The organism is Chryseobacterium daecheongense (assembly GCF_003729955.1).
GTDB classification, from domain to species: domain Bacteria; phylum Bacteroidota; class Bacteroidia; order Flavobacteriales; family Weeksellaceae; genus Chryseobacterium; species Chryseobacterium daecheongense.
In genome coordinates, this window is sequence record NZ_RJTX01000001.1 from 1,384,117 (window position 1) to 1,614,802 (window position 230,686).

Here is a 230,686-nt window from a genome sequence, read left to right on the forward strand (position 1 = left end):
AGAATACATCTTAAATTTACATTCAATTCAAATCTTTCATCTTTCTAAAATCCATTAATATCCTGAAAGAGTTATCATAGGAAAAAATTTTGATGCTTCTAAAACAAAAAATAGAAGTATTAAAATCTGTAACTTTTTAAATTAATTACTATTTAAAGTAAAAACTATTTTTATAGTTTTAAAAACAATAAGAAGATCAAAAAGAAGAGAGTAATTTTTAATGTAGAACAAATCATATTCTAATTTCTCAAGATTATCTTTTGGAGTAGCTTTTGGCAAATTTACTTGTGCCCAACCGGTAACTCCAGGTTTCACCAGGTGTCTAAGATCAAACATTGCATTTTCTTCATTCGAGACTTTAACAAAATGGGGTCTTTCTGGACGAGGTCCAATAAGACTCATATCACCTCTAAGAATATTCCAAATCTGTGGAAGTTCATCAATTTTAGTCATCCGAAGGAATTTACCTACGTGATTCACACGCGAATCATTTTTAGTGGTAAAATCCCCATCATGCTTAGAAACCATTGTTCTAATCTTATAAATTGTAAAAGATTCTGAATTTTTACCAATCCTTTCCTGTGAGAAAAGCACATTTCCCCGCGAACTCAGTTTTATCAAAATAAAGCCAAATAATATCAAAGGAATCGCAAATGGAACTAGTAAAAGGCTAACGATAATATCTATAAATCTTTTAATATTAAATTTTTCCTGCCTTTGACCAATAGTAAAAATATCATCTACAAGGTACTCATCAGCTTTCAGTCTGACTAAAGGTATTCTTTTATTTATATGTTCATAAAATTCATGAGCATCATATACTGTAACCCCTTTTTTTCTGGCTGCTACAATTTCATTAGCCAAATCTTTGTGTAAATGATTAATATTGGAAGTTTCAAGAACTATATAGGAAATATTAAATTTCTTAAGATATTCTGTTACTGTTATTCGTGATTGGAGGGAATCATATTGAATGACTTTATATTTCTTCCTAAATTTTTTATCATTAAGAAGTTTTAGCGAAATCTCACTCACATTAATAAACAAACATACTTTAGTGAGCACACTCACTTTAAAGACTTGTTTATTCTCTTTCATCATTACAAATGCTTTGGTCAGACTATTTTCCACTTTTTTCTCTCAATTGTGTTTATATAATAGTGAATGGGAACTCACTTTCACTTTATGGCTATAAATATATTAAAAAACTACGAATCCAAGAAAGTATTTCAACCCCTTCTTAAATTTCTTAAAATTCTACAATTAAATTATTTTTATGTAAAAATTTCGCTTTTAAAAACATTAATTGAATTTATTTATATGATTCATGGAAATATTTCAAAAAAAACACATTAAAGAAAAATAATTTCCAATTATAATTTATATACAAATAGATATCTATCTATCATTTTCTCTATAGTTAAATTTTCATGAAAAATTTCAGAAGATTTTCTAGAAAACTCTCTATAAATTTCATCTTTTCCTAAGATATAGTTTATCTTTTCAGCAAAAACAACATCTTCATTATCAACAACATATCCATTCTGATCATTAAGCACTATTTCTGAAATACCTCCCACATCAGATGATACGACAGGCTTTCCATAACTCAATGCATCTAAAATGACAATAGGAATACCCTCGTAATTGGTAGGAAGAACAAAAATATCCGCCAATTGAATATATTTTTTGGCGTTTGGTATTCCTTTTAAACAAAAAACATTATGAGGAAGATCAGTATATTCTTTATCTGCTCCAATCCAAACAAAAGCATACTGCGGAAGCAGTTTTGCTATCTGAATATAACTTTCAAAACGCTTCTGGGGTGAAATCCGGGCAATACACATGACAATTTTGTCATATTGATCTATGCCTTCAAGAAAAAGATCTGTTTCTCTTTTAGGAGTAGGCACACCATTATATATGATATGTAAATTATCTTTGATACCTTCCTTGATAATGTTCTGTTTATCATAGTTACTTGCCAGAACAATTGCTTTGCATTTATTTTTAAGTAGTCTCTCAAGTGGAAGAAATTTTCTATACGCAAGCCGAATTGAATCAAATCCGTGTACAGAATACACTGTTTTTTCCTTTGGAAATGCCAATCTTCCCAATACTCCTATTTTTGATGAATGAAGATGAATAACATCAGGTTGTATTGAAGTATAAAGTTTTTTCAGTTTATATAAGGCTTTGAGGTCTTTTATAATAGAAACAGATCTGACAATTTCTTTTATTTTTATCTTTCTAACTTTGGAATCTAACGCTTGCCACATCGGGCCATCTTCTCCTGCAACAACAGTAATTTCATGTTCCATACACATAGAATTAGCAAGATTAATCACTACAGACTGCGCACCTCCTAAATCAGAACGGGTGATTACATGTAAAATTTTCATGGGGATTGAAGCAATTTTATATTCTTTGCTTTTTTGATGTCATTTTCAAAATCCTTTCGCTTTTCAATATCATCAATCATTATTTTTGAAAAAGTAATTTTAATACGATGATCCTGTGAAGATCTCCAATAAGATATTCCTCTAGTTGATTTCCAGTTAACATTTTTAACGAGAATAGTTCCCGTTGTATCAAATTGATTATCTATTGTATTTAAAGATGTTAAAAAGCCATGCCTTGAACCTATATCTGTATGCCCATCTATAGCTATGCTTGATATTTTTGCATCTTTTGGGTTATCTACAGCCAATCCGTTCAGGTTTATCATAATTCCTGCGGAACTGTTATTAAAAGTACAAATATTCTTTAGGTTGATATCCTCAAGCCTGTCTTTATTCCAACTCGCCTCTATGTCAACTCCCGCTTCAGGATCATGCCCGTAAGTATTGGAAATTAAAATATTCTGAACCAACACATTTCTACCCGAAGTGATAGAAACACCATTCCTTCTGGAATCATTAATCCAACCACCTGAAACCAGTACTTTTTCAGAGTATCCTCCATCTTCAGAACCAATAAAAATCCCGTCTCCGTAAGCTTCAGAAATCCTTGGATTTATTATTTTTACATTAACAGAGTTTAAAACAGATATACCAGCACTCCATTGTCCGCTTTGCTCAATATGATTATTTCTGCTTCCTATTACTACTGGGTTAATTATTTCTACATTATGAGCATCATATATTTTAACAATATCTGAGTATTTTCCATTGGCCGGACCTAAATATTTAATTTTTGTATTCTTTTGGAATATTATCTTTTTATTTGATCCAATTTTTAAGCCTTTGGAGTTAATAAATATAGTCGTATTAGGTAATAAAATATTGCTGTTATCATTAACAATTTTCTGTATAATATCCGTATGATCATTTCCTTTTAAAAGATTTGCAGATACAGAAAAAAATGTGTTTGTTCTATAATAATTAGTTGAATAGCTCGGAGAGTAGTACTTAGAAATAAGTTTCTGGGAGACATTTTTAGGTGAAAAACTTTGCGCGCAGCTTTCAGTACTGAAGAATAATATAAATACTAAAGATATGCACAAGCATTTCTGAAAAATATAGTTATACTTCATATTGTATATTTTTTGTTTTATATAAAAAATTTATAATCTTTTTTATTAATCTTCACCTCATTTCTATTCTGAATAAGAATACTTTCACGCCCTAACAGATCAAAGATAAAATATACTATACAAGATAGTAAGTATTTTGATGAAAACTTGGAATATTCAAAAGAAAAACTATGTTTTTTAACCATATACCAAATACCAGGCAAACCTTTTAAGTATTTTTTATAATATTTATTACCTATTTCTCTATAAAACAGTAATGGCTCACCAATAGTTTTAAAAGTATATTGATTTTTAGTTCTTAACCAAAGTTCAGAGTCTTCAATTCGAATTGCTTCCACATCATAAGGGTTATCTCTAAACCATTGAGTCTTAGCAATTATGGTAGGATGTGTAAAGGTACTAACCAAAATTAAGGAATCGTCTGATATATTAATTCTTTTCCCAACTACATTATTATTTTCATCAATGGAATAAGCATTACTTCCTAAAACATCAATATCTGGATTTTCCTTTAAAATTTTCAATTGTTTTTCAATCCTTTCAGGATGCATAATATCATCAGCATCCATTCTTGCCAAATATTCAGTTTTCGCTATATGAGGAATTTCATTCAGCCGATATCCTAAGTTTAAATTTTTTCCATCAGAAATAATTACAACTCTTTTATCCTCTAGGTATTTCTGAGCTATTTTTAAGGAAGAATCTGTAGAGCCATCATCTATCAACAACAGAGTGAAATCTGTAAATGTTTGAGATAATACTGAAAGAATTGCCTGCTCAAAATATTCCTCCGCATTATAAAAAGGAATTGCTATGGTTATTTCTGGCATCAGCTGTTATATATATTAAAAAAGACAAAGACAAATATAAGGAAGAGAACGGTAAAAATCCCCAATCGTGAAGTATTGTTAATACTGAACAATGGTGCTATTAAAAATGGGATCATCACCCATGACATTATACCCCAACGGTCTGAGAAAGGAATTTGAAACATCATGAAAAATACTCCACTGATTGATAAATAATATTTTAAAAGTAATTTATAATTTTCATTTTCATTCTTCAACAATTTATGATTAATAAGAGAAAAAATTATCAAGAATATAGTATTGAATGCCACAAACTGTGCTTTAAACCCTATGACATATTCTCCAGCTCCTTCACCTTTCACATAAAAATCCGAACGCTTGCTATCTATTACAAGTAAATAATTTAAAAAAGAACCAAAGGATAAGATACTGCCTCCTAATGCTGATATTCCCAGTAAAAGAAAGTACCAGATGTAGTAATAATTCAAGCTTACCTTTCTTATTAACACAATGATAATAAATAGTATCAGAATCACAGCTGTAGCCGAATGAAATCCGATTGCAATAATAAAAGGTATCAGCCAGCTCTTGATATTTTTATTATCCTTAAAATAATATGAAACGGCTAATAATACAAGAGCAAGTGAAACACCCTGCCTAATAATATTGATTCCTAATGCAAGAAAGAAAAACAAACTGACGAATGAAAAGGCAATTAATAGAAAATTACTTTCAAAGCTTTTTAAAAATACATTAATACTCCAAAAAATAAATAGCACATAGAATAAACTAATGGCAACTAAAAAGTATTGGGCTTCATCTGTAAAGACATGGACGAAAACAATTAAATATTTAAATATGAACTGAATACCAAAATCCAGGTTTGCATGATACATAAACTGCCATTTATACATTTCTGTATCTGAACCTATTTCCTCGCCTCTAAAACCAAAAAGAAGGGCTATAAGAATAAAAAAAACAGCTGCAATAAAGCGGGAAATATTATTGTATTGTTTTTTCTTAAAGTCTACATACATAGCAAAAATAAATGCCGTAATAGCAAATACAGAGTATATGATATAGTACTTTAAATTAAAAATATCCATCTACCTTTTATTAAAACCTGCCTTTAGTCCGCTTTATTTATATTTATCTGCTAAACAAAGATTTTATCTTTTCCCAAAAGGTATCTTCCTTAATACCATGATAGCCATAACCATGTTTGTTTCCATATCCGAAGTTTCCTATTTTAACATCATTAAGAACAAAGTTTATATTTTTAATTTTCTCTTTTGCCACATTTTCAGCAAATTCTATAAAACTTTTTTCGGTCTTTTCAGAGCGTACTACATATAAAACTACGTCTGCAAATTTTGTGATGATAAATGTATCCGTAACCGGCATCAACGGAGCTGAATCTATGATTATATAATCATATTCTCCGGCTAATTCTTCCAACATAACCTTATAATTCCCATTTTCAAAAAGCTCTACAGGGTTCGGAGGGATAGTTCCCGAAAAAATCAGATCACAATTCGGATTGAATCCACTTGGATGAATAATTTCTTGTACATTATCCACACTACCATATAAAAACTCTGTAAGCCCGGAAGCATTTTTCATATCGGGTCTATATCTCTGCAATTGTGGATTTCTGATGTCTGAGCCTATAACAAGGACTTTTTTACCAGGCTTAGCAATACTTAAAGCCAGGTTAATGGATATGAATGTTTTTCCTTCTCCTTTAACACTGGAGGTAACAAGAATTGTTTTGTCTTTCGTTTTGGAAACAGGTAAAAGTAAATTTAAATTCGTAGCTAAAATCCTGAAAGACTCTGCAAGAGGAGAGGTGTCATTAATATGAATTAAATTATTTATTTTTGACCCCATATGTGGTATCTCCGCTATTACCGGAATATTACTAAATCTAGAAACACTCCTATTATCAGATATTTTTGTATTAAAAAACTGTTTCAGGAAAATAATTAAAAACGGAATACCTAAACCTAATAAAATGGCAGCTCCCATGATAATCAATTTTTGAGGAGCCACTGGTTTTCTATTGGCATATGCCAAATCTAATACTCTTGCCTTATCAGAAGACATTGCTAAAGTAATTGCTGTCTCCTCTCTTTTTTTCAAGAGTATTAAATACAGTTCTTCTTTTATTTGTTGCTGTCTTTCAATATTTCTGAAAAGGCGTTCAAGTGATGGTATCTTTTTTAGTTCTGTATTGCTTTTTTGTTCTAATGACGAAATATTATCAATTGCCAGTTGAATATTGGATCTGTTTTTTCCCAATCCTTCTTTTATACTAGCTCTCAGTACTTTTATCTGATCGTTCATTTCTTTAGCAATTGGGTGTTCGGGTGTAGCATTTTCCAATAATTTATTTCTTTCCATAATAAGTTTATTATAGGCGGAAATATTATTTACTGCAGCTCCATTATCCAAACCAACATTAGCCGGTAATATATCATCATAAGATTTGTTGTTCAAATAACTGATATACATATTATTGAGCTCTAGTTGGGTATAAAGCTCTAATCTTCTTTTTTCAGCTTCTGTACTGGTTTGTATATTAACACCTGCTTGGGCAGGGATATCAACTATATTATTGCTTGTTTTAAAGTTTTCTTTTTTTATTTCAACATCCCCAAGCTCCTTTGAGATCAAATTTATTCTTTCATCTATAAAATCTTTTGTTTTTTCAGATTCTGTATTTTTTTCATTAATAGCTTCATTGTTGTATTTTTTGACTAAGGTGTTTAGTATCTCTTTAGCCTTATCCGCATTCTCATATTTTAAAACTAAGTTAATAACCGTAGCATCTTTATTGCTTAAACTTACCTTTAAAGATTCTTGCAAGTCTTCAACCACTGTTTCCTTATCTTTATAAATAAAATACAAAGAATTATAGTCTGTTTCTTTCTTCAGCTGCTTAGGATTAAATGCAGGATTTTTAATAATCATCAGATTAACGTAAGGCAAACTGATAGTTTTATTAAAATAAGTTTCTATAGGTTTTTCAAGCTCTTTAGAGCTTAATTTCAGTGTATTACCCTTGATTTCTAAATTTATCTTTTTCTTTGGTAACTTAACAAAAGGTTTCTCATTAATTACCTGAATAATTACAGGTGACTGAGTTCGGTAGAGTTCTGTATCATGAAATGTCCCCTCACTGAATATAGAGCATTGTAAAGGTAAATCATCTGAAACTTGATTAAGAATTTTCTTGGAAGATAAAACTTCCATTTCATTTTCCACAGTATTGGAGCTGAGGCCAGAAAAGGCAGACAACCCTTGCATTGCCGCAATATCCCCAGCTCCTCCGGTAGATTTTTTGGAATCCTTAATTAATATTTTTGTTAATACTTCATATACCGGTGCTGTTGTCTTTATCAATAGGACTCCTAGTCCTGCCATAATAAAAACTCCTAATATAAACCAAAACCACTTTTTAATATACGGTTGTATTATTTCTTTTAAGGAATCTTCTTTAAGATATTGTTCTTTCTTCATTTCTTATTTTCCCTATTTTTTACAGTTGACGAATATAGATAATTTAATTCAAAAAAAACCTATTAACATAGGTGATTTACACCTGTTTCATTAACTTTTCATAATATTCACTATATTTCTTTGCCACTTTCATACTATCATGATGATCAAGAATATACTGATAGGATTTTTTTCCTTGTTCAAAAACTTCATGAGGTTTATTAATAAAATATTCTATTTTATTTTCTATATCTATAACATCAGAAGTAATATTCATAATTGGGAAATTACTAGTTTCTCCAACCAATTCATAATGTTTCTGCTCAGCACCACCAAAAAGGATTTTCCCTGCTGCCATGGCCATAAGTCCGTTCATTCCCTGTCCATAAGAATATGTCTGATCAAAAAACAGATTTGAACGGGTAAACATATTTATATACTCATGATAAGGAACATTTTCCACTATACTAATATCAACTGAATTTTTATATTTTTCTTTTATGGCGGTCAGACTTTTCATTATAATGTCCGTACCTTTCCATTCAATTCTCGATGTTTGAACTCCTAGAAAAATATTAAGCTTACCGTTATAAATATTGTCATTATATTTTATTTTTTCGGTATCTATCGGTAGAGGAATATTAACCAGTTTATCATCAAATTTTTCTTTATAGCTGATATAGTAATCATACATACAGGAAACAATTCCATCTGAGTTTTCAGCAATATATTCATTTAGATTTCTGGCCACCTTTGAATAATGTACCTGGAAGATTTCTTTTATATAGCTTGTGTTTTTATCCACTTCACTTATTGGGCTATATGCCAGTTTTTTATCAAGACATGCTTTTACATAAAAATAATCGTCCCCAAAAGCACACAAAACTATCTTTTTATTATGCTTCTTTAAAAAGTCAAAAGCGAATTTATTTAATGATCCCAGTTTATTTTTGAATAAAAAACGATAATTGATAATCTGGACTATATCATTATTACGGAATCTTTTATCAATTAATAGTTTAAACAGGAATAATAAAAATTTAAATTTACTATCATATGAAATATTGATATCCCGTTTGTAGTTTTTCCAATGGTCACCATCAGACACTACCAGTACTTGGTTATCGGATTTTCTTAGTGCTTCCGCCAATGTCCAGTGCACATTACTATACTCCCCGAATAATAATATCTTCATTTATTTTTTAAATAACATATTTTTAAATAATACAACCATAGTCCAAAAATAAATAAAATAATTCACAAAATAAGCCTGAACAGCACCTGTAAGCCCATAATAGTCTACGAATAAATAGGTTAGTACAATCTGCAAAACAGCAAATGATATCTCCGTAATAACATAAACCCTACTCATTGATCTTGCAACCATTACAAAAGCTAAAATCCAGCTCATAATTTTAAAGAAATCTCCGCACACTTGCCAAAAAAATAATTTTTTAATAGGAGCAAAGTTTGGGGTAAATAAGACATAAACTACCAAATCTTTTAAAAGAAATATAGACACTAAACTTATCAACAAAATTGGGGTAAAAATCTTATAGGTCTTAAAAATTTCATTCTTCAAAACTATTTGGTCCTTTACTTCGGAGAGTTTTGGAAGATAATACACACTAAATGTTGAAGTAAACAGCATCAGATAGAGTCCCGAAATTTTATTCATAGACTCCCAATACCCAGCATCTGTTATTGAATATTCTTGAATAAGAAATCTTCTGATCACAAACTGAGTAACGGGAACAGTAATTGCAGAAACAATAGTCATAAAAGAATAGGAGACATATTGTTTAATAACTTTCTTGCTCCAGGCTGACCATAAAAAGACCTTTGAAAACCAATGAAGCTTTCTAATATACATTACTGTAAAGAAAACTATCACTGCCTGATAGGTTACCATGGAAATTAATGCCCCTCTTATATTAAACAAAACTACAAGCCCGACTGTAAATGCTAACCCAATGGCGCTTGTAATAATATTAACAATCACATATTTCTTGAATTCCTGATACCCGTTGAGTACGGAAATAAAAAAATTATTTATTGAAACAAAGAAAAGACTAACTCCAAATAATATAAATACATATGAATACTGCCTATCTAAAAGTATAAGCTCACTTAAGAATTTCGATAAAATAATAATTATTAAACCAACAGTTAGAGATAAAAAAGCTGTTATTCTAAAACCATTTCCCAGAATTTCTCGCAATTTGCTATGGTTTTCTTTGTATTCCGCAACGTATTTTACTACACCATTATTTATTCCTCCTGCTCCTAAAGTAATTAAAATTGTAGTAAAATTTTGTAACTGCCCAATCAGTGCAATACCCGCTGGCCCTACCAGGCTAGCTAAAAATTTTACTGTTATATAACTTGTAACAACTTTTATTACTGTTGAAATACCTGTTAATGAAAAAATCTTTAACAGGTTACTGGATTTCAATCTTTTAATAAAGGAGATCACTTAAATAAATTCAATTTATTTATAATTTCTGTCACTTCAGTATCATCTAATACCGGGCTTATGGGTAAACTCAATACTTCTTTATGAATTTTTTCAGTAATAGGAAAACTCAGATGATTCCAGTCTTTGTAAGCTTTCTGCTTATGAATTGGAATTGGGTAATGAATCAGGGTTTGAATTCCATTTTCTAGAAGATAGTTTTGAAACTCATCCCTTAATTCCGTCCTGATAACAAACAAATGCCAAACATGTTCATTTTCCTTTTTAGGCATTTCTGGAAGAATTATATTCGGATTGCTTATTTCTGTAATATACCGCTGGGCAATACTATTTCTCTTTTTATTTTCTTCATCAATATATTTTAGTTTTACATCAAGAACCGCAGCCTGAATTTCATCCAATCTTGAGTTTAATCCCTGATATATATTTACATATTTTTGGTTTGAGCCATAATTAGCCAAAGCTCTGATACATTTAGCCAAGTCCTCATTATTTGTAGTTATTCCCCCAGCGTCGCCTAAGGCTCCTAAATTTTTCCCAGGATAAAAACTAAACCCTGCTGCATCTCCTAAATTACCTGATTTTATCAGATCCCATTCTGCACCTATAGCCTGGGCATTATCTTCAATAATTTTAAGATTATATTTCTCTGCGATATTTTTTAGTGTTTCTGAAAAAACCACTCTTCCATATAAATGTACAATGAGAATGCCTTTGGTTTTTTTAGTAATTTTCTCTTCTATTTTAGAAATATCAATATTATAATTATTAATATCCGGTTCTACCAAAACGGGAACAAGATGATTATCCGAAATAGCTAACACAGAAGCTATATAAGTATTAGCCGGTACGATAATCTCATCGCCTTTTTGAAAAACACCTAATTCAATATAAGCCCGAAGAATCAGCCTTAATGCATCTAAGCCGTTAGCTACACCTATGGCATGCTGGGATCCGGTATATTCCGCCAAATTAGCTTCGAAATTCTTCACCTCGTTTCCTAAAAGGTACCACCCTGAACGAAAAGTATTTAATATTCTTTCTTCAATTTCGTGTTGGTGGACAAGGTTTATTTTTTGTAAATCTAGGAATTTAATCATTGACTGTTATAAATAAGTAATTTTTCCTTTTTATGCCTCTCTTTTCACTACAGTTTTTTTTAAAAAAATTTCTGTATATTTTTTAGATCTAGAAATCAAATCGCTTGTAAAAAGTGATACTGTCCCAAATCTGTATTCCGGTTTTGCCAAATCAAAGTATTTTCTCTAATCCTTTCACTTTTAACATCAGATAATGGCTGTATCTTAGCCATTCTTTCTAATACTTAAATAATCTTCATAATTTCTGATATAATCTTCTTCATTGTAAGTGTGAGAAGCCAGTACAAGGCAAATAGCCCCAGAAGAAAAATTAATTTCTGATGCCCATATTCCAGGAGGAATATGTAAACCTATGTCAGGCCTGTTAAGAAATACTTGTCTTTTATATTTTCCATCATCCAGGCTTACCTCAAAACTGCCTCCTGTAGCAATAAGAAACTGATGGCATTCTTTATGTGCATGCGCTCCTCTACTCTCCCCTCCTGCTATATCATACAAATAGAATACTCTTTTCACATCGAACGGAAAATCTGAGTTATTTTCAACAACTGTAAGATTACCTTCATCAAAACTAATCTTTCCAAGGTCAATCACTGAGCAATCAAAAACAGAAAGTTTATTCATTTTTCAGTTTTTTAAATTGCTCAAAATCTCTTATATAATCAGTATCGTTATACATATGATCTGAAATGATAAGTGCAAGGGAATTTGTAGAAAAATTTTCTAATCTTCTCCAGAACATTTTAGGGATATATAAACCATAATATGAACGATTGAGGGAAAATTTCTGCTCATCCTTACCATCATGGAGAATAACATCAAAACTACCTGATAATGCAACAATAAATTCCTGTTGTTCCTTAAATGCATGGCTCCCTCTTATTTCACCACCCGGAACATCGTAAATCCAATACGTTCTGGCAATTTCAAATGGAATCTGTCCAGGATATTCATAAAAAGATAGATTTCCTCTTTTGTCTAAAATTTTAGGGAGGTATATTAATTGGGGATTATAATAACTCATTACTCATCAATAAGTTTACAAATATATTTATATTTTGCATAATCCATACGCTATTTCCCATTTAAGTTTAGGATGAAAACCACTTTTGGTTATCATTTTTAAACTCAAAACCAATAAATATTATTTTTTGAGGATTGAAAAAGTTTTCATTAAGATAAGGAAATCTTTTTTAAATGAAAGATGATAATAGTATTCCAGATTCATTTTTACTTTATCTGGAAAAAGTACCTCATCATTAAATTGCAAGGGATTTTCAAGCTTATTTAACAGTTCTTCTTCATTGCTGTATTTAATTCCCGCTTCACTAATGAGACCGGGTTTTAGTTGAAGAACAAGTCTGTTTTCGCCTTCCAGTTTGTCATAATATCCCGGAATATCCGGCCGGGGACCAATTAATGACATATCCCCTTTTAAAATATTAAAAAGCTGAGGCAGTTCGTCCAGTTTAGTTTTTCTCATCCAGTTTCCTATTCCTGATATTTTGGCAGTTTGAGGATGTATTGTTCTGAATTTGTAAATATCAAATAGAATGGCATTTCTCCCTACTCTTTTTTGTATAAAAATGCCAGGAAAACCTGTATCGTAACAAGTCAAAATTGTCAATAAAATTAAGACTGGAAGAAGCAAAATAACAGCAATAATCGTTATGCCATAATCCATAAGCTCTTTCCACAAAGGATATTTTTTTTTCACAACATTTGAATTGAGAGCAAATATATAAAATATATGAGAAAACATTATTGATAAGATACGCCATTAGTATACTAAAAAGGTATCCGACAATTCATCAGATACCTTTTAATATTTAAAAAATGATTCCGTAACAGTATGATCAATTTCCGAGTTTCAGATTATAATTTATTTGGAGAAAAAATCGGTGATCACTTTTGCGATTCTGTTTCTGTCGTCATCTGTCAAATTAGAACCCGAAGGTAAACATAAGCCGTTTTCAAATAGGTTTTCCGCTACTTTCTCACCATAATATGGAACTCCTGAAAATACAGGCTGCAAATGCATTGGTTTCCATAATGGCCTGGATTCTATATTTTCTTCCAGAAATGTTAAACGCAAATCTTCTCGTGTTTTACCTGTTTGAACTGGATCAATTGTAATAGCAGACAACCAATGATTGGAATAGTATTCATCGCTCGGTTCTGAGAATACCTCTACTCCTTCAATATCTTTAAATAAATCAACATAAAAATTATGCATATTTCTACGAGCTTCTACTCTGTCATTTAAAACCTCCATCTGCCCACGCCCGATTCCTGCAGTAATATTACTCATCCTATAGTTGTAACCAATATAAGAGTGTTGATAGTGAGGAGCATTATCTCTTGCTTGTGTAGACAGGAATACCGCTTTATTTTTATCCTCCTGAGTACGGCAAACCAAAGCACCTCCTCCGGAGGTAGTTATAATTTTATTTCCATTGAATGATAATATCCCGAAACTCCCGAATGTACCACATGCTTTTCCCTTATATTCTGAACCTAATGCCTCGGCAGCATCTTCAATCAACGGGATTTCATATTTGGCAGCAATAGAAGAAATTTCATCCATCTTGGCAGGCATCCCATAAAGATGAACAACAATAATGGCTTTTGGCTTTTTACCTTTTGAAATTCTGTCTTCAATAGCTTTTTGAAGTGCTACAGGACACATATTCCATGTATCTTCTTCGGAATCTATAAAAACAGGGACTGCTCCCTGGTAAGCAATAGGATTGGCAGACGCCGAAAATGTCATAGACTGGCAGATCACTTCATCACCATGCTCCACTCCACATTCAATGAGCGCCAAATGTAAAGCCGCCGTTCCTGCTGAAAGTGCAGCTACTTTTATATCTCCATTTAAAAACTTCTCCAGATCCTTTTCAAAACCATCTACATTTGGTCCTAAAGGCGCCACCCAGTTAGCATCAAAAGCTTCATGGATATATTTTAATTCATTACCTCCCATATGTGGAGAAGAAAGCCATATTTTATTTTTCATTGTATCGATTTTATTCATGAAATTTTATAGGTTTAGCAGGAATTCCAACTGCAGTACAATTAGCAGGAAGATCTTTTGATACGACAGCTCCTGCACCTATTATAGTTTTTTGTCCTACTTCTAATAGATTGATAATTTTAGCACCAGTCCCTACATATACTTCTTCATTAATTATTACTTCTCCGGATATATTTACAGAAGGCATAAATGAAGAATACTTTTTAATTTGGGTATCATGCCCCACCGTACAGGAAAGATTCAGGATGATAAAATCTTCTATTTTAATATTTACGGTAATGATTACCCCGGCACAAATAATATTCCCCTTCCCCAGTTTAACATCATCACGTCCTATTATAACTGAAGGATGAATCAGATTAGGATATTCAATATTTTCATTGGTAATTCCTTCTACTATTTTTTTCTTAATGTTCGGAGCTGCTATTGCAACTGCTAAACATAATGGATAATCAACCTCATTAATATTTTTTATTTCTCCTAAATAGGGAAGTCCGTTTATTTCGGTTTTGTATTCTTTATCATCATAAAAACCTATAATTTCAAACTGAGCATTTTTTTCGTTGATATCTTCGATCAACATTTTGACCTCGCGTCCAAAGCCTCCGGCTCCTACAATTGCAATTTTTTTCATAATTTTTAAATATTTCCTTTAAATGGTTCCATTGTGGCCTGTCCGTCCTGTGAAATCCCCTCTCTGATAATAACTTTTTTAGCAGTAAGAAAAAGAATTTTTAAATCGAATAACAATGATACATTGTTCACATACCATACATCCAATTCAAATTTCTTTTCCCATGAAATAGCATTTCTTCCGCTCACTTGGGCCCAACCCGTAATTCCTGGCCTCACTTCATGACGCCGTTTTTGGTTCTCATTATATAATGGAAGGTATTCCGGAAGCAGAGGACGTGGCCCTATTAATGCCATATCTCCTTTCAAGACGTTGAGCAACTGTGGAAGTTCGTCCAAAGAGGTTTTACGGACAAAAGTACCTATAGCCGTTAAACGTTCTGCATCAGACAAAAGATTTCCCTGAGCATCTGTTTTATCATTCATCGTTTTAAACTTGATGATCTTGAATATTTTTTCTTTTCTACCAGGACGTGCCTGAAAAAAGAACGGTTTACCATCATTTGCAAAAAATAGGCCTATTGTAACTATAATAAAAATAGGACTCAGAATGACCAAGCCGATAAAAGCAATAAAAAAATCAATGACTCTTTTTAAAAAGTTTTTATACATTATGCCCTTTTTACAATTAGATTATAAGATCTCTCCACCAGATATTCTTTAAGAAGTAATTTCTCTGCATTGTCTGCCAATTCCTGCAAGTTGTCTTTATGCAGTATAAGTTGCAGTTTAGCCTGCATTTCTTTTTGATCTCCTGCTATGACTTTGTAACCACATTTTGCCTCTTCAATAATATCTCCAATATCCGTATTAGGATCTGTAGCAGCAATAACAGGCATCTTCATTTCCAGGTAGGATAAAAGCCTTGATGGAAAATTAGGAATTAAAAAATTTTTATCCAGAAATATCAATCCTATATCACAAGCTGTCAGCAAACGATCATAATCATCTTTTGGTAATCTTTTTATCAGTTTTGCATTCACCGGCTTAAGATCGTTAAACCATTTTTGTATTCTGTCAAATTCTGTACCTTCTCCCACAATGAGAAAGAAAGCTTCAGGGTCTTTGGTTGCTGCAATAGTATCCAATAAAAAATCTAATCCCTGAGGTTTTCCAAGATTTCCTCCATAAACCAAGACTTTTTTATCTGTTGGAATCCCATATTTCCTGCGGATATTGTTTTTTTCTTCCGGAGTATAATTAAAGCTGACAGGTTCAATAGTATTAGGATTTACCTCAACTTTTTCGGGTACAATTTCCGGATTATGTTTCAGTAAAAACTTTGCATTCGCCGGTGACATGCATCCTATGGTATCAGAAATCCGGTAAAGTTTTTTTTCTTTATTCACAAATTTACGGTGCAGAACACCTCCTTCTTTCAGCAATTTCATATCTACAGCATTCTGAGGAAAAATATCTTTCAGTAAAAGATAGGTTTTCGCATTATTTTTCTTTTTCAGGTATTCAATCACTTTAACCAATGTAATGGGCGGAGTGGAATACAGAATAAGATCAAACTTCTTGTGAGACAGGTATTTTTTGATTGCCGAAAGGTATTGAAACTCTAAAGCCAGCGTTCCAATACCTTTTTCAATAATATTTGTTTTTTGAATATTGAATGTTTTTACTTTCAATATAGATCCTTCAGCACTTTCTTTGAAATGAGTGGAAATATTTCTTCTTCTTTCTACTGGTGAAACCACTACAACATTATGTCCTTCATTACGAAACTTCCGTAACAAATCCTGATAGATTCCTCTTTCGTCCAGAGAGTTGATGTCCACCAATGTCAAAAAAATAATATTCATCCTTTAGATTTCTTCAGACCAAACTGTTCTTTTAATATAATCCGTATAAGAAATAATGATGCGTACCACTTTTTCAGATACGTTAGGCATTGAATAGTCTGCCACTTGACGGAAATTACGTTCAGTTCCCGTCTTCTGTTGTAATACCTGTACCAATCCTTGCATAATACGCTCCGGCGAAAGCCCTACCATCATTACACTGCCCTCTTCCATAGCTTCCGGTCTTTCATGCGCCTGACGAATATTAAGAGCTCTGAAATTAAGTATTGAAGATTCTTCCGAGATGGTTCCTGAATCTGATAATACGGCATATGCCCTTTTTTGCAGGGCATTATAATCATGAAAACCCAGCGGTTTAAGAAACTGGATCTCCGGACGCATTTCAATTTTCATTTTCTCTATCATATTTCTCGTACGCGGGTGGGTGGAAACAATGATAGGATATTGATATTTTTCTGCAATGGCATTCAATGAATCCATCAGTCCTCTGAAGTTCTTTTCTGAATTTATATTTTCTTCACGATGTGAGGACACTACAAAGAATTTCCCTTCTTCAAGGTTAAGCTTTTGCAATACATTCGATGCTTCTATCTGAGGTAAGTAATGGTTTAAAACCTCAAACATTGGTGAGCCCGTTTTGATGATCCTGTCTGCAGGAAGTCCTTCACGTAATAAATATTCTCTCGCAATATCGGAATACGTAAGATTGATATCTGCTGTATGATCTACTATTTTACGGTTGGTTTCTTCCGGCACTCGCTGATCAAAACATCTGTTTCCCGCCTCCATATGGAAAATAGGAATATGTCTTTTCTTAGCAGGGATCGCACATAAGCAGGAGTTTGTATCTCCTAACACCAAAAAGGCATCAGGTTTCAGCTCTTCCAACAAAGGATCTATTTTGATCAAGATATTCCCTACGGTTTCTGTTGCCGTCTTTCCGGCCGCTTCCAGGAAATAATCCGGTTTGCGAAGTCCCAAATCTTCAAAAAAGATCTGATTGAGCTCATAGTCATAATTCTGTCCTGTATGTACGATAATATGTTCTACCGCTTCAGATGTATCTAAAGCGGATAATACTCTGGAAAGTCTGATAATTTCAGGTCGTGTGCCTACGACCGTCATTACTTTTAATTTTTTCATTAATCAATTTTGAATATTAAACTTCTACAAAATAAGTATCTGCATCTTCAGCATTATAAGCCTCATTGATCCAGAAAATAGTATACAGGTCCTCATCTCCTATATTTTTGATATTATGGGTATACCAAATTGGCATATCTACATAAGCAGGCTCTGTACCGTCAAGATAAAAATCCAGTACTTCATTAGTATCAATCTTTCTCAACTGGATTAATGCTCTTCCTCTGATAACAGCAAAACGTTCTATTTTACGGGTATGGAAATGGTTTCCACGGGTTATTCCCGGAACCGTTGTAGAAAATGAACATTGCCCCCCGATTCCTAATCTGATCACTTCTACAAATGCTCCACGAGGATCTGTATGCTGTGTGAATTTTACTGGATAATGGGTTTTATAATCTATATATGAACGGTACGTATTGAATAAATTATGTTCAAAGGAATTGTTCAGTGCGGGAATTTCTCCGTTTTCAAAATATTTGGACTTGTATTCTTCAAGTAATGCCAAAACTTCGGATACTTTTTTGGTAGCTGTGGGTTCAATAAATAGTTCAGCATTGCTCTTTTCCGAACGAATTTCACTGATAATAAGGTGTACCAATTCCTGAACATAGATAAGCTTTACCTCTCCGTCATTAGCAAGTGAAGGAGTTTCATTGTGAGTTAATTGGTAACAAAATGTAGCAATAAAGGAATTGTAAAAAGGTTTTCCAAAAGCTCCAAAAACATTAGGAATAATCAAGCCTGTTACTTTACCTCCATTTTCATTGGCCCACTGAACAATAACTTCACGGCCTTCTTTTTTTGATTTCCCATATAAATTATCCCGTTCTTCCTGGGTAGAGGAAGACATCAGTACATGGGCTTTTGAATTTGTTCTTTTTAAAGAGTCTACTAGTTTTTGAGCCAGCGCGATATTAGTATCATAAATGAACTGCTCACTTTCATGACGATTCATCGCAGCCAAATGTACAATAACATCACATTCTGCAACGAATTTATCTAATTGCTCGTTGTTTTCAAAGAAGTCTTTATTAAAATCAATACGCTCAAATTCTTCAGGAAATAATCCTAATGTATTATACAAATGGCGGCCTATAAAACCATTCTGCCCTGTAATTCCTATTTTTCTCATTGAGTAGTTTATTCTTATTAATCTTTTCGCTGCAACACAGCATCAGCATTTATTGGCGAAGTAGTCCAAATCAAATCTGTATTCATCATGTATTTCTCCTAATTCATAATCTGCTAGCACCAGTAGCTTACTTCCTTCTTCAGTGCTTTGAATAGCTGTTATACACCCTGCTTTGACATGCAGATAAGTTAGCTCTTTATCTGTCAAATAATATGTATTGATTGTTAAATCTCTGGAAGGCTGTTGAAAATCATCTACTTCTATAACACAGATTTTGAAACTGCCTTTCATACAGGCAAACCAACGCTGTTCAATTTTATGTCCTTGCCAGCCTCTTACCTGTGCAGTCGATTGGTTTTCTATAGTATAGATCCTTTTCACGGAAGATGCATCAAACTCATTATTAAAAGTAATAATGCCTCTTACGTCTTCGTATCTATTTCCTTTCAATATCATTTTAACAATCAGTGGTTCTTTTTAATAAGGGTACTGCATCACATCCTCCCCGAAAACTTCTTTACGGATTAACGGCAGGGTTGATATCAGCTTTTTCAATCCTTCAACTCCTTGCTGTTCGGTGTTATGTGAGTGATAATCTTCAATTTTTGATACATCTTCCTCGCCTTCTGAGAAGTATTTAGCATAGTTCAGGTCACGGTTATCCGCTGGTACACGATAAAAATTACCCATGTCTTCTGCTTTAATCATTTCTTCCCTCGTACATAGTGTTTCATATAACTTTTCACCATGACGGGTCCCAATCACTTTTACAGGAACTTCTTTTCCAGTCAATTCAATTAAGGCTTTTGCCAAATCACCAATGCTTCCTGCAGGAGCCTTATTTACGAATAAATCTCCAGGATTAGCATGTTCAAATGCGAATAATACCAAATCTACCGCATCTTCTAATGACATGAAGAATCTGGACATATTCGGGTCAGTAATCGTAATAGGTTCTCCTTTCTGGATCTGATTTAAAAATAACGGAATCACAGAACCTCTTGATGCCATAACATTTCCGTAACGGGTAAGGCATACAACGGTATCTGTTAAGTTACGGGCTTCTGCAACCGCTACTTTTTCCATCATTGCTTTGGAAATCCCCATTGCATTGATCGGGTATGCTGCTTTATCTGTGGATAAACAGATAACTTTTTGAACTTTGTTGGCAGCTGCAGCACGAATGACATTCTGGGTTCCTTCTACATTGGTTTTTACAGCCTGCATCGGGAAAAACTCGCAAGACGGCACCTGCTTTAATGCAGCTGCATGAAAAATGTAATCCACTCCTCTTGTTGCCGGTTCTACACTAGAAAAATCCCTTACATCACCTATATAATATTTTATTTTGTCATTTTTATACAGGTTGCGCATATCATCCTGCTTTTTCTCATCTCTCGAGAAAATACGGATTTCTTTGAAATGATCTGTCTGTAAAAAACGATTAAGAACAGCCGTTCCGAAAGAACCTGTACCACCGGTGATTAAAAGTGTTTTATTTTGTATTTTCATTTCTTATTGTAATAATTTTATTAAAATTTCTATTTGGTTATGAACTTTTGCAATGGTAGGTTTTATATCTGGCTTCAATGACTTTTCAAACGCTTCTGCAATTTCATCTACCGAAAATGGATTAAACGTTATTGAAGGTTGACAAACTGCATATGTATATGGCAAATCAGCTCCTATAACCTTACAACCACTGTCAATAGCTTCAACAAGACCGAGACCAAAACTTTCTGATAGCGATGGAAACACTAAAAATTCTGATGATGCATAAATTTCAGACAATTCATTTCGTCCAATAAAACCAAAATTAATAATTGGATATCCTCTTTGTTGTAATGATTTAATTAGCTCAACTTCAAATGTTGCGTTTTCACTAATTGTTAAACCTAATTCCCCAATTTTAAATTTATCATAGAATTTGCAAAATCCTTCAATTAATCTTTGATGATTTTTATGGGTCCCAACATTACTGATATAGACAAATTTATATTTATTTTTAATAATATGATCTACAGGAGGCAGAGGAGGAAAAAATGGAATTACTTGTACAGTTTCTTTCTTCAGGTTATATTTTTCAGATAATCCATTTCTAACATTTTCAGACTGCACAATCCATCTATCTGTATTCTTCTTAATACAATGTAAGACCATCATTTTTATCCCGATGGTAATTTTGTTAATTAAACTTATATCATCTGGAATTTTTATAAAAAGCTGTTGATGAAAATAAGTTGAAACCTCTGCATTGAGCTTTAGTGAAGGAGGGAGATTTCCAAAACATAATACTTTAGAGAATTTATTTCTATTTTCTTTATAAAATGCATGTCTGGATCTTAACCCAGATTTTAAATAGGTAACATCATTGCCAGAATTAATTATAGGGTGATTTTGAAATACTCTACTATCTAATAAATAATGTACGCGCATTCCACTTGATTCTAAATTTTCTATTAAATAATCTAACAGAACTTTTCCTCCACTATTATTAATATAAATTGCATCTAATAATACCATTATTTAATCATTTCTAATTAATACTATCTCCCGAGTCAGGACAGTTTATTAAATAAAACAAGATGATCATCAACCATTTGTTCAATTGTATATTTTTTAGCTTTATTTATAGAGTTCATTTTCATCAAATTTAATTTTTCTCCAAATAATAAATTAATTTTTTCAATTAATTGTTCTGGATTATCAACATCAACAATATACCCATTCTCACCTTCTTCTATTAAACTGTAAGCTGCCCCCACATTTTTAGTAGATATTAATGGTAAACCATTAGCTATTGCTTCATTTAAAACTAATCCCCAAATATCTTCTCTACTTGGGCAAACAAAAGCATCACTAACTTTCAAATACTTTAGAATTTCATTTTTAGTTAATTTTCCTAAAAAATGTATTTTATTATGATCAAGATCAGAATCCAAAACCATTTTTTTCAATTCATCTTCTTGTTCTCCTGAACCAATAATTAAGGTTTCAAAATTCTTTTTGGTATCATGTTTTAGTGCCTCAATTAATACATCAACTCCTTTTCTATGAACTAACTGCCCTACAAATGTCAAATAAAAAACATCAGGATTTAATCCTAAACTTTCTCTTTCTTTATAAAGTGTTTCTTTATCCGGAATATTATTTACCAATTCGTTGTTAAAAATTGAGGTAAAATGATATTCATAAATATCTTTTTCCTTAGCTCCATAATATTTCAAAGTTTCAGTTGTATTTTTACCGCTAGAAAGCCAATAATTAGCTGAGCCGATTAAAAATTTTTTAAAGCTTGTCTTAAAAAATCCTTTGGTAACAAATCCTCCATCTGAGCTAAGAATAAATTCTTTTCTAAAAAATATACAATAAAAAATTGTAAAAATTTCAGGTAATAAATAATATCCTCCTACCACTAAAATATCATTTCTATGAGATCTTAACAATTTAAATAATTTAAAAATACCTTTTAATTTTGACTGCTCAAATAAAAAAGTGTGATTAAATTCTCTTTTTTTCTCCTCTTTTTTCCAAGGAGAGTTATCCATACTCTTATTATAAAAAATTACATTCAAATCAATTTTTTTGGATAATTCATTAAAAAAATCAACTCTGTAAGGAGATGGAATATAGTTTAGAAAAACAACTTTTTTACCCTTCATTTTTTATACTTCTAATTTTTTAAATTCTTTTGCCGGAGACCCTAATGCGATAACATTTGAAGCAATATCTTTATTAACTAAAGAAGTGGCACCAATTATACTGCTCCTGCCAACGGTTGTATTTCCAACAATAGTAACCCGCGCTCCAATCCAACAGCCACTTTCAACTGATAATGAAAAAGAAATTCCAGCTCCAGCTCTTCTTTCTGCAGTACCAATTTCGTGTGATCCTGTTACAAATGCAACATCAGGTCCGAAATCACATTTATCCCCAATGATAACAATTCCATTTCCATACACTTTAAAACCACTCCCAATCCAACAGTCTTCGCCAATAACAACCTGAGCAACAGTCCCTATATGTATTGGACCGACAACTTTAGTATCTTTACCGATCTGAATGCCTGAGATATTCAATAAAAATCTTTTTAAAGAAAAAAAGCGCGTGGTACACAAAAATGTGTTAATGATAAAAATCGCTAAAATTCTGAATACTTTTTTAATCAGATTTCCCATTACGTTCAATTTTCTCAAAACTATTTTTCCAATTACTAATACCAAACAGATCAAAAACTTTTGAAGATTGATTAGCATATTTTCCAATCAATTCATCCTCATCAATATTTTTTAATTCCTTAAAAAAAGTTCTAAAATCATCTAAAGTTGGTGGAACATACATATATTCAATTCCATTGAGTTCACTGTATTCCATTGTTGACACCAGAATTTTATTATGCATCAAATGCTCGATACTTTTAGAAGGGAAATTATATAGATTTTCTTCATACTGAGGATCTCTACTATTAATTGAAAACGTTGCTTTCTCTAATTCTTTAACATAATTATCATAATTTAAAAAACCTAAATATCTTATATTAGAAAATGTATTGCAATAGGTATCAACTAAACTTTGATCATCAATTTTTCCGGTAATAATTAATTCATATTCCGGAAATTCAGAAAAAGCTTTCAAAATCAATTCCGGGCATCTATTTTTAGATAAAATGCCAGATAACATAAATGATTTATTAACACTGGTAATTTTACTATTGTCCTTAATTTCAGTAACAATACCTGGTAAGACTATCGTATTTTTTGAATACAAAAATTTATTAGAAGTCAAACTAATAACACCATCGGATTTATTAATCAGATTAAAAATAAAGTTTTGTAATGATATTTTATTTTTGGAAGGGGTAAAGTCTAATAGAATTACAAACTGCTTAACTCTAGGCTTAAAAATTTTTAATAATAAGTAGAGGAAAACTGTTTGATGCGTTAAGTTATAATACCATAAGTTCACATTTCCTTTTATCCCCAAAAAAACTTTTAGATTATCAATAAAAATATTTAATAACCTGAAAACATTCTTATTGCTTAAAAAGCGAGTTTGGATGTAATGTATTCCATCATTTTCAACGATTTTTTCATCAATGTTTATAGGAATCATGGACCAGACTTCGTCAAAACAATTATTATCAATTAAATTATATGAAAAATAATTTCCGGCAGCGGAAACATCTAAACTTTCTATTTTGTTTTTCGGAACAACATGTGTCAAAAATATTCTTTTATTCATTATTGTAACTTTAACTTTTGAAGTAATTTAACATCTGCTTTTTCAAAATTTATGAGTAGTCCCATTATAATGAACAAGGACATTGAAGCCAGTGGATGTGATGAATTTGGTGAAATAAACCCGGTGAAAATATAAGATATTAAAAAACAAAAAACCAACCACTTAAATAAAGAGGACTTCATTTTTAACCAAAGTTTTACCGAATAAGCCCAGGGCCAAAAAAACACAAACCACAAAAATATACTGCCCTCTGAAAAGATTGCCCAAATCGAACTTTCCATATGATAACCGACTTCTTCATTTGGCAACGCTTGTTGGCCCATTGTATAGCTCAATCCATGACCTGTAAAAAGACTTAAATTATTAAGTGAAAACTGATCCACTCCTTCGGTCCAAGCTTCAATTCTTGTGGCATTACCTCCATCTGTATCGCTGGTAAATCTCTCAGAATATTTAGTAATATTGGTATCGTCAACATTAGGATTTATAAACTTGAATGTTAAAATTAACACCGGAAGAATCAAAAACAGAAATATTAATAATTTTGATATGTCTTTATAAATCTTATAAATAAAGAATATTATTTCAGTAAAAAGTAAAATAAAAAATATTTGACGTGCCCCGGAAAACCAGGCGCCAGCTAAGAAAATAAATGAAGTCAGAATATAAAATATCTGCCAAAATTTAGATTTAGACAAATGTGAAGTATACAAATTACTTATCAGGAATAAAAGTAAGCTCATCCCAAAAACAGTTGGAGACTCTGATAAAAATGAAGCTCTGTTTAACTTAAAATCTTCAATGCTAACTTCTGACGCATATGCCTTTAGAAAAAAGAATATATGATTATTTATTCCATCAATAATTAATCCGATTGAAATAAATATTCCCAGCCATGAAAGAATTTTGAAGAAGGGAATTTCTTTTTTTAAATTCACTACAATAAAAGGTAATGTTAAAAAACTGTACCCAAATAAATATAAAATTACAGCGTAAAAAACCCTTACAACATTATATTCCTTTACTACAAGTGCAAATAGCAGATAAATTAAAAGTATGATTAATGACCATCTAAAATGGGTAAATACCTTTTGCTTCTTTATAAACTTAAAATTTGAAAATAGAAAAATTATAAAAAAAGTAAAACCTACTAGCCAAATTAATTGTCTCCAAATAGAAAAACCAACAAACAGATAATTAAATAATAGCCCGTTTGAAAGCATTATTATGAAAAGTATATAAATATAATACTTGAAATTTTGTTTTTTTATATTATAGTGCATTCCAATTAATTTTAAAACTTTTTGAATAATACATCTATTGTGCTATTTCTATTGTTGAAATAAACGCATGAAGAATTCAAAAAGCTAATTAGCTTCTCTGATATAAAATAAAAGATTTCCAACCTTTTTAACATATACCCTCTAAAATATATTAATAAAACAATAAATTAAAAATTTTCAACTTTTAGCGACACGAAAACTCACATCTCTGAAAATCAAAGAATTAACAAAAATACCAATAATTAATAAAATAACTTTTAATAAAACTAAATCTTCGTAGGAACCTATTTTGAAACAAAAAAAGTAACCTAAATAAATAAGAATCATTATGCTATAAGAAATCAATTGATACTTAAACCTTCCCAATCCATTATGTAAAAACATTAAAATGGAATTAATACACGTTAAGAAAGTAAACACTGAAAATAATAAAAAAGTAGCAGCAGAAGTTTTTATTACACCTTTCCCGATCCATAAATTTAATATGGTATCTCTAAATAAAGTTATTAACAGGCAGAAAAGAAAAACACCAAAACTGATTAAGACTAATTTTTTTAATTCCTTATGAATCCAGTTATGATTTTTAATTTCAAAAGCATATGTTACATTATTCCAAAATTTTATTAATAATGTAGTGAATAGAGCAATTATTACAAAGAATATTTTTGATACTACTGAATAATCAGCAGTTTCCTGAGCACCTAAGAATTTAGATATTAAAATATTATCAAGACTGGAAAATACTATATATAATAGCTCTATGACAAAAAAATTAATTGACAACTTATTAATTTCGGTCAAATCAAGACTTCCTTTAAATTTAATATCTATGTTGAATTTTCGAGATAAATAAAAATAATATATAATATATACTATAGATTGTGATAGCCCGAAAATAAGAGCAATATGAATTAAGTTTAATTGAAATAGATTATTTAAGATTAAAACTATGGTAAAACATGTAGCTAGATTAAAAAAATTTGATCCTGTTGAAAGGTAACTTTTTTGCAAGCCATAGGATAAAGAATTGACTAAGGATAAAACAATATTGATAATAAAGAAAAAAGAATAAATTATTAATGAATATTTTATTTCTTTTTGATCTAACTTAATGTCTTTAAAAAAAAAATCAAAATTAAGATTATAAATGATAACAGGCATTACCAATAAGCTGGTGACTATTATTGGAATTAGCTTCAACACTGTTTTTCCGAGTGCTAAACCAATTACTTCTGTTTGATTATTTGCTGTTAATTTAGTAATATAATTACGTAGCCCGTTCCCCACTCCAAAATTAACGAGAGCAACATAACTGACGAACGTTAGCATTGTTTGCCATATACCAAATCTTTCTTTATCTAGAGAATTAATTAAAATCTTTATAAAAAAAATATTAATTAAGATTCCTCCAAACTGAAAAACATAATTTAGAATATTCTCTTTATTTTGTTTAATAAATTTTTTCACCATATAAACTTACCCCAAAAGCTTTTAAGCGGTCATTTTTAAAATAACTTCAAATCACTTTCTACCATTTCCCTTACCAAAGCCTTAAGGTCATATTTAGGTTCCCAGCCTAATTGAGTTTTAGATTTTGTAGGATCACCAATAAGAAGATCAACTTCCGTAGGTCTGTAATAATCCGGGTCTACTGAAACTACAGTTTTACCAATTTCCAATTGATATAATGGGTTATTACATGCTTTAACTTTTGCTATTTCATTTTCATTCTCACCTTCAAAGGATAATTCTATTCCAATCTCATTAAATGCCATACGTACAAAATCTCTCACTGAAGTTGTAACTCCGGTTGCTATAACAAAATCTTCTGGTTTATCTTGTTGTAGAATACGCCACATAGCTTCTACATAATCTTTAGCATGGCCCCAGTCACGAAGAGCATTTAAATTTCCTAAATAAAGGCAATTTTGTTTTCCTTTAGCAATTGCCGCTGTAGCCATTGTAATCTTTCTTGTTACAAAAGTCTCTCCTCTTCTAGGAGATTCATGGTTAAATAAGATACCATTACATGCAAACATTCCGTAAGCTTCACGGTAGTTTTTGGTAATCCAAAAACCATAAATTTTCGCAGCGCCATAAGGTGAACGTGGATAGAATGGAGAGTTTTCATCATAAAAACCGGCAGCATTTTTATTTTCAGGCAAACCACCATACAATTCAGATGTGGAAGCCTGATAAATTCTTGTTTTCTTTTCCAAACCAAGAATACGAACAGCCTCAAGAATTCTCAGGGTACCAATTCCATCAACGTTTGCAACATATTCGGGAGAATCAAAAGATACTTTTACATGAGACATTGCTCCCAAGTTATAAATTTCATCCGGCTGAACTTCCTGAATAATTCTTATAATATTGGTAGAATCCGTTAAATCACCATAATGCAGTGTAAAATTTACATTCTGCTCATGCTGATCCTGATATAAATGATCAATTCTTTGAGTATTAAATGAAGAAGCTCTTCGTTTAATACCATGAACTCTATATCCTTTTTCTAATAAAAGCTCTGCTAAATATGATCCGTCTTGTCCGGTAACTCCCGTAATTAATGCTGTTTTCATCTAGTGATATATTTTTTATACGATGTATAGTGAATTTCAAAATTCAGCTATGACATTTTAACTTCCTTAAAATTATTTATATTTTCCAAGAACCATTGATAGGTTTTTGCGATTCCATCTTCAAGTTCCACCTTATGCTTCCAGCCTAACTCATGCATTTTTGATACATCCATCAGTTTTCTTGGAGTTCCATCCGGCTTTTCAGCATCCCAAAGAATTTCTCCGGTATGACCAATTACTTTCTGAATCAGTTCTGCTAATTCTCTAATCGTTAAATCAGTTCCTGTTCCCACATTATATAAATGCTCAGGAAGCTTATTTTCTAAAGCAAAAATAACAGAGGCTGCCATATCATCAACAAAAAGAAACTCTCTCATAGGCTTACCAGATCCCCATAAAGTTACCGGTGCATTATTATTTTCTTTTGCTTCATGAAACTTTCTGATCATTGCCGGTAAAACATGAGAAGTATTTAAATCAAAATTATCATGTGTTCCGTAAAGATTGGTAGGCATTAAAGAAACATAATCTTTACCAAACTGCTTTCTGATTGCTTCACAAGTTTTAATTCCTGTAATTTTAGCAACAGCATACCATTCGTTGGTAGGTTCTAAGGAATCTGTCAACAGGTATTCTTCTTTTAATGGTTGTGGAGCCAATTTTGGATAAATACATGATGATCCCAGAAAAATAAATTTTTCAACATCATTTTTCAATGCAGCATCAATCAGATTATTCTGAATCTGCATATTTTCCATTAGAAACTGATAGGGAAACGTATTGTTAGCTAAAATACCTCCCACTCTCGCCGCTGCATCTATTACAACATCAGGTTTTTTAGTTTCAAAAAACTCTGCCACAGCTTTCTGATCTTTAAGATCTAGCTCAGCACTGGATAAACCAACCAAATTAGTATATCCTTGTTCTGATAACTGTCTCCAGATTGCAGAGCCTACCATACCTCGATGTCCGGCTATATATATGAGTGACTTTTTTGAAATCATTTCTTATTGATTAAATTATCTTAAACTAGATTTATATTTTTCAAGCTGGTTATATACTTTTTTTACATCTTGTGATTTTTCTTTATGAAGAATCAACAATGCATCAGGAGTGTACACCAAAATAGAATCCTTCAATCCTACAAAAGCTGTAAAGATTTCTGTTCCAATAACCATATTTCCATTTTCATCTACAGGATGCCCTGTTGAACGTAAATAATCATACAAAGATTCAAAAGATCCTAAATCATTCCATCTGAAATGAGCTGGAACAACTTTTATTTTTTTTGATCTTTCCATCACCGCATAATCAATACTTATGGAAGGAATCTGGAGCGAAGCATCAATATCTAAACACTGATTTTCGGATGCTTGCCAAGCCTCACTGCATTTATCCAGTACTTCAGGCTGATAATTCTTTAACTCATCTAAAAGTACTCCTGCTTTAAAACAAAACATTCCTGAATTCCAAAGGAAAGTTCCTCTTTCTAAAAATTCCTGAGCAGTTTCTGTATTTGGCTTTTCTCTAAATGAAAGCACATCTTTGCCTTCATATTCAATATAGCCATATCCTGTTTCAGGTTTTGAAGGCACTACCCCGAAAGTGACAAGAAAATCTTTTTTCGCTAATTCAACTGCTTCTTTAATTGCTTTTTCATAAGCATCCTGATTCTGAATCAGGTGATCAGATGGCGTAATAATCAATATATCATCAGGATCAACTGCTAAAGCAGCAAAAGCAATAGCTGCAGCTGTATTTCGAGCAGCTGTTTCTGTAATAAAAGTTTTTGGGAGTGTAACATCACTTAGAAGCTGTTTACTCCATTCAATATGATCTGTATTCCCTACAACCATAATTTGATCCACCACTTTCTGGTTACGTTCTGCCGTTAATTCAAATAATGCTTTCCCAGAAAATAATTTAAGAAACTGTTTAGGATGCTGTTTACGGGAAAGAGGCCAAAGCCTGCTTCCTACACCACCCGATAAAATTACGTTGTATATTTTCATGCTCTATTGTAATCATCTTCAACTCTTACAATATCGTCCTCACCAAAGTAAGTTCCATATTGCACTTCTATAAAAACAACAGGTTCAGCAGTCCTGTTCTCAATGCGATGATGTGCTCCTAAAGGAATCTGTGCTACATTTCCTGCAGTATAGTCTTTGATTTCGTCATTAATTGTAATGGTACCAACACCCGAAACTATAGTCCATACTTCAGCTCTGTGATGATGATACTGCAGAGAAAGCCTTCCTCCCGGATTAACCAAGATTCTTTTAACTTTATGAGTTTCAGCATCTTCCAAAACCCAGTATTCTCCCCAAGGTCTTACATCATGTTCTACCATCTTTATTTAATTATGCTTAACCTGCAAATATACCACGATTTCTACAGGAATTATATTAATAAAATTTAATTATAGTCTTTTATCCACGTCTTCTTTTGAAAAGACTCCTTTCACATCATAAATCACACCCTTATCATGAAGGAAATCATTTAAATCAAGGTTAAGAAATTCATCATGAGCAACGGTTAAAATAATTCCATCAAACTTATGAGAGATTTCTGATACATTAGAATAGCAAGTCATTCCATACTCATCACTTACTTCTTTTGTATTGGCCCATGGATCAAATATCGTCACTTCAGCACCATAATCCTGAAGATTTGTAATAACATCAATTGCCTTTGAATTCCTTATATCCGGACAGTTTTCTTTAAATGTAATTCCTAAATTCAAAATTTTAGCACCTTTTACTTTGATATCATTTTTGATCAGTAATTTAACCACCTGAGATGCTACAAATGAACCCATTGAGTCGTTAAGCCTTCTTGCTGCTAAAATCAGTTCAGAATAATATCCAATTTCCTGTGCTTTCTGAGCCAAATAAAATGGGTCCACTCCAATACAGTGTCCTCCTACCAAACCCGGCTTGAATTTTAAAAAATTCCATTTTGTACCTGCAGCTTCCAAAACATCGTGAGTATCAATATCCATTAAGGAAAAAATCTTTGCCAATTCATTAATAAAAGCAATATTAATATCTCTCTGTGAGTTTTCGATCACTTTTGAAGCTTCTGCAACCTTTATGGATGGAGCCAAGTGGGTTCCTGCCGTAATAACAGACTTATACAAACCGTCTACAATTTTTCCGATCTCCGGTGTAGAGCCTGAAGTAACTTTTAATATTTTATCTACAGTATGTTCTTTGTCTCCTGGATTAATACGTTCAGGAGAATACCCTACATAGAAGTCTTCATTAAACTTTAATCCTGAAATTTTTTCCAAAACAGGAACGCATTCTTCTTCTGTAACTCCTGGATAAACTGTGGATTCATAAATAACGATATCATTTTTTTTAAGAACTTTTCCGACAGTTTCGCTTGATTTGTATAAGGGCGTTAAATCAGGATGGTTATGTTTATCTACCGGTGTAGGAACTGTTATAACATAGATGTTCGCCTCTTTAATATCATCAAGACTATAAGAGCAGAACAATCCGTTATTTGTATTTGAATACGGATTTTCTTTCATCAAAACAGATTGCAGAATGTCGTCTTCTACTTCCAAAGTATCATCGTGACCGTCGTTCAGTTCATCAATTCTTTTCTGATTAATATCGAAGCCTACCACAGGATATTTTGTGGCAAATAATCTTGCCAAAGGCAGGCCAACATATCCTAAGCCAACAACTGCAATTTTATGATTTGTGTTCATTTTTTTTTATTTATGCGAAGCAGTAAATTTATAAAGAAGTAATATTTTTTACTTTTTTATAAATTTACTATTTCACCTATCCGATAAATTCCACTCTGTAAGTTTTGGCAAAATATCGGGCATATGATTTATTTTTAGAATCTAAATATTTTCTTCCACCAGCTTTGTTTCTCTTTAGCTGAGTATCCGTATCCATATCCATAATTATATCCGTATCCTCCTTCTGTATTACTTACATCATTCAAAACAAAGCCTACATTTTTAATTTTTCCTTCATAGATCTGCTTATTGGCAAAGTCTATAAGATCTTTAGGCGTATATTCTGATCGTACTACATATACAACGACATCCGCTGTATCTACTATTAAGAAAGAATCTGTTACCAGCATCAGTGGAGCGGTATCCAGAACAATATAATCGTAACGGTCTTTAAGTGATTCTACCAACTCCTGGTATCTTCCATTACTAAGAAGATCCGTTGGATTTGGTGCTATGGATCCTGAGTAAATAACATCACAATGTGGATTGAATGTTGATCTATGGATAATTTCATCAGCCTTTATTTCCTGATCATACATATATTCTGTAATCCCTTTCAATCCCTTTCTACTTTCATTGTATCTCTGAAGCTGCGGATTTCGGATATCAGAACCAATAATGATTACTTTTTTCCTTGGTGTAGCCAATGTTAAAGCCAAATTCACTGAAGTAAATGTTTTTCCTTCCCCTTTCACACTTGAAGTAACAAAAACTACATGCCCCTTCTTATTTTTAGGAAGCATAAAATTCATATTGGTAATCAAAATACGAAATGCTTCAGCCATTGGGCTAAGATCATTTACTTGTACAATATCCGGTTGATCATTTCCGATTCTTGGAAGTTCCCCGATCACCGTTCCTCCTTGAAGCAGCTTTTCTAGATCTTTTTTGGACTTTATTCTATTATTGAATAATTCTATCAAATAAATAATTCCTAATGGTATCAACAATCCGACAAGAAGTGCCGCCAAATAAATGATTTGTCTTTTCGGAGAAACAGGTATACCTGAAGTTAATGGATCATCCACAACCCTTGCTTTCGGAGCAGCAATTGCAAGAGAAATCGCAGCTTCTTCCCTTTTCTGTAAAAGGAGAAGATACAATTGTTCTTTAATATTTTGCTGTCTTTCGATGCTTCTGAAAAGTTTCTCCTGCAATGGTATTTTAGAAATGCGGCCTGCTACTTTATTTTGTTCGTTAAGAAGGTTATTCCTTTTGATTTGCAGCCCTGAAAGGGTTTTTTGTAGACTCGAAACAATAGAGCTTCTCATACTGTTTATCTGCTTCGTTACATCCTGAACTACGGGGTTTGCAGGAGTTGAGTTCTCCAATAATCGGTTTCTCTCTATCACGAGTTGATTAAACAATGCAATATTACTTGAAGTATCAGGATTTGTAAGTCCTACGTTTAAAGGTAGCACCTGATATGAATTTTGATTATTCATATATCCTAATAAACTATTCACCAATTCCAATTGACTTTCATTCTCAAGTTGTTCCTGTTTGCCATGGGAAATACTTTGTAAACTTATTTCGGCTTCGGATGCTATATCTGCAATCTTATTTTCAACTTTAAAATTTTCCTTCTGATTTTCAACCTCACCCAATTCACGGGCGATAATTCGGATCCTGTCTTCAATGAAATCTGCTGTTTTCTGTGCTTCTGAATTTTTATCGAGACTTGCATCTCTGTTATAATCTATTGCCAGACGTTTTAAAACATCCTCTGCTTTTTCAGGAACAGAATGGTTCATACCTAACAATATCACTGTCGCATCATCATCCACCAACTTGACGCTCAACTGAGAAAGCAGTCCCAATGTGCGGCTCATACCACTCATAAACTGCATTTTATAATTTCCGTCACTTTCCTTCTTGAAATTATATTGGGGATTCTTTTGAATAAGATAGGTCCCAAAAGGCAACGAAATGGTTTTCCCGAAACTTGTGATTATTTTTTTAGGCAAAAATTCTGAACTTAAGGTAATTTCATTGCCATGAAGTTGTACCTGAACAGGCTCTTGAGGAAATGCCGCCTTCTTATTTTCATTGATTACGCGAACAATAAAAGGTGAAGTTTCTTTATATAATTCCGAATCCTTGATATTCCCTTCCCTGAAAATAGAAGTTTCAATTCCCAACTCTCTCACCACAGAAAGCATAAGTTTTCTGGATTTGAATATCTCAATCTCATTATCCACCGAATTGGTAGACATACTTCCCAATCCGCTGATTTCTGAAATAACAGACATATCCGGTTGTGAGGAAGTAGACTTCTTAACTTCTTTTATGAGTATGGTAGACTGTGTATTATAAACAGGAATGGAATAACGAAGAAAAAACCATGCAATAATTACTGCCACTACAGCTCCCAAAATCAACCAATACCATCTCAGAATATATGGTTTAAGTAAATCCCTTAGAGCAATTTTTTCTTCATCTTGTAATTGACTTGATGTATCGTTTTCCATATTATGTGTTAATTATTTCTGAAAATAAGGGTTATTAGGGCAATGGCTACTGATGCTACAGAAATATAGATTCCTGCGTTAGGATTTAAACGGGATGCTCTTTCTCTTGTCTTATTTGAAGGAACAATGATCTGATCATTTTGCTTTAAATAATAATAAGGTGAGTTGATAAAATCTGCAGAGGTAAGATCTAAAGTCTGATGTTCTATTTTTCCGTCTGTATTACGAACCACAATCACCTTATCTTTATGCCCATAAATAGTAGCATCTCCTGCAAAACCTAAAGCCGTCATAATGGTAGCATTACCACCATCCGGAACCAGATATGTTCCCGGCTTATTGACTTCCCCTAAAACCGTTACTTTGAAATTAATAAGTTTAACACTAACCACAGGGTTTTTAATATAAGTCGTTAAAAGGCCTGTAAGCTTTTCTCTTAAGTCTTCTGAATTTAAATCGGTAGTACTGATATTTCCCAACACAGGAAAAGAAATATTCCCATTAGAATCTATTGTATAAGTAGGTCCTGTTACGGGAATAGCCTGAGGCTGATTATTAGAGCTAGGAAGTGTATATTGGGTAATAGTTGTAGCAGATGAGTAATTTTGATTGAAAGGAGCAACCACATCCATATCTTTTGCTGATACGGTAATGATTAGCTGATCACCAGGTTGTAATGTATTTCTGCTGTTTTTAGCAGAATTTTCGAGTGCAATACTTTCAATATTCTTCATATAATTAATCTCTTGTTTTGGAGTTGCACAAGAAAAGAATATCAAGCTTAAAGCAGCATAAACAAAATATTTAAAATTCATTCTAGATAATTTTTACAAAAATAGGATATTATTATTTTTTTGGACAATACACTTACCAAATATGTTATTTGTATTTTTTTTCATCAATATTTTCTTCGGGATATTTATCTAAAATCTCAAATTCCGAGTTATTACTAATGAATTCAGGAACAATTGTTTTTAGTATTTTCACTACCTGCAATTTATCCTTTTTTACAGCAGAAGTGATAATTTGTTTACACAGAAAATCTACTTCTTCAAACTCCATTGAAGGATCTTTGGAAATCATAATCTTTTCATTATGAGTAGGAAGTGTTTTGGCATTATCACTCAATAATTCCTCATATAATTTCTCGCCTGGCCTTAAACCTGTATATATGATTTTAATATCTATATTAGGTTCGAATCCTGATAATTTTATCATTCTTTTAGCCAGATTTAATATTTTAACGGGTTCTCCCATATCAAAAACAAAAATCTCACCGCCCTGCCCCATTGTTCCGGCCTGTAATACCAATTCACAAGCTTCGGGAATGGTCATAAAATACCTTACAATTTCAGGATGGGTGATGGTTACAGGTCCTCCTGCTTCAATTTGTCTCTTAAAATGGGGGATTACAGAACCATTTGATCCTAAAACGTTTCCGAATCTCGTAGTAATGAATTTGGTAGTGTTTCCTTCAACATTTTGTAATGACTGAACAAATAATTCTGCTGCACGCTTGGAGGCTCCCATTACATTCGTTGGATTCACCGCTTTATCTGTAGAAATCATTACAAATCTGTTAACTTTATATTTGCTGGATAATGTAGCAATATTTTTTGATCCCAAAACATTTACCAAAATAGCTTCTTGAGGATTTTCTTCTATTAAAGGAACATGTTTGTATGCAGCGGCATGATAAACCATTGAAAAGTTGTAGGTCTGAAACAGTGGTTCTATCCTATGTCTGTTTGAAACATCAGCCAAAACAAATTTGAATTTGATATGCGGAAATTTATCCTTCATTTCAAGTTCAATATCATACAATGGCGTTTCAGCCTGATCTAAAACAACTATTAATGATGGATCAAATTGAGCCACCTGTCGTACAATTTCACTACCTATTGATCCAGCACCACCGGTAACCAGTACTGCTTTATTGAAATGTCTTTTTTTAACATCTTCATTTTCGATCTTAATCGGCCTTCTATTTAACAAATCTTCAATCTGTAAGTTTCGGATAGATCCTCCCAGATCATTGCCTCTTACTTTTTGTACGGATGGCGCTTTGAATATATGGAGATCTTTTTCTAAAAATAAATTCACCCACGAGTTCATTTCATCTCTAGACATCATTTCTTTGATAATAATTATCCCGTCTATCATGAGATCTTCCTTCGTAGCTTCCTCAATCTTCCTCTTTTCATAAATAGGTTTACCTAGTAACGAAGCTCTTTTGGAGTCTGTTCTTTGGGTAAGAAAACCTACTACCTGATAAGGAAGGCTTGGATTATCCAAAACAGCTCTGGCGATGGCTATAGATTGCTCATCAATTCCTAATACCAGGATTCTCTTTTTTAAGGCACTTCTTCTATATTCTCTTACTATATGAAAGAATTCCTTTACATATAATCTGAAAATGAAAAGCCCCATAAAGGAGATGATAAAATAAAGGATTAAATAAGGCGTAAGTATGAATTTACCCCCTGTAATCCAGAAGTAAGTAATGTTTATAGTTCCTACAACAATCATTGTACAGAAACAACAAACCAGCAGTTTAAATAAATCTATAAATGTTGAATGCCTTATAATCCCTGCATACGTTTTGAAAATATACATAAACACTGTATTTATCAGAATGATAAAGGCAAAAACAACACTTTTATCTTCGTGATAAATAAATTCCTGTTTAGTAATTTTCTCTATAATATAAGTAGAAAGAAATAAAGATATTACGAGAATAATAATATCTATTACCAAGATTATCCATCTCGGAAGGTATCTTACTTCAGAGAGATTGACAATATTATCCCCTCCAAATATTCTTTTCCTAAGAGAATTGTACATTGTCTATATTTATGTTTATATCTATCAAACCCATTTTTTTAAATCACCATGCAAAATTAAAATAAAAATTCATCAAACTTTAAATTAAATAACAAATTAGTTCACCGAGTTTAGAATTTTTAAAATTCTTTCTTTGCATTCATCTGTAAGATTCGTACCTGAAGGCAAGCACAAACCATTGTCAAAAATTATACCAGAAATATTGGTTTCAAAGAAATCATCAATATTTATATACTATTACGATGCATAGATATTCATAAATACTCGGTTTCTATATTATTTCTCGAAATTTTTCTATTTAATAATTCTCAGGGGTACTCAACTTTTTAATCTTATATAATGAGAACATTTTTTTTCATCAGTTAAGAAGAGTACGGGCGGGTGTTATAGAAGAGGGACAATAAGAATTTTCCCTAAACAATCTTAAGATACTTTTATTATTTCAGGCTCATTTTTATGATACTCAATTGTATTAAATGTATTATGCATATACTTTAACTCATTATCTCTATATAATAGAGGTGAAAGCCTTATTTTTTGTTTTTCCAATCCCTTCCTTTATTATTTACATCACTTATGTTATCCAAAAGTATCATTTATTTTCTCATATTCAAAACCTTTGTTCATCAAATATTATATAGTCCCGGATTTCTTCTGATATTCCTTCAATTCTTTCTTTTAAAGCAATAGAATTCAAGATTTTCCAAGATCAAAAATCATTATAAAAACAAAAAATTCCGAAGTACCTCTCTTTATAATAAAAACTCCTAAAGCAAGCCTTAGGAGTTAAAAATCTATATACTATATTGTTATGCTATGCTATTTTCTTTCTTTTTGCATAAACTATAATTCCTACTGCCATTATTACAAGAGCAGGAATATACTGATCTATTGGTGCGGGCTCCGGATCTCCGGGATTTCCTGGATAAACATCCTCTTCAGTATTCTTTGTGGAAGACTCCTGATAAACAAACTGATTATCATCTGAAGATTCCTGTGCAAAAATACTGCTTGAAAGGATGATTAAACTTGCGATAACTATTTTTTTCATGTATGTTTTTTTATTTAATTAACTTTTTAGTGTATTCTTTTCCTGCTGAGACTGCTTTTAAAATATATAATCCTTTTGTAATCAGTTTAAAACGAATCTCTTTTGTATGACCAACGGCCTCACTGATCTTTCTTCCTGAAGCATCAAATAATTCAATGCTGTCAATATTCTTATTATTTCTTACTACGAAATCCTCTCCGTCTTTATACACTTCAAAAGCTTCATTTTTAATTTCATTAGCAGCAAGTACATTCATGTCTTTATATACAATTTCAAATCTTGTTGTAAGTTCCCCTGCATTAGCTGAAAAAGTATAGTTTCCGTTTTGTAGATTGGTATAAGTTCCTAATACTTTATCATGAATGTAAATAGGCTGTCCATTATCAAATATTCCTTCTTTTTTTACTAAGGAAATAACAAAATTACCGGTTTCAAAATGTTTAGTTCCTACAGGTACGATATCATTAATATCAAAACCACCTTTTCCCTGAATAACCAGTTTTTGAGCATCTGCCAATGTATAGAAAGCATCCGAACCTGTAGCCATTGCTTGAGAGTCATACTTATCATATGCATCAGAAGCCTGAGCAAGATAAGCTACCGCAAGAGTATTGCTTGTATTATATGATGAATTTAATCTCAACCAAAATTTACCTTCGTCTGTAGTGGTTGTTTTATTAAAGAATACTCCACTTATACCTACTCGCATATTATTGGTAAAGCTTAAAGAGGTATCCGCTGCATTCGTAGCTTTTACGATGAAACCTTGTCCGATAGCAGCAACATTATCCGTAGGTATATTGGTAATATTAGGTGCCGAAACCCAAACCTGTGTCGCAGGATTGTAAGTTGCATACCCGATGTTAACAGTGGTTGCACCTCCTTGTGTGGTTACTGAATTACTTGTATTATCCCAAAAATAGAATGTATTGGATATTCTTGTGGAGTTTGCATTATAGAAAGCATTTAGATCTAGGTTCGAAGGGTACGGATTTCCAATAAGATTGAACCCATTACCTGCTGTAGAAAGTGTTTTCGTATATGTTCCATTGTTTGGAACTCCTGTAAAGGTAAGTGAAGCATTGGCAACCGGTGTTTTAATAGAGTATCCGGTACCTACACTTGATATTGTAGAAGTTGCATTAACAAAATAATCTGTAGCGGTATTATACTGTGTAATAAATGCCGGAGTATTTCCAACACCATAAATTGCAGTCAAATCTTGGTTTGCAACAGCTGATGACCAGAAAGCATATTTATTGATATCACTTAATCCGTTTTTCAAAGTTTTAAAAGTTCCTGTATAGTTTACGGTAGAACCATCTCTTTGAATGAAGTTCCCTCCATGCTCTACAGTAATATCTACACCATTAACAGTATTACCGGAAGTAACCTCTAAAACTCCTCCATTTTTAATAACAATATTTTTAGCTGTGAAAGAAGGATTGGTAGTGGTTGAATAATTTCCTGTAATAATTGCATCCGTATTAGCATTCGGAGTACTTGTCCATGTGGAACCATTCCAAACCGCCGAACATAAGGTTTGCACATTATCTATTCTCCAAGGTGAAGTAGTACCAGATTCTTTTCTGAATCTTATATACACAGTAGGGTTTGAAGAATATGCAGATAAATCAACTGTACAAGCTGTACTTCCTCCAGATGTTGTATTAGAATGGTCATACGTCTTTACTATAACAAACCCTGTACTCTGGCTTGTTGTTGAAACTTCTATATAAAGTGTTTTTGCTGTAGTGTTGGTTGTTCTTGCCAGATCAAAAGTCAGCTGTGCAGGATAAGCCAGCGAAGATGTGGTTATGGAACCATTATTTACGGACATATCGGCGTATCCGGAAGTGTAAGTAATCCCTGTTCCTGAATTTACCCAACCGGATGGTTGTGTATTTGATGAAAAGTTTTCACTCATGCAAGGCGCTGCCAAAGTTGTTGCACTTCCCGATACAGATGTAGCACTATAATAAGGTGCTCCCAGACACTGATTGTTATAAGAGAATACATATACATAATAGTTTGTATTCTGATTCAAAGTATTGGCTGTAAATGTTGTTCCTGAAGAATATTTCACAACAGTCCCTCCTCCGAAACTATCACCTACATTATAAGTTATTCCATTAACAGGTGAAGCCGATAAAGTAGCGTTTTGGCTCACCACTACCATATATCCTGAAGCAGAAGCGTCTGTAAAATTCCCGCTGATACTGTTACTTGTAGGAGTAAGAGCCAGGTTGCTGGCAACATTTGGCGAAGTACAAGGTTGTGGAGCCTGAACTGTAATATCAAAAGCTGATGCATCATTATTGAAATCAATCACTCTGATATAATAATCTGTATTTGCTGTTAAACTTGCAGTAAGAACTTCAGAAGTCACACCTGATGTATGTGCTGTAAACTGTGCAGTTCCTGAAGTTGGACAAGTTGATGTGAAAATATCAAGATCCAAATCAGGACCACTTGCAAAGTTAGCCGTTATAATATGATCTCCCGTGTTGGCAGGAGTGAACTTATACCAAACATCTCTTTTAGTTGCCGCATAACTTAAACCTGAAGTAGCAGTGGCGTTAACCATAGTACCATTGGTAGTTTGTCCTGCATTTAAAACAGTAGAAGCCGAACATAAATCGTTGGCAGGCGGTGCTGCTGTTATGTTACCACTTGCCGCAACACTTGCATTAGACGAGGCTCCTCCTCCGGAAATGGTTAAATTCCCTGAGTAACTGTTTACAGCTAGTCCACTCTTTAAACGAAGGTATACATTCTGACCTGTAAATGCACCTCCTGAGTATGGAATTATCTTTGTATCAGCAAAATCATTCCCATTGGTAAGGGATACTTCATAGTTAGTTGGTGCAGCTACGGTTACATCTGTACCATCTAAATTGCTCCCGGAAGCCTGAATTGACTGACTTGCGGATGGTCCATTTCCTTCAACATATGAGAACGGAGAAAATGTACCTGTAGCAGATAAACTAGGAGCAGATGCCACTTCATAAGTAATAACAATGGAAGTAATATATGCCGCATTGGTACCTTTTTTTAAAGCAAAAAAGGTATAGTTATTTGCTGACAAATCTGCTGAAGTCCAGGTTGTCCCTGTTACAGAACCTGCCGATGTACCGCCCGTTACCGTGTAATTAGCAGTAGCAGAATTTACCAATCTGGTAGTTCCTCCATATAATGTAAAGGCCGTTGAAGCATTTTGATTCACCTGAATGGTCTTAATTTTCCCAGGTAATGCTATTGTATTGTATATAACTCCATTACTTGCCTGAGCTTGTATTGCTCCTGCATTTGGAGCAGTTGCCGCAGTTATGGCTTTCCCACCAAAAGAAACATTGTCTTGTGTCCACGTTCTTTCTGCACCAGAGTTATAGTTATTACTGCCAAGATTTGTTGATCCTCCTGCGGATGTCAAGTTAATTGTAATAGTTTGTCCCCAACTCCATATAGAAAACAGAGTCATGAAAAACATCAGAGACGTTTTCCCAAAAACCGATAATTTTTGTTTCATAAATGTTTTAATTTTTTTGGCAAAATTATTCTTTTTTCAATAAAAAAGCTACTACCAAAATTACATTTATGTTAATTCAGATATTAATTTTGAATAATTTCCATGATGAAATCATACTCAAACCCTTTGCTTATTAAATATTTTATGGTCTTGGATTTCTTTTGATATTCCTTTAATCCTTTTTGTTTAGAGTAATAATCTTCAAAGATTTTTTTCAGGGTTTTCTCGTAGTCGGCTTCATCAATTTCATCAAAACATTTCTCGATCAGTTTTTCAGAAATTTGTTTCTGCTTTAGGTTAATACGGATTTTGTTCCGGCCCCAGTGTTTGATATAAAATTTACCTCTTATATAACTTCTGGTAAATCTTTCCTCATTCAGGTAGTTTTCCTGTATGAGGTATAAAAAAATCTCTTCTTTAGCTTCCGGAATCAGCAGAAATTCTTTCATCTTTTGCTCTATTTCTGCGTGGCAACGGTCCTGGTAAACGCAATAGTTGACCAGTTTTTGTTTAATTTCTTCGAAGGTGAAAGATTTTTTCTCCATAACTATAAAAAAAGAATGAGCAGATGCCCATTCTTATTATATTAATTTCGGTAAAGTATTAATAATTGAATAATGCTTTACCTTCCATTAGTTCATTTACTCTTTTTCTTACAGAAGCAATTACTTCTTCGCTCTTTAGGTTATCTACTACTTCAGAGATCAATTCAGCAATAGTTTCCATATCCTGCTCTTTCAATCCTCTTGTAGTGATAGCAGCAGTTCCCAGTCTGATTCCTGAAGTGGTAAATGGAGATTTATCATCGAAAGGAACCATATTTTTATTACATGTAATATCAGCAAGAACCAAAGCTTTTTCAGTTTCTTTTCCGTTCACTCCTTTATTTCTAAGGTCTACTAACATTAAGTGATTGTCTGTTCCTCCGCTTACGATATCAAATCCTCTGCTGATCATCGCTTTTGACAATGCCTGTGCATTTGAACGAACCTGTTTAGCATACGTTTCGAACTGAGTATCTAAAGCTTCTCCGAAAGCAACTGCTTTAGCCGCGATAACATGTTCAAGTGGTCCTCCCTGAATTCCCGGGAACACAGCTCCGTCCAACACCTGGCTCATCATTTTGATCTCTCCTTTTGGTGTCTTATGACCGTATGTGTTTTCAAAATCTTTACCCATCAGGATCATTCCTCCTCTTGGACCTCTTAATGTCTTGTGAGTAGTAGTAGTTACTACGTGACAGTGATCAAATGGTGAATTCAATAATCCTTTGGCAACCAAACCTGCAGGGTGAGCAATATCTGCCCAAAGCGTTGCTCCTACTTCATCCGCAACTTCTCTGAATTTGGCATATTCTAAATCTCTTGAATACGCAGAGAATCCTGCAATGATCATTTTCGGTCTTTCTCTTAAAGCAACTTCTCTCATCTGATCATAATCGATCAAACCGGTTTCCTGCTGTACTCCGTAAGAAACTACGTTATACTGGATCCCTGAGAAGTTAACTGCAGAACCGTGAGTAAGGTGCCCTCCCATAGAAAGGTCCATTCCCATGATTTTATCCCCCGGCTTTAAAACCGCAAGATAAATTGCAGCATTCGCCTGAGAACCTGAATGCGGCTGTACATTGGCATACTCTACACCGAAAAGTTCTTTTGCTCTGTTGATGGCTAAAGTTTCAACCTCATCTACTACTTCACACCCTCCGTAATATCTTTTTCCAGGGTATCCTTCTGCATATTTATTTGTCAATACGCTTCCCATTGCTTTCATAACGTTGTCAGAAACAAAGTTTTCTGATGCAATCAGCTCTAAACCATGGGATTGTCTTTGTCTTTCTTTTTCAATAAGGTCGAAAATAATGTCCATCTAATATAATTTTAAAGATTTTCCACCCCAAATGTACGGAATTTCCCTCTAGATTTTAGTATAACGAATAATGATTTCCGTTCATCTATTTTACATTTTTTTGCAATCGATTCTTACGACTCCTTTTTCTGATATTTCTGTTTAAGATATAAACTCGCCCTTACTAATAAAATTAATACGGGTACCTCTACTAATGGACCGATCACTCCCACAAAAGCTTGGGATGAATGTATCCCGAATACTGCAATAGAAACTGCAATGGCCAGTTCAAAATTATTCCCGGCAGCTGTGAAAGCGATGGAAACATTTTTATCATAAGGAATCTTCATCCATTTGCTCAAAAAGAAGCTGATGAAAAACATCAATGTGAAATAAATAATCAAGGGTACAGCAACTTTCAAAACATTCATAGGCAATTCCAGAATGGTGTCTCCTTTCAGGCTGAATATTAAAATGATCGTGAATAATAATGCATATAAAGTCATGGGTGAAATCACTGGAATAAATTTTCTTCCATACCATTCTTTTCCTTTTATCTTCAAAAGCAGATAGCGAATTGAAAAACCTAAAAGAAAAGGGATCCCAAGATAGATCATTACACTTTGAACCACTTCGCCCACAGGTACAGATATGTTAAAATCTCCTAAACCCAGTTTTTCAGGAAAAACATTGATAAAAAGCCATGCAAAGAAGCCATAAGTCACCACCTGAAAAATGCTGTTTAAGGCAACAAGTAAAGCCGCATATTCTCTGTTTCCTTTTGCAAGGTCATTCCATACTATAACCATTGCGATACATCTTGCCAGGCCTATCAGAATCAAGCCTATCATATACTCCGGATCATCTCTCAAAAAAATCACAGCCAAAACAAACATTAATACAGGTCCTACGATCCAATTCAGCAAAAGAGAAACAGATAATACCTTTATATCATTAAATGCATTCAATAATAAGCTGTAATCCACTTTTGCCAAGGGAGGATACATCATTACAATCAGTCCAACAGCAATGGGAATATTGGTGGTTCCAACTGAAAGACCATTAATAATTTTCGGAATTTCGGGAAATAAATATCCGAGTCCTATTCCGGCAATCATCGCAAGAAAAATCCACAGGGTAAGGAAACGGTCAAGAAAATTCAATCTGGTTTGCATTTAAAATTTATTTATTCTACTCCAACTTTTTTACTTCTTCTTTCCATGAGAATATTATCTCTCCACACTCCTTCCAGTTTCCCTATCTTTTCACGGAAACCTATTACTCTGAAGCCCATCTTTTTATGTAAAGATATAGTTCCTTCATTTTCAGGAAACATTCCTGATTGCAGAGTCCATATTCCCTGGGTTTCACTTTCTTCTATTAAATTTTTCATTAAAAATTCTCCAACTCCTTTCCCTCTATGATCTTGTGAAACATATACACTTACTTCTGCAACTCCTTCATACACACAGCGGCTGCTTACTTTAGAGAGAGCAGCCCATCCTAAAATCGTATTATTATCAACAGCCATAAGCCTGCAGTAAGGGAGTTTCTGTTCGTTCCAGGCCTCCCATGCGGGTACAGTTGTTTCAAATGTTGCGTTCCCCGTATCAATCCCTTGTTGATAGATAGTTATGATTTCCGGAAAATGTTCTTTACTAATTGATCTTATCTCCATGCCTGTTTTTTTATTTGTGAGAAAACATAAAACATTTCTACTGCTATCTGCAAACTTCTTTCTTTATAAACCTGAGTTTGTTGGGAAGTATTATCTGAAACTTTAGGGTCTTCAAAAGTTACCGGTATACGTTTCTCAGCTCCTGCAATAAAAGGGCATCCATCATCTGCCTGTGAACAAGTCATAATAGCAGCGAAGTCTGTTTCCGGATTAAAGGGATGATCATATTTTTTAGAAAAGCCAATAATCGGAAAAGAATCTTCATTATATTTAATAGCATAGACCGGATTATCCGTATCTGAAATTTTTAAGACAAGAAATCCCTGTGCTTCTAAAGTCGCAGCCACTTTAGGAAACAATGACGTAACCTCTGTCCCGCCGGAATAGCACTGGACATCAGGTATTTTATAATAAGCCGATGCCGTTTGCGCCCAGACCTGAGATAAATGGCTTCTACGGGAATTGTGAGTACAGATAAAGTTCAGATTTACCGGCTTTCTTGCCTGAACTTTTTGCTGAATAAAATCTATTAAGGGCTGTAAAACATCCTTTCTTTCTTCACTGATTTTTTGCTTGAGGATTTCCTCAATGCAATGCAAAAGTTGTTGCTTCATTCCAGAGATTATTAATGTTAGTAGAAAGATATTAACAACATCCAGAACCAGGTGAACATGATTCCTGTTTACCGGAAAGCTCAGCCAGGCTTATCTTTTGTTTTTGTGGCGGTACACCGCAAGCCTCATTTGCCAAACAAGCTGTCATCCGGTTTTGCAATACAAAGTTTTTACCGTTAAAATCCAGATCATATTTTCCGATGGTCTCATTCTGATATTCAACTTCTATTTCAAAATCTCCTATTCCCAGTTTTTCTTCGGAAAGATTAATGATATGCAATAATTTTCCCGGCTTTAGACGATGTTCAAAATCATTAGCATCCCAAAGCTGGAAGTTTACTTTTTCTTCCTTTCTGATGTTTCCTCCACAATCGATAAAGTTTTTGGTGACAATCCCTATTTCAGTGACATGAAAATGCTCGGGAACAAATGTTCCGTTTTCTAATTGAAACTCCACGTTTTCCAGTGCAGGTAGAATTTTTTTGATTTCAGATAGTTTCATATGTTTTTATTTTAAATTGTTATAATGCAATATTGCGATATAGTTTAATAAATTTTTTTTAACAGCACTTTTGCTGCTTTACCTTAGAGATAACGTCAGAAAAGAAGATATTTACAATTTCAAAAGCCTTCTCATCAATGCAATAACAAATAGAATTCCCTTCAATATTTCCTTTGATTAAACCGGCATTCTTCAATTCTTTCAGGTGTTGTGAAACAGTAGGCTGCGCGAGCGGCAATTCATTTACAATATCTCCGCAAATACATTCATTCACTTTAAGCAAATATTCAATGATGGCAATCCTTGCAGGATGTCCCAAAGCTTTTGCTATTGTTGCCAACTTATTTTGTTCTTCTGTAAAGAAGTCAGTTTTTGTTGCCCCCATTGTATACAATAATTTATATCGCAATATTACGATAAATAATTTAAATTACCAATTTAAAATAAAAAATTCCTTGCAGAATACTACAAGGAAATAGTTATTATTTAATTGAATTCTTCATCTACAAGTTCCTTATTGACTATTGCTCCTGCCAGATTCCCTTGTGCAACCGCATTTGCAACTGACCGCATCATGGTAGTGCTGTCCCCGCAGGCAAAAACTCCGGGAACCGTTGTCTTTTGATGGACATCTATTTTTAAGAGTCCGTGTTCTGTTAATTCACAACCCAGATCTTCGGAAATATTCAGGTTCTGTTCCACTGGTATTTTAGCGTATAAAGCTTTCAAAGAAATTTCTTTCCCGTTTTTAAAAATAATATTTTGAATTTGTCCGTTTTCATGTTGTAACTCTTTAATCTCATCTTCATTAATAGATATATGGTTCTTCTCTAACTTTCCCGTCTGCTCATCAGTAAGGGGTGATTTTCCATTGGTAAACAACGTTAAATCCTTCGTCCAGTTCAAAATTATTTTTGAAAATTCGTAGGCAATATCACCATTGGCCAGAATTCCTGTAGTTTCATTTTTTACTTCATAGCCATGGCAATACGGACAGTGTAACACAGAAATCCCCCAACATTCACCAAACCCGGGAATATCCGGTTGCATGTCCTTCACTCCTGTTGCAACAATAAGTTTCTTAGCATTAAACTTTTTTCCTGATGCAGTCTCCACTTTAAAACCTTGCGAAGCTTTAGCCGTTTTCACTACAGTATCATCATGAAATTTTACCGTATTATATTTCTCAACTTGTGCTCTGGCTATGGTACTGATCTCACTGGGCGTTTTCCCGTCATGCGTCAGAAAATTGTGAGAATGCGGAGTCTGCCTATTGCATGGTTTTCCGCTATCAATGATCAGAACATTCCTTAAAGATCTTCCCAATGCCATTCCGGCTGAAAGTCCTGCATAGCTTCCTCCCAATATAATTACTTCAAAGTTGTTTTCCATGACTAGATTGTTAATTCGTTATTTCAACAAAGGTAAAAATATTTTTCATTAATGCGACTTTATCGCATTAATATTTTTTATATTTGCAATATGATCAAGAGAAATACAAAAGCCAAACAGCTGATCCTGGATTCTTTAAAGAATACAAAATCAGCTGTCAGTCAGGAAATTCTGCAGAAAGAATTGGGAGAATCAGTGGACAGAGCTACAATTTACCGTGTTTTAAACAGTTTCTGTGATGATGGTATCGTTCATAAAATTTTGAGCGATGACGGAAAATTCTATTTCGCTTTTTGTGTGAACTGTTCTGAAAAAATTCATAAACATAATCATTTCCACTTCAGATGCCTTCAATGCGGCAAGATTGAATGCTTACCCAATGAGGTTGAAGTAAAGCTGCCGAAGGGATACAAATCCGTCAATTTCAATGGATTTATTTCCGGATATTGTTCCACCTGCTCCTAGTTATTCCTGAATAGCTTTATGGTATAATCAAGCAGTTCTGTTCCGCCTATTGCTCCATGCCCGGGAATAACGGTTTTCACATCAGGATATTGAGCTTTTACTCTTTCAACAGTTGCAGACCAAGCCTGAACATTGGCATCACCAAGATACCCTTTTGTTGCATCCACTTCTTTGATCAAACAACCTCCGAAAATGGCTTTTTCTTTAGGAAAATATCCTACAACATTATCTTTTGTATGGCCTTCACCAAAAAAAGTAACATATATTTTTTGGCTGCCCACATCCAAGGCCAATTTATTATCGAAGCCATGATTCGGAATATTGGCTCCGGTTGCTTTGGCCAATTCAATAGTTTTATTGTTAGCGTAAGAAGGAATATTATTCTTGTTAAATTCTTTTAATCCTGCTAAGCAATCGCCATGAAAGTGAGTAGGAACTACGGCGTTTATTTTAGCATGCAGATTATTTTTAATCCAGGCGATTAAATCCGCAGAACTTTTATCATCAGAAGGGGTATCAAAAACCACGGTTTCATTTCCATCTTTCGCTATCATTCCATTGCACTCCACTCTTCCGAATGAATCTGTATTCAGAAATGAAATATGCTGGTACAGATTCTCCGATAGCTTAATGATAACTAAGTCATCCGATTTATATACTACTTTGTTTTTTTCAGCAGTTGATTTTTGAGAGTTACAGCTTACAATAAGCGTTGTTAAAAAAAGAAACAGGATTCCTAATAGAGTCTTCATAAATAATTCTTTACATTGAGACGAAAGTAGAAATTTTCTTATAATAGATCACCCTACAAGAGAGTTAATATTTGTTAATTCTATTTTATCTCTTTGTTAGAAATAAAAAATCCCAAGAAAAACTCCTTGGGATTTAAACTTGAATGTATAGTGTTAGTTTATTACTTTTTCTTTTCTTTCAATTCTTCTTTATCCTTATCGGATGGATTCCAAACTTTCACATCAGAGTTTTTATCCAATCCTGAAAGAATCTGTACATTGATACCATCGCTCGCTCCAAGCTTTACATATACTTTTTTGAATTTTCCATCTTTCTGCTTTACTTCAACAAAAGGAACATCCTTACCGTTTTTCTTTTCATACTGAACTAAAGATTCATCCAATAATAAAGCATTTTTCTTAGAGCTTAAAACAATTTCCCCGTTAGCAGAGAACCCGGCTCTGATGTATTCATTATTGGGGTTGAAAACAGTACCTTCTACAGGAAATTTGATTGTTCCGTTGTTGTCTTTTCCTTTAGGAGCAATCATAGTCAATTTCCCAGGGAACGATTTGTTCTGTAAAGCTCCGATCACGATATTCATATCCATTCCTTGCTTTAATTTTCCTGCCTGAGCTTCATCAATTTCTCCCTGGAAAATCAAAGAGTTCAGATCAGCAATGGAGCAAATAGTAGTTCCGGCATTGAAAGAGTTGGCTTCAATCACCTGGCTCCCTACTTTCACTGGTACTTCAAGAACTGTTCCAGAAGCTTTAGAACGGATCTGAGTGGTTGCCAATCCCTGTAATTCAGGAGTCGCACCTGTTTTTACAATCTGTAATCTTTTTTGTGCTGTCATCAACTGCTGGTTGGCATTTTTCAAAGATTGCTGCTGAGAGAAAAGCTGTTGCTGAGAGTTCAGATATTCCTGTTTGGAAATTACACCTTGAGTATACAGTTTTTGCTGCATCTCGAATTGCTTCTGCATATTTCCTACATTCATTCTGGCATTACTGATCTGAAGCTGTGCATTCTGAACTTCCTGCTGTGCATTATTTACATCAGCAATATTAGGGATGATCCTCACTGTTGCGATCAGCTGTCCTGCCGTCACTTTATCTCCTTCATCTACTAAAATCTTATCTATGATCCCTGCAATATTGGGTTTTATTTCGATTTCTTCTTTCGGGATAATTTTTCCTGTAGCCATCACTTTATCATCCATATTCTGAATGGTTGGTTTACGGGTAAGGAAAGCTTCACTCTCTTTAGAGTTGGATTTAATGAGGTAACCAATTCCAGAGAATAATGCCACTGCAAATAAAAGCCCTAAAAGGATATAAATGGCTTTTTTCCAAGTGAATTTCTTTTTCATATATCTAGTTTATTTTTTATTTAAGTTAAGTTGTATTTTCTAGTTATTCGGTCCTTAATGCTTCAATTGGTCGTATTTTCACTGCTCTTTGCGCAGGAATCATCCCGATAATCAATCCTAATACTACCATTACCGCCATTGCCGCAAAAACATTCCCATAATTTACTGTCGGATTATAGAATGGGAATGAATCCTGATTTTGGGTAAGAGCACTTAAGACCATGAGGACAAAGATCCCGGAGATAAAACCGAGCAATCCGGAGGAGAGTGTGATCACTACACTTTCCAGCAAAATCTGGTTTCTCACTTCCGCAGGCTTCGCACCTAATGCCCTTCTGATCCCGATTTCCTTCGTTCTTTCTTTTACCGTAATCAAAAGGATATTGGAAATGGCAATAACTCCTGCAAGAATCGTTAAGGTTCCTACAATGATGGTCAGAAGTTGCATTCCTGTTAAAAAGCCAGTTAATTTTTTAAATTCTTTACCCAGGTTAAAACTTCCAAAAGCATTGGTGTCTTCCGGTGAAACCTTATTTTTAGATTTCAAAGACAGTTTTACGTTTTCTTCTACATTATCTACATTGGCATTCGGCTTACTTACAATCGCAAACATGTCGATCTGATCTCCCGCATTATACATTTTAGTATAGGTGGAAAGCGGAATGAATACAGTTTGATCATTCTCAAATCCGCCTCCTTTTTTTACTCTGAAAACCCCGATAACGTTGAAGAAGATTCCTTTGATATTGACCGATTTTCCTAATGGGTTTTCCTTTTTTTTAGCATCAAAGAAATTCTTATATATTTCTTCCCCAATAACGGCTACATTTTTATTTCCTGAAACATCCGCATCATTGATATATCGTCCGAAAATCAGTTTCTTTTCCGAAATTTTGTTTCCTACAGGATAATCTCCACTCAGGGAATATGTTCCGTTTTTACCATTTCTGGACATGGCTTCTCCAGGGGTACCCGTAAAGCTTCCTCTGGCGTTCTGTGGAGAGATATAATCTATTTCAGGTATTTTTCTTTTCAGCATTTCCATATCGGATAGATGCAGATGCATTTGCCTTCCTTTAGGAAATCCTTCATAAGGAATGGATGTATTCTGTGCCCAAAGGAAAATAGAGTTCGTGGCAAAACCGGAAAACAATTTATCAAAACCATTTTCCATTCCTTTAGCGGCACCCAGCAAACTTACATATAAGAACATTCCCCATCCCACCCCAATCATTGTCAGGAATGTACGAAGCTTATTATTTCTCAACGAATAATAAATCTCCTGCCATGTATCTTTTTTGAATATGATATTCACTTCTTTATTTTATAATTTATAAATGATGATCAATTTATTCTACTCTCAAGGCTTCTATAGGTTTAATTTTTGAAGCTCTGTATGCCGGGACAAATCCCGCAATCAATCCGGATAGAACCAAAGCAATAAAAGCAGCAAAGATGGTTCCCCAACCTACATTAGGGTCTTTGATGAAAAATTCTTCAAGGCTGTCTCCAATTAAATTCAGCGCTAAAACGCCAAGTCCTACTCCCACAAATCCCGAAATTACCGTGATAAGGACACTTTCCTGGACGATTAAAGCCACAATGCTTTTCGGTTTTGCTCCAATCGCTTTTCTTACCCCAATTTCCTGGGTTCTTTCTTTAACGATATACACCATAATGTTGCTGATCCCGATAATTCCTGCTAATAGTGTCCCAAGACCAATAAAAGTTACAATAGCAGTGATTACAGCCAAAAACATAAAGGTGTCATTCATATTTTGTGCATTATTCCAGACCCTCACTCCATTTTCGTCATCCGGGGAGACATTTTTTCTGGATTTCAGCCTGTTTTTAAGTTCATCACCATACTTTATGGCCTCTTGTGGTGTCAGATTTTCGTTATAAGCGATGTAGTTTATACTTACCGTATCCGAGCCTTTCTTCATCTGCTGTAATGTTGTAATGGGAACAGTAATATGTCTTTCATCCCAGTCACCTCCATCATCTGAAAAAACTCCGACAACTTTGAACATCGTGCCATTGATGTTTAATTCTTTTCCAACCGGGCTTCCGTTTTTAATTAAATCCCGTTGAACCATCCTTCCGATCACGGCAACATTTTGCTTTCTCTCCAAATCCGTCGGTGTAAGATACCTGCCTTCCAATATTTTTCGGTTTTCGATGATCTGCTCTTCCGGCTGAGCTCCATTAATTTGGTAATTTCCGCTTTCTTTACCGTATTTCACTAATAAATTTGCGGTATATCTTGGGGTTGAGCTTCCTACTTTTTCTTTATCCACATTGACTAAGAAATCGTAATCATCATTATTCATTGTCACCTGACGATCAGATTGAAGTCCGTTATAGGCAATAGTTGTTTTTCCTGTCACAATTGAGATCAGGTTTTGAGCGTCTCTGGCGAAGCCTTCGGTAAATGCATTCTGAAGCCCTTTCCCAATACCAAAAAGAACAATAAAAATAAACAATCCTAAAGCCACCGTAAACCCAGAAAGCACTGTCCGCAAAACATTGCTGCGGATAGAACTGAATATTTCCTGCCAACGATCAAGGTCAAACATAATTTTAATTTTATTTAAAGTGAATGGTCAATAGTGAATTAACTTCGTTGTCAATTTCTTCACTTATTAACTCTTCAACATTCCACTCAATAGTACAAATGAAGTTTTTATTAAACTTCCCGCTTTTTCTAAATTTTCTTTTTTTACATAATCACATTCTACAACTATATCCATACAAGAATCCAATTCTATAACTGAACCTCTTGCTATTTCAAAATACCTTTTTCTTTCGGTTTCAGATTTTCTGGAACAACCTTCTGTAATATTCAAAACTACCGAAGTAGAAGCTCTACGTATCTGATTTGTTAAATTAAATCTTTCACTATCGGGAAGCTCAGATAAAATTTTATAACACTCTAATCTTAATTCTTTTGCTGATTTATATACATCAAGTTTATAGTGATTGAGATTTAAAAACATTCTTTTTCAAATTCATTTTTGTGTGTTTGTATATATTTTCATTTCACTTGTGAAGCAAAATTCACCATTGCCCATTCACATTATAAAACAATCTGCTTGATAAACTCATCACTTTCAATGATCCCGTCTTTTAATATAACATTTCTTTTGGTTTGTGCTGCAACATCCGGTTCATGGGTAACGACAATGATTGTTTTTCCTTCATTATTAATCTGCTGAAGAAGCTTCATTATATCATGAGTCGTTTTAGAGTCTAATGCTCCTGTAGGTTCATCCGCCAAAACCACTTTAGGATTGGTGATCAATGCTCTTGCAATGGCAACTCTTTGTTTCTGCCCTCCCGAAAGCTCATTCGGAAGGTGATTGGCCCATTGGGCAAGTCCTACTTTTTCAAGATATTCCATCGCTTTTTGATTACGTTCTTTTCTGGGTACGTTTTGATAGTATAACGGAAGTGCCACATTTTCCAACGCTGTCTTATACCCAATCAGGTTAAAAGACTGGAAAATGAAACCCAAAAACTGGCTTCGGTATTCGGCAGCTTTCACTTCAGATAAATGTTCAATAGGAACACCGTCCAGTTCATACGTTCCCGAATCTTTTTCATCCAGGATCCCAATAATATTAAGAAGTGTAGATTTTCCAGAACCGGAACTCCCCATGATAGAAACAAACTCGCCTTCGGAAATATTAAGATTAATTCCCTTAAGAACGTGCAGCTTACTTTTCCCCGTATCGTATGATTTATGTAAATCTTTAATTACTAACATTAAGTGATGTATGTTTTTATATCCAATAAGTAGAAAATATTTTTGATTTGTTACGAAGATTAAAAATTTCTTTATTCAAATCAGTGTTTAATATTTTTACCCTTTATTTATAGTAGTTTAAATAATAATGTTTAACTCTAACTCATCATTTTTATTTATTTTTGTGCTATAATGGTGTGTAAGTCCATGTCAGAGCAAGTTTCATGTAAATGTGGAAAACTTTTACGGTTAAAACTCAACCATTTAGTGTTTAGCTCTTTCAAAATCAGTCCGGGTTTTCTAACTTTGTGCTTGCACGCTACAAAAAATAAAAACACTTTTCTTGTGAAAAACTTTCAAACATAAGTTCCAACAAATCAAGATGTTAATTGTTTTTTGAGTTTTATCCACATTGATCTAATTATTTTAATTTAAAGACACTTTTAGTATGGGAATTTTTGATAAAAGAGTAAGTTACAAGCCATTTGAATATCCTGAGGTTCTTCAATTTGTAGAGGCGATTAACAAATCGTTCTGGGTACATTCGGAAGTGGATTTTACTGCAGATGTTCAGGATTTTCATTCACAGCTTGAACCTCATGAAAAACATGCTGTAAAAAATGCATTGTTAGCCATTGCACAGATTGAGGTGTCCGTAAAGACATTCTGGGGGAATTTATACAACCATCTTCCAAAGCCTGAATTCAATGGTTTAGGAGCTACTTTCGCAGAATGTGAGTTCCGTCACTCTGAAGCGTATTCCCGTTTATTAGAAGTGTTAGGATACAACGAAGAATTCCTGAATGTGATAGAAATCCCTGCTGTAAAAAAGAGAATTGACTTCCTGTCAAACGTTCTTAAACATGCGAATTCCGCAACTCCGAAAGAATATGTTTCTTCTCTTTTATTATTCAGCATCCTGATTGAAAACGTATCCCTGTTTTCACAATTTGCCATCATCCTTTCTTTCACAAGATTTAAAGGATATATGAAAAATGTGTCTAACATCATTGCATGGACCTCTGTAGACGAACAGATCCACGCCAATGCAGGAATTTACCTGATCAACAAGATCCGTGAAGAGCAGCCTGACCTTTTAACTGATTCTGATATCGAAGATATCTATACTCTAGTAGATCAGTCAGTAGAATTGGAAGGAGAAATCCTTGACTGGATCTTCGAATTAGGAGAATTAAGCGTTTTCTCAAAAGAAGATTTATTAAACTTCATGAAATACCGTGTTGATGACAGTTTAAAGAAAATCAATATGAAAACACGTTACAATGTTTCTCCGGAGCAATACCGCCCAATGGTTTGGTTTGAAGAGGAAGTTTTCGCCAATTCTTTGGATGATTTCTTTGCGAAAAGACCGGTAGATTACACAAAACACGATAAGAGTATTACTGCGAACGATTTGTTTTAATGAAAGGCGCGAGCGAAGCGAGCGTCAAAGCAGATAGTATTAGCGAGATCAAACTCATCAATAAAAGATTTTCGTTCCTCGGAATGATAATTCAATGAAGATAAAAAGATAATAATGATTAATGTAGTGGTAACCTATACCGTAAATCCTGGATTCGTTTCAGAAAACAAAGCCAATATTCAGAAGTTCCTGGACGATTTCGAGAAACTGGATCAGTCTGCTTTTGAATATAAAGTGTATCTAAAGGAAGATGGGGTTACTTTTTTACATTATTCCAACTACGTCAATGAAGAGGTTCAACATGAGGTTCTGAATGTTCCGTCTTTTAAAGAATTTCAGAGATTAAGAGACGAAAGCGGGCTGAACGGTTCCCATAAAGTAGAAATTTTACAATCAATATAAAAACAAAATTCCTGGATAGTAATGCATTCGGGAATTCGAAAATATAAACAACTATGGAAGAGCAAAACACAAATATATGGTGGCTCAATGAAGAGTCTGAGCAAATGCTGAACAGAGGATATCTGTTAAAAGGAGAAACTGTAGAAGGAGCCATCGACAGAATTACAACCGCAGCTGCCAAAAGATTATATAAGCCTGAATTACAACCGGCTTTCAAAGAAATGATCACCAAAGGATGGATCAGCTTCTCGTCTCCGGTTTGGGCGAACATGGGAACACAAAGAGGGTTGCCGATTTCTTGTTTCAATGTTCATATTCCGGACAGCATTGAAGGAATTACCCACAAAATGGGTGAGGTGATCATGCAGACGAAAATCGGAGGCGGAACTTCAGGATATTTTGGAGAACTTCGTAACAGAGGGACTGCTGTAACGGATAACGGAAAATCTTCAGGTGCTGTTTCTTTCATGAAATTGTTTGATACGGCAATGGATGTGGTATCGCAAGGAGGAGTTAGAAGAGGTGCTTTTGCTGCTTATCTAGACATTGATCACGGTGATATTGAAGAATTCTTATCGATAAAAGATATCGGAAGTCCGATCCAGAACCTGTTTACAGGAATTTGCGTTCCGGATTACTGGATGCAGGATATGATTGACGGGGATATGGAAAAACGTAAAGTTTGGGCGAGAGTATTGGAAAGCCGTCAGCAAAAGGGTCTTCCTTATATTTTCTTTACCGATAACGTCAACAGAAATAAGCCGCAGGTTTATAAAGACTTAGGATTACCAGTGAATGCGAGTAATCTTTGTTCTGAGATCATGCTTCCTTCTTCAATGGAAGAATCATTTATCTGCTGTCTGTCCTCTATGAATTTAGAATTGTACGATGAGTGGAAAGACACCAACGCTGTAAAATTAGCTATTTACTTCCTGGATGCTGTTCTATCTGAATTTATTGATAAAACGGAAGGAAATTACTACCTACAAGGAGCCAGAAACTTTGCTATGCGTCACAGAGCGCTTGGTTTAGGTGTTTTAGGATACCATTCTTATTTACAGAAAAATATGATCCCATTTGAAAGTTTTGAAGCAACCCAGTTCAATGCAAGAGCTTTCAGACATATCAAAGAACAGGCAGAGCAGGCTTCAAGAGAGCTAGCAAATATCTATGGAGAACCAGAATTATTAAAAGGATATGGTTTGAGAAATACCACAACCATGGCTATTGCTCCTACCACTTCAAGTTCTGCTATTTTAGGACAGACTTCTCCGGGAATTGAGCCTTTCGCATCCAATTATTATAAAGCGGGATTAGCTAAAGGAAATTTTATGCGTAAGAATAAATATCTGGCTAAATTATTGGAGGAAAAAGGCCTTGACAATGAAGAAACATGGAGAACGATCATGTTGAATCATGGTTCTGTTCAACATTTAAGTGAGCTTACTGACGAAGAAAAGGCAGTATTCAAAACATTCAAGGAAATCTCGCCGATGGAAATTATTTCCCAGGCTGCGCAAAGACAGCAATATATTGATCAGGCACAGTCCCTGAACTTACAGATTCCATCTACAATGCCTGTAAAGGATGTCAATTATCTTTACATTGAAGCTTGGAAAAAAGGAGTGAAAACATTGTATTATCAAAGAAGTTCTTCTGTATCTAAAGAACTGATGGTAAACTTTGTTTCATGCTCAAGCTGCGAAGCATAAAATAATAAACTACTTATATAAAGAAACCTGCAAAAATATTTTTGCAGGTTTCTTGCTTTAACAATAAAATCAACTCAAATTTATTATTTCATTAACATTTTTTTCAAGAAAAAGATGATACTTTAGAATGCATCAAAAAATCTTAATTATGAAAAAAAGCGTTCTTATTATTTTCGTTACCGGGTTGATATTAATATCCTGTAAGAAAAATACAGAAACCGTAAAACCGGCAGAAAACTCAAAAGACAGCATCACAGAAGCCACAGAATCCAAAACCGGTTTTGATATCAATTCAGTTCCTGTTTCAGATAAAGAATTAGGCGATTTTCCATTTTTTTCTTTTCCACAAGGCATGGAGGCGCTAAATACACCACTTCAAAGAAGTTATGACCAAATTTATTTCCCTATTGATGGTGTTTTTACTCCTATTGAAGGAAAATCATGGAAATCTTATGTCGCAAAATCTGAAGGAAGTAACGAAAGCTGGTCTTTGCCTTACTTCGAAAAAAGTTATGACGAAGCCATAAAAGCTGCAGGTGGTGTAAAAATTTACGATGGAAAAGTATCTGATAATGAACTGGAAAAGCTTAAGCAGCAGGCAAAATATCTGGGTGAAGAAGGTTCTATTGATTATTGGAACGAACCTGTAAAGGTGTATTTGATTCGAAGACCAGCAGGAGATGACATTTATATCCAATTGTATGGGAATACTTCATCCGGTGCTTTACAGATACTTCAGAAAGCTCCTTTTAAACAAACAATCACCATGATCAAGTCTGATCAGATTCAAAAGGATCTGGATGAAAAAGGCAAATCTGTTCTGCATATCAACTTTGATACAGATAAAGCCACCTTACAACCCGACGGAATAGAAGCTATTGCCGAAATAACAAAGGTATTGAACAATAATAAGACTCTTAAACTGGATATCAACGGTTATACTGACAACTCTGGAAATAATGCTCATAATTTGCAGCTTTCTAAAGATAGGGCGAACACCGTTTTGAACACTTTAGTTACCTCCGGAATTGATAAAAGCAGGTTAAAAGCTAATGGCTTCGGAGCAGAAAACCCAATAGCTCCTAATACCTCTGAGGATGGAAAAGCCCAAAACCGAAGAGTGGAGCTGGTAAAAAAGTAAAATACAAACATATTTATAAAAAAGCCATGAAAAATTTCATGGCTTTTTCGTTTTTTAATAAAATTTTAACTCATCATTTATAATAGTTTATTTTTCATCAATTAACTATAAACACTAAAAAAAATTACATTCTAATCACTTCCAAGTGACAAACACTCAATATTTTATCAATCGTATATAATATTTTTAACATAATTTTTTCATACTTTTGCCTCGCACAACACAACAAAAATTATTTCGAATCACGTTATGAAAAAAATTATTAACGGTGATAAGGTCATTGCATTGATTTTATTCACATCCTTTTTTTCAACAAATGCCCAGGTAAAGGTCTCCAATTCATCAGGAACCGTTAACCCACAAAGTATTTTACAGCTGGAAAGTTCTGGTAATGACAAAGGTTTTCTGCTTACCAGAATTGCTCTGCAAGCGGCAAATCTTTCTAGCCCTTTATCTGCTCATGTCGCAGGAATGGTGGTTTATAACACGGCCACAGCAGGAACAGCCCCCAACACAGTCACTCCCGGTCTTTATTACAACAATGGAACATCGTGGGTGAAATTAACGACCAAAACACCACGTATCGGAGACATTAAAAATGGGTTCCAAAGTGGCGACCACAACGGATGGTATCTTTTAAACGGCAGAGCAATCTCAGCTTTGGCAACCAACCCAAGAGCCAGAGCTGCAGCTTTAGGATTCGCTACCAATCTACCAGATGCATCTGACAGGTTTCTGAAAACAACCAATGGAAGTGATAATTTAGGAACTTCTTCGGGCGCAGATACTTTTACTATTGCACAAGCTAACTTACCTAATGTAACGTTTTCCGGAACTACAAATACAACCGGGAATCATACACACAACTACACGGATAACCCTACTACTACGATTGCCGTAGCCAGTGGAGGTAATAATCCTGTTTCCAATGCAGGTAATGTGAATGATACTACAGGCAATGCGGGAGCTCACACCCACACGCTCAGTTTTTCTTTAGGAGGAAGCAGTACTCCTGTCAGCTTCGAACCTAGTCATATTATCACCAACGTATTCATTTATTTAGGAAGTTAAGGTATGAAATCAAAAATTTTATCGATATGTGCCGGACTATTATGTTTTACGGCACTGAAATCCCAAGTAGGAATAGGAACATCCAGCCCATCTCCTTCAGCAGTTCTTGAATTAAATAGCGTAAACAAAGGTTTACTAATGAACAAAGTAGCGCTTGCCTCAATAACATCGCCTGCCCCATTCACCAGCCATGTAGAAGGAATGTGGATCTACAATACTGCTACAGCGGGAACATCTCCCAATAATGTAATTCCGGGATTATATTATAATGATGGTACAAAATGGATTTTAATGTCAATTAATAATGATCTTCCGAGAACAGGAGATATCAAATCAAGTGTATTGAATGCGGATCACGACGGATGGTATATACTGAACGGAAGAAATATTTCAACATTACCCGCAATTGCACAGGCAAATGCTACTAATATTGGTTTGGGAACCACTCTTCCTAATTCCAATGACAGAATCATCAAAGGAAAAAATACCTCAGAATCTTTTGCGGCAACCGGTGGTGCAAACTCTTATTCTATTTCTCAAGCTAATTTACCGGATTTAACTTTTACCGGAAATACTGCTTCTAATGGAGCACATAACCACTCTTACACCAATAGAGGTGTAAATTACTGGAACTATAATGCAGGAGGCCTAACCAGTACAAGAACCATTGATACAGAAACAAGAACTACACAAGCTGCGGGTGACCATAACCATACTTTTTCTGTATCCAGCGGTGGAAGCAATACTTCTATTTCACAATATCCTAAACATATGGTTGTTCAATACTTCATTTATTTAGGAAAATAAAAAACATCAAAAATGAAAAAAGCACACTATATTTTCTTCTTATTTGTCCTATGTATAATAGGCAAAGCGCAGGTAATGATCATTGATGGGGTACATCCGTCTCCTACTCCAAATACACAAGCTATTTTAGAGTTGTATTCCCAAAATCAAAATAAAGGGCTTTTAATGCCTAAAGTAGCCCTTACAGCTACGAATAACGCAAGTCCATTACCTAGCCATATAGCAGGTATGACAGTCTATAATACAGCTACTTCCACAGCTGCTCCTCTAACGGGCGTTACACCGGGATTCTATTATAATGACGGAACTTCCTGGAACAGGCTGGAAGTACAGCTTCCTAATATAGGAGATATTAAATACAGCAGCATTGCTTCTGATCATGATGGATGGTACCTTTTGAATGGAAGAGTTTTATCCGGTTTACCTGCAGCTGCACAAACTGCAGCAACTTCTTTAGGATTTACAACAACGTTACCTAATAGTGCTGATCGATATTTAAAAGCTAAAACAGGCTCAGAAACTTTAGGAAGTAATGGAGGTAATACTTCAGTAACTCTTACACAGGCTAATCTTCCGAATATTACTTATAATGCAACTACCTCAACTTCCGGCACCCACAATCATACTTATAATGATCGAGCAAGTGGCGTAACCAATAGTGCGGAAGGAGGAAACAATAAAATTGTAGTAGATAATGATTCCAATATATCTACTACTTCCACTGACGGAGCACACACACACACATTCTCAGTTTCCACAGGAGGATCAAATACTCCAATAAATCTTGAACCGAAATATTTATCTACTTATATTTTCGTGTATTTAGGTCAATAATTTATCATATGACAACAAAAAGGCCACAATATTGTGGCCTTTTTTAATTTATAGTACTCAAGAATTCATAAAATTTTATAGATTTTTTTCTATTTTTCGAAATTTCGATTTCATAACTGAAAACATTTATTCTTCATCTATTTACTATTAACACTTAAAAAAAGTGTGTCTTATTCTCTTTTCAGTGATAAACCATCACTAGCATCTAAAAACCAGCTTGATAATTTAGGTATAATTTTCCATACCTTTGCATTGCACATAAACACAAAGGAATATTTTTTCAAAATTTTGGCAAGAGTTTTGCTAAAATATCCCGCACACACAACAAAAAAAATTATTTCGGATGAACAAAATTATTGTATTGATTTTGGCAATGACTTCATGTGTCATTACTGCCCAGGTAGGTATTAATACGTCTACTCCCGATACAAGCGCAGCACTAGACGTTTCGAGTACAACAAAAGGGGTATTACTCCCTAGAATAAGCAATTTAGCTTCTGTAAGCAACCCGGCAACAGGATTAGTGATCTTCGATACCAATAAAAAATGTATCAGTCAGAATATAGGGACTCCGGCAGCTCCAAACTGGTCTTGCCTTTCTCCTTATGTTGCTAAATTCTTCTACATGCCGAGTGTGGTTTTTGATACTTCCACTTTAGGTACAGGACAGACAAAAGATTTGTATACACTTTATAAAAATCAATTTGCTAATGTTCCGGCCAATGCTAGAAGTACATCAGCACCGGCTGCGATACCATTCTTTCCTAACGCATCAGATCTGTACTATTATGTAACAGGTTATGATTCAACGGTGTTTAGAATTAACAGCATTAGTGATACAGGGGTATTGAATTATGATGTCCTTTCTAACGCAACACCGGCTTCATTTATCAACATCGTCTTTGTCGTAAAATAGAAGGAATATGAAAAGGAATTATAAAGGGCTGTCACTGATAAGCCTTCTCTTGGTGCTGCTTTCTAATATGGTCAGTGCCCAGACTGACAGCACAGAAGTAGCTAGTATTTATGGGTTCTATTCTTATTCAAGTTCATTGATGAATGCCTCTTCGGCACCGGAACTTACTCTTCAGGGGAATGCTTCTCATACTTCTACGGGAGTACAGCTTACTCCGGCAAGTTCTTCTCAATTCGGAGGATTGTTTATCAACGGTAGATCTTTTACTTCTGTCAATGGTTTACACGTAGAGTTTGAATACGAAATGAAAGGAGGAACGCCTTTAAGTGGCACTTATGGAGACGGATTATCATTCTTCTTATATGACGGGGCTGTTGCAAGTCCAGTTATCGGTTCCCCAGGAGCCGGATTAGGATATGCTTACAACAGGGCCAAAGATCAATATGCCAGTTTTAGAAAAGCCGGCTTAACCGGCGCCTATCTAGGAATTGCCCTGGATGAATTCGGTAATTTTAAATCCAAACGTTTTCAGGGAGAATCAAGAGTAAACGGGATTGCGGGCTCATGGAGCACTGCAACAAGCCATATTACATTGAGGGGTGCAAGAGGAGCGGATATTAACAGCTCAATAGGATTAGGACTGGGTTACACAGGGTATCCTGTCTTGGTTTCCCGTTCTACACTAAGCAATACAGGAACAGTAGGAAGGGTTTTACAATCTGACAGAACGTATGCGAATACCACCAATACCCTATCATCAACCTTTGATCTTAGAAACGGAAACGGTGAATTCAGAAAAGTTTTTTTAGATCTGATTCCTCATTTTGTTACTCCAACTACAACAGATGGTTTTGATATTAAAGTGGATATGCAGACTACAGCTAACGGAGCACCTATCAACATCATCAATTATTATCATTATAAAACTTCTGTTCCGTATACTGAAAATGCCAATCCGCAAGTGACGGATTACAATAATTCAGATACAGAAGGGGCAGCTACAGCACAAACATTAAATGCAACAGTGCCATCTATGCTCAAGCTTGGTTTTGCAGCTGCAACAGGTGGAGCTTTTCAACAGCATATCATCAGAAATGTGAAATTAACGCTGCCTTATTCGGCGGTTTCTAATGATGATGTGGCATCAACCTGTAAAAATCAGCCGGTTTATATTCCAGTGCTTGATAATGATATCGCTTATAAAGGGCCAATCAGCATTACAACCCCTCCAACGGGAAACAAAAATAATATTGATTACAAGACATTCAGTTTTGCGAAAAACAGTGAAACAGATCTGACTTTATACCGCAAAAAAGTAACTCCGCAAGGAACATGGACTTTCAATACGAATACAGGGATTGTGACTTTCACTCCATCCAGCGGATTTACAGGAACAGCAACTATGACCTATTCCGTAAAAGGAAGAACGGTGACTGATGCCAACGGAAAAATTGTTGAACCATACGGCGATACCGCATACAGATCTGTTCCGGCCACCATTACCGTAAACCTTAAAACTACCGGATGTGTCTATGCTGTGGTTTCCAATAAAATGATCACTCCGACAGTAAAATAATGTTAATTAGTTCCATTTTTATTCATGTTTAAACTACAAAAACCATAGAAATTTCTATGGTTTTTGTTTTATATTTGTTAGACAGTTTAATTCTTAACACTTGACATATGAAATTCGGACAAGTAGAAGATCCTTCTCAAATAGATTTTACGTTACCCAAAGACCATCCCGAAACAAAAAAGATTCTCGGCCAGAATAAAAAGGGACTGGAAAATATTTCCATCGGATGCGCCAAATGGAATAAGACCGATTTAAAAGGATTTTATCCTAAAGGAACTAAAGACGAATTAACGTATTATGCCACACAGTTCAATTCAATTGAATTAAACGCTACATTCTACGGAATGCCAACTCCTGAACAGGTGGTAACCTGGACAGAAAAGACTCCTGAAAATTTTAAATTTTTCCCTAAAATCACCAATACCGTTTCTCACTTCAGAAGATTGATTGATGTTACAGAACCTGTGACTCAATTTTCAACTTCCATTATGAATTTCGGAGATAAACTGGGAATGGTTTTTCTTCAGCTTCATGATAATTTTAAACCGAAAGATTATGACAGGCTGGAAAAGTTCGTGAAAGACTGGCCTAAAGAAGTTCCTTTAGCCATCGAGCTCAGAAATACAGAATGGTTTACCAATGAGGATATTTTCAATACCACCTGCGAGCTTTTCGAAGCTAACAATATTACCAATATTATTGTAGATACCGCAGGAAGAAGAGATATGCTTCATATGCGTCTTACTACCCCAAATGCTTTCATCCGTTATGTAGGTGCCAATGCAGAAAGTGATTATGAAAGACTGGATGATTGGCTGAAACGCTTAACAAAGTGGAAAAAAGAAGGACTTCAAAACCTGTATTTCTTTGTTCATCAGAATATTGAAAAAGCTTCCCCATTATTATCTGCCCATTTTATTAAAAAGATGAATGAAGAATGGAAAACCGATTTGAAAGTGCCTGAAATGGCTCCGGGAGGAACTGGAACATTGTTTTAAAAGAAATAACTTATAATAAAAAGGCTGTCCTTATGGATAGCCTTATTTTTTTCTTTTCAATAATAACATGAGATTCAGAAACAACAGTAAAAAGTCCAGGGTGACCCAAATTCCCAATTTAATATTTTCGTAATTATAGGCTTCAACCTGCTTTTTTGCTTTATCCGAAAGCTTCACGCTTTGATTGATATAATTTTGAACCTCAACAATCTGATCGATGTTTTTATTAGGCACAGAATGTTGGGAAAAATATACCAGGTTTTTCTTTCCTAAATAACCGGCAATCCAGTATTCATCGGAGCGGTCCATTTTAAGATATTCGATCCTGTAATGTTCGGGGCGGATTTTTCCGATATGTTTAACATCCAAAATTCCGTTGTTATCCTGATCATTAATATTAATTACATAAAAATCCAATGTTTGGGGAAGAGTATTGATCACCTGCAATCCTACCGCATCATTGACTACCCCCACTGCACTTTTCTTGATAAACCAGTAGGTAAAAACAGAAATTGAGATAATTACAGAAGCTATACGGAACAATTTTGCCCACTCGGCGCCTCTTCCCGATTTTACTTTTGATAAAAGAAGAGAGAAAGCTAATGATAGAAACAGAGCAAAAACGATTAATCCCATATTGCAAATATACTGATTTGGCAGCTTTTCGGGGAATGGCTAGTTCACATTCCACTCTTTATAAAACTGATCAAGGAAATTCAACATGAAATTATGTCGGTCTTCTGCTATTTCTTTTCCTTTTTCAGTGTTCATTAATTCCTTTAGCAGAAGGAGTTTTTCATAAAAATGATTAATGGTGGTCCCGTTGGACTTTTTATATTCTTCTTTGGACATATTGAGCTTGGGCTCAATATCCGGATGATACATCAGGTTATTTTTAAAACCTCCAAAATTAAAGGTCCTTGCCACTCCAATCGCTCCGATTGCGTCCAGACGATCTGCATCCTGAACCACTTTCAGTTCTACAGGAAGATGTTGTGGTGCTTCTCCTCTATTTTTAAATGAAATATTCTTGATGATAAATAAAACCTGTTCAATGGTATCTTCAGAAGCATTCTGACTTTCCAAAAATTCACGGGATACTTTTAAGGCAATGGTCTCATCTCCTCCATGAAACTTGGGATCGGCAATATCGTGAAGCAAAGCAGAAAGTTCCACTACTTCCTGGTTACAGTTCTCTGTTTCGGCAATTTTTTTAGAGAGTTTCCATACTCTTTCTATATGGAACCAATCATGTCCCGCTTCTGCTCCTTCTAGTTTTTCTTTTACAAATTCTACTGTGTTTTCAATCAGGTTCTTCATTGTATCAATTCATTTAAAATAATGTTCCAAAGTTTTTTGTTATAACTCCGGAAAAAATTAACGTGTCCTATTTCTCCTTTCTCTGATTCTGAAACCCGGACCAGTCTGTAAGTCGGTTTTAAATTAGGATATGTATCATTCAGCAGGCTTTTCACTCCTTTTTCTGTTAACCAGGCATCATCTTCTGCTCTAATGACAAATACTTTCTGCGTCAGATCCTTGGAATAATCATCAATTTTCTCCAGTAAGCCGTTCGTTGATTTCTTATTCAAAATTAAGGTTCTCCAGTCATAAGCGCAATTTTTCGGAAGACTTTCTCCCAATCCGAACCACTCCGATGGAAAATAGCCTAATAATTGGGTAGTTAAAGGTTGTGCAATTCCAAAACCTAGATACGCTTCAATTTTTGTTTTCCACTTTAAGTTTCCTACAAATGCATTCTGGGTGCCTACAAAAACAAACTCTTCAAACATTTTTGAATCTTCATTCATCCCTAAGATCAAAGCTCCTACAGAATGCCCCAAGCAATATTTTTCATAGGCAGGAAACCGGGTTCTGATGTATTGGGTTAACGCTTTATAATCTTCTGAGCCCCAAATTCTCATGGATGCTTCAAAACCTTTCATCTGCTCCGGTTTTGAAAGTCCTATTCCTCTGTAATCATAAGTAATTACTGTAAATCCTTTTTCTGCAAAATATTTCGCAAAAGAAAAATATACATGCTGCTTTACTCCGGTCGCGGAATTAATCAGTAATATTTTCCCGTTATCGCTTTCCGGAGGAAAAAGATGTGCAATAATGGGAACGTGATCATTTGTCGTAAGAATAAGTTTTTCCATAGTTATAAAAAGAAAAATCCACTATAAAAGTGGAAATTTTACTTTTATTTTTATGTTAACTTTTCAAGTTTCGATATGTATCAAATAGCTTAAGAAAAGAAATCTGATTGTACTGGAAGACCTGTTTGTGATCCTTTTTTTACAGAAACTCTTGCTGATACTTCATTTCCAAATTTCACACATTCTTCCAGTGAGTTACCATGACATAACGCTATTGCAAATCCTGATGTAAAAGCATCTCCCATTCCCATTTTATAGACAGCTTTGTCTTTGTCGTTTCTATAATATTTCATTTCCGTACCATCAAAATAGATGGTAGAATTGGTGTCATCCCTTACAAATACTTTATTGAAATACTTTCTTAAGACTTCTTCTCTCTGGTCTTCTCCAAAAATAGTATATAACTCTGTACTTTTCGCCACTACAAAATCCACATTATCTAAAATATCGGCATTGAGCCTTACCGCGGGGGAAGCATATAATCCTACTTTTTTACCGTATTTTTTAGCTTTCTTTATAGTGTATTCTACAACACTTAATGAAACTTCCAGCTGAACAAGAACCAGGTCGGATGTTTGGAAATATTTATCAGCAGATTCTATATGTTCAGTCGTTAAACATTTATTCGCAGCCGGTACTACTACTATTACAGCATCACCATTGGAAGCCGTTACATAAGCAGTTCCTGTTGCTTCCTGATCTGTTTCATAGATAAATCCCACATTCACATTCTCATTCACCAGGTTTCTCATGATCTGCTGTCCCAAAGGATCCATTCCTACACAACCGATAAAATAGACACTCGCTCCAAGTCTGGCCGTTCCTACAGCCTGATTGGCGCCTTTACCTCCGAAATAGCTTTCCGAGCTTGATGCCAAAACCGTTTCATTGGATGAAGGGAGTTTATCAGTTTCCAGAACCAGGTCAATAGAAGAGCTGCCTACAACAATAATTTTGGGTTGTTCCGATGAGAAGTTCATTGTGTTTTAATGTTTATCAAATTTAAAAAACAGAACATATTTTCAAAGAAAATTAACTTTTATTAACTAATTTCTATAAATTCCGTCACTACTTTCACTGGTGCTGCATTTTTATCGTACCCGATATAGCTAGCATAAAATCCTTCCCCATATCCGGTTTCAAAAGCAAAAATGGTTCCAGGATGTTCTTTTGCAGGCTTCAAAAAGGCATACTGATCAATGGCTCCGTTCTCGTCAAAGAAATAATCATGGAAAAACTCTTCATAGATTCCCATAAAATCAACGCCTTTGCTGTGATACAACCTTTTTTCCAGTTCATTAAGGCTGTTTTGGGTATCCGTATCCATAAAACATCCCATTCCGCTTTCTACAGGATATCCGAAAATTTCTCCTTCAGCCAGATCCTTTGTGTTCTGCCCTTCCGTAGTGGCTAATTTCCAATCTGCTATTTCTGTATTACTGAAAATAATTTCAGCGTAGGCTACGCAATTACTTTCTCTTTCTTTGTGCAATAAAACAGGAAAATCTCCTTTCGGAAATGGTGTAGAAAAAGGTTGCATATCATTAGTGATCAAAGGGTCACAGGCAACCAGGTTTCCACTGGAAAGATAGATTTTTCCCACTTCAAAGCTTTCCAGTAATGGATTTTCTACAAAATTCTTTGAAAATAGCTTCTTTATGTTTTCTATGTGTGTCATTTAATTTTAATTATTCTGTACTACTCCAGAAAGTGTACACTTTTATTTTTACCAACTGCTGTTTTCTGTAAAAATTTTAAACAATCCCTCTTTATAGGGAAGCTCAATTTGTTTGAGTCTGTCTTCTAATATTTGCCAGCTTTCTTCAGAATAAGAATTTAAAACGGCGTTCAATTCCGCTTTATTATTATTCACATATTCTATAGGAACCGGAAAAAAATCATTCCAATGTGGAGTACAGCTTTCGGAACCTTCATATAAAGCAACTGTTCCTATTCTTTCATTCAGCTTACCTTTTCCTTTATAAGATAACACTTTTACAACAGGATAGCTTCCTGCAAAGCCTTTTGAAAGATCCGTAGCAACGGCTATCAGCTTAGGTTTCTCCGAAATGATGATCCCTCCGTTAGAATCTCCGTAGGCAAATTGTTCCTTTTTTCTTCTCCAGTAAAAAAAATTCATCATTAAGAAAACACCAAAAAAGATTCCTCCCCAAAGTAAAGAAACATCAAAAGCAAAAACTAAGGAAGACAACAGAGCTATCAACAAAAAAACAGGTTTGTGGATATATCTCATCAATACCAATGGCATTACTCTTACTCTACCGGGGTTAGAAGCTACCGTATCACTGTCTAACGTGAGAATACCTCTATTATCTTTCATATTTTATTTAAAGCGTTGCAAAATTTTATAAGCTTTTCAGCTTCTCTTCCAGAATGGCAATTTTATCCTGAGCATCTTTTTGCTTTTTACGCTCTACTTCTACAATTTCGGGTTTTGCGTTGGCTACAAATTTTTCATTGGAAAGTTTCTTTTCAACAGAGATCAGGAAGCCTTTCAAATATTTTAATTCTTCCTCTGTTTTTTGTTTTTCCTCTCCTAAGTCTAAGTTTTCACTTAACGGAATGGAAACTTCAGTTGCTCCTACAAGGAAAGTGAAACTCGGCTTATCTGTTTTTTCTCCGAAATGAATCTCAGAAACGTTAGCCAGCTTTCTGATTACAGCTTCATTGGCAAATGCTGAAGCATTGGTATAGATATCAGCAGATTCCCTAGGTGAGATACCTTTTGTCTGACGATAGTTTCTAACACCTGAGATCAGCTCAGATGCTGTTTCAAAGTTTTTAATGATTGTTTCGTCAAATGCTCCGGCTTTTTTCTGTTGGGCAATAACTAATGCTTCATCTATGTTTCTTTCAGAAATAATTTGCCATAATTCTTCTGTTAAGAATGGCATAAACGGATGAAGTAACTTCATTAATTCTTCAAAGAATACAATAGTTCTGTCATATACTTCTTTAGAAATTCCTTCCCCATAATTAGGCTTGATTGCTTCCAGATATAAACCACAGAAATCATCCCAGATTAATTTATAGATCAAATGTAAAGCATCTGAAATCCTGAATTTCTCAAATTGTTGATCAATTTCAGCAATTGTTTTATTGAGTTTATTTTCAAACCACTCTATCGTCTGTGTTTCTGCTGAATTAGCCGGTTTGTCTTCATGATTCCACATATTGATCAAACGGAAAGCGTTCCAGATCTTCGTCATGAAATTTCTTCCCTGAAGCATAAGTTCTTCATCAAAAAGAAGATCGTTTCCTGCCGCAGAACTCAATAAGATTCCTACACGAACTCCATCTGCTCCGTATTTCTCCATCAATTCCAATGGGTCCGGTGAATTCCCTAATGACTTGGACATCTTTCTTCTCTGTTTATCTCTTACAATTCCTGTAAAATAAACATTTTTAAAAGGAACCTCTTTTCTGTATTCCAATCCGGCCATGATCATTCTCGCTACCCAGAAGAAGATAATATCCGGAGCAGTTACCAGATCAGAAGTCGGGTAATAATAATTAATATCTTTATTTTCAGGATCAAGCAGTCCGTCGAAAACAGACATTGGCCACAACCATGATGAGAACCATGTATCAAGGGCATCTTGGTCTTGTTTCAGGTTGTCGATTGTCAGTTGTTGGTTCCCCGTTTTTTCTTTAACTAAATCTAAAGCTTCTTCTTTAGTTTCAGCGACAACAAAGTCTTCATCTCCGCTTCCATAATAATATGCAGGAATTTGCTGCCCCCACCAAAGCTGGCGGGAAATATTCCAGTCACGGATGTTTTCCATCCAGTGTTTATAGATGTTTTTAAACTTCTCCGGATAGAATTTAACTTCATCATCCATCACCACATCCAATGCAGGCTTAGCAATTTCAGACATTTTCAGGAACCACTGAACGGAAATTTTAGGCTCAATAACTGCTCCTGTTCTTTCCGATGTTCCTACCTTATTTACATAATCTTCAGCTTTTAGTAAAAGGTCTTTTTCCTCCAGCTCTTTTGCAATCAGTTTTCTAACCTCAAATCTGTTTTTTCCTGCATAATGCAATCCGTGTTCATTAAGGTTGGCATCATCATCCAGAGCATCAATCATTTTTAATTGATGTTTCTGCCCGATCTCATAGTCATTGGTATCGTGTGCAGGAGTAATCTTCAATGCACCTGTTCCAAATTCAATATCCACATATTCGTCTTCAATAATCGGAACCACTCTGTTCACAATAGGTACAATTACATTTTTGCCTTTCAGGTGGGCATATCTCTCATCATTGGGGTTGATACAAACAGCGGTATCCCCAAAGATCGTTTCAGGACGTGTGGTAGCTACTGAAAGGAATTCTTCCGAGTCTTCAATTTTATATTTAAGAAAATATAATTTTCCGTTCTGTTCTTTAAATATTACTTCTTCATCAGAAATATTGGTTTTAGCTTCAGGATCCCAGTTAACCATTCTGTATCCTCTATAAATAAGACCTTTGTTATATAGATCAACAAAGCTTTTGATGACCTGCTGGGAAAGCTTGTCTTCCATAGTGAAACGGGTTCTGTCCCAATCGCATGAACATCCTAATTTTTTCAACTGCTCGAGGATGGTTCCACCATATTTATCCGTCCATTCCCATGCGTGTTTTAAAAACTCTTCACGGGTAATATCCGATTTATTGATTCCTTCCGATTTCAGTTTGGCAACCACTTTAGCTTCAGTCGCAATGGAAGCATGGTCTGTTCCCGGAACCCAACAGGCGTTAAAGCCCTGCATTCTTGCACGGCGGACCAGAACATCCTGAATGGTATTGTTCAGCATATGCCCCATGTGTAAGATCCCCGTAACGTTTGGCGGAGGAATTACAACGGTATACGGAGGTTTGTCATTGGGTTCTGAATGGAAGTATTTATTCTCCAACCAGTAGTTATACCATTTTTGTTCAGTTTCCTGTGGATTGTACTTTTCTGAAATCTGCATAAATTCTAATTCTTTGGCTTACAATTTGCAAAAATACTTAAAGAAAAAAAAATTCAAGTATGAATTAAAATAATTTTTAACTTTGTTTCTCAAAATTTATCTAACAAACATATTAACATTCAAGAATATGAAAAAATTAATTGCAGGGATTGCACTATTTGGAACATTTGCTCTTGCATCTGCACAAACCATCACTTTTGATAAAACCACTTATGATTACGGTACTATCAAACCCAACGCTGATGGAACAAGATTCTTTACAGTAACTAATACTGGTGATAAGCCTCTTATTATTTCTAACGTAAAACCATCTTGCGGATGTACAACTCCTGAATTCAGCCAAGACCCTATCATGCCAGGAAAATCAGCTAAGATTAAAGTTGGTTACAATACGGCTATCAATGGAGGATTCAACAAAATGATTGAAGTTTTCTCTAACGACCCGGCAAATAACAGAAGCGTAATCTACATCAAAGGTACTGTAGATGCTAATGCTCCTGAACCTAAGCCATTAACTCCGGCAGAACAAAAAGCTGCTGCTAAGGCTGAAAAGAAAGCTGCAAGACAAGCTAAAAAAGTAGCTGCCGCAAAATAAGCTTTACTTTTTTTAAAAAAATATGAAACCGTCTCTCTGAAGACGGTTTTTTTATTACATTTAATTAAACAAAAAATAATATGGACACCAACTTTTCTGATGACTTCCTGGTAAAGGGAAAATTTTCAATAGCAAAAACATCTACAGAATATAAAGGAAAACTAACTAAAGAAGAAGGAGAAGAATTATTGATCCAGGAAAAAGAAAAGCTTCGTGAACTTCAGGAAAAACTGTATGCAGACGGAAGCCAATCTCTTCTGGTTATTTTACAAGCTATGGATGCCGCCGGAAAAGACAGCCTCATCGAACATGTTTTTGGAGGAGTAAACCCGCAGGGATGCAATGTTACAAGCTTCAAAGCTCCAAGTACAAAAGAATATTCTCACGACTTTCTATGGAGGCATTACCTTGCCCTACCCCAGAAAGGGATGATCGGTATCTTCAACCGGTCTCATTATGAAAGCGTTTTAGTATGTAAGGTTCACCCTGAATATAATCTGAGTGAGAAAACCTGGAATTCCGTAAAAGATTTTGACACTCAATTTTGGGAAAACAGATATGAAAGCATCAGGAATTTCGAAAAACACCTTTCCCAGAACGGAACAACTATTGTAAAAATATTTTTAAATGTTTCCAAAAAAGAACAAAAACAAAGGTTTTTAGACAGGATCAATGAACAGGAGAAAAACTGGAAATTTTCTCTGGGAGATCTCCCGGAACGAGCTTTATTTGATGAATATATGAAAGCTTATGAAACTGCAATTAACGAAACTTCAAAGGAATATGCTCCATGGTACGTTTTACCTGCGGATGATAAATGGTTTGCCAGAGTGGCTGCCATACAGATCATCATTGATACCCTGGAAAAAATGAATCTGAAATATCCCCAGCTTTCAAAACAGGATAGACAGGATTTGCAAAAGGCTAAAGAACAGCTGGAAAATGAGTAAAAATCACGAGAAAATCTGTAAGCCGGATTCTGTACTTCCGTGAAGGAAGCGCTTGTTATTTATCTGCGTTTTACATTGCTGCAAAACTTGAGCTGATTACCCCTCGGCTTTCAGAGCGAGCAACTCCTATTTTCATTGCTGAAAAGAACCGATATACTTATCATTGCACCACAAAGAGTTTACCTGGTTTCACTACAGCCGAACTGTACTTGCTTTCTGTTGCACTTGTCCTACCCTCACGGGTGACGGATGTTATCCGCTTTGCTGCTCTACGGTGTCCGGACTTTCCTACCCCTGCCGAAACAGGAATCAACAAGCCGACTTTCTCGCGGATGCAAAGATACGAATTAGTTATAAGTTATGAGTACTAGTTTTCAGATAGTGAAAATGTAAAACCCAAAAACTGTGAAATTTCGAAGAAGATAAAGCTCAAAAAATGAAAGGCCAATTTGTGATTTAATGATTTCGTGATTTCACAAATTTACGATTTGCTAAAGTTACAATTGACTTATTATTATTATCTTCGTGCAATTATTACATCTACATTGATTTCTAGAGAAAAAGAATTTGCGCAGCTTATCAAAGATAATCAGGGACTGATTATTAAAGTTTCGCGTCTTTACACCAATTCCCTGGAAGATGAGGAAGATCTTTTCCAGGAAATTGTTTTGCAGCTTTGGCGAAGCTATGATTCTTTTAAAGGAAATTCAAAAATCTCTACGTGGATGTATCGTGTTGCCCTTAATACAGCCATTACTCTTTTCAGAAAAAAAAGCAAAAGCCTTCCTACCAACGAACTGGACATCAACCACAGAGATTTTGTGGAAGATGATGATGAAAAACAGCAACAGATCTCTCTTCTGTACACTGTGATCAAAACGCTTCCTAATGTAGAAAGAGCTATCGTAATGATGTATCTGGATGATTTGCCTTACAAGGATATTGCAGAAAACCTCGGGATCACCGAAGTAAATGCACGTGTGAAAATGAACAGATTAAAGAAAACCCTTAAAGAACAGATGGAAAAATATGCCTGATTTTGATTTAGACAGCTTTAAGAAAACATGGCAGGAACAACCTGTTCAGCAAAAGTATGATGACAACGAGATCTTACAGATGCTCAACAGGAAATCGCGTAATTATGTGAAATATATTTTCTGGATCAGTGTTGCAGAATTCCTATTCTTTACCGTTGCAGGATTATTCTATCTTATACAGGATAAAGATTCCAACAGTTTCTTAAATATTTTAAAAAAATTAGGAGCACAGAACACTCCTGAACTGGAACAGACTTTCGATGATATCTATCTGGTCTTGAAAATTTTAAGTTTATCGGTAACTGCTTATTTTGTTTATAAATTTTATCAGAATTACCGCTCTATAAAGATTGAAGAAAATCTCAAAAGATTCATTATCAACATTATACGATTCAAAAAAACGGTCAATGCTTTTATCCTGACCAATATTGTTTTATTAATTGCATTTACCTCTATTCTGGTATGCTTTGTATTTTATGTTCTTAATGCGCAGCATATTGAGCTTACCAATTCCACTCTTACCCGTTTCATGATTCTGGTTGTGGTAAGTACAGGATTAAGTGTTCTTCTCGTATGGATTTATTACAGATTGGTGTATGGAATTATCCTTAGAAAACTTGATAAAAATCTGAAGCAATTAAAGGAAATAGATACTCTTAAAAATTAAAATAAATAAAAAAGCATTTCTGGTCGAAATGCTTTTTTTTATGAATTAAAGTTCTTTTCTTAATCGAGCCACGGGAATGTTAAGCTGTTCCCTGTATTTGGCAATTGTTCTTCGCGCAATATTATACCCCTGTTCTTTCAGGATCACCACTAACGCATCATCGGTAAGAGGTTTTCTCTTATTTTCTTTATTGATAACTTCCTGAAGATGAGTTTTAATTTCTTTTGTAGAAACTTCTTCTCCATCATCATTAGTCAAGCTATCCGAAAATAAATCCTTCAGATAAACAATTCCGTTAGGGGTATCTGCATATTTGCTTTTCACCACCCTTGAAATGGTAGAAATATCAAACCCTGTAATATCCGCAACGTCTTTTAAGATCATCGGTTTTAAGGATTTTTCATCTCCTGTGATAAAGTAATCTTTCTGAAACTTCACAATAGCATTAATCGTTTGCAGCAAAGTATTCTGACGCTGATTGATCGCATCAATATACCATTTTGCCGCATCCAGCTTTTGTTTGATAAATAATGCAGCCTGCTTATGTTCCGCAGAATTTTTATCATGAGAATAGGTAGATAAGATATCTTTATATTCTTCTGAAACCCTTAAAGTAGGTGCATTTTTGCTATTCAATAAAGGAACTACCTGTCCGTCTTTCACCTGAATAACAAAATCCGGGATAATTTCCTGGTTGATTGTAATTGTTTGTGTATCAAAATTACCCCCTACTTTCGGAGACAGCTTTGAAATTTCATCCAGCGCATCTTTAAGATCATCTTCTTCTATATCATATTTTTGGATGATTTTATTATAATGCTTATTCGTTAAAGCATCAAACTGATGTCTGAGGATATTAGCAGCCAAAGAAATAGCCTTATCTGAGCTTACTTTTTTCTCTATCTGCAGCAGCAGACATTCCTGTAAGCCTCTTGCTCCTACTCCGGCAGGATCAAGCTTCTGAACATAATTTTCTAAAATATCCTCCACTTTTTCTTTAGTGGTATAAATCCCCTGTGAAAAGGCAAGATCATCAACAATAGATTTGATTTCTCTTCTTAGATATCCGTCCGTATCCAGATTTCCAATCAGGTATTCGGCAATTTTTAAATCTTCTTCGCTAATATTAATAAGGTGGATCTGCTCCAGCAGATAGTCGTACAGAGACTGACCTTCCGTGAGAAGGCTTTCATTATCAAATTCTTCATCATCAGGAGAATAGTTGCTGGATGCCGTTTTGTAGCTCGGTTCATCATCATACAAATATTCGTTTACATCAAAATCAGTTTCAATGCTTTCTGTTCCTTCATCCTGATAGGCATCTTCAAGAGAAGAGTACTCATCTTCTTTGGAGTCTTCTTTTACAATTTCCAAAGCAGGGTTTTCTTCTAACTCCCTCTCCAATTCCTCTTCAAACTCCAATGTATGAAGCTGAATCAGCTTCATCAACTGGATTTGCTGAGGCGCCAGCTTCTGTCCTAATTTGAGTTGTAAGTGTTGTTTAAGCATATACCTATTTGCGTTTTTAACATAACATATTTTACGAATTTAATGAATTTATTCGAGAAAAATAACTTTTAGCATGATTTTTGCATTCTAATATTCACTAAATAAACTATTGAAAAATAAACAAAAAAGCCTTAAACAATGTTTTAAGGCTTTTTTAATGATCTAGAATTCAGCATTTTTCGGGGTCCTCGGGAAAGGAATCACGTCCCTGATATTCGTCATTCCCGTTACAAAAAGAACAAGTCTTTCTAATCCTAATCCGAAGCCTGCATGAGGTACAGAACCGAATTTTCTGGTATCGAGATACCACCATAATTCATGCTCATCTACATGCATTTCCGCCATTTTCTGCTTCAATACGTCTAATCTCGCTTCTCTTTCGGAGCCTCCAATAATTTCCCCGATTCCAGGGAAAAGAACATCCATAGCCGCAACTGTTTTGTTGTCCTCATTCAGCTTCATGTAGAATGCTTTGATCTCTTTTGGATAATCAAATAAAACTACCGGGCTTTCAAAGTGTTTCTCTACTAAGAATCTTTCGTGCTCAGACTGAAGATCTGCTCCCCACTTCTCAATCGGGTATTGGAATTTCCCTTTTTTATTTTCTTTAGAGTTCAGTAAGATCTCAATAGCTTCTGTATAACTTACACGCATGAAACGCTTTGCCACTACATTCTGAAGCTTTTCAATAAGACCCTCTTTTGCTCTTTCTTTCTCTGGTTTTGATTTCTGCTCTTCTGCAAAACGCTTATCTAAGAAATCCAGGTCATCTTTGCAGTGATCCAAAACATACTGGATGACATATTTCAAGAAATCTTCTGCTAAATCAATATTATCTTCAAGGTTGTTGAAGGCAACTTCCGGTTCGATCATCCAGAATTCCGCAAGGTGGCGGGTTGTGTTGGAATTTTCTGCACGGAAAGTAGGACCGAATGTATAAATTCTACCTAATCCCATTGCAGCCGTTTCTCCTTCAAGCTGTCCGGAAACCGTTAAGTTGGTTTTCTTTCCGAAAAAGTCCTGTGTAAAATCAATTTCTCCGTCTTCCGTTCTTGGAATGTTATCCAGATCAAAGTTGGTTACTCCAAACATTTCTCCCGCTCCTTCTGCATCTGCTCCTGTAATCACAGGTGTATTAATGTAGAAGAACTGTCTTTGGTTGAAGAATGAGTGGATGGCAAAGCTTACGGCATGACGTACTCTGAAAACAGCCCCGAACAAGTTCGTTCTGAATCTTAAGTGTGCCTGCTCACGAAGCTTTTCCAGACTGTGCTTTTTAGGCTGAAGAATGGTACTTTGCAACTCTTCCGTAAAGTTATCTCCTAAAATAGTTATCTTTTTAGCCACAATCTCTACGGTTTGCCCGGCTCCCTGACTTTCTACTACTTCCCCCACAACTTTAAGAGAAGAAGCCGTACTTATTTTATTGATAATCTCTTCGTCAAAATTTTCGAAATCAACAACGATCTGCAAATTATTAATCGTAGAACCATCATTAAGTGCTATAAAACGATTGGAACGGAATGCTCTTACCCAACCGTTAACCGTAATGTCATGATGTAATACTTTCTTGTAATCCTGTAGGATTTCTTTAATGGTTCGCTTTTTCATGTGCTGATGATAAATTTTTGTGTAAAAATTAATGTCCGCAAAGTTACAAAAAAACAGCGCAATGATGAAATTACGCTGTCTTAATTAAAAAATCATTTACCAATTATTCATTTAAAAAACTATGCATTAAATATGAATTAATTAAAGAAAATCGTTTTTTTTCGCTCTTTGCCTTTCCGAATTTTCCAGGCATGATAGGAACTGGGGACATCGTATTGCCATTTCGGCAGCAATAAGACAATTAAAATAACATCAAGATGTGAGATGAATCCCAGTCCTACGGCCAGATTAAATGCCCAACCTGCTTGCTGAAATCCTATCAAATAAGTCAATGCAATCAGCAAGCTTACTCCCCACATTTTTGATAAGAAAGCATGCGTACAGGTTTCTTTACCAAATTTCCACCAACTGATGATGTAGCATAACGATTCCATCACTAATATCAAAAGAATTCCTGCCCATTCTTTTTTGATGAGTTCCGGATTGATAAAATACGAAGCAAATCCTAATGAAAGCCAGAATATTAAATCGGTCTGACTATCCAGTCTTCTCAGTTTTTCTGAAGAAACACCGGTTTTACGGGCAATAATCCCATCAAAAATGTCAGTCAGCAAGCCGAAATACATAAGAATCAATAGTAAAGTTCTTGACTCTTCTCCTTTAAAATAGCTCAATAATAAAATAATAGGAGCCATTAAAAATCTAATTCCTATAAGTAGGTATGGAAGTGTTTTCATTATTTTTTAGCTTTAAAATTCCAATTAACCAAAGGCAGTTTTCTCTTTCCGTTTTTGTTCCAAAATCCGATCTGTAACCCTCTAAGTTTGTCTGATTTGTTTACAATTCCAATCTGTAATCCCTTCCCCGTTGTTGCTTTATTATGAAAACCAATTTGCATCCCTTTTAAGGTATTGGCATCATTAAATATAGAAATACTCAATCCTTTCAATTCTTTTGCGGAAATCCCTAATCCGGAAATTAAAACTCCGTTTCCTTTTTCTATATCCGTTGTAATGGCAGAAACCAACATACCGTTCATTGTATTTCCATAATTGTACATGGAAAGGCTGACTCCGTTATGATTAACCCCTCTTACATATCCTGCAGCGGAAATATTAATTCCATTAACTTGTAAATAGGCTTCTTTAAAGGCAATTCTTGAAGGATCATAAAACATCCAGATTAAAAACCCCAAGGGATTTATATCCAGATTAAGTCCATTCACCTTTTGAAAATTGGATTGGGTATTAGGAGCATATCTTGAATCAAAACCTAACCCTACCGTCAGCCCATTTACTTTTTCAATTTCATTTTTTAAAGGGGTAAAAGCAATGAACTGCGTTTTTAGCCTGAACATCCGCAAACTGTCTTGTCCAAACACTAAGTAGCTGGATAAAAGACCTATGATGAATAAAAATTTTGTTTTCATAGCTTACTATTTTAAAATTCTTTTTCAAAAGTATCTGTAGAAAACACAAATCCGAATGCGGAAAAAAATTAAAATATTTGAGTACATTTGTGAAAATCACAAAAGCATGTATCAGGAACTTCTGCTTAAAGAGATCCGTAGAAGAATCGGGGAAAAATCTTTGAATGACGAAATTGCTAATATCCTTAATATAAGCTATGATGCAGCTCATAGGAGAACGTCTCTGAAGGCAAAGTTCAGTTTTGAGGAAGCGTTGGAACTGGCAAAATATTACCAGATCTCGCTCAACCAGTTTATCACATCAGACCATCAGATTTTAGTTCAAAAAACCAGCGCTGTGACCCATGTGGAAGATTTACAGTCTTTTTTTAAAAACAATCTCAGTGTGTTCGAAAATCTTCCCCTTTCTGATGGAATGACCATTTATTATTCCGCGAAAGATATTCCGTTTTTTTATACGCTTTCAGATACGTTACTTTCCCGTTTCAAGATTTACGTCTGGATGAATCTGCTTAATGCAAAACAGGTTTTTATCCCTTTTTTGCAATTCTCACCTCCCGATTTTGAACTCAACACCAAAAAATTAAGGGAAAAATATGAAGCACAACATGTTGTGGAATTGTGGAATGATATGACGGTTTCCAGTATTTTGCAGCAGATTTTATTTTATTATGAAACCAGGCTTTTATTGAAAAATGAGGCTAACATTATTCTGGAAGAAGTAAAAGAATTGATAGAATATATTGAAGAGAAAACCGAAAATAATCCAAAGTTTCATTTGTATGAAAACGAGCTGATGCACCTTTCCAATGATATCTTTTTTCACCACCCGAGACAATCACTTTTTGCTTTACCTGCCAATATGTTTGGATATATTCTGATCAGCGATGCCAAAACCTGTAGGGAAACACTCAGCTATTTTGAACATCAAATAAAAAATTGCAAATCTCTAAACACCGCCGGAAACAGAGACAGGAAAAAATTCTTCAACAGAATGTATATACAGATTAAAAATCTAAAACAAAAAATACAATGAAAAATCTTCGTAATGGTGAATTTTTCGGACAAACCAATGAAACTATCTGTTTGGACGGCCTTACCATTACGGATACTGAATATACGCATCCTTATGTCGACTGGCATTACCATGAGAATGCTTACTTTACATTTCTGCTCCAGGGAAATATGACCGAAGGAAATAAAAAAGAAGTTTATGACTGTTCAGCAGGAAGTCTTCTCTACCACCATTGGCAAGATGCGCATTACAATATAAAACCTGATATTTTTACACGAGGATTTCACATTGAAATTTCAGAGCAATGGTTTGAGAAATTTGAACTTATAAAGTATAAAGAAGGTAGCTTTACTATCAAAAATCCAGATATAAAGTTATTGTTTTACCAGCTTTTCCGAGAAGCAAAAATGAGGGGAGATTCTTTAGAAATATCTCTTAATCAACTTTTATTAAATGTTTTCAGTCAATTTTCAGATCAAAAAGGTCACTGGGAAAAGAAACCAGCGTGGGTAAAGCAGATTGAAGAAATCCTGTATGAAAATGCTACGGAAAAACTGAATTTACCAGATCTTTCCCAAACTCTGGATATTCATCCGATGCATTTGAGCAGAGATTTTCAAAAGTATTTCAATTGTAATTTGGGAACTTATATTCGGAAACTGAAAATTGAAAAGTCTTTGACACTTCTCAACACAGACAAATCCCTGACTCATATTGCCATTGAGTGCGGTTTTGCTGATCAAAGTCATTTTATCCGCTGTTTTAAAGAAAATACGGGTTTAACACCATTGAAATACCGACAAATTCTAAGAGGCAGGTAAAAATGTTAATTTCATTCTATTTTTTCTGAAAATAGCTTTCTATTTTTGTTTAGATCAAATTTGAAATGAAATCTATTTTACTTATTGCTTTGATATTAATTTCTGTTTTTTCTTCAGGTCAAAACATTCTCACTCCTGAGGAAATAGAAAATCCTGTTCAGAAAAACCATTTGCGTAAGATTGTTTTTTTAAATAAGGCTATTCCGCTGGAAAACTTAAAAGAGTCTGATCTTTTAGAAACTATGACCTTCAGAGAAGATAGTGATTTTGATATCCGTATTTTTCTGGACAACTCTTTGGTCAACTATTTACATCAGCTGGATACTACTTTAACTATCGATGAACTTCTTAAAAAAGGAAATTATCAGTTCAATTTTTACGTTGATGGAAAGCTAATGTATACAGAAAATGTAAACTCAGGTGCAGGAAATGCGGAGAGTAAAAAGTTTAAGACCAGTTTTAGAATTCCTTTTATCAGCATTGCTAATGAAGATTCATGGGGAAAATATTTATGGATGCGTTTTTATCTTGCCAATGGCGGAATTGATGCTTTGGAAACAGGAAGCCATATATTGAAAATCGAAATCAGACCTTATTTAAAAACAGCGGTTTTAAAGCTCGGAAACGTCATTGCAGAAGGAGAAATCCGATTAATCATCCCACAAAAAAATATTTCCAAGCAGCAAATTGCCATTCAAAAGATAAAGCCGAACAGTGGATGGAAGGTTTCCAAAGATAAGTTTGACCAAGAAAAAATAAGACTTTTAAATAAAAAAATTGCAGAAAACAGATTCCGTGATATTACAGGAATTGTTGTAATAAAAAACAGCAAACTAATTCTGGAAGAATATTTTAATCATTCCGGAAGAGACACTTTGCAGGATACACGATCTGTAGGCAAATCTTTGTCTTCTGCTCTCATGGGAATTGCCATAAAAGAAGGTTATCTCAACAATGAAAATCAAATCCTGAAGGAATTTTATAATTTAGAACAATTCAGAAATTATTCTTTCAAAAAAGATAGTGTCACTATTAAAAGCCTGTTGACGATGAGTTCTGGCTTTGATGGTAACGATAATGACAATGATTCTCCCGGAAATGAAGAAAATATGTACCCTACCGATAATTGGGTAAAATTCGCATTAGATCTGCCCATGACACAAGATAAAATCGGAAAAAACTGGAACTATTTTACAGCCGGAGTAGTTGTCACCGGAGGTATTCTTGACCAATCCGTCCCTGAAGGCTTAGAAAAATACGCCGATAAAAAACTGTTTCATCCGCTGGGTATTACTCATTATAAATGGCAATATACACCCCAGCAAAAACCTTCATTAGCAGGCGGCTTGCGTATGCGTGCTTTGGATTTTGCAAAATTCGGACAGCTGTATAAAAATAATGGTATTTGGAATGATGTCAACATTCTCGATAAAGGTTGGATCAAAAAAACATTTACCAATTATTTTGCGGATAAAAAAGACTTCGACGGATATGGATATCTGTTTTGGAGAAAAGTGTATACCGTAGAAAACAAGACTTTTGAAACGTATCAGTCAAGCGGAAACGGAGGAAATAAAATTATTGTATTTACCCAAATACCTCTTGTGATAGTCATCACAGCAAAAGCATATAATAAGCCTTATGCACATTCACAGGTGGATACAATTGTACAGGAATATTTGTTACCGGCAATTGGTGAGTAGTAAAAAAGAAATTTATTCGTCTTTTTTGGAAGGAACTAAAAACACATCCATCAAGCCTTCAGGAAGTTGCATTTTGATGAATTTTTCTTCTCTGTTCACTTCAAGGATCCAGTCTTTGATGATAGGTACTACAATTTCTTTCCCGTTTAATCTTGACAGGAAGTAATGTTGAGCCGTCTGATCGTTAATGGATTCAATTTCACCACAGCTATTATTTTCTTCATCAAGAATCGTGAAACCGATCACTTCATGATAATAAAACTGTTTTCCGGAAAGTTTAGGCAGTGTAGCAAGCGGCAGATAAACGCTTTTCCCTAATACCTGGTCTACCATTGCCTCAGAGGAGTTTTTAAAGAAAATGTTCAGAGCATCAGATTTGCTCCAGGAAGATTTTTCAATAAAAAAAGGAACCAATAATCCGTTGATTTCAACGAATATTGATTCCAGTTTATTGTAAAGCTCGGGTTGATCTGTATCCAGTTTCAGGATAACATTCCCCGAAAGACCATGTCTGCGTGTGATTTTACCTAAAAAGTAGCAATCCTCTTTACGCATACAGGTTGATTCTTAAGCTTCAGTGTTTTCTTCAGTTTCAGCAGCAGGAGCTTCTCCTTCTGTAGCTTCAGTTTCAGCAACTTCTTCAGCAGGTGCGTTTGCAGCTTCTTCAGCAGCTTTAGCATCAGCTTCAGCTTGTGCAGCAGCAGCTAATCTTGCTTCATTTACTTTAGCTTCAGCTTCAAGAGCCGCTTTCTTAGCATCAGCCTGAGCTTTAGCTAAACCGTCAACTTTACCTTGAACTTTTGCTTCTTTAGCTTCTAACCAAGCATTGAATCTTTTTTCAGCCTCAGCTTCATCAAAAGCACCTTTAGCAACACCACCTTGTAAGTGTTTTTTGTAAAGTGCACCTTTGTAAGAAAGGATAGCTCTAGCAGTATCAGTTGGCTGAGCACCGTTGTTTAACCACTGTACAGCAGAATCAACGTTCAACTCGATAGTTGCAGGGTTAGTAATTGGGTTGTAAATTCCTAGTTTCTCGATGAATCTACCATCTCTTCTAGCTCTAGAATCTGCAACCACGATGTGGAAGAAAGGTTTACCTTTTTTACCGTGTCTTTGTAATCTGATTTTTACTGACATAATGTTTGAATTTTAGGGGAACTCGTCCCGGTTAAATATTTAAGAGTGCAAAGATATATAAAATTTCCAATGTATCAATGCAAAATGTAATAATTATTATGGGGTGATCATTTATACACGCTATTATGCTTATATTTAAAAAAATATCTATTGAAATGAAACGTATTTACTTGACGGGAATGTCCGGAACCGGGAAGTCATCTATCATCCGGAATCTTCAAAACAAAGGATTTACAGCAATTGATACGGATTATGGCAACTGGAAGGAAATTTCATTATCGGAAGAGGCTTCTGAATGGATATTAAAGGAAGACCCAATAAAAAACTTACTTACCCAACCTCTTACGTCTTCTATTTTCGTATCAGGCTGCTGTTCCAATCAGACTAATCTGTACCCGTATTTTGATTATATTATTTTACTTTCCGCCTCTCTTGAAACAATACTTAACAGAATTGCCGGAAGAACTTCTAATCCGTATGGAAAAACATCCGAAGAACGCAGTGAAATTATCTGGAATTTTGAAAATATTCAGCCCCTGTTGCTGCAGAGTGCACATTTCGAATTCAATACCGAAGTGATGACCATTGAGGAAATAACAACATCTCTTATCGAGCTTTCAAACAACAATTAATTATCACTTCAGTAATAAAAATAAACTTGTTTATCATAACTAATGGATCTCTCCCATATAGAAAAGCCCCAAACATTTCTGGTTTTCTTCTATCTGCAAAGAATCTTTCAGATGATCCACCAATTTTGGAGAACTCCAGTAACATCCTATTCCATTGGCAGTACAGGTCAAATACATATTCTGGACCGCCATTGATACGGCAGCAATTTCTTCCCATTCAGGAACCATTCCGCTAAAATTAACAACAATGGAAACGACTACATCCGCTTTATTGATTTTAAAGCCGATATCCTGATATTTTTTCTCTAAAAAAAGCTGTTCGGGTTGAGTGGCCTTGTAGATGGCCTGCATTTCTGAGGCTAATGCTACCTTTTCTTCACCTTTGAAGATCTTGAAACGCCATGGTTTGGTACGTTTGTGATTGGGTGCCAGTGATGCGGAATGTAAAATTTCGTCAATGACTTCCTGCGGTATTTCGTTTTCAGAATAATCTTTTGGAAAAATGCTTCTTCTCTGCTCTATGATTTGTTTTAAAACTTCTGCTTTATTCATAGAGACAAAATTACGAAAAAGTTGAGTTGATAGTTGCAAAATTAGCGCTTACTGATCTATCAAAAAATCTCTAATCCCTTTTCCCAATTCTATAACACTTCCACAATCTTTTGATGAATGTTATTCAATGTAAAAGAGTCTCCGGATTCCATCCCCATCATTTTTTTAGCCATTGGACTTTCGGGAGAGATCGCATAAAACCGGTCACCTTCGAAAAAGAATTCGCCTAATGATACGGATATATAAAAACGGGCTTTATTGGTAATAACCAAAGAACCCAGCTGTACTCTTCCGGTGGTTTTATTTAAAACTTTTGACATATTTCTCTGAAGGTCATTCAAAGCACCCAATTGCCTTTGCATCTGATAAATCTCCTCCTGCATCTCTTCTCTCATACTGTCATATTTTGGGGTCTTTTTGATATCGCGGCTGGCTTCCAAAGTAAACTCTATGAAGTTTTTCAGCTTCTCAATCTTCTCTGCGATCACCTTCTTCACATAGTTCCTGATGTCATTTTTTTCAAATACTGTCTTCTCCATAAATCTATTCTTTATATAAAGATAATAATTTTATTTTTTAATTATTGAATCCCTAAAATAGTTTTATGTACAATTATAAAGATGTTAATATCTTTCTATTAAAAAAGCCTTGTACAATGACAAGGCTTATATTTTACTGTTCAGATAATTTCTTCAGATCTTCCAATCCTTGACCGAACATTTTGCCCATCTGATTATCCATCATAGGCTTCATCAGTTTCATCATTGGTGTAAGCTCGTTATCCATAGCCCAGGTTACTTTTGTTCCGTTTCCTTCCGGTGTTAAGATAAAGCTTCCTTTGGCCTCTCCTTCCCAAGGTTTGATAAAATGAAGTTGGCTTGTCAGTTTTTCATTAGGAACAGATTCAACAACTGTTTGTTCCCCTTCTCCTACCTGATCATTTCCTTTCCAGTGATAGGATTCCCCTACCTGTCCACTGGTTCCGGAGTAGGTAATGACTACATTTTTATCCGCTTTTGCAAACGGATTCCAGGTATTAAATCCTTTTAAAGAGCCTGCATGCTGCCATACTTTCTCTTTCGGAGCATTAATGACTATCGATTTTTCAAAGTGATAATCTTTACTGAAAGCTAACATTGCAATGATTGCATAAGCAACGATTAAAAGGATAATGATCCCGATAATTTTTAAAAGTGTTTTCATAGTTTAATATATTAAGGTTTAATTGTAATCTTTTCGTTGGGTCAAAATTAATTATTCCTTCTGCATCTCCTCTTTGCATAGGACAAGATTATTGCATAATAAACTTTTTGTCACAACTTCCATTCAGGCATTATTTTTGAGTCGTTTCAGCCGTGAACTCCGTAGAATTGTTAAATTTACATGAAATAAAATTAAAAAAATGAGCATTTTAACCGAAAAATTTAATACTCCATATCACTCAGCACCTTTTACTCAAATTAAAAATGAAGATTATCTTCCGGCCTTTAAACAACTGATTCAACAATCCGAACAGGAAATAGAGAATATCGTTAATAATCCGGAAGAGCCTACATTCGAGAATGTTATAGAAGCATTAGCTTATGCTGGTGAACAGCTAGATGTGGTTTCTAATATATTTTTCAATCTGAATTCTGCCGAAACCAGTGATGAACTTCAGCAGATTGCTCAGGAAGTATCTCCTATTTTAACGGAATATTCTTCCAAGATCTCTCAGAACGAAGCTTTATTCAATAAGATCAAAAAAGTATATGACGAAAAGGAAAAATATAGTCTTAATGAAGAACAACAGATGCTATTGAAGGAAACCTATAAAGGTTTTGTAAGAAGTGGCGCTTTGCTGAATGAAGAAGACAAGGAAAAATTAAAGAAGATCAATATGGATCTTTCCTTAAAATCTTTACAGTTCGGACAAAATGTATTGGCTTCTACGAATGCTTATTTCAAACATATTACTCATAAGGAAGACCTGAATGGAATTCCTGAACCTATCATCGAGCAATATGCGGAAGAGGCTAAAGAAAGAAATCTGGAGGGCTGGGTTGTCACTTTACAATACCCAAGCTACATTCCTTTTATGACCTATGCAGAAAACCGCGAGCTGAGAAAGGAAATTGCTTTAGCCAATGGTAAAAAATCTTTTGATGGGGGTGAGTTTGATAATCAAAATTTAATTAAAGAACTGCTTGCTTTAAAACAACAAAAAGCTGAATTATTAGGTTATAAAAACTATGCAGATTATGTTCTGGAAGAGAGAATGGCTAAATCTCCGATTAAAGTACTTGATTTTTTAAATGAGCTTTTAACGAAAGCCAAACCCTATGCAGATAAAGAAATTGATGAGCTGAAAGCATTGGCAAAAGCAGACGGAATTGATGAAATGCAAAGCTATGATCATGCTTTTTATGCAGAAAAACTTCGTAAACAGAAATATGATTTCAATGATGAAGAGCTAAAGCCGTATTTCCCATTGAACCAGGTCCAGGATGCCGTTTTTGGATTGGCCAACAAGCTTTTTGGACTTACTTTTGAAGAAAGAAATGACATTCCTAAATATCATGAAGATGTAAAAACCTATGAAGTAAAGGAAAACGGTGAATACAAATCTTTGCTATATGTGGATTATTTTCCAAGAAAAGGAAAAAGAGCCGGAGCCTGGATGACAAGCTATAAGAACCAATATAAAAAAGACGGTGACAACTCACGTCCTCATATTTCCATCGTTTGTAATTTCAGCAAACCGACAAAAGATACTCCAAGTTTATTGACTTTCCAGGAAGTGACTACTTTATTCCACGAGTTTGGTCATGCGCTTCACGGAATGTTGGCCAACACACAATATCCAACTCTTTCGGGAACTTCCGTAAAATGGGATTTTGTGGAATTACCGTCTCAATTCCTTGAAAATTTCTGTTACGAACCTGAATTTCTGAAGACATTTGCTAAACATTACAAAACAGGTGAAGTTCTTCCGGATGAAAAAATTGAAAAGATCGAGCAGTCTAAAAATTTCATGGAAGGTTACCAGACTTTGAGACAAATAGGTTTCGGACTACTGGATATGAACTATCACACTAGAGTTGGAGAGTTGGAGAAAGAAAGCGTGAAAGACTTTGAAGACAAATATACCAAAGCTACCCAGCTTTATCCGGTGAATCCTGCAACAGCAATGAGCCCAAGCTTCTCACATATTTTTCAGGGAGGATATTCTGCAGGTTATTATTCTTACAAATGGGCAGAAGTTCTGGATGCAGACGCCTTCCAGTATTTCAAAGAAAATGGAATTTTCAATCCTGAAATTGCCGCTAAATATAAAGTGCTTCTTTCTTCGGGAGGAACCAAAGATCCGATGGAGCTCTACAAAAATTTCAGAGGAAGCGAACCTAAAGTGGAAAGCCTTCTGAAAAGAGCATTTGGATAATATAATCAAGCTTTCGAATAATCGGAAGCTTTTTTTGTTTTAAAATTATTGTCAGAATTAAAATAATGTATATATTTGAATAACTAGTTATATAATTAATTTTATAGTTATGAATGTTTTTGAGAAAACCGGAAAAATGGCATTGGGCAGCAGAATGAGAATACTAACTGCTAAAATGACCGACGATGCTGCCAAGATTTATGAAATGTATAAAATAGACGGTTTTATTCCAAAATGGTTTCCCGTATACTTTTTACTTTCTGAAGAAGGCGAAAAGACGATAACGGAAATTGCGGAGGAAATTGGCCATTCTCAACCTTCGGTTACCAAAATTGTAAAAGAAATGACCAAAGCTGGTCTCATCAATGATACGATTGAATCCAAAGATAAGCGTAGAAATGTTGTAGGACTGTCAGAAAAAGGAAAAGCTCTTTCCGAAACCATAAAGATCCAATGTGCAGACATTGATGCAGCTGTTGAACTGATGCTGAATGAAGCCTCACACAATCTCTGGGAAGCGATCAGGGAATGGGAACATCTGCTGGAACAAAAATCTTTGTTTAAGAGAGTTCAGGAACAGAAAAAAGAACGCGAGAGCAAGGATGTCAAAATTGTAGAATTCGAACCGCAATATCAGGAAGCTTTCAAAGCGTTGAATGAAGAATGGATTTCCACTTATTTTGAAATGGAAGAAGCAGACCATAAAGCACTGGATCATCCTAATGAGTATATTTTAGATAAAGGTGGAAAAATCCTTGTCGCACTTTACAATAACGAACCTGTAGGAGTTTGTGCTCTGATTAAAATGAATGATCCCGATTATGGCTATGAAATGGCAAAAATGGCGGTCTCTCCAAAAGCACAGGGAAAAAATATTGGCTGGCTATTAGGAAAAGCAATTGCAGAAAAAGCGAAAGAATTGGGAGCTTCAAAAATATTCCTGGAAAGTAACACCAAATTAAAACCAGCCATCAATTTATATTATAAATTGGGATTTCAACAGGTTTTCGGAAGAGAGACACCTTATAAACGTTGCAACATTCAAATGGAATTAAACTTGAAAGATTAATACAAAGGCTGGTTTCTCAGAAACCAGCCTTTTAAAATTTCTTTACTTAAGGATATCTCTTCTTGGAATCTTCAAATTACAATGTCCTCTTAATTTTCCGCTACTGCTTTATTTCTTGCTTTGGTCAGCATTGGAATAGAAATAAGTCCCATTGTCAGCATAATAGCAATCTGTAGTGGAAGGGAAATAAAAGAATAAGTAAGTCCCATTTCGCCTCCGAATTCTGCACTTTTCCCCATTGAGATAAATAAAGCCATAAATCCGTATTTCATAGCCAGGTTGAAAGCTCCAATACCGCCACTAGCAGGAATAATCATTCCCAATGTTCCAACAACAATAATAAAGAACCCGTCTGCAATGGTAAAATCAGATGTTTCAGGAAGAGAGAAGCAGACAAGGTATGCTGCAAGATAGTAGCAGATCCAAATAGCAATGGTGTATACAATAAATTTAAACTTTTGCTTCAATTTAAATATAGTTGCCAAGCCCTGGAAAATTCCATCAATAAAGCCAATAACTTTTCCAAGCAGAGGGACATTTGCCAGCTTTTTTTTAAAGGCAAAAAACAAAACAGTACCTATGATTACAATTGCAATGGCAATTAATATTTTATTAGGATTGATCTGGACTCCGGAATGTTCATAGAATGATAAAATAGCATCATATTTGAAAACCAGCGTTAATCCTAAAAATCCAAGCATACAAACCAGATCCACTACTCTTTCCAGAATAATGGTACCAAAAGATTTGTCAACGGGGACCTTCTCCACTCCATACAAAGCCGTAGCCCGCGCCACTTCTCCACTTCTGGGAATGGTAAGATTCATTAAATACCCAAAGGAAATGGACCAGAGTGCATTGGAATCTGAGATTTTATACCCCATCGGCTCCAACAAAATATTCCATCGGATCGCTCGGAACCAATAGGCCAAAAGCCCAAAAACAGCGGCAAAAGCTACCCAGAGGTAATTGGCTTTAGCAAGAGATTTCCGGATGACTTCAAAATCCAGCCCTTTCAGAGCCAGCCACAAAAAAAAGCCTGCAAAAGCAAGCGAAACTATAATGGTAATTACAGATTTTAATGGATTGGGTGTTTTTTTCTCCATGAATTAGGTAAGAAGATTTGTTTTTTCGTCAGGAAAAACAATTTTAGGCTGGAAGTTTTTAGCTTCTTCAGGGGTCATCTGCGCGTAGGCAATGATAATAATGATATCATCTTTCTGTACTTTTCTTGCCGCAGGACCGTTCAGGCAAACTTCACCGGACTTTCTTTTTCCTTTGATAACGTAAGTATCAAACCGCTCTCCGTTATTTACATTCACGATATAAACCCTTTCTCCTACTACTAAACCCGCTGCTTCTATAAGATCTTCATCGATCGTTATGCTCCCAATATAATTAAGGTCAGAGGCTGTTACTCTCACCCTGTGAATTTTAGACTTGAAAACTTCTATTAACATGCTGCAAATTTATTAATAAAAATTTATAAAATGAGCTTTTAGACTGATTTTAAAACTATCAGAAACACAGACATTTAATTTTATTAAAAATAATTTTTTTGAACTTTACTTGTAGAATTAACAACCATATCAACAAAAGCATTGACAGATTTTACTTAAATTTAGAATTTAATAAACGTAAAAAATAATTTACATTTTTTGCTAAAGTCAATACACATAAGCATTTGGCACGATTTTAGTGACGGGTAACGTAGATTTTTCGTGAAAAGTTAAATTATCATATTTCAACCGTTTTCATTAAAAATCAAAAGGATTACACAAATTTTAATAAAAAAATTGCACAATTAGAAAATTGTATTATATTTGCTCTAATTACAACTAACTTTAATATTAAAAATTATGAACAAGTCTGAATTAATCGACGCAATCGCAAAAGATGCAGGAATTACTAAAGTTGCAGCTAAAGCTGCTTTAGAATCTTTTATTTCTAACGTAACTTCTACTTTAAAGAAAAAAGACGGAAAAGTTTCTTTAGTAGGTTTCGGAACTTTCTCAGTTGCTGAGAGAGCTGCTAGACAAGGTATCAACCCTGCAACTAAAAAACCAATCAAGATTGCTGCTAAAAAAGTTGCTAAATTCAAGGCTGGAGCTGATCTTTCAAACGCAGTTTCAGGGGCTAAGAAAAAATAATCATTCAGATTAGAAAAAATCAAACCTCATCTTCACGGATGAGGTTTTTTATTTAAGGATTTTTCTCAATATCTAAGGGGCTAAGCGGGAAATTTTCCAATCAAATCCTTCCAACTGATAAACAATTCTGTCATGCAATCTGTTAGGTCTTCCCTGCCAGAATTCAATTTCATAAGGCTTTGCAAGATAACCACCCCAATTTGCTGGTCTTGGAACTTCATTACCTTCATATTCTTTCTCCAATTGTTTTAGTTTTTCTTCCAAAAACGCTCTGTCCGGAACTACCTGGCTTTGCGGTGAAGCTGCTGCGCCAAGCTGGCTTCCTTTTGGTCTTGAATGAAAATATCCATCACTAAGATTTCCTGCCACTTTTTCCAATTCCGCTTTTATAATGATCTGTCTTTCCAGACTGGGCCAGAAAAAATGCAGGCAGGCTTTATGGCTTCGTTCTATGGCCTTTCCTTTTTTGCTGTCATAATTCGTATAGAAAATAAATCCTTCGTGAGTATAGGCTTTCAGTAGAACCATTCTGGTGCGTGGACAACCATCTTCTTCTACAGTGGAAATCGCCATAGCATTGGCTTCAGATACAGATGGATCTTCACTCGCATCCAAAAACCAGTCCCTAAACTGTTCCAGTGGATTTTGTTTTATCTCACTTTCAATAAGTTGAGATTTAGCATAGATTTTTCTTTTATCGTGAAGGTTTTCCATAAATATTTTTTATTAAATTTGAGTATGAATTACTCATACAAAGGTAAAATATTAATTTCCACCCCTGATATTTCCGGAGACATTTTTTCCAGATCTGTTGTTTTGGTTATTGACCATAACGAAAGTGGCGCATTTGGATTAATATTGAATAAGAAAAACAGCCAGATGAGTAGCCGGTTTAAAAACTTTTTTGAATTTAAGATTGATGTATATGATGGCGGCCCTGTGGAAAATGATAAAGTTTTCTTTATTGTGAAAGGGAAAAAAGTAACCGAAGCCTATACTGAAATTACAGAAGAATTCTATTTAACAGAGGACATCGAAAATATCATCAACTCTATTCTAAATCATGAGCTTGAGATTGGCGATGTAAAAATCTTCTCAGGATATTCTGGATGGTCTGCCATGCAGCTTGATAATGAAATTCAGAGAAAAATGTGGACGGTAGTGGATATTTATAATTTAGATTATACACTACCGAATGATCAGACTTTATGGAAATCCATCATGCAAAACCTGGGTGGAGAATATCTTCTTTGGGCCAATTCACCTGAAGATATTTCACTGAATTAAAGGCTGTTATTATTTTGATCAAGGCAATTTATATAATTAACAAATTTTAAGATTGCTTTAACCAATTTTAAAAAAAGAATTTCCGTTATTTGATAAACCAAAAATCACCGAAAATGAAAGCACTCAAATTACTTGCTTTATCTCTTTTTTCAACAGCATTTTTATCCTTTACACCTGTTAAAAAGAAGTATATTGTAATTGATGCCGGACATGGTGGTAGCGATCTTGGCGCAACCCATACTAATTTTTCCGAGAAACAAATCGTGCTTGATATTGCAGAGCAGATTCATGAAATCAATGAATCACAGGAAAAGTATGAGGTCTTTTTAACAAGAGATTCTGATGAGTACAAAACTCTTTCTGACAGAACAAAAAAAATCAACGAATTGAGCCCTGTAATGGTTATTTCCTTACATATGAACTCAACACCTGAAACAGAAACTTCCAAACAAGGACACGAAATTTTTGTACAATCTTCCGAAGAATCTAAAAAAATAGCAACACATATTACCAATAAATTAGGAAAATGCAATATTACAGAGCGTAATCTGCATATCCTGAGAGAAACACAGGCTCCTGCCGTTGTGGTTGAACTTGGCTATCTTAACAATACTAAAGACAGGGATTACTTGACGAGCAAAAAAGGACAAAAAGAAATTGCACAGAAATTCGTAGATTTTTTCAACGAATACTAAAATATACCTAAAAAACAATTTCTGATTTACTCAGAATAAAACCCGGTAAAGGACTTTTGGAACTTTGTTGTTTACCGGGTTTGTCAATTTTTTTTTAAAAACTTTTCTTCCAATCTTCCACCAGTTCAGAAAACCGTGAATTCCCGAAAGTCTTGTTTCTTATCTTACCAACAGAAAATATGCCTTTTTCATCAGAAACCAGCAATATCTCTTCTGCTTTTTGAGATTCAAAAGCAATAATCTCATGTTCCTGTATATCTGCAAGATTATTTTTATGTAAAAAAGTGACAAAATTTTCCAGTAAAGGAGAAATATACGCTCCTTCTGATTGTTTTGGAATTTTGATCACATCACCTTCTAAAAACAACAAGTTTCCAAAGGTTGAACGCGCTATTCTTTTATTAGGATTCAATAAAATAACATCATCCAGATCATTTTCCTGAGCATAAATGCTTCCATAAATATTTTCCGGGCAGTGAACCCTGATATTGCTTAGCAGGTTGTTGTTGACATTAATTTCTTTTATCAGATCTAATTCCAATAACCTTGAATGAACCGCCAGAACATCATCCATTTCATCTACTTCATAGAAATAAGACACGGATGATTTTGAAAGCGTAAGACCATCTGAATTCCTAAAAACAAGGAAATTGATAATCCCATTCTTTATTCCTTTGCTTTCTATAATTTCTGTATTAAAAAGTGACTGGAAGTATTCCAAGGTATAGGTTAATGGAATATTCAGTCTCATTTTTCTCATGGAAGCCATTAAGAAAAAATAGCATTCTTCATCCATGATAAGCTTGGAATCTCTTATAAAAAATGAAGCTTTGACTGCATCCCCAAATAAGAATGCTCTATTCTTCACCTGTAATCCGTCCGATGTAAAATATTGATTTTCCAAAGTATAATTTGATTTATTGATAAAAAAATAATGAACGATAAATCGTTCATCAGTTTAATCGTTTGGTTTCACAGCTCTTAAGCAGCTCCTAATTTTATTCTGAGGTTTTCGATAAGGTTTTCCCAATACATTGCATTTTCTTCTTCATCCCCTTCATCGCAGAAATCTGTGATGTTTAAAGATAGGTCCTCAGTAATATCATCAATAACAATAGTCATTTCAAAGAAGTTTTTGGTTCCTTCATCTTCTTCCCATCTGAAACGTACAAAACCTTCAGGTTTATATCGGATTAAAGTGGCTTTCTCGGCAGGCCCGCCTCCCCAGCTAAAATAGAAATCATCACCTTTCTCTACAACCTCATCTGCAAACCATTCTGACAATCCTTCTGCAGTGGCTAGATATTCATATAAAATTTCTGAAAGACAGTGCATTGGAAACTCGTAATGGACTTTATGTTTCGCCATATAATCTTTGTTTTAATCGTCACGCAATATATAAATTAATTTTTTTATTACACAAAAATGTATTTACTTTTTTATATAATATGCATGATATTTATCAGAGATTTTCAAATATTTATTGAGTCGTTTTTAAGGCGCAAAAATCTTACTTTTTTAACATAATATTCCCCTTTCTTTTGAAAGGGGAATATTATTAATTTTCATTTAAAACATCCAGGATAATTTGACAACCTTTTTTTATTTCATCCAAAGAAATTGTTAATGGTGGGGAGATCCTCAGATATTCATTTCTATAGAGCTGCCAGAAAACGATCAGTCCTTTTTCCATGCATTTTTTAGCGACTTCTAAAGTGTATTCCGGGTTTTCCAGATTTACCGCCAGCATTAAGCCTTTTCCGTTGATATTCTTAATTTTAGGATGTACCAGAAGCTCCCTGAACAGCTTTTCCTTTTCTTCTACCTGATTCATTAATCCGCTTTCTAACACTTCTTTTAAGGTAGCGTAGCTGGAAGCTGCAATTAAAGGATTTCCTCCAAAAGTAGTAATATGTCCTAATTTAGGCGAATGAGCCAATGTTCCCATAATTTCTGAAGAGCTCATAAATGCACCCACCGGAACCCCGCCTCCCATTCCTTTCCCCATCACTAAGATGTCAGGAACGATTCCGAAATGTTCAAAAGAAAACAGTTTTCCGGTTCTTCCGAATCCGGGTTGAATTTCATCCAGGATCAAAAGAGCCCCCACTTCTTCACATCTTTTTTTTAGTTTTTTCAGATAATCCTGTTCCGGAACCAGAAAACCTGCTGCTCCCTGAATCGTTTCCAAAATTACACATGCGGTTTTTTCAGTAATTTTATTAAAATCATTTTCGTTATTAAACTCAATAAAATTTACCAGTGGTAATAACGGACGGAATTCTCTTTTATGAGTTTCATTTCCTGATACGCTTAATGCTCCGTGGGTATTTCCATGATAAGAATTCTTAAATGAAACGATTTCTTCTCTTCCAGTATATCTTTTGGCTAATTTCAAACTTCCGTCAATTGCCTCAGCTCCGCTGTTTACCAAATAGGTGACTTCCAGAGGGTCGGGGGTAGCTTCTGCTAATAATTTACATAACGCTACAGGTTTTTCCTGGGCATATTCTCCATATACCATAACATGAAGGTATTTCTCTGCTTGCTCTTTTATTGCATTTACAACTTTAGGATGGGAATGTCCCAAAGTATTAGCAGATACTCCGGCCACAAAATCCAGATACTGCTTTCCATCCGTCCCGAAAATATAGCTTCCTTCTGCCTTTTCAACTTCAAAACCGGCGGCAAACTTTGTTGTTTGTGCCTGATATGTAAAAAAATCCTTTTGCAATCCCATGGAATAAAAATTTCAGCAAAGCTAAAAAACATTCATCAAACGCCGAAATTATCCCGATAGATTAAAAAAATCGCCCTTAAAAAATTTCAAGGACGATCCACCAAATCACAAAATATTAAAAAAATATAGTCATCAATTGTGTTTATAGAACCTTTTCTACTGTTACATAGCTTGTGTTTGTTACGGAGTATGAAGTTGTTCCTCCAATTTCGGAAATAGCTTCCAGTGTAATATATTGTCCCTGAACCGCATATACGGAAAAATCCAGATTAATTTTGCGGTTGGTTCCATCATAATTCACAGTGCTTTCCAGCAATTGAAAGCGTTTTACATCATTTACATATAAACTCGCTCCTAATCTGTTACTGAATGAACCGGCGGGGCCTGTAAAATTCAGATTTAAATTAATTCTGTATAACCCTGTCTGCCGAATATAAAGCCTGTTAAGATCGGTACCGGATGTGGGAACATTGGTTTTCAGCCTTAATGGATCTGCCAAAAAATTAGGCTTGTCAATTAATGAATTGATCGGCAATAAAACTGCCCCTGAAGTAGTAGAAACTGCATTAAGCTGAAATCTTGAAATATTGTCTGATTCCACTTCAAATGCTTTACTCCAAACCAAGCCGTCAAAAACCATGGCCTGGCCGGTACTTTTCACAAACAAAAGCATTCCTCTTAGCTCTTCGATTCTTGTAACCGGAGCATTAACTCCCGTATAGGGAAGATCTGTATCGGTTTCTACAGCCGGAAGCCCGAAACCTTTAATCCCCGCAGATTCACTTGTATTTGTAATGTACATCATTACCTGATCATTGCCATTGGCATTAGAATCTGGATTGGGAATACTGGTAAAGTTGACCTGTGCATTGTATATATTCAATACCAACAGCGACAGGCATACTATATATTTTTTCATCTTAATAAGCTTTAATTAAACGTGCTGCGATATATGAACTAATACTATTGGTATCTGTACCATAAGCTGCCAAAGCACCTCCTGAAACAGCATTGGAGCTTATTTCTGGGACAACCCTTAATTCTGCACCGGCGGGTAAGGAGATAGTCTGTGAAAAACTTGAAGTCTTATTCCCCGCAGTGTCCACAATAAACACGATAGAGTAATTGGTTTTGGATACTACAGTTTCCCAATCCGAAGCAGGAGTGTATTTTACCTGTAAAGTCAATTTAAATTCTGTAATTCCGGCCTGGAAACCAAAACTTCCTCCAGTAAAACCTAATGAAACACCAACATCATAAATACCATTTTGCTTTATCGTAACCGTACTTGCATTCTTCAATAAAAGATTGTCTACGAGAACCTGGCTTTTGTTATCTGGGACCAGGAAATCAGGTGTGTTTCCTGAGAAGCAGAATCCTATTCCAAACGACAAACATGGAATCGTAACTCCAGAGGAAACACCAAGCCTTGAAGCTTTGGATTGATTAATCCCTTGTATTTGTCTGGCCGGGTTCCATGCAAAACCATCGTATTTATAATATTGATCATCATTCTTATTATAGATCAAGCCCCCAACAAGATTTGGATAATCATCAAATACATCTGTTGCTGATGCATTGTATTTGGGAAAAGAGGTATAGATATTAGCATAAGGAAGTATAACCCCTTTTGTTCCATCTACTATTTTCAATATGTTCTTATTGCTGCTCACATTACTGCCTATTACAGACTGAGCTTGGATACCACATTGAAAAAGCAGCACCATAATAATTGAAATCTTTTTCATCTTATTACATGTTTATTTTTTCAATGATAATTTCTGATACGGCATTTCCCGTATTGCTTAAAGCAAAAAACATATTATTGCCTCCAAGCACACCAGTACAGGCGCCCGTTCCAATGTTTTGTGTTCCCCCAAGAGTTAATCTCAGTTTATCTCCTGCATTAAAGACTCCCACGTAAGTAAATGCAAGAGACTGCCCTACATCAATAGAACCCGGAGCCAATGTAGTTACTGATAGTGCTCCCGCAGTAGAAGAACTTGCTGTATTATTAATAGGCCTCCATGTAGGATCCGCAGTGGTACTGAGTTCCAGATTAAGGGTAGATTGAAGATTAATAACCACCCCAAGACATAATGGTGTGCTTATATCTACCGCACCACTTTTAAAGGATATTTTATATAATCCCCTGGAATTAATATTAATTACATTACTGGTAGCAGCAGCTAATGAAACATTTGCAGAGATTTCGTTAAAGCTGGGGCTGCTGGTTGTGAAATTGATATTTTGGGTAGTACACGTCCTCACAGTTAAGCCACAGGCTAACCCACAGGTACCACAGTTTGAAGTTACTGTTCCCGTGCGTACGAACCTGGCCATTTTATTGTTTTTCATGACGGTAACAATGGGATCTGAAATTTTCCACGTTGCACCATCGTTCTGAACAATACTTCCTGTTTCTCTGTTAAAGATAACCGAAGCCTGAGTTCCGTTTCCTGTTGTACCTGTAGCTGATGCCGGCAATAATGAAGCCAGATTGCTTCGAGGTAAACGAGCAGCAAAATTATCCTGCTTTACATGTAATTGTGTTCTTGAGTCAGGTTGGAATGACGTACTTTTTGAAATCCCTACCTGAGCATTGATTTTGAGACCATAGATCATGAAAATCAAGAAAATAATTTTTCGTTTCATTGTGTTGTGTTTTTTTTATTTCTTGATGAAATAAATATAGAAAATATTGAATACCTGATTATAAATTTTGTAATGTATTACATAATACACCTAAAATTTACTAAGTCTTTCCACTGTGAGTTAAAAAATAATTAACCAAACCACCAATCCATTCACCTTTTAACATTCACTATTTATTGAATAAAAATTCCTAGTGATAAAGTGAAATATTTATAAATTTAACAGTATATACCCCCATTTTACCCAAAAACAAATCACCATTTCCGGGTACAGAAATGGTGATTTATATTATTTATCAAAAAAATAGATGAATTTATTTAATATTCACCAAATAGTGATTCTACTTTCTTACTCTTTTAGGTTTCTTGGCTTCTTCTTTCGCTTTTTCTTTCTCTACAGCTTCTTGCGCCTTGTCATACAGTGTGTTATCAGCTTCATACTTTATTTCTTCATAATTCGGGCTATCAACCAAAATATCCTGCCATTTTCTTATTCTGTCCCTGGTATTCCAGTTGAAGTCCGGAAATTTCCTTTTGGAAGGTTCCAACATACTCATAGGATAGGTATCGGAAGTAGCACCAATACTGCATGAAATAATCTGTAATGCCTTTTCTTCAAACAATGCTCCTATAATTCCGCAAGAAGATAAGGTAATCCCTATTCTTTCTTTTTGCTTAGTCTGTTGGTTTTCATCATCTACATAAACAATGGACTGGGCGTTCCCAATTACTTTTGCTTCTTTTATATTATTCCCTTCATAATACACCGTCATTAGCTTTCCTTTTACCTGATTGAACTCATCTTTATTGTTCAAGGAGTCCACTTTGCTTATAGCAAAGGCATTTCCGATCACTTTTAGAGAATCTATGTTTTCAGTTTCCGTATTGAAATAGGCTTCCACTTTATCTCCTGTAACCTGTTTTTCCCCACTCCACAGAATAGGTTTTGTATACATATGCAAAATACCGTCTGTCTCATTGAAGGCAATAGAATCTGCTCTCCCCTGTGCATTGGATTTGTAGAATCTTCCTTTTCTGAACGCTCTCAGGAAGCTTTTTTTCTTGGTGGCATCTGCAGAATCCGGCTTTTGATAGGAAATAATTTTTTCAGAGGCAAAATAGATGGAATCCTTTTCCAGAATTTTAACGGCATAAGGGCTTTTCGTCATCATGGCAGAGTCTTTCTTTTCAAAGATCTCCCCATATCCCCCTTTGATATACCGCCTTTCTAACGGATCATCAAGCGTTACATTTCCCGTTGCTTTTCCAAAACCGGTAAGTTGGTTGTAATACATATCGTCTCCGGTAAGAATCTTATCATTATAAAAAATCTTGGAATTCTTATTAAGATAAGCTTCTTTGGTATTCATTTTATAAGTACCTCTTTCCGTATATACCCTGTTTTTAGGGTTGGCACGGTTGGTAATAGTTGTCGGACCAAAGAATTCGGCAACTTTTGTATTTTGGTTTTGCTTGATATTGACTCCTTCGACGATATAATCCGGGCTATCTATTTTTACATTTCCTACGAAATCAATCATTTTGGTATCAAGGAAATAAGTAGCGGACTTGGTGTACATCACATTCTGACCGTCTGAAATGGTTCCTCCGGTATTAAAATAAGCTTGATTGGAAAGCCTGTCATAATACATGATATCGGTTCGGATCGTTTGTTTCGGATCAGTAAGAATTACGTTTTTTCTGGCAACTCCTTTCTGAGTATTACCATCATACTCCATTTCTCCGGCCGTAATTACTGAACCATCCGTATTTTGAAGTTTGGTATTCCCTATTGCTTTAACAAAGTTTTCTTCACTATAGATCACAACTTCATCCGCAGTAAGGACAGACCCCTGATGTTCTACCTGAACATTTCCCAAAAGATATTGGTTCCCGTCGTATTTATTGGGATCTTTTTTTAGATAATCAGCATGAATAATTTTGACCTTTTCACCGGGTTTCAGCTGTTGTGGCTGGTTTTTTACAGGGTTTTGCAAATAAGGATCTCTCTGCGCAGGTTTTGGTGTGTCCTGTGCAAATGTCATTGCAGAAATAAAAACTAACAGAAAAAAAATTAGCCTCATTGATTAGTCATTCTTAGTGCCATAAAAATATAGCGAATGAGAATCAATTTTTACGCCAAATGCATCTTCAATTGCTTCTTTTATCCCTTGAATCCTTGGATCACAAAACTCAATGATCTCTTCAATTTCTTTATCAGAATCTTTTTTGTAGATCACCAAATGGTCATGCTGCTTATCAAAATAAGATTTCTCATACGATGAAGAAGTAAGGGTTTTTTCTCCAAACTGATGTTTACGGATCAGACCGGCATCAAGGAAAATTTCAATTGTGTTATAAATGGTTGCTTTAGATACGTGATATTTTTTCTGCATCATCAGAAGATATAGATCATCTACATTAAAGTGGTGATCCATATTATAAATCTCTTCCAATATGGTATATCTTTCAGGTGTATTTCTGAACCCTTTTTCCAAAAGGTAGTTCCTTAAAACATCCTTGATTAAAGCAATATTTTTTTCTTTTTGTATTGTATCCATCAAAAAAATTATCTACAAATTTATTGATTTTTATTTAAATAGATATTGATGTTCCGGGTTTAAGAATTAATTATGATAACGGATAAATTCTGCCTGTTCAATTTTAGAACCAGCCACACATTCTTCTGTCATTGGCGCTGATTCCACGACTACATTATGAGTTGTAACCCCCCAAGCTTTAAAATCATCACTTCCGATATACTTCACAAAGTTGTAAATATTCATCGTAATCTTCTGTTTAACAGTAAGAAGCATATCATTGATATAGGTATTATCAATAATCACATACTTTAAATCCGGAGGAATATTGTAGGCTCTTAACGAAGGGTGACTACTTCTGGAAGGAATAGTTCCGTCCGCCATCAGATCTTTTAAAACCATATCAAAATAATCGTTGATCCTTCTATCGATTTTAAATCCTAAAAGGAAGTTAACTTTATAAATGGTACCCGGAAGAATTTCATCCACACTATATTTAAAAGTATAAGGATCTTCCTGATTGACGATATTAAGAATAAAATAATGATCGGCTCTTTTAGGCTGCTTCTTAATGATGGAATAAATGATTTTAGATTCCACTTCATCATTTCTTTTGGCTCTACTCAGATAGGCAAGATTGGTAGCATATTTTGGAATCGTTTCGTCCAGCTTCATATCCTTAATAATGGAAACATAATTATTCAGTTTAACGAACTTGATAAATTTGGTTTTGATCAATCTACCATTATACCAAGCATACATACAAACCCCTATAAATCCTCCAAGAACAACTGTAATCCAACCGCCATCAAGGAATTTGATGATATTGGCACTAAAGAATCCTAATTCTATTGCCATATACACTGCCGCAAAAACAAGTATGAATAATTTATTTACTCTGTGTTTTAGTAGCCAGAAAACCAATAAAATAGTGGTCATCAACATGGTTACTGTAATGGAAAGCCCGTATGCCGCCTCCATCTTACCTGATTCTTTAAAGTGAAGAACAACAATGATACAGAAGATTAAAAGTCCCCAATTGATTCTCGGAATATACATCTGCCCTTTAACCCCTGAAGGATAATCAATTTTCTGATTAGGCCATAAATTCAAAGACATTGCTTCGGAGAAGATGGTAAAAGAACCTGTAATCAAAGCCTGACTGGCAATAATAGCAGCTGCTGTTGCCAACACTACTCCCGGCACAATCATCCACTCTTCCATAATCCCGAAAAAAGGATTCACAACTGAAAAGCCAGGTTTACCATGATTCGTTAAAAGCCACGCTCCTTGTCCAAGATAATTTAGAATAAGCATGATTTTTACAAAAACCCAACTTACCCTGATATTTTTCGCACCACAGTGTCCAAGATCAGAATATAGTGCTTCAGCTCCTGTTGTACAAAGAAAAACAGCGCCAAGAATAATAATGGCACTTGGTGAGTTCACTATAAGCTTATAGGCATAATAGGGATTGAATGATCTTAAAATTTCAAGATTTTCGCTCAAGTGAGAAATTCCCAATCCTCCTAAAACCAAGAACCAGATCACCATAACCGGGCCAAAGAATTTACCTATAAAGCTGGTTCCAAACTGCTGTACTACAAATATGACAATGAGAATTCCAATTGTAATGGGTACAACGGGTGTATGAGGATTGTATATTTCAAGACCTTCAATAGCAGACATTACTGTAAGTGAAGGAGTAATAACTCCATCTGCTACCAAAGCTGCTGCTCCCACAATAGCGATTAGGTACAGCCATCTTTTTTTGAGGTTTTTAACCAATGAAAAAAGTGCCAGAATACCTCCCTCTCCTTTGTTATCTGCCCTTAAAGCAATAACTACATATTTCAAAGTGGTCTGAAGCGTCAATGTCCAAATAATACAGGAAAGTGCTCCTTCTATATATTCATTGAAAGGCATATTGCTCCCTCCGTCTCTTGCATTCACAATCGCTTTCATTACGTAAAGCGGTGAAGTACCTATATCTCCGAAAACAATACCCAGAGAAACCAGAACCCCAATAAAAGAAAGCTTCTTGATGTCAAAGTGGTGACCACCTTCTGTAACTTCTGCCATATCAGCAATTTTAAATTTTAAAAGCGCAAATTTAAATTAAATTTATATCCCACAGCATTTTTCTTCATGAATATAATAAATGAAAAAACTTCCTTTCGGAAGTTTTTCTCTATAATCTATAATTATTTAACGTACATTGCTTTTTTGATTTCTTCTTTAACTTTTTCAAGTTTAGGGAACCATTCTGCGAATAAAGCTGCGGAGTATGGTGCAGGTGCATCAGGAGTAGTAATTCTCTTGATAGGAGCATCCAAATAATCGAATGCTTTTTGCTGTACCATGTATGTGATTTCAGAAGAGATGGAAGCAAATGGCCAAGCTTCTTCCAAAATTACCAGTCTATTTGTTTTCTTAACAGAAGCTAAGATAGTATCAAAATCCAACGGACGAACGGTTCTTAAATCGATTACCTCCACTGAAATTCCTTCTTTAGCCAAATCTTCAGCAGCCTGAATAGCCAATTTCATGATTTTCCCAAAAGAAACCAACGTTACATCTTTTCCTTCTTTCTTGATATCTGCCTTTCCTAATGGTAGGTAGTATTCTTCTTCAGGGATTTCCATTTTGTCTCCATACATCTGCTCAGATTCCATGAAGATTACCGGATCGTTATCCTGAATAGCAGTTTTTAATAATCCTTTAGCATCGTAAGGGTTGGAAGGAACCACTACTTTAAGTCCCGGACAGTTTGCATACCAGCTTTCAAAAGCCTGAGAGTGGGTAGCCCCCAATTGTCCCGCAGAAGCGGTAGGACCACGGAATACAATCGGGCAGTTCCATTGTCCGCCACTCATCTGACGGATTTTCGCTGCGTTATTAATAATCTGATCGATTCCTACTAAAGAGAAATTGAACGTCATAAATTCAACAATTGGCCTATTCCCATTCATTGCAGCTCCAACGGAAATTCCCGCGAAACCAAGTTCAGCAATTGGGGTATCGATTACTCTTTTAGGACCAAATTCATCCAGCATTCCTTTTGAAGCTTTGTATGCACCATTGTATTCTGCAACTTCTTCCCCCATCAGATAGATGGATTCGTCTTTACGCATTTCCTCGCTCATTGCCTGTGCAATTACTTCACGAAAAGTATATTCTGCCATATTTTTTTGAAAAATTAGAGTACAAAAATAGTTATTTTTTTATTATTCACATAGCAAAAACGACATCTCATTTGAATGAAATGCCGTTTATTAATTTTATTTAAACTGTAATTAATTTACTTTAGACCAGGTTTGTGTTCTTCCGATCAGGGATAATCCAATGTAACCTCTTACGTTTAACTGATCTCCGCTTCTTTTGATGGTACATTTATATGTTTTACCAGTTTTGGGATCTGTAATAGTTCCTCCTGTAAACTCATCCCCATCTTTTTTTAATCCTCTGATGATTTCCATCCCGAGAATTGGTTTGTTTTTTCTGTCATCTTTACAATCCACACAATTAGGATTCGCAGGCTTTATCAAAAGTTGGGTAACTTTTCCATAGTATTTCCCATCAGACTTTTTATAGATCTCTACAATAGATTTTGCCTGTTTTGTTTCATCATCTACTGTTTTCCATTTGCCTTCGATCTGAGCAAAAGACATTACTCCAAATAATGAAAGCACGAATGTTAATAATAATTTTTTCATATTTCTTATCTATTTAATTCTAATAAAATATTTTTGTTGTCTATCTATTGCTAAAAATATAAATTAATTTCAAACAAACAAAAACTTTTATTATCCTAGGCATATATAACAATACATATACCAAATTTTATAATTAAACAGATATTAAACGAGGAATATTATTGAAGACGGACCGTAAATTTTTTCAGTTGAAAACAAATCCCGACTAATGCTACCATTGCCGTAATGAAAGAAAACAGCATTGCCGTAGAAACAGAGATATCTGCATTGAAGGTAAAATATTGAGCAGCCTTCATGAACAGCCATTCTCTAACCCCGATTCCTGAAAAGGAAATCACACTTAAAACTGCACTGATCAGGAACACAATAAAGTAAATCCAAAGGTCTTCCACCTGTGTAAATGATTGGAGAATGAAATAAATAGATAGCAACTGACACACCTGTACACCTAAAGAATACAATAAGGTTTTATAAAATATTCTTTTAAATTCAGGGAAAAACCTCATAAAAAACAATCTTGCCACAGCTATCGTTACCACTACTGCAGGAATAATCAAAAGTTTATAATATCCCGAAAGCAATGGAAGTGCAAGGATTTCTATCAATACAATAATTGCAAGTAATCCTGAAAGCCTGTCACAAAAAACGGATTTCGTCAATTTCCTGGCACTCCACCCAAATTGTTTGTTCAAAACATATACTTTGTAAGCATCTCCTCCTATTCCGCCGGGAATAAAGAAGTTGTAAAACATGCCAATCAGGTAAAGCTTCAGATTATCCATTTTATGGATCAAAAACTTATTCGAATGAAAGTACAACAACAATCTTTCTGAAGAAATAATCTGAGATGCAATAAACGTGATTAAAGCAATGATTAAAAAATAGTATTTGCTCGTCTTAATAAGTTCCCAAACATCTGAAAAAGGCACTTTCCTGAAAACAAAATACAGCAAAAGCAAGCTAATGCCAATTTTCAGGGACGTAACTGCTATTTTTTTGAATTTTTTCAAAAAGTAGAAATTTTTCTGATATTGAACGGACGTTTTTTCTGGGATTCATAATAGGTCTTCATCAAAAGATCTATGATAATCCCTGTTGTGAAGAGCTGAATTCCAACAAAAACCAACAGAATACCCAAAATAAGCAAAGGTCTACCCCCAATAGAGTGTCCCAATATTTTAACAATAAGAAGGTAGGCATTGATCAACATTCCTAATGCAAATGCTACAATTCCGATATTTCCGAACAGATAGATCGGCTTTTGAAGATATTTCTGATTAAAAAGCAAGAGAATAAGGTCATTGATCACTTTGGTAGTTCTTCCAATCCCATATTTGGATACTCCGAACTGTCTTGCATGGTGCTTTACCGGAACTTCCGAGATTCTGGCTCCGCTAATATGAGCATGAAGGGTGATAAATCTATGGGATTCACCATATAAATCAAGATTTTTGGCCGTTTCATTGGTGAAAACCTTCAAGGCGCATCCATGGTCTTTTACATTCAGTTTAGTAGTCCTTCTGATAATGAAATTAGCTACTTTGGAAGGAAAAGTCCTTAAAAGATTGTCCTGGCGTTTCTGGCGCTTTCCAATCACAAGATCAGCTCCATCTTCATCCAGCTTATTCACCATCATCGGAATATCGGTAGGATCGTTCTGCATATCTCCATCCATGGTAATGATGTAATCTCCTGTTGCATAATCAATTCCGGCCATTAATGCAGAGCTTTGTCCGTAGTTTTTCTTCAATTCTATCAAGACCACATTCGGTGCGGCGATATCTTTGATGACTTTTACTGTTTTATCCGTTGAAAAATCATCAACCAAGATAAGTTCATAACGATAGTTTTTCAGCACGCTTTCAATAGCGGAAATAAGCAACGGGGCATTTTCTTCCTCATTGTAAAGCGGTACTACAACCGAATAAAACTTGTCTGCATTCATAGATGTAAAATATTTGCAAAGATAATCGAAATTTCAGATTACATAAAGATATTGAAGCTTTTAAATATCTTTGCAGAAATTATTCTAGTTATGAAAATCCAGCAACGGTCTTTGTTCTATTTGCTCCTGGCTGTAAGCGCAATCTTACTTTTTGCCCATTTAGGAAAATTATATGTGGATATTATGGAAGCCAGGAACTTTGTATCTGCACGGGAAATGGCAGATGACGGCCATTGGATCTTCACAACAATGAATCAACTTCCCCGGTATGAAAAACCGCCTTTACCTACATGGCTGAGTGCCTGGATGGGAGAAATTTTCAGCTTCCAGAATATAGCTGCATTGAGATTTCCTGCTGCTTTATCCTGCTTTTTGCTGGTGGTTTATTTCTATAAGATCGTTCATTTTCTAAGTAATAATTCACGTTTAGCTTTTATTTCTTCCTTGGTTTTAATTACGAATTTTCTTGTAGTCTATGTGGGAAGAAGGGCCAACTGGGATATTTACAGCTATAGTTTTATGGTGATCGGAATGTATTACTTCATTCTGGCATTAAAGGATATCAAAACGGTTCCCAATTACCTCGTTGCAGGGATTCTTTTCGGATTTTCCGTGTTAAGTAAAGGACCTACCGGGCCTTATGTATTGCTTATTCCTTTTTATCTGGGGTATCTTATTTTGTTCGGATGGCCGAAATGGAAAGAAATCCGTGGAATCATCCTATGTGCAATTGTTACCGTACTTATTGGATTTTCCTGGTATATTTATATTTATCTTGCAGACTCCGAAACATTCCTGGCTATTATGGAAAAAGAAGCAACAGCAAGAGGAAACAGGGATGTGAAACCTTTTACAAGATATTTAAGTTTTCCGGTACAGACCGGAGTATGGATTCTATACAGTGTGATCGGGCTTATTTTCCCTATGATCAAAAAGAGAACGGAACAGCCGAAAATCTATATGCTTTTCTTTTACTGGACCTTATTCTCATTGATCTTCCTCTCTTTGATCCCGTCTAAAAAAGAGCGTTACCTATTTCCGATGATGGTTCCTTTAGCCGCAACCACCGGTTATTATTTATATTATCTGTTTCAGAATTTCAATTTGAAAAAATGGGAACTTACTCTTAATAAAACGATATTCACGATTCTTGCAGTGGTTTCACTGGCAATTGCTGTAGGAATATATTTCTTACCGTTGAACATAAGTGCTTACACTGTTTTATTTTCTATTTGTGCACTTATCGCTGCTATTGGATTATTTTATTTTATTTATAAACAGACTCATTTTGAAAAGGCATTTTATATGGTGGTTTTCTTAATGGTAAGTACCGGGATATTTGGAATTCCTGTTTTAGATACTATGCTTAACAGCAATAAGAGTTTTAAAAGTCTTGCTACAATGAGAACCCAGGTTCAGAAAGAAAATACCCGAATGTATAGCTATGCGGAATATTCTCCGGAAGTGTGGTTCAGTTATCAGGAAGCCATTCCTGAGATCAAATTTGAAGATCCCAAAACCTTCCCTAAAGAAAAGGTATTTTATGTGGCTATGAACTCCAACAGCAGTGAGTTTGTAAAAAGCCTGGAAACTTTAGGAAAAGTAACGTATGTAGGAACTTTTGATGACAATGAAGAAGGTTCTCACTCTAAAAACTATTCGGAGAGAAAAATCCATTATGTTTATAAAATTGAAAAATAATAAAAAAGCGCTGATTGAATCAGCGCTTTTTTATGATGGATTTTCTTTAGAAAAAATTTCTTTGATATTGAGAGGGTTATACACGATCAGGAACATGATTAAAGCAAAAGCATATTCCCAGATTTCCCACTTCCTTGCATGATTGATCGGCACCAAAATTAAAATGGTAATAGCTACAAAAATATAAAGATGAATAGGTCTTGCTACAGAAATACCAAATGTATCGATCAGCTTTTTCATTTTAGCTGATCTATTCCATAAGAGTGGTAATACCAAAAAATAAATTCCGAAGCAGATAGACATCAGATTGGAAAAAATCAGCTTATTCAGTTTCACATCTCCTACCACCATATTATGAAGGTTGGTTTCCTGCTGCGCATTATTTTCTTTGAAAAACTCAGAAGACTGTACATTGAATATTCTCTGTCCCCAGGAAATCTCTTCCCCGCCTCCGAAGAACATTCCCAACGCCATCAACAGTACCCCCACTTTCCATAATGCTCCATAATATTTCTGATATTTAAAAAACTTGAAGAGTAAAGTAAAGCTCGTGAAAAACAAAAATATGGATGTCAGATTTTCATAAAAGCCGTCTTCTTCCACCAACCTGTCAAAAAACGAACTATCCGTAAAGAACACATAAATGGCATATATTACTGTTAATAATAGAATAACAGCAATTATTTTCTCTAATACGCTTAAATTTTTCATAAATGCAAATATAAGTAATCCTGAAATGTAAATTCTATTCTTTACTTTTGTTGTCATGAATTTCATTAAAAATAATCTTGCCAATGCGCTTACACTGGGAAACTTGTTTTCCGGTTGTGTAGGGGCAGTTCATCTTGTTTTGGGTGATTATCAGACAACGGCAATTTGTATCATTCTCTCTTTAGTCCTGGATTTTTTTGACGGTTTTGTAGCAAGAGCATTGAAATCCAACTCTAATTTAGGAGTTCAGCTGGATTCTTTGGCAGATATGGTAAGTTTCGGATTTGTTCCGGGATTGACTATGTTTGTAGCGCTGGCTCAAAATTCTAATATGGATTTTCCATGGTATTGTTATTTAGGCTTTTTAATTACTGTTTTTTCTTGTTTAAGGCTGGCTATTTTCAATCTGGATGAAGACCAGAAATATTATTTTAAAGGGCTGAACACACCTTCCAATACCGTATTGATCTTCGGATTGTATTATGCTTTTAAAGAAAACCAAAGTTTTGGATTTTTATTTGATAATATTAATTTTTTACTGGGATTAACGGTGGTTTCCTCATGGCTTCTGATCAGTCCCATCAAAATGATCGCGATGAAATTCAAATCCATGAAACTTAAGGATAATTACCCTAAACTTGCTTTACTGATCGGTGCCATTATTATTTTACTGGTCTTTAAAACAGTTGGAATTCCGCTGGTTATTATCTATTATATGATCGTTTCCTTATTATTTCAACAACAACTTAAATAAGTGATGAGTTAAGAGTTATAAGTGATCTATAAATAATCCGAAACTCTTCAAGTAACTCATAATTCATAAATTTACAACTAACAAAATGAATTTAAAACTCCATAAACCGCTGTGTATTTTTGATTTAGAAACTACCGGGACCAATATCGGAAAAGACAGAATTGTTGAGATCTGTGTTTTAAAAGTCAATCCGGATGCTTCCCGTGAAAGCAAAACATGGCGAGTAAATCCCGAAATGCCTATTCCTTTGGAATCAAGCCATATCCACGGAATATATGATGAAGATGTGAAGGAGTCTCCCACCTTCAAAGAGATTGCACCCAAAATTATGGAAATGATTTCCGGTACAGATCTGGGGGGCTTCAATTCCAATAGATTTGATGTTCCTCTTTTGGCAGAAGAACTCCTGAGGGCAGGAATTGACTTTGATCTAAATAAATTCAAGCTGGTAGACGCACAGACTATTTTCCACAAAAAAGAGCCAAGAAATCTAAGCGCCGCTTACCAGTTCTACTGTGGAAAGACTCTTGAAAATGCACATTCAGCAGAAGCTGATGTAATGGCTACGTTTGAAGTTTTGGATGCCCAGATCGGCAGATACGATGACATTCCGAAGGATATTCCTTCACTAAGCGAGTTTACTACCCAGAATAAAAATGCCGATTTGGCAGGTTTTATAGGCTTTAATGAAAAAATGGAAGAAGTTTTCAATTTCGGTAAATATAAAGGGCAATGTGTGAAAGCTGTCTTTCAGAAAGATCTTGGATATTTCGGATGGCTTCAGAATGCTGAATTTCCGTTATATACTAAGAAAATATTTACCAAAATACAGCTGTCAAGTAGGTTCTAATACAAAAAATCCTTTTTATCATATAAAGAAATATAGCTATGAAAATTATCTGCATCGGAAGAAATTACAGCGAACATGCTAAAGAATTAGGAAATGAGATCCCGGAAAATCCTGTCATATTCATGAAACCTGATACGGCAGTGTTAAAAGGCAATGATTTTTATATCCCTGAATTTTCCAGCGATGTTCATTATGAACTGGAAGTGGTTCTGAAAATTTCAAAAGGTGGAAAATACATTCAGAAAGAAACGGCCCATAAACATTATGAAGAAATAGGTCTTGGAATTGACTTTACAGCAAGGGATCTTCAAAGCGATCTTAAGTCCAAAGGCTTACCTTGGGAACTGGCAAAAGGTTTCGATGGATCTGCGGTTGTAGGAAATTTCTTTAAAAAGGAAAATTATCAGCTTGAACATCTTCAGTTCTCATTATTAAAAAATAAAGAAAAAGTTCAGGACGGTAATACGAAGGATATGATGTTCACTTTTGATGATATTATTGCTTTTATCTCTCAATATTTTACGTTAAGAGTGGGTGACCTTATTTTCACCGGTACACCTAAGGGTGTTGGAAAAGTGGAAGAAAATGATATATTGGAAGCTTTTCTTGAAGATCAAAAAGTTCTTGATATCAGAATATTATAGCAATAATAGAATAATATATAATGCGGCAGTCTTGTCACATTATTTTTTTTCAATATTATTCACATCTCTTTTAATTCTCATTTAAAAATTTAACATAAAATAATACTGGGGCAAATATTTTTTTTATCAGCGCTGATTTTCATATATTTAGCTCTACCTAAAATATTCAATATGAAAAAAAACCTATTATTTTGCTTGTCATTTCTGGCGGCAATTTTTGTCAATGCCCAAAATGACAATTGTTCGGGAGCCACTACCTTAAGTGTAGGAACCAGTTTTGCTTCAGGAGCAGTCACTTCCACTAATGTGGGTGCCACTACAGATGGCACTATTGCATCCTGCGATTCAGATGCCGCTGAAAATGTTTGGTTTAAAGTCGTTGTTCCGGCAAGTGGAAAGCTAACGATTGAAACACGGGAAGTTTCCACTTCTTTGTTTGATGATTCTGTACTTACTGTCTATAGCGGAGCCTGTGGAACTTTAACGGAAGTTGATTGTGATGACGATGGCGGCCAAGGCACTTTTTCCTTACTTTCATTAACCGGGCAAACTCCGGGCACTACCCTGTATATCAGTGTATGGAAATATGATTCGACCGTCGACAGTGGTCAATTTCAAATTTCCGCCTATGACCCTCTTCCGCCAGCTAATGATAATTGTTCAGGAGCCATTACATTAACAGTAGGAACAAATTTTGCCACGGGAGCCATTACATCCACAAATCTGGTTGCATCTACCGATGGTACGGTTCCTTCTTGTAGTGCAGATGCCGTTGAAAATGTTTGGTATAAAGTAATAGTCCCTCCAAGTGGAAACCTAACGATAGAAACACAGGAGATTTCCGGTTCTCAGTTTGATGATTCTGTACTTACCGTTTATAGCGGTTCTTGCGGTTCTTTAACACAGGTTGCCTGTGACGATGATAGTGGAGCAGGTCTTTTCTCGCTGCTTACTTTAACAGGACAAACTCCTGGTTCTACATTATACATAAGTGCATGGAAATATGATTCCGGTACGGGTAGTGGAGAATTTAAAATTTCAGCTTATGACAGCAGTTCGTTATCTACCAGTGAGGTTGCTGAGAATAAAAACAACATCAAAGTATCTCCAAATCCTTTCACTGATTTAATTACTATTTCTCATGTATCCGATGTAAAGTCAGTGGCTGTTTTAGATGTTTCCGGAAAGCTTATTAAAACCATTGAAAAACCTTCTTCATCCCTTTATCTGGGTGATCTAAAAGATGGAATCTATTTGCTTACTTTAAAAATGAATGACGGAACGGTAAAAACAATTAAAACGATAAAAAAATAGTCCGATCATACGGATATCAAAAACGAAAACAAAAGCAGCATCTATTTTGATGCTGTTTTTTATTTATAAAAGCTTTGAGTATGATAAATATTATAAGTTATTTAACATAAGATATAGCATTTTTTTACTATCTTTAAATAACAAAATGAAAGGTTATGATCAATATTGTATTACCCGTAGATTTTGGGGACAAAACGGAACAGCTGGTAGACGGCGCTATCAAATTTGCCAAACAGCTAAACGGTAAGATTTTTCTTATCCATGTGGCTCCTTCAGATATAGGCTTTGCCATTGGTGATATGGGTTTTCAGTATTTCCCTGAGGTTGAAGAAAATGAGATCAGGGAAGAGCTTATTCAGCTCAATAAGATCGAGCAAAGAATCCTGGCTCATGATGTAGATTGTGAGCATCTTTTGAAACAAGGTATCGCCAAAGACATTATCCTGGAATATGCAAAAGCAAAAAATGCCGATTACATTGTTATGGGCTCCCATGGAAGAAGTGGAATTTATGATGTTTTCGTAGGAAGCTTAACGAAAGGCTTAACTAAAAGCTCATCAATTCCTGTTTTGGTGCTCCCGATTCACGACTAAATTTTAATCGTTAATAAAAAAACCGATCAAACAAATTGTTTGATCGGTTTTTTACTATATAACCAATTAATTAACCTTCTTTTTTATAGATCTTAGGATCGTAGTAAGGGTGTTTCCCTTCTGTAGGAGAATAATAGTCTTTGTCTTTATCGCCACCTAGTGTAACTACCAAAACATAGCACCAATACGTGAACAATACACAGCAAACGATAAATAAAATCCAGTTTAAAACATTTCCAAAGGTATCAAAAAAACCGAAAGACCATTTGAAAACTTTACTTAAGAATAACCAGAAAGACGTCATTATTTTCCTTTTTTAAATTAACTTTGCACAAATTTATAAAAAATGTTTAAATTACTTTCAAAAGAAAGCAATATTTTTTCAATTCCTGTTTATATTGGTTTTCTTCTTTTAGTAGTTATAATATTTAACATACTGAATTTCAACACTTATGAAGCCATTGTTGCCGGAATTACCTTTCTGGGAATTGCTTTGGCTTATTTTTGTTTTCATACCATAGCCCTTAATTATCAGACCCATCTGCCTTTGTTCCTGTATACTGTTTTTGTATTCGGGCTTTATCCAGGACATCTGGACATAGGTATTGCAGTAGCGCTTCTTACGAATTCTTTTCTTTTACTGCTTTTAACGAGTACCAATGAAGATATCCGTAAGAAATCTTATGTATTGGTTGGTTCCATCGTGGCATTGAATTTCATTTTTCTTCCCACCACCTGGCCTATGGCCTTGTTTGTGATCATCCACGTTATTGCTACATCGGAGAAGATCGCTTTAAATCTTTTCAGATTCTTTTTGGGAATCATTCTTATCGCATTCAGCTATTTCTCAGTTATGTTTTTCCTTAGATTCACAACATGGAATCCGGATTATTTTCCGTTTGGAAAAATGCATTTTGTGATGGATTACCGCAATGTGCTACCTTTAATTCCCATTGCTCTGATGCTGATCTATGCAGTATATGACCATTTCAGAAATTACAATAAGAAGAGCCCGATAAGCAGGTATAAATACACTTTTTTACTTGTTTTCTCTCTGGCTCAGCTGGTTACTATTATTCTTTATATGAATAAAAGTTATGAATATTTATTGCTGTTGGCTTTCCCTTCGAGCATCATTCTGAGCAGAATGCTGAGATTTCTGCCTAAATACTGGATGCAGGAAGTAAGCTTATGGTTGATTATTATTAGTTTAATTACCTTTAAAGCAGGTACCTATTTTCAATTATTTTAAAAGATTATGATTCAGATTGATGATAAATTGATCTCTGAGGATATATTTTCCGAAGAGTTTGTATGCAACCTTACAAAATGTAAAGGTGCGTGTTGTGTGGAAGGAGATGTAGGTGCTCCATTGGATAAAGATGAGCTTGAAATTTTAGACAGCATTTTTGATAAGATAAAACCATACCTTACTCAGGAAGGCATCAAAGCTTTAGAAGAACAGGGAACATGGACCACAGATCCTTCTGACGGAATGTATGTAACTCCTATGGTGGAAGACCGTGAGTGCGCTTACGTAACTTTCGATGAAAGAGGAATCACCAAGTGCGGTATTGAAAAGGCCTACGAAGATGGTGCCATTGACTGGCAAAAACCAATTTCCTGCCACCTCTACCCGATCCGTGTAACGGAGTATTCCTCATTTACCGCTTTAAATTATCATGAATGGAGTGTGTGCAGTGATGCATGTACTTTAGGAAAGGAATTACAGGTTCCTGTCTATAAATTCCTGAAAACACCATTGATAAGAAAATACGGAGAAGATTTCTACACTGTATTAAGCGAAGCTGCCGAGGAATGGAAAAAGGAATATGGTTCTTAAATAAAAAAGCCGCAGATGGTCTGCGGCTTTTTTTGATGTAAATTTTATTAATGGGCTACCCCTGCTTTGATAACAGCTGGTTGTGCTTCTTCTTTTTTAGCATTTTCCCATCCGTCTTCCGGCATTAAAGTAGCCACAATTCTTCCTTTGGTAAGGTATTTTTTGGCTACATCCTGAAGATCTTTCACAGTAAGAGCCTTTACCTTTTCTTCATAATTCAGGATCTCATACTTATCGCTCCCATCCAACTGATTTTTAGCAATAGCATTCATCCAATACATATTATCTTTTAGGCTCGTTTTGTGGTCATTGTATTCTCCTTCTTTATACTTATCAAGATCTTTTTGTTCCGGACCGTTGGCGATCAACTTCTGAAGCTCTGCAATGGCACTTTTCGTTAACTTCTCGGCATTTTCAGGTCCGCAAGGGAAGTTGATGCTGAAATTGTATCCGCTATAAGGCACTTTAGACATTCCTCCTCTTGCTCCACCTCCATAGATTCCGCTTTCATCTTCTCTCAGTTTCTCAATCACTTTAATAGTCGCTACTTCTCCTAATGCTTCCAAAGCCAATGCTTCTTTTTCATTGTAAGGAGCTTCCCCCGTATAAGAGATTGTTACCATACTCTTAGGATCTTTTCCTTTCTTGTAAACTTTAGTATAATCTCCTGTAATCTGTCTGTAACCTGTATCCTTAAATGTAGAAGTTTTTCCGGTTGATGGAAGACTCGCGATATATTGAAGAACCTCATTCTTGAATTTAGCTTCATCAATATTTCCTACGAAATAGAAATGGAAGTTTCCTGCATTGGCAAATTTCTCCTTATAGATGTCATATGCCTTCTTATAATCTGTATTCGCCCACTCTTTTTCCAATGGCACAATCCCGATGAATCTAGGATTCTTTTGGTTCATGAACTTAGCATGCTCGCTTGAAAAATAGAACTGTGGATTTGACAATAGGTTATTTGTCATGGCAGACTGCTTTGTTTTATAAGCATTGAATGCTTCAGGACTGTAATTTAAACCTGTGAAGTATGCGTTTACAAGTTCCAATGCCGTTCCCAGGTCCTTTTGAGTTGTTCTTCCGGAGATGCCCTCTGTCAATCCACCGATAAATGGATTTACGCTCACCTGTTTTCCGGCAAGATAATTGGTAAGATCAGATTTTGAGAATCCATTTACTCCTGCATCTGCTAAAGCGGGGAAAGCAAACTGGGTTTTGTTATAATCTGCATCAGGAATGATGGAATTTCCTCCTAAGCTTCGTGCAGTAAAGACAATTTCATCGTCTTTATAATCCGTTTTCTTAAAAGTAACTTTCGCCCCGTTGCTCAACGTCCAGGTGGTAGTTCCTAATTTGGCATCCGTTTCCGTTTTTGCAATTTTTCCTTCAGATTTGAAAGGTTTTACTAAATTTTTAATGGTAGCTTTCTCTTCATATGGCTTAAGATCAGCCATTTTAACCCCTTCAAATGTATTCAGCACCATTGCTTCTGTAGGCATGGTTACATTATCCTTTTTAGGTCCTGTAATGATGACTACTCGGCTGTCATCTTTTACAAATTTTTTGATGACATCATTCGTTTGAGCTAATGTTACAGATGGCAAGAATTTCTTTGCATCCTCATATTCCCAGGCAATTCCAGGCATCGGCTCATGCTCCAAGAAATTTCTTACGTACTCATCCACCAACATATCACTTTCCGTTTTATCACGGTTATTATAAGATCTTTCGTAATTGGATAATATCTGTGATTTTGCCCTGTCTAATTCTGTCTGTGTAAATCCGAACTTCTTAGCTCTCTCTGTTTCCTCTAAAAGGACTTTCAGTGCATTCAGCTGATCTCCTTCTTTCGTCATGGCAAACCCCTGGAAAGCTTCTTTACTTCTCGCATAGGTTCCTCCATGATATACAGAACCGAAAGTGAACGGAGGATTATTAGAATTGATCAATTCTCTTAATCTGTTATTCAACATAGTGGTCGCAAGATTTTTAATAAGGCTTTCATTATATTGTTCAATAGTAACGTCCGGCTGATACGCATCGGAATCTTTCATTATGAACTGCACCATAGAGTTGGTAGCATCCGGATCAGTTTCAATTGCAACCAATGTTTCCTTATGATTAGGAAGATCAAATGATTTTCTTTCTCTTGGTTTTGCAGGGTTTTTATATTTACTGAAATTGTCTTTAATCTTCTTCTCAACTTCATCCACGTTGATATCTCCTACCACTACAATGGCCATCAGATCCGGTCTGTACCAATCCTGATGGAACTTTCTGATCACGTCAGGCTTGAAATTCTGCAGTACTTCCTTGGTTCCAATAGGCAATCTGTTTGCATATTGTGAGTTATAGAGCATCTTGGGAAGATATTTGTCCATCATTCTTTTATCCGCTCCTAACCCCAGTCTTAATTCTTCCAATACAACCCCTCTCTCTTTGTTGATCTGCTCATCAGAAAGCGTGGCATTGAAAGCCCAGTCTTCCATCACCTTCAAACCTGCATCCAGATTTCCGGGTTTATCTAGAGGAACAGGAAGCATATATACTGTTTCATCAAAACTAGTATAAGCATTGAGATGCTGCCCGAATTTCACCCCGATCGACTGTAAAAAGTCTACTAATTTATTATCCGGGAAGTTTTTGGTTCCATTGAAGTTCATGTGCTCCATGAAGTGCGCCAAACCTCTCTGATTTTCATCTTCAAGGATAGATCCGGCATTGATTGCCAGTCTAAAATCTACTTTTTTTTCAGGTAATGAGTTTTTTTTGATATAGTACTTCATTCCATTTGAAAGTGTACCCGTTCTTACAGAAGGATCCATTGGGATATTCTGCGCGAAACCATTTGCCGATACTAAAAAAATCACTGCAAATGAAGATAGAATTTTTCTCATGTAATTTGATTTTATTTCCAGAACTAAAAATATCAATTATTCACTATTCGTGGAAATGAAATCATTCACATTTTAGTTAAAATTGAGTTAAATTTATTCACAAACTAAAGAGCCGGGCAATTGCCCGGCTCTTTATATCGTTTAAAAGGTTTCTCTTATTTAAAATCTGCGTCTGTAACTCCGGTGTTCAAAACAATTTTACTTGTTTTGATCACTACTTTCTGTCCGTTTCCTTCTGCTTCAATTTCTGAAGGGAATTTGATTCCGTCTATAGTCATATAACTTTTAACAACAGCTTTTCCTTCTGGTGAGTCCGACTTATATAATAATCCTGTAGAAGCATCAAAGTAGAACTTCCCTTTATCTGAAGACAATACATTGTAATCTTTCCCATCCACTTTTTCCACAGTTACAGTTTTGAAACTTGCTGCGTCATAACCTAGAGCATCAATTACCTGGCTCTTTTTCAAATCGGCGATTTTATCAGCAGGAATATCCATTTTCTGACCCATCTGGTCAAAATATCCTTTTTCACCGTCAAAAACCTGAACCATCTTTTGTCCCATGACAGACTGTTCAGATTTGAATTTATTTCCCATCTTTTTAGTGGTCATGGCCACCTGCATCCCCTGTACTTCTACTGTATTATCAATAACAGTGGATTTTACTGCCTGTAATTTATCTTTTCCCCCTAAAGCTTTAAGATAATTATCAATCACCTCTTTAGGCGTTAATTTCGATTGTGCAGCTTCCGTCTTTACTGAAGCCGCTGTTGTTTTCTGAGCAGCTACTGAAGTAGTAAATAATACAGCGCAGAAAAATGGAAGAATGAACTTTTTCATATATTTAATTTAATCCGTAAATATATGAATATTGGTTGATATCATTCATATTTTATTCTTTGATGAATTTTGTAGAATGGGAATTTCCGTTTTTGTCAATCATTTGCAAAATATAACTTCCCTTGGACAAACCTGAAACGTTTAACTGTGATGTTTTTGAAGTATTTCTATGTGAAAAAACTTTTTGTCCTGCCATACTGAAAACATGGAACTCCACCATATCCTGCCCAGATTTTATGTATATAAATTCTTTCGCCGGATTTGGATAAACGGATAACTCTGCACCGATTTCCGCTGATCTTACTCCCAATGCATCTACCGAATTTATCTTTACAAAGGAGAAGTTCCCTTGTAATACACTTCCCGTACCCTGCCAACAAGCAGTAAAAAGTGTCCCATATCCTGAAGCACTTGTTGTTGCAGCATGAGTGGAAGTAGAATTCACATTACTTCCGGTATGGCGTATTTCTATCACAAGATTAGTCCCGTTATACAGCCAAGGTGTATCAAAAGTGATCACATATCCAAATGCATTGGGATCAGATCCGGAAGTAAGTGCACCTGTAGGAATCAGTAGGCTTCCGGTTCTCACTTTTGTCTGTGTGCCTACTACATTGGCTGCAAAATTGAGTTGTCTGTCTGCCGGATCTACTCCATTACTCAAAAAAACTTCATAACTGGGAAAAGTGGCATTTGAAGCGGGCCATGATGCAGTAGCACTACCCGGAAGCCTGAATTCAATAGAAGTAAGGTATTTTCCGGACAGGGTGGTAAGCTGGGAATCATCAATAATCATTTGATAAGTTCTTGCCGTGTTTGTATAGGGCCCTAAAAATGTTCCACTTGTATTCGTCTCCGGAACTACTTTTGAAGTCTGTGCCTTGAATGCAGTAACATTCAATGATAATAAAAGCCAAATAAACAGATAAACTTTAAGTGCAATTTTTTCCTGTGCTTTTGTAAATAATAGTTTTCTTTTCATAAGGGTAAATTTTTATGTATCAGAAAGATACAATAATATTTTATGGTAAGAAAATTCATGTTTTTCGGCATCATTATTATAAAAATAGCCCATCAAAATTTGATGGGCTACCAATTCTATCGAAAAGAATATTATTTTTTAAGCTCTTCTAAAAATTCGTCATGAGAAATTTTAGTTTCTTTTTTGCTCGCTTTTTCAAGAATTACATCCTTCAATTTAGTCATCGCAACTTCTGAAGAGATTTGTCTTACCTGCTCCTGATCTTTCAACATTTCAACAGCATATTTTTGGATCTCCTCATCACTTAAGTGGTGGATTCCGTAAATAGCCAACTGGTTTCTTACCAACTGCTCAGCTTGTCCTAAAACATCAGCATAATCTAAGTTGATTTCATTATCTGTCATCAATTTACCTTCAATGATCTGATATTTCAATTGGTTTTTCTCAGCTTCAAGGATTTCTTTCGCTTGTTCTTCAGACTGGATATTCTGGTTAGAGAAAAGTAACCACTTCACTAGGAAAGATTCCGGAAGTTTTACTTCTTCTTTTTCAGAAACCTGCTCTAATACTTTATTCACGAAGTGAACATCAGCATTTTGCTGGAAATACTCATCCAATTCTGATTTCACTTTTTCTTTAAGCTCTTCTTCAGACTTGATATTTCCTTCTCCATATACTTTATCGAAAAGCTCCTGGTTAAGTTCAGCAAGGTTTAAAGAATAGAAATCTTTTACTTTCACCTCCACTTCAGCGTGGTGTAAGTGCTCAACTTCTTCTTTGCTGAATCCTAATTCTTTAGCCAATTCTTCATCACCGGCAAGAGTTTCTTTAGATACTTTTACAGTTCCGTCCATTTTCAAAGATTTTACCAATTTGAAAGCTTCTTTGTTTTCAGCTGTAATGGTAACGTTCTTTGGATGGTGGTGGTGCTCTCCCTCAGCATCTTCTTCCACTACCTGAGAAATTTCTAAAGCGATGTAAGAATCTTTAGTGATTTTATCCTGAGGAACCTGCTCAGCGAAACGCTTCTGCATGTTTTCGATGCTTTTGCTGATCTCTTTTTCAGAAGCTTCCACTTTGTAGTGAGGTGCTTCATATTTAGCTAGGTCTATAGTGAATTCAGGCTCGTATCCTACTTCAAAAGCAACTGACAATTGATCAGCATTGTAATCAAATTCGTTTACAGGTTGAGGAACAGGCTGACCAACTAATCTTAATTTATTTTCGTTTACATAGTTGTTCAAAGCATCAGAAACCTGCTTGTTGATTTCTTCGAATGCAATTCCTGCTTCATATTGTTTTCTAACCATACTTAAAGGCACTTTCCCTTTTCTGAAACCAGGAACTTGCGCATTTTTAGCATAATTAATCAATTGCTTCTCTACTTTGTCTTTGTAGTCAGATTTTTCCAATGTCACTGTAAGCAATGCACTTACATCATCATGGTTTTGTGCGGTAACCTTCATTATTGATTAAAATTTTAGGTTGCAAAAATATGAAATTTTTATGAAAATCACTCATTTAAAGTGAACTTAAAAGCTAAATAATGTTAAATAAAAAACCACCGAAAATTTCAGTGGTTTTGATAACAAGATTAAAGATATTTAGGAATACTTTAGTTCGTAATAGTATAATTCGCCTGAGCATCCGTTTCCCCTCCGGTTTGAGTTCCAAAAATAATCCCGTTTCCGCTTACCTGAGAATCTTCAGTAACGCTTGCCGGCTCATGATATAGGGTAAGGATAAGTTGGCTGGTTGCTGATGCGTTTTTGATAGCCTGATTCACCACCCATTCTGTTTTCAACCCTACACGCTTTCCGTCTGCTCTGGTAGAGGAAGCATCATCGGTACGGGTTAACACAATATCCGAATTAGGAAAATTATAAATTAAAAAATGTTCATCTTTCGCGTCTTTAATTTCCTGGGTAGCATCTTCATTTCCATTTTTAAATTCTGCACTTACCTGGTAAGTCTTACCATTCTGCAACTGAATAGCCTGAGCTCCTCCTGCTCCCATGCTGTAATTATAAGTTGCCGTATTTCCTGTTGTCATATCTTTTACTTTCAAGATGATATTGGTAAGTTCCTCCTGCGGAATATCATCTTCTTCCGAAGATCCGTCTCTCTGACAAGAAACGACAGTAATTGCAATAAATAAAACAGCTAATAATTGGATAATATTTTTAGTATTGAATAATTTCATTGTTAAAAAATTTAAAAATTGTAATTTGTTTAATAATTTCTGAAAGTCTTTAGAATCTGTATCTAAAGTTCAAAATAAAGTTTCTTCCCGCTTCATCTGCGAAGAATCTCATACGGTTCAGATAATCCCTGTATGAAACATTGAAAAGGTTGTTCACAATAAGTCCTGCAGAAAGATTTTTACTGATATTGATTCCGGTCTGAATATTCCAAAGGGAATAACCGCTTGGCGGAGTACTGAAATCAACAGTTTTTTCTACTTCTTCCCCATTGATATAGATAGGAATAGTAGCATTATAAACCGGGAATCTCTCCTGTTTTAGGAAAGTTTGGTTTTCTAAGGTAAAATAGAAGTGATTCCAGTTTTCTTTATTGAATTGCAATGCATTGGAAAAATTCGGAGGCATCATAAGGATCAACGGAACGTTATGGGTATCGTCTTGTCCGTAAACATAACTTCCTTTTCCTACGTACGTAAGATGATCCGTAAGCTTCCAGTTGATATCCAAATCCACTCCATACATTTTGGCATCGATCTGCTGATAGGTCCATACAGGAAATACCCCTCTGATGGTATTCTGAACTCCTGTCGGAACTTCGTTGATGAAATTCTTAGTGATGAAAAAATACGGATTTACAGAAATATTTAGCCCTTTCAATACATTGAACTTGGTGTCAACGGTTAAGTTAAATTGATGCCCTTGTTCATTTTTAAGACTTAAATCACCGATTTCTATCACTGCTGCCGAATGATGCAGTCCGTCTGAAAACAATTCTGCAATATTTGGCGTTCGTCCAACTTTGGCGTAGTTAAATTTCACATCGAAATTAGTATTCGGATGGTATTCCAGCCCTGCATTGAATGAGAGATTTTCATAATTCAATTTAGGACGTGTCAACACTCTGTTTTCATTGGTTCTTACATAAAACTGGGAATATGAATCTGCATATAATTTTTCCCAATCGCTTTTATCATACCATTTCGTCACATCATAGCGGTTGAAATCATATCTCGCTCCGGCTTCCACATTGAAATCATGGGAAATTTTATATTTAAATACAGAATATATTCCCGCTGAATATTTATCATAATTCGGGATCAGACGTCTTGCTTTTGTTGCAGGGTCAGAATAGTTGTTCTGAAAACTGGCATCAATTCCCGTTTCCAAAGACCATTTTCCTCTTTCCAATAAATCATTGATATTGAACTGATGTGTCATCAATTCCAGGTCCAAGGAGGGGATCTCTGCCAAATCTCCTCTCCTGATATCATATTCCTGTCTGTGATTGTATTGATAACTGTAGGTCGCAGAAAGCTTACCTATATTTTCAAATCTTTTGAAGGCTGAAACTTTAGCGATATGATGCTCGATGACCTGTCTCGGATTATTGATATCATAGCTGAAGCTTCCTGTATATACCGGAATGTTCGAGGTGATGGCATTATAAAAATCTTCATTATTTCCGACGTGGGACCCTCTGTAAATTCCAATATTCTGGTTCGTCAGATAATAATCAAAGGAAATCCCTTTTTCATAGGAATTATTCTGAACGGTAAAATTAAAGGAGGAAAAATCCATTCCTGTATTCATCAGATTATAATCAGGAGTATGCTGATCTCCTAATTTTTTGATGCTTCCGCCGGATTTCACCGCCCATCCGTTTTTCCATATTTTGGCAACATCAACGTCTATTCCTAATCCCCTTCCGTTTGAGATTCCTGAAAGATTGACAGAACCTTTCAGCGTATCTTTTTTAGGAAAAATCTCAGGTTCCATCACGACAACTCCGCCAATGGCATCACTCCCATATTTCAAAGCTGAGGCGCCCTTGATCACATCGATATGCTGGAAATTATTGATATCCACATTCGGAGCATGTTCAACACCCCATTCCTGCTCGGCAAGCTTTACACCATTATTTAAGATGGAGATTCGGCTTCCGTATAATCCGTGAATGATGGGTTTTGAAATGTTATTTCCTGTTTTTAAAGCGGATACCCCTGAAATTTTCGATAATAAATCCCCCAGATTATCCGTGGAATTTCTCTCTATTTCAGATTTATCCAGTGTTTTAATAATCAACGAACCGTTGGTCTTGTGGCTTCCGTGTATAGTAACCGTTTCAATTTCCTCGCTATGATGCTCCAGAGTAATTGTGAGATGAAGATCCTGCTGAACTTCTATATTTTCAGTATAATCATTGCATGCAGAATGCTTTGCCACAAGGGTATAGGTTCCAGCAGGAACTTTATCGAATGAGAATTTCCCTTTTTTATCTGTTTTCGTGATAAAATCACCGATTTTCACTTCTGCATTTTCCAGCATGGTTTTATCATGGAAATCCTGGACAGTTCCCTGTACGGTAAATGTTTTCTGTGCACTTGTTAATGCCAATCCACTAAAGATCAGCAATAAGCTATATATCAATTTCATTTGTAAATAGATTGATTTTGTACTTAAAAAGTACATTTTTAAAATCATTAAAGTTTATGGATTGGATTTAGCATTCATACTAAAATGTACAAGGTGCTCATGTATATTTTTACATTATGCTTAATACTCTCAATTGCTTTTATTGCCTTTAATCCATTAGGAATTAAGCAAATAAAATCATTAAAAATCCAATAAGAAAATCTATGAATTATGAAATTGCGGGAGGCCCCCGAAGCTGAAAGGTAAATTTGGTTTGAGACCATATTTTTTCCTGAATGATAATGGTCTGCTTTACTTCATGCGTATAGGCATCAAAAGTAAAACTGAATTCTTCAGGAACCAATGTATGGCCGTTCGCTAAGAAATGGCAAGCCAAACAATCACCTGCTTTATCTTTAATGATATTTTTTGAAACTGTATTTTCAGTTTTTTTGAAGTTCCCACCTTTGAAGTAATCAAAAGAGTCATGATGGTGAAAGCTTTGAGAAAACAACGCAATGAAGTATATTCCAAACAAAAGTCTGGAGATAAAATTCTTCATCTGTCTGCTTTCTTTAAAAATCATCACTTCAAAAGTATGAAAATAATTTAAGTTTTGAATTAAAGTTATATTAAACTGTTTCAGATAATAGGTAGGAGCTATATTCAATTTGTTACAATTCCTCTACTATCTTATTTTGATATTGGATTAATCCAGCTGGGATCCCAAATATTCCCACTCCTGCAAAGCAACGTCTAAATCTTCTTTTGCTTTGTTATACTTCTCCAAGGTTTCATCAGAAGGATTTTCTTTTGCAAAAGAAGCTTCCAGCTCTTCAATCAAAGTTTCAAGCTCGGAAATTTTTTCTTCTACTTTTTTAATTTTATTCTGAATATTCTTCTGTTCTTTGCTTACAATAGTTGAGGATTGATTATTATTAGGAGCCGGCTTTTCTTCAACCTTTGCTTTCACCTCAACTTTCTCTTCTTCTCCGTGAAGTTTCGCTTTTTCCGCAGAAATTTCCCTGATGGTTTCTTTTTGTCTGTATTCCAGATATTCATCAATATTTCCAAGGAATTCTTTCATTTTTCCGTCACGGAATTCGAAGATTTTGTCACAAAGCCCTTGTAGGAATTCCCTGTCGTGCGAAATCACGATCAAAGTACCTTCAAATTTCTGTAAAGCAAGCTTGATGATTTCTTTTGACTGAATATCCAAGTGGTTCGTAGGTTCGTCCATAATCAATGTATTGAAAGGACGTAATAATAATTTACAAAGTGCCAGACGGTTTCTTTCTCCTCCGGAAAGTACTTTTGTTTTCTTGCTCACTGCTTCCCCCTGGAAAAGGAATGATCCTAATAAGTCTCTTACTCTCGGCCTGGTTTCTTCTGTGGCGGCATCTTCAGCTTCTTCTAAAACCGTTTTATTGGGTGTTAAAACTTCTTCCTGATTCTGGGCAAAATATCCGATATTCACATTATGTCCTAAATTCCATGTTCCGGAGTAGTCTTTAATATCTCCGGCAAGAATTTTAGCCAATGTTGTTTTTCCCTGTCCGTTTTGTCCTAGCAGTGCAATTCTGTCTCCTCTCTGAACGAAGAAATCCACATTGTCAAAAACCTTTTTATTTCCGTAAGATTTTCCCAGGTTTTCGGCTTCGAAGATCACTTTACCTGGTACAACAGACTGCACGAAACGAATATTGAATTTGGAAACGTCTTCATTATCCACTTCAATACGTTCAATTTTATCCAGTTTTTTAATAAGCGACTGCGCAAAAGATGCTTTGGTAGCACTTGCACGGAATTTATTAATGTTATCCTCCATTTGCTTGATCTCCGCATCCTGATTCTTTTTAGCCTGAATCAGCTTTTCACGGCGTTCTTCACGCATCACCAGATATTTGGAGTAGTTGGCTTTATAATCGTCAACTTTTTTATTATTGATATCGAAAGTCCTGTTGCAGACAGCCGTCATAAACTGCTTGTCGTGACTTACCAGTACAATGGCTCCGGGATAATCTTTCAGGAAGTTCTCCAACCAGATGATGGATTCCATATCCAGGTGGTTGGTAGGCTCATCCAGAAGCATAATATCATTTTTTTGAAGAAGTAATTTGGCCAATTCAATTCTCATTCTCCATCCTCCGGAAAATTCATCGGTGATTTTCTGGAAATCATCTGCTTTGAATCCTAACCCGAACAAAACCTTTTCCATATCCCCTTCCAGATTGTAGGCATCATGGTTCATGAGAAGATCATTCAGCTCGGTCATTCTGTTGATCAGGTCAGTATAGGAATCACTTTCGTAATCCGTTCTTGTCGCCAACTGATGGTTTACCTCTTCAAGTTCATTTTTCCATGCATTGATCTGTTCAAAAGCCTGCATGGTTTCATTCCAAACGGTTCTTCCTTTTACGAAATCCAGATCCTGCTTTAGGAAGCCGATGGTGATATTCCCTTCCGGAACAACGTTTCCTTCATAAAAGGTAATTTCACCGGAAAGCATTTTCAACAGGGTTGATTTTCCCGCTCCGTTTTTACCCACCAAACCAACTTTATCATCCTTTTTAATGGTGAAATTTACGTTTTGAAATAAATAATTTCCCGAATGATGTAGCCCTAAACCTTGAACCGAAAGCATGTAATGATATAATTAAGAATTAATACTGAATTTTCGGGTGCAAAAATACGGAAAAAGAAATGAACTGCGGAGAAATAAAATGAGCTGCCCTTTCGGGCAGCCCAAACTTAAGGATGATTGGATGTATGAATTAAAAAAAAGGATCCGTTAATAATAGCCGCTTTCAATACGTGAACGGTTTCTCTGCACTACTGAATTATAAATATCCCCCATTCCGGATAGTTTTTCTACCGCAGAAAGAACCAGGCTTTTATAGTCTGCAGATAATCCGACGTCTTCGATGGAGATAATTTCCGGAGTAACTCCTTTTGCCAATTTTGCCGGAGGAGTTCCGTCTTTTACTCTTTTTTCAAGTTCGGCTGCTTTTTTAGCATATTTATCGTCTAATACCAGATAAGCTTCAAAGGTTATTTTACCTGCTGCAAGGGAATCTACCAATGCGGCCTGTAACACTATGAATTTCTTATAAGTTTCCAGATCTGCCGCTACGCGGATTCTTGTTGCGTCCAAAGCTGCAGATAACTCCACATCTCTCGGGCTTTCCATTAGTCTGTAATAAATAGCTGTGGTGGTTACTGCTTCGCTTCCGAAAGTCTCATCATCCTGAATATTGATAGATGAAGCATAAAGGAAAGCAATAGTTCCCGGAGACAGTCTGTTCATGGAAAAGGCCATGCTTGCTGCTGACGATGAGGATGATTTTGCGGCTTCAGCAATAGAATTCACTACATCCGCATAGGCATCAATAGCTTCCGGACTTGTAGGAGCTTGCGGGTAAGCAGGATTGGTTGCTGCTTTTGCTGCTTTTAGTGCCATTGTTACGACCCCGGCAATTCTATCTAAGCTGAATTCGCTGGTATATTCTGTTTTGATATTAGATGTATAGGATATTTCTCTTGCATCGGTAAGTTTTGCGCTGGCCAGATGCTCATCAATTTGCTTATAAAATCTGGCTTTATTGGCCGATTCCTGAGATTCGATCATAGATTGAAGCTTATCAATCTGCTCTTTCGCTTTTACTGTTTTATCTGCTACTCTTTCTACAGATGCTGTTCTACATGCCATAATGTTAGTTTTTGGTTTGGTTTTTAGTTTTTATTCATTCTATCCGGTGGTAAGAGGAGGTGTTTTTTGCCCTGCTTTTACCATCACGAACATTTCATCAAGGTTGAGTCTTGCTTCGTTATAGGTTACCTGCTTAATGCCATGGTTTGAACCTATTGCGTGTTGCAGTTCATTTAAGGTAGTTGCCTGCAACATGGTGATCTTTGTACTTCCGTTTCCCGCCTGCTGTTCTTCTACACAGGTTTTGTGAAGTTTACTTGCTTTTGATATCCAAGCTGATACGGTCATGGTGATTGTTTTTTAAATCAAGGTCTATTGAACCTTATTATTAAGCCATTCAAAGTAACGGTGAAAAAAGCGCAAAAAGTAGCGTAAAAATGCTCAAATTTCACATTCCGTATTTCTACGTAATCTATTTCGAATAATAAAAGAGCTGCCCTTACAAAGGACAGCTCCGCCTAAACTTAAAACTGAAAAAAGTAACGAACTTTTGAAACTATTTTATCAGTATGGAACGGTTCCATATATCGTTATTGGGAATATTGGTTCCGTATGCGTAATCTATCACCGAACTTTCCTGTAGATAGGGAATTCCTTTTTGAAAGTGGGCAGGAATAATATCGGGTTCATGTGTCATTGAGATTCCGGGAACGTTAAGACTGTTGTTGATCAATTCCACATCGATTTCACTTTCATTTCGTTGAAGTAAAACCGCTTTATGCAGTCCGAAATTGGCTGAAATATGGGTATAATCTCCAAAATCCCCGTAGTTATATCCGGGTTTCATTTCAGGTGAAAGATCTTTTGCATATTTTTCCAGCTTTCCGAAGAATTCAATTAAAAACGGATGTTTTTTAGAATCAATCTCAAAATCAGAAGTGGTAAAATGGGTATTGAAAATCGGACTGATGGTATTGGTTTCCGCTATCATTAATTTTCCATACACCTTTGAAAGATCATGATATACCAAGTCTCTTGCTGCATAAACCTGTGAAAAAAAAGTACCTTCATCAATCTGATAGTCTGCTAAAAGCTCATTCCAGATATAATTTCCGGCCGCATCTTTTTTGGTATTTCTTACATGTTCCACATACATTTTCGCATCTGCCGTTTTTCTGTAATCTGCCGAAACATAAACCGATTGCGGACCGTCCAGATAACCGCCACCTACATCTGCATGAGCTCCCGGAATAAAGATCTCTTTCCATACAGATGTCCCGGTTTTAGTTTGGGTATCTTCCATTTGATATGAATTTTCAAAAAATCCTGTAAGCGGAAAAAAATATCGGCATTCGTTTGCCGCACAAAGGTGAAGAGCATTTTCAACACCAGGTAATATCCTTACTTTGTAATCATTGAAAGGAGTGGATTCTACTGTATCAAAAACTCCCAGGAATTTCACTTTTATATTTCCGGTGATTTTTGATTCCTTTTTCAATATTTCATAACAGAATGTTCTTGCCAGCATGGCTCCTCTACTGAACCCGTACACATATATATGGTATTCTTTAGTTTTTTCTTTTATTTTTTCATTAATAAACGTAAATGCTTTCTCTAATTTATCATCGGAAGAATACCCCTTATATCTTGCAGGATTTTTACAGGTTGCCATTGCAAAATCACTGTCTTCAGCTCCCGTCACGGTTCCTATTCCTTCAATATACACTTTCTGGTCTCCGACAAATAACCCGAAAAGACGGTAAATATTGGTTGTATTGCTATAATAACTGCCATTATTTTTTGAAGGTCGATGAGCCGAAGTTGCATTGATCCCATTATTTCCTGTTCCATCGAAAAAAATCCCAATGGATGTGATATGATTCGTTTCCATGATGAGTGCTTTTAGAATACCTCTAATGATGTTCGGCCGGCAAATCCATCGTATCAGCCGACTGAAATACTTTTCAAAATAACAAGGAAAAGGAAATTCATGCTAGAGTAAAAGGTACCAAATAAAAAATTCCGTATTTCTACGGAACTATATTTTTTCAAGGGAGTGAATGTTATTGATAATGGCATAGATCACAATACCGACTGTATTTTTAGCGCCTATTTTATCTACAATCCTTTGTCTGTGGCTTTCGACGGTTCTAGGGCTTATAAAAAGTTTTTCGGCGATCTCGTTATTGGTATATTCCTGGCAAATAAGCTTCACCACATCTTTTTCACGTTCGGAAAGCTCATCATCCATTTCAAAAAGCGTTTTTTTCTTGGTAGTGCTGTTCATATAAGAAAATAGCATCTGATGGTCTTCCGCAGTAAAGAAAACTCCGTTTTTAAAAACTGCGGTAATGGCATCAATGAATGTTTTTCTGTCTGAGTTTTTAGGTAAAAATGCAGAAACACCCAATTTCACCATATATCCGAGAATAGAGGTTTTATAGTGCGAGGAAAGGATAATGATTTTGAGGTCAGGATATTTTTCTTTAAGAATTTCCACCAGTTCAAAGCCATTCATCGGTTGCATCTGAACATCTACCAATGCTATATCGGGGAAATCTTCGGGTTGAAGCTGCTCCAGGCTTTCAATAAAGTGAGGGCCATTGTTGGAAGTGAATGATACTGATATATTTTTCTCATTGGACAATAACATTTTCACTCCCTCCAGGATCAGCTGTTCATCATCAATTAATGCTATTTTGATTTGGGGATTCATGGGTGTTTGGTATTTTTATGATTAAACGGCTTCCGTGACCGGCAATATTTTTCCATTTGTGGAGAGCATTCATGGATTTGATCCTCGATTCGATGTTTTTAATTCCCATTCCTTTTTTTACCACTTCATAATCAAAACCCTGCCCATTATCTGAAATTACTATGCCCATATTCTGTGCATTATCTTTAATATAAATCCAGATCCTCGTTGCTTCAGAATGCTTCAGAACATTGGTGGTAAATTCCTGAATAATCCTGTACAGCTGTACTTCTATAAAAATGCTTTTCTTCTGATATTTGGGACTTACACTTAAGGAGATATTGATCCTTTGGGAAAGATTGGCAATCAATTCTTCAATATATAAAACAAGTCCCACTGATTCCAGATTCACGGGATACAACGAATGGGAGATACTTCTGGCAGAATCTATCAGTGCAGACATTTGCCCGGAAATATTTTTTTTAATGAGCTCATCTCCCTGCGTATCGAGGTTATTCAGCCACAAGGAAACAATATTGAGTCTGTTCCCGATATCATCGTGAATCATCACAGCAATTCTTTTTCTTTCTTCTTCCTGCGCCTTAATGTTTTCCAACACCAAATTTTTCTGATGCTGGACTTCAGCTTCATGTTGAGCATTCTTTTCCTTAATAATCCTATTGATAAAAGTTTTGTAACCCAACAGAATAAAAAATACGATAATTGCTATGGTAACAATTAACAGGATAATAAAGTTGATATTTAAAGTTACTTCTTTAATCTTAACAATTTATAAATTAATGCTCCGTATACAACACTTGATAAAAGATTATTAATTCCCCAAATCAGACTTGCATTCTGTTGTGAAATTACCGCCAATTGATGCTGAACAATAAAAGTAAAAACTGATACTGAATAATAGAAGAAAATACATGCATCTACCAGCAAAAAACGATTCACTGCTTCACTCCCTTTAATTTCCTGGATAAGAACATATCCGGACAAACAAACGATTATAATATTAGAAATTACTTTCGCATAATCATTATCAATAGTGAATCCTGCATATTGTGCAGCTATCAGGAAAATACCTGCTATTGCAGATAAAGGAATGAGCCCGTATTTTGATAAACCCAGTTTCTTTGTATATAAAGAATTCAAAATAAAGAATTCGCCTGCAATATATACAGGATATAAAACAGGAATATTTTTCAACTCAAAAACAATAAATACCTTGTTAATCAGCTCAATAATGAAAAGAAAAATGATATAATATACATACCATTTTTCTTTTTTATCCAGATGTTTAAGCTTTATTATACCTAGTACAAAGCATAATAACAGAAGACTATTATTGAGATATAATATGATTTTAAAGCCTAACATTTATTTTACAGTTGACAGAATGGTGGGCATGGCTGTGACCAGTCATAGGTGTTTGAAATGGTTTCTATACTGCCATTATCCGTAAGATCATCGTAAAACGAAATGAATATAATAGTTGGAAGCATTCTCTGGTAAATTTCTGAATATTTCAGACCGAACGAGCATACAAAACTATTTAATCCCGGTTTTGGCGGGGTAAGATTATCGGCAGGAACATAAAACTTTTTAAAAATTCTTCCTCCTTCATATTCGCTGCATTCATAAAAGAACCAGTTTACTCCTTCATTTCTCCACAATTCTATGGCATCAACCGCTTTATCCTGCTCCATTAAGGGTTTGTTAGCTACAGGGAAAAACATATCCGAATCGTTATCTATTTTTCGTAAATCTTTGGAAAGAACCGCATTTTTTATAACAGTGTATTCTTGTGTTTCCACCAGCCTGAGGTCATTGCTTAATTCTGTAAGGACAGCATACGGATATTCATTAACATCTTTTCTATGTCCGGTTGTATCAAGAGCAGTCAGTATCATAACCAATTGATTTTCATACACCCCCATTTCCACACAAAAGTCTTTGTACAGATTTTTGCTCTTTAGCCAGTTGATGTCATCCAAAGAAAGATTAAAGATGTAATTGGTAGGAATCAGGCTTTGCAGTCTTGAAAAATTACTGCAACAGTTAGTCCATTCAGCGACAGCCAAGTCGTACTGTTCTCGGGTAAAATTATTCATGTCTTCAAGGTTAAATTTAGTTTCATAAAATTATATAAACTAAACTTCCTGTGCAAATATCTCACCCATAATTGAATATATGTTAATAATTCCTTACCGTAATATGGTAGCAGCTTTGTTGTTTTTCTTTAATGTAATAAATCCTGCCCGCATTGGCATAATATTTTAAAACCTTTTCCAGGGCAATTTCCATTTTAGGGTTGTATTTTAAAACATCATTGAAACGGACATAAGAGATATCGAAAGAATTTCCGTAATTGTGAGAACTAATCCCTAGTGAGGCGTTTGAATTTACTTTTCTCAGCCTGCACTGATCTTCCAGCGTTCTTGTGATAGAAGAAACCGTGAAGGTATGCCCTTTTGTTTCTTTGCTGAATCTGCTTCCTATTTTTTCCAGGGTAATCTTCGCTTTGGAAACCAGATAGGCCCTGCTGTAATCCAATTTCTGAACACGGTATCCCTTTGCTGTTTTCTTGACTTTATGAAATTTCCCGTTGTTGATATATTTTTGAATGGTTTTGGAGTCCCGGAGCAGTTTGATCCCAAAGCTTTTTGATGCGTCCAAGTGAGGCTTATAAAGAGGAGTGGGCTCTACTTTCAATACTTCCGTAAGGTCATAACATGGGAGTATTTTTTTGGCAGACTGAGAATAACAAAACGTAAACACAAAAGACATAAAAATCAAAAACAGCAATTTTCTCATTAAGAAACCTTTTAAATTGATAAACGAAAAATAAACATTTATGGTATATAATTCAACCCATAAAGCCTTATCAAAAAGCATTCCTATCCATAAATCTGGCTATCAGTTTATTAAATTCAAAATCATCATTCACCCTGATTTGAAATATATTATATTTTAACTTTTTATTTTGGAATTTAAATTTTAAATTTGGTTTACATTAAAAATAAACAATATGATTAAAAAACTATTTGCTGAATTTTTTGGCACGTTCTGGCTAGTATTCGGCGGTTGCGGCAGTGCCGTTTTTGCCGCTGGTGTTCCCGACATCGGAATAGGACTTCTCGGTGTTTCTTTAGCTTTCGGTCTTACCGTTCTTACTATGGCGTATGCTGTAGGACATATTTCAGGCGGACATTTCAATCCGGCTGTATCTTTCGGGCTTCTGGCTGGAGGAAGATTTTCTGCAAAAGACCTGATCCCATACGTTGTTGCTCAATGTATCGGAGCTATTGCAGCAGCAGGCGCTCTTTATATCATCCTTAACGGAGCCGGCGCTTTTTCGGCAGAAGGACCAGGTGCCTTCGCTACTAATTTCTATGATATGCCTGGCTATCATAACAGAAGCTATTCTATGGGAGCTGCTTTCCTGGCTGAATTTTTATTAACCGCATTTTTCCTTATCGTTATCATGGGAGCCACAGATAAATGGGCTAACGGGAAATTTGCTGGAATTGCTATTGGTTTAGCACTAACGTTGATCCATTTAATTTCAATCCCTATCACCAATACTTCCGTAAACCCTGCAAGATCTTTATCTCAGGCTGTTTTTGTGGGCGGTACCGCCATGTCACAGCTTTGGCTGTTCTGGGCAGCCCCTATTCTCGGTGGAATTGTAGGTGGATTGATCTATAAGTTTTTACTCCAAAGAGACTCTGTTGAGTCCGATGATTAAATAAATGAAAAAGCCTGTTGATCGACAGGCTTTTTTATTTTAATTTCTTGATATCAAAAGGATTTTTAAATATGAGTTCTTCATGTTTACCTTTGATCTCCATTTTACGCTGAATCAGGTTAAGTGCCATTTTCCGGATAAAAAGATCTTTATCTACCAGTTTCCAATAAGGATCCTGATGCACTTTTTGCGGAGGACGTATTACATAGAATTCCGTTTTCCAATTGTCCACATCGTGGTAAAATTCTATAATACCGCAATGTTCCGGGATAGCGGAATGTTCAATCATTCCCATAGGCAACAGGAAGCTGAATGCATTACAGATATAATCTCCACAGGAAATTTTATCGTGTTTTAAAAATTTTTCTCCCGTATTGGCATTGAGATAAGATTTCTTAAAATCATTCTTAAAGTCACTTTTTGAAAGCTTAATTTCGATTTCATGACTGAAGCCCTCAAAATCAATGATCAGGATATCCGCTTCCCAATCCGCCTGGAAATGATTCGTCAATACGATTTCCTTTTCAAAATCGCAATGAGCATGGATATAGGCGTGAACAAGTTCTTCGATCTTCAACATGGTTGATAGTTGATAATTGATAGTTGATAGTTGATAGTTGATAGTTGCAAAATTAACTAACCATCATAACTTATAATTCATAATTCTTAACTCACCAGTAAGCTGCAACCTCTGATATCAGAATGATCTATTCTCCCCAGAATCTGAAATTTCTCATTCTCTAAGATTTTCCCAAGATCTTGTGTCGCAATGAATGAGCAGGAATGAATATTGGCCAGATCAATAATATTCACAGCTCCGGTTCTTCCTGTTTTTTCATAACTGAAAGGATCTTCTGCATTTCTTACCATAATTCTCATCCAATTAGGACACTGATATTCATTATCTCCCAGTGAATAGGCTTGTGAAAGAAGCTCGGTCATGGAATATTCCGAATATATTTTATCGGTTTTGAAGCCATCCTGTAAAATTTTCAAAAGCTCATCTTTCGTCATTTCTTCTTTTCTTCCCTTCATTCCTCCGGTTTCAATGACTATTAAATTGTCAAGAAAAGTTAGAGATTCTTCATTTCGTTCCGAATGACAATAGTCTAAGAAATCCAGAAGTGCAAAGGAAACTCCGAAAAGAATTACTTTTTTATCCTTTAAAGTATTCAACAATTCAAATAAGTCTGAATGGTTGTAAAGAAAATACCCGTTTTCAGGTTTGGCAGATTTTTTCATCAGATAATCCACCATATAGATTAATGAAGAATTTTGTCTTTCCAGATAGCTTGGCAATAATCCCAAAAAGATAAAATCTTCAGGCTTTCCTATAAACTGTTCAAAGCTTTTGTAGATACTTTCCTGATAGATGCTTTCATCTGCAATATAATGCTTGGATAAGTTCATCTGGGTGGTTCCTGAACTTTGGAAAAACAGATCTGCTGTCACATTTTTGTCCAGGATTTGATGATTCTTAAACATTTCTATGGGCAAAAACGGAATTTTTGTCAGTTCATCCACCTGATTAGGATCAATTTTAAGATAGTCTACAAAGCTCTTGTATATGTCAACATTTTCATATTGATAACGAAATGTTTCCAATGCAACATTCAGGAAATCCTGCTCTGTATGGATGTTGAATATATGTTCCAAGGTTCTCATTATTTTTCAATTTTCCAATCTTATCAGGCATTAGCAGGATTGGAATAATTTATTTTTAATATTTTTTTAATACAAAATTGAATGTTTGGTAAAGATATTGCTGTGTAATTCCCGGAATATGGATTAAAAACAGGATGATTATTTTCATCCAACTGATTACCTCTTTACAGGGGTAATTTTTTTGTGTCTGCTTCAAAAGTCTTTAATTCAAAATCTTCCTGGAAAACACCATAGGTAAAATAAGAGATCCAGTCTCCGAGATTGATGTATTTCGCGTCAGGTCCCAGCTGCAATACCATCGGAAGATGACGGTGGCCATAGATAAAATAATCAATTTTCTCCGTCTTCAGTTTCTCTTTGGAATAAATGATCAGGAATTCTTTATCCTCCCCTAAAAATGCCTTATCCTCTTCACCGGAAATCATTTTATTTTTCTGCGACAGGTATAATGCTATTTTCATGGCAATATCAGGATGAAGCCATTTGAAAGCCCATTGTGCAATAGGATTAGTGAATAATTTTTTCATTCTTTTATATCCTTTGTCACCGGGACCCAATCCATCTCCATGAGCCAGTAAAAACTGTTTCCCGCCCATTTCAAAATATTGCTTTTTATAGAAAACTGTACATCCGATTTCTTCTTCCAGATAATCTTTCATCCACAGATCATGATTCCCTACAAAAAAATAGATATGGATTCCATGATCTTTCAACTCTGCTATTTTACCAAGGACGCGTACATACCCTTTAGGAATAACGTATTTCCATTCATGCCAAAAATCAAATAGATCACCCATCAGAAACACTACCTGTGCATCTGCTTTGATGGAATCCATCCAACGGATGAATTTTTCTTCACGCACTTTGCTTTCTTTTGGATTAGGCGCACCAAAATGCTGATCCGAAGCGAAATACACTTTTTTTCCAGGTTCAAGATTGATGATCGTCTTTAGCACTTCCTGAGTTTTTGTTACGTAAAATTATCGATTATCTTCTGCATACCATTCTCCATAAGAGTTTTCCGTCTCATGAAGCTTAAGATAAGCCAGGGAAACACCTTCCGGAAGCCTGGATTTTATTTTGGCAGCAATAGCATATAACATATTCTCGCAGGTAGGCTGGAAGGTACAGTAAATTACTTTATGACCTTTCTGCTCAAGGTCCTCTCCCAGTTCTTTGTGTGGAGAAAGTGCATTGATAAGCACTGCATGATCCCATACATCCACAATTTCCGATTTCACGATCGTTTTGATATCACCGAAATCAACCACCATCCCATTTTTAGGATTATTCAAATCATTGACAGGCTTTCCTTTTACCGTTACAAACAGCTTATAGGAATGCCCATGCATATTTTTACATTTTCCATCATAATTGTACAGCACATGCGCCGTTTCGAATGTAAAAATTTTTGTAATACGTATCATGATGCAAAGATAAGATAAACAAGACTAACTAAAAAAACCTTAATAGTCAATTAATATTCAGTCTTTTTATATCAACCAATTTTTGGGCTATAACCTATCCAGCCAATCACTTTCCAATCTTTTAATCTTTTGTGTTTTTATATCCACTAAAACCCAAAGCGTACTGGAATCCACCACTAACACATCGTTACAATAAAACTCAACTTTTCTCGGTTGCCGAATGCCTTCAGGAGCTTTCGGATACGTTTTCACGGTAATAATATCTCCTAGGTAAGCCTGTTTTTTATATTGAATATGATGATCCAGCAGCATCCATATATCATTGGGAAAATCAGTTTTATGTTTTACCAAATCCCAGTGCTCTCCTGCAATTTCTTCCACCCAATGAACATACTGAACATTATTAACATGATTATTTCCATCGATATGTTCTTCTGTTACCTGTATTTGTTTTTCAAAAATTAAATGACTCATCTTCTTCCAATATTTATTCAAAATTAAGATATAAAAAACCTTCCCAAACTGAGAAGGTCCCATAATCGTAAAAATTTATAACATGATCTAATGAAACTGTGCCGTTTCCGTAGAATCTTTCATCGCTACGGTTGCTGACGCACCGTTTGTAACAATCGTCTGAACCTCATCAAAGTACCCTGTTCCTACAAAAGACTGATGTTTCACCGCCCGGAAACCTCGCTTCTGAAGAGCAAATTCACGTTCCTGAAGCTCAGAATAGCCTGCCATACCTTTTTCCTTGTATGCCAAAGCCAGCTCAAACATAGCCGTATTCAATGCATGGAAACCAGCCAATGTGATGAATTGAAATTTGTAGCCCAGTTTTGCAAGCTCTTCACGGAAAGTCGTCATTTCCTCAACACTTAACCTCGCTGCCCAGTTAAAAGAAGGAGAACAGTTATATGCCAGCATTTTCCCCGGGAATTTAGCATGGATCCCTTCTGCAAATCTTTTAGCTTGTTCCAGATCCGGATTAGATGTTTCCATCCAGATCAGGTCTGCATAAGGGGCATAAGATAATCCGCGATCAATTCCCTGCTCTACTCCATTTTTCACTACATAAAATCCTTCTGAGGTTCTTTCTCCGGTTACAAATTTTTTATCCCTGTCATCAATATCTGAAGTTAAAAGGTCGGCTGCATCCGCATCTGTTCTAGCAATAATGATGGATGGAACTCCCGTAACATCTGCCGCCAGACGGGCTGCAATCAATTTATTGATCGCTTCCTGAGTGGGAACCAACACTTTTCCGCCCAAGTGTCCGCATTTTTTGGCAGAAGATAACTGATCTTCAAAGTGTACTGCAGCGGCTCCGGCTTCAATCATCTGCTTCATCAGCTCAAAAGCGTTTAAATTTCCTCCAAATCCTGCTTCCGCATCTGCAATGATCGGAACTAAATACTCTTTATCCCCACCTCCGTTTACAGATTGAATCTGGTCTGCTCTCAACAAAGCATTATTGATTTTCTTTACTACAGACGGAACTGAATTGGCCGGATATAATGATTGGTCAGGATACATTTCACCGGATAAATTAGCATCTGCCGCCACCTGCCATCCTGAGAGGTAAATAGCTTCCAAGCCTGCATCCACTTCCTGTACAGCCTGGTTTCCTGTTAAGGCACCTAATCCTGCCACATAATCCTGAGAATTCAGTTTATCCCAGAATTTTTTGGACATTTCAGTGGCAATGGTATAATCAATGGTATAAGAACCGCGGAGTTTCAATACATCTTCTGCGGTATAGGGTCTTTTAATTCCGTCCCAACGAGGGTTGGTCAGCCAATCGTGTTCTATAGCCTGGATTTGCTCTTGTCTTGTTTTCATAATATTTGGAGTTAGGGGTTAATCTTATGTTGCGAGTTTCGGGGTGCGAGGAAATATCAAACACTCTCTCACTCTTTCACTTTTCTACTTAAATAAAAGGATATGCTTTTAAGGTTAAAAATTCTTCAAATTTTTCTGAGAAGATCAATTCATTGAACAGCTCTTTGGCTAAATTGAATTTCCCGTTTTTGAAGCGTTCTTCTCCTACATATTTTTCAATACGTTCCAATTCTTCAAATTCCCATTGAAGGATCATTTCTCTGGTTAAGGTCCGGTCATCACTTAAAACAGCTTCGTTTTTCAGCCATTGCCAGATCTGGGTTCTTGAGATTTCTGCGGTTGCCGCATCTTCCATCAGGTTATAAATTGCTGCCGCTCCCACTCCGGACAACCAACTTTCAAGGTACAAGATTCCGACATTGATGTTTTTTCGGACTCCATTTTCTGTAATTTCTCCTTTCGGGATTTCCAGCAGATCTTTTTCTATAATCCGATAATCAAATTTCTTATCAATTTGGTTGGCTGTAGGCATATATTGATCGAATATATCTTTCGCTACAGAAACCAATGCGGGATGTGCTACCCATGTTCCATCGTGCCCGTTTTTCACTTCTCTTTCTTTATCGCTTCTTACTTTTCCGAAAGCAATGCTATTGGCTTCATAATCATTTTTTACGGGAATCTGTGCCGCCATTCCTCCAATAGCATGAACGTTTCTTTTATGACAGATTTCAATTACTCTTTTGGAATAGGCACTCATAAAAGGAGAAGTCATCGTTACCTGATCTCTGTCCGGAACTATAAATTCCGGAAGATTCCTGAACTTTTTGATGTAGGAAAAGATATAATCCCAACGTCCGCAATTCAATCCTGCACTGTGCTCTCTTAATTCATATAAAATCTCGTCGATATAAAATGAAGCGGTGATGGTTTCAATTAATACCGTCGCTTTAATGGTTCCTTGTGGAATTTCAAGATAGTTTTGTGCAAAAACAAATACTTCATTCCACCAACGGGCTTCCAGATAATGTTCCAGTTTTGGAAGATAGAAATAAGGTCCACTTCCGTTTTCCAGCAACTGTTTGGCATTTCTGAAAAAGTAAATTCCAAAGTCTATTAAAGACCCCGAAGTTTCTTCCCCATTAATTTCAATATGTTTTTCCGGAAGATGCAAACCTCTTGGACGAACCAGAAGTACAGCCGTTTTTTCATTCAGCTTATACACTTTTCCATTTTCGTTGGTAAAGTCAATATTTCTGTTGATTGCATCGGTAAGATTAATCTGCCCTTGCATACAGTTCCCCCAAGTCGGCGAGTTGCTGTCTTCAAAATCAGCCATAAAAGTGCAAGCTCCGGAGTTCAGAGCATTAATGATCATTTTTCTATCAACAGGCCCGGTAATTTCCACTCTTCTGTCCAGCAGATCTTCAGGAAGCGGATTACATACCCAGTCTTCATTTCGGATCTGTTCTGTTTCCACTAAAAATGTAGGAAGGATTCTTTCATCAAATTTCTTCTGTGTCGCTTTTCTATTTTCTAAAAGTTCTATTCTTTTATTATTAAAATTTTGGTGAAGCTCCACCAGAAAATCAATCAATTCAGGGGTAAACACCTCTTCAAACTGTTGCTGTGACTTTATTCTTAACTGAGTTTTAGTTTCCATAAGATGCTGATTTTGTGGTTTGACATTACAAACATAAATAAAAATTTTCACAATAAGCGAACGTTCGCTAAAATATTTTTAAAAATTATTATGCGAATAATCGCAATCAATTTTTATATTTGGGTCATGAATTCGGAAAGTGACTTTATCAAAACGGTTTTCGGGCTGAAACTGAAACAGCAGAGACAGAAGAAAAATTGGTCTTTGCAGGATCTTGCTGTAAAAACAGGTTTATCAAAATCCTACCTCAATGAAATTGAGAATGGCAAAAAATACCCGAAACACGATAAGATCATCCAACTTTCCGAGGCATTGAACTGTACTTTTGATGACCTGGTTTCCACTAAACTCGATAAAAGCCTGGCTCCTTTCAACGAAATTCTTCAATCAGATTTTTTTAAGGAAATTCCTTTAGGGCTTTTTGGGATTAATAAGAATAACCTGATCAGCATCATCAGTGATGCTCCTAAAAAGGTGACCGCTTTCATTAATGCCTTAATCGAAATTTCACAGAATTATAACCTGGGAAAAGAGCGTTTTTATTTTGCAGTATTGCGTTCTTTCCAGGAGTTATATGATAATTATTTCCCTGAAATAGAGGAAAAAGCAGTTTTGTTTGCCGAGGAAAATCAGATAGAGATCAACAAGAATTTGAAAGCCGAAGTCTTAGAACAGATTCTCACTGAGAGATTCAGATATACTATTCAGTCTGAAGATTTTGAAAAGTATGGAACTTTAGAACATCTTCGCTCCTTATTTATCCCGGAAAAAAAATTATTGCTTCTCAATAAAAAACTGGAAAAGGATCAGAAGACTTTTATTTTGGCCAAAGAAATAGGTTTTAATGTTTTGGAACTTAAGAACCGCCCGAATACATATTCATGGCTGGATTTCGGGAGCTTTGAAGAGATCCTGAATAATTTCTATGCTTCTTATTTTGCAGGGGCTTTGTTAATTTCTAAAGATCAGGCTTTAGAAAAAGCTTCGGAATTCTTTCAACAAAATAACTGGGAACCGGAAAGTTTTGAGAATCTCATCGAAAATTTCACGAATTCACCGGAAACATTTTATTATCGTTTAACAAATGTTCTATCCTCAGAATTGGGAATTAAAGACCTGTTTTATCTATGTCTGGTCAAGAAAAAGGATTCCGATAAAATCCAGATCTTAAAGGAGCTTCATCTGAACCATCAGCAGGCTCCGCACGCCAATGCTACTAACGAGCATTATTGCAGAAGATGGATCGCAGTAAAAAACCTGGCTCATCTGAAAGAAAATGAAACCTTGACCGATGCTCAGATTTCACATTACAAAGATCAGGGAGTGAGCTACCTCGTGATTTCAACTTCACAGAAGAATCCTTTTTCCGACGGCAGCAACAGAAGCTATTGTCTTGGGATTTTGTTGAATTCTCAAACCATTAAAAAGATCAATTTCGTTAAATCTCCAACTTTAAAAACCATTAACGTCGGTGTTACCTGTGAAACATGCAGTATTGCAGATTGTGAGGTAAGACAGGCGCCACCAATCAGGCTGGAAAAAGAGCATTTTAATCTGGATATGAAAAATTCTATTGAAAGGATCAGGAAGGATATTGAGACCGGAAGCTGGAAGCCTGCAGATGAAGGTTAACTGATACTTTCCTTCTAAAAAGCTATATTAGCATTGTAAAACACACAAATGATTTTAGATGTAACTTTCCCGAACCGCTGCATCAGCTGCAGCAGGATCATTGACGGCAAACTGCTTGTCTGTAACTTATGCTTAGCCCAGATCCGTTTTTCTCATTTTGATTATCACGGTGAAAATATACTTAAAGAGAGGTGTAAGCTTCTGTTTCCTATTGAAAATGCTTATGCTTTAATGGAATTTGAAAAAGAGAGTGTCAGCAGAAAAATCATCCATCAATTAAAATATCAAAGTCGGGAAAAAATTGGGAAAATACTTGCCGAGTGGACGCATGAACGTATAGAGTTTAATCATGAAAAACCGGACATCTTGGCTTCTGTACCTCTGCATCCTAAAAAGCAAAGGAAAAGAGGCTACAACCAGTTACATGTATACACGGAAACACTGGCAGAATTCTACAATATTCCTTACCAACACGATCTGCTCAAAAGAAATCACTACTCGAAAGCCCAAGCTTTGAAGAATAAAAAGCACAGATTGGAAAGTCAAAATACCTTTTCGATTACTCGGTCTGTTTCGAATCAGCATATTTTACTGATCGATGATGTTTTTACCACCGGAAATACACTTTCCATGATTGCCTGGGAAATTTTAAAAGCAGGAAATAACAAAGTGAGTGTTTTGGTAATGGCGATGGATGAGTGAGTGCGAGGAATAATTGATAAGCAACAGGTTATGAGCTATGAGTTATAGATTATGAGTTACGATTGTATACGTAACCTTTCCGGCTATAATCTCATTTCTGATTCTCAAATGTTTTTTATAATTTCGGACAAAACTAATATTTATGAAAAACCTGCTTTTGCTGCATGGAGCTTTAGGGCATAGTGATATTTTCGCTCCTTATACGGAAGAATTGTCCCGATATTTTAAAATTCATGCTCCTTTATTTTCCGGACATGGACATATTGATCTTTCTGATAATGGTATTACGATTGAAAAATATACTCAAGAGTTAGCTGAATATTGTGAAAAGGAAAATTTAACGGATGTTTATATTTTCGGACACAGTATGGGAGGTTACGTTGCCCTTTGTTATGCTCTAGAGAATCCTGAAAGGATCAACTCCATTATGACATTGGGAACTAAATTTGACTGGACGGAGGAGCAGGCTTTGAAGGAAAGCAAAATGCTTAATCCAGGTATTATTGTGGAAAAGGTGCCTCAATATGCAGAACAATTACAATCTCAGCATGGCTCGAAATGGGAACAACTTCTTCCTGCAATTGCCAATATGATGGTTTCATTAGGTAAAAATCCTCCTTTGAATCAAAACAATTTAAGAGAAATCCATATTCCGACTCAGATAATGATTGGTGATAAAGATAATATGGTGAGCATTGAGGAAAGTATTGGAGTGTACAAAAGCATTCCTAATGCAAAATTGGCCGTACTTCCGGACACTAAGCATGCTATGGATAAAGTACGACCAAAATTATTGGTTGATATCATGAAAGATTTCTGGAATCTGTCTTAAAATTATCTCTGAAGTTTTTCTCCGTAGCTTAGATCTCCTGCATCCCCTAACCCTGGGGTAATATATCCTTTGGATGTCAGTTGCTCATCAATAGCTCCTACCCATATTTTGGCTTCAGGATAGGCTTTTTCAATGGTTTCAACTCCTTGTTTTGAAGCTATGGCAGCTACGATATGTAATTGTGTCGGTTTTCCGTTAGTTAGAAGGTCTTTGATAGCTTCAATCAACGATGCTCCAGTTGCTAACATGGGATCTGCAACAATTAAAGGTCTTCCTTCAATGCTTGGACAAGTTAAATAATCCTGCTTAATGGAAAAATAATCGTTGGCATCATGTTTCCTGTAAGCGGCAACAAAACCACAGTCTGCTCTGTCAAAATAGTTTAAAATTCCCTGAAACAAAGGAACTCCGGCCCTTAAAATGGTTGTAATTACCGGCTGAACCGCAATTTCTTTTACCCGAATAGTATCTAAAGGAGTCTGAATTTCGATTTCTTTCTGTTCTAATCCTTTACTAATCTCAAAAGCGGCAATTTCCCCGATACGTTCCATATTTCTACGGAATCTCATCCTGTCATTCTGAATTTCAATATTTCTAAGTTCGTTAATCCAGGAATTAACTAAAGAGAACTGGTTTGAAAGTACTGTTGTGTTCATTATTTTGAAATAACTTTTTCTAATGTATGAATTTTTAACATGAACAAAATCCCTCTTAGAAGGTCTAAAAGGGATTGTAATTTATTTTTGTCTGAAATATACTTCAATCGGAACTCCGGTAAATCCGAATTCTTTTCTCAATTGATTTTCAGTAAATCTCTTATACGGTTCTTTCACATACTGTGGCAGGTTACAAAAGAATACAAACTGCGGCGATGGTGTTGGAAGCTGGACACAATATTTGATTTTAATGTATTTTCCTTTGTTGGCAGGTGGAGGTGTATTTTCAAAAATAGGAAGCATTACTTCATTTAATTTTGAAGTTTTGATTTTCTTTTTACGTGCTTCATATACTTCCATTGCCGTATCAACCGCTTTCAGGATTCTTTGCTTCGTTAATGCGGAAACAAACAGAATGGGAATATCCTGGAACTGACCGATCTTATCTTTGATCGACTTCTCGAAATCACGCATGGTATTGGTTTTCTTATCTTCAATAAGATCCCATTTGTTGACCAAAATCACAATTCCTTTTCTATTTTTCTGAGCAATCCCGAAAATATTCATATCCTGGGATTCCCAACCTTGTGTAGCATCCACCATAATGATCACTACATCCGAGTTTTCAATGGCGCGGACAGAACGCATTACGGAATAGAATTCCAGATCTTCGTTTACCTTAGACTTTTTACGCATTCCCGCTGTATCCACCAATACAAATTCATGCCCGAATTTATTATAAAGGCTCTGAATACTGTCTCTTGTAGTTCCTGCGATATCCGTTACAATATTTCTTTCGTTATCTAAAAGCGCATTGGTCATGGTAGATTTCCCTACATTCGGACGACCTGCAATAGTAATTTTAGGCAATCCTTCGAATGGATCTTTATAATCTGTAGTAGGGAATTCTTTAACGATATCATCTAATAAATCTCCTGTTCCTGAACCTGTAGCAGAAGAAAGAGTATAATATTTATCAATTCCTAGTTGATAGAATTCCGTTGCTGGAAGCTCTTCTTTAGCAGAATCCACTTTATTAACAACAATATATACGGGTTTGTTTGATCTTCTTAATAATTGATAGATCTCATAATCTGTATCCGTAAGCCCTTCTTCCACATTCATCATAAAAATGATGGAAGTTGCCTCATCAACAGCCAACTGTACCTGTTTTCTGATCTCCTCTTCAAAAATGTCATCCGTACCCACATCATAACCTCCCGTATCAATTACCGTAAACTCTACTCCGTTCCAGTCTGATTTTCCGTAGTGACGGTCCCTGGTAACACCAGCTGTAGAATCTACAATAGCTTCTCTTTTTTCCAGTAAACGATTAAAAAGGGTAGATTTTCCTACGTTGGGACGCCCAACGATTGCGACAATATTCGACATAAAAAATGTTTAATAAGTTAATTATTAATGGGTTTCTCCAACTTTTGGAGCCCAATTTTTCGGCAAAGATAAGGCTTTATTATTTAGTAATAAAAAAGAGATGTTTTGCCGTCACTATATCAAATCATTTTTATCCGTTCTTCTTCAAGATCAATGCGGAATAATTGCTGACGAATAATTTCTTCATCAATAGCCGGATCTTTATTGATTTCCGAAAGATACTCACGCTGGCTTTCAAGCATTTCTATAAAGACCGCTTTTGTTTTTTCATTCATCCAGCTGTCATCAGAGGCCTCCATTTTTTCTTCCACATGTTTCAGCATCCTCTGTAAACCAACATGATCATTCAGTTCATTATCATATTTATTCCTTAAGAATCTATAAGTATGTTTGTATAAGCCTTCCAGAAGTTTCTGTCTAGCTTCTTCCTCGGGTTCCTGTGGATATAACCCAAACAATTGAGTTCGTTGAATTAAATAAGGCAGGGTGAGGCCTTGCACTACCAGTGTAAGTAAGATGACCACAAAAGTGATAAACAAAATAAGATTACGATGAGGAAAAGCTTCCCCATTTTGCAAAGTAACAGGAATAGCCAACGCTGCCGCCAGCGAAACCACTCCTCTCATTCCTGTCCAGCCCAGAAGCATCGGCATAAAGTACCTTAATCTTGGTGAACGTGCGAGAGGGGCTACACTGGGGCGGAAAATTAAAGTTGCCACCAGAGCTGCATAGGAACTGACGATCCTCGCACCGATTAAAACACCTGTTACTAAAACCCCGTAACCGATAGCTGTGTTTAGTGAAATTCCTTCTGAACGAATTCCTTTTACAATCTCCGGAAGCTGTAATCCTATGATAAAAAATACAATTCCGTTTAAAATAAACACAAAACTTTCCCAGACACTATACCCCCGGACCCTGCTTGCACTGTTTAAAAACATCAATCTCCTTGTAGACAGGAATAAACCTCCGGCTACCACCGCCAATACCCGGAACTATGCATTTTTTCTGCAATCCAATACATAAAATAAGGCTCAACAAGGGTAAGAACTATATCAGTGGGAGCATCTGTTGGCAATCTTTTGTGAACCTGTACAAAAAACCAGCCCAGGATCAAACCTATTCCTGCACCACCAAGCACCATCCACAAAAAGCTTGAAGCCGCCTCCTGCCAGATGAACTGGCCTGTTCCTACTGCCACCAAAGCAAATCTGAATATAATCAGTGAAGATGCATCATTCAACAGGCTTTCTCCTTCTAAAATGGTAGAAGTAGACCGTGGAATCTTGACAAATTGGGTAATAGCTCCTGTACTTACCGCATCCGGGGGAGATACAATACCACCTAATAAAAATCCTAAGGCAATTGAAAATCCCGGAATATAATAATTGGTAATAAAAGCAACTGAAAGTGCTGTAAAAAACACTACCAGAAAAGCAAAGCTTCCGATAATACGCCACCATTTTTTCATTTCTTTAAATGAAATAGACCAGGCTGCTTCAAAAAGCAATGGAGGCAGGAAAATAAAAAAGATAAGATCAGGATCAATCTTTACCACCGGTAGCCCAGGGATAAAGCCAATCAATAAACCCGCTATTACCAATAATATCGGATATGCTATTCTCAATTTTGTGGCCAACATTTCCAGCAATATAATGACCACTATCATGGTTAATAAAAAAGGTAAAATAGTATGCATAAAAGTTGCAATTAAAAAAATCCACTATTAAAATAGCAGATTTTTTCATAAGTTTTATATTAAAAATTAATATCTTGAAATCAACACCCAGGCTGAACCTGTACTCTGCACTACAATTCCTCTTCCCAGCTCTGTATTATTTAAGCCATAGTTTGAAAAATTCCCACCATTCATCCTGAAAGTTCCGGCAACAGTAACGGGACCGCTTGTATCATTGATCAGATTATATGTTTTTCCCAGGTTAGATACACTTGCAGCCGGAAGAGAAATATTTCCGGTGACCAAAACGGTATAGTCATCAACAGCCACTGTTCCGGAAGCCAGAGTTCTTATTTTTTGTGGTAGTGCAGAGACATCTTTCCATGAAAGCTGTGCGTTGACTGCTCCATCAGAAACAAGAACCTCATTGGCTGTTCCATTTGTTCTTGGCAAAGTATAATTTCCCTCTTCAGTACCGGAAGTGTTATTATAGATAAAAGTCGTTCCTTTCATTTTTTCCAGCATAAGAATGGTAGATTCCGCATTTGTTTTGCTGTGTGAAAAATTTAGATAATTCGCAAAACCATCGCTTTGTCCAAAAACAGATGCGCTTACCGTCTGATTCGAATTACTAGCCACCAATCCGAATGCACCTCCATTGGGATTTGAAAAAGTAACTACACTCCCTCCACCTTGACCATTATTGGATTGCAAAGAGCTTATTCCAGGTCTTGTCATTACCAAACTCAAATTGTTAGCTACTGAAAGGTCGGTATTATCAGAAGAGTACATTCCGCTTCCTACACCTAAAAGATTGGTATCTATTCCAAAATAGTTAGAACCGCTTCCGTATTGTGCTTTCATGTCTCCTTTTACCTCAAACTGTCTGTCGGAAATAGCATCTGTTGGTAAGAACCCTACTCCCACCTTTCCGTTCTGGTAGATATTCTGATTATTAGTTGTTGCCGGATTAGCTGTATTCTGCACATTCCATGGTTCCGGAGTAGCAGAAATTCCCGTACTTAGTTTAACCCATTTATTGACGGCACTATCTCCGTTGAAATAATAATATCCCGGAGAAGTCACATCCAATGTTTGTCCACTTGGTGCGGAATCTGCTGCGGTTACATATACGAGAGCTCCGGTTTGAGAAGCAGAGTAGTTTTTGGCTTTTAATTGATCTCCGGTGATTCGTGGAGCAATAATTCCGTCATATTTTGTATTATCCGTTGGGTTTCCGGCTACTTCTAATGTGGCTTTCGGAGATACTGTATTAACCCCAACTTGGGCAAAAGCAAAAGAGCCTGTTAATAATACAACAGGAAATAATTTTTTTGTCATGTTTTTGTCTGTTTTTTACAACAAAAATATATTTTATTTTGAAAAAACAAACATTTCTCACAAATATTTGAATAAAAAGGAGTTTCCAATTAAAAAGACAGCCGAATTCGGCTGTCTTTTATTATCATGTATGTTATATAAAATTAAATCACGTCAAATCTATCCAGATTCATAACTTTGTTCCATGCCGCAATAAAATCTTTAACAAATTTTTCCTGCCCATCTGAACTTGCATACACTTCGGCTATTGCTCTCAACTCTGAATTAGAACCAAAAACAAGATCAGCACGTGTCGCAGTCCATTTTGGCTGACCTGTTGAACGGTCTGTACCCATATACAGTTCTTTGTCATCCGACATTGCTTTCCATTGGGTATTCATATCCAGAAGGTTTACAAAGAAGTCATTGGAAAGAATTCCCGGCCGTTGTGTAAATATGCCGTGCTTAGAACCATCAAAATTGGTATCCAGTACACGCATGCCGCCTAACAACACCGTTAATTCAGGAGCGGTAAGTGTTAATAGCTGAGCTTTATCGATTAATAATGCTTCTGTAGGTATGGTATACTTTCTTTTTAAATAATTACGGAACCCATCAGCAGCAGGTTCTAAGTATCCCATAGATTCTACATCTGTCTGTTCTTGTGAAGCATCCATTCTACCTGCAACAAAAGGAACGGTGAAATTATACCCTGCTCCTTGTACAGCTTTTTCAACTCCAACATTTCCAGCTAATACAATAAGATCGGCCAAAGAAACCTTTTTACCACTTGTCTGAGCACTATTAAATTGTTGCTGGATATTTCCCAGAACATGTAAAACTTTCTGCAGTTGAACCGGATTGTTTGCTTCCCAGTCTTTCTGGGGTGCCAAACGAATTCTAGCCCCATTGGCCCCTCCTCTCTTATCACTTCCTCTGAATGTTGAAGCAGAAGCCCAAGCTGTTGATATTAATTCAGAGGTGCTTAGTCCTGAGTTTCTGATATTTTCTTTAAGCGAATTGATATCATCATTATTAACCAACTCATGATCTACTTTCGGAATAGGGTCCTGCCAGATAAGCTCTTCTTGTGGAACATCAGGTCCTAAATACCGGGCACGCGGCCCCATATCTCTGTGCGTAAGCTTAAACCATGCACGGGCAAAGGCATCTGCAAATGCATCCGGATTTTCATAAAAATGTCTTGATATTTTTTCATAAACAGGATCAAGCTTTAAAGATAAATCGGTAGTCAACATAGTTGGCCTGCGTTTTATTGATGGGTCAAATGCATCAGGGATTGTATTTTCTGCGTTCTTAGCGATCCATTGATGAGCACCTGCCGGGCTTTTAATCAGTTCCCAATCATTTTCGAAAAGGTTTTCAAAAAAATTATTGCTCCATTGGGTAGGAGTTTTCGTCCATGTTACTTCCAACCCGCTTGAAATAGCATCATGCCCTTTTCCTGTTTTGTAACTGCTGCTCCAACCTAATCCCTGCTCTTCTATTCCTGCGGCTTCAGGCTCGTGCCCTACATGATCAGCCGGACCAGCTCCATGCGTTTTACCAAAAGTATGCCCTCCTGCAATTAATGCAACGGTTTCTTCATCATTCATAGCCATACGTCCGAACGTATCACGGATGTCTTTTGCAGCTGCAATCGGATCCGGATTTCCATCAGGTCCTTCCGGGTTTACATAAATAAGCCCCATTTGTACTGCTGCAAGTGGCTTTTCAAGATTACGGGAATGGATGTCTCCATCGGCATGATCATCCGTTGGAAGAACGGCTTCACGTTTTTCCACTCCTTCTGAACCATGGGCATAACGCAGATCGCCTCCTAACCATGTCGTCTCTGATCCCCAATAAACATCCATATCCGGCTCCCAGACATCTGCTCTTCCTCCCGCAAATCCAAAGGTTTTAAAGCCCATAGATTCTAATGCAATATTTCCTGTAAGAATCAAAAGATCGGCCCAGGAAATTTTATTCCCATATTTCTGTTTAATGGGCCACAAAAGTCTTCTTGCCTTGTCAAGATTCACGTTATCCGGCCAGCTGTTTAGTGGAGCAAAACGCTGTTGCCCTGCTCCTGCACCCCCTCTTCCATCGCCTACACGATAGGTTCCTGCACTGTGCCAAGCCATACGGATGAATAACGGACCATAATGTCCAAAATCTGCAGGCCACCAATCCTGAGAATCAGTCATTAAATCATGAAGATCCTTTTTTACAGCTTCAAGATCCAGGCTTTTGAAGGCTTCAGCGTAATTAAAGTCTTTATCCATCGGATCTGATAGTGACGAATGCTGACGCAGAATATCCACTCTTAATTGGTTAGGCCACCAATCCTGATTTTGAGTTCCTCCACCAGCTACACCTTGCTTTTTCATTGTCCCGTTATGAAACGGGCATTTACTGATGTCATTGAAATCTTTTTCCATTATAATTTAGATTTTTATGTTGTTTAAAATTATTATTGAAACAAACTTACAACAGTTAGATGATAAATACAATCTATTAATATTTATATCTAAAATAGTTAAAAACTATGGATTGTAGCTAATTCTATAAAGCATTAAATTACTAAAATTTCCATTTAATTACTCATTGGAATTCATATCTGTAATAATTCCAGATAAAAAGGATTAATATGATCTTATTGAAAATTTTAATTACTTTTATATGTATAAAACTCTTATATGAAAAAAGTACTCATCGTAATTCTTGTTGCCTTTATTATTATTCAGTTTTTTCCCATCGATAAAACTAATCCGCCTGTAAATCCCGGAATGGACTTTTTAAAAATAAAAAAGACACCCCCGGAAATTGCTAAAATCATTACTGCTTCATGCTATGATTGTCACTCTCATGAAACAAAGTATCCATGGTACTCCAGTATAGCACCATCCTCATGGTTTTTAAAGAATCATATCGATGAAGGAAGAAAAAACCTGAACTTCTCTATTTTTTCAACGTATGAACCTAAAAGACAGGCACACAAATTGCAGGAATGTATAGAGATGATCGAGAAAGATGAAATGCCTTTAGAATCTTATATTGTTGGACATTCGGATGCCAAATTGTCTCCTGAACAAAAGCAGGCATTGATCAATTACTTTAAAAAAGTAAAGGAAGAAACGGAAAGAGCGATGATATTTTAAAACCTTAACATCATGCGGGAAGATTGGGAAAATAAACATATAGTCTTTTTTGACGGAGAGTGCGGCGTCTGTAATTTTTGGGTGCAGTGGATTATGGAAAGAGATAAAAAAGATGAATTTTTATTCGCTTCCCTGCAATCTGATTTTGGTCAGAAATTTTTATCTGAAAGAGGATTGGAAAGAAAGCAATTTAAAACATTATATTTATGGAAACCTCATCAGTATTATCTGACAAAATCCCGTGCTGTGCTGAGAATTGCTCATATTCTTGGCGGACATTACAAGCTTCTGAGCTTTTTCGGAAAGCTGATGTTTCCTGCGGTAAGTGACAGAATTTACGATGTGGTGGCCAGAAACAGAATGAAGATTGCCAATCAAAAGTGTTTTTTACCAACCCCACACCAGAGAAAGAAAATTATAGAAGTATAAATAGAAAGGAGAGCTATGGCTCTCCTTTTATTATTGATTTAAAGACCAAACGGAATAACTGTTCGGCGGACATTGGATTTTCACCCATTTATCTCCCTGTGTTGTTGGATACCAGGATGAATGTCCTGTGAAATCTTTAATTTGCTGGCTGCTCCAGTTAGTTTCTATCCATCTTTCCTGCCAGTTGGAAGAATTATTGATATACACCACAAGCCCCGGATTTCCGTTGTAGCCATTTCTTCTTGCCACATATTCATCATTATCGGTATAAAGAATGGAAGTGGTTCCGGTTGCCTTATTATTATGAATCCAGATCAGATTGTTCAATCTTTCTTTATTCAGCCATTCTTCATAATCTCTGTAGAATATGGTTGGATACCCTTCATGAGTTAATATATAAGCATAAGCTAACATTTTATTCCAGATGATGTCCGTATCATGATTGGTTACGAAAGTAACAGCTTTGAAAGGGTTTCTTTTCCACATCATATCATCATTCAGCAGATTTAGATTGCCATTATCGAAAGCTTCATCCATTTTATAATAAGCTGCAAAATCAAATACGGAACTGTTGGCGTTATTCGCCCACCATTCCAATGTGTTGACATTGGAATCCCATAATTCCCCTACAGAAAATCCTCCTACATTGGAATTCCAGGAATTGACCACCCATGGTCCGAATCCTTTCACATAATCAAATCTCCAGCCATCGAATTTCATTACATTTTTGTAGTATTTCCCAACAGAATCATCTCTTCCCCAAAGCCAGTCCTGAACGTGCGGATTGGCATGGCACAGATCAGGAAAACCTCCAAAAGCACCTTCATCATTATTTCCGTACGAGTTTTTATAGAAATCATTATAATTTCTGGTAAATTTTCCTGAAGCCACCCCTGTAAAGTCTGTCCATGTGCTGGTTCCTGTATAAGGATTAGCTTCAGATTGTCCCCCACTGTTATGGTTGATCACAATATCAGCATATACCTGCATATTTTCCGCATGTGCCTGAGTGATTAGTGCTTCCAGCTCTGTTCTGGAACCGAAACGGGTCTCGATGCTTCCATTCTGGTTATAATTTCCAAAATCGTAATAATCTGTTGGATCATATCCCATAGAATAAGCACCGTTCTGCGCTTTTGAAGCCGGTGGTAACCAAATAGCTCCTATTCCGGCATTGGACCAATCAGTCACTTTTCCTTTCACCGTATTCCACCATGTCCCACCGGAAGGAACATCCCAATAAAATCCCTGCATCAGAACACCGCCACCCGGCCCGGAAACGAATTTTCCATTGACAGAATTATTTCCCGTACTGAAAGGCCTTCCGTCATGATGGGTAACATTAACGGTTTTATCATGAACCTCCAATAGTTGTGGGGTTTCATTAACAGCTTCATCAGCTGTCTGACAGGAATTAATAAGCCCTAAGGCGAGAAAAGAAAGTAAGAAATGTGTTTTTTTCATAAAGAATGTTTTGATTGTTAAACTCATAACTAAATTACACTTTTCTTAAATAATTCAACACAAAAGTGAAATAATTTTCATTTTCAACAATAAACTATAGAAAATAATGTCGTATATTTTCATTAAAAAATCATAAACTTTTCATATTTTAAATACAATTTTTCTTTTAATCCATATATTTGCATTCTATGGAATATAATACCCAAAAAACCCAGCTTCATATGCCGGAATACGGCAGAATAATACAACAGCTGGTTGAGCGTTGCAAAGAGCTTCCTTCCAAAGAAGAAAGGAACGAAATGGCAATGGCCATCATTGATTTTATGGGGCAAAGAAACCCTCAGCTTCGGGACGAAGAAAATTATAAGCATAAACTTTGGGATCATCTTTTCATATTAGCGGATCATGATCTTGATGTAGATTCACCATATCCTTTCCCTACCAAAGAACAGCTTTCGGAAAAACCAAAGAAAATGGAATATCCAAAGCTTCAGGGAGATTTCAAATTCTACGGCAAGAGTATCTTACAGCTTATAGAAAAAGCCATTGAACTTAATTCCGGAGATGAAAAAGAAGCTCTGATAGAAGTGATCGCCAATAACATGAAGAAGTCTTACAATGTATATAACAAAGAGCACGTTACCGATGATGTAATCTTCCGCCATTTGAAAGAATTATCTGAAAACAGGCTGGATCTGACAGGAATTGAGTCTCTGGAAAAAAGTAAGATTTACTATACCAGCAACAACCGAAGCAATAAAAATAATAACAACAATAAAAACCAGTCTAAAAAGAGACACAATTATAAAAACAAGAAGTAAATGAGTGGAACGTTTCAAATAAGGGGAGGAAAAAGACTGCAAGGTGAAATTACTCCACAGGGAGCCAAAAATGAAGCTCTCCAGATTTTATGTGCAGTTTTGCTAACGGATGAAGAGGTAAGGATTAAAAACATCCCGGATATCCATGATGTCAACAGGCTTATTGAAATTTTAGGAGACTTTGGGGTAAAAATAACTAAAAACGGGCAAGGCGATTATACTTTTAAAGCTGATAAGGTTAATTTCGATTACATCAAATCTGATGAATTCAAAAAAGACGGGGCAAAGCTTCGTGGCTCTATTATGCTTATGGGACCAATGCTAGCCAGATATGGAGAAGCTTATATGCCAACTCCGGGAGGAGACAAAATCGGAAGAAGAAGATTAGACACCCATTTCCAAGGGCTTGTAGAACTTGGTGCGGAGTTTAATTATGATGAGGATCAATATTTTTATTCTTTAAAAGCTACTGAGCTTAACGGAAAATTCATTCTATTGGAAGAAGCTTCCGTAACTGGAACAGCTAATATTGTAATGGCTGCTGTTTTAGCGAAAGGAAAGACCAGAATTTACAACGCAGCATGTGAACCCTATCTGCAACAGCTTTGTAAGATGCTGAACAGAATGGGTGCCAATATTTCAGGGATCGGTTCCAATCTTTTAACAATTGAAGGAGTGGATTATCTTCGCGGAACTGAACACACCATGCTTCCGGATATGGTAGAAATAGGTTCGTGGATTGGTCTTGCAGCTATGACGAAATCTGAAATCACCATTAAAAATGTTAACTGGAACCAATTAGGAGTTATTCCCAATACATTCAGAAAATTAGGAATCGAGCTTGAACAAAGCAATGATGATATTTATATTCCGGCACAGGAAAATTATAGGATACAGAAATTTATTGATGGATCTATCCTTACTATTTCGGATGCACCGTGGCCTGGATTCACACCTGATTTATTATCCATCATTCTTGTTGTTGCCACACAGGCAAAAGGAAGCCTTTTAGTACACCAAAAAATGTTTGAATCAAGATTGTTCTTCGTTGATAAGTTGATTGACATGGGAGCACAGATTATTCTTTGTGATCCGCATAGAGCTACTGTTATCGGTTTAAATCAGGAAACTCCACTAAGAGGAACTACGATGGTTTCCCCGGACATCAGAGCTGGAAATGCACTACTGATTGCCGCTTTATCTGCTGAAGGAAAATCTATTATCCACAATATTGAGCAGATCGACAGAGGGTATGAAAATATAGACGGAAGATTAAAAGCAATTGGTGCAGATATTGAAAGAATCTAGAATCAGTTAAATAAAATTAAAAGCGTTCAGTTACCTGAACGCTTTTTTTGTAATTAAAACTATATGAATCTCCCCTAAGAATATTTTCTGCAGATATACTCCACAGTTGTACTCAAAAGTTTATTGTTATTCAGGTAATACTCAAGTTCATCGTATTCCTCTGAATTAGCGCTTATATATAATTGTACCGACCCAAAACTACGACCCTCTACATATTCCACATTAGCTGACAACACCCTGTGACATATCCCGAACTGATTATATATAGTATTCATTAAATGTTCAAATTTCATTTTCCCATTCAATTCTATTTCTAATATCAATTCTTTTTTAGGCAGGCTGATCTTGGTTGGTAAAACCTGCAGATTAGGATTAGGTGTGATCATAGCTAAAATTATTTTTGGTTGTACATCTTTATGGCATTGATTTGTATTTCTTTGACAAAAATATAAAAAAATATTAGTCCACCAAATTAGTAGACTAATATTTTTACATTTTATCAAAAAAAAGAGAAGTACAACAACTTCTCTTTGATTATAATTCTTTAATTCTTATTAATTTATCGGAGCCGGCAAGACCATTTGGGTTACATCCCGGTTCTCCTTCCGGAACTTTCAGATTCTTCTTTTTATAAAATTCTTCCCAGAATTCATTGGTTTTACCGGTTTTAGGATCAATGAATGTCATAGGTTCCAATGTAAAAATATGATCTTCTCTAAATGCACGCTCTATAAAGTCTGAACAATAGTAAGAATTCTCATCCAAGATATAATTAAAATTGTAAGGTTTTCCCAGCATCGATTCTGCTTTATTAATAGCATACGGAATGGTCTTCTGATATTCAGGCTTCAGACGATAAACTATAACTTTCTGCCCTTCCTGAGCCTGGTCTCTCACAAAATTTTTCAAAGTCTGTTTTTGCGATCCTCCTTTCGGCGAAGCATGTAACACGAAAAAAGCATTGTTTTCTTTTTCTAAAATCCCAATATGATCGAAAGAAATGGTTTTCTCTTTTTGTGTCACATTATTAATAGCACCTGAAAGTCCTGTTTCTTTTGCCGTTACAAAAAGTAAGTCCCCATTTTCCAGCTGCGAGACACCCAAACTCTTACAACCTGAAATCAGGAGTAAAAGAAAAAAAAGAATAAAATTATTGAGAAAATTACCTCTTAAGATTCTTTTCATAGCATTCGATCCATTCATCAGCAGTCATTTTTTTACTTAGCTCTGCAATAAGCTCCAGCGGAATTTCATCTATTTTCTTAAAGCGGACGCAGGATTTCCCCATATCCAGCTTTCTCTTGGAATATTTTGGGAATTCAGAAACAAACCAATCAAGAAGCTCAGGCTTGGAATACATTCCCATGTGGTATAACGCAATAAAGTTTTTCTGTGAAGCCAGCCCCATAAAAGGCAAAGGTGTTCCCGGAGTACAGTGGTATCCGGAAGGATATATTTCCAAAGGAACATCCCATCCTACCATTCCGTAGCTTACTCCTTGCTTGAAGCCTTTAGGTAAGTTATCATCAATGGTATCAAATAATTTTTTAAAAATCTCCTGTCTTTCTTCAGGAATCTTTGAAATATAGTCCTCTACTGAAACTGCCGGAATTTGCATTGTAATTCATTTTTATAATTCTCAAAAATAACAAAATTTCTCCCGAATAACAGCTGAAATTTAAACAATAAAAAAGCAGCTATTGATTAAAATAGCTGCCGTTGATTTATTTATCAAAAATTTATTGCTTAATAGCTTTCACCGTTGATTTTGATCCGTCTTTGAAGTTAACAGTCACTAAATATAATCCTGCACTCAATTCACCTAAATGAAGTTGTTTTGTTGGGTTATCAATAGTTTTCACTACTCTTCCCGTTAAATCCATTACGGTTACGGATTTCACATCTTTCATATCCGCGATATTCAATACATCTTTGAATGGATTCGGATACACTTTAACTTTATTTTGAGCAGCTGAAACCTCACTTGTAGCTAAGTTAGGATTTTGTTTTACATTGATGTTATCAAGCAATACATCATCATAAAAATACCCGTTCCCGTTCACGTTTTTGTCCACAGTAAATCTTACCTGAATAGTAGCTCCTATGTAAGAAGCCGCCAGAGGAATTTCCACGGTTCTCCACTGGTTAGAGTTAGTAGTATCCGAAAATACAGATACCCAACCATTACCATCATTCACTTCTACTGTAAGCTTATTGTTATCATACGTTGAAGGGCTTACTGTTGTTGAAGTAGTGGTAGAATGATTTTTATACCATTCAAATGAAATGTATGGTGCCGTTAAACCTGTTAAATTGATAGATGGAGAAACCAATTGCACTGTATTAGCTCCAGCACCACTATATGGAGAACTCGCGTCTACCCATGCATATGTACCTGCAGGTTTCCCGTTATTGGCAGTATTGGTTCCGTAATCGCCACTTCCTGAAAACTTCCACAATAAATTAGCATTAATAGGTGCAGTTGCAGTCGGGTTTATATTAGTCCAGCAATTAGGAATAGCCGCATTATCAAATGTTTGAACGAAAGGAGCATTTACAGTAGCACAAGCCGTAGTAAATGTTGATCCTATTGACCATTCACTCGCATCACTGGCAGAACACTTGGATCTTACCCATACATAATAGGTTGTTGCAGCCGATAATCCACTCAATGGCGCAGACACTGTAGTAGATGTGGTAGAGTTGGTAGCATTTAAAACAGTTGTAGATGTAGGTGCCGTATTGGATGTACTGTAATATACTTCATATCCGATACCCGGAGCCGGAGTAGGTGCAGTCCAACCAATTGTTGCCGCATATGCCGTAACGTTTGATGGCGTAACAGCAGTTGGCTCTATACAAGTAGGAATTTCTTGAACTATAATATTATCAAGATAAATAGAACGGGCCGAACCTCCTAATCCATGTTTAAATGCTAACTGCAAATCAGTACCCGCCGGAATATTAACAGTATATTGTGTATGAGTAGTTGTTAAAGTGATAGGAGAACCAATTTGTGTAAAAGTAGCAGGATCTGTAGGGTTTGACAAAGTACCCACTAATAGCGTGTAACCAGTACCACCCGATTTCGCATAGAATCTCACACGTTTGGTACCACTTGAAAGATTTACAGTCGGAGGAGCTACCAACATTTGGCTACCCGTAGTAGCAGTTGAATTATATAGATAATAAGAATTAGGCGCTGAATAAGCGTTTGAAGCAATTACATATCCATATCCTGCAAATGATGCACTTTCTAAATATGCCCAGCAGCTTGGCGCATTAGTATTTGTTGAAGAGCCTGTACTTGTTGTATCAAAGTTTTCTGTATATGGTACAGTGAAAGTAGAACAAGCCGTTTTAAATGTTCCTGCAAAAGACCAAACACTTTGACTCGTTGCAGAGCTACAATTAGTTCTTACCCAATAATAATAGGTAGTATTTGAATTAAGCCCCCCTATAGTAGTGCTTGTACCCGTTACTCCAGGATAAGTAGGAGAAACTGAACTAGCAGGGGTTGCATTGGATGTGCTGTGATATACATCATAGCTTACAGCATTGGATGGAGCTGTCCAGGAAACTAAAGCAGAATTAGCTGTTATAGCTGAAGGTGCCTGCAAAACAGGAGGTGCACAGTCTGAATACACATCCGCAGAAAAAGCGAAGACATTGGGTAATCCCGGACCGCTTGCCTTAGTTACTGTAACACTTTGAATCTGTTTCGGTTGGTTAGCAGGATCTATTGCCAATTCAATTTGGTACAATCTCGGATTAGTCCCACTTCCTGATTCCAATGCATCATTTGTTCTGTTAATTCTTCCTATTCCCTGAATTGCAAAATTAGCACCATTATACCAATCTGAAACATTGATACCTGAGAATGTTTGTGAAGTAGCATCTGTAAAATTCACTACTACATTCACCGTAGTTGCTGTAGGAGAACTTCCACTAACAGCAAGCATATACAATTTAAAGGCTGCTTTTGGTGTTGTAAATGTTAAAGTTCCGGTATCATTTACCGCAGCTAATCTTAAAGAGTTGTTAGCACTCAAACTTGCCAACTGATAGCTTAATCCCGGGGTAGCAGCGACCGCAGAATTAATAATTCCATCCGCAGGAATACCATACGTAATAGCCGCACTCGTAGAGGTTAATTGAAAATCTTTAGCCACAAAAGCATAGGATACACCATCTACATCATTATTTGTAGTGACCGATGATGAACCTATCCCGTTAGCTATTACATCCGCAGTATAGCCGGATTGTACCGGCATGGTCTGGTAATTTTGCGCCATGATAGCAGACGCAGAAAGAAGAGCTATAGCATTTAAAGCTCCAAAAAATAGTTTTCGTTTCATTTTACTTGATATTATCGCCGTAAATTTAAAAAAAAATTAACATTAAAATATTTTTTCTGAAAAAAATTCAACATTTTTACAAAAAATAACAAAATTAAATCAAAATAAATCAATTACTTAAATTTTTACACTAACCAAATAAATCGAATAAAAATTAAGAACAATATATTAAAATATTAAAAAAAATAAGAATACAATAATTCAACAACGCTACTATTTTTACTACATTTCCTACATATTTTAGTATTGAAAAATTAAATCTTATTTTTGCCATACAAATTTTTTGAACAATGCCGAATATTTCAAACAGAGCACAGCACATGCCGCCTTCTCCGGTGAGAAAGCTAGTTCCTTACGCCTTAAAGGCAAAACAGAAAGGAATAAAAGTATATCATTTAAATATCGGGCAACCAGATATTGAAACCCCGGAAACGGCTTTAAATGCTTTAAAGAATATTGATTTAAAAGTATTGGAGTATGCTCTTTCGGAAGGAAATATTGAATATAGAAAAGCTCTTACCGAGTACTATCATTCTTTAGATTTTACCGACTTGACTCCTGATAATTTCATTGTAACCAATGGTGGATCAGAAGCATTGAATTTCGCCATTTCAACCTTATGCGATGAAGGAGATGAAGTGATCATTCCGGAGCCTTATTATGCGAATTACAATGGCTTCACAAGTACATTCAACGTGAATGTTGTAGCCGTTCCTTCTACCATTGACACTGGTTTCGCACTTCCTCCGATTGAAGAGTTTGAGAAAAAAATCACAGACAAAACAAGAGCCATTATCATCTGTAACCCGGGAAATCCTACAGGATATCTTTACACTCGTGAGGAACTTCAGCAACTGGCTGAAATTGCTCTAAAATACGACATTGTAATCATTTCCGACGAAGTATACAGAGAATATGTATATGATGGGAAACAGCAGGTTTCCATGCTTGCATTCCCTGAATTGAGCGAAAACTGTATTATCATTGATTCAGAATCCAAGCGTTATTCTATGTGTGGAGTAAGAATCGGATGTATGATCACCCGTTCTAAAAAAATCCATGATGCGGCCATGCTTTTTGCACAGGCAAGACTAAGCCCTGTTCTTTTGGGACAAATTGCAGCCACTGCGGCTCATCAAAATGATGGCGCCTATATCCGTGCCGTGAGAGAAGAATATACACACAGAAGAAATACCCTTGTGGATTTACTAAATGCCATCCCTGGAGTAATCTGTCCTAAGCCAAAAGGTGCATTTTATTGTGTTGCAGAACTTCCGGTAGACGATACCGAAAAATTTGCACAATGGCTGTTGGAAAAATATTCCAATAAGAATGAAACTATTATGGTAGCTCCTGCAGGAGGATTCTACAGCGATCCTGAATTAGGAAAAAAACAGGTAAGAATCGCCTATGTATTAAAAGAAGAAGACTTAAAGAGAAGTGCTGAAATTCTAAAAGATGCACTGCAAAAATATAAGTCTGAATTCAGCTTATAATTATAGTATAATGTCAGCAATATTTAAATATCCCTTGAAAATATTCTTTTCAATATTTGTATTGCTGATATTTTTTTCCTGCCAGAAAACGGAAACCAAAACACAAAATAATTCCGAACCCATTACATCGATAAGCTTGTCTTATATTGGTGGAAGTGCAGGAAATTATAAAATCATTAAAGTCACAAAGGACTCCATCCATGCCGAACGCGGAAATACCACCAATAATGTACATCAACAAAAAAGTCTGACTTTAGATCCTAAAGCCTGGAAAGAGCTTACTGCATCATTTGATGTGAAAAGCTTGGATAAGATTGAAAGTTCGGCAAGCATACAGTCATTGGATGGAATTGATGAAACTTTTCAGATCAAAACTCCAAAAAAATCTTACATTTATGTCAACTCTTATAATGACACTATTCATTACGGGCAGTTGCAAAGATTTAAAGATCAATTAGAAAAAGTTCTTCCCAAAGAATATCAATAAAACCATGCACGAAAATTTCTCTTTACAACCATACAACACTTTTGGCGTAGAAGCTAAAGCAAAATATTTCATCGAAGTTCAGACGATTGATGAGCTGAAAGAAGCTCTGAATTTCTCAAACTCTCATGCTCTTAAACTACTATTCCTTGGAGGCGGAAGCAATATTTTATTGACAAAAGATTTCGAGGGACTTGCTATTAAGATAAACTTAAAAGGGATTTCCGAACAAAGCTTAGATGAAAACCATGCCCTGGTTACTGCAAAAGCAGGAGAAAACTGGCATGAGTTCGTGATGTTCTGTCTTGAGAAAAACTATGGTGGCTTGGAAAACCTTTCTCTTATTCCAGGAAATGTAGGAACTTCACCTATGCAGAATATTGGAGCTTACGGAACAGAAATAAAAGATGTGTTTGTAAGCTGTACCGTTTTGAATTTAGAAACTCAGGAAGTAGAGATTTTTGATCTTGAACAGTGCAGGTTCGGATACAGAGATTCCATCTTCAAGCAGGAAGGCAAAGGAAAATACGTCATTTTAGAGGTTACATTTAAATTGACAAAAAAAGACCATCGTATCAAAACGGAATACGGAGCTATCCAATCCGAGTTAGAAAAATTACACATCAGTACTCCAACCATTCAGGACGTTTCTAAAGCAGTCATCAACATCAGACAAAGCAAGCTTCCGGATCCCAAAGAAATTGGTAATGCCGGAAGTTTCTTTAAAAACCCGACCATTCCTGTATCTCAGTTTGAAGCTTTAAAGCAGCAATTTGAAAATATACAGGGATACCCTAATGGAGATTGGGTAAAAGTTCCGGCAGGATGGCTGATTGAACAATGTGGATGGAAAGGGAAACAAATCGGAAATGTGGCTTCTCATCAATTGCAATCTTTAGTGATCATCAATGCTACAGGAAAAGCTACAGGAAAGGAAATATTTGATTTCTCTACAGGGATCATCAATTCTGTGAAAGAAAAATTCGGAATTGAACTGGAAAGAGAAGTCAATATTATATAAATATTAATTTTTCATTCGCGCCTTAACATTCGCTTCAATATCCACCTAACGTATTGAAAAATAGATTATTTTAGCATATCAAACCTTCAATATGGGAAAAACTTTATCTGACAAGGAGTTTAATAAACTGATTCAGAAGCATATTGATAAAAATAATTACGTCAAAATCTATCTTTCGGAAGAAAATCCGGACCAAAGTATCTACGGTTTTATCCTGAAAATGTCTGATGAACTCATTATGGTTCAGGAATTTTCCGATTTCAGGCTTACAGACATTAAAATTATCCCCCAAGAAAGGATATTGAGCATCCGATGTAATAAATATGATAAAACCATCAGAAAAATATTATCTGAAGAACAGCTGATTCAATTCAATCACAAAATCATCAGCAACACTTCTCTTACCAACACTGAAAATCTTTTTAAATCATTAAAAAAACAGAATTTCCATTGCATTGTGGAAAGTAATAAAAAGAAAAAGGGTTTTTCAATAGGAGAGATTATGGAAGTAGATGACACCTCAGTTCTCATCCGGAACTACGACCCAACCGGAAAAATAGATAAAAAACCCCATAAAATTTCTTTCAAAAAAATAGAAATGGTTACTTTTAACGATAATTATACATTAATTTTCAGAAAACACCTTAAAGAATAGATAAAAAACACATGAAAATAGCCATTTTAGGAGCAGGAAACATGGGCCTGTCTTTTTCAAAATCTTTTTTGAAATATGAGCTTATCAAACCTGAAAACCTGCAACTGATTACCAGAAACGAATCCAGATTATCAAAAATAGCAGAGGAGTTTCCTCACTCCAACATATCCGTTTTTCAAAATGTTAAGGAAATCGATGCCGATCTTATTATTATTGCCGTGAAACCTCAGGATTTCCAGTACGTTGCGGAAAACATCAGATTTACCTTAAAAGAAAACCAGATGGTTTTATCCATTATGGCGGGAATAAAGATTGAAAAGATCCAAAAATTACTGAATCATCCTCTTGTCGTGAGAGCTATGCCCAACTCTCCCACGCTTTTAGGAATGGGAATTACCGGCTATACTTCCGCAGACGGCATTTCTTTCAGCCAGTTGATCAATATCGAAAGATTACTGAACAGTACCGGAAGATCTGTATATCTGGAAGATGAAAACCTATTGGACGGTGTCACAGCTCTTTCAGGAAGCGGACCTGCTTATTTCTATTACATCATTGATGCCATGATCAAAGCCGGAATCGAGATGGGAATAGAGGAAAATCTTTCTAAGCTCTTTGTAAAGCAAACTATGCTTGGAGCCTATCATCTGATTAACAATTCTGATAAAAATTTAGAAGAGCTGATTCAGGATGTTGCTTCCAAAGGCGGAACTACAGAGGCAGCCTTAAAAACCTTCGAGGAAAATAATTTCAAAGAAATCCTGAAAAAAGGTATCTTAAATGCTGAAAAGCGGGCTCAGGAACTAAACGGCTAGTTTCCTTTCAATCTGTTGACACATCAACCATCCTAAATACACCCCAAAAGTATTGAGGATAATATCGTCTACTTCAAAAATACCCATTCTGGTAAAGTATTGGAGCGCTTCCACAATGATAATGGCTGACATAAAGGTAAAAAGCAGGTTTTTGAGATCTTTTAACTGAGGCAGCACCCAGCCCAGAAAACCAAAAGGTATGAACATTATAATATTCCCCAGGACAATAATAATGATATCTTTCCAGGAAATGGTACCTTCAATAAATTTGATAGTGGATAAAATAGGTTCTATTCTCAAGATATTATCATCATACTGAAATCTCCCCATACCTAAAAACATTAGGTACAGCAAAAATAAGGTGTAAGGAACGATAATTATTTTGTAAAATTTCTTTAACATCAATTGCAAATGTATTCATTTCAAAAACATTAAATTTGTATGTTAATTTAATTTAATGAAATACGTTTTACTTACGCTCATTTCAGCAATGCTGCTGTCTGTTTCATGGCCTACTTACGGTGTTCCGTTTTTTATATTCTTTGCACTTGTTCCTCTTTTGATGATGGAACACGGAGTTTCTAAATTTTCGGATTATAAAAGAAAAAGCTGGATTGTTTTCGGACTTTCCTACCTCTGCTTTATCATCTGGAATATTGTCACTACAGGATGGCTGTATGGTTCAAAAAACCCGGACGGAAGCCACTCTTTAATGGCCGTATTATTTCCGGTTCTTGTCAATTCCCTACTCTATTCTTTGGTTTTCCAATGCTACCACTGGTACAAAAATGCACAGGGAACGTATTGGGGATTAGCTTTTTTCATTGCAATATGGATGAGCTTTGAAAAATTCCATCTAAATTGGGAACTTACTTGGCCATGGCTGAATCTTGGGAACGTATTTTCAGAATATCCTAAGCTTGTTCAATGGTATGATACGTTGGGAGCAACAGGGGGAAGTTTTTGGATCTTGCTGATCAATGTATTTTTATTTTATACTGTAAGAACATGGGAAGCAGGAAGAAAGAGAAAAGACTTAATTAAAAACACTTCCATTGCTGCCCTTCTCATTATTCTTCCGATGATCATTTCATTGATCAAGTATAATAATTTTGATGAAAAACCAATCGGGCAAGTAAATGTTCTACTTTTACAGCCGGAACTTGATCCCTACAACGAAAAATATCTCAAAGACAGCCTTACTATAGAAAATGATCTTTTAACCCTTGCTGAAAAAAATTCAAAAGGAAAAATTGATTATTATATTGCTCCCGAAACAGCAATTCCTGGAAGAGGCTCCATTTCCGAAACAGGTTTTGAAAAAAGTTTTCTTTTGAATAATGTTAAGGATTTTTTATCCAAACATCCCGGCTCTGTTTTTGCAACGGGAATTTCTTCGCATCGCTATTATTTTAGCGGAGAAAATTTACCGCAAGGTGCTTATCAGATTAACTCCGGAGTGTGGGTAGAAAGTTATAACTCTGCGGTACAAATTGTTCCCAATCAAAAAGTGCAAGTGTATCATAAGGGAAAGCTTGTACCAGGTGTTGAAATTTTCCCGTATATGAATGTTTTAAAGCCTATTTTAGGGGATGCCATGCTTAATCTTGGCGGAACAGTAGCTTCACTGGGAACAGACAAGGAAAGAGTAGCTTTTGCCAATCCGTACAACAAAGGAAAAATAGCTCCCATCATTTGCTATGAAAGTATTTATGGTGAATTTGTAACCGATTATGTAAAAAAAGGAGCTAATTTTTTAGCAATCATGACCAATGATTCCTGGTGGGGTGTTACGGAAGGCCACAAGCAGCTGCTTTCTTACGCTAAGCTAAGAGCCATTGAAACCCGCAGGGAAATCGCCCGTTCTGCGAACAGTGGTATTTCCGCACATATTGATGCAAAAGGTGAAGTTTTAGAAGATACTTTTTATGGAGATCAAACCGCATTATTCGCTAAAATCAACCTGTATGATCAACAGACTTTCTATACAAGAACAGGAGATTTCCTTTCCAGAGTTTCGATTTTTGCATTAGGATTTTTGCTCTTTTATTTTCTGATCAAAAGGTTCCAGAGAAAGATGGCGAAATAGCGCATTAAAAATCTTAATTGTTAAAAAATAATCTAACTAATTGGAAAATAAATTTTAAAACATTTGTCTATCTAAAAAATTCTTCGTTATTTTGCACTCTCAAATATTATACAAATAAGAACATCGAGATATGTCAAGAATTTGCCAAATAACAGGAAAGCGTGCAATGGTTGGTAACAACGTTTCTCACGCTAATAACAAAACGAAGCGTCGTTTTGAAATTAACTTATTGGAGAAGAAGTTTTACCTTCCAGAGCAAGATAAGCACGTAACGTTAAAAGTTTCAGCTCATGGATTGAGAGTGATTAACAAGATTGGAATTGAAGAAGCTCTAGAAAGAGCAGCAAGAAACGGATTTATTAAATAATTAAGAAATCATGGCAAAAAAAGGAAACAGAGTTCAAGTAATCCTTGAATGTACAGAGCATAAAGAAAGTGGTATGCCAGGAATGTCTAGATACATTTCTACTAAAAATAAAAAGAACACTACAGAAAGATTAGAGCTTAAAAAGTATAATCCTGTTCTTAAGAAATATACTGTTCACAAAGAAATCAAGTAATTTATAAAATATAACTTACCATGGCAAAGAAAGTAGTAGCAACCCTACAAAGCGGTCAGTCAAAAAAAATGACTAAAGTTGTGAAAATGGTGAAGTCATCTAAATCAGGTGCTTACGTTTTCGAAGAAAAAGTAATGAATGCGGACGAAGTAGACGGTTATTTAAAAAAATAATCTACACTTTATTTACAATATAAAAACTACTCAGATTTTTGGGTAGTTTTTTTGTTATCTTTGTTATAGACAACACACTATATAAAATCAAAGTTCTCTATGAGTTGGTTTAAAAATATTTTCAAAAAAGAAGAGAAAGAAACTTTAGACAAAGGATTGGAAAAATCCAGTCAGGGTTTCTTCGAAAAAATGACGAAAGCCGTAGTCGGTAAAAGCAAAGTAGATGATGAAGTACTGGATGATCTGGAAGAAGTACTTATTGCTTCCGATGTAGGTGCATCAACTACCATTAAGATCATAGAAAGAATTGAAGAGCGTGTTGCGAGAGATAAATACGTTAATATAAGTGAGCTGGACAAAATCCTTCGTGAAGAAATCACCGGGTTATTACTGGAAAATCCTCATGCAGGAACCGGAAATATAGACACCACTAAAAAGCCTTATGTAATCATGGTTGTTGGAGTAAACGGTGTCGGAAAAACCACTACTATAGGAAAGCTGGCCCATCAGTTCAAATCCGAAGGTAAAAAAGTGGTTTTAGGAGCTGCAGATACTTTCAGAGCTGCGGCTGTGGACCAATTAACAATCTGGAGTGAAAGAGTGGGTGTTCCCATTGTAAAGCAAAATATGGGCTCTGATCCCGCTTCGGTGGCCTTTGATACCGTACAAAGTGCCGTTGCGCAAGATGCAGATGTCGTAATCATTGATACCGCAGGAAGACTTCACAATAAAGTTAATTTGATGAACGAGCTTTCTAAAATCAAAAGAGTGATGCAAAAGGTAATTCCGGATGCTCCTCACGAGATTTTATTGGTTCTTGATGGTTCTACAGGACAAAATGCTTTTGAGCAGGCCAAACAGTTTACAGCAGCTACAGAAGTAAATGCTTTAGCCGTTACAAAATTGGATGGCACGGCCAAAGGAGGTGTCGTAATAGGAATTTCTGATCAGTTCCAGATTCCTGTAAAATATATAGGTGTTGGTGAGAAGATGCAAGACCTGCAATTGTTTAATGGTACAGAATTTGTTGACTCTTTTTTCAAGAAAAGATGATATTTATCATATTTTCCATACATTAGTAAACGCATTAATCAATTAATATAATTAAAAAATTTACGACTATGGGAATTTTAACTTGGATCATATTTGGTCTTATTGCAGGCGCAATTGCGAAACTTATCATGCCGGGAACACAAGGTGGAGGCTGGCTAATGACAATTATTTTAGGAATTGTAGGAGCTTTTGTAGGAGGCTTTATAGGCAGTACACTTGGCTGGGGAACTGTTGACGACTTCGATTTCAGAAGCATGTTATTAGCAGTGGGAGGAGCACTGATTGTACTCTGGATCTACGGAATGGCCACAAGGAAAAGCTAAAGATAATTAAAAAAACAAAGCCCGGATTGAAATTCAAATCCGGGCTTTTTGTACAATATAGTTTAGTTAATTTTTATCTGGTAAGGCATTTCCATTTTGACTTCGGACTGCAGCTTTTTATCTGTAATCTGTTGTAAAATTTCATAATTGGCTTTCCCAATTTTATTTTTGATGACTCTTGCCGAAATATCTTCCTCATTAAGATCACTGAAAATTTGTTCAAACGGTGACATTTCTTTAGGATAAGAAGCTACGTGATAAGATTTAAGTCCTGCTTTTTGAGCTGCAAACTTGATTGCATCATTTAACGTACCCAGTTCATCCACCAAGCCAATTTCTTTGGCACGTGTACCACTCCAAACTCTTCCTCCACCCACACTATCAATCTGCTCAAAGCTCTGTTTTCTGTTTTGTGTTACGAAATGAACAAATCTCTTATAGGTACCTTCAACGCTTCTGGTGATTAAGCTAACACCATAAGGAGTAACTCCATTCAAAGATGAATAATACTGTGAGTTGGCATTAGTGGAAACAATATCTGAACGGATCCCATTCTTATTGGCAATATCTTTAAAATAAGGTATTATACCAAAAACACCTATAGATCCGGTAAGAGTATTAGGTTCAGAATAAATTTTATCAGCAGCCATTGCAATATAATATCCTCCTGAAGCGGCATAATCTCCAAAAGAAACGATAAGAGGTTTCTTCTTTTTCAGCTGTTGCAGCTCAAACAAAATTCCATCAGATGCATTGGCGCTTCCCCCTGGAGAATTGATCCTGAATACAACCGCTTTCACTTTATTATTCTCCTGAAGCTCTTTAATATATTTAATGTACTTTTCAGAATAAATCTCATTGTATTCATCTCCATTATTGATAGACCCTGATGCATATAATACCGCTACTCTATCTCCTGATTTATTTTCATCAGCATAAGAACTTATGTATTTGCTTAATGAAATTTTATTGAGTTTATCCTTTTCCTTCAATTTCAGTTGAGACTTTATCATATTATCATACTCAGTCTTCTGAATCAGTTGGTCAGCCAATCTGTATTTTAAGCTTTGCTCAGGGATCATTCCATACAAGCTGTCAACAACTGTTCTGAATTGGGCTGTATCAATTTTTCTGGAAGCAGCAATTCTTGTAGAGGTATTTTTCCAGATGTCATTCAATAATGTACCCAGCTGTTCCTTATTTTCCGGGGAAATATCATTTCTAAGGAATGGTTCTACCGCAGACTTGAATTTTCCATGACGGATAACTTCGATCCCGATGCCATATTTTTCGGCAAATTCTTTAAAGAAAGTAACTTCTGTGGCTAATCCTTTCAGCTCAATCATCCCTGAAGGGTTCAGGTAATATTTATCAGCAACAGATCCTAAATAATAAGAAGATTGGGAAACTGTATTTCCATAAGCATATACAAATTTTCCACTCTTTTTAAAATCCTCAATGGCATTTCTCAAATCATCAATTTGTGTAATTCCGGCATTCAGATCATCCGTTTCAATACTTATTCCTTTAATATTATCATCAGTTTTAGCCTTATTAATTGCTTCAAGTGCTTCGTAAATCAAAACACTTTTATTTTGTTTTTTTATATTGAACAAATCATTTTGCTCTTCCGTCGGGCTATCAATAATATGGGTTTTTAAATTGATGGTCAATATAGAATTCTTCTTAACTACAGCTTTCTCTCCTCCCATAGAACTGAACACAAGAGTCATTATAAAAAAGAAGAAAAATACGGCGCATAGTATGAGAATTGCAACTATATTTGCCAATACATTTTTAAAAAAACTTTTCATAAATCAATCATTTCAACAATATGTCGCAACAAGAAGTCATTTTGTTACTCGGAAGTAATCTTGGGGATCCGGAAAAAAACCTGGACCTTGCTCTGGAAAAGCTGAAAAGCGGTAATATTGAAATATTAAAAATAAGTGAATTATTAATTTCACCACCTGTAGAATTTGTTAGTTCCAATATTTTTTGTAATATTGCAACAATAATATTGACAGATCTTTCACCAATTCAACTACTTAATTTTATTAAAGGTATTGAAGTGGATATGGGAAGAGTAGATGATTCAAGAGCCTTTGGTGGGTACAGAGACCGAATCATAGACATTGACATCATCAAATACAACGAATTAAATTTTATATCAGAAAGATTGGAAATCCCTCATAAAAAACATCTTTTTGAGAGAGAATTTTCTAAAATATTATTAAAAAATTTATCTAGGAAAACATAAAACATATTGTATGAAATTAGGTTTATTATTATTGGCCGCGTTGCCTATTGCCACTTATGCTCAGGACAGTATTGCAGTAAATTCATCCAATGAATATCCGAATACTTTTTCCTCAGGTTCTGCCAATGTTCAACCTTTTAACAACTCAACCAGGAGATTCAACGACTGGTCTATTTCTATTGGTGGTGGAGCAGCATTTATGGCGCACTCAGATCTCAGATCGATCTACGACAAGAAAGTAAACTGGGGTTACAATGCTTACGTAAGTTTGGATAAGCAAATCACCCATACATTTGGGTTAAGCCTTATCTACCAGAAAGGAGAGACTAAACAACAGGCTCAACTTGATGGTGCAAAAGGACAAGCAGCAGGTGTAGCTACCGGTACGACAAAGTATAATCAGATTGCTTTACAAGGGGATATTAACTTCTCTAATTTATTAAGAAGAGTTGACAATCATTCTCCTTACAGATGGGCACTTCACGGTTATTTAGGTATGGGATTCCAAAACTATAACACATCTTTACATGATAACGATGAGTTTAGATGGAGTACTTCACCTGCAAGAGTTCCTCTTTTCATTGATCAGAAACTTGCTATCAATTCATTTTTCTTTCAAACCGGAGTTGGTTTAAAGTACAAGGTTTCAAACCTGATTGATGTAGAAGCAAGAACCATGTACATCATCAGCGGTGATGATGAATTCGATGGTGGCGGATGGGCAGGCCCTGCTGATTATGATCCGAACTCCAAAGTTTCCAAATATAACATGATCAGTGAAAGAAGATCTGATAATTTATGGACGGTTAACTTAGGTTTATCCTTCAACCTAGGAAAACATGAATCTCATTTAGCTTGGCATGATCCTTTACAAGAAGCATACTACAGAGCTAGTGTATTGGAAAATGCATCTACAGACTTTGTAGTTTGTGAAAAAGGAGACAATGACAATGACGGAGTTTGTGACGATTGGGACAGAGAACTTAATACTCCTGCAGGTGCAAGAGTTGATGGAGCAGGTGTTGCTTTAGATATGGACCTTGATGGTGTTATCGACTTATATGATAAGTGTGTAACAGTTCCCGGCCCAGCTGATAACAACGGTTGTCCAACGAACAAATAAAGAGTATTTTACTCGCATAAAGAAAAAATCATTTAATTAACTAAATAAAAAATACACTATGAAATTAAGTTTAGCAATTGTTGCATTAGCGTTAGCTGTACCCGCAGCTAGTTATGCACAAGACTCAACAGCAGTTTCAACTGGAGAATATCCTAATACATTTTCTTCAGGTTCTGCCAATGTTTCTCCGTTTACCAATAGCTCAAAAAGATTTAATGACTGGTCAATTTCGGCTGGTGTAGGTGTACCTTTCGTTCAGTCAGCTGACTTAACATCTATTAAAAATGGTAACGGTAAAAACCTTTTCGGCTATTCTGCATATGTAAGTATCGATAAAGCTATTACTCATGCTTTCGGACTAAAATTACAATATGACAGAGGAGAAACGAGACAAGGATGGTTCAATACTAAAGACGCAGCTCCTGCTAATGCTTCAGCATATCAACAAGTAGGTGCAAGAACTCAGTATGATGCAATCTCATTATTAGGAGATATCAACTTGTCTAATCTTTTAAGAAGAGTTGACAACCATTCTCCTTTCAGATGGGCATTACACGGATATGCAGGTATTGGTACTTTAGCTTATAGAGCTTTCCAGAAAGACGAAAACGGCCAAAGATTAGTAACAGAAGTTAAGCCTTTCAAATTTGGTTCTATGTTTGCACAAGCCGGAGCAGGTTTGAAATATAAAGTAAACAGAAGAATTGATATTGAAGGTAGAGTAATGTATGCTATCACTGGTGATGATGAGTTTGATGGTGGAGGTAATGCATACAGCGATATCAACAGACGTGAAGAGCAGGTATCTGATAACTTCTTCAATGCAACTTTAGGGGTTTCTCTAAAATTAGGAAAACACGAATCTCACTTGATGTGGCATGACCCATTACAAGAAATTTATTATAAACTAGATGTTTTAGCTAATAAAAACCAAGATATCGAAGTTTGTAAGAAAGGTGATGCAGATAATGACGGAGTTTGTGATGATTGGGACAGACAACTTGATACTCCGGCTGGTGCTAGAGTTGATGGTGCTGGTGTTGCTCTTGATACTGATTTAGATGGAGTAATTGACCTTTATGATAAGTGTGTAACTGTTCCTGGGCCAGTAGAAAACAACGGTTGTCCTACAACTACTACAGGACCAGTAAAAGAAGAGGAAAGAACTCTTGAAGGAATTGAATTTGATTTGAATTCTGACAGAATTTTACCTTCTAACACCCCCATCCTTAACAACGCTGTTAATTACATCAATTCTTCAACAGGTTCTTATAACGTAATCGGAGCTACAGATACAAGAGCTTCTGACGCTTATAACCAAAGATTATCTGAAAGAAGAGCCAATAACGTTAAAGATTATTTAATCAAAAACGGTGTTGAAGCTGGAAAATTAAACGCTATCGGTAGAGGTGAAAAAGACCTTAAGTATCCTGAGTGTGAGCCTGCAACTAAATGTCCTGAATGGAAAAACAGAGCAAACAGAAGAGTATACTTCGAAGCTAAATAATAAACTTATTATTGCTATATAAAAGTCATGCGTTGCATGACTTTTTTTGTTATCATACTTTCCTTATTTTTACCCTATGATTTCGTCTCAAGAATTCCAGCAGCTCAAATATAAAACCCTTAAGCATTTTTGGGGTTATGACAGTTTCAGAGATTCCCAAGAAGAAATTATCGATTCTGTTATCACTGAAAAAGACACTTTGGTATTATTACCTACAGGAGCAGGAAAATCTCTATGCTATCAACTACCTGCTTTATTAAAAGAAGGTGTTTGTATTGTTATTTCTCCTTTATTGGCCTTAATGAAAGATCAGGTGAATCAATTAAAGCATCGCGGTATTGAAGCAGAATATTTATCCTCAGAACTGGAAGAGTTTGATGCAGAAATAATATTCAACAGATGTAAAGAAGGCCTAACAAAATTACTTTATATATCTCCGGAAAGATTGAATAACATTCAATTTCTTCAAAATATCGAAGATATCCAGTTATCTTTCATTGCTGTAGATGAAGCTCATTGTATTTCGGAATGGGGACAGGACTTCAGACCAAGTTATCAGAATATAAAAGAATTCAGAAAGAATAATCCGGGAATTCCTTGCCTGGCTTTAACAGCCACTGCTACTCCTAAAGTTCTTGAAGAAATCAAACTGAAACTAGAGCTTAAAAATGCTAAAGTTTTCCAGAAAAGCTTTAAAAGAAAAAACATTAAAATTTTCACCGATGAAGTTTCTGACAAATTCCAAAGAGTACTGGATATTCTAAAATACAATACAAGTTCCGGTATTGTCTATGTAAGAACGAGAAAAGAAGCTGAATTGCTTACCGGCTTTTTACAGAAAAACAAGTTGAAAAATGTAGATTTCTTCCATGCAGGGCTCACCACAAAGGAAAAGAATATCAGGCAAAACACCTGGAATAATAGTGATCAACATGTATTGATTTCCACCAATGCTTTTGGGATGGGAATCGATAAGGATAATGTGCGTTTTGTAATCCACTTCTCTCCTTCTTCTTCATTGGAAAACTATTATCAGGAAATCGGGAGAGCCGGAAGAGATGGAAAAGACAGCTATGCTTTTCTGCTTTGGAATAAGCAGGAAATTATAAACTTTGATCAGATTTTAAAAAATCAAACTCCAAGCAAATCGGAATTTCAAAGAATCATTACCTACCTCTACTCTATTTTCCAGATTGCTGAATATGAAATGCCTGAAAAAGTTTTTCAGCTTAATATGACGGGAATTCAAAACTTCACTAAGCTATCAACCGCTAAAATAAAGAATGTCTTGAATTTTCTTCATAATCAGGAGATCATTTATTTTAACGACAATAAAAGCTTATCATCGGTTGAACTGCTGATGCAGGCTGATGAAATAGATCAGATCCCCCATAAAGATGCTTATTTTATAGAACTTTTACTTCGTACGGTTTCGGGGATTACTTCTCATAAGGTGATGTTCAGCGAGCAGCAAGTAAGCAACAAGATTGGAGTTGGAATTCCATTAATCAAAGAACGCCTTAAAGAACTACATCAGAAAAATTATCTGGAATATGTGGATGGAGCATTATCGAGTGTAAAATTCTTAAAGCCAAGAGATGAAAGAGCCATCAATGGTGCTTACTGGCATCTCTTTGAGCATATTCAGAAAAATAAAATCCAGAAATGGGAAGAAATGAAATTTTATGTAGAAAATAAGGATTACTGTAAGATGAAACTTATCTTGTCTTATTTTGGAGAGAAAAATGCAAAAAATTGTGATCAATGTTCTGTTTGTGAACAAAATAAGCAATCCATTTTTGGACAAAACATTTCTGTTCAGATTCTTGATTTGTTGGCTAAGAAACCTGCCACCATAGAAGAACTTTCTGTGCAGCTAAGTTATCATCCTAAAGAAAACATTTTGGAAAACCTTATTTTTCTTTTAGATTCCGGAAAGGTGAAGATGCTGAATTTTCGAACCTATATGTTAGCTTAATGTAAACTTGAAAAGAGGAATTTTTTATTTTTAAATTCAAGATTCTTCACAGCATTCAGAATGACATTTACTTTTTTAAAATCCTTATAACCCTTATCTTTGCACCATGAAATCATTGAAAGTAGTTTTTTTAGGGACTCCTGAATTTGCCAAAAATTCCTTGGAAGCAATCCATCAGTCTCATCATGAAGTTGTGGGTGTTGTAACAGTTGCGGATAAAGCAAGTGGCCGTGGGCAGAAGATCAATCAATCTCCTGTAAAAGTTTTTGCGGTAGAACATAATCTTCCCGTTTTCCAGCCTGAAAAATTGAGAAATCCCGAGTTTCTGGAAGAATTAAGAAAACTGGATGCTGATGTCTTTGTAGTGGTAGCTTTCAGAATGATGCCAAAAGTTCTTTTTGAAATGCCAAAACTGGGAACTTTTAATCTTCATGCTTCCTTGTTGCCGGATTACAGAGGTGCTGCTCCTATCAATTATGCTATTATTAATGGTGAAGAGAAAACAGGAGCCACTACTTTTTTCATCAATGAGAAAATAGATGAAGGAAATATTCTGCTTCAGGAAGAATTACCGGTTTTACCTGATGAAAATGCAGGAAGCCTTCATGACCGTCTTATGGAAATGGGAGCCCAATTAGTGGTAAAAACATTGGATGGCTTAGCCGAAAATTCCATAGTGGAAAAACCTCAACCACATGTTGAACATCCTAAAAATGCCTATAAAATTTTTAAAGAGGATACAAGAATTAACTGGACTCTACCTTCCAAAACGGTTCATCAGTTTATTTTGGGAATGTCCCCTTACCCTGCTGCATTTACTACGCTGAAAATTGGAGAGGAAGAAAAAGGTCTGAAGATCTTCGGAGGAAAATTTGAGCTTTCAAATCATGGAAAACCTGCCGGAACTTTAGAAATTTCAAAAAATGATTTTAAAATCTATACCCTGGACGGAATTTACTATCCTTTGGAGCTTCAGCTGGAGGGAAAGAAAAGAATGAATATCAAAGATTTTCTGAATGGTTTCAGAAATTTTGACGAAATAAAAATGGCTTGATTGATCAAGCCATTTTTTATATTCTATAGTTGAACCATTTCGGTTACTTCCACATCATATCCTCCAACCTGAGGTTTGATATTAGGATTTTGAGTAATTACCTTGAATTTATTGATTCCCAAATTTTTCAGAATCTGTGTCCCGATTCCGTAATCTCTATAATTATACGCCAAGGTAGGATGTTGTACCTGCCCGTCTTGGTAATTCAGGAACTGCTGTAATTTTCTTAATGTATTTTCAGAATTGGAAACATTGTTGATGAAAATGATAGCCCCTTTTCCTTCTTCATTGATCATGTTCGTTACCTTTTCCAATAAAGGCTTTTCACCGTTGTTCAATCTTGTTAATACATCGAAATAAGAATCTGAGGACTGTACTCGCACCAGGATAGGCTCATCCACTGTCCAGCTTCCTTTCGTAATAGCAAAATGGATCTGATCATTGGAAGTTTCTCTGAAAGCATAGAAATCGAATTCTCCATAATGAGTTTTCACTTTTCTTTCTTCAATTCTTTCTACAAGGTTTCCTTTTTTAAGCTGATAATGGATCAGATCTTCAATAGAAACGATTTTAATGTTATGTTTTTGCGCGAACGCATACAATTCCGGTAAACGGGACATAGAGCCGTCTTCATTCATGATCTCACAGATCACTCCCCCCTCTTTCAAACCCGCCAAATGCGTTAAATCAATGGCTGCTTCCGTATGGCCGGCTCTTTTTAAAACGCCTCCTTTTTTGGCACGAAGCGGGAAAATATGTCCGGGTCTCATAAAATCAGTTGGTTTTGATTTTTCATCCATCAAAGCCAAAATAGTTTTTGCTCTGTCACTTGCAGAAATCCCGGTAGAAGTACCATTTCCTAAAAGGTCTACAGATACCGTAAATGCAGTTTCTTTAGGATCACTACTTCGGCTTACCATAATATCTAAGCCAAGCTCGTCACATCTTTTTTCAGGAAGCGGCATACAAATCAGCCCTCTTCCATGAACCGCCATAAAATTGATAATTTCGGGAGTCGTTAATTCAGCTGCACAAAGAAAATCTCCTTCATTCTCTCTGTCTTCATCATCTACTACTATGATTATTTTACCATTTTTAAGGTCTTCGATAGCCTCTGGAATAGTATTTAATTTAATATCAGACATTTTTACTTTTTAAATTTTTGCAAAGATACTCATAAAAATAGGCATGTGCCAATTTATATAAATGGTTTGTTACGCTTTGAATAAAGAGTCCGCTGCCTCTCTGAATATTCTGTATGATTCCAATCTCTTCTGATGGTCATAGATATGAGAATTAATGATCAATTCATCTACATTGAATCTTTCCTGGAAGCTTTTCAATTTTTCTTTAATTTCAGACTGATCTCCAATAAAGCTGTATCTCAATTTTTGTAAAACAGCAGATTTTTCCATGGGCGACCAAATCTCATCCATATCTTCCACAGGTGGTGCAAAAGGCTTCCTGTCGTTTCTTACAATATTGATGAATGCCTGAAATAAGGTAGTGGAAAGCCAATGTGCTTCTTCAGAAGTTTCTGCAGCAATTCCATTGACACAAGCCATCATATAAGGTGTATCCAATTGTTGGGAGGGCTCAAAATGCTCTCTGTAAATATTGAAAGCCATTTCCATTTGTTCAGGAGCAAAATGTCCTGCAAAAGCATAAGGAAGCCCTAATTGTGCAGCCAACCAGGCGCTGTCTGTACTAGAGCCTAAAATATACAGTGGAATCTCTAATCCTTCTCCGGGAATAGCCCGAACCAAAGCACTCGAATTCTCTCTTGAAAAATATCGCTGTAATTCTAAAATTTGCCTAGGGAATTGTTCATTGATGATGGCTGGATTTCGTCCTAAAGCCTGCGCCGTCAAACCATCCGTTCCCGGCGCTCTTCCCAATCCCAGGTCTATTCTTCCGGGAAAAAGAGATTCCAAAGTCCCGAATTGTTCAGCAATCACTAAAGAACTGTGATTCGGAAGCATGATCCCTCCGGAGCCTACTCTTATTTTCTTTGTTCCGTTCGCAATAAAACCGATAAGAACGGAGGTTGCAGAACTGGCAATACTTGCCATATTATGATGCTCAGCCAACCAGAACCTTTTATAATTTAAATTTTCTACGTAATTAGCTAATGATAAACTGTCCTGAAAGGTATCGTAGATAGTCTTTTCCTGCTTTACGGGAGCAAGATCCAGAACAGAAAGTTCAAAATTTTTCATAATTTCAATTGTTAGGTCTGAAAAACCAAACAAATTTATACTATATAAATTACATTAGTTACTTTTTGTAATTGATAAGTCTGATCGATGAATTCAGGAAAAAACTATTGATTCTTTTTGCCATTAAAAAATAAATACTTTATTTGTAGATTAATAACTCAAGATAAAATATACTTTATCTACATATTTAAAAACTAAAATGAAAAAACTTTATCTGCTGCTTTTTATCGCATTCTTATTAATTAGTTGCTCGTTCAATCAAACATTTTCAAATAGAGAATCAGATAAAATAGATGCTGAAAAAATTTCGGATAAATTTTACTGGGAATTAATGTATGGACCTAATAGAGAGAAAACTTACGAATTGTTTAGTGATAAGTTTTTTGAAGTAACCAATAAAGACAAGCTTAACGATATTCTTACTGTTTCACAAAATGAACTGGGCCCAATTGAAGAGCATACCTTAGTAAAATGGGAAACTTTAGTTGTAAAAGGAACCAATCCTAAAAGCGAATACATATTAGTATATAACGTTAAAAGAAGTATAAGTAATACAGAAGAAACCCTTTCCATGCAAAAGGAAAATGGTGTAATTAAAATCGTCGGATATCGAGTCAATCAAAATTTATTAAAATAGGTATTTATTTCTCTTTTTCCTTTTGATAATTATAATGATTCAATAAAATCCTGATCTCATTAAACTCAAAATCATTGGGTAAAGCATTCTTCCATTCCGTTAATGTCTCATGTGGCTTTTTATTGAATTCCTCTTCAAAAGCTTTGATCTTATCTGAGGTAATCACTCTGGAAATATCCAACAATCCCTGCTCCGCAAATTTCGCCAGATGCCCAATAACAGTTTCTTTTACCAAACCTCTTTCCAAAGCAATTTCAGCAATGGTTTTTCCCTGCTCAAATAACTGGAACGTGAGAACCTGTGATGGAACTTTAGCAATTTTTAGATTAATCTCTTTATCATTCTTTTCGTCCAAAAGCTTAGTTTCCAGTAAATGAATCTCTTTTAAGCTATTCAGGTATTCTTCCAAATCTTCCAGCCATCTTTTGAACTCCTCATTGTATTGCTTCAGTCCTTTTGATCCTTTGATTTCAGCATAGAAGTCTTTCAAAGGACTAAAAATTTTATCTTTTACTTCTGTGAAGAAAAAATTAACTGCTCCTTTTGCTTTGCTTTCAATTTCAGACCATTCTTCTTTTTGATTAATAAAATTTGCGACTTTCTGAAATAAAACTCTTTCCAGCTTTTCGAAGATCTTTCCAAGATTTGCCGCATCCTGCTTCAACTGATGATAGAGCTGATTAGTTTTGAGATGATCAACACTTTTGGTGGTAACGGATAATTGGTTCCAGTCTTCCACTTCCTGCAGCAGCCACATACAATCAATGGTTCGAAGCACTTTTCGGATGCTGTAATCATATTTTTCCTGATTCAGGATAGTTTCCACATGATTATTGGCAAAAGTATCTCCCTGGAACTGTAAAATTCTGTTGTCTTTAAAGATAACTTCAGGAGTGATCTTAGATTTTAAAACAATACCTTCCAATGTTCTGCAACGGGAAAGTGCAACGTAAACCTGTCCTGCCGTAAAGCTTTTTCCGGCATCAATGATTACTTTATCAAACGTTAATCCCTGGCTTTTATGAATCGTAACGGCCCATGCTAACTTAATCGGAAACTGCTCAAAGCTTCCCAAAACTTCCTCCTTGATATTTTTCTCTGCATCCAGGAAATATTTTTTCTGTTCCCAAACTTCTCTTTTCACTACAATTTCCCTTTCGCTTCCATCCAGGATTACCCGGATCTCATTTTCATCCAGTGCAGAAATTTCACCAAGCTTTCCGTTAAAATATTTTTTATCCGGGGAAATATCATTTCTGATGAACATGATCTGTGCCCCAACTTTCAATTCCAAAAACTGCTCGTTGGGAAACTGGTTTTCTTTAAACTCTCCAAAAAGCTTAGCTTCATATGTGGAAGGATCAACTTTTATTTCCGCCAGTTTCTCCTGGTTGATCTCATCCGCCATTTTATTGTGAGAACACAGGTAAACGTAGGATTCATTTCCGGGATCAAAATCAGGATCATATCTTTCATTCAGATGCTCAAAATCAATATTAGCTACATCTCCGTCACGAATGGCATTCAGAATTTCAAGAAAGTCTTCGTCAGATTGTCTGTATACTTTGGTTAATTCAATCGTAATTAAAGGAATTTCTTTAATGGCATGGCTATCAAAAAAGAAAGGTGATTTATAATACAGCTTCAAAATATGCTCATCTCTTACCACTGGTGGAAGCTGATACAAATCTCCGATAAACAACATCTGTACTCCGCCAAACCTTTGATTATTTCTTCTGATAAACCGTAAGGAGAAATCCATCATATCCAGAACATCCGCTCTTAACATTGAAACCTCATCAATAATAAGAATTTCTACTTCCCTAAGCAGTTTAAGCTTATCTTTTCTATACTTAAAATGCGGCATCAGATCAGCAATATTATTTGCCAAACTGCCATCAATACGGTCTGTTGTAGGTAAAAAAGTCCTTAAAGGCAATCCAAACATCGAATGGATGGTAACCCCTCCTGCATTGATGGCTGCAATTCCGGTAGGCGCTACCACAATATGCTTTTTTCTCGTTCTTTTTACAAAATCATTAAGGAAAGTTGTCTTTCCCGTTCCTGCTCTTCCCGTAAGAAAAACACTTCTGTTGGTATGCTCTATTAAGTCAAAAAAATGATTGTTCATCGCCATCAAAATTACGGAAAATGAATGGGAAAATCCCGTAATGGCATAAATTTTGAAAAATCCCAGATACAATATTATTTTATGAAAAAAGCATTCCTGTATATTCCTGTTATAGCCTTTGCTATTGTTTCTTGCAAGAGTACGAATACGGCAGACCCCAACACTCTTCCTAAGGATATTTCTGAGAGACCCGCGGATGAAAACAGCCAGAAGTATGATAACAACCAGCTTGAAAAAATAAAGGCGGGAATTGATTCAGAAATTGCAAAAGAGAAATGTACTGACCCCAGCGAATGGGCATTTTCTCCGATAGGCTCAAAAGCATGCGGCGGCCCCGTAACGTATATTGCCTATCCTAAAAAACTGGAAGCCTCTATTTTACCTAAAATCCAGGAATATACCAGCAAAATGGCTGAATACAATAAGAAATATAATATTACCTCTGATTGTATGATGGCCAATGAACCCACATCTATCAGATGTGAGGATGAAAAAGCCGTTTTGGTATATCCATAACAATATAAAAGCCTATTGATGACAAACCCTCAGGCGATTTCACTAAGGATAAAAAAACTCCGTCTAAGATCTTAGGCGGAGTATTATTTTATTTTTTCAGAAAGTTTTAGTCTTTATACCAAGACGAATATTTCACATAATTATCTGCAATTCTATTCACCTCTCCTTCTAAAAGCTGTGCTGAAATATCTTTGATTTTTCTGGCCGGAATACCTCCCCAAACTTCTCCTGATTTGATATGGGTTCCCTGCGTCACTACGGAACCTGCACCTACAATTGAATTTTCTTCTACCAAACAGTCGTCCATCACAATGGCTCCCATCCCAATCAGAACATTATCCTGAATCGTGCAGCCATGAACAATCGCATTATGTCCGATAGAAACATTATTCCCGATATTCAGAGGGTGTTTCTGATAAGTACAATGCAACATGGCATTATCCTGAACATTCACCTTATTTCCCATTTTGATGTAGTGAACATCTCCTCTTATTACCGCATTATACCAAATGCTGCAATCTCTTCCCATTACCACATCTCCAATAATGGTTGCCGTTTCTGCCAAAAATGTATTTTCCCCGATCTGTGGTGTTTTTCCTAAAAGTTCTTTTACAAGTGCCATATTTTAATGTGATAAATTGATAATGAGTTTGTTTGAAATTGAAATCTAAGCCTTACGGTTTTTAAATTACAGTGATAGCGAAAATCTAATTTCTAATCTCCAACTTCTAATTTCTAATTACGTATTTTTGTATCTCAAATTTAACGAAAAAATGCGTAAGATACTTATAGAGCCAACAGAAAACCCAAAAGTGATGAAATTTGTAACTGATTACAACTTGATTCCAGGGTCTCTGGAGTTGGACAGAAGTTCAGATATCTCGGAAATCCCCCTTGCACAGGAGCTTTTCAATTATCCTTTTGTGGAAAGGGTTTTCATCACAGCGAATTTTGTGGCAGTGGCAAAGCAGGAAACCGTAGAATGGGAACATGTAGCTGAAAGCCTGAAAAATGTAATTGAAGATGAATTATTGGCCAACCCTAGAATCTATCTTCAGAAGAAAAAAGAAATGTATCAGATTTATGCGGAAATGACTCCTAATCCTAATGTGATGAAGTTTGTTTCCAATAAATTGTTGATGGATGGTTTCGTTGAAGTGAAATCAAGAGAGGCTGCAGGAGAAGTTCCTTTAGCTCAGGCTATATTTAATGAATTTGATTTTGCTCAGGAAGTTTTTATTTCCGACAATTTCGTTGCAGTTACCAAAAATGATTCTGTAGAATGGCATCAGATCATGATGGCTGTTCGTGGTTTCATTGCAGAATATCTACAGAATGGAGGGGTAATTTCCAACCTTGAGCCTCAAAAACATGAAAATCCTGTTGAAAAAATCATCAACAGAGATTATACCGATGATGAGCAGAAAATTTCTGACATTCTTAATGAATATGTTGCTCCTGCAGTAGAAAATGATGGCGGAAAAATTTCATTAATGGAATATGATGAAAGCACCAAAACTGCAAAAATGCTTTTACAAGGCGCTTGTTCCGGGTGTCCGAGTTCAACCGCTACCTTGAAGAACGGAATAGAGAATATTTTAAAGCAATTTGTTCCTGAATTAGTGGAAAAAGTAGAAGCTGTAAACGGATAAAAGCATAAGTAATCAGTAATATATAATAAGCAATAAAAATTACCCATTACTCATTATTTATAATTTATGAAAGGAATTTTATTAGTCAATCTCGGTTCACCAAAATCTACAGACGTAAATGATGTAAAGGAATATCTCGATGAGTTCCTGATGGATGAAAGAGTAATTGATTACCGCTGGATTTTCCGTGCGCTTTTAGTCCGTGGAATTATTTTAAAAACAAGACCTGCCAAATCCGCAGAAGCATATAAAACAGTTTGGACCAAAGAAGGATCACCCCTTATTGTCATCACTGAAAAAATTCAGAAAAAACTGCAAAAGCTGGTGGATGTTCCTGTAGAAATCGGGATGAGATATGCTGAACCCAGCATCGAAACAGGAATTCAGAAACTGGTTGATAAAGGGGTTTCTGAAATCGTTCTTTTCCCATTGTATCCGCAATACGCGATGAGCACAACGGAAACAGTGATTGAAAAGGCGGAAGAGGTAAGAAAGAAAAAATTCCCGGGGGTAAAAATCAATTATATTCAACCTTTTTATAACAGGGATATTTATATTGACTGCCTATCTGAAAGTATTAAAGAAAAATTACCTGAAAACTTCGATGCTTTACAGTTCTCTTACCACGGGGTCCCGGAAAGACATATTTATAAAACCGATCCTACCAAAACCTGTAATCTGAACGATTGCTGTTCAAGAGATGATAATCCAAGCCATCAGTTTTGCTATCGCCATCAATGTTATAAAACCACTGAATCTGTTATTGAAAGACTGAACCTTCCTAAAGAGAAAACCATTGTTTCTTTCCAGTCAAGATTAGGGAAAGACAAATGGATAGAGCCTTACACGGACGAAACATTAGAAACTATTCCTAAAAAAGGAATTAAAAACCTGGCTATTGTTTGCCCAGCGTTCGTTTCGGATTGTTTGGAAACTTTGGAGGAGATTTCCGTAGAAGGTAAAGAAGAGTTTTTACATGCAGGCGGAGAAAACTTCCATTACATTCCTTGTCTGAATGATGAAGACAGATGGATCCATGTCATCAAAGTTTTATGTGAAGAAAAACTGAATGAGTTTTATCTGGTTTAATTAGAATTTTAAATACATCTACTCAATATCATTTAATTAAATTAAATGATATTTTTTTATTACACCCCCCCCCATAAAAAAGCAATTAAATATAAATAAAATACATTTAAATAAAATTAACCCTATAAAAATATAGGGTTATATTTAAATAATTATTTTTTTGTAATTTTACCCATGTAAATATGTTGGACAATTAAAATATTAATTACTATGGACACTACTGTTAAAGTTTTAAAACATAAAATTGATAATTTTACACCTGAGTTATTAAAAGCTTTTGTGAAAGTTGTAGAAAATTTTGAAAATCAGAACAAATCTGTGATTCCTCAATTTCAGCTTGATGAAATTCTTTACAGAATACAGTTTCATAAAGAGAATCCAAAAACAAAACTTGATTTTTTCAAGAACATTTCTGAGCTTGAAAATAATTTATCATGATGAAAACCCTTCTATCATCTATTGCTGAAAATGATATAAAACTGCTCATCAGAGTATTCAATTCTGATGAGAAAAATAAAGGAAAGGAATTCATTGGAGAGTTAAAGAAATGCATTAATGAGATATTAGAGCATCATGAAAACCATAAACCCCAGGAAATATCGTTTCATAAAATGCAAAATTTTCCTGTTGCTATCCATTACATTTTTGAAAACGGAGAAACATTGCTAATCATTGCAGTTTTCAGAAAAAATGGAAACTGAAGATAGAAATTATCTCACCGGTGTCCTGAATTCTCCATATCCCATTAAGCCATCATAATTTCTTCCGAAAGGAGCATAATATAAAAATGCCTGATAGAGGTTTTCAGTCTGCCAGAAGTTTCCATTGATTTCTCCGAAGTTTAAGGCTCCATTAGCTTCTTTTGTCGCCAGAATATAGTTGTAGAAACCTTGTTTGAGGTAAATTCTCGCTACATATTTTTTATTGGCTTCATCATATTCCATCTGATATTCTTTTTTAGGCTGGAAATCATTAAATCCTCCCAATACGTAAATTTCTTTCTCCATTCTATCAGAATCCAAAGAAAAGTAAACCCATGCATAATCAGCCTCTCTTTCAGCATTTCTTTCTATTCCCATATCATTTCTTCTGTAATACCATGCTCCGTTAACATCAGGTTGGTACTGATAATTTAAAGGATATGCCCAAACCGGATGCAGATAAGTATTGTTCACTCCGTCTTTTACTTCTGTGGCACGAACCATATCTGCCGCCATATCTATGTTTTTATTATCAAAATAATAAAATTCATTGTTTCCCGGGAAAGTCAGGCTCATTTGTTGGAACAGCAATTTATTTCCTAATGTTGAGCTCGGTTTGAGGTTATTCACTGTAACATTCAGATTGTTATTCTGCATTACATTCAGGCTCATGGAATTCACATTGGAAGAGAGATCCCCTCCTTTTGAGACAGCCTGTACTTCCACCCTTTGGTTGATCTCAGGATTTTTAGCATCGGCAATTCTGGAAACATTCAACGCTAAGGCTGCCGCATCTTCCACCACATAAAACCTTTTTCTAAAAAGTGGCTTTTCTGCAGAATCCTTATAGACAATAAGCTCAAAATTCCCTGAAATCTTAGGTTGCATTTTTTCATTCGGGAATGCTAATGTATAGTGGGTATACGCCTGCAGGGTATTAAATGAATACTGAAACTGATCCAGCAGTCCGTTCAGGCTTCCTGTAGCGAATTCCGTGAAGAAAAGATTATCATCATTCCAGTTTCTGTCATAATGCTTAAGAGTATACCTGTAAATCTGACTGGAATTGGTAAGGTCATCAAAACTCAGAATCAGTTTTTCTCCCAACCTAATGACAGGAGTTTCGTCGTTCGTCTGAGGATTGAATAGTTGTATGCTTTGGATATTTTGTCCCAGAAATAATGTTGAAAATCCTATTACTAATATCAACGCTAATTTTTTCATTTCTTTAAATATTTATCAATTTCTTCAAGCGACACTAAAACTCCTTCATAAAATTTTTCTTGTCTAAAATTATTTACAATTTGATCATCGATCAACTTTTGCAAAAAATCATCTGGAATAGACTTTCTTGCTATATAAGTAGTAGAAAATCTTATTTCCCTTAGATCTTTACTGAAAACCAGAATCATTTTTCCGTTTTGACTATTGGAGTGATTGTCCCAATTATTTAATATTTCAAAAGAGTATTCAGTAATGTCTTTATAAGGGTAAAAGTTATCAACTTCTAAAATCAGAATATCTATTTTATTTATTTTTCTAATTTCTACTATTTTGTTCTTTAAACTTTGGTATTGTTGATAAGTAAATGTATTATCAAAATCGACAATCTGTGTAAAAAGAAAAAATGAATAATTATTGTTCAACTTTAATGAACAATTTCTTATTAATTCTCTTTTAACCTTATATTGAAAGACATTAAAATAATTTGTAGAATTCTCATCAATCTCAGTTTCAGGAAGATTTTCCATATATTTTAATAATTCCTTTCCTATAAACTCCGTCTCCTTACCATATAACTTTATTGAATCTGACGTATTAAAAGCTTTTAAAGAATCACAAACTCTTTGAGCCAACACTTTATAATCCTGAGAATAGGCTATAGAACTATAAAATAGCAGGAAAAAGAAAACTATTTTTTTCATTACCACGAAGATAGCTAAAAAACCCCATTTCTTAATAATATCGTATTTTTGGTAAAAATATTCAGAACATGCTTCAGATTCAAGGCTTCGTATTCAACTTTGCGAGCGAAAACACCTATATCATCTATAATGAAAACAAAAATGCCTGGCTAATTGATCCTGGGAATATGAACGAACAGGAAACCAAAGCAATTAGTGACTTCATTATCAACAATGGGTTAACAATTCAGAAAATTCTTCTTACTCATGCTCATATTGATCATGTGTTAGGTCTGCAGTGGGCTTTTGACACATTTAAAGTTCCTGTGATCATGCATCAGGAAGACCAGGAGGTGTTGGATATGCTTCAAATGAGCGGAATGAGATTCGGATTCCAGATCAATCCGGTAAAAGTGGATATTAAATATATTAATGAAGGCGATCTACTTGATTTGGATGGTGAACAATTTAAAATCTACCATGTTCCGGGACATTCTCCAGGAAGCGTAGTATACCATAATGAAAACCAGAAATTCATGATCTCCGGTGATGTCCTTTTTGAAGGGAGTATCGGAAGAACGGATTTATACAAAGGAAATTATGACCAACTTATTGATGGGATCAGAACCAAGCTTTTCATTTTGGATGAAGAAACACAGGTTTTTTCTGGGCATGGAAATCCTACTACCATTGGATTTGAGAAACAGTATAATCCTTTTCTGAGGTAGAGGTTCGGGATTCGGATTGCTAGATTCGTGGTTCGAGTTTTGAGCTCCAAAATATAAACAATACAACCGCTTCAATTGAAGCGGTTGTATTTTGAATATAAGTAAAAAGTTTAGAAATCCAATGTAATGGAAGCTCTTGCTGCAGCGCCCATGATAGGTCTCGCCATAATAATCCCGTCTCCTGTAGGAGATCCTGCTCTTGGGTCACCTTCCGTAATACCAATTGTGTTAAAGATATTGGTTCCATCAACTGCAAAACGTATTTTCCCTAACTGATAAGACATTCCCGCTCCAAATTCCGTAAATGAAGGCAATGTCTGTGCATTTTTCTCATCCTGGAAGCGTTTTCCGTAATAATTCATACTCACATAAGTTCTCCATTCTTTGGTAATATTGATAGCAGGTGAAATATTGAAGTAGAACTTAGGCATTCTTCTTACAGAATTTCCATCATAATCAAATGTACTTCCATCGGAGTTTCGTCCTGTGAAATCATTGTATTTAGGATTCTGGATCGTCCCGTTAAAAGTCACTTCCAGTAAATTGTTAAATAATCTTGCATAACCTTCCAATTCTACCCCAAGGTTGGTGGTATTGGCAAATTTATTTTCAGATGTTCCGTCCGAATATACATCGGTAAAGGAAAGATTTTTAAGTGTTGAATAGAAAGGAATCACTGCCACATCAAATAACCGGGAGTAATATTTGTATCCTAATTCCAGCTGGTCTGTATATACTGGTTCAATTTTGCTCAAGTCATTCATGTTGTTATAATATGCCTCTTCATTCGGAGATCTGAACCCGTGAGAAAAACGGGCGTATACAGCATTTTCTCTGTTGATCTTATAATTGGTTGCCAAGGTATAAGATACTTTGCTGATATCGTAGTACCAATATGTATATTTATTTCCTAAAACAGACATTCCATCATCTGCCGTTGTAGTCAAGAAACTGTGGGTTCCGTCTGTGGTGAGATTAGAATCATTAAGATTGGAAGAGATCGTATTTACCCCATATCCTTTATAGAAATCACGGCTGTAACGGATCCCTCCATTGAAGCTTAACTGATCCGTAACGTTATAATCTACATTCAAGTATACATCATTTAAGCTCCCCTGAATTTGAGAATCTCTTAACAAGAATGACATATTGGTCACTCCATTATAAGTTTTAGAGTACCCGAAATCACTCGGAGAAAGAGAGGTATCTACTAAATTCAGTAACTGAGGTCTGTCTGTAGCTGTTGTAAGGATATTACTCCAGTTCCAATACTGATGAGATTTCCAGTTGGATTTATAGAAACCGGCTGTAATATTTCCTTTATCAAATTTATAATTGAATTGTAGATCATTCACAAAATTATTCATCTGCTTATCAATGGCCCAGAATCCTAATTTCTGAACATATTGAGGAGTCATGATAGCCCCTGAGCTTACCGAAGAATATTGATAATTGTTTCCGGAGATTCCGTTTGCAGCTGCAAAATCAGCAGCCAACTGCGGCCCTCCTGCAGGGAAAATCCCCGTATAGTTCATATCAATATTGGTATATTTTGTCTTATTTAAAACAGTGAAATTGTCTCCAAGATCATATTTAAATTCTGCTCCTACCACATCTACTTTAGGATGGATCCCATTTTCAAGGTCTCTGCTGAAAAATCCGCCTCCTGCTTGTGGAATATTAAGCTGACTAATCGTTCTGTAGCTATAGGTTCCGTAATTAGGGTCAAATCCCGGGAATTCTTTTAAATCATTTCCGTTCTGAACCAAAGGAATCGGCAGATAGAATGTATTTCTGTCATTTAATTTTTTATAGTACACTTTAGCGTATCCTTTATCGAAAACATATTTCAGATTAGCCTTGATCTGTCCTCCATTATTAGCTTTAAAACCTGTTTTTCTGATTCCGTCATCCGTTCTGTAAAAACCTCCTACATTGAAAAACAATTTATCTTCAATTAAAGCACCCCCTAAGTTAACATCCGTACGCATTAATCCATATGTACTGGTCTCTAACTTTGCTACTCCTCTAAAGGTGTTTGTTCCTTCCTTGGAAATAAAATTGATAAGTCCCCCCGGAGAATTATTGGCGTAAATAGAACCGGAACCTCCTCTCAAAGCTTCCAATCGGTTTACCGTGTTATCTACACGGAAAAAATTATCTGCATTGGCAAACTGTAAAGCCCCGTCTTCAAAAACGGGCAATCCGTCTTCCTGCACCTGTACGAACTCATATGCTCCGGCAGAAGGAATACCTCTTGCAAAAAGGTTATTTCCTACTTCACCACCTGAAGTTTCCACGGCAAATCCGGGAACTCTTTGTAATAGAGCAGCTGCACTTACAGGGTTTTGTTTCTGAATTTCTTTTGCACTGAATGTGGAAATTGCAGTACTTGATTCTATTTTCTTTTTCGGATTGGAATTTCCTGTAATTACCACCTGATCAATAGAATTGGTCTTAATGGAATCCTGAGGATTTTCCTGCGCATACATATTATTGAAATAAAGCGTAGCTATTCCGGCAATTAAAAAGATTGATTTTTTTTTCATAGCCATATTGATTTTTATTGTTTAGTTTTGTTTCAGTTGTAAATAGACTCCATTGGTCCATCCGAAGCCATCCTGGTTGGGATATTCTCCCCCACCAGCAATAGTTTCCGTATCCAGTGCATTGTATTTTTCCATCAGTTTCCCGGTATTCTTATATACTCTTTCTACATTGGAACACCAGTTATTTTTTATAGCTTCCGCCAATTCATCAAAGCCATAATTTTTCATTGCTTTAAAACCTAGCCATTGATAAGGCGCCCAAGCATTCGGAAGATCCCATTGCTGACCGCTTTGTTTGGTAGTGGTGACCAATCCGCCCGGATATAAAAATTTTTCAGATATCGCTTCGGCTACCTTTTTGGCCTGATCTTCATTGGCTAATCCAAGAAATAAAGGATAAAGAGCAGCAATATGTTCAGACGGTGTGTTTTTGTGTTTTTTTATATGATAATCTCTGTATATTCCTGTACTTTCATCCCAGAAATAATTGTCAATCATCTGTCTTCGGCCTGCTGCTCTCTCTGTATAATAATTGTGTTTTTTTGTCAAATTCTGGAGTTCTGAAGATTGAGCCAATGTAGATTCCAAATGCCATAAAAGGCAATTAAGATCCACTTGGGCCAGATTCAGGGTTTCTATGGTCTGTATGGTTTCTCCGTCTGCAAACCATCTGCTGGAAAAATCCCAGCCGGATTCGCAGGCGCTTCTTATGTTTCTGTAAAATTCTTCGGAGGTATTTTGGTTATCTTCAATATCTATCAAATAACTTTCCGGACGCGGAGTATTTTCGCTATCATAATAACGGTTAAGAATATCCCCATCTCTTGTTTTCACTACCCTTTTAATACATGAATCGTTATCCAGCTCCTCTTCCCCTTTCATCCAGAAAGCATATTCTTTCTCTAAAGTATCATAATACTTGAGATAGATATTTTCATCACCTGTAGTTTCAAACAGCAAATCCAGCATTAAAGAAAAATAGGGTGGCTGAGAACGGCTTAGAAAATGAGTCCTGCTCGCGTTAGGAACAAATCCTACATTCTGAATCAGGTAAGAACAGTTTTCAATGATGTTTTCCATCATTTCTATCCTTCCGGAAGCCTGTAATCCGAGCATAATAAAATAGCTGTCCCAGTAGAAAAATTCGTTGAAACGTCCTCCCGGAACTATATAAGGTTTCGGAAGCTTAAGTAATGTTCCTTTTTCTTCATAGGCGGTACGTGCCAATTCATCCCAAAGTTTTTCTATATGCTGTTCTATGGGTAACAGATCTTCTCTCTGAATGGAAATTCTAGCCCCTAAAAAATCAAAATTCTCCAATACAAAAGCTTTTAAATCAAAATCCTGCTTTTGTTTTTCTATTTCATATTTCTCATTGATTTCCGAAACAGGAAATAATGGAACCGCATCCGTCATCATTTTCTGATCTTCAAAAATCTGTGCTCTCTGAACATGATCAAAAAGAACTTTAATTTCATTAATATAAAGCTGCTTGTTCATTTTTTAATTTTTAGGATTTATTTTAATTCTGTTCATAAAGATGGCCGAGATGAACAACAATGAAAGGGGTATCAACGAAAGATAAAATGCCTGTTGCCCGCTGAATTCCTGAAACACAAAACCTGTGATCATTGACCCTATAGTTCCTCCAATTGCCGAAAAAACTACAATAAGTCCGGACATTGCACTATGCAGATATTTAGGAATAGAAGCCAAAATCACGGAGTTGATACTCGGATAAATAGGGGCGAGCAGACCGCCCATCAATGGAAATAAATACACCACAAGCGGCGCATCCAACCAACTGGCATTGGTGTTGATATGAATATTATGAGTTAAAGGCAGAACCAGTAATATGCTTATGGCAAAACCAATAACGCAGAATGATACTACGTAAATCCAGCTGAATTTTCTGGAGAAAAATCCGGACAAAAACCTTCCCAAAGCAAATGCACCTGCTAAAACAGCACCTGCCTGAATGCTCATGGAAGTAGGGACTTTCAAAATTTCTTTATAAAATGTCGGGGTCCATGTCTGGAAGCTTTGTTCTACCAAAACAAAAAGGAAAGCACAAAGCAAAAAGAACAGAACTTTTTTATAACTGAATAAGCTTATGCTGTTTTTAATATCTCCCCATAAATCCGTTTTTTCACTTCTCGCCTCGTGCTCATCCAGCTTAGAAAAGAAAAGGAATAGAAACGAAACTAATGAAAGCCCTCCCAACACCCAATATACATTCAGCCAATGGGTAGATTTCGGATTATGATCATCTATAAATAAGCTGAAAAGAACGTTTCCTGCCAATACACCTACCATAAAAAAACCTTCTAAAAATCCCATGAAGCTGGAATGTTCTTTATCTGTTTCCGTAACAAGCCCAATGGAGGTAAAAACGGATATTTTTATTAAGGCAAAGGAAATCCCTACAATGGCAAATAATAGTTTGAAAAACCAGAAATCATTGGAGAAAGGCATCACAAAACACATGCAGCTTACCAGAAACAAGGCAATCAGCATAGAGTTTTTAATTCCTATTTTAGGCAAAAAAGATGCTAAAATAAAGGAGCAAATAGCAATGGGCAAATCTTTGAAACCTTCCAATACACTTGCAGAAGATTTTGAAATCCCAAAGTTCTGCTGTACCTGAAGGATAACCGTCCCCACAGAATTCAACAGAATGGCAAAAACAAAATAATTTAAGAATAAAACCGCCTTTATATTGAAATTTTTCATTAAAATAATTTCTTGTTGGCTAAGATAGAAGCATTTGCGTTAACGTTAATTTAACACAATAAATCAATATTTGAACTATATTAATATAATTATTATTTTTAGCCATAAAATAACATTAATTGAATGAAAGTTACTTTTGAAAGGGTAATTCCTGATGAAAAGAGCTCTTTTCGCACGATCCACAACAACTCCCCTATTTCTGAATTCAAATGGGAATATCATTATCATCCCGAAATTGAGCTGGTTTGTGTAATTTCCGGGAACGGAACACGACATGTCGGTTATCATAAAAGCAATTATACCAATGGTGATTTGGTCTTGATTGGTTCTAACATTCCGCATTCAGGATTCGGACTGAACTCTATTGATCCACATGAAGAAATCGTACTACAGTTCAAGGAAGAAATCCTCCAGTTCCCACAGCAGGAAGTAGAAGCCAGGTCTATTAAAAATTTGCTTGAGTTATCAAAGTATGGGATTCACTTTCATCATAAAGTCAAAAAATCCTTGCTTCCAAAACTGAAGCTTATGCTGGAGTCAGAAGGTTATAAAAGATACCTGTTATTATTGGAAATTCTTTTCGAGCTCTCAAAATGTAAGGATTATGAATTGTTGAATAATGAAATTATGCCTTACACCATCATTTCAAAAAATAAAACCCGCCTGGAAAATATTTTCACCTATGTAGAACATCATTATGATAAGGATATTGATATAGAAGATGTAGCCAGATTAGCAAACTTGACACTTCCTGCTTTCTGTAATTTTTTCAAAAAGGCCACTCAGATCACTTTTACAGAATTTGTGAACCGCTATCGTATTAATAAAGCCTGTTTGATGATGGCACAGGACAAAAGTATCTCTGAAAGCAGCTATAGCTGTGGATTTAATAATGTGACCTATTTCAACAGGATGTTTAAAAAATATACGGAGAAAACGCCTTCGGAATTTATCAAAGACTATTCGCATAATAAAGTGAGTGTGTAGATTATTAAGTTGAGGTTGAGGTTAAGGTTAAGGTTGAGGATGTGATACTTCGACTTCTCAATATGACACAAATAGAAATTTAAAGCAATTGCTTAAAAAAATCTGCGTAATCAGCTCATCCACGAGGAAACAAATTAAATAATCATCAAATAAAAAGCTGTTCATTACTGAACAGCTTCATATTATTTTAGATGAGTTTAATTATTTCCATTTAATATTACACCCCATACTCGGTCTTTGAATTTCCTCCTGTGGTTCACCCAACAAAAGATTTTCAAAGGCAATAATTAAATCTTCCCCTGTTACTTCCTTATTATTCCCCGGTCTTGAATCATCCATTTGTCCTCTATAGATAAGGTCAAGTTTTTCATCAAAGAAATAGAAATCCGGAGTACAAGCGGCATCATATGCTTTGGCTACTGCCTGGCTTTCATCATATAAATAAGGAAAATCAAATTTTCTTTCGATTTGGAATTCAATCATCTTTTCAGGAGAATCTGCAGGGTATTTTTCAACATCATTCGCATTGATGGCTACGAACTCTATCCCTTTTTCATGATAATCTTCATATAGCTCATTAAGCTTATCAATCACATGAAGAACAAACGGACAATGGTTGCACATAAAAATCACCAATGTTCCTTTTTCTCCTTTCAGTTCTTCCAATGACTGAATTTCGTTACTTTTTGATGGATTCGGAAGCTCAAAAAACGGAGCTTTTGTTCCTAATGCCAACATATTTGAGGGTGTATTCATAACCTTATACTTTGCTGACAAAGATAAAAATTTCTTTTATTAATAGCACATTCAGGATTTTATAAAGTTGCGTTAAATGTTAAAGTTAATTTATTATTTGGAAGTTATATTTAAAAGTTCGTAGTTTTGCTAACACTGTTAGTAAAATTATCATGGGTTTACATGAGCGCCGTCAACGAGAAAAAGAATCTATTCGTGCAAATATTTTGCAGGCGGCTTTCGGTTTGGCTAAAACAGAAGGATGGGCTTCGCTTTCCATGCGTAAAATAGCAGACGCTATTGAATACAGCGCTCCCGTAGTATATGATTATTTTGAAAACAAAGAAGCTATTTTATTTGAAATTTCTTTGAACGGTTTTGATCTTTTGAATAAAGAACTGATAAAAGCCAAAAAGAAATATGACACTCCTGAAGAACAGCTTACAGCCATTGTAGATGCCTACTGGAAGTTTGCTTTTAAAAATAAGGAATATTATCAGCTGATGTTTGGTCTTGGAATGCAGTGCAGCGGAAAAGGACAAATGAAAAAGGAGTTTTCTTCTTTCCAGGATATGATTTATTACTGCACGTATGATATCATTAAAAAGAATGGTTCCAATACGGATAATGCCTGTCATATGTCACATGCTTTATTTTCAGCTGTACACGGTTTGATCTCCATTATGATGATGCGTAACACAGATATTCCTTCCACAATGAACAAGACGACTTTAGACGAAACTGTTTCGGCTTTTATTAAGTCTTTGTAAATTTTTTTTGAACTTATATTAACACCGTTAGGAAAAGTAACACTAAATATTCAATCTTTTTTGAATTGTAAAAACTAAAAACTCACTAATTAACACTGTTAGCAAATTTAACACACCTCATCTTTATATAGCTAAACCAACATTAAAAAAGAAACGATAATTATGAAAATGACCATCTAACCGATCATTAAAAATTCAATAATTTTTTTTGAACTTATCATTAACACTGTTAGCAAAATTAACAGGATTTACATGAAAACAACATTACTTAATTCAAACACTTCATTAAAAAAATTAAACTCAAAATGAAAATAACTGGAAAAACAAGGATCATCATACTCATCACCAGTATTATCCTTTTACAAAGTTGCAGCAAGGCCGCAGAAGGTGCAAACCAGGCCCCTCCTGCTCCGGAATTACCGGTTTACACCGTAATTACTTCTCCAGCCACTACATACCAGGAATTCCCTACTGCATTAGAAGGAAAAAATAATGTAGAGATCAGATCACAGGTAGATGGCTATCTTGATAGAATATATGTGGAGGAAGGAGCTTACGTAAGAGCCGGACAGCCACTATTCAAAATAGATTCAAGGGCTTACGGAGAACAGATGAATATGGCCCAGGCGAACTTACAAGCTGCTAATGCCAATATTCAGAAAGCGAAAGTGGAAGTAGACAGACTGCAACCACTGGTAGCAGCAAAAGTAGTTTCTGATGTACAATTAAAAACTGCAAAAGCTAATTATGCAGCCGCTGTAGCAGCCGCCTCACAGGCAAAAGCATCAGTGGGAAGCGCAAAGATCAATGTAGGATTTACCACCATTACAGCTCCTGTAAGCGGTTATATAGGAAGAATTCCGTACAAAAAAGGAAGCCTGATCTCCAGAACAGATCCTAATCCATTGACTTTATTATCCGATATCAGTGAAATTTACGCCTATTTCTCGTTAAGCGAACTTGATTTCATTGCTTTTCAGAATAAATACCCGGGCGCAACCTTGGATGAGAAACTGAAAAATATGCCTATGGTGGAACTGGTAATCGCGGATAACAGCATTTACCCGGAAAAAGGAAAGATGAGCATTGTAGACGGACAGTTTGATAAAACAACAGGAGCCATCAGTGTACGTGCAGAATTCCCTAATGCCAAAGGAATGCTGAGAACAGGAAATACAGGAAGAGTACGTCTGCCTCAACTGTTTTCCAATGTAGTGGTTATTCCTCAGGAATCTACTTTTGAAATTCAGGACAAAACCTATGTATATGTCGTTGGAAAAGATCAGAAAGTAGTCAGTAAACCTATCAAAATCTCCGGAAAAACAGACAGCTATTACTTCATTTCAGAAGGATTATCTCCTGGAGAAAAGATTGTATATACCGGAATCGGGAATTTAAAGGATGGTGCTTCGATCAAACCCAAAGCGATCTCTTCGGACAGCCTGTTCAAAGCTAAACCTTTGTAAACTTCTTTTCAATTACAGAAGACTTAAAAAAATAAACTTCTTATGTTAAAACAATTTATAGAAAGACCGGTACTTTCAACGGTCATATCCATTATACTCTTACTTTTGGGAGCACTATCGGTTTTCAACCTTCCGATTACCCTGTTTCCGGATATTGCTCCACCAAGTGTTCAGGTGACAGCATTCTACCCGGGAGCCAATGCGGAAGTGGTAGCCCGTTCTGTGGCAACTCCTATTGAAGAGGCCGTAAATGGTGTGGAGAACATGACCTACATGACCTCCAACTCCAGTAACGACGGTACCATGACTCTGAGCGTGTATTTCAAGCAAGGCTCGGATGCAGATAATGCAGCAGTAAACGTTCAGAACCGTGTATCCAAAGCCATGAGCCAGCTTCCTCAGGAAGTTGTTCAGGCGGGAATCTCCACCCAGAAGGTTCAGAACAGTTTCATCATGTTCATGGGATTATACAGTGAAGATCCAAAGCAATATGACGAGCTTTTCCTGCAGAATTACATGAAAATCAACATCATTCCGCAACTTCAGCGTATTCCGGGTGTTGCACAGGCACAGGTTTTCGGGACAAGGGATTATTCCATGCGTATCTGGTTGAAGCCGGATAGATTGGCAGCCAACAATCTTTCTCCACAGGAAGTAATGAATGCCATTAAAGACCATAACCTTGAAGCTGCTCCGGGACGTTTGGGACAAGGAAGTAAGGAAACTTACGAATATATCCTTAAATATAAAGGTAAGCTAAACAAAAACGAAGACTACGAAAATATTGCGATCAAAGCCAATAATGATGGTTCATTCTTAAGGCTGAAAGATGTGGCAAGAGTGGAATTCGGTTCTTATACCTATACCGCAGCCAACAGAGTTGACGGGAAACCCGTATCCGGTTTTGCGATATTGCAAACTGCAGACTCCAATGCCAATGAAATCTTGACTGAAATTGAAAAACAGGTAGATGAGTTTTCAAAAACCCTTCCAAAGGGAGTGAAGCCTATCATCATGTACAATTCCAAAGACTTCCTTGATGCTTCTATTCATCAGGTGGTGGAAACTTTGGTAATTGCATTCATTCTGGTATTCATCGTAGTGTATATTTTCCTTCAGGATTTCAGATCTACGTTGATTCCTGCTATTGCAGTACCTGTAGCAATTATCGGTACGTTCTTCTTCCTTCAGCTGTTTGGTTTCAGCATCAACATGCTTACGTTGTTTGCTTTGGTTCTCGCCATTGGTATTGTAGTAGATGACGCCATTGTAGTTGTGGAAGCCGTCCATTCCAAAATGGAACATACAGGAATGTCTGTTGACCAAGCCACCACAAATTCCATGAGTGAAATTTCAGGAGCCATTATTTCCATTACATTAGTGATGTGTGCGGTATTTGTACCTGTTGGTTTCATGCAGGGACCTGCAGGTGTATTCTACAGACAGTTTGCTTTCACTTTGGTCATTGCCATTTTGATCTCGGCTGTGAATGCATTAACACTCAGTCCGGCTTTATGTGCATTATTCTTAAATGATACGCAAGGAGAACATGGTCAGAAAAAAGGTTTTGGAGGAAGATTCTTCAATGCATTCAATGCAAGCTTCAACACCATGACCAAAAAATATATTTACAGTCTTAAATTTTTAATTAAAAACAAATGGGTTGCAGTTGGAGGTCTCGTTATCATCACAGCAGCAAGCATTTTCTTAATTAAAAAAGCTCCTTCAGGATTTATTCCTACAGAAGATCAGGGATTCGTTTTATATGCAGTGAACACTCCTCCGGGAAGTTCATTGGAAAGAACTCATAGAGCAACGGAACAAATTGATAAAATTGTAAATGGTGAAAGTGCAACCAACCACCTTTGGGTTGCGGACGGTTTGAACTTCATCAGTAATGCCAATGCTTCTCCCTACTCTGCCGGTTTCATCAAGTTGAAAGATTATGACGAACGTGGTGAAATGAAGGACCCAGATCAGATTGCAGCAGCATTAACCGGAAAAGTAAGCCAGGTAAAAGATGCGAATGCTTTCTTCTTCAACTTCCCTACCGTACAGGGATTTGGTAACGTGTCCGGTTTTGAGTTCATGCTTCAGGATAAAACCAACGGTTCTTTTGAGCAATTGGGAACAACTACCCAAGCTTTTATCGGAGAGTTGATGAAACGTCCGGAAATTGCATTCGCTTTCACAACGTATGCAGCAGGAAATCCTCAATACACCATTGAAGTAGACTCAGATAAGGCTAATCAATTGGGAGTGTCTGTTACAGATTTAATGCAAACCATGCAGATCTATTATGGAAGTAGCTTTGTTTCGGACTTTAACAGATTCGGTAAATATTACAGGGTAATGGCTCAGGCGGATATTCCTTATCGTACGGATGTGAATTCTTTGGAAGGGATTTTCGTTAAAAATAATTTAGGCGAAATGGTTCCGGTAAAAACTTTAGTTACTTTAAAAAGAACATTCGGTCCTGAAACTGTTACAAGAAATAACCTATTCAACGCTGTTACTATCAACGGAACTCCAAAACCTGGTTACAGTACAGGTGACGCTATTAAAGCGGTGGAAGAAGTAGCCAAACAATCTCTTCCGAGAGGATACGGATATGAATGGACAGGTATTACCCGTGAAGAGATCAAAACCGGAGGCCAGACTGCTTTCATTTTCCTTTTAAGTATCCTGTTTGTATACTTTTTATTGGCAGCACAGTATGAAAGTTATATTCTTCCGTTCGCGATTATCTTAACGGTTCCTACCGGAATATTCGGAGTGTTTGCCTTCACAGGTTTAGCAGGAATTGATAATAATATTTATGTACAGGTAGGATTAATCATGCTTGTCGGATTACTGGCGAAAAACGCGATTTTGATTGTCGAATTTGCCGTTCAGAGAAGAAAAGCAGGAAAATCTTTAATAGAATCTGCTCTTCAGGCTTCAAGATTACGTTTGAGACCTATTTTGATGACCTCGTTCGCTTTCATCATCGGTATGCTTCCATTGGTTTGGACGCAGGGAGCTTCTGCAAAAGGTAACCATTCTATCGGTTGGAGTACTGTTGGCGGAATGCTGACCGGAGTAGTATTTGGAATTTTCATCATTCCTGTACTGTATGTGATTTTCCAGTATCTGCATGAAAAAATGCCGAGCAGAAAAAAGAGAAGACTTCAAAAGCAAGAACATGAACAAGCCCTAACAACTGTTCATTAAAAAGAAAAACTATGAAAAGAATAAAGAATATTTTTCTAACACTCATATTGGCTGTAGCCTCGGTTTCGTGTGTGTCTAAATTAGCATACACGGAGCCGGAGGTCCAGCTCCCTGAAAAATTCCAGTACACTGCTACTGCAGACACGGCAAGTGTGGCCAATCTGGAATGGAAAGAATTTTTCAATGATCCGATTTTACGAGACCTTATTGAAAAAGGAATTAAAAATAACTATGATCTGCAAATTGCCTTAAAACAGGTTGCTTCTTCACAGGAAAAACTAAAACAGGCAAAGTATCTTCAGTACCCTGATGTTGGTTTTGGAGTGAATGCACAGATTTCAAGACCTTCTAAAAACAGTATGAACGGACAAAGCCTTAATCTATTCTTAGGCCAAAGCCATGTTGAAGATTACAATGCAGCATTCAATCTTTCCTGGGAAGCGGATATCTGGGGAAAGATCAAAAATCAGCAGGAAGTTTCAAGAATGCAGTACCTGCAAACGTATGAAGCTACCAAAGCCATACAAACTCAGGTTGTAGCGGCTATTGCACAAGGATATTATAATTTGCTGATGCTTGATAAGCAATTAAGTATTGCTAAAGCTAACCTAGAATTAAGCAATAATACGTTATCCATCACGCAAAAAATGTGGGACAGTGGAGACACTACTTCTCTGGGAGTTCAACAGGCTACTGCTCAAAAGCAGTCTACAGAACTTTTAATCTCACAGTTGGAACAGAATATTGCCATTCAGGAAAATGCGTTGAGTATTTTGGTAGGTGAAAATCCGAATAAAGTGAACAGAACTATTGAAATGTCTGATACTTCTTTACCTCAAAATATTTCAGCAGGTCTTCCTGCAGCAATGGTAAGCCGCCGTCCTGATGTACGCCAACAGGAATTGGTTTTATTGGAATCCAATGCGATGGTAGGAATTGCTCAGGCCAATATGTATCCGTCTTTGAAAATTACGGCAACCGGTGGTGTGAACTCTTTCAAATTTGATAACTGGTTCCAGATTCCGGCTTCATTATTTGGTTCGGTTCTGGGAGGAATCACTCAGCCTATTTTCCAGAAAAGACAGTTGAAAACTGACCTGGAGGTAGCTAAAATTCAAAGAGAGAAAAATGTATTGGCTTTCCGTCAATCCGTTCTCAATGCGGTTGGTGAAGTTTCTGATGCTTTGGTTTCCAATGAAAGCCTAAAAGTTCAGGAACAAAAAGCTACGGAACAGGTACAGACATTAAAAGAAGGAATCAAAAGTGCTCAGCTCCTATACAAAGGTGGCATGGCAAATTATCTTGAAGTGATTACCGCTCAGGCGAATTCACTTCAGGCAGAACTTAATCTTGCATCCGTAAAAAGACAAAGACTCAGTAGTATCGTTGATCTTTACAGAGCTCTTGGTGGCGGTTGGAAGTAGGCGAAATAAATTCTAATGGTTAAATTAATCTAATATGAAAAAGTCGATATATGCACTTGCTTTTGGGGCTTTCGGAATTATCAATACGGAATTTGGGGTTATCGGAATTTTACCAACAATTGCTAAGGTTTTCAATATTTCTGTAGATACTGCAGGGTGGTTGTTAGGTGGATTTGCACTTACCGTGGCTTTTTCATCGCCTATTATTACAGCAATTACAACTAAAATCAATCGTAAAGTATTGTTGTGTTTAGTTTTAGGAATGTTCATTCTTTCCAATCTGCTATCTGCATTTTCTCCTAATTTCACAATATTGATGATTGCAAGGATTATTCCTGCTATATTCCACCCATTATTTTGGAATATTTCTTTGGCCATTGCATTTAAAGAGAATGGTTCAAAAGGCGTTTCTACTGTGATGGCCGGTTTAAGTATTGCAACTGTTTTAGGTGTTCCGCTTACCACTTACGCAGCAGAATTTTTCAATAATTGGCAGGCTTCGTTCTTTCTTTCAAGTGTGATTAGTCTGATTGCTTTTTTGAGCCTGTTATTTTTCGTCCCGTCTATTCCCGGAAATTCAGAAAAAGCGACCAAATCTCAGTTTCACGTTTTGAAAGATGCGCAACTTTGGCTCAATCTGATTTCTACCATTCTTACTCTGGCGGCCATGTTTTCCAGCTATAGCTATTTGGCTGCTTATTTAGAAAAAATCACTAAAATGAATGGTACAGAAATTAGTATCATGCTGCTTTTATTTGGAATTGCAGGGATTTTCGGAAATTGGATTATGGGCATTGCGTTGGGTAAAAAGCTAATGCAAACTTCACGATTATTTTATGTTCTTCTTATTTCTGTGCAGCTGTTGGCTTACTATTTTGGGGGCTTTTTCATACCAATGGTGATTATTCTTTCCTTTTGGGGGCTTATTCACACTGGGGGCTTTTTAGTTCCCAACCTGCGAACTACGCACTCTGTCCCTAAAGATACCTTGGAATTTGTAAACAGTTTGCTCACTTCTTGTTACAATATCGGGATTTCTCTTGGTGCTTTCTTGGGTGGATTCGTTATTGCACAGTATGGAATTCATTTTGTGGTTTGGATGAGTATTGGCTTGCTGGCGATCACTTTAGGCATAAGCTTCATAACTTTTACTAAAAAGGAAAAAATCAATTCAGAAGTAAATAAAAGAAATATTGAAGAAACTGAAGTTGCTTGTACGTAAACCAGACAAAGAAACTCTTTACAAGATGAATTTCAATTTGTGTCAATAAAAAATACAGAGATTGAGATCTATTGTTAATCTTTATAGAACTTTTGGCGGCGGTTGGAAGTAGTAAATTAAATTATATTGTTGAATGCGGTCTTTCGGGGCCGCATTTTTATTGCTTAAGTGCAAAGAAATGTTTTATTTAAAAGGCAAATATGACAACAAGGTCGCTGGTGAAGTTAGCTTTATAGAATCAATTTCATTGATTCTTTGTGTTAAAAAATCAACTTATTATTGAAACTGTTCAGAAATCCATTGAATCAGATCCTCAAAATCTTTTTGAGAATATCCTATCTGCAAATAATGAATATCATTCGCTTTTCTGTACCACGTTAACTGTCGTTTTGCATACCTGCGGCTGTTTTTCTTGATTTCAGAAACTGCAAAATCCAGATCCCATTCTCCATCAAAATATTTGAACAGTTCTGAATAACCAACAGTGTTTAAGGCCGTTAAATCTTTAAATTCTTCCAGCCTTCTTGCTTCCTCCAGCAAACCTTTCTCCATCATGATTTCCACTCTTCTGTTGATCCTGTCGTACAGTTCTTCTCTTGGAGCCTCAATTCCGATCCGGATTACATTAAAATCTCTTGAATCCTGTGAAACAGCTATCAGTTCAGAATATTTTGTATCTGTTTGCCAGATTACATCAATCGCTCTTAAAAGCCTTCTGTGATTATGGATGTCCACCACAGCATAATATTCCGGATCAAGAACTTTCAATATTTCCTGAAGCTTTTCGATACCATCAGAATCCAATATATTCTGTAATTTCTCCTGGTTTTCAGCATTGGCTTCAGGAAGATCATTCAACCCTTCAAGAACTGCTTTTTCATACATCATACTTCCTCCGACAAGGATTACAGTATCATGTTTTTCAAATAATTCATTGAGCTTTTTCAGAGCATCTTCCTCGTATTGCCCTATAGAATAATAATCCTGTACAGAAAGACTGCCAATAAAATGATGCGGAGCTTCTGCCAGTTCTTCTTCTGAAGGTGCTGCCGTTCCTATTTTCATTTCTTTAAAAAACTGCCGGGAATCACAGGAAATAATTTCAGTATTGAAATGTTTTGCCAGATCAATTGCGAGTCTTGTTTTGCCAATTCCGGTGGGACCTACTACAGAAATCAAATTTTTCATAGGGAATCGTAAATCTTATCAATGTTTGTATTTTCAAAATCATTGCGATTTCACAGTGCTAATTTAAATGTTTATCTTTGTACAACAATAAAAAACTATGATTTTATCAATGACCGGCTTCGGCAGAGCTGAAGATGTTTTCGAAGGTAAAAAAATCTGTATAGATATTAAATCACTGAACAGCAAAGGCTTTGATTTGAATATCAAAATGCCTTTACGCTATAAGGAAAAAGAATTCGAAATCAGGAAAATTCTTAACGACAGGATCATCCGTGGAAAAGTAGACTGCTACATCAACCTGGAGAATCTTGAAGAAAGCAACGACGTGAAGATCAATAAAAATCTTATTGATTCTTACATGAATGAGCTTCGCAGCATTGCCTCGGACGGACCCGATTTTGAATACCTTAAAATGGCGGTAAGACTTCCCGATGCAGTTACTTCAAGACCAGATGAACTTTGTGAAGGGGAATGGGAAATGCTGGCCAATATCGTCAATAACGCATTAGACAGGTTTGAAGAATTCAGAAAAACAGAAGGTAAAATTCTCCATGAAGAACTGGAAAGAAACATCCAGAATATCGATAAATATTTATCTGAAGTGATTCCTTTTGAAGAAGTAAGGATTCAAAGTGTAAAAGAGCGTTATCAAAAAGCATTGAAAGAATTTGAAAACGTAGATGAAACCCGTTTCTACCAGGAAATGGCTTATTTCACGGAAAAACTGGATATCTCCGAGGAAAAGGTAAGACTATCACAACATTTGAAATATTACAAAGAAGTGATGGACAATGAAGATTTCAATGGAAAGAAGCTTGGATTCATTTCCCAGGAAATCGGAAGAGAGATCAACACATTAGGATCAAAAGCCAATCATGCTGAAATCCAAAAGCTGGTGGTGATGATGAAAGATGATCTGGAAAAAATTAAAGAACAAACATTAAACGTATTATAGTAATGAGTTATAAGTAATGAGTTATAAGTTGCCTATTGTTACAGCTTAAAATAACTCATCATTCATAACTCATCACTCATAACTATTTAATAATGAATAAAGTTATCATATTTTCGGCCCCATCAGGAAGCGGGAAGACAACATTGGTAAAGCATTCTCTGGAAACATTTCCGGAACTTGAATTTTCTATTTCGTGCACTACAAGACAGCCGAGAGGCAGTGAAGTTCATACAGTAGACTATCATTTTTTAACGCCTGATGAATTCAGACAGAAAATTTCCGAAGATGCTTTCGTAGAATATGAAGAAGTATATACGGACAAATATTACGGGACTTTAAAATCTGAAGTGGAAAAGATCTGGAATAAGGGAAAAGTAGTTATTTTTGATGTAGATGTAAAAGGCGGAATTTCCTTAAAAAAATATTTCGGGGAAAAAGCATTGTCTATTTTCATTGAACCTCCTTCCATTGAAGAATTGGAACGAAGATTGATTACAAGAAATACGGATGATGCGGAAACCATCAAAACCCGTGTAGCAAAGGCGGAAGAGGAAATGACCTATGCTAATGAATTTGATAAAATCGTAGTGAATACTGATCTGGATGAAGCTAAAAAAGAAATAGAAAATTTAATAAAAAATTTTATCAGTAGCCACTAAAAATTTCTACTTTTAAAAACAAAAAACATAAGGTTGATATGAGTACCGAAACATTAGAAAAAGCGAAATCCGCTATTCCGGTTAGAGGATTTTTAGATATAAAAGATATTGCCATTCCGCAGGGAGAAGATTTGGTGAAGGCTATTCTTGATCTTAAGAAAGAGAAAAATGCAGTGATTCTGGCCCATTATTACCAGCCAGGTGAGATCCAGGATATTGCTGATTTCCTGGGAGATTCTTTACAATTGGCAAGACAGGCTAAAGAAACCAATGCGGATATGATTGTATTCTGCGGAGTCCATTTCATGGCTGAAGCAGCAAAAATTTTAAATCCAACTAAAAAAGTAGTTCTTCCGGACACCATGGCGGGATGCTCTTTGGCAGACGGATGCAGTGGAGAAGGGCTAAGAAAAATGCGTGAACAATATCCTAATGCTTTAGTGGCCACTTACATCAACTGTAACGCAGAAACCAAAGCTGAAAGTGATATCATCGTAACGAGCTCCAATGCTGAAACCGTAATTGAAGCTTTACCAAAAGACAGACCGATCATTTTCGCTCCGGATAAAAACTTAGGAAGATATCTATCGAAGAAAACCGGCCGTGATATGATCCTTTGGGACGGAAGCTGTATCGTTCATGAAGCATTTTCTATGGAGAGAATCGCTAAACAAATGGCAGACAATCCTGATGCCAAATTAATTGCACACCCTGAAAGTGAAGAAGCAGTGTTAAAACTTGCTCATTTTATCGGGTCTACTTCTGCTCTATTGAATTATGTAGAAAAAGACGATTGCCAGAAATTCATCATCGCCACAGAAGAAGGTATCCTTCACGAAATGAAAAAACGTGCTCCGCACAAAGAGTTGATTCCGGCGTTGGTTTTTGATGAAAGCTGTAACTGTTCGGAGTGTTTCTATATGAAGCGTAATACAATGGAAAAATTATATTTATGCATGAAATATGAGCTTCCGGAGATTCTTATCGATGAAGAACTTCGTTTAAAAGCATTGAAGCCTATTGAAGCGATGCTTGATCTTTCAAAAAGCATAAAATAAAGTAAAAGCACTGTTTTCACAGTGCTTTTTTATTCATTATTCTACTGTGAGAGGGAAACAGGTCCAAGCAACAATCATCTGTGCTTTACAGCAATCCGTCAAAGCCTGATATTGAGCACAGGTACGCGAAGCCCCTGATCCGGGAGGACCGAACGTTGTACCAGCCGGGTAAGGACAGCCTCCCAGACAGCCTGAACCCTGAATGTTTTTTAATTCTGATCGTGATAATTTTTTCATAATAATATGGTTTTGGTTCTATGAGTTAAATTTAAAATTATACCATAGGAGGCTAACAGGTTTTCCCTGGTATAAATCGCCATTCCTTTTTTTTGCTCTTCTCTCAAAAGCTTTTTTATAATGATTCAGTATTTATGATGTACAAATATGATGTACAAATATTATTATTAAAAACAAAATTTCATAACTGTAGCGAATCATCAAGTAAGTGTAAGATTTTCTCCGGGTTTTGTATTTTCAGATATTAATCTCAATTTTATTTTTTGTTTTGATCCTGAATGTGATAATTTTGTTCTATAAAAATTGAGAATCATGAGCAAGATCTTTCTTGAAGACGTAAAAATATATGCCCATCATGGGGTTCTTCCCGAAGAAAACATTATTGGTACTTATTATATCATCAATGCTGAACTCCATACGGATTTATGGAAGGCATCTGAGTCTGATGATCTTCATGATACCATAAGCTATGCAGATATTAATGAGGTCATCCATACAGAAATGAAGATCAAATCCAGGCTTTTGGAACATGTAGCAGGAAGGATGATTTCAAAAATCCATGAAAAATTCCCCCAAATTGATTATATCAGAATCAGGATTACTAAAACAAGCCCGCCCATGCAAGGGGAAATGAAAGGGGCAAGTATAGAACTCGAAAAAGGTTTTAAACCGGAGAATTAAAAATATTCTTATTTTCGTTGATAAAAACATCAAGAATTGAAATTCATCAAAATAGTATTTCTGTTGGCTTTTATAACTACTTTCGGACAGAATAGTAGCACTAATCAATTAGCCGTTTACAATTTCCCGAAAATCAAATCCAGCATTACGATGCCGGTTACTATTCCGCTTTCGGGGATCAGCAGCATTATCAATTCATCTGTAAAAGATCTCATTTATCAGGATGACTCTTATACGGATAACAATAATGACCAGTTCAAGGTAAAAGTCTGGAAGACCCGTCCGATCCGATTGGTAGGGGGAACCAATCAGAACCTTTTAATTGAAGTTCCTTTAAAAATATGGGCAGAAAAAGGAATCGGCACGTTGGGTGTTTATTCCTATCAGAATACCACTTTCGAAACCGTGATGTATTTCAATTCTGCTTTGAATTTTAAAAATAACTGGACCATTACAACCAATACTCAGCCAATGGGCTTTAAATGGGTGACCAAACCAGTTCTGGATTTTGGAAAAATTGAAATTCCCATTACTTCTTTGGTTGAAAAAAGTTTAAAAGAGCAACAGGAAAAATTCTGTAAGACCATCGACCAGCAAATGGCCTCTCAACTGAATTTCCAGCAATATGCAGTCATGGCATGGAATGTTTTTTCACAGCCTTTCCATATTTCCGAAGATTATAACACATGGCTGAAAGTAACTCCTGTAAACGTCAATATCACTCCACTAAAGTTTTACGGAAACCAGATCGACACGAATATAGGAATTGATATTTATTCCGAAACCTTTACAGGAAGCAAACCGGAGTCATCTCAACCCATAAAGTCGGCTGCCAATTTTAATTTTATTCCTCTTCTTGCAGATAAGTTCCTTCTTCAGACTACAGCCAATGTTCCTTTTACTGAAGCCACCCATATTGCGAGAAACATGTTTTTGAATAAGGAATATGATGTGCGCGGCTCTAAGGTAAAAATCACGGACATAAAAGTATATGGGGTCGAAAACAGAATTATGATCGAAGCCGAAACGGAAGGATACGTAAAAGGTAAATCTTTCATTTCAGGAATCCCGGTGTATGATGAAACCAAAAAGAAAATCGTTTTGTCACAGACCAAATTCAACCTGAAAACTTCCAATATACTGCAAAAAACGGCTACCCTTTTATTCAAAGGCAAAATCGTTAAAATGATTGAGGAAGAATATGGAATTCCTACCCAGGAATTGGAACTTGCTTCCAAAAAAAGCATTGAAGAAGCATTCAATAAAGAATATTACAAAGGACTGAAAATGAATGGAAAAGTTTTCACCCTGAAACCTGCCAATATTCTTTTAAACCCATCAGGAATTACGGCCGTTATTGATACCAATGCCACTTTAAAACTAATGATCAACGGAATTTAAAAAACATAGATATGAGAAGAATTTTAAGTATTGTTGAATACAATAAAAGCTCACTAGGGCTTCGATTTGCCAATTTGATTATAGATAGAGTTGTTGTTTTCGCCTTGTTTTTCTTGTTTGGATTATTTTCGTCCATTACTTATCAACTATTAAATATTGATTTCTTTATTAGTATCACTGATAAGCTTAGTAATCTCAGCAAAATGGGAGATATGATTTTGACATCAACCGTCTATTTTCTCTATCTGCTTTTGATGGAATATTTTACCAAGGGAAGAACAATTGGCAAATATATAACAGGAACTAAAGTAATAAGTACAGATGGCGCTGAACCTTCATTCCAGGACTATTTTATCCGAAATATTTCAAGGTTTGTTCCTTTTGATGCTCTTTCTTTTTTCGGAACCAATGGATGGCATGATAGCTGGAGCAATACAAGAGTAATTAATGTGAAAAAATATGAGTCTGAAAAACAGGCAAAAGCAGATATAAACAGTCTTGGCGAGAAAGAAATTGCCTAAAAAACTTTGATTGATTAATAAAAATATTTATATTTGCACACTTCAAAAATGGTACTTTGGCCGAGCGGCTAGGCAGTGGTCTGCAACACCATCTACAGCGGTTCGAATCCGCTAGGTACCTCATCAAACCTCTAAATTAATTTAGAGGTTTTTTATTTTTCTAACAATCTACACTTTACGGAATACCATAATCATGACTTTTGATTTATTAATTCAGGTTGAATAAAAAAATTCCCCGGATCTCTCCAGGGAAAAAAACTAATAACCATGAAAACTCATACGAGTATGAGTCACATTGTTAGTAATAAAAATTATGCCAAGTATTCTGATATCCAAAAATTGTTGAAAAAAAACGATAAAGTTCTATAAAAAATAAAACTTCCTCTTGGGAAGAGGAAGTTTAAAGCATAGATAGTATAAGATGAAAAAAAAGTATGTCTTGAATTCTTTAATAAAAATACTACTTCATGACCAAAAGAATTATGACTTCAGTCATAATCAAAAAATAAGTCAGAAAATAATATCATTGAAGCCATTGAATCTTGATTGTATTCAGTAAGCCTATAAAAAAGAAACCTCCCATTTTCATGGGAGGAAAAACACAAATGATGAAAAAAAATTATTTCGAATGTCTTTCGACAGCTCAAAATTAAAAAATATTCAGCTTTTAGTCAAGAGAAAAGTCAAAATAATCATAAAAATTTTTAAACGAACAATTCTAAAAAATTATAAAGTGTTATGTTTAAATTTTTTACAACATAAAATTCTTCATTAATCAGTGAGTTTGAAGGATAAAATAAGCACAAAATTAAATTTTCACATCAATCCCACATAAAACAGAAAACTCCTCAGAAGAGGAGTTAAAAAAAGTATATGGGGTCTAAAAAAGTGTTTTACCTGTTAAGCGAATCAGCTTTATTGTTATTCATATTCCCATTTCTGGTATTGCTACGATTTATACTATCCTGAGCGGCAGACAGAGTATCTGCCGGAGCCGTGGATGTGATAGTATCCGAAATCGTATCATTAGATATTGTTGCAGAATCAATGTTATTGTTATCCTGCGTTTCAGTTTTTTTACAACTTAAAACAAAAAGAGCCATTCCTAGTAATAACAAAAAATTTTTCATATATAAAATATTTAAGTGGTTTAGTGGTGTGTAATAATATGATTCAAATATATACAGGAATAATTTGATATTATATGCGTAGAATCATAAACCCTATTTTCCAAAAAAATAGCCTCCTTTTCAGGAGGCCGTAAAAACACAAATGATGAAAAATTCTACTCAAAAGTTAAATTCTGAACAGAATATTGTCATAGTTGAATAACTATATCTTTTATGATTACTTGCAAAAACTTTGCCTAATCATTATTCTTCCCAGGCAATCGGAACATATATGGTTACATATCCGTCCGCATCAACCTGAGCATCAGAGACCGTTGCCACCACTGAACCGTAGCCAACCCAGCCTCCTTGCCCCTGCATTGCAGTGAAAGTATAGGTTCCTTCAGGAAGGCCATCATAAAATTGAGGAAGAGATTGAAAGCCGCCGCTGCTATAACCATAACTATCGTAAGATTCTCCTGTTGCCACATTCGTAGCCACAAAACCGCCTAAATCATAACTTCCTGAAAGTGTTTTCACTCCACTTTGGGAAACCAGTCCATAACGGATTTGATACGTTTCGGTTTTGGAAGCTTCTTTGGAATTTGCTGAATGGGTTACCGTTGGAGAATCCATTACTAGATCATCGTTGGAAGTACATGCTGTAACAGTAATTCCCAGCCCTGCAATAAGCAAAGCTTTTAAAGTTGTTTTTTTCATAAAAATGTAATTTGGTATATCCAAAGTTAACTTATTTAATATTAACTCAATAACAATTTATTTTATGGAAATAATTTCGGATTTCATTTATCTTCTAAAAAGCCCGGAAACAAACATAAAAACTAATACGACAATTAAATTTTAAGATTTTTTTGAACTTTTTAACATTACTTAACTTAAACTTGGCTTCATAATTGAGAATTAGATAATAGCCAACAGGCTCACAAGTATAAAAATTTGAATTATGAAAAATATAGTATTAGCAGGTTTAATGTCAGTATTTGTAATGACGGCCTGTAAAAAAGATGACCGAACAGCTGAAAAATCTCTTGAACAACAAAAATTGGAATTCCAGGCTAGACAACTTGAGATTGAAAAACAAAAGCTAGCCATTGAAAAAGAAAAAATTGTATACGAAGCCCAGAAAAAGGCAGATAGTATTGCGGAAAGCAAAAAAACAAGAGCTGTGGCAGAAAATAATTCAAGACCACAGGTGATAAGAGAAACCAGAACAGTATATAGAGACAGAGAAACAAGTTCAGGTTCAGGAAATGGTACTTATGCCAATAATGGAACCAGTTCATCACAAGGTACTACTCAGAAAAAAGGAATGAGTAAAGCTGCTAAAGGTACCATCATCGGTACAGTGGGTGGTGCAGCCGCAGGTGCTATCATCAGTAAGAAGAATAGAGGACTTGGTGCTGTTATCGGTGGTGTTGTAGGGGGAGCAACCGGTTATACAATTGGTAGATCACAAGATAGAAAAGACGGAAGAGTTCAGCCTCAATAATAAATATATAATAAAACACCAAAAGATTGCTTATTTTTAAGCAATCTTTTTTTATGGCCTTTATTCTATTTTCCTTATTACTTCTCTTTCCTTCATGTATGGGATTGGGAAAAATCACAGAGAGCCTTTTGGGTTCTTTATTCCATGGAATCTCAGGTAAAATACTCTCAGGAATCCTAGCTATAACTACAATCTGGACCTTCGCAGCATTTTTTATCCCACTAAACATCTATGTGGAAATAGCTACTTTATTATTGGGGTTATTCTGTTTCTTCAGATACAGATTATACAATGAATGGTACCATTTTTCCAGAAAAGAAAGCCTTTTAATAGGCCTCATTTCTTTAGTTGTTTTATTTTGCAGTTCATTTTACCCTTATATTTTAGATCATTTTGGATATTATGTTCCAACCATACAATGGCTTACAGAATATGGAATAGTAAAAGGCATTTCCAATCTGGATCTTACTCTTGGGCAGGTATCTTTTTGGCATATCTTTCAGGCGGGGTTTTCCAATTTCTCAGATCCATTTCTTAGGATTAATGCTATAATATTAATTGTTTATACCGTTTACATTGTAGAAAAAAAGAGATGGATACATCTTTGTTTCATTCCAGTTCTCTTATTGTTTACACAGTCTCCAAGCCCGGATTTACCGGCCATCATTTTTTCACTGATCATTTTAAACGAAATACTATCCGAAAATAAAAACAGCAGACTTATTTTCCTGTTCTCAGCATTTGTCTTCGCCATTAAGCCTACAATGATCTGGCTTCCGATTTTGAGCATGCTCTATTCTGTTTTCATCCTTAAAGCCAATATTAAAAGTTTCGGTTTTGGAGCTCTGGTGATCCTTCTGTTCTGTATTAAAAATATCTGGACATTCGGATTTCCTGTTTTCCCGGTAGCGGTGATAGATTTAGGAGTCAGCTGGAAACCTAATCCGGAAGTTTTAAAAATATCTTCCCAATATGCCCTATTAAAAACCTATGACATGCAATATTCCTATCAGGAAATTCAACAATTTTCCTGGTTAGATTATATTAAGAACTGGCTTTTTTTAAATGGAATCAAATCTAAGATCAATATTTTATTTATAGCGAGCTTATTATTCTTTACCCTTTTCGCTTTTATTAAAAGGAAGCCCATTCTTTCTCTGCTCTGCATTTCAATTCTTATCAAAAGCGTACTGGTGCTACTCTTTTCCGCCCAGTACAGATTTTTTATAGACGTCCTGTTCGTGCTATTTTTCATCTTGTTTCTGGATTATTTTAATAAAAAAAGGGCACTTTTATTTTTTTCATGTACGAGCCTTCTTTTCATTGGCTTTTTATCTTTTCCGGAAATAATCCAACAGCATATTCCAAGTTTCAGGCTCAGCAATTTTATGGGCAAGTTTGATAAGAAACAACTTTATCAGCCTTCTTCTTATCAATACCAACCATTTGATTCTTATCAGGTGGGGAACCTGAAATTCAATGTTTCAACAAATTATCCTTTTAATTTTGATACTCCGCTTCCTGCCATTTCCTCAAGCTATGTTTTTGATGACGCAAAAGCCGGAATCTTTCCACAACTTATCGACGCAAAGGATCTTCGGAAAGGGTTCATATGGAAAAAAATGAACTCACAGGAAAAAAGAGAAGCCGAAAATGTTATTCAAACTATCAAAAACTCCTATAAACAGAACAAATAGAAGAACTTTATTATCTGGAGAAAAAACGGTAATTTTGTATCATGTTCAATACTTTAGGTAATCTTCTCAGTCTTACAACATTTGGAGAAAGTCACGGTGCGGCTTATGGCGGCATCATCAATAATTTCCCGGCAGGTTTAACCATCGATTTCGATAAAATCCAGTATGAGCTGGATCGAAGAAAACCTGGCCAATCAGCAATTGTCACTCAAAGAAAAGAAGGTGACAAAGTACAATTCCTTTCCGGTATTTTTGAAGGGAAAACAACGGGAACTCCCATCGGCTTTATTATCGAAAACGAAAATCAGAAATCAAAAGATTATGACCATATTGCGAAGTCTTATCGTCCAAGTCATGCAGACTTCACCTATGATCAGAAATTCGGAATAAGAGATTATCGTGGCGGTGGAAAATCTTCAGCCAGAGAAACTATGAACTGGGTGGTTGCGGGAGCAATGGCTAAGCAATTGTTATCAGATATTGAGATCAACGCCTATGTATCTTCCGTAGGTGAGATTTTCTGTGAAAAGCCCTACCAGGATTTGGATTTCTCCAAAACCGAAACCAATGAAGTCCGTTGTCCGGATGCAGAAACGGCAGAAAAAATGATTTCCAAAATAAAAGAAATTAAAAAAGAAGGAAATACCATTGGCGGAACCATCACTTGCGTCATTAAAAATGTTCCTGTAGGAATTGGTGAACCTGTTTTTTCCAAATTGCAGGCAGAACTGGCCAAAGCAATGCTTAATATCAATGCCTGCAAAGGTTTTGAGTATGGAAGCGGTTTTTGTGGAGCTAAAATGACAGGAAAAGAGCATAATGATGCCTTCAATACTGATTTTACAACAAAATCAAACCTTTCCGGCGGAATCCAGGGCGGAATTTCCAATGGAATGGATATTTATTTCAGGGTAGCTTTTAAACCTGTAGCGACTATTTTAAGACCTCAGGAAAGTGTAGACCGGGAAGGTAATCCTGTAATTGTGGAAGGAAAGGGAAGACATGATCCGTGTGTATTGCCAAGGGCCGTCCCTGTAGTGGAAAGCCTTGCCGCTTTTGTGTTGGCGGATCTGTTTTTGATTAATAAAACAAGAAATATCAATAATTTTTAAATATCATATTGTAGTAATGAAAAATTACTGGGATAAAGCAATCACTTTTGAAGAATACATCCAGATTGCAAAACAAAGACTTGAAACCCCTTCTAATCAACAGGAGGCAGATTATAAACAATATTATGAATTAGGTCTTCAGAGAATAGACAGGACTTTAAAAAAGTATGTGCCTGACGAAGAGCAGCTCAATCTACTGAATGCCAAAAACTTCGACGGAAAAATCCTGATCATTTCCGAAGCTTGGTGTGGCGATGCAAGTGCAACAGTTCCAGCTTTAGTTAAATTTTTTGAAGGACGCAACGAAGTAAAAATCTTTCTTAGAGACAGCGATACGAGTCTTATTAATCAGTTTTTAACGGACGGAACACAATCTATCCCAAAGGTTCTTATTTTAGATAACGATTTCAATGTAAAGAATTCGTGGGGGCCACGTCCGAAGTTCGGTAAAGAATTATTAATGAAATTCAAGGCCGATCCCGAAGCTTATCCTAGAGAGCAGTTTTATAACGATCTCCAGATTTATTATGCTAAAAACAGAGGTAAAGACGCCATCCAGGAAATTGTAGAATTATTATGAAAAAAAATATAATTTATATTGTATTGATCGTCATTATCGGAATCATTGCATTGGTACCGGGAGTAAAGGATTTTCTGAGAAATCAGTTTTTCCCGATTGCCACGATTGAAAATGCAGTGACCGTAAGTGAAGAAGACTATGATATAGATCTTCAGGGGATCAATGTTCCGAGTACCAATCTTAAAAACCTAAAGGATAAACCTATTTTCCTGAATTTTTGGGGAACGTGGTGTCCTCCATGCAGAAAAGAATGGCCAAGTATTCAGAAATTGTATGATACCAGAAAAGGAAACGTAGACTTTGTTCTGATCGCCATGAATGATGAAGAGGCTGCGGTGAGAAAATTTTTACAGGAAAACAAATACACGGTTCCGGTTTATATTGCTCAAAGCCCTATCTCAGAAAAGTTGTTGCCAAAAGTGTTCCCTACCACTTTCCTTCTGGATAAAACCGGAAGAATCATCATTAAAGAAGATGCCTACAGAGACTGGAATACAGAATCTGTGCATCAATTTATTGATAATATTGTTAAATAATTTTTTAACTAAATTTTATAACAGATTTGGTACAGAATTTGAGAATTTTGTAGAGTTGGAAAATCATTTATTAAAACTAAACACAAAATGAAGTATTCAAAACTAAACCTGGCTAAAGAAGCGATCAACCATAAAGGTTTCGTGAAAAAAATCCCTGATATTTTCAGGATGGTCAAACTATGGAGAAAAGGACTTTATCCTATGAAATCTGTAGATATCATTCTGCCTCTATTAGGACTTTTATATGTGATCTCTCCTATTGACCTGCTTCCTGATTTTGCATTACCTGTATTAGGTGTAATGGATGATCTGGCCATTTTATCTCTTGCCATCCCTAAGTTGATCAAAGAAGTTGATAAATTCTTGCTTTGGGAGGCCGAAAAAAAATATAAGGACGGTGATACTAAAGTAATCGACGCTGAAATTGTAGAGTAATTAACAAATAATATTCTTCTAGCCATTCCATGATCGGGATGGCTTTTTTTTAGAAATTCATCATAAATTTTTAAGCCTTATTTCAAATCATTAAATTTGCAATATCTAATAAAAAATAATGGAAAGTAAAAAAGAATTCTTTTTAGAGTGCTACAAACTGGGAATCATTAAATTCGGGAGATTCACCCTGAAAAGCGGCATCGAAAGTCCGTTTTATGTAGACCTAAGACCTTTAGCTTCAGACCCTAAAATTTTAAAAAACCTTGCTAATTATCTATTGGAAATGCTTCCGCTGGATAATTTCGACTTAATCTGCGGAGTTCCTTATGCAGCCCTTCCCATGGCTACAGCGATGTCCCTGGAAAGTTATATTCCGCTGATCATTAAAAGAAAAGAGGCAAAAAGCTACGGAACTAAAAAGATGATCGAGGGAATTTACCAGAAAGGGCAAAACTGTCTTTTGGTAGAAGACGTTATTACTTCCGGAAAATCTTTGGTAGAAACCATTGCTGAAATTGAGCAGGAAGATATTAAAGTTTCTGATATTGTTGTAGTGCTTGACAGAGAGCAAGGAGGAAAACAACTTTTAGAAAGTAAAGGATACAGAGTTCATACTCTTTTCAATATTTCTGAAGTTTGTGGGATTCTACAAGAGAATGGTGAACTGACTGATGATGAGGTGAAAAGAATTCAGGACTTCCTTCAGGGAAATCATATTCAGTTTGAAGAGAAGACAAGATGTTCTTATGAGCAAAAACTGAAAAACGCTCAACATTCGGTTTCTAAAAAATTATTGGAAACGGCTTTGGCAAAACAATCCAATCTTATTGCTTCAGCTGATGTTACGACTACCCAGGAATTATTAGAGCTGGCTGAAAAAGTCGGTCCGCATATTATTGCCTTAAAAACCCATATCGACATTATTTCCGATTTCGAATACGAAAAAACAATCGTTCCATTGAAGGCACTGGCTGCCAAACATCAGTTCTTATTGATGGAAGACAGAAAATTTGCCGATATTGGTAACACACAGGAGCTTCAGTTCACTAGCGGAGTTTTCAAAATTACAGACTGGGCTGATTTTGTAACCTCTCAGGTAATCGGGGGATTTGAATCGTTGGACTGCTTTAACAATGTAGGTGTTGTAGCAATCATCGGAATGTCTTCCAAAGGAACTTTAACAACGAATGATTATCGTGAGGAAGCCCTTAAAATAGCTTTATCTCATCCTAATGTTATCGGCGGGGTATCTCAAAACCAGCTTCCGGATGAAATCTTATTGTTTACACCTGGAGTAAACCTTGCAGATTCCGGCGACGGAAAAGGACAGCAGTATAATACTCCGGAACATGTTTTCAAAAATCTTCACACAGATTTCATCATTGTAGGAAGAGGAATTTATAAAGCGGCTAATGCTGAAGAAGCTGCCATCACCTATAAAAATGAAGGTTGGAAAGCGTATGTTAATTCTTTGGAAAAAAAAGTAATTCAGAGTTAAAAACTTACAGACTATAATCAAAATAAGTTTATATTTGAACTTTATCACAGACGTTTGAAAAAGGTTATTAGTATTTGTCTTATTTTGTTTGCCGGTGTTGCTGAAGTTGCTGCCCAAAATGACAGCATTTATATTGAAGCGAAATTGTCTCCGGACAAGAAAACACTATCTGTAAATCAGGAGCTCGTTTATTATAACCATTCTGAAAAAGATTTAAAAACGATCAAATTATTAAGCTGGGTGTCCGCTTATAAGAAAAGAGGAACTTCTTTGGTGTACCGCAAGCTTGAGGACAGAAATAATGATCTCCATTTTGCAAAACAGGATCAGCTTGGAAATCTTCTGTCATTAAACATCAAGAGCGGAGATCAAGAGCTTTTACCCACCAATAAAACTTCTGATGAGAATCTTTTTATTCCTTTAGCCAGTCCGTTACAACCTGGTGAAAGTATACAATTACAACTGCAGTATCAGATCCAGCTTCCCGATAGTAAATTTACCGACTACGGAATCTCTGATAAAAATGTAGCCTTAAAATATTTCTTTATTGTTCCGGATCATTTCGATCCGGACAATATTTCCAAAAGAAATTATCACGATATTGAAGAATCCGTGAATTTCAACACATATTGGACGATCAATTTTGATCTTCCGGTTAATTATTATATTGAAAGTAACCTTCCTCAAATTCAAATGAATTCTTTTAAAGGATATTTGGATTCCGATCCGGAGTTTATCGTTTCCCAACATGAATATCCTTCTATAAAGGTTAAAACTGAAGGAATAGATACGGAAATAAAATTCGGGTATAATTTAAAACCTGATGAAAAACAAAATCTGGAGTTCTATCTTCCTTTACATTTAAAATTCCTTCAGGAAAAGTTAGGTTCTATTCCCAAGAAAATTTTTATCTCCGATAAATTCAGGGGGAAAGAGGATTTCTTCGGGAATAATGACATTAAATTCTGGAAATTTAAATTTCAATTGTTCAGTGATGCTGAAAAAACAGACCAGGATTATTTTGGAATTATTACAAAAAAAATCCTGGATGAAAAGATCATTGCTGATAAACAAGATGACCACTGGTTCAAAAATGGGTTAAAGTCATACCTGGAAATACAATATTTAAAAAAGTTCTATAGTAATGCTTTGTTGCTTGGTAAACTTCCTGAAACTAAAATTTTTGGAGTTAAGCCTTTAAAGCTTTTTCATGCTTCTGAGGTAAAGCTTTTGGATCGTTATGGATTAGCCTATCAGTATATCATGTCTCAGAATCTTGACCAGAAGATTGATGAAAAGTTTGCTGCCTTAAGCAACTTTAATGATATGGCGATCAGCAGTTTTGAAACAGGAACACTTTTCAATTATACTGCAGATAAAATGGGTACTGAAAATTTTGAGCAGCTTTTACAACAATATATTGATAGAAATACCCATCATCCTGTAAAACCCAGAGACTTCCTTCAAGAGCTTGCTGAAAAAGATCCATCCGCGAATTACCTTTCCGGCTTCCTTAATCAGAAAAACAGGGTAAATTTTAAATTGCGAAAGTTTAAAAAAGAAGGAGATTCTCTCAATGTGAAAATATACAAAAACACAGAAAATGTGATTCCTGTAAAACTGGAAACCCAAGCCAAAGATGAAGATAAACAAAGCTATTGGATAGAAACCAAGGAAGGGGAAAGAAAAATGACCGTTCCTATACCCGCTTTGGATACCTATAAAATTACTCTCAATGACGATTATATTTTCCCGGAATCCAATTACCGCGACAATTTTTTATATGCCAAAGGATTTTTTTCCAATATGAAAAAAATCAAAATAAAGCTTATAAAAGATATTCCCAATCCGGAATTCAATGAAATCTACCTGAATCCAAGAGTACGCTTTAATAATACTTATGATAAGTTTTTGTTTGGGATCAATTTCAAGAATCAATCATTTTTTGATCAGAAATTTCTGTATTCCATTACTCCGATGTACAGTTCCGGTACAGGAAAGCTTACAGGTTCCGGTACAGTTTCTTATTCATTCTTACCAGCAGAAAGTATTATCAGAAGCTTAACATTTGGGGTTACGGGTTCTTATTTTCATTATGACTATGATCTCGCTTATAGAAAAGCATCTATTTTCTCCAATATCAACTTTAGAAAAAATCCGAGAAGTACGGTAAGCAGAGGGATCGGAATTTCTTATAATTTTCTTGAAAGGGATTTAAGTCCTGCTATGATTGCTAAAAAGGATTATGACAAATATAATCTCTGGAGCATTGGATATGGATATACGGACAATCAGATGATCCACGAAAAAAGCCTGAGCGTAAGTACCCAATGGATGGAAGATTTTAATAAAATTACTGCAGAAGGATTTTACCGATGGGAATTTGCCCCGAAACAAAAATTAAGTTTAAGATTATTCGCCGGATATTTCTTGAGAAACGAAGCCAGGAATAATACTTTTAATTATGGAATTTCAAGGGTTTCCAATTATGCTTTCTCTTACAATCTTTTGGGGGAAAGTGCTACTGGCGGAATCCTATCTCAACAGTATATTTTGGCTGATGGGGGTTTTAAATCTTTTATTCCGGGAACCGTCAATCAATGGATTACTTCTTTTAATGTGGATTCCAGTGTATGGAAAATCTTCCACGTCTATGCTGATGTTGGAATGTATAAGAATAAAAATGCTTCCACTCAATTTATTTGGGACAGTGGTATAAAAGTAAGAGTAATTCCTGATTTCCTCGAAGTCTACTTCCCTATCCAGTCTTCCTTAGGTTTTGAACCTTCTTTTAAAGATTATGCCAAACGAATACGATATACACTGGTTTTAAATCTAGGAGCTGTTATCAATGCAGCGAGAAGAGGTTGGTATTAAACGAAATAAAAAAAATCAGGCATTCTGCGAATGCCTGATTTTTTTATTGTATGCTTTAAAGAATTAATCTTTTAAGATTTTCTGAGAAACCGGCTGGTTATTTACTGTACCTGTAACAATATAGTTTCCTTTTGTTAATTCAGCAACGTTTAAGATCGTAGAATCTTTTGCAGAAGTTTTTACAACCTGTCCGAACATGTTATAAATCTTAACATCTTTCACCTGAGAACCGAAAACGATCTCATCATCCTGAACAAAAGTATTTTTAATGAAGTTTCCTTTTACGTTTTTGATGTCAGAAACTGCTAGAGAAGAATTGGAGCTTACTGTAACATTATCAAATCTAAGAGCACCACCTATTGCATAACTACTAGAAGTTCCAATTGGTGAATAAGTTACCCCGTTCGCAGGATCAAAAACAGATACTACTCTAACGGCAAAGTTTGCATTATTATTAGCAGCTGCAGGCATAGTTGCTGTAACAGTTGACCAACTTCCGGCAATTGTAGATGGAGAAGCTGTTGCATTCACCCAAGTAGAACCATCAGTAGTATATTGTACCTGCGCATATTTAGAAGCAGTATTTGATCCATAAAGATCTAAAGAAATTGATATATTAGAATATCCTACCGTACTAACAGAGAATCTAACTCCCGCAGTTCCTGATGCAGTTCCCTGAGCAGGATAATTAATAGTTGAATGAGACTTTCCTGACGTAGGATTTCCTTGTGGATAAGGAGTCGAAGTGTTTTCAGTTACTCCACCAATGTAGGCAAGAGTCCCGGTCCCTGTAGTAGCACTTATACTACTTGCATCAAAATTCCATTGAGTAATTGTTGTTTGCGCAAAAGCAGCAACGCTTATTATTACCGTTGCAAAAAGTGAATAAAACTTTTTCATAATCTATTTTTTTTGATATTATTAATTTACCTGACAAAATTACGTCTATTTTTTAATTCAAAACAATAATCGGGTTAATTTTCTGTTAATAATCCTAAAACCATTACTATTAACAATTTTTAGTTATTTTTACCAATTATTTATAGAGGGCTTGCGAAATTATCTTCTAATATTCGTGTTTCTTTTCATGGGCATATTTTCGGGTAATGCGCAAATATTCACGTGGAAAAATCCAAACCTTCCTAAAGATAAAGATACAATAAAAATTGATACTCTTTTCACTTTTAAGAGAGATAGTATATTTGCTCTCAGAAAAGATAGCATTATAGCAGCCAAACTTGAGCAGGATATTTTTGCCAAAGACACTCTTGATTTTGTAAAAACCAATAACAAAATCATCGTTGATGAAGCCGTTCTGGCTAAAAATGATAAAAAAAGATTTTTAGGAGAGCTTAATTCAAAAGGTTCTATTATCCGGGGGATCACCTTTGGTAATAATCAGGGGCAGTCTGTACAAAGCTCCATGGATCTGCAGATCTCCGGGAGGCTTTCTAAAGATGTAACAATCCTGGCAAGTATATCAGATCATAATTTGCCTATTCAGGCAGATGGATATACTCAAACCTTAGAAGAGTTTGACAAGATCTATATGCAGCTTAATATTAAGGATAAATCTATCCTGAGAGCCGGACATCTGGATCTTGTGGAAGCGAAAAATTATTTTGCCAAATATCAGCGTCGAAGTATGGGATTGGAATTCCAGACGGAATTTGGGAAAGATAACAAAACCTTTGTTGATGTTTCTATGGGTGTTGCGCGAAGTGAATTCCACAGAGTGCGTTTTCAAGGAGTTGAAGGAAACCAGGGACCTTATCGTCTCACGGGTAAAAATGGAGAACAATTCATCACTCTTATTTCCGGATCGGAGCAGGTTTTCATAGATGGTATTTTAATGAAGCGCGGTGAAAATCAGGATTACATCATTAATTATAATACGGGCGAAGTTACTTTTACCAGTTTCCGTCCTATTTTTCAACAGAACTTTATCACCATCTCTTATAACTATACCAATAGAAATTACTCGAGGTATTTGTTTACAGGAAAGGTTGAACATAAAAGAGAAAAGCTAAGATTAGGTTTGAACTGGTTTATGGAGAATGATAATAAAAATGCTCCATTGTCCCTTAACCTTTCTCCTGAAGATGAACAGATTTTGGCAAATGCAGGAAATGATCCTAATCTAATGTACGCACCTTCCGGAGTAGTTACGGAATATGATGTAAACAAAATCTTATACCGCCTTATTCAGAATCCTAATGGAAATTATTATGAATTCTCCACAGATCCTAATGAAACTCTTTATCAGGTTTCTTACACTTATTTTGGAGCCAATCAGGGGGATTACAAAATTACACAAACTACTAACAACGGACGTGTTTTTGCCTATGTAGGACCCAATATGGGTGACTACAGAGCTGTAAGAAAGCTTCCTTCTCCTCAAAAATCTCAGGTTTATTCAGTAAATTCCGAATTCCTGTTAAAAGAAGGAAAGATAGGTGCAGATTTCTCTTTAAGTAATTATGACGTCAATTTATTTTCTTCCAGAGATTCACAACAAAATATAGGCTATGCCGGACGTATTTTCGGGAATAAGACTTTCACCAAAAATAATTGGAAAGGTACTCCAAGTTTTGAGTATCAGTACATAGATAAGCAGTTTCATATTTTAGACAGGATCAATGATGTGGAATTCTCCAGGGATTTCAACTTAACTCAGGAATTCAGTGGAAGAACTCAAAACAGGTTTATTTTCAGTTTCTTAAATAAATGGAACAATAAATCTACTTTGAACTACCGTATCAATTACCTTGATGAGCGTGATTCTTATAAAGGAATTAAAAACGATCTGGATTTTGGCTGGATTACCGGAAAATTCTTCACAAAAGGAAATCTTTCTTACCTAAGCACTAATGCAACGCTTCAGGATACCAAATTCATAAGAGGTGGAGCTTCTACTGAATATGTGGGTAAAAAAGGAAGCTGGGCCATTGGAGGAAGTATGGAGCATAATGAAAAGAAGTACAATGATACCCAACTCATGGATGTAACCAGTTTCAGCTGGAAAGAAATTTTTGTACAGAAGAAAATTGGCGACAGTACGAGAACCAAATTATTGACGAAGATCTATATGAGGGACAACGATTCCGTACGTGATAACCGATTGCAAAATATGAACAATATTTTAGGAATCATGGCTGAAAGCCAGATTATTAAAACGGAGCGAACCACCCTGAATGCTTTATTGCATTATAGAAAATTCTTTTATCAGAATGCAGATGCTGATATGACCAGAAATAATGATTTTGTGGTAGGAAACATTCTTTACAACCAGCAGCTTTTCCGAAACGGAATGCGTTTACAGGCATTTTATGAGCTGGGGAACGGACAGGAAGCTCAAAGAGAATTTCAATATATAAAGGTAACGGATGGGCAAGGAATTTATAAATGGACGGATTATAACGGAGATGGAATTCAGCAGCTTGACGAATTTGAGATTGCAGAATATTCGGATTTGGCTCAATATATAAGAATTTACACCAACTCTGTAAGATACCTTCCATCCAATAAAAACAAGCTCCAGTTGGCATTATTTGTGAACCCATCGATCATTTTCAATTCTGAGAATTCTTTTTTAAAGCGTTGGAATTTCAATATCTCTTTAAATTCCCAAAACTCTTTCTATAAAAAAGATAAAGTTCTGGTATTGAATCCTTTCGAAAAAAATGAAGATCAGATCCTTAAAAACCAGAATATTTTAACCTCAGTTCAGTTCAGTCCTACTGAAAAATCAGGTTGGAATGGAAATTATCGTTTTATTTCTAACGACAACCTCATCAATGCCAATTTCAGTAATGAAGAAAGGGAGCAGACTTCCCATTTTCTGAATATCGGATATTGGTTCAATAAGGAGTTCAGAATAGACTGGGAGAATTCTGTACATGATATTCGGAATTCATCTCAATTGTTCCAGACCCGTGATTACCGTTTGAGTAATTTTGAAACGAAACCTAAAGCTACTTATAAATTCACAGATGCCATCCAGGCTGAACTTTCTTCTGCTTACCGTCAAAAACAAAGAGTTGATGGTGAAGAATTCCTGAAAGCATTTGATATTACAGGAACCATTCAATGGGAACGTAGGAAAACTTCTATCCGCGGGAACTTCTCATTCATTAATAATGATTTTACCGGAAATAACTTTAGCATTGTAGGAAACCAGATGCTTGACGGGCTGAAGCCAGGGAAAAACCAAGTTTGGAGTGTCTTCATACAGCAAGCTATTAATTCTTTCTTACAATTGAACTTAAATTATGAAGGGAGAAACTCAGGGGATAGAACCATTCATATCGGAAGTATGCAGGTGAAGGCTAGTTTCTAGCTGATCATTAAAGTTAATTCCTGTCAAAGTTAGAGTCAATCATTCATCATTTATTCTAATAGATAATATCAGTCTGATAGAAAGTTAGAAAATTCGTAAATTTGCGCCATGACAAAAATAGGCAACATAGAACTGCCGGAATTTCCGCTTTTGCTGGCTCCGATGGAAGATGTAAGTGATCCCCCATTCAGACGCCTATGCAAAATGCATGGGGCAGATCTGATGTATTCGGAATTTATTTCTTCCGAAGGCTTGATTCGTGATGCTATCAAAAGCCGAAAAAAATTAGATATTTTTGATTATGAAAGACCTGTTGGAATCCAGATTTTCGGAGGTGATGAAGAGGCAATGGCTATGTCCGCAAGAATTGTAGAAACCGTAAATCCAGATTTGGTAGACATCAATTTTGGCTGTCCGGTGAAAAAGGTGGTTTGCAAAGGAGCTGGAGCCGGAGTATTAAAAGATATTGATCTGATGGTCCGCCTTACAAAGGCTGTAGTAAGCTCCACGCATTTACCTGTAACCGTAAAAACCCGTTTAGGATGGGACAGTACTTCCATTAATATTGATGAAGTGGCAGAACGTTTACAGGAAACAGGAATCAAAGCTTTAACAATCCACGCAAGAACCCGTGCGCAAATGTATAAAGGAGAAGCAGATTGGGAACATATTTCAAGAATTAAGCAGAATCCCAATATTGAGATCCCAATCTTCGGAAATGGGGATGTAGATTCTCCAGAAAAAGCATTGGAATACAAACAAAAATATGCCTGCGACGGAATCATGATCGGTCGTGCCGCTATCGGATATCCATGGATTTTCAATGAAATCAAACATTTTTTTGCTACTGGAGAACATCTTCCGGCGCCTACCATTTCAGACAGGTTATTAGCTGTTCGTCAGCATGCTGAATGGAGTGCTGAATGGAAAGGTGAAAGATTAGGTTTGGTTGAAATGAGACAGCATTATAGCAATTATTTCCGTGGAATCCCGCACTTCAAGGATTTCAGAAAGAAATTCCTGGAAGTTTTCACTTTAGAAGAAATGGATGCTCTGATCAAAGAAACCCAAGAATTCTACGCAGAATACCAACAAGCATAAAAAAGAACCATCGGCTGATTTCGATGGTTCTTTTTTATTATTCAAGAGTATTTATTTAATATTCTTCTGAAGCCGATTGATTTTTAATTAAAGCTAATGCTGAAGATGTTCCAATTCTTTTTACTCCCATATTGATCATTTTTTCTGCATCTTCTGGAGTTCTCACTCCTCCGGCTGCTTTTACAGGCAGTTTTCCTGCATGGTCAAGCATAATTTTTATTCCTTCAAAAGTAGCGCCATTGGGCTTTCCTCCTGTAGTTTCAAAAAAACCTGTTGATGATTTGACGAAGATATGGGATAAGTCTTTTTCGGAAAAATTCTCTTCTGCCCAGGCAGAAATATGTCCAGTAAGATCAGCAATCTGTTCATCGGTTAAAGCTGCAATTTCAATAATCCATTTGGCAACTTTATGATGGGTAAGACATAGTTGTGTACATTGTACGAACTCTTCTTTTACCTGTTCTTTATTTCCTTTAAGATAAGCATTATAATTAATAACAAAATCCAATTCGTCTGCTCCGTCTTGGATTGCTTTGGAGGCTTCGGCCAGTTTTTCATCGATAGAATACGTTCCTTCGTGAAATCCTATCACCGTACCTACTACCACATTTGAATTCCTTTCCTGAAGATATTTTTTAATCTCGGATACATACTCCGGGCGGATCATTACGGCAAAAATCTCATTGTCTATGGCTTCCTGTGCAAGATCTTTATCTTTCTGTAAAGTTTCTTCTTCTGAAATCCCCGATTGTGAGGGTGTTTTCAAATAAGTTGAATCCAAATACTGAGCAATATTCATAACTCTTATACTTTCAATTGTCTGTTAATTCCTTGTTCCAAAGATATGAAAGTTTCTGTTCTCGTTACTCCTTTTAGCTTTTGAAGTTTGCTGAGAATCTGCATCAAATGATCATTATCCTTACATAGCACCTTTAAAAAGATGGTGTAATTACCTGTAGTGTAATGCGCTTCCACTACTTCATTAATGTCTTTTAAAGATTTTACCACATCCGGATAATGGCTCGGCTGATCCAGAAACACTCCTATATAAGAAGTAACTTTGTAACCAATTTTCTTTGGATTCAAGAATGAAATTGAATTTTCAATAACTCCGGCATGTTCCAGTTTTTTAATTCTCTGGTGTACTGCTGTAGTTGAAATTCCGACGTTTTTTGAAATGTGCGCTAAAGATGTCTTAGCGTTGTCCATCAACATATAGATAATCTCTTTGTCAATGGAATCTAAATGATAACTTGTGGTACTTGAATTTTTCATTTTCTACTTTTTTTATTCATGTTTTTACTATAAGCATTCAAATTGTACAAAAACCGGAAAATGATCGCTATAGCCTCCCAAATATCGGGTACCTGCAAAGGTCCGAAAAGGGCGACCTTCGAATCTTCTGTCTCGACTGCTAATTTTTTCAGAATTAAATACTTGCGCATTCTGAAATACCAGACCTCTATTTTCAAAAAAGGATTTTGATAATAGAATCTGATCAAATAACAATCCAGATTTATAATGAAAAGT

General features: G+C 35.6%; 223 protein-coding genes, 1 tRNA gene and 1 other RNA gene (1 of these 225 cut by a window edge). 86 read left to right on the forward strand and 139 right to left on the reverse strand.

Translation table 11 applies throughout. The annotated features are described in order from the left end of the window. Positions 1–141 precede the first annotated feature (141 nt). The 44 genes from EGI05_RS06440 to EGI05_RS06660 form a co-directional block, all read right to left on the reverse strand. Positions 142–1,131 carry a sugar transferase gene (locus EGI05_RS06440; protein ID WP_185144955.1) on the reverse strand — a complete coding sequence of 330 codons (990 nt, stop codon included), beginning with the start codon at positions 1,129–1,131 and terminating at the stop codon, positions 142–144. A gap of 242 nt (positions 1,132–1,373) precedes the next feature. Next, a complete protein-coding gene (locus EGI05_RS06450; RefSeq protein WP_123262218.1) occupies positions 1,374–2,402 on the reverse strand; it encodes a glycosyltransferase in 1,029 nt (342 codons plus the stop codon). Next, entirely contained in the window at positions 2,399–3,535 is a 1,137-nt protein-coding gene (locus EGI05_RS06455) for a glycoside hydrolase family protein (protein ID WP_123262219.1), read from the reverse strand. The genes EGI05_RS06450 and EGI05_RS06455 overlap by 4 nt, the downstream gene beginning before the upstream one ends. A gap of 17 nt (positions 3,536–3,552) precedes the next feature. Further along, entirely contained in the window at positions 3,553–4,365 is an 813-nt protein-coding gene (locus tag EGI05_RS06460; protein ID WP_123262220.1) for a glycosyltransferase family 2 protein, read from the reverse strand. Next, positions 4,365–5,450, reverse strand: a complete 1,086-nt coding sequence (locus EGI05_RS06465; RefSeq protein WP_123262221.1) for an EpsG family protein — start codon at positions 5,448–5,450, stop codon at positions 4,365–4,367. Before EGI05_RS06465 ends, EGI05_RS06460 begins: the two co-directional genes overlap by 1 nt. A 43-nt stretch (positions 5,451–5,493) precedes the next feature. Then, complete coding sequence (locus EGI05_RS06470) at positions 5,494–7,866, reverse strand: GumC family protein (RefSeq protein WP_123262222.1); 2,373 nt, start codon at positions 7,864–7,866, stop codon at positions 5,494–5,496. Positions 7,867–7,942: 76 nt separating this feature from the next. After that, a complete protein-coding gene (locus tag EGI05_RS06475; protein WP_123262223.1) occupies positions 7,943–9,040 on the reverse strand; it encodes a glycosyltransferase in 1,098 nt (365 codons plus the stop codon). Then, positions 9,041–10,300: an O-antigen translocase gene (locus EGI05_RS06480; protein ID WP_228428560.1), complete on the reverse strand. Its 1,260-nt coding sequence runs from the start codon at positions 10,298–10,300 to the stop codon at positions 9,041–9,043. It lies immediately after the preceding gene. 17 nt (positions 10,301–10,317) lie between these two features. Next, positions 10,318–11,421 carry a DegT/DnrJ/EryC1/StrS family aminotransferase gene (locus tag EGI05_RS06485; RefSeq protein WP_123262225.1) on the reverse strand — a complete coding sequence of 368 codons (1,104 nt, stop codon included), beginning with the start codon at positions 11,419–11,421 and terminating at the stop codon, positions 10,318–10,320. A gap of 204 nt (positions 11,422–11,625) precedes the next feature. Further along, the gene (locus EGI05_RS06490) at positions 11,626–12,045 is read right to left on the reverse strand and encodes a sugar 3,4-ketoisomerase (RefSeq protein ID WP_123262226.1); all 420 of its coding nucleotides are present in this window, start codon (positions 12,043–12,045) and stop codon (positions 11,626–11,628) included. Continuing rightward, on the reverse strand, positions 12,038–12,445 hold the full coding sequence (locus EGI05_RS06495) for a sugar 3,4-ketoisomerase (RefSeq protein WP_123262227.1): 408 nt from the start codon (positions 12,443–12,445) through the stop codon (positions 12,038–12,040). The genes EGI05_RS06490 and EGI05_RS06495 overlap by 8 nt, the downstream gene beginning before the upstream one ends. Positions 12,446–12,565: 120 nt before the next feature. Next, positions 12,566–13,138, reverse strand: coding sequence for a sugar transferase (locus EGI05_RS06500; protein WP_317125045.1), 573 nt, complete (start codon positions 13,136–13,138; stop codon positions 12,566–12,568). A gap of 165 nt (positions 13,139–13,303) precedes the next feature. Continuing rightward, entirely contained in the window at positions 13,304–14,440 is a 1,137-nt protein-coding gene (locus EGI05_RS06505; protein WP_123262590.1) for an aminotransferase class I/II-fold pyridoxal phosphate-dependent enzyme, read from the reverse strand. A gap of 10 nt (positions 14,441–14,450) precedes the next feature. After that, the gene (locus EGI05_RS06510; RefSeq protein ID WP_123262228.1) at positions 14,451–15,092 is read right to left on the reverse strand and encodes an acetyltransferase; all 642 of its coding nucleotides are present in this window, start codon (positions 15,090–15,092) and stop codon (positions 14,451–14,453) included. 5 nt (positions 15,093–15,097) lie between these two features. Beyond that, positions 15,098–15,703, reverse strand: coding sequence for a sugar transferase (locus EGI05_RS06515; RefSeq protein ID WP_123262229.1), 606 nt, complete (start codon positions 15,701–15,703; stop codon positions 15,098–15,100). Further along, a complete protein-coding gene (locus EGI05_RS06520; protein WP_123262230.1) occupies positions 15,703–16,899 on the reverse strand; it encodes a glycosyltransferase family 4 protein in 1,197 nt (398 codons plus the stop codon). The genes EGI05_RS06515 and EGI05_RS06520 overlap by 1 nt, the downstream gene beginning before the upstream one ends. 3 nt (positions 16,900–16,902) lie before the next feature. After that, positions 16,903–18,042 (reverse strand): non-hydrolyzing UDP-N-acetylglucosamine 2-epimerase, encoded by a 1,140-nt coding sequence (gene wecB, locus EGI05_RS06525; protein WP_123262231.1) that lies wholly within the window; start codon positions 18,040–18,042, stop codon positions 16,903–16,905. A 16-nt stretch (positions 18,043–18,058) separates the two neighbouring features. Beyond that, positions 18,059–19,177, reverse strand: coding sequence for a polysaccharide biosynthesis C-terminal domain-containing protein (locus tag EGI05_RS06530; RefSeq protein ID WP_123262232.1), 1,119 nt, complete (start codon positions 19,175–19,177; stop codon positions 18,059–18,061). 42 nt (positions 19,178–19,219) lie between these two features. Further along, positions 19,220–19,633 carry a WxcM-like domain-containing protein gene (locus EGI05_RS06535; protein WP_123262233.1) on the reverse strand — a complete coding sequence of 138 codons (414 nt, stop codon included), beginning with the start codon at positions 19,631–19,633 and terminating at the stop codon, positions 19,220–19,222. A gap of 21 nt (positions 19,634–19,654) precedes the next feature. After that, positions 19,655–20,689, reverse strand: coding sequence for a polysaccharide biosynthesis protein (locus tag EGI05_RS06540; RefSeq protein WP_123262234.1), 1,035 nt, complete (start codon positions 20,687–20,689; stop codon positions 19,655–19,657). 3 nt (positions 20,690–20,692) lie between these two features. Next, the gene (locus EGI05_RS06545; RefSeq protein ID WP_123262235.1) at positions 20,693–21,700 is read right to left on the reverse strand and encodes a glycosyltransferase; all 1,008 of its coding nucleotides are present in this window, start codon (positions 21,698–21,700) and stop codon (positions 20,693–20,695) included. 35 nt (positions 21,701–21,735) lie between these two features. After that, a complete protein-coding gene (locus EGI05_RS06550) occupies positions 21,736–22,839 on the reverse strand; it encodes a glycosyltransferase family 4 protein (RefSeq protein ID WP_123262236.1) in 1,104 nt (367 codons plus the stop codon). Positions 22,840–22,842: 3 nt separating this feature from the next. Next, complete coding sequence (locus EGI05_RS06555; RefSeq protein ID WP_166668304.1) at positions 22,843–23,355, reverse strand: acyltransferase; 513 nt, start codon at positions 23,353–23,355, stop codon at positions 22,843–22,845. Next, on the reverse strand, positions 23,339–24,418 hold the full coding sequence (locus EGI05_RS06560; RefSeq protein ID WP_123262238.1) for a glycosyltransferase family protein: 1,080 nt from the start codon (positions 24,416–24,418) through the stop codon (positions 23,339–23,341). Before EGI05_RS06560 ends, EGI05_RS06555 begins: the two co-directional genes overlap by 17 nt. After that, positions 24,418–25,701, reverse strand: a complete 1,284-nt coding sequence (locus EGI05_RS06565) for a hypothetical protein (protein WP_134197345.1) — start codon at positions 25,699–25,701, stop codon at positions 24,418–24,420. Before EGI05_RS06565 ends, EGI05_RS06560 begins: the two co-directional genes overlap by 1 nt. A 177-nt stretch (positions 25,702–25,878) precedes the next feature. Then, the gene (locus tag EGI05_RS06570; protein WP_123262240.1) at positions 25,879–27,171 is read right to left on the reverse strand and encodes an oligosaccharide flippase family protein; all 1,293 of its coding nucleotides are present in this window, start codon (positions 27,169–27,171) and stop codon (positions 25,879–25,881) included. A gap of 35 nt (positions 27,172–27,206) precedes the next feature. Continuing rightward, positions 27,207–28,280, reverse strand: coding sequence for a GDP-mannose 4,6-dehydratase (gmd, locus tag EGI05_RS06575; protein WP_123262241.1), 1,074 nt, complete (start codon positions 28,278–28,280; stop codon positions 27,207–27,209). A 47-nt stretch (positions 28,281–28,327) separates the two neighbouring features. Then, the gene (locus tag EGI05_RS06580) at positions 28,328–29,284 is read right to left on the reverse strand and encodes a GDP-L-fucose synthase family protein (RefSeq protein WP_134197342.1); all 957 of its coding nucleotides are present in this window, start codon (positions 29,282–29,284) and stop codon (positions 28,328–28,330) included. A 15-nt stretch (positions 29,285–29,299) separates the two neighbouring features. Beyond that, positions 29,300–30,292, reverse strand: coding sequence for a mannose-1-phosphate guanylyltransferase (locus EGI05_RS06585; protein ID WP_123262242.1), 993 nt, complete (start codon positions 30,290–30,292; stop codon positions 29,300–29,302). Next, entirely contained in the window at positions 30,289–30,633 is a 345-nt protein-coding gene (locus EGI05_RS06590) for a phosphomannose isomerase type II C-terminal cupin domain (RefSeq protein ID WP_123262243.1), read from the reverse strand. Before EGI05_RS06590 ends, EGI05_RS06585 begins: the two co-directional genes overlap by 4 nt. A 69-nt stretch (positions 30,634–30,702) precedes the next feature. After that, the gene (locus tag EGI05_RS06595) at positions 30,703–32,004 is read right to left on the reverse strand and encodes a nucleotide sugar dehydrogenase (RefSeq protein ID WP_123262244.1); all 1,302 of its coding nucleotides are present in this window, start codon (positions 32,002–32,004) and stop codon (positions 30,703–30,705) included. Positions 32,005–32,138: 134 nt separating this feature from the next. Beyond that, positions 32,139–34,514 (reverse strand): GumC family protein, encoded by a 2,376-nt coding sequence (locus tag EGI05_RS06600; protein ID WP_123262245.1) that lies wholly within the window; start codon positions 34,512–34,514, stop codon positions 32,139–32,141. Between the two features lie 8 nt (positions 34,515–34,522). After that, positions 34,523–35,329: a polysaccharide biosynthesis/export family protein gene (locus EGI05_RS06605; RefSeq protein ID WP_123262246.1), complete on the reverse strand. Its 807-nt coding sequence runs from the start codon at positions 35,327–35,329 to the stop codon at positions 34,523–34,525. 64 nt (positions 35,330–35,393) lie between these two features. Then, a complete protein-coding gene (locus EGI05_RS06610; protein ID WP_123262247.1) occupies positions 35,394–37,358 on the reverse strand; it encodes a polysaccharide biosynthesis protein in 1,965 nt (654 codons plus the stop codon). A gap of 814 nt (positions 37,359–38,172) precedes the next feature. Then, positions 38,173–38,409 (reverse strand): hypothetical protein, encoded by a 237-nt coding sequence (locus tag EGI05_RS06615; RefSeq protein ID WP_123262248.1) that lies wholly within the window; start codon positions 38,407–38,409, stop codon positions 38,173–38,175. Positions 38,410–38,419: 10 nt separating this feature from the next. Further along, entirely contained in the window at positions 38,420–41,938 is a 3,519-nt protein-coding gene (locus tag EGI05_RS06620; protein ID WP_123262249.1) for a beta strand repeat-containing protein, read from the reverse strand. A gap of 83 nt (positions 41,939–42,021) precedes the next feature. Continuing rightward, the gene (locus tag EGI05_RS06625) at positions 42,022–42,483 is read right to left on the reverse strand and encodes a regulatory protein RecX (RefSeq protein WP_185144956.1); all 462 of its coding nucleotides are present in this window, start codon (positions 42,481–42,483) and stop codon (positions 42,022–42,024) included. Between the two features lie 58 nt (positions 42,484–42,541). After that, on the reverse strand, positions 42,542–43,807 hold the full coding sequence (glyA, locus tag EGI05_RS06630; protein WP_123262250.1) for a serine hydroxymethyltransferase: 1,266 nt from the start codon (positions 43,805–43,807) through the stop codon (positions 42,542–42,544). Between the two features lie 113 nt (positions 43,808–43,920). Next, positions 43,921–44,961 (reverse strand): ACR3 family arsenite efflux transporter, encoded by a 1,041-nt coding sequence (gene arsB, locus EGI05_RS06635; RefSeq protein WP_123262251.1) that lies wholly within the window; start codon positions 44,959–44,961, stop codon positions 43,921–43,923. An 11-nt stretch (positions 44,962–44,972) separates the two neighbouring features. Continuing rightward, positions 44,973–45,464: a GNAT family N-acetyltransferase gene (locus EGI05_RS06640; protein ID WP_123262252.1), complete on the reverse strand. Its 492-nt coding sequence runs from the start codon at positions 45,462–45,464 to the stop codon at positions 44,973–44,975. After that, the gene (locus EGI05_RS06645; protein ID WP_123262253.1) at positions 45,455–46,078 is read right to left on the reverse strand and encodes an arsenate-mycothiol transferase ArsC; all 624 of its coding nucleotides are present in this window, start codon (positions 46,076–46,078) and stop codon (positions 45,455–45,457) included. The genes EGI05_RS06640 and EGI05_RS06645 overlap by 10 nt, the downstream gene beginning before the upstream one ends. A 31-nt stretch (positions 46,079–46,109) precedes the next feature. Beyond that, complete coding sequence (locus EGI05_RS06650; protein WP_123262254.1) at positions 46,110–46,580, reverse strand: DUF6428 family protein; 471 nt, start codon at positions 46,578–46,580, stop codon at positions 46,110–46,112. 58 nt (positions 46,581–46,638) lie between these two features. Continuing rightward, complete coding sequence (locus EGI05_RS06655; protein ID WP_123262255.1) at positions 46,639–46,965, reverse strand: ArsR/SmtB family transcription factor; 327 nt, start codon at positions 46,963–46,965, stop codon at positions 46,639–46,641. Between the two features lie 101 nt (positions 46,966–47,066). Continuing rightward, on the reverse strand, positions 47,067–47,972 hold the full coding sequence (locus EGI05_RS06660) for an NAD(P)/FAD-dependent oxidoreductase (RefSeq protein ID WP_123262256.1): 906 nt from the start codon (positions 47,970–47,972) through the stop codon (positions 47,067–47,069). A 90-nt stretch (positions 47,973–48,062) separates the two neighbouring features. Between EGI05_RS06660 and EGI05_RS06665 the strand changes: the two genes are divergently transcribed. Next, positions 48,063–48,437, forward strand: coding sequence for a Fur family transcriptional regulator (locus tag EGI05_RS06665; protein WP_123262257.1), 375 nt, complete (start codon positions 48,063–48,065; stop codon positions 48,435–48,437). Here EGI05_RS06665 and bla read toward each other — a convergent pair. The 6 genes from bla to EGI05_RS06695 all read right to left on the reverse strand — a co-directional run bounded on the left by bla (position 48,434) and on the right by EGI05_RS06695 (position 54,313). Next, the gene (gene bla / locus EGI05_RS06670; RefSeq protein ID WP_123262258.1) at positions 48,434–49,189 is read right to left on the reverse strand and encodes a subclass B1 metallo-beta-lactamase; all 756 of its coding nucleotides are present in this window, start codon (positions 49,187–49,189) and stop codon (positions 48,434–48,436) included. The genes EGI05_RS06665 and bla overlap by 4 nt on opposite strands. 161 nt (positions 49,190–49,350) lie before the next feature. Then, positions 49,351–50,544: an efflux RND transporter periplasmic adaptor subunit gene (locus EGI05_RS06675; RefSeq protein WP_123262259.1), complete on the reverse strand. Its 1,194-nt coding sequence runs from the start codon at positions 50,542–50,544 to the stop codon at positions 49,351–49,353. Positions 50,545–50,587: 43 nt separating this feature from the next. Next, positions 50,588–51,859 carry an ABC transporter permease gene (locus EGI05_RS06680; RefSeq protein WP_123262260.1) on the reverse strand — a complete coding sequence of 424 codons (1,272 nt, stop codon included), beginning with the start codon at positions 51,857–51,859 and terminating at the stop codon, positions 50,588–50,590. Positions 51,860–51,893: 34 nt separating this feature from the next. Then, on the reverse strand, positions 51,894–53,123 hold the full coding sequence (locus tag EGI05_RS06685) for an ABC transporter permease (RefSeq protein ID WP_123262261.1): 1,230 nt from the start codon (positions 53,121–53,123) through the stop codon (positions 51,894–51,896). A 66-nt stretch (positions 53,124–53,189) separates the two neighbouring features. Continuing rightward, positions 53,190–53,543, reverse strand: coding sequence for a four helix bundle protein (locus EGI05_RS06690; RefSeq protein ID WP_123262262.1), 354 nt, complete (start codon positions 53,541–53,543; stop codon positions 53,190–53,192). Between the two features lie 80 nt (positions 53,544–53,623). Further along, a complete protein-coding gene (locus EGI05_RS06695) occupies positions 53,624–54,313 on the reverse strand; it encodes an ABC transporter ATP-binding protein (RefSeq protein WP_123262263.1) in 690 nt (229 codons plus the stop codon). A gap of 427 nt (positions 54,314–54,740) precedes the next feature. On the opposite strand from EGI05_RS06695, the gene EGI05_RS06700 reads away from it, so the two are divergent. The 10 genes from EGI05_RS06700 (at position 54,741) to EGI05_RS06745 (ending at position 65,172) form a co-directional block, all read left to right on the forward strand. Next, complete coding sequence (locus tag EGI05_RS06700; RefSeq protein WP_123262264.1) at positions 54,741–55,715, forward strand: ribonucleotide-diphosphate reductase subunit beta; 975 nt, start codon at positions 54,741–54,743, stop codon at positions 55,713–55,715. A 114-nt stretch (positions 55,716–55,829) separates the two neighbouring features. Next, entirely contained in the window at positions 55,830–56,117 is a 288-nt protein-coding gene (locus EGI05_RS06705) for a hypothetical protein (RefSeq protein WP_123262265.1), read from the forward strand. A gap of 53 nt (positions 56,118–56,170) precedes the next feature. Continuing rightward, a complete protein-coding gene (locus EGI05_RS06710; protein WP_123262266.1) occupies positions 56,171–57,829 on the forward strand; it encodes a ribonucleoside-diphosphate reductase subunit alpha in 1,659 nt (552 codons plus the stop codon). Between the two features lie 148 nt (positions 57,830–57,977). Continuing rightward, complete coding sequence (locus EGI05_RS06715; RefSeq protein ID WP_123262593.1) at positions 57,978–58,970, forward strand: OmpA family protein; 993 nt, start codon at positions 57,978–57,980, stop codon at positions 58,968–58,970. Between the two features lie 249 nt (positions 58,971–59,219). Next, a complete protein-coding gene (locus EGI05_RS06720; RefSeq protein ID WP_123262267.1) occupies positions 59,220–60,041 on the forward strand; it encodes a hypothetical protein in 822 nt (273 codons plus the stop codon). A 3-nt stretch (positions 60,042–60,044) separates the two neighbouring features. Continuing rightward, a complete protein-coding gene (locus tag EGI05_RS06725) occupies positions 60,045–60,848 on the forward strand; it encodes a hypothetical protein (RefSeq protein ID WP_148042563.1) in 804 nt (267 codons plus the stop codon). A gap of 12 nt (positions 60,849–60,860) precedes the next feature. Then, positions 60,861–61,682 carry a hypothetical protein gene (locus tag EGI05_RS06730; RefSeq protein WP_134197340.1) on the forward strand — a complete coding sequence of 274 codons (822 nt, stop codon included), beginning with the start codon at positions 60,861–60,863 and terminating at the stop codon, positions 61,680–61,682. 343 nt (positions 61,683–62,025) lie between these two features. Beyond that, positions 62,026–62,598, forward strand: coding sequence for a hypothetical protein (locus EGI05_RS06735; RefSeq protein WP_123262270.1), 573 nt, complete (start codon positions 62,026–62,028; stop codon positions 62,596–62,598). 7 nt (positions 62,599–62,605) lie between these two features. After that, positions 62,606–64,174, forward strand: coding sequence for a hypothetical protein (locus tag EGI05_RS06740; RefSeq protein ID WP_123262271.1), 1,569 nt, complete (start codon positions 62,606–62,608; stop codon positions 64,172–64,174). Between the two features lie 107 nt (positions 64,175–64,281). Beyond that, positions 64,282–65,172, forward strand: a complete 891-nt coding sequence (locus EGI05_RS06745; RefSeq protein WP_123262272.1) for a DUF72 domain-containing protein — start codon at positions 64,282–64,284, stop codon at positions 65,170–65,172. Between the two features lie 42 nt (positions 65,173–65,214). On the opposite strand, the gene EGI05_RS06750 is transcribed toward EGI05_RS06745, so the two are convergent. The 7 genes from EGI05_RS06750 to EGI05_RS06780 form a co-directional block, all read right to left on the reverse strand. Next, a complete protein-coding gene (locus EGI05_RS06750; RefSeq protein WP_123262273.1) occupies positions 65,215–65,808 on the reverse strand; it encodes a hypothetical protein in 594 nt (197 codons plus the stop codon). 39 nt (positions 65,809–65,847) lie between these two features. Next, entirely contained in the window at positions 65,848–66,492 is a 645-nt protein-coding gene (locus tag EGI05_RS06755) for an HD domain-containing protein (protein WP_123262274.1), read from the reverse strand. Next, complete coding sequence (locus EGI05_RS06760) at positions 66,489–67,331, reverse strand: alpha/beta hydrolase family protein (protein ID WP_123262275.1); 843 nt, start codon at positions 67,329–67,331, stop codon at positions 66,489–66,491. The genes EGI05_RS06755 and EGI05_RS06760 overlap by 4 nt, the downstream gene beginning before the upstream one ends. Positions 67,332–67,420: 89 nt before the next feature. Beyond that, positions 67,421–68,311 (reverse strand): ribokinase, encoded by an 891-nt coding sequence (locus EGI05_RS06765; protein ID WP_123262276.1) that lies wholly within the window; start codon positions 68,309–68,311, stop codon positions 67,421–67,423. Positions 68,312–68,373: 62 nt separating this feature from the next. Beyond that, on the reverse strand, positions 68,374–69,009 hold the full coding sequence (locus EGI05_RS06770; protein WP_123262277.1) for a DUF4241 domain-containing protein: 636 nt from the start codon (positions 69,007–69,009) through the stop codon (positions 68,374–68,376). Positions 69,010–69,057: 48 nt separating this feature from the next. After that, complete coding sequence (locus EGI05_RS06775) at positions 69,058–69,672, reverse strand: DUF3239 domain-containing protein (RefSeq protein ID WP_123262278.1); 615 nt, start codon at positions 69,670–69,672, stop codon at positions 69,058–69,060. A gap of 25 nt (positions 69,673–69,697) precedes the next feature. Continuing rightward, complete coding sequence (locus EGI05_RS06780; RefSeq protein WP_123262279.1) at positions 69,698–72,313, reverse strand: valine--tRNA ligase; 2,616 nt, start codon at positions 72,311–72,313, stop codon at positions 69,698–69,700. A gap of 127 nt (positions 72,314–72,440) precedes the next feature. Between EGI05_RS06780 and EGI05_RS06785 the strand changes: the two genes are divergently transcribed. Both EGI05_RS06785 and EGI05_RS06790 read left to right on the forward strand, forming a co-directional pair. Beyond that, on the forward strand, positions 72,441–72,908 hold the full coding sequence (locus tag EGI05_RS06785) for a DUF1573 domain-containing protein (RefSeq protein WP_123262280.1): 468 nt from the start codon (positions 72,441–72,443) through the stop codon (positions 72,906–72,908). An 80-nt stretch (positions 72,909–72,988) separates the two neighbouring features. Then, positions 72,989–73,858 carry a polyphosphate kinase 2 family protein gene (locus EGI05_RS06790; RefSeq protein ID WP_123262281.1) on the forward strand — a complete coding sequence of 290 codons (870 nt, stop codon included), beginning with the start codon at positions 72,989–72,991 and terminating at the stop codon, positions 73,856–73,858. Between the two features lie 2 nt (positions 73,859–73,860). Here EGI05_RS06790 and rnpB read toward each other — a convergent pair. Continuing rightward, positions 73,861–74,187: RNase P RNA component class A (gene rnpB, locus EGI05_RS06795), an RNA gene on the reverse strand. 216 nt (positions 74,188–74,403) lie between these two features. On the opposite strand from rnpB, the gene EGI05_RS06800 reads away from it, so the two are divergent. Both EGI05_RS06800 and EGI05_RS06805 read left to right on the forward strand, forming a co-directional pair. Continuing rightward, positions 74,404–74,895: an RNA polymerase sigma factor gene (locus EGI05_RS06800; RefSeq protein ID WP_123262594.1), complete on the forward strand. Its 492-nt coding sequence runs from the start codon at positions 74,404–74,406 to the stop codon at positions 74,893–74,895. After that, entirely contained in the window at positions 74,888–75,562 is a 675-nt protein-coding gene (locus EGI05_RS06805; protein ID WP_123262282.1) for a beta-carotene 15,15'-monooxygenase, read from the forward strand. Before EGI05_RS06800 ends, EGI05_RS06805 begins: the two co-directional genes overlap by 8 nt. A gap of 45 nt (positions 75,563–75,607) precedes the next feature. Here EGI05_RS06805 and rpoN read toward each other — a convergent pair whose 3' ends face one another. The 4 genes from rpoN to EGI05_RS06825 form a co-directional block, all read right to left on the reverse strand. Next, positions 75,608–77,071, reverse strand: a complete 1,464-nt coding sequence (gene rpoN / locus EGI05_RS06810) for an RNA polymerase factor sigma-54 (protein ID WP_123262283.1) — start codon at positions 77,069–77,071, stop codon at positions 75,608–75,610. A gap of 162 nt (positions 77,072–77,233) precedes the next feature. Further along, a complete protein-coding gene (gene asnS, locus EGI05_RS06815) occupies positions 77,234–78,682 on the reverse strand; it encodes an asparagine--tRNA ligase (protein ID WP_123262284.1) in 1,449 nt (482 codons plus the stop codon). Between the two features lie 137 nt (positions 78,683–78,819). Further along, a complete protein-coding gene (locus EGI05_RS06820) occupies positions 78,820–79,419 on the reverse strand; it encodes a CDP-alcohol phosphatidyltransferase family protein (protein ID WP_123262285.1) in 600 nt (199 codons plus the stop codon). Further along, on the reverse strand, positions 79,419–80,111 hold the full coding sequence (locus EGI05_RS06825; protein ID WP_123262286.1) for an LA_2272 family surface repeat-containing protein: 693 nt from the start codon (positions 80,109–80,111) through the stop codon (positions 79,419–79,421). Before EGI05_RS06825 ends, EGI05_RS06820 begins: the two co-directional genes overlap by 1 nt. Positions 80,112–80,217: 106 nt before the next feature. Between EGI05_RS06825 and EGI05_RS06830 the strand changes: the two genes are divergently transcribed. The 3 genes from EGI05_RS06830 to EGI05_RS06840 all read left to right on the forward strand — a co-directional run bounded on the left by EGI05_RS06830 (position 80,218) and on the right by EGI05_RS06840 (position 83,650). Further along, a complete protein-coding gene (locus EGI05_RS06830) occupies positions 80,218–81,147 on the forward strand; it encodes a helix-turn-helix domain-containing protein (RefSeq protein WP_123262287.1) in 930 nt (309 codons plus the stop codon). Beyond that, positions 81,144–81,947: a helix-turn-helix transcriptional regulator gene (locus tag EGI05_RS06835; protein ID WP_123262288.1), complete on the forward strand. Its 804-nt coding sequence runs from the start codon at positions 81,144–81,146 to the stop codon at positions 81,945–81,947. Before EGI05_RS06830 ends, EGI05_RS06835 begins: the two co-directional genes overlap by 4 nt. 65 nt (positions 81,948–82,012) lie before the next feature. Then, positions 82,013–83,650 carry a serine hydrolase domain-containing protein gene (locus tag EGI05_RS06840; protein ID WP_123262289.1) on the forward strand — a complete coding sequence of 546 codons (1,638 nt, stop codon included), beginning with the start codon at positions 82,013–82,015 and terminating at the stop codon, positions 83,648–83,650. Between the two features lie 12 nt (positions 83,651–83,662). Here EGI05_RS06840 and rimM read toward each other — a convergent pair whose 3' ends face one another. Next, positions 83,663–84,205 (reverse strand): ribosome maturation factor RimM, encoded by a 543-nt coding sequence (rimM, locus tag EGI05_RS06845; RefSeq protein ID WP_123262290.1) that lies wholly within the window; start codon positions 84,203–84,205, stop codon positions 83,663–83,665. 12 nt (positions 84,206–84,217) lie between these two features. After that, a complete protein-coding gene (locus tag EGI05_RS06850) occupies positions 84,218–84,787 on the reverse strand; it encodes a 30S ribosomal protein S16 (RefSeq protein ID WP_123262291.1) in 570 nt (189 codons plus the stop codon). Between the two features lie 155 nt (positions 84,788–84,942). Between EGI05_RS06850 and EGI05_RS06855 the strand changes: the two genes are divergently transcribed. After that, on the forward strand, positions 84,943–85,419 hold the full coding sequence (locus EGI05_RS06855; RefSeq protein WP_166668303.1) for an AAA family ATPase: 477 nt from the start codon (positions 84,943–84,945) through the stop codon (positions 85,417–85,419). Positions 85,420–85,458: 39 nt separating this feature from the next. On the opposite strand, the gene EGI05_RS06860 is transcribed toward EGI05_RS06855, so the two are convergent. The 3 genes from EGI05_RS06860 to EGI05_RS06870 form a co-directional block, all read right to left on the reverse strand. Continuing rightward, positions 85,459–85,971 carry a nitroreductase family protein gene (locus EGI05_RS06860; protein ID WP_123262293.1) on the reverse strand — a complete coding sequence of 171 codons (513 nt, stop codon included), beginning with the start codon at positions 85,969–85,971 and terminating at the stop codon, positions 85,459–85,461. An 89-nt stretch (positions 85,972–86,060) separates the two neighbouring features. After that, complete coding sequence (locus EGI05_RS06865) at positions 86,061–86,510, reverse strand: hypothetical protein (RefSeq protein ID WP_123262294.1); 450 nt, start codon at positions 86,508–86,510, stop codon at positions 86,061–86,063. A gap of 133 nt (positions 86,511–86,643) precedes the next feature. After that, positions 86,644–87,174 carry an SRPBCC family protein gene (locus tag EGI05_RS06870; protein WP_123262295.1) on the reverse strand — a complete coding sequence of 177 codons (531 nt, stop codon included), beginning with the start codon at positions 87,172–87,174 and terminating at the stop codon, positions 86,644–86,646. Positions 87,175–87,373: 199 nt separating this feature from the next. Here EGI05_RS06870 and EGI05_RS06875 point away from each other — a divergent pair, with 199 nt between their 5' ends. Together EGI05_RS06875 and EGI05_RS06880 are read left to right on the forward strand one after the other, a co-directional pair. Next, on the forward strand, positions 87,374–89,392 hold the full coding sequence (locus EGI05_RS06875; RefSeq protein WP_123262296.1) for a M3 family metallopeptidase: 2,019 nt from the start codon (positions 87,374–87,376) through the stop codon (positions 89,390–89,392). 109 nt (positions 89,393–89,501) lie between these two features. Continuing rightward, positions 89,502–90,461, forward strand: a complete 960-nt coding sequence (locus EGI05_RS06880) for a bifunctional helix-turn-helix transcriptional regulator/GNAT family N-acetyltransferase (RefSeq protein ID WP_123262297.1) — start codon at positions 89,502–89,504, stop codon at positions 90,459–90,461. An 89-nt stretch (positions 90,462–90,550) separates the two neighbouring features. On the opposite strand, the gene EGI05_RS06885 is transcribed toward EGI05_RS06880, so the two are convergent. Both EGI05_RS06885 and panD read right to left on the reverse strand, forming a co-directional pair. Continuing rightward, complete coding sequence (locus tag EGI05_RS06885; RefSeq protein ID WP_123262298.1) at positions 90,551–91,567, reverse strand: lysylphosphatidylglycerol synthase transmembrane domain-containing protein; 1,017 nt, start codon at positions 91,565–91,567, stop codon at positions 90,551–90,553. Between the two features lie 3 nt (positions 91,568–91,570). Beyond that, on the reverse strand, positions 91,571–91,921 hold the full coding sequence (panD, locus tag EGI05_RS06890) for an aspartate 1-decarboxylase (RefSeq protein WP_123262299.1): 351 nt from the start codon (positions 91,919–91,921) through the stop codon (positions 91,571–91,573). A 399-nt stretch (positions 91,922–92,320) separates the two neighbouring features. On the opposite strand from panD, the gene EGI05_RS06895 reads away from it, so the two are divergent. Further along, complete coding sequence (locus EGI05_RS06895; protein ID WP_047097388.1) at positions 92,321–92,611, forward strand: HU family DNA-binding protein; 291 nt, start codon at positions 92,321–92,323, stop codon at positions 92,609–92,611. A gap of 72 nt (positions 92,612–92,683) precedes the next feature. Here the strand turns inward: EGI05_RS06895 and pdxH are convergent, their stop codons facing one another. Next, positions 92,684–93,325, reverse strand: a complete 642-nt coding sequence (gene pdxH, locus EGI05_RS06900) for a pyridoxamine 5'-phosphate oxidase (protein WP_123262300.1) — start codon at positions 93,323–93,325, stop codon at positions 92,684–92,686. A gap of 24 nt (positions 93,326–93,349) precedes the next feature. Between pdxH and EGI05_RS06905 the strand changes: the two genes are divergently transcribed. Together EGI05_RS06905 and EGI05_RS06910 are read left to right on the forward strand one after the other, a co-directional pair. Then, positions 93,350–93,898, forward strand: a complete 549-nt coding sequence (locus EGI05_RS06905) for a YqgE/AlgH family protein (RefSeq protein ID WP_123262301.1) — start codon at positions 93,350–93,352, stop codon at positions 93,896–93,898. 113 nt (positions 93,899–94,011) lie between these two features. After that, positions 94,012–94,593 (forward strand): N-acetylmuramoyl-L-alanine amidase family protein, encoded by a 582-nt coding sequence (locus EGI05_RS06910; protein ID WP_123262302.1) that lies wholly within the window; start codon positions 94,012–94,014, stop codon positions 94,591–94,593. 94 nt (positions 94,594–94,687) lie between these two features. Here EGI05_RS06910 and EGI05_RS06915 read toward each other — a convergent pair whose 3' ends face one another. From EGI05_RS06915 to EGI05_RS06975, 13 genes are all read right to left on the reverse strand, one after another. After that, complete coding sequence (locus EGI05_RS06915; RefSeq protein ID WP_123262303.1) at positions 94,688–95,497, reverse strand: aminotransferase class IV; 810 nt, start codon at positions 95,495–95,497, stop codon at positions 94,688–94,690. A gap of 77 nt (positions 95,498–95,574) precedes the next feature. After that, positions 95,575–95,961, reverse strand: coding sequence for an START-like domain-containing protein (locus tag EGI05_RS06920; RefSeq protein WP_121460200.1), 387 nt, complete (start codon positions 95,959–95,961; stop codon positions 95,575–95,577). 190 nt (positions 95,962–96,151) lie between these two features. Then, on the reverse strand, positions 96,152–97,333 hold the full coding sequence (locus EGI05_RS06925; RefSeq protein ID WP_394337975.1) for an aspartate aminotransferase family protein: 1,182 nt from the start codon (positions 97,331–97,333) through the stop codon (positions 96,152–96,154). Between the two features lie 142 nt (positions 97,334–97,475). After that, the gene (locus EGI05_RS06930) at positions 97,476–98,252 is read right to left on the reverse strand and encodes a hypothetical protein (RefSeq protein WP_123262304.1); all 777 of its coding nucleotides are present in this window, start codon (positions 98,250–98,252) and stop codon (positions 97,476–97,478) included. Position 98,253: 1 nt separating this feature from the next. After that, entirely contained in the window at positions 98,254–99,081 is an 828-nt protein-coding gene (locus tag EGI05_RS06935) for a hypothetical protein (protein ID WP_123262305.1), read from the reverse strand. A gap of 4 nt (positions 99,082–99,085) precedes the next feature. Then, complete coding sequence (locus EGI05_RS06940) at positions 99,086–99,988, reverse strand: hypothetical protein (protein ID WP_123262306.1); 903 nt, start codon at positions 99,986–99,988, stop codon at positions 99,086–99,088. A gap of 340 nt (positions 99,989–100,328) precedes the next feature. Next, the gene (locus EGI05_RS06945) at positions 100,329–102,071 is read right to left on the reverse strand and encodes an OstA-like protein (RefSeq protein ID WP_123262307.1); all 1,743 of its coding nucleotides are present in this window, start codon (positions 102,069–102,071) and stop codon (positions 100,329–100,331) included. 3 nt (positions 102,072–102,074) lie between these two features. Continuing rightward, positions 102,075–102,548, reverse strand: coding sequence for a Fur family transcriptional regulator (locus EGI05_RS06950; protein ID WP_034709941.1), 474 nt, complete (start codon positions 102,546–102,548; stop codon positions 102,075–102,077). A gap of 66 nt (positions 102,549–102,614) precedes the next feature. Further along, complete coding sequence (locus EGI05_RS06955) at positions 102,615–104,609, reverse strand: KUP/HAK/KT family potassium transporter (protein ID WP_123262308.1); 1,995 nt, start codon at positions 104,607–104,609, stop codon at positions 102,615–102,617. Between the two features lie 122 nt (positions 104,610–104,731). Continuing rightward, positions 104,732–105,712 carry a pyruvate dehydrogenase complex E1 component subunit beta gene (locus EGI05_RS06960; protein WP_123262309.1) on the reverse strand — a complete coding sequence of 327 codons (981 nt, stop codon included), beginning with the start codon at positions 105,710–105,712 and terminating at the stop codon, positions 104,732–104,734. Between the two features lie 111 nt (positions 105,713–105,823). After that, positions 105,824–106,243 (reverse strand): DUF2147 domain-containing protein, encoded by a 420-nt coding sequence (locus tag EGI05_RS06965; protein ID WP_123262310.1) that lies wholly within the window; start codon positions 106,241–106,243, stop codon positions 105,824–105,826. Positions 106,244–106,401: 158 nt separating this feature from the next. Next, positions 106,402–107,253, reverse strand: a complete 852-nt coding sequence (locus tag EGI05_RS06970) for a lysylphosphatidylglycerol synthase transmembrane domain-containing protein (RefSeq protein ID WP_166668302.1) — start codon at positions 107,251–107,253, stop codon at positions 106,402–106,404. After that, complete coding sequence (locus EGI05_RS06975; protein ID WP_123262312.1) at positions 107,250–108,188, reverse strand: glycosyltransferase family 2 protein; 939 nt, start codon at positions 108,186–108,188, stop codon at positions 107,250–107,252. Before EGI05_RS06975 ends, EGI05_RS06970 begins: the two co-directional genes overlap by 4 nt. Before the next feature lie 90 nt (positions 108,189–108,278). On the opposite strand from EGI05_RS06975, the gene EGI05_RS06980 reads away from it, so the two are divergent. Then, complete coding sequence (locus tag EGI05_RS06980; protein WP_134197338.1) at positions 108,279–109,889, forward strand: ArnT family glycosyltransferase; 1,611 nt, start codon at positions 108,279–108,281, stop codon at positions 109,887–109,889. A gap of 30 nt (positions 109,890–109,919) precedes the next feature. Here EGI05_RS06980 and EGI05_RS06985 read toward each other — a convergent pair whose 3' ends face one another. Beyond that, entirely contained in the window at positions 109,920–110,600 is a 681-nt protein-coding gene (locus tag EGI05_RS06985) for a hypothetical protein (RefSeq protein WP_134197335.1), read from the reverse strand. A 55-nt stretch (positions 110,601–110,655) separates the two neighbouring features. Between EGI05_RS06985 and EGI05_RS06990 the strand changes: the two genes are divergently transcribed. The 5 genes from EGI05_RS06990 (at position 110,656) to EGI05_RS07010 (ending at position 114,755) form a co-directional block, all read left to right on the forward strand. Then, a complete protein-coding gene (locus EGI05_RS06990; RefSeq protein WP_123262315.1) occupies positions 110,656–111,354 on the forward strand; it encodes a CDP-alcohol phosphatidyltransferase family protein in 699 nt (232 codons plus the stop codon). 85 nt (positions 111,355–111,439) lie between these two features. Continuing rightward, a complete protein-coding gene (locus EGI05_RS06995; protein WP_123262316.1) occupies positions 111,440–112,204 on the forward strand; it encodes a 3'-5' exonuclease in 765 nt (254 codons plus the stop codon). Between the two features lie 38 nt (positions 112,205–112,242). Then, positions 112,243–112,848 carry a fumarylacetoacetate hydrolase family protein gene (locus tag EGI05_RS07000; RefSeq protein WP_123262317.1) on the forward strand — a complete coding sequence of 202 codons (606 nt, stop codon included), beginning with the start codon at positions 112,243–112,245 and terminating at the stop codon, positions 112,846–112,848. A gap of 171 nt (positions 112,849–113,019) precedes the next feature. Next, entirely contained in the window at positions 113,020–114,162 is a 1,143-nt protein-coding gene (locus EGI05_RS07005) for a T9SS type A sorting domain-containing protein (RefSeq protein WP_123262318.1), read from the forward strand. Between the two features lie 155 nt (positions 114,163–114,317). Then, a complete protein-coding gene (locus EGI05_RS07010; protein ID WP_123262319.1) occupies positions 114,318–114,755 on the forward strand; it encodes a universal stress protein in 438 nt (145 codons plus the stop codon). Between the two features lie 70 nt (positions 114,756–114,825). Here EGI05_RS07010 and EGI05_RS07015 read toward each other — a convergent pair whose 3' ends face one another. Continuing rightward, entirely contained in the window at positions 114,826–115,059 is a 234-nt protein-coding gene (locus EGI05_RS07015) for a DUF6341 family protein (RefSeq protein ID WP_123262320.1), read from the reverse strand. Positions 115,060–115,101: 42 nt separating this feature from the next. Here EGI05_RS07015 and EGI05_RS07020 point away from each other — a divergent pair, with 42 nt between their 5' ends. Further along, the gene (locus tag EGI05_RS07020; RefSeq protein ID WP_123262321.1) at positions 115,102–116,007 is read left to right on the forward strand and encodes a DUF6427 family protein; all 906 of its coding nucleotides are present in this window, start codon (positions 115,102–115,104) and stop codon (positions 116,005–116,007) included. Positions 116,008–116,013: 6 nt separating this feature from the next. Continuing rightward, a complete protein-coding gene (locus EGI05_RS07025; RefSeq protein ID WP_123262322.1) occupies positions 116,014–116,598 on the forward strand; it encodes a DUF3109 family protein in 585 nt (194 codons plus the stop codon). A gap of 47 nt (positions 116,599–116,645) precedes the next feature. Here EGI05_RS07025 and EGI05_RS07030 read toward each other — a convergent pair whose 3' ends face one another. The 16 genes from EGI05_RS07030 to EGI05_RS07105 all read right to left on the reverse strand — a co-directional run bounded on the left by EGI05_RS07030 (position 116,646) and on the right by EGI05_RS07105 (position 135,108). Further along, on the reverse strand, positions 116,646–119,501 hold the full coding sequence (locus tag EGI05_RS07030; RefSeq protein ID WP_123262323.1) for a M16 family metallopeptidase: 2,856 nt from the start codon (positions 119,499–119,501) through the stop codon (positions 116,646–116,648). A gap of 155 nt (positions 119,502–119,656) precedes the next feature. Then, the gene (locus tag EGI05_RS07035) at positions 119,657–120,343 is read right to left on the reverse strand and encodes a hypothetical protein (RefSeq protein WP_123262324.1); all 687 of its coding nucleotides are present in this window, start codon (positions 120,341–120,343) and stop codon (positions 119,657–119,659) included. Positions 120,344–120,395: 52 nt separating this feature from the next. Further along, positions 120,396–121,325, reverse strand: a complete 930-nt coding sequence (locus EGI05_RS07040) for a T9SS type A sorting domain-containing protein (RefSeq protein ID WP_123262325.1) — start codon at positions 121,323–121,325, stop codon at positions 120,396–120,398. 131 nt (positions 121,326–121,456) lie between these two features. Beyond that, positions 121,457–122,791 (reverse strand): trigger factor, encoded by a 1,335-nt coding sequence (locus EGI05_RS07045; protein ID WP_123262326.1) that lies wholly within the window; start codon positions 122,789–122,791, stop codon positions 121,457–121,459. Positions 122,792–122,940: 149 nt separating this feature from the next. Continuing rightward, on the reverse strand, positions 122,941–123,528 hold the full coding sequence (locus EGI05_RS07050) for a hypothetical protein (RefSeq protein WP_123262327.1): 588 nt from the start codon (positions 123,526–123,528) through the stop codon (positions 122,941–122,943). A 49-nt stretch (positions 123,529–123,577) separates the two neighbouring features. Next, positions 123,578–125,962: a TonB-dependent receptor gene (locus EGI05_RS07055; RefSeq protein ID WP_123262328.1), complete on the reverse strand. Its 2,385-nt coding sequence runs from the start codon at positions 125,960–125,962 to the stop codon at positions 123,578–123,580. A 208-nt stretch (positions 125,963–126,170) separates the two neighbouring features. After that, entirely contained in the window at positions 126,171–126,503 is a 333-nt protein-coding gene (locus tag EGI05_RS07060) for a hypothetical protein (protein ID WP_228428561.1), read from the reverse strand. Between the two features lie 147 nt (positions 126,504–126,650). After that, the gene (locus tag EGI05_RS07065) at positions 126,651–128,585 is read right to left on the reverse strand and encodes an ABC-F family ATP-binding cassette domain-containing protein (RefSeq protein ID WP_123262330.1); all 1,935 of its coding nucleotides are present in this window, start codon (positions 128,583–128,585) and stop codon (positions 126,651–126,653) included. 147 nt (positions 128,586–128,732) lie between these two features. Continuing rightward, positions 128,733–129,650 carry a hypothetical protein gene (locus tag EGI05_RS07070; RefSeq protein ID WP_123262331.1) on the reverse strand — a complete coding sequence of 306 codons (918 nt, stop codon included), beginning with the start codon at positions 129,648–129,650 and terminating at the stop codon, positions 128,733–128,735. 39 nt (positions 129,651–129,689) lie between these two features. After that, positions 129,690–129,938, reverse strand: a complete 249-nt coding sequence (locus EGI05_RS07075) for a hypothetical protein (RefSeq protein WP_123262332.1) — start codon at positions 129,936–129,938, stop codon at positions 129,690–129,692. Positions 129,939–130,146: 208 nt separating this feature from the next. Further along, complete coding sequence (locus EGI05_RS07080) at positions 130,147–131,481, reverse strand: T6SS phospholipase effector Tle1-like catalytic domain-containing protein (RefSeq protein WP_123262333.1); 1,335 nt, start codon at positions 131,479–131,481, stop codon at positions 130,147–130,149. Between the two features lie 147 nt (positions 131,482–131,628). After that, the gene (locus tag EGI05_RS07085) at positions 131,629–132,306 is read right to left on the reverse strand and encodes a response regulator transcription factor (protein ID WP_123262334.1); all 678 of its coding nucleotides are present in this window, start codon (positions 132,304–132,306) and stop codon (positions 131,629–131,631) included. Next, positions 132,275–132,988 carry a sensor histidine kinase gene (locus EGI05_RS07090; RefSeq protein ID WP_228428562.1) on the reverse strand — a complete coding sequence of 238 codons (714 nt, stop codon included), beginning with the start codon at positions 132,986–132,988 and terminating at the stop codon, positions 132,275–132,277. The genes EGI05_RS07085 and EGI05_RS07090 overlap by 32 nt, the downstream gene beginning before the upstream one ends. A gap of 65 nt (positions 132,989–133,053) precedes the next feature. Then, positions 133,054–133,671: a hypothetical protein gene (locus tag EGI05_RS07095; RefSeq protein ID WP_123262335.1), complete on the reverse strand. Its 618-nt coding sequence runs from the start codon at positions 133,669–133,671 to the stop codon at positions 133,054–133,056. Between the two features lie 5 nt (positions 133,672–133,676). Further along, positions 133,677–134,405 carry a hypothetical protein gene (locus tag EGI05_RS07100; RefSeq protein ID WP_123262336.1) on the reverse strand — a complete coding sequence of 243 codons (729 nt, stop codon included), beginning with the start codon at positions 134,403–134,405 and terminating at the stop codon, positions 133,677–133,679. A gap of 82 nt (positions 134,406–134,487) precedes the next feature. Beyond that, entirely contained in the window at positions 134,488–135,108 is a 621-nt protein-coding gene (locus EGI05_RS07105; RefSeq protein WP_123262597.1) for a DUF5715 family protein, read from the reverse strand. 217 nt (positions 135,109–135,325) lie between these two features. Here EGI05_RS07105 and aqpZ point away from each other — a divergent pair, with 217 nt between their 5' ends. Then, positions 135,326–136,042 (forward strand): aquaporin Z, encoded by a 717-nt coding sequence (gene aqpZ / locus EGI05_RS07110; protein WP_123262598.1) that lies wholly within the window; start codon positions 135,326–135,328, stop codon positions 136,040–136,042. Positions 136,043–136,076: 34 nt separating this feature from the next. Here aqpZ and EGI05_RS07115 read toward each other — a convergent pair whose 3' ends face one another. The 7 genes from EGI05_RS07115 to aceB form a co-directional block, all read right to left on the reverse strand. Next, positions 136,077–136,622, reverse strand: coding sequence for a hypothetical protein (locus EGI05_RS07115; RefSeq protein ID WP_123262337.1), 546 nt, complete (start codon positions 136,620–136,622; stop codon positions 136,077–136,079). Between the two features lie 86 nt (positions 136,623–136,708). After that, positions 136,709–137,698: a LuxE/PaaK family acyltransferase gene (locus EGI05_RS07120; RefSeq protein ID WP_123262599.1), complete on the reverse strand. Its 990-nt coding sequence runs from the start codon at positions 137,696–137,698 to the stop codon at positions 136,709–136,711. A gap of 173 nt (positions 137,699–137,871) precedes the next feature. Beyond that, positions 137,872–138,663 carry a UDP-2,3-diacylglucosamine diphosphatase gene (locus tag EGI05_RS07125; RefSeq protein ID WP_123262338.1) on the reverse strand — a complete coding sequence of 264 codons (792 nt, stop codon included), beginning with the start codon at positions 138,661–138,663 and terminating at the stop codon, positions 137,872–137,874. Positions 138,664–138,687: 24 nt separating this feature from the next. Beyond that, positions 138,688–139,134 (reverse strand): 6-carboxytetrahydropterin synthase QueD, encoded by a 447-nt coding sequence (gene queD / locus EGI05_RS07130; protein WP_123262339.1) that lies wholly within the window; start codon positions 139,132–139,134, stop codon positions 138,688–138,690. Between the two features lie 87 nt (positions 139,135–139,221). Next, a complete protein-coding gene (locus tag EGI05_RS07135; protein WP_123262600.1) occupies positions 139,222–139,608 on the reverse strand; it encodes an acyl-CoA thioesterase in 387 nt (128 codons plus the stop codon). Positions 139,609–139,695: 87 nt separating this feature from the next. Further along, a complete protein-coding gene (aceA, locus tag EGI05_RS07140) occupies positions 139,696–140,976 on the reverse strand; it encodes an isocitrate lyase (RefSeq protein ID WP_123262340.1) in 1,281 nt (426 codons plus the stop codon). Positions 140,977–141,064: 88 nt separating this feature from the next. Then, positions 141,065–142,639 (reverse strand): malate synthase A, encoded by a 1,575-nt coding sequence (gene aceB / locus EGI05_RS07145; RefSeq protein WP_123262341.1) that lies wholly within the window; start codon positions 142,637–142,639, stop codon positions 141,065–141,067. Between the two features lie 126 nt (positions 142,640–142,765). On the opposite strand from aceB, the gene EGI05_RS07150 reads away from it, so the two are divergent. The 3 genes from EGI05_RS07150 (at position 142,766) to EGI05_RS07160 (ending at position 145,805) form a co-directional block, all read left to right on the forward strand. Continuing rightward, the gene (locus EGI05_RS07150; RefSeq protein WP_123262342.1) at positions 142,766–144,271 is read left to right on the forward strand and encodes a helix-turn-helix domain-containing protein; all 1,506 of its coding nucleotides are present in this window, start codon (positions 142,766–142,768) and stop codon (positions 144,269–144,271) included. Between the two features lie 48 nt (positions 144,272–144,319). Continuing rightward, positions 144,320–144,973 (forward strand): ComF family protein, encoded by a 654-nt coding sequence (locus EGI05_RS07155; protein WP_123262343.1) that lies wholly within the window; start codon positions 144,320–144,322, stop codon positions 144,971–144,973. A 142-nt stretch (positions 144,974–145,115) separates the two neighbouring features. Then, positions 145,116–145,805, forward strand: coding sequence for an alpha/beta fold hydrolase (locus EGI05_RS07160; protein ID WP_123262344.1), 690 nt, complete (start codon positions 145,116–145,118; stop codon positions 145,803–145,805). Between the two features lie 2 nt (positions 145,806–145,807). Here EGI05_RS07160 and upp read toward each other — a convergent pair whose 3' ends face one another. From upp to katG, 6 genes are all read right to left on the reverse strand, one after another. Next, a complete protein-coding gene (upp, locus tag EGI05_RS07165) occupies positions 145,808–146,461 on the reverse strand; it encodes a uracil phosphoribosyltransferase (RefSeq protein ID WP_123262345.1) in 654 nt (217 codons plus the stop codon). A gap of 81 nt (positions 146,462–146,542) precedes the next feature. Further along, on the reverse strand, positions 146,543–147,853 hold the full coding sequence (gene der / locus EGI05_RS07170) for a ribosome biogenesis GTPase Der (protein ID WP_123262346.1): 1,311 nt from the start codon (positions 147,851–147,853) through the stop codon (positions 146,543–146,545). A 119-nt stretch (positions 147,854–147,972) separates the two neighbouring features. Then, positions 147,973–148,839, reverse strand: a complete 867-nt coding sequence (locus EGI05_RS18180; RefSeq protein WP_317125046.1) for a cation:proton antiporter — start codon at positions 148,837–148,839, stop codon at positions 147,973–147,975. Then, positions 148,827–149,552 carry a cation:proton antiporter gene (locus EGI05_RS18185; RefSeq protein WP_317125047.1) on the reverse strand — a complete coding sequence of 242 codons (726 nt, stop codon included), beginning with the start codon at positions 149,550–149,552 and terminating at the stop codon, positions 148,827–148,829. Before EGI05_RS18185 ends, EGI05_RS18180 begins: the two co-directional genes overlap by 13 nt. A gap of 66 nt (positions 149,553–149,618) precedes the next feature. After that, on the reverse strand, positions 149,619–150,872 hold the full coding sequence (locus EGI05_RS07180; protein WP_123262347.1) for a hypothetical protein: 1,254 nt from the start codon (positions 150,870–150,872) through the stop codon (positions 149,619–149,621). 143 nt (positions 150,873–151,015) lie between these two features. Next, positions 151,016–153,295, reverse strand: coding sequence for a catalase/peroxidase HPI (gene katG, locus EGI05_RS07185; protein ID WP_123262348.1), 2,280 nt, complete (start codon positions 153,293–153,295; stop codon positions 151,016–151,018). A 258-nt stretch (positions 153,296–153,553) separates the two neighbouring features. Between katG and EGI05_RS07190 the strand changes: the two genes are divergently transcribed. Next, a complete protein-coding gene (locus tag EGI05_RS07190) occupies positions 153,554–154,015 on the forward strand; it encodes a heme-binding domain-containing protein (protein ID WP_123262349.1) in 462 nt (153 codons plus the stop codon). 12 nt (positions 154,016–154,027) lie between these two features. Beyond that, on the forward strand, positions 154,028–154,444 hold the full coding sequence (locus EGI05_RS07195; RefSeq protein ID WP_123262350.1) for a thiol-disulfide oxidoreductase DCC family protein: 417 nt from the start codon (positions 154,028–154,030) through the stop codon (positions 154,442–154,444). A gap of 30 nt (positions 154,445–154,474) precedes the next feature. On the opposite strand, the gene EGI05_RS07200 is transcribed toward EGI05_RS07195, so the two are convergent. Next, positions 154,475–155,908, reverse strand: a complete 1,434-nt coding sequence (locus EGI05_RS07200; RefSeq protein ID WP_123262601.1) for an alpha-amylase — start codon at positions 155,906–155,908, stop codon at positions 154,475–154,477. Positions 155,909–156,096: 188 nt separating this feature from the next. Between EGI05_RS07200 and EGI05_RS07205 the strand changes: the two genes are divergently transcribed. Then, positions 156,097–156,729, forward strand: coding sequence for a DUF4290 domain-containing protein (locus EGI05_RS07205; RefSeq protein WP_123262351.1), 633 nt, complete (start codon positions 156,097–156,099; stop codon positions 156,727–156,729). Beyond that, positions 156,730–158,037, forward strand: coding sequence for a UDP-N-acetylglucosamine 1-carboxyvinyltransferase (gene murA, locus EGI05_RS07210; protein ID WP_123262352.1), 1,308 nt, complete (start codon positions 156,730–156,732; stop codon positions 158,035–158,037). It abuts the gene before it with no gap. Between the two features lie 74 nt (positions 158,038–158,111). Here murA and EGI05_RS07215 read toward each other — a convergent pair whose 3' ends face one another. From EGI05_RS07215 to EGI05_RS07230, 4 genes are all read right to left on the reverse strand, one after another. After that, positions 158,112–158,423, reverse strand: a complete 312-nt coding sequence (locus EGI05_RS07215) for an NIL domain-containing protein (protein ID WP_123262602.1) — start codon at positions 158,421–158,423, stop codon at positions 158,112–158,114. Positions 158,424–158,571: 148 nt separating this feature from the next. Next, positions 158,572–159,240 (reverse strand): YiiX/YebB-like N1pC/P60 family cysteine hydrolase, encoded by a 669-nt coding sequence (locus EGI05_RS07220; RefSeq protein ID WP_123262353.1) that lies wholly within the window; start codon positions 159,238–159,240, stop codon positions 158,572–158,574. Then, positions 159,200–159,655, reverse strand: coding sequence for a DUF1801 domain-containing protein (locus EGI05_RS07225; RefSeq protein WP_123262354.1), 456 nt, complete (start codon positions 159,653–159,655; stop codon positions 159,200–159,202). Before EGI05_RS07225 ends, EGI05_RS07220 begins: the two co-directional genes overlap by 41 nt. 121 nt (positions 159,656–159,776) lie before the next feature. Then, positions 159,777–162,395, reverse strand: a complete 2,619-nt coding sequence (locus EGI05_RS07230) for a fibronectin type III domain-containing protein (RefSeq protein WP_123262355.1) — start codon at positions 162,393–162,395, stop codon at positions 159,777–159,779. 290 nt (positions 162,396–162,685) lie between these two features. Between EGI05_RS07230 and EGI05_RS07235 the strand changes: the two genes are divergently transcribed. The 5 genes from EGI05_RS07235 (at position 162,686) to proC (ending at position 166,866) form a co-directional block, all read left to right on the forward strand. Next, positions 162,686–163,891, forward strand: coding sequence for a pyridoxal phosphate-dependent aminotransferase (locus tag EGI05_RS07235; RefSeq protein ID WP_123262356.1), 1,206 nt, complete (start codon positions 162,686–162,688; stop codon positions 163,889–163,891). Positions 163,892–163,901: 10 nt separating this feature from the next. After that, complete coding sequence (locus EGI05_RS07240) at positions 163,902–164,378, forward strand: hypothetical protein (protein WP_123262357.1); 477 nt, start codon at positions 163,902–163,904, stop codon at positions 164,376–164,378. 4 nt (positions 164,379–164,382) lie between these two features. Continuing rightward, positions 164,383–165,396 carry a UDP-N-acetylmuramate dehydrogenase gene (murB, locus tag EGI05_RS07245; RefSeq protein ID WP_123262358.1) on the forward strand — a complete coding sequence of 338 codons (1,014 nt, stop codon included), beginning with the start codon at positions 164,383–164,385 and terminating at the stop codon, positions 165,394–165,396. Positions 165,397–165,487: 91 nt separating this feature from the next. Further along, entirely contained in the window at positions 165,488–166,051 is a 564-nt protein-coding gene (locus tag EGI05_RS07250) for a hypothetical protein (RefSeq protein WP_123262359.1), read from the forward strand. Positions 166,052–166,062: 11 nt separating this feature from the next. Further along, positions 166,063–166,866 (forward strand): pyrroline-5-carboxylate reductase, encoded by an 804-nt coding sequence (gene proC / locus EGI05_RS07255; RefSeq protein ID WP_123262360.1) that lies wholly within the window; start codon positions 166,063–166,065, stop codon positions 166,864–166,866. Here proC and EGI05_RS07260 read toward each other — a convergent pair. Next, the gene (locus tag EGI05_RS07260) at positions 166,855–167,268 is read right to left on the reverse strand and encodes a VanZ family protein (protein ID WP_123262361.1); all 414 of its coding nucleotides are present in this window, start codon (positions 167,266–167,268) and stop codon (positions 166,855–166,857) included. The two genes, proC and EGI05_RS07260, sit on opposite strands and share 12 nt — an antisense overlap. Before the next feature lie 55 nt (positions 167,269–167,323). Between EGI05_RS07260 and lnt the strand changes: the two genes are divergently transcribed. The 6 genes from lnt to EGI05_RS07290 all read left to right on the forward strand — a co-directional run bounded on the left by lnt (position 167,324) and on the right by EGI05_RS07290 (position 171,064). Further along, positions 167,324–168,955, forward strand: coding sequence for an apolipoprotein N-acyltransferase (gene lnt / locus EGI05_RS07265; RefSeq protein ID WP_123262362.1), 1,632 nt, complete (start codon positions 167,324–167,326; stop codon positions 168,953–168,955). A gap of 130 nt (positions 168,956–169,085) precedes the next feature. Beyond that, positions 169,086–169,322 carry a 50S ribosomal protein L28 gene (rpmB, locus tag EGI05_RS07270; protein ID WP_121460143.1) on the forward strand — a complete coding sequence of 79 codons (237 nt, stop codon included), beginning with the start codon at positions 169,086–169,088 and terminating at the stop codon, positions 169,320–169,322. A 10-nt stretch (positions 169,323–169,332) separates the two neighbouring features. Continuing rightward, positions 169,333–169,515, forward strand: a complete 183-nt coding sequence (rpmG, locus tag EGI05_RS07275; protein ID WP_053327078.1) for a 50S ribosomal protein L33 — start codon at positions 169,333–169,335, stop codon at positions 169,513–169,515. A 20-nt stretch (positions 169,516–169,535) separates the two neighbouring features. Further along, positions 169,536–169,688, forward strand: coding sequence for a DUF4295 domain-containing protein (locus EGI05_RS07280; RefSeq protein WP_002976755.1), 153 nt, complete (start codon positions 169,536–169,538; stop codon positions 169,686–169,688). Positions 169,689–169,787: 99 nt separating this feature from the next. Continuing rightward, positions 169,788–170,741 (forward strand): signal recognition particle-docking protein FtsY, encoded by a 954-nt coding sequence (ftsY, locus tag EGI05_RS07285; RefSeq protein WP_123262363.1) that lies wholly within the window; start codon positions 169,788–169,790, stop codon positions 170,739–170,741. A 68-nt stretch (positions 170,742–170,809) separates the two neighbouring features. Further along, positions 170,810–171,064, forward strand: coding sequence for a GlsB/YeaQ/YmgE family stress response membrane protein (locus tag EGI05_RS07290; protein WP_123262364.1), 255 nt, complete (start codon positions 170,810–170,812; stop codon positions 171,062–171,064). A 62-nt stretch (positions 171,065–171,126) separates the two neighbouring features. Here the strand turns inward: EGI05_RS07290 and sppA are convergent, their stop codons facing one another. Continuing rightward, complete coding sequence (gene sppA / locus EGI05_RS07295) at positions 171,127–172,878, reverse strand: signal peptide peptidase SppA (RefSeq protein ID WP_123262365.1); 1,752 nt, start codon at positions 172,876–172,878, stop codon at positions 171,127–171,129. Positions 172,879–172,898: 20 nt separating this feature from the next. Here sppA and folK point away from each other — a divergent pair, with 20 nt between their 5' ends. The 5 genes from folK (at position 172,899) to fmt (ending at position 178,986) form a co-directional block, all read left to right on the forward strand. Continuing rightward, positions 172,899–173,324 carry a 2-amino-4-hydroxy-6-hydroxymethyldihydropteridine diphosphokinase gene (gene folK, locus EGI05_RS07300; protein WP_123262366.1) on the forward strand — a complete coding sequence of 142 codons (426 nt, stop codon included), beginning with the start codon at positions 172,899–172,901 and terminating at the stop codon, positions 173,322–173,324. Positions 173,325–173,334: 10 nt separating this feature from the next. Next, on the forward strand, positions 173,335–174,447 hold the full coding sequence (locus EGI05_RS07305; protein WP_123262367.1) for an outer membrane beta-barrel protein: 1,113 nt from the start codon (positions 173,335–173,337) through the stop codon (positions 174,445–174,447). 58 nt (positions 174,448–174,505) lie between these two features. After that, positions 174,506–175,954, forward strand: a complete 1,449-nt coding sequence (locus EGI05_RS07310) for an OmpA family protein (RefSeq protein WP_123262368.1) — start codon at positions 174,506–174,508, stop codon at positions 175,952–175,954. 76 nt (positions 175,955–176,030) lie between these two features. After that, positions 176,031–177,932, forward strand: a complete 1,902-nt coding sequence (locus tag EGI05_RS07315) for a RecQ family ATP-dependent DNA helicase (RefSeq protein ID WP_123262369.1) — start codon at positions 176,031–176,033, stop codon at positions 177,930–177,932. A 106-nt stretch (positions 177,933–178,038) separates the two neighbouring features. Then, a complete protein-coding gene (gene fmt, locus EGI05_RS07320) occupies positions 178,039–178,986 on the forward strand; it encodes a methionyl-tRNA formyltransferase (RefSeq protein WP_123262370.1) in 948 nt (315 codons plus the stop codon). 23 nt (positions 178,987–179,009) lie between these two features. On the opposite strand, the gene ribB is transcribed toward fmt, so the two are convergent. Both ribB and EGI05_RS07330 read right to left on the reverse strand, forming a co-directional pair. Next, positions 179,010–180,131 (reverse strand): 3,4-dihydroxy-2-butanone-4-phosphate synthase, encoded by a 1,122-nt coding sequence (gene ribB, locus EGI05_RS07325; protein WP_123262371.1) that lies wholly within the window; start codon positions 180,129–180,131, stop codon positions 179,010–179,012. A 69-nt stretch (positions 180,132–180,200) separates the two neighbouring features. Next, a complete protein-coding gene (locus tag EGI05_RS07330) occupies positions 180,201–181,205 on the reverse strand; it encodes an LLM class flavin-dependent oxidoreductase (RefSeq protein WP_123262372.1) in 1,005 nt (334 codons plus the stop codon). A 199-nt stretch (positions 181,206–181,404) separates the two neighbouring features. On the opposite strand from EGI05_RS07330, the gene EGI05_RS07335 reads away from it, so the two are divergent. Then, a complete protein-coding gene (locus tag EGI05_RS07335; RefSeq protein WP_123262373.1) occupies positions 181,405–181,842 on the forward strand; it encodes a hypothetical protein in 438 nt (145 codons plus the stop codon). Between the two features lie 4 nt (positions 181,843–181,846). Here the strand turns inward: EGI05_RS07335 and EGI05_RS07340 are convergent, their stop codons facing one another. Next, positions 181,847–183,973: a helix-turn-helix domain-containing protein gene (locus tag EGI05_RS07340; protein ID WP_123262603.1), complete on the reverse strand. Its 2,127-nt coding sequence runs from the start codon at positions 183,971–183,973 to the stop codon at positions 181,847–181,849. Positions 183,974–184,054: 81 nt separating this feature from the next. Between EGI05_RS07340 and EGI05_RS07345 the strand changes: the two genes are divergently transcribed. Beyond that, the gene (locus tag EGI05_RS07345; protein WP_123262374.1) at positions 184,055–184,489 is read left to right on the forward strand and encodes a hypothetical protein; all 435 of its coding nucleotides are present in this window, start codon (positions 184,055–184,057) and stop codon (positions 184,487–184,489) included. 106 nt (positions 184,490–184,595) lie between these two features. Here the strand turns inward: EGI05_RS07345 and EGI05_RS07350 are convergent, their stop codons facing one another. Then, positions 184,596–185,111 carry a gamma carbonic anhydrase family protein gene (locus EGI05_RS07350; RefSeq protein WP_123262375.1) on the reverse strand — a complete coding sequence of 172 codons (516 nt, stop codon included), beginning with the start codon at positions 185,109–185,111 and terminating at the stop codon, positions 184,596–184,598. 151 nt (positions 185,112–185,262) lie between these two features. Between EGI05_RS07350 and EGI05_RS07355 the strand changes: the two genes are divergently transcribed. The 4 genes from EGI05_RS07355 (at position 185,263) to EGI05_RS07370 (ending at position 187,931) form a co-directional block, all read left to right on the forward strand. Beyond that, the gene (locus EGI05_RS07355; protein ID WP_123262376.1) at positions 185,263–186,141 is read left to right on the forward strand and encodes a NifU family protein; all 879 of its coding nucleotides are present in this window, start codon (positions 185,263–185,265) and stop codon (positions 186,139–186,141) included. A 66-nt stretch (positions 186,142–186,207) separates the two neighbouring features. Beyond that, a complete protein-coding gene (gene hemH, locus EGI05_RS07360) occupies positions 186,208–187,230 on the forward strand; it encodes a ferrochelatase (RefSeq protein ID WP_123262377.1) in 1,023 nt (340 codons plus the stop codon). A gap of 210 nt (positions 187,231–187,440) precedes the next feature. Next, positions 187,441–187,668, forward strand: coding sequence for a hypothetical protein (locus EGI05_RS07365; protein WP_123262378.1), 228 nt, complete (start codon positions 187,441–187,443; stop codon positions 187,666–187,668). Continuing rightward, the gene (locus EGI05_RS07370; protein WP_123262379.1) at positions 187,665–187,931 is read left to right on the forward strand and encodes a hypothetical protein; all 267 of its coding nucleotides are present in this window, start codon (positions 187,665–187,667) and stop codon (positions 187,929–187,931) included. Before EGI05_RS07365 ends, EGI05_RS07370 begins: the two co-directional genes overlap by 4 nt. A gap of 9 nt (positions 187,932–187,940) precedes the next feature. Here the strand turns inward: EGI05_RS07370 and EGI05_RS07375 are convergent, their stop codons facing one another. Both EGI05_RS07375 and EGI05_RS07380 read right to left on the reverse strand, forming a co-directional pair. After that, positions 187,941–189,155, reverse strand: a complete 1,215-nt coding sequence (locus EGI05_RS07375; RefSeq protein ID WP_123262380.1) for a type IX secretion system plug protein — start codon at positions 189,153–189,155, stop codon at positions 187,941–187,943. Continuing rightward, positions 189,152–189,856 (reverse strand): TPM domain-containing protein, encoded by a 705-nt coding sequence (locus tag EGI05_RS07380; RefSeq protein WP_123262381.1) that lies wholly within the window; start codon positions 189,854–189,856, stop codon positions 189,152–189,154. Before EGI05_RS07380 ends, EGI05_RS07375 begins: the two co-directional genes overlap by 4 nt. A gap of 68 nt (positions 189,857–189,924) precedes the next feature. Between EGI05_RS07380 and EGI05_RS07385 the strand changes: the two genes are divergently transcribed. Next, the gene (locus EGI05_RS07385) at positions 189,925–190,563 is read left to right on the forward strand and encodes an MBL fold metallo-hydrolase (RefSeq protein WP_123262382.1); all 639 of its coding nucleotides are present in this window, start codon (positions 189,925–189,927) and stop codon (positions 190,561–190,563) included. A 110-nt stretch (positions 190,564–190,673) separates the two neighbouring features. Here the strand turns inward: EGI05_RS07385 and EGI05_RS07390 are convergent, their stop codons facing one another. From EGI05_RS07390 to EGI05_RS07400, 3 genes are read right to left on the reverse strand one after another with little or no spacing between them, the layout of a single operon-like run. Beyond that, positions 190,674–193,112 carry a TonB-dependent receptor gene (locus tag EGI05_RS07390; RefSeq protein ID WP_123262604.1) on the reverse strand — a complete coding sequence of 813 codons (2,439 nt, stop codon included), beginning with the start codon at positions 193,110–193,112 and terminating at the stop codon, positions 190,674–190,676. Between the two features lie 21 nt (positions 193,113–193,133). Then, positions 193,134–194,612 (reverse strand): trehalase family glycosidase, encoded by a 1,479-nt coding sequence (locus tag EGI05_RS07395; protein ID WP_123262383.1) that lies wholly within the window; start codon positions 194,610–194,612, stop codon positions 193,134–193,136. Between the two features lie 3 nt (positions 194,613–194,615). Next, a complete protein-coding gene (locus EGI05_RS07400; RefSeq protein WP_123262384.1) occupies positions 194,616–195,845 on the reverse strand; it encodes an MFS transporter in 1,230 nt (409 codons plus the stop codon). A gap of 123 nt (positions 195,846–195,968) precedes the next feature. Between EGI05_RS07400 and EGI05_RS07405 the strand changes: the two genes are divergently transcribed. Then, positions 195,969–196,832, forward strand: a complete 864-nt coding sequence (locus EGI05_RS07405) for an AraC family transcriptional regulator (protein WP_123262385.1) — start codon at positions 195,969–195,971, stop codon at positions 196,830–196,832. A gap of 201 nt (positions 196,833–197,033) precedes the next feature. Here EGI05_RS07405 and EGI05_RS07410 read toward each other — a convergent pair whose 3' ends face one another. Continuing rightward, positions 197,034–197,588, reverse strand: a complete 555-nt coding sequence (locus EGI05_RS07410; protein WP_123262386.1) for a thioredoxin family protein — start codon at positions 197,586–197,588, stop codon at positions 197,034–197,036. A gap of 152 nt (positions 197,589–197,740) precedes the next feature. On the opposite strand from EGI05_RS07410, the gene EGI05_RS07415 reads away from it, so the two are divergent. The 5 genes from EGI05_RS07415 to EGI05_RS07435 all read left to right on the forward strand — a co-directional run bounded on the left by EGI05_RS07415 (position 197,741) and on the right by EGI05_RS07435 (position 205,662). Then, positions 197,741–198,337 carry a TetR/AcrR family transcriptional regulator gene (locus EGI05_RS07415; protein ID WP_123262387.1) on the forward strand — a complete coding sequence of 199 codons (597 nt, stop codon included), beginning with the start codon at positions 197,741–197,743 and terminating at the stop codon, positions 198,335–198,337. Positions 198,338–198,642: 305 nt separating this feature from the next. Further along, on the forward strand, positions 198,643–199,803 hold the full coding sequence (locus tag EGI05_RS07420; RefSeq protein ID WP_123262388.1) for an efflux RND transporter periplasmic adaptor subunit: 1,161 nt from the start codon (positions 198,643–198,645) through the stop codon (positions 199,801–199,803). A gap of 42 nt (positions 199,804–199,845) precedes the next feature. Further along, positions 199,846–203,016 (forward strand): efflux RND transporter permease subunit, encoded by a 3,171-nt coding sequence (locus EGI05_RS07425; RefSeq protein WP_123262389.1) that lies wholly within the window; start codon positions 199,846–199,848, stop codon positions 203,014–203,016. A gap of 11 nt (positions 203,017–203,027) precedes the next feature. Further along, positions 203,028–204,440, forward strand: coding sequence for an efflux transporter outer membrane subunit (locus EGI05_RS07430; RefSeq protein WP_123262390.1), 1,413 nt, complete (start codon positions 203,028–203,030; stop codon positions 204,438–204,440). Between the two features lie 34 nt (positions 204,441–204,474). Next, positions 204,475–205,662 (forward strand): MFS transporter, encoded by a 1,188-nt coding sequence (locus EGI05_RS07435; protein ID WP_123262391.1) that lies wholly within the window; start codon positions 204,475–204,477, stop codon positions 205,660–205,662. A 276-nt stretch (positions 205,663–205,938) separates the two neighbouring features. On the opposite strand, the gene miaA is transcribed toward EGI05_RS07435, so the two are convergent. Next, on the reverse strand, positions 205,939–206,850 hold the full coding sequence (gene miaA, locus EGI05_RS07440; RefSeq protein WP_123262392.1) for a tRNA (adenosine(37)-N6)-dimethylallyltransferase MiaA: 912 nt from the start codon (positions 206,848–206,850) through the stop codon (positions 205,939–205,941). A 109-nt stretch (positions 206,851–206,959) separates the two neighbouring features. On the opposite strand from miaA, the gene EGI05_RS07445 reads away from it, so the two are divergent. The 3 genes from EGI05_RS07445 (at position 206,960) to nadA (ending at position 209,522) form a co-directional block, all read left to right on the forward strand. Further along, on the forward strand, positions 206,960–207,805 hold the full coding sequence (locus EGI05_RS07445) for a YicC family protein (protein ID WP_245144236.1): 846 nt from the start codon (positions 206,960–206,962) through the stop codon (positions 207,803–207,805). Between the two features lie 92 nt (positions 207,806–207,897). Next, positions 207,898–208,464, forward strand: a complete 567-nt coding sequence (gene gmk, locus EGI05_RS07450) for a guanylate kinase (protein ID WP_123262394.1) — start codon at positions 207,898–207,900, stop codon at positions 208,462–208,464. Between the two features lie 38 nt (positions 208,465–208,502). Then, positions 208,503–209,522, forward strand: a complete 1,020-nt coding sequence (gene nadA, locus EGI05_RS07455; protein WP_123262395.1) for a quinolinate synthase NadA — start codon at positions 208,503–208,505, stop codon at positions 209,520–209,522. A 36-nt stretch (positions 209,523–209,558) separates the two neighbouring features. Here nadA and EGI05_RS07460 read toward each other — a convergent pair whose 3' ends face one another. Continuing rightward, the gene (locus EGI05_RS07460; RefSeq protein ID WP_123262396.1) at positions 209,559–209,759 is read right to left on the reverse strand and encodes a bacteriocin-like protein; all 201 of its coding nucleotides are present in this window, start codon (positions 209,757–209,759) and stop codon (positions 209,559–209,561) included. A 312-nt stretch (positions 209,760–210,071) separates the two neighbouring features. Here EGI05_RS07460 and folB point away from each other — a divergent pair, with 312 nt between their 5' ends. From folB to EGI05_RS07480, 4 genes are all read left to right on the forward strand, one after another. Beyond that, complete coding sequence (gene folB, locus EGI05_RS07465; RefSeq protein WP_185144957.1) at positions 210,072–210,440, forward strand: dihydroneopterin aldolase; 369 nt, start codon at positions 210,072–210,074, stop codon at positions 210,438–210,440. A gap of 36 nt (positions 210,441–210,476) precedes the next feature. Beyond that, positions 210,477–211,841, forward strand: coding sequence for a DUF4403 family protein (locus EGI05_RS07470; protein ID WP_123262397.1), 1,365 nt, complete (start codon positions 210,477–210,479; stop codon positions 211,839–211,841). Positions 211,842–211,852: 11 nt separating this feature from the next. Next, a complete protein-coding gene (locus EGI05_RS07475) occupies positions 211,853–212,362 on the forward strand; it encodes an RDD family protein (protein WP_123262398.1) in 510 nt (169 codons plus the stop codon). A 50-nt stretch (positions 212,363–212,412) separates the two neighbouring features. Next, positions 212,413–212,483 (forward strand) — tRNA-Cys (locus EGI05_RS07480). Between the two features lie 772 nt (positions 212,484–213,255). Here the strand turns inward: EGI05_RS07480 and EGI05_RS07485 are convergent. After that, complete coding sequence (locus EGI05_RS07485) at positions 213,256–213,492, reverse strand: hypothetical protein (protein WP_123262399.1); 237 nt, start codon at positions 213,490–213,492, stop codon at positions 213,256–213,258. A gap of 243 nt (positions 213,493–213,735) precedes the next feature. Beyond that, positions 213,736–214,191, reverse strand: coding sequence for a hypothetical protein (locus tag EGI05_RS07490; protein ID WP_123262400.1), 456 nt, complete (start codon positions 214,189–214,191; stop codon positions 213,736–213,738). 244 nt (positions 214,192–214,435) lie between these two features. Between EGI05_RS07490 and EGI05_RS07495 the strand changes: the two genes are divergently transcribed. The 8 genes from EGI05_RS07495 (at position 214,436) to EGI05_RS07530 (ending at position 223,716) form a co-directional block, all read left to right on the forward strand. Continuing rightward, positions 214,436–214,981 carry a YMGG-like glycine zipper-containing protein gene (locus tag EGI05_RS07495; RefSeq protein ID WP_123262401.1) on the forward strand — a complete coding sequence of 182 codons (546 nt, stop codon included), beginning with the start codon at positions 214,436–214,438 and terminating at the stop codon, positions 214,979–214,981. Between the two features lie 53 nt (positions 214,982–215,034). After that, the gene (locus tag EGI05_RS07500; protein WP_123262402.1) at positions 215,035–216,678 is read left to right on the forward strand and encodes an LIC_10190 family membrane protein; all 1,644 of its coding nucleotides are present in this window, start codon (positions 215,035–215,037) and stop codon (positions 216,676–216,678) included. 41 nt (positions 216,679–216,719) lie between these two features. Continuing rightward, on the forward strand, positions 216,720–217,790 hold the full coding sequence (gene aroC / locus EGI05_RS07505) for a chorismate synthase (RefSeq protein WP_123262403.1): 1,071 nt from the start codon (positions 216,720–216,722) through the stop codon (positions 217,788–217,790). A gap of 16 nt (positions 217,791–217,806) precedes the next feature. Beyond that, a complete protein-coding gene (locus EGI05_RS07510) occupies positions 217,807–218,370 on the forward strand; it encodes a thioredoxin family protein (protein WP_123262404.1) in 564 nt (187 codons plus the stop codon). Further along, entirely contained in the window at positions 218,367–218,906 is a 540-nt protein-coding gene (locus tag EGI05_RS07515) for a TlpA family protein disulfide reductase (RefSeq protein ID WP_123262405.1), read from the forward strand. Before EGI05_RS07510 ends, EGI05_RS07515 begins: the two co-directional genes overlap by 4 nt. An 87-nt stretch (positions 218,907–218,993) precedes the next feature. Beyond that, the gene (locus EGI05_RS07520) at positions 218,994–219,341 is read left to right on the forward strand and encodes a YkvA family protein (protein WP_123262406.1); all 348 of its coding nucleotides are present in this window, start codon (positions 218,994–218,996) and stop codon (positions 219,339–219,341) included. Between the two features lie 118 nt (positions 219,342–219,459). After that, positions 219,460–220,839, forward strand: coding sequence for an orotidine-5'-phosphate decarboxylase (gene pyrF, locus EGI05_RS07525; protein WP_123262407.1), 1,380 nt, complete (start codon positions 219,460–219,462; stop codon positions 220,837–220,839). A 54-nt stretch (positions 220,840–220,893) separates the two neighbouring features. Then, a complete protein-coding gene (locus tag EGI05_RS07530; RefSeq protein ID WP_228428563.1) occupies positions 220,894–223,716 on the forward strand; it encodes a gluzincin family metallopeptidase in 2,823 nt (940 codons plus the stop codon). 63 nt (positions 223,717–223,779) lie between these two features. On the opposite strand, the gene EGI05_RS07535 is transcribed toward EGI05_RS07530, so the two are convergent. Continuing rightward, the gene (locus EGI05_RS07535) at positions 223,780–224,616 is read right to left on the reverse strand and encodes a T9SS type A sorting domain-containing protein (RefSeq protein WP_123262409.1); all 837 of its coding nucleotides are present in this window, start codon (positions 224,614–224,616) and stop codon (positions 223,780–223,782) included. A 187-nt stretch (positions 224,617–224,803) separates the two neighbouring features. On the opposite strand from EGI05_RS07535, the gene EGI05_RS07540 reads away from it, so the two are divergent. Together EGI05_RS07540 and dusB are read left to right on the forward strand one after the other, a co-directional pair. Further along, on the forward strand, positions 224,804–228,055 hold the full coding sequence (locus EGI05_RS07540; protein ID WP_123262410.1) for a hypothetical protein: 3,252 nt from the start codon (positions 224,804–224,806) through the stop codon (positions 228,053–228,055). Between the two features lie 108 nt (positions 228,056–228,163). Then, entirely contained in the window at positions 228,164–229,156 is a 993-nt protein-coding gene (gene dusB / locus EGI05_RS07545) for a tRNA dihydrouridine synthase DusB (protein WP_123262411.1), read from the forward strand. A 55-nt stretch (positions 229,157–229,211) separates the two neighbouring features. On the opposite strand, the gene deoC is transcribed toward dusB, so the two are convergent. The 3 genes in view from deoC to EGI05_RS07560 are tightly spaced (at most 27 nt apart) and all read right to left on the reverse strand, a layout consistent with a single transcriptional unit that may run on beyond the window. Next, entirely contained in the window at positions 229,212–229,955 is a 744-nt protein-coding gene (gene deoC, locus EGI05_RS07550) for a deoxyribose-phosphate aldolase (protein ID WP_123262412.1), read from the reverse strand. A gap of 5 nt (positions 229,956–229,960) precedes the next feature. Continuing rightward, entirely contained in the window at positions 229,961–230,431 is a 471-nt protein-coding gene (locus EGI05_RS07555; protein ID WP_121460094.1) for an Lrp/AsnC ligand binding domain-containing protein, read from the reverse strand. Between the two features lie 27 nt (positions 230,432–230,458). Continuing rightward, a protein-coding gene (locus EGI05_RS07560) for an endonuclease/exonuclease/phosphatase family protein (protein WP_123262413.1) crosses the window boundary here: on the reverse strand, positions 230,459–230,686 show its end. The gene runs 705 nt beyond the window's last position; 228 of the gene's 933 nt are visible here — the last part of the coding sequence; its start codon lies off the right edge, out of view; its stop codon occupies positions 230,459–230,461.

Excerpts from the sequence above, each read along its gene's own strand:
- EGI05_RS07500 (WP_123262402.1), top strand. The coding sequence starts at position 215,035 with ATGGCCTTTATTCTATTTTCCTTATTACTTCTCTTTCCTTCATGTATG.
- der (WP_123262346.1), bottom strand. The coding sequence starts at position 147,853 with ATGTCGAATATTGTCGCAATCGTTGGGCGTCCCAACGTAGGAAAATCT.
- EGI05_RS07390 (WP_123262604.1), bottom strand. The coding sequence starts at position 193,112 with ATGAAAAAAAAATCAATCTTTTTAATTGCCGGAATAGCTACGCTTTAT.
- EGI05_RS07230 (WP_123262355.1), bottom strand. The coding sequence starts at position 162,395 with ATGAAACGAAAACTATTTTTTGGAGCTTTAAATGCTATAGCTCTTCTT.
- wecB (WP_123262231.1), bottom strand. The coding sequence starts at position 18,042 with ATGAAAAAATTAAAAGTAATGACGGTCGTAGGCACACGACCTGAAATT.
- fmt (WP_123262370.1), top strand. The coding sequence starts at position 178,039 with ATGAAATCATTGAAAGTAGTTTTTTTAGGGACTCCTGAATTTGCCAAA.
- EGI05_RS07495 (WP_123262401.1), top strand. The coding sequence starts at position 214,436 with ATGAAAAATATAGTATTAGCAGGTTTAATGTCAGTATTTGTAATGACG.
- EGI05_RS07085 (WP_123262334.1), bottom strand. The coding sequence starts at position 132,306 with ATGAATCCCCAAATCAAAATAGCATTAATTGATGATGAACAGCTGATC.
- EGI05_RS06450 (WP_123262218.1), bottom strand. The coding sequence starts at position 2,402 with ATGAAAATTTTACATGTAATCACCCGTTCTGATTTAGGAGGTGCGCAG.
- EGI05_RS06555 (WP_166668304.1), bottom strand. The coding sequence starts at position 23,355 with ATGGGAAATCTGATTAAAAAAGTATTCAGAATTTTAGCGATTTTTATC.
- EGI05_RS07375 (WP_123262380.1), bottom strand. The coding sequence starts at position 189,155 with ATGAAAAAATTAGCGTTGATATTAGTAATAGGATTTTCAACATTATTT.
- EGI05_RS18185 (WP_317125047.1), bottom strand. The coding sequence starts at position 149,552 with ATGCATACTATTTTACCTTTTTTATTAACCATGATAGTGGTCATTATA.
- EGI05_RS06740 (WP_123262271.1), top strand. The coding sequence starts at position 62,606 with ATGAAAAGGAATTATAAAGGGCTGTCACTGATAAGCCTTCTCTTGGTG.
- EGI05_RS06840 (WP_123262289.1), top strand. The coding sequence starts at position 82,013 with ATGAAATCTATTTTACTTATTGCTTTGATATTAATTTCTGTTTTTTCT.
- EGI05_RS06925 (WP_394337975.1), bottom strand. The coding sequence starts at position 97,333 with ATGGGATTGCAAAAGGATTTTTTTACATATCAGGCACAAACAACAAAG.
- EGI05_RS07365 (WP_123262378.1), top strand. The coding sequence starts at position 187,441 with ATGGACACTACTGTTAAAGTTTTAAAACATAAAATTGATAATTTTACA.
- EGI05_RS06905 (WP_123262301.1), top strand. The coding sequence starts at position 93,350 with ATGAATTACTCATACAAAGGTAAAATATTAATTTCCACCCCTGATATT.
- EGI05_RS06700 (WP_123262264.1), top strand. The coding sequence starts at position 54,741 with ATGGGAATTTTTGATAAAAGAGTAAGTTACAAGCCATTTGAATATCCT.
- EGI05_RS07095 (WP_123262335.1), bottom strand. The coding sequence starts at position 133,671 with ATGTTAGGCTTTAAAATCATATTATATCTCAATAATAGTCTTCTGTTA.
- EGI05_RS06535 (WP_123262233.1), bottom strand. The coding sequence starts at position 19,633 with ATGATATTGAAAGGAAATAGATACGAAGACGTAAGAGGCATTATTACT.
- EGI05_RS07050 (WP_123262327.1), bottom strand. The coding sequence starts at position 123,528 with ATGAAATTATTCAATACTAAAAATATTATCCAATTATTAGCTGTTTTA.
- EGI05_RS07305 (WP_123262367.1), top strand. The coding sequence starts at position 173,335 with ATGAAATTAGGTTTATTATTATTGGCCGCGTTGCCTATTGCCACTTAT.
- EGI05_RS07335 (WP_123262373.1), top strand. The coding sequence starts at position 181,405 with ATGAAAAAACTTTATCTGCTGCTTTTTATCGCATTCTTATTAATTAGT.
- EGI05_RS06805 (WP_123262282.1), top strand. The coding sequence starts at position 74,888 with ATGCCTGATTTTGATTTAGACAGCTTTAAGAAAACATGGCAGGAACAA.
- EGI05_RS07315 (WP_123262369.1), top strand. The coding sequence starts at position 176,031 with ATGATTTCGTCTCAAGAATTCCAGCAGCTCAAATATAAAACCCTTAAG.
- EGI05_RS06505 (WP_123262590.1), bottom strand. The coding sequence starts at position 14,440 with ATGAAAAATAAAATATGGCTTTCTTCTCCACATATGGGAGGTAATGAA.
- EGI05_RS07330 (WP_123262372.1), bottom strand. The coding sequence starts at position 181,205 with ATGAAAAATTTTGAACTTTCTGTTCTGGATCTTGCTCCCGTAAAGCAG.
- EGI05_RS06470 (WP_123262222.1), bottom strand. The coding sequence starts at position 7,866 with ATGAAGAAAGAACAATATCTTAAAGAAGATTCCTTAAAAGAAATAATA.
- EGI05_RS07460 (WP_123262396.1), bottom strand. The coding sequence starts at position 209,759 with ATGAAAAAATTATCACGATCAGAATTAAAAAACATTCAGGGTTCAGGC.
- EGI05_RS06665 (WP_123262257.1), top strand. The coding sequence starts at position 48,063 with ATGATCAAGAGAAATACAAAAGCCAAACAGCTGATCCTGGATTCTTTA.
- EGI05_RS07420 (WP_123262388.1), top strand. The coding sequence starts at position 198,643 with ATGAAAATAACTGGAAAAACAAGGATCATCATACTCATCACCAGTATT.
- aceB (WP_123262341.1), bottom strand. The coding sequence starts at position 142,639 with ATGGAAACTAAAACTCAGTTAAGAATAAAGTCACAGCAACAGTTTGAA.
- EGI05_RS07180 (WP_123262347.1), bottom strand. The coding sequence starts at position 150,872 with ATGACAAAAAAATTATTTCCTGTTGTATTATTAACAGGCTCTTTTGCT.
- EGI05_RS07220 (WP_123262353.1), bottom strand. The coding sequence starts at position 159,240 with ATGAATGGATCGAATGCTATGAAAAGAATCTTAAGAGGTAATTTTCTC.
- miaA (WP_123262392.1), bottom strand. The coding sequence starts at position 206,850 with ATGAAAAATTTGATTTCTGTAGTAGGTCCCACCGGAATTGGCAAAACA.
- EGI05_RS06770 (WP_123262277.1), bottom strand. The coding sequence starts at position 69,009 with ATGACACACATAGAAAACATAAAGAAGCTATTTTCAAAGAATTTTGTA.
- EGI05_RS07355 (WP_123262376.1), top strand. The coding sequence starts at position 185,263 with ATGCGTAAGATACTTATAGAGCCAACAGAAAACCCAAAAGTGATGAAA.
- folK (WP_123262366.1), top strand. The coding sequence starts at position 172,899 with ATGTCGCAACAAGAAGTCATTTTGTTACTCGGAAGTAATCTTGGGGAT.
- nadA (WP_123262395.1), top strand. The coding sequence starts at position 208,503 with ATGAGTACCGAAACATTAGAAAAAGCGAAATCCGCTATTCCGGTTAGA.
- EGI05_RS06780 (WP_123262279.1), bottom strand. The coding sequence starts at position 72,313 with ATGCAGATTTCAGAAAAGTACAATCCACAGGAAACTGAACAAAAATGG.
- EGI05_RS06990 (WP_123262315.1), top strand. The coding sequence starts at position 110,656 with ATGAATTTCATTAAAAATAATCTTGCCAATGCGCTTACACTGGGAAAC.
- EGI05_RS07205 (WP_123262351.1), top strand. The coding sequence starts at position 156,097 with ATGGAATATAATACCCAAAAAACCCAGCTTCATATGCCGGAATACGGC.
- EGI05_RS07340 (WP_123262603.1), bottom strand. The coding sequence starts at position 183,973 with ATGAACAATCATTTTTTTGACTTAATAGAGCATACCAACAGAAGTGTT.
- EGI05_RS06550 (WP_123262236.1), bottom strand. The coding sequence starts at position 22,839 with ATGAAGGGTAAAAAAGTTGTTTTTCTAAACTATATTCCATCTCCTTAC.
- rpmB (WP_121460143.1), top strand. The coding sequence starts at position 169,086 with ATGTCAAGAATTTGCCAAATAACAGGAAAGCGTGCAATGGTTGGTAAC.
- EGI05_RS07200 (WP_123262601.1), bottom strand. The coding sequence starts at position 155,908 with ATGAAAAAAACACATTTCTTACTTTCTTTTCTCGCCTTAGGGCTTATT.
- EGI05_RS06560 (WP_123262238.1), bottom strand. The coding sequence starts at position 24,418 with ATGAATAAAAGAATATTTTTGACACATGTTGTTCCGAAAAACAAAATA.
- dusB (WP_123262411.1), top strand. The coding sequence starts at position 228,164 with ATGACAAAAATAGGCAACATAGAACTGCCGGAATTTCCGCTTTTGCTG.
- EGI05_RS07350 (WP_123262375.1), bottom strand. The coding sequence starts at position 185,111 with ATGGCACTTGTAAAAGAACTTTTAGGAAAAACACCACAGATCGGGGAA.
- EGI05_RS07510 (WP_123262404.1), top strand. The coding sequence starts at position 217,807 with ATGAAAAATTACTGGGATAAAGCAATCACTTTTGAAGAATACATCCAG.
- EGI05_RS06600 (WP_123262245.1), bottom strand. The coding sequence starts at position 34,514 with ATGGAAAACGATACATCAAGTCAATTACAAGATGAAGAAAAAATTGCT.
- EGI05_RS07310 (WP_123262368.1), top strand. The coding sequence starts at position 174,506 with ATGAAATTAAGTTTAGCAATTGTTGCATTAGCGTTAGCTGTACCCGCA.
- EGI05_RS07010 (WP_123262319.1), top strand. The coding sequence starts at position 114,318 with ATGATCAATATTGTATTACCCGTAGATTTTGGGGACAAAACGGAACAG.
- gmk (WP_123262394.1), top strand. The coding sequence starts at position 207,898 with ATGAATAAAGTTATCATATTTTCGGCCCCATCAGGAAGCGGGAAGACA.
- EGI05_RS07410 (WP_123262386.1), bottom strand. The coding sequence starts at position 197,588 with ATGAATACACCCTCAAATATGTTGGCATTAGGAACAAAAGCTCCGTTT.
- EGI05_RS07370 (WP_123262379.1), top strand. The coding sequence starts at position 187,665 with ATGATGAAAACCCTTCTATCATCTATTGCTGAAAATGATATAAAACTG.
- murA (WP_123262352.1), top strand. The coding sequence starts at position 156,730 with ATGAGTGGAACGTTTCAAATAAGGGGAGGAAAAAGACTGCAAGGTGAA.
- EGI05_RS06820 (WP_123262285.1), bottom strand. The coding sequence starts at position 79,419 with ATGAAAACACTTCCATACCTACTTATAGGAATTAGATTTTTAATGGCT.
- EGI05_RS07080 (WP_123262333.1), bottom strand. The coding sequence starts at position 131,481 with ATGGAAACGAATCATATCACATCCATTGGGATTTTTTTCGATGGAACA.
- EGI05_RS07250 (WP_123262359.1), top strand. The coding sequence starts at position 165,488 with ATGGGAAAAACTTTATCTGACAAGGAGTTTAATAAACTGATTCAGAAG.
- EGI05_RS06490 (WP_123262226.1), bottom strand. The coding sequence starts at position 12,045 with ATGAATAAACTTTCTGTTTTTGATTGCTCAGTGATTGACCTTGGAAAG.
- EGI05_RS07435 (WP_123262391.1), top strand. The coding sequence starts at position 204,475 with ATGAAAAAGTCGATATATGCACTTGCTTTTGGGGCTTTCGGAATTATC.
- EGI05_RS06690 (WP_123262262.1), bottom strand. The coding sequence starts at position 53,543 with ATGTTTTTAAATCTCAATCACTATAAACTTGATGTATATAAATCAGCA.
- pdxH (WP_123262300.1), bottom strand. The coding sequence starts at position 93,325 with ATGGAAAACCTTCACGATAAAAGAAAAATCTATGCTAAATCTCAACTT.
- asnS (WP_123262284.1), bottom strand. The coding sequence starts at position 78,682 with ATGAAAAAGCGAACCATTAAAGAAATCCTACAGGATTACAAGAAAGTA.
- EGI05_RS06920 (WP_121460200.1), bottom strand. The coding sequence starts at position 95,961 with ATGGCGAAACATAAAGTCCATTACGAGTTTCCAATGCACTGTCTTTCA.
- rpoN (WP_123262283.1), bottom strand. The coding sequence starts at position 77,071 with ATGCTTAAACAACACTTACAACTCAAATTAGGACAGAAGCTGGCGCCT.
- EGI05_RS07055 (WP_123262328.1), bottom strand. The coding sequence starts at position 125,962 with ATGAAATTGATATATAGCTTATTGCTGATCTTTAGTGGATTGGCATTA.
- EGI05_RS06755 (WP_123262274.1), bottom strand. The coding sequence starts at position 66,492 with ATGAAGAACCTGATTGAAAACACAGTAGAATTTGTAAAAGAAAAACTA.
- EGI05_RS06790 (WP_123262281.1), top strand. The coding sequence starts at position 72,989 with ATGGACACCAACTTTTCTGATGACTTCCTGGTAAAGGGAAAATTTTCA.
- EGI05_RS07240 (WP_123262357.1), top strand. The coding sequence starts at position 163,902 with ATGTCAGCAATATTTAAATATCCCTTGAAAATATTCTTTTCAATATTT.
- EGI05_RS07160 (WP_123262344.1), top strand. The coding sequence starts at position 145,116 with ATGAAAAACCTGCTTTTGCTGCATGGAGCTTTAGGGCATAGTGATATT.
- EGI05_RS06940 (WP_123262306.1), bottom strand. The coding sequence starts at position 99,988 with ATGAAACGAAAAATTATTTTCTTGATTTTCATGATCTATGGTCTCAAA.
- EGI05_RS06675 (WP_123262259.1), bottom strand. The coding sequence starts at position 50,544 with ATGAAAAAGAAATTCACTTGGAAAAAAGCCATTTATATCCTTTTAGGG.
- EGI05_RS06975 (WP_123262312.1), bottom strand. The coding sequence starts at position 108,188 with ATGAATGCAGACAAGTTTTATTCGGTTGTAGTACCGCTTTACAATGAG.
- EGI05_RS06625 (WP_185144956.1), bottom strand. The coding sequence starts at position 42,483 with ATGGAGAAAAAATCTTTCACCTTCGAAGAAATTAAACAAAAACTGGTC.
- EGI05_RS06850 (WP_123262291.1), bottom strand. The coding sequence starts at position 84,787 with ATGTCAGTAAAAATCAGATTACAAAGACACGGTAAAAAAGGTAAACCT.
- EGI05_RS06685 (WP_123262261.1), bottom strand. The coding sequence starts at position 53,123 with ATGTTTGACCTTGATCGTTGGCAGGAAATATTCAGTTCTATCCGCAGC.
- EGI05_RS06465 (WP_123262221.1), bottom strand. The coding sequence starts at position 5,450 with ATGGATATTTTTAATTTAAAGTACTATATCATATACTCTGTATTTGCT.
- EGI05_RS06455 (WP_123262219.1), bottom strand. The coding sequence starts at position 3,535 with ATGAAGTATAACTATATTTTTCAGAAATGCTTGTGCATATCTTTAGTA.
- EGI05_RS06720 (WP_123262267.1), top strand. The coding sequence starts at position 59,220 with ATGAAAAAAATTATTAACGGTGATAAGGTCATTGCATTGATTTTATTC.
- EGI05_RS06710 (WP_123262266.1), top strand. The coding sequence starts at position 56,171 with ATGGAAGAGCAAAACACAAATATATGGTGGCTCAATGAAGAGTCTGAG.
- EGI05_RS06910 (WP_123262302.1), top strand. The coding sequence starts at position 94,012 with ATGAAAGCACTCAAATTACTTGCTTTATCTCTTTTTTCAACAGCATTT.
- arsB (WP_123262251.1), bottom strand. The coding sequence starts at position 44,961 with ATGCAAACCAGATTGAATTTTCTTGACCGTTTCCTTACCCTGTGGATT.
- deoC (WP_123262412.1), bottom strand. The coding sequence starts at position 229,955 with ATGAATATTGCTCAGTATTTGGATTCAACTTATTTGAAAACACCCTCA.
- rpmG (WP_053327078.1), top strand. The coding sequence starts at position 169,333 with ATGGCAAAAAAAGGAAACAGAGTTCAAGTAATCCTTGAATGTACAGAG.
- EGI05_RS06955 (WP_123262308.1), bottom strand. The coding sequence starts at position 104,609 with ATGGCAGAAGTTACAGAAGGTGGTCACCACTTTGACATCAAGAAGCTT.
- EGI05_RS06605 (WP_123262246.1), bottom strand. The coding sequence starts at position 35,329 with ATGAATTTTAAATATTTTGTTTATGCTGCTTTAAGCTTGATATTCTTT.
- EGI05_RS06765 (WP_123262276.1), bottom strand. The coding sequence starts at position 68,311 with ATGAACTTCTCATCGGAACAACCCAAAATTATTGTTGTAGGCAGCTCT.
- EGI05_RS07020 (WP_123262321.1), top strand. The coding sequence starts at position 115,102 with ATGTTTAAATTACTTTCAAAAGAAAGCAATATTTTTTCAATTCCTGTT.
- EGI05_RS06965 (WP_123262310.1), bottom strand. The coding sequence starts at position 106,243 with ATGAAAAAATTATTATTAACATTCGTGCTTTCATTATTTGGAGTAATG.
- proC (WP_123262360.1), top strand. The coding sequence starts at position 166,063 with ATGAAAATAGCCATTTTAGGAGCAGGAAACATGGGCCTGTCTTTTTCA.
- EGI05_RS07070 (WP_123262331.1), bottom strand. The coding sequence starts at position 129,650 with ATGGCATGTAGAACAGCATCTGTAGAAAGAGTAGCAGATAAAACAGTA.
- EGI05_RS06870 (WP_123262295.1), bottom strand. The coding sequence starts at position 87,174 with ATGAAAACACTTTTAAAAATTATCGGGATCATTATCCTTTTAATCGTT.
- EGI05_RS06705 (WP_123262265.1), top strand. The coding sequence starts at position 55,830 with ATGATTAATGTAGTGGTAACCTATACCGTAAATCCTGGATTCGTTTCA.
- hemH (WP_123262377.1), top strand. The coding sequence starts at position 186,208 with ATGAAAGGAATTTTATTAGTCAATCTCGGTTCACCAAAATCTACAGAC.
- EGI05_RS07115 (WP_123262337.1), bottom strand. The coding sequence starts at position 136,622 with ATGTTGAAGATCGAAGAACTTGTTCACGCCTATATCCATGCTCATTGC.
- EGI05_RS07520 (WP_123262406.1), top strand. The coding sequence starts at position 218,994 with ATGAAGTATTCAAAACTAAACCTGGCTAAAGAAGCGATCAACCATAAA.
- EGI05_RS07015 (WP_123262320.1), bottom strand. The coding sequence starts at position 115,059 with ATGACGTCTTTCTGGTTATTCTTAAGTAAAGTTTTCAAATGGTCTTTC.
- EGI05_RS07040 (WP_123262325.1), bottom strand. The coding sequence starts at position 121,325 with ATGAAAAGAAAACTATTATTTACAAAAGCACAGGAAAAAATTGCACTT.
- EGI05_RS06695 (WP_123262263.1), bottom strand. The coding sequence starts at position 54,313 with ATGTTAGTAATTAAAGATTTACATAAATCATACGATACGGGGAAAAGT.
- EGI05_RS06530 (WP_123262232.1), bottom strand. The coding sequence starts at position 19,177 with ATGAGAAAAATAGGAATTACAGGGCAGAATGGTTTTATAGGCCGCCAT.
- EGI05_RS06515 (WP_123262229.1), bottom strand. The coding sequence starts at position 15,703 with ATGTATAAAAACTTTTTAAAAAGAGTCATTGATTTTTTTATTGCTTTT.
- EGI05_RS07155 (WP_123262343.1), top strand. The coding sequence starts at position 144,320 with ATGATTTTAGATGTAACTTTCCCGAACCGCTGCATCAGCTGCAGCAGG.
- EGI05_RS06585 (WP_123262242.1), bottom strand. The coding sequence starts at position 30,292 with ATGAAAATATACAACGTAATTTTATCGGGTGGTGTAGGAAGCAGGCTT.
- EGI05_RS06545 (WP_123262235.1), bottom strand. The coding sequence starts at position 21,700 with ATGGTATTATTAGATGCAATTTATATTAATAATAGTGGAGGAAAAGTT.
- EGI05_RS06655 (WP_123262255.1), bottom strand. The coding sequence starts at position 46,965 with ATGGGGGCAACAAAAACTGACTTCTTTACAGAAGAACAAAATAAGTTG.
- aroC (WP_123262403.1), top strand. The coding sequence starts at position 216,720 with ATGTTCAATACTTTAGGTAATCTTCTCAGTCTTACAACATTTGGAGAA.
- glyA (WP_123262250.1), bottom strand. The coding sequence starts at position 43,807 with ATGGACATTATTTTCGACCTTATTGAAAAAGAAAGACAAAGACAATCC.
- EGI05_RS07030 (WP_123262323.1), bottom strand. The coding sequence starts at position 119,501 with ATGAGAAAAATTCTATCTTCATTTGCAGTGATTTTTTTAGTATCGGCA.
- EGI05_RS06660 (WP_123262256.1), bottom strand. The coding sequence starts at position 47,972 with ATGGAAAACAACTTTGAAGTAATTATATTGGGAGGAAGCTATGCAGGA.
- EGI05_RS06725 (WP_148042563.1), top strand. The coding sequence starts at position 60,045 with ATGAAATCAAAAATTTTATCGATATGTGCCGGACTATTATGTTTTACG.
- ribB (WP_123262371.1), bottom strand. The coding sequence starts at position 180,131 with ATGTCTGATATTAAATTAAATACTATTCCAGAGGCTATCGAAGACCTT.
- EGI05_RS06985 (WP_134197335.1), bottom strand. The coding sequence starts at position 110,600 with ATGAAAAATTTAAGCGTATTAGAGAAAATAATTGCTGTTATTCTATTA.
- lnt (WP_123262362.1), top strand. The coding sequence starts at position 167,324 with ATGAAATACGTTTTACTTACGCTCATTTCAGCAATGCTGCTGTCTGTT.
- EGI05_RS07035 (WP_123262324.1), bottom strand. The coding sequence starts at position 120,343 with ATGAAAAAGTTCATTCTTCCATTTTTCTGCGCTGTATTATTTACTACT.
- EGI05_RS07100 (WP_123262336.1), bottom strand. The coding sequence starts at position 134,405 with ATGAATAATTTTACCCGAGAACAGTACGACTTGGCTGTCGCTGAATGG.
- EGI05_RS07405 (WP_123262385.1), top strand. The coding sequence starts at position 195,969 with ATGAAAGTTACTTTTGAAAGGGTAATTCCTGATGAAAAGAGCTCTTTT.
- EGI05_RS06620 (WP_123262249.1), bottom strand. The coding sequence starts at position 41,938 with ATGAAACAAAAATTATCGGTTTTTGGGAAAACGTCTCTGATGTTTTTC.
- EGI05_RS07445 (WP_245144236.1), top strand. The coding sequence starts at position 206,960 with ATGACCGGCTTCGGCAGAGCTGAAGATGTTTTCGAAGGTAAAAAAATC.
- EGI05_RS07150 (WP_123262342.1), top strand. The coding sequence starts at position 142,766 with ATGAATTCGGAAAGTGACTTTATCAAAACGGTTTTCGGGCTGAAACTG.
- EGI05_RS06875 (WP_123262296.1), top strand. The coding sequence starts at position 87,374 with ATGAGCATTTTAACCGAAAAATTTAATACTCCATATCACTCAGCACCT.
- EGI05_RS06540 (WP_123262234.1), bottom strand. The coding sequence starts at position 20,689 with ATGAAAATACAAAATAAAACACTTTTAATCACCGGTGGTACAGGTTCT.
- EGI05_RS07005 (WP_123262318.1), top strand. The coding sequence starts at position 113,020 with ATGAAAAAAAACCTATTATTTTGCTTGTCATTTCTGGCGGCAATTTTT.
- gmd (WP_123262241.1), bottom strand. The coding sequence starts at position 28,280 with ATGAAAACAGCATTAATTACGGGAGTTACCGGACAAGACGGATCATAT.
- EGI05_RS06945 (WP_123262307.1), bottom strand. The coding sequence starts at position 102,071 with ATGAGGCTAATTTTTTTTCTGTTAGTTTTTATTTCTGCAATGACATTT.
- EGI05_RS06615 (WP_123262248.1), bottom strand. The coding sequence starts at position 38,409 with ATGAAAAAAATAGTTATCGCAAGTTTAATCATCCTTTCAAGCAGTATT.
- EGI05_RS06745 (WP_123262272.1), top strand. The coding sequence starts at position 64,282 with ATGAAATTCGGACAAGTAGAAGATCCTTCTCAAATAGATTTTACGTTA.
- EGI05_RS06590 (WP_123262243.1), bottom strand. The coding sequence starts at position 30,633 with ATGGTAGAACATGATGTAAGACCTTGGGGAGAATACTGGGTTTTGGAA.
- rimM (WP_123262290.1), bottom strand. The coding sequence starts at position 84,205 with ATGCGTAAAGAGGATTGCTACTTTTTAGGTAAAATCACACGCAGACAT.
- EGI05_RS06880 (WP_123262297.1), top strand. The coding sequence starts at position 89,502 with ATGAATGTTTTTGAGAAAACCGGAAAAATGGCATTGGGCAGCAGAATG.
- EGI05_RS06595 (WP_123262244.1), bottom strand. The coding sequence starts at position 32,004 with ATGAACACAAATCATAAAATTGCAGTTGTTGGCTTAGGATATGTTGGC.
- EGI05_RS06775 (WP_123262278.1), bottom strand. The coding sequence starts at position 69,672 with ATGAAAGATAATAGAGGTATTCTCACGTTAGACAGTGATACGGTAGCT.
- EGI05_RS06865 (WP_123262294.1), bottom strand. The coding sequence starts at position 86,510 with ATGGAGAAGACAGTATTTGAAAAAAATGACATCAGGAACTATGTGAAG.
- EGI05_RS07535 (WP_123262409.1), bottom strand. The coding sequence starts at position 224,616 with ATGAAAAAGTTTTATTCACTTTTTGCAACGGTAATAATAAGCGTTGCT.
- EGI05_RS07385 (WP_123262382.1), top strand. The coding sequence starts at position 189,925 with ATGCTTCAGATTCAAGGCTTCGTATTCAACTTTGCGAGCGAAAACACC.
- EGI05_RS06475 (WP_123262223.1), bottom strand. The coding sequence starts at position 9,040 with ATGAAGATATTATTATTCGGGGAGTATAGTAATGTGCACTGGACATTG.
- EGI05_RS06650 (WP_123262254.1), bottom strand. The coding sequence starts at position 46,580 with ATGAAACTATCTGAAATCAAAAAAATTCTACCTGCACTGGAAAACGTG.
- EGI05_RS07235 (WP_123262356.1), top strand. The coding sequence starts at position 162,686 with ATGCCGAATATTTCAAACAGAGCACAGCACATGCCGCCTTCTCCGGTG.
- EGI05_RS07060 (WP_228428561.1), bottom strand. The coding sequence starts at position 126,503 with ATGAAGAATTTTATCTCCAGACTTTTGTTTGGAATATACTTCATTGCG.
- murB (WP_123262358.1), top strand. The coding sequence starts at position 164,383 with ATGCACGAAAATTTCTCTTTACAACCATACAACACTTTTGGCGTAGAA.
- EGI05_RS07425 (WP_123262389.1), top strand. The coding sequence starts at position 199,846 with ATGTTAAAACAATTTATAGAAAGACCGGTACTTTCAACGGTCATATCC.
- EGI05_RS06510 (WP_123262228.1), bottom strand. The coding sequence starts at position 15,092 with ATGAAAAAAATTGCAATTGTAGGAGCCGGAGGCTTTGGACGCGAGGTC.
- EGI05_RS06495 (WP_123262227.1), bottom strand. The coding sequence starts at position 12,445 with ATGAGTTATTATAATCCCCAATTAATATACCTCCCTAAAATTTTAGAC.
- EGI05_RS06995 (WP_123262316.1), top strand. The coding sequence starts at position 111,440 with ATGAATTTAAAACTCCATAAACCGCTGTGTATTTTTGATTTAGAAACT.
- EGI05_RS06950 (WP_034709941.1), bottom strand. The coding sequence starts at position 102,548 with ATGGATACAATACAAAAAGAAAAAAATATTGCTTTAATCAAGGATGTT.
- EGI05_RS06520 (WP_123262230.1), bottom strand. The coding sequence starts at position 16,899 with ATGAATATTATTTTTTTGACATTGGTGGACATCAACTCTCTGGACGAA.
- EGI05_RS06485 (WP_123262225.1), bottom strand. The coding sequence starts at position 11,421 with ATGATTAAATTCCTAGATTTACAAAAAATAAACCTTGTCCACCAACAC.
- EGI05_RS07105 (WP_123262597.1), bottom strand. The coding sequence starts at position 135,108 with ATGAGAAAATTGCTGTTTTTGATTTTTATGTCTTTTGTGTTTACGTTT.
- EGI05_RS07075 (WP_123262332.1), bottom strand. The coding sequence starts at position 129,938 with ATGACCGTATCAGCTTGGATATCAAAAGCAAGTAAACTTCACAAAACC.
- EGI05_RS07555 (WP_121460094.1), bottom strand. The coding sequence starts at position 230,431 with ATGAAAAATTCAAGTACCACAAGTTATCATTTAGATTCCATTGACAAA.
- folB (WP_185144957.1), top strand. The coding sequence starts at position 210,072 with ATGAGCAAGATCTTTCTTGAAGACGTAAAAATATATGCCCATCATGGG.
- EGI05_RS06935 (WP_123262305.1), bottom strand. The coding sequence starts at position 99,081 with ATGAAAAAGATTTCAATTATTATGGTGCTGCTTTTTCAATGTGGTATC.
- EGI05_RS07280 (WP_002976755.1), top strand. The coding sequence starts at position 169,536 with ATGGCAAAGAAAGTAGTAGCAACCCTACAAAGCGGTCAGTCAAAAAAA.
- EGI05_RS06885 (WP_123262298.1), bottom strand. The coding sequence starts at position 91,567 with ATGGAGAAAAAAACACCCAATCCATTAAAATCTGTAATTACCATTATA.
- EGI05_RS07290 (WP_123262364.1), top strand. The coding sequence starts at position 170,810 with ATGGGAATTTTAACTTGGATCATATTTGGTCTTATTGCAGGCGCAATT.
- ftsY (WP_123262363.1), top strand. The coding sequence starts at position 169,788 with ATGAGTTGGTTTAAAAATATTTTCAAAAAAGAAGAGAAAGAAACTTTA.
- EGI05_RS06730 (WP_134197340.1), top strand. The coding sequence starts at position 60,861 with ATGAAAAAAGCACACTATATTTTCTTCTTATTTGTCCTATGTATAATA.
- bla (WP_123262258.1), bottom strand. The coding sequence starts at position 49,189 with ATGAAGACTCTATTAGGAATCCTGTTTCTTTTTTTAACAACGCTTATT.
- EGI05_RS06645 (WP_123262253.1), bottom strand. The coding sequence starts at position 46,078 with ATGAAGCAACAACTTTTGCATTGCATTGAGGAAATCCTCAAGCAAAAA.
- EGI05_RS06735 (WP_123262270.1), top strand. The coding sequence starts at position 62,026 with ATGAACAAAATTATTGTATTGATTTTGGCAATGACTTCATGTGTCATT.
- EGI05_RS06760 (WP_123262275.1), bottom strand. The coding sequence starts at position 67,331 with ATGGAAAAACTTATTCTTACGACAAATGATCACGTTCCCATTATTGCA.
- EGI05_RS06750 (WP_123262273.1), bottom strand. The coding sequence starts at position 65,808 with ATGGGATTAATCGTTTTTGCTCTGTTTCTATCATTAGCTTTCTCTCTT.
- sppA (WP_123262365.1), bottom strand. The coding sequence starts at position 172,878 with ATGAAAAGTTTTTTTAAAAATGTATTGGCAAATATAGTTGCAATTCTC.
- EGI05_RS06835 (WP_123262288.1), top strand. The coding sequence starts at position 81,144 with ATGAAAAATCTTCGTAATGGTGAATTTTTCGGACAAACCAATGAAACT.
- EGI05_RS06930 (WP_123262304.1), bottom strand. The coding sequence starts at position 98,252 with ATGAAAAAATATATAGTATGCCTGTCGCTGTTGGTATTGAATATATAC.
- katG (WP_123262348.1), bottom strand. The coding sequence starts at position 153,295 with ATGGAAAAAGATTTCAATGACATCAGTAAATGCCCGTTTCATAACGGG.
- EGI05_RS07515 (WP_123262405.1), top strand. The coding sequence starts at position 218,367 with ATGAAAAAAAATATAATTTATATTGTATTGATCGTCATTATCGGAATC.
- aceA (WP_123262340.1), bottom strand. The coding sequence starts at position 140,976 with ATGAAAACAAGACAAGAGCAAATCCAGGCTATAGAACACGATTGGCTG.
- EGI05_RS06565 (WP_134197345.1), bottom strand. The coding sequence starts at position 25,701 with ATGCACTATAATATAAAAAAACAAAATTTCAAGTATTATATTTATATA.
- EGI05_RS06570 (WP_123262240.1), bottom strand. The coding sequence starts at position 27,171 with ATGGTGAAAAAATTTATTAAACAAAATAAAGAGAATATTCTAAATTAT.
- EGI05_RS06610 (WP_123262247.1), bottom strand. The coding sequence starts at position 37,358 with ATGTACAATTCTCTTAGGAAAAGAATATTTGGAGGGGATAATATTGTC.
- EGI05_RS06895 (WP_047097388.1), top strand. The coding sequence starts at position 92,321 with ATGAACAAGTCTGAATTAATCGACGCAATCGCAAAAGATGCAGGAATT.
- EGI05_RS06830 (WP_123262287.1), top strand. The coding sequence starts at position 80,218 with ATGTATCAGGAACTTCTGCTTAAAGAGATCCGTAGAAGAATCGGGGAA.
- EGI05_RS06460 (WP_123262220.1), bottom strand. The coding sequence starts at position 4,365 with ATGCCAGAAATAACCATAGCAATTCCTTTTTATAATGCGGAGGAATAT.
- EGI05_RS06825 (WP_123262286.1), bottom strand. The coding sequence starts at position 80,111 with ATGAAAACAAAATTTTTATTCATCATAGGTCTTTTATCCAGCTACTTA.
- EGI05_RS07475 (WP_123262398.1), top strand. The coding sequence starts at position 211,853 with ATGAGAAGAATTTTAAGTATTGTTGAATACAATAAAAGCTCACTAGGG.
- EGI05_RS07065 (WP_123262330.1), bottom strand. The coding sequence starts at position 128,585 with ATGCTTTCGGTTCAAGGTTTAGGGCTACATCATTCGGGAAATTATTTA.
- EGI05_RS07430 (WP_123262390.1), top strand. The coding sequence starts at position 203,028 with ATGAAAAGAATAAAGAATATTTTTCTAACACTCATATTGGCTGTAGCC.
- panD (WP_123262299.1), bottom strand. The coding sequence starts at position 91,921 with ATGTTAATAGAAGTTTTCAAGTCTAAAATTCACAGGGTGAGAGTAACA.
- EGI05_RS07000 (WP_123262317.1), top strand. The coding sequence starts at position 112,243 with ATGAAAATTATCTGCATCGGAAGAAATTACAGCGAACATGCTAAAGAA.
- EGI05_RS07380 (WP_123262381.1), bottom strand. The coding sequence starts at position 189,856 with ATGAAAAAAATAGTTTTCTTTTTCCTGCTATTTTATAGTTCTATAGCC.
- upp (WP_123262345.1), bottom strand. The coding sequence starts at position 146,461 with ATGAACACAACAGTACTTTCAAACCAGTTCTCTTTAGTTAATTCCTGG.
- EGI05_RS06640 (WP_123262252.1), bottom strand. The coding sequence starts at position 45,464 with ATGGAGATAAGATCAATTAGTAAAGAACATTTTCCGGAAATCATAACT.
- EGI05_RS07215 (WP_123262602.1), bottom strand. The coding sequence starts at position 158,423 with ATGATCACACCTAATCCTAATCTGCAGGTTTTACCAACCAAGATCAGC.
- EGI05_RS07395 (WP_123262383.1), bottom strand. The coding sequence starts at position 194,612 with ATGAACAAGCAGCTTTATATTAATGAAATTAAAGTTCTTTTTGATCAT.
- EGI05_RS06785 (WP_123262280.1), top strand. The coding sequence starts at position 72,441 with ATGAAAAAATTAATTGCAGGGATTGCACTATTTGGAACATTTGCTCTT.
- EGI05_RS07415 (WP_123262387.1), top strand. The coding sequence starts at position 197,741 with ATGGGTTTACATGAGCGCCGTCAACGAGAAAAAGAATCTATTCGTGCA.
- EGI05_RS07540 (WP_123262410.1), top strand. The coding sequence starts at position 224,804 with ATGGGCATATTTTCGGGTAATGCGCAAATATTCACGTGGAAAAATCCA.
- EGI05_RS07190 (WP_123262349.1), top strand. The coding sequence starts at position 153,554 with ATGAAAAAAGTACTCATCGTAATTCTTGTTGCCTTTATTATTATTCAG.
- queD (WP_123262339.1), bottom strand. The coding sequence starts at position 139,134 with ATGATACGTATTACAAAAATTTTTACATTCGAAACGGCGCATGTGCTG.
- EGI05_RS06980 (WP_134197338.1), top strand. The coding sequence starts at position 108,279 with ATGAAAATCCAGCAACGGTCTTTGTTCTATTTGCTCCTGGCTGTAAGC.
- EGI05_RS06580 (WP_134197342.1), bottom strand. The coding sequence starts at position 29,284 with ATGATTTCAAAAAAGTCACTCATATATATAGCCGGACATCGAGGTATG.
- EGI05_RS06855 (WP_166668303.1), top strand. The coding sequence starts at position 84,943 with ATGAAACGTATTTACTTGACGGGAATGTCCGGAACCGGGAAGTCATCT.
- EGI05_RS07135 (WP_123262600.1), bottom strand. The coding sequence starts at position 139,608 with ATGAGTCATTTAATTTTTGAAAAACAAATACAGGTAACAGAAGAACAT.
- EGI05_RS06960 (WP_123262309.1), bottom strand. The coding sequence starts at position 105,712 with ATGGCAGAATATACTTTTCGTGAAGTAATTGCACAGGCAATGAGCGAG.
- EGI05_RS07195 (WP_123262350.1), top strand. The coding sequence starts at position 154,028 with ATGCGGGAAGATTGGGAAAATAAACATATAGTCTTTTTTGACGGAGAG.
- EGI05_RS07025 (WP_123262322.1), top strand. The coding sequence starts at position 116,014 with ATGATTCAGATTGATGATAAATTGATCTCTGAGGATATATTTTCCGAA.
- pyrF (WP_123262407.1), top strand. The coding sequence starts at position 219,460 with ATGGAAAGTAAAAAAGAATTCTTTTTAGAGTGCTACAAACTGGGAATC.
- EGI05_RS07045 (WP_123262326.1), bottom strand. The coding sequence starts at position 122,791 with ATGAAGGTTACCGCACAAAACCATGATGATGTAAGTGCATTGCTTACA.
- EGI05_RS06715 (WP_123262593.1), top strand. The coding sequence starts at position 57,978 with ATGAAAAAAAGCGTTCTTATTATTTTCGTTACCGGGTTGATATTAATA.
- EGI05_RS07260 (WP_123262361.1), bottom strand. The coding sequence starts at position 167,268 with ATGTTAAAGAAATTTTACAAAATAATTATCGTTCCTTACACCTTATTT.
- EGI05_RS07345 (WP_123262374.1), top strand. The coding sequence starts at position 184,055 with ATGAAAAAAGCATTCCTGTATATTCCTGTTATAGCCTTTGCTATTGTT.
- EGI05_RS07485 (WP_123262399.1), bottom strand. The coding sequence starts at position 213,492 with ATGAAAAATTTTTTGTTATTACTAGGAATGGCTCTTTTTGTTTTAAGT.
- EGI05_RS06860 (WP_123262293.1), bottom strand. The coding sequence starts at position 85,971 with ATGAATAAAGCAGAAGTTTTAAAACAAATCATAGAGCAGAGAAGAAGC.
- EGI05_RS07400 (WP_123262384.1), bottom strand. The coding sequence starts at position 195,845 with ATGAAAAATTTCAATATAAAGGCGGTTTTATTCTTAAATTATTTTGTT.
- EGI05_RS07490 (WP_123262400.1), bottom strand. The coding sequence starts at position 214,191 with ATGAAAAAAACAACTTTAAAAGCTTTGCTTATTGCAGGGCTGGGAATT.
- EGI05_RS07225 (WP_123262354.1), bottom strand. The coding sequence starts at position 159,655 with ATGCAAATTCCGGCAGTTTCAGTAGAGGACTATATTTCAAAGATTCCT.